The organism is Flavobacterium xizangense (assembly GCF_054075145.1).
The window spans coordinates 145,621-310,021 of the sequence record NZ_JBSIPG010000005.1 but is presented as its reverse complement, the minus strand read 5'-3'; the positions used below and the strand labels follow the sequence as shown (position 1 = coordinate 310,021).

Below are 164,401 nucleotides of genomic sequence, written 5' to 3'. Positions count from 1 at the left end.
ATGTCGTCGCCTTTCTTTTGAGAATCCTTCCCGATTTATCGGGAGGGATTTTTTGTTTATAAACGTTTGGGGGAAATCTTCTGGAAAATGAAACTTCTGATTTGGTATATGCCGCGTTAGTGATGGGAGCGGAATCTTTTTTTTCAAATAAAAGATAGAGTACACAGTCCAGTCCAAATGGAAATGTCATAATGATTCTTATTTATCGAATATAATTCTCGTTAAAATATAATTTCAAAGTAAATTTTATATTTTTGTTTTTCTTTAGTGCGCTAATTTTTAAACTATGCAAAATATATTTCAGAAAGAGGATTGTGATCAATTTATGAAAAGAATTAATCAGTTAACTCCAGATTCAAAAGGACTTTGGGGTAAGATGAGTGTCGGTCAAATGCTAGCACATTGTAATGTTACTTACGAAATGGTTTATGATAATACTCATCCGAAACCTAATGGATTTATGAAATTTATTTTAAAATTGCTAGCAAAAAAAACAGTGGTAGGTGAAAAACCTTATCCTAGAAATATTGGTACAGCATCACAGTTTATCATTAAAAATGACCGTGATTTTGAAATTGAAAAAAGCCGATTAATTGCTTATATAGATAAAACACAGGAATTAGGTGAAAAGGAATTTGAAGGCAAAGAATCACTTTCTTTTGGAAAATTGACTTCTACAGAATGGAATAATATGTTTGCAAAACATTTAGACCATCATCTTTCTCAATTTGGCGTTTAATATTTTTTGATTATGAAATTTTATATAATTATTTGTTTTTTGCTATCAGGATTATGTGCGAATGCACAAAAACAAGAGATTCAAAAAAGTATTGAAATATTTTTTGAAGGATTTCATCAAAAAGACACTTTAAAAATAAAATCTGTTTGTGCAGATAAAATGATTTTGCAATCCATTAGTGAGAGTGCTTCAAAGGGCAATAAATTATCTGACGAAACTGCAAGAGAATTTTATAAATCAATTGCAACAATTCCTTCCAGTATGAAATTTCAAGAGAAAATTTTAAGTTATAATATTCAAATTGATGGAGCAATGGCTCATGTTTGGGCACCGTATGAATTTTATTTGAATGATAAATTGAGTCATTCTGGTGTGAATACTTTTACATTGTTTAAAGAAAAAGATTCCTGGAAAATTATTTATTTAATTGATACTAGAAGAAAGTAGAGATTTTAAGCAACTTCTGTAGAATAATAAAAGCAAATATCTGCTAAAAGACATTCTTCACACTTAGGTTTTGGTCGGCAGGTTTCTCGTCCTAAAAAAGAAATTGCCATACCAATTTCGGACCAAATGCTTTTTGGTAATACTTGCATCAAGTCTTTTTCAACTTTATTTCCGTCTTTTGCTTCTTTTATTATTCCGATTCTGGGCGCTACGCGAATTACATGTAAATCGGCAATAATGCCTTCTGCTGGTTTATTTGTTTCTCTTAAAATAACATTAGCCGATTTTCTTCCAACCCCTTTTAAAGCTGTTAACTCCTTCATGTTTAAAGGAATATCGCTGCCATTCTTAATGGTTTTTGCAATTTCTAATAACCAATTTGCTTTTGTTCCAAAATTTCGAACTTTGCTTATGTATGTTATGAGTGACTCGAGATCGGTTTTTGATAAACTGTTTAATGTTGGGAATTTTTCAAATAATGCAGGTGCTATTTTATTAATATTTGCATCAGAATCTTGTGCTGACAAAATCACCATTACTAATAATTGATAGGTATTTTGATATTCTAAAGGATGTCTTTTTCCTTTGTATTTATTCAAAATAGGCTTTAGTTTTATTTCCCAATCTGATGTTTCTCCAAATAAATCCATTTTGATATTATTTTAAGTTAGATAAATGAAAGTGTAACTATCACAAAATTAATTAGTTTTGATGAAATCCAAGATTTTTTTAATAACATTTTGATTGCCAAGTATTTTTCTGTGACCTAGGCCATCAGTTAAATATAAAGTTCCGTTTTCAAGTTGTTGATGAATGTGAATTCCTGCTTTTACAGGAACTTCCGGATCATCATTATCGTGAATTACTAAAACTGGAATTTTTACTTTTTGCGCTGCTCTATAAGCCGAAAAGTCATCCATTTTTACTTGATATTTCTCTTCAAAAAGATTACGGAGACTTTCGCTTATTTCTTGTTTTAATCCTAATTTTGAGATAAATTCGTCTAAAATATCTTGTACAATATCACCACTTCCTATAATAATTGATTTTTTTGTCTGTAATCCGTCTTTAATTGCATTTAAAACCGACATTCCGCCAAGAGAATGTCCTATTGCAATTTCGAACGGTCCAAATTGTTTTTCAATTTCTAATATAGAAGCAATAAATTCAGACATTATAGTTGATTTCCCTCTAGATTTCCCATGTGCTGGAGCATCAAAACTTACAGTTGAAAAGCCATTTTTCAAAAGCTCATCCGCTATTTTGAATAGTTGCGTACCTCTTCCTGACCATCCATGTACTAATAAAATCTTACGATCACTTTCTCCATATTGATATGTTACAATATTTTTATTTATTGCCGGCACATGAATTATTTTGCTAACACTTTTAGAATCCATCTCAAGTTCTCGTTTTGGAATCTTATGTTTTATTGGTGTTGTAAATAGTTTAGCAGCATATTTTGTAACTAATTTGGTTGAAATAAACGCGCAAATTTTACAGGATACAATAATAAACTGTGGAATTTTTAATGATTTAGTAGGATTAGTTTCCTTTTTTGCCATATTAATATTTTTTTTTTGAGGGCTAAATTCTGCTTATTTTTTCCTAAATTTAGGAAACATAAAAGTAGCATATTAATGATTGTTTCTAGAGAAAAATAAATCATAAATTAATATTGAATGCTGTAATTAATTTTAGGATGGAAATATTTCATTTAAGTGCAGAATGTTACCCAATGGCAAAAGTGGGTGGTTTGGCCGATGTTGTTGGAGCATTGCCAAAATATCAGACTAATGCTGGACATCAGGTAAGAGTCGTTGTTCCTTGTTATGATACAAAATTCAAAAAAGAAAATGATTTTGAATGTGTACATTGGGGAAATGTCAAATTAGGAAATTTTGAATTTCCTTTTAGTGTTCTAAAAGAAAGTTCAAATAAGCTTGGATATGAACTTTATTTGATTGAAATCAAAGAGTTATTTGACAGACCAAATGTTTATGGCTATGAAGATGACATTGAGCGATTTTTATCTTTTCAAATTGCAAGTTTAGATTGGATTACTGCACGGAATAAAGTTCCTGATATTATAAATTGCCATGATCATCACACTGGAGTAGTTCCTTTTTTAGTAAAATATGCTTATAAATACGAAAGTTTAAGAAGTGTTAAAACTGTAATTACTATTCACAATGGTTTATATCAAGGCTGGTTTGGTTTTGATAAATTACATTATTTGCCAGAATTTGATTTGATTCATGTTGGTTTTTTGGAGTGGAATCATTCTATTAATTCTTTGGCAGTTGGCGTTAAATGTGCACATGCGGTTACTACGGTTTCTCCAAGTTATTTAAATGAAATTAATTATGCTGCAAATGGATTAGAAGGATTGTTTAATTCGGTTAGAAATAAATCAAAAGGGATTTTAAATGGAATTGATATTGAAGTTTGGGATCCATCAAAAGATAAAATGATTGAACACCATTATTCGATTGAAACTTTTGAAATTGGTAAGCAAAAAAATAAAGAGAAGCTTTGTGAACAATTTGATTTAGATCCAACAAAGCCGTTATTTAGTTTTATTGGGCGTTTATTTGAAGAAAAAGGAGGCGATTTATTACCACAAGCTTCTGCATTAGCATTATCTGAAAATTTCGAAAATATTAATATTCTGATTTTAGGATCAGGAAATGCTGAAATTGAAACGCAATTGACACAATTGCGAAATGATTATAAAGGCAATTATAATGTTTTTATCGGTTACAATGAAGAATTGGCACATTTGATATATGCAGGTTCTGACTATATTTTAATGCCTTCTAGAGTTGAACCATGTGGTTTGAATCAAATGTATGCGATGCGATATGGTACCGTTCCGATTGTGAGGAGGACCGGAGGATTGCGAGATACAGTTATTGATTTTGGAGATGAAGGAAACGGGGTTTGTCATGATCAGGCTTCGGTTGGAGATGTTTGTTATTCGATAAATCGTGCAGTTAAACTGTACGATGATAAAATAAGTTTTAATAAAGTATTAAAAAGAGGAATGTCAGCAGATCATTCCTGGGAAAGTGTGTGCCAAGAATATATCGAAATATACAACTTAATAATTCAGCAAAAATGAAGTTTAAAAAGAAAAATGTAGTTGCCATTATTTTAGGAGGTGGACAAGGATCTCGCTTGTTCCCATTGACAGAAACAAGATCAAAACCTGCTGTTCCGATTGGAGGTAAATATCGTTTGGTTGATATTCCAATTTCAAATTGTATCAATTCAGATATTTTTAAAATATTTGTTTTGACACAATTTAATTCTGCGTCTCTGAATGCTCATATTAAAAACACTTTTAACTTTAGTATTTTTAGTCAGTCGTTCGTTGATATTTTGGCGGCTGAACAAACTCCGGATAATCCGACCTGGTTTCAAGGGACTGCGGATGCTGTAAGACAATGCATGTCTCACTTTTTGAAACACGATTTTGATCATGCTTTAATTCTTTCGGGAGATCAATTGTATCAAATGGATTTTAATGAAATGTTAGAAGCCCATATTGCTGCTGATGCCGAAATTTCTATTGCAACTTTGCCTGTTAATGCGAAAGACGCTCCAGAATTTGGAATTTTAAAAACCAATCATGAAAGTGTTATTGAAGCTTTTATCGAAAAACCAGATGCTTCATTATTACCACAATGGGAATCTGAAGTGAGTGAACAAATGCAGGAAAAAGGCAAAAAATATTTGGCTTCAATGGGAATTTATATTTTTAACAAATCATTGTTGGAAGAATTAATGGCGAATCCAGATACGAAAGATTTTGGAAAAGAAATTATTCCGCAAGCCGTTGGAAAACATAAAATATTGAGTTATCAGTATGAAGGATATTGGACAGATATTGGAAATATTGAATCGTTTTTTGAAGCAAATATTGGCTTAACAGCTGATATTCCCGAATTTAATTTGTTCGATAACGACAATAAGATTTTTACAAGACCAAGATTACTTCCTCCATCAAAATTTCGAAATTCAATTATCAATCAATCACTGATTTCTGAAGGTTGTATTATCAATGCTAAAGAAATTAAAAGTTCGGTAATTGGAATTCGTTCCAGAATTGGTGTTGGAACTGTTCTTGAAAACTGCTATGTGATGGGGAATGATTTCTATCAAGATTTGGACGAACTTAATCATGAGGCAAGTGTAAACAAAATTCACGTTGGAATTGGTGAAAATTGCTTCATAAAAAATGCTTTAGTAGATAAAAATGTTCGCATTGGAAATAATGTTCACATTAGCGGTGGAAAACATCTAGAGAATTTTACCAATGAATTATATAGTATAAAAGATGGTATTGTTGTGATTAAAAAAGGAGCTATTCTCGCTGACAATTTTAGAATTGAATAATATTAAAATTCCAAATCAAATAAAAAATTCCAATTGTTGCCTTAAAAAACAAATATGACAAAAGTAACTACGCATTCTCTATTTACCGATTTTGATATTGATTTATTCAAGGCTGGCAAATATTTCAAATTGTATGAAAAGTTGGGAGCACATTTAGTTGAAGTAAATGGAGTTAAGGGAGTTTATTTTGCTGTTTGGGCACCCACAGCGAAATCTGTTTCTGTGGTGGGCGATTTTAATTATTGGACACAAGACGAACATCAGCTTCAGGTTCGATGGGATTCTTCGGGAATTTGGGAAGGCTTTATTCCTAATTTATCCAAAGGTTCACTTTATAAATACAAAATTCAGTCTAATATTGATGGAGTAGTAACAGAAAAAGCAGATCCATTTGCTTTATTTTGTGAAAAACCACCTCATACTGCTTCTGTTGTTTGGGACCTGGATTATAATTGGAAAGATAAAAATTGGATGGGATCTCGCCATGAAAAAAATGCTTTAGATAAGCCATATTCGGTGTATGAAGTACATTTAGGATCTTGGAAACGGGGTGAACATAATCGATTTTTGACCTATTTAGAATTGGCAGATGATCTAGTTAATTATGTAACAGAAACCGGTTTTACACACGTTGAATTTATGCCAATTATGGAATACCCTTATGATCCTTCATGGGGATATCAGCTGACAGGATATTTTGCTCCAACTTCTCGTTTTGGAAAACCACAGGATTTTATGATTTTGGTTGATAAATTGCATCAAGCTGGCATTGGCGTGATTTTGGATTGGGTTCCATCGCATTTTCCTGATGATGCACATGGCTTAGGCTTTTTTGACGGATCACATTTATATGAACATCCAGATCGAAGAAAAGGATATCATCCAGATTGGAAAAGTCTAGTTTTTAATTACGGTCGTAATGAAGTTCGTGCTTTTTTAATCAGTAATGCTGTTTTTTGGCTTCAAAATTATCACGCTGACGGATTACGAGTTGATGCTGTAGCTTCGATGTTATATCTTGATTATTCGAGAAATGAAGGTGAATGGGAACCTAATATTTATGGCGGAAGAGAAAATCTGGAAACCATAAGTTTTCTTAAAGAATTCAATGAAGTTATTTATGCTAATTTTTCTGGAGTTCAAACTATTGCAGAAGAAAGTACTTCGTTTCCGATGGTTTCAAGACCAACATTTACAGGCGGTTTAGGTTTCGGAATGAAATGGATGATGGGCTGGATGCACGATACATTAAAATACTTTCAGAAAGAAACTGTTTACAGAAAATACCATCAAAACGATTTGACTTTTTCCATGACTTATGCTTTTACAGAAAATTTTATGCTTCCGTTTTCTCATGATGAAGTGGTGTATGGAAAAAAATCAATTGCCAATAAAATGCCAGGCGATGAATGGCAGAAATTTGCTAATTTAAGATTGCTTTTTGGATACATGTTCACACATCCCGGAACAAAATTATTATTTATGGGATCGGAGTTTGGACAAAGTGATGAATGGAATTTTGAAAAAAGTCTAGATTGGCATTTATTGCAATATGATTATCATTCTGGAATTAAAAAGGTAATTACAGATTTGAATCAGTTTTACAAATCTCAGCCGGCATTGTACGAAAAACAATTCACAGGCGAAGGTTTTGAATGGATTAATTATTCCGATCATCAAAATGCTGTTGTTTCTTATATCCGAAAAGGAAATAATCCTGATGAAAATCTAATTGTGGTTTGCAATTTTACGCAAGTTATTAGGGAAAATTATAGAATTGGTATTTATCAAAAAGGAAAATTAAAAGAAGTTTTCAATACTGATGCTAAAATTTATGGTGGAAGTGGTGTTGGTAATTCTGAATCTTTAAAAATTGACAATTTACCTTATGACGGAAGAGATTATTCAGTCGAATTAATTTTACCTCCTTTGAGCGTAACGGTTTATTCTTTTGTGTAGAAATTTAGGTGTAATTTTCAATAATGCCGTTTTATCAATTTTGTGTTTTTAAATTATCGAATTATTGATTTTTTGTAAACTAATTTAGTACTCATTCAGAAAAAACGTTTTCGTGAATAAACCTTTTATTCATAGTGCTTTACCAAGTTTTTTTGTATGTTTGAAGTAAGGATTGAGTTATATAATTAAGACAATAGCGATATGATTACAAATACATCACTAGAACATAAAGGCAATTTATTTCCGTCAAAAATAGTTTCGTATGAACATGAGGGAGATTCCATTTCTTTTTACACTGACAACAATGTAATTTTAAAAGTCACGGTTCTTAGAGACAGTTTACTTCGTTTTCGTTTTACCACAAAAGGATATTTTAGCAATGATTTTTCGTATGCAATTGATAAAACTCAACTGCATGGCTATAATTTTTTACAGGTTAGTGATGATGAAAATTATTTTGAAATCAGAACCAGCAAAGTAATTTGCAAAATTAAAAAAGCTGATGTTCGCCTGTCAATTTATGATCTGGATAGCTGCTTAATTCTTCAGGACGAACTTGGATTTCATTGGGAAGAAAGCTATGAGTATGGCGGAAACGTTGTCAAAATGAGCAAATCCTCAAAAGATGGAGAATGTTTTTACGGTCTTGGTGACAAAGCCACCCAGATGAACTTAAAAGGCAAAAGAGTAGAAAATTTTGCCACCGATCAATATGCTTATCAAAAAGATCAGGAACCACTTTATAAAGTAGTTCCGTTTTATATTGGATTGCATAATCAAAAATCTTATGGTGTTTTCTTCGATAATACTTTCAGAACCTTCTTTGATTTTTGTCAGGAAAGAAGAAATGTAACTAGTTTTTGGGCTGAAGGAGGCGAAATGAATTATTATTTCATTTATGGCCCACAAATGCAGGATGTTGTTACAACTTATACAGATTTGACAGGAAAACCTGAACTACCGCCACTTTGGGTTTTAGGGTACCATCAATGTAAATGGAGTTATTATCCGGAAAGCAAAGTAAAAGAAATTACATCAAAATTCAGAGAACTTAAAATTCCGTGTGATGCCATTTATTTGGATATCGATTATATGGATGGTTTCCGATGTTTTACATGGAATAAGGAATATTTTCCTGATCCTAAAAAAATGGTCAGCGAATTAGCTGAAGACGGTTTTAAGACAATTGTCATCATTGATCCGGGAATCAAAATTGATAAGGATTATTGGGTTTATAAAGAAGCCTTAGAAAAAGATTATTTCTGTAAACGTGCCGATGGCCCTTATATGAAAGGAAAAGTTTGGCCGGGAGAATGTAATTTTCCAGATTACACAAATCCCGTAGTAAGAGAATGGTGGGCAGGATTATTTAAAGAGTTAATTTCGGATATTGGCGTCAAAGGAGTTTGGAATGACATGAATGAACCAGCTGTTATGGAAGTTCCAAATAAAACTTTTCCGATGGATGTTCGCCATGTTTACGACGGAAATCCATGTAGTCACAGAAAGGCTCATAATATTTATGGAACCCAAATGGCAAGGGCTACTTATCATGGTGTAAAACGATTTGTTTATCCAAAACGTCCTTTTGTAATTACCAGATCGGCATATTCTGGTGCTCAGCGTTACACCTCTTCATGGACTGGGGATAATGTTGCAACCTGGGAACATCTATGGATTGCGAATATTCAGGTGCAGAGAATGTCAATTTCCGGAATGGGTTTTACAGGTTCTGATATTGGTGGTTTTGCAGAGCAACCAACAGGCGAATTATATGCACGTTGGATTCAATTAGGTGTTTTTCATCCTTTCTGTAGAACGCATTCTTCAGGAGATCATGGAAATCAAGAACCTTGGGCTTTTGATGAAGAAGTAATTAATATTACCCGAAAATTTGTAAATCTTCGTTACCAATTGTTACCGTATTTATATACTATGTTCTGGCAATATATAGAAGAAGGTATTCCGATGTTGAAACCTTTGGTTTATTACGATCAGGATGATACACAAACACATTATCGTAATGATGAATTTATCTTCGGAAATCAAATTTTGGTTTGTCCAATTCTTGAACCTAATGCTGTAGGTAGACGAATGTATATTCCTAGAGGTGAGTGGTATAACTTTTGGACAAACGAGGTTTTTATTGGAGGAAGAGAAATTTGGATCGATACTAAATTTGATGAGATTCCAGTTTTTATAAAAGCAGGCGCTATTATACCTAAATATCCGGTTCAGCAATATGTTGGAGAATTGGAATTTGATGAATTGACATTAGACGTATATTTTAAAAAAGGCAAAGAAAAGTCCGTAGTTTATGAAGATGCACAAGACGGTTATGATTATAAAAAAGGACGATATAGCTTTTTGTCTTTCAGAACTATCGGAAAAGAGAAAGAATTGATTATTCAGCTTCATAAAGAAGGAAAATATGATACGCCGTATTCTAAGTATAAAATTAATTTAATCGGGCTTCCATTTAAAGTTACTGAAATTGAAATTGATAATGAAAAAATCGAATTTGATAAAATAAGCTTCGAACAAAATAATTGCTTAATTATTGATAAAGAATTTAATGAACTTCATATTGTTGGTGAATAAGTAAATTCTGATATAGTTTTTGAAAATTATGTAAAAGTGAAATCAAATTTAGTTGTATTTTTGTTAGTGCTAAATTTGTAAAATCATGAAAAAAAATCTAATTACAGGACTTTTTGCAGCAATTTTAGTGTGTAGCTGCGCAACGAATCCAATAACAGGAAAACAAAATTTAAATTTTGTTTCAAATAGTGAATTATTTCCATCTTCTTTCCAGCAATATAATCAGTTTTTGACTGAAAATAAAGTTATTACAGGAACCTCTGATGCAAACATTGTTGAAACAGTAGGATATAAAATTAAATTGGCCGCTGAAAAATATCTAAATTATTTAGGGCAAACACAATATTTGAAAGATTATCGATGGGAATATAAGCTTGTTGATAATAAAGAAGTTAATGCATGGTGTTTACCTGGAGGAAAAATTGTTGTTTATTCAGGTATTTTACCTATAACGCAAAATGAATCTGGTTTAGCAACTGTTATGGGACACGAAGTTTCACATGCATTAGCAAATCACGGAGCACAAAGAATGTCTGCAGCACAATTGCAGCAAATTGGAGGAGCAGCTTTGGGAGCAGCTACAAGCGGAAAATCTGAAGCAACTCAACAAATTTTTGCGCAAGCATACGGAATCGGATCAGAAGTAGGAGTGATGCTTCCTTTTAGCAGAAGTAATGAAAGTGAAGCAGATAAAATAGGTTTGACTTTAATGGCGATTGCAGGATATAATCCTGAAGATGCTGTTGCCTTCTGGAGCAGAATGTCTGCAAAATCTGGAGCGGCAGGAACTCCCGAATTTATGAGTACACACCCATCAGACGCAACAAGAATTGCTAATATAAAAGCACTCGTTCCAGAAGCTAAAGCAATTGCGCTTAAAGTGGGAACTATAAAATAAAATTCTGAATATCAGAATAAATCAAATTTAAGCTATTCGTTTTTCGAGTAGCTTTTTTTTGTAGTTCATAATTTAATAATATATGAATCGAATAATTTGTATTTGATTATGATAAAAATTGGATAAATTCGTAGCGTATTAACAAAACCATTTCTATGAAAAACCTACAAAAAGGAGATAAAAAATTATTGAATGCCTGGGCATTTTATGATTGGGCAAATTCAGTTTATACACTTACAATTGCTTCAGCCGTATTTCCAATATTTTACGAAGCTTTATTTACAGATCGCGGTCATTATATTGATGTTTTTGGCATGCGTCTTAAAAATTCAGCTTTAATTAGTTTTACCACGGCGGCAGCATTTTTAGTTGTTTCATTTATTTCTCCATTATTATCTGGAATTGCAGATTATGTGGGGAATAAAAAAGCTTTCATGAAGTTTTTCTGCTATTTAGGAGCTTTGTCATGTGTAGGATTATATTGGTTTGATCTTGGAAATATTTATATAGGATTGGCATTTTACTTTTTAGGATTAATTGGATACTGGGGGAGTTTGGTTTTTTATAATTCATATCTGCCGGATATTGCTTTTGAGGATCAGCAGGACAGAATTAGTGCGAAAGGTTATTCTTTGGGATATATTGGTAGTGTGATTTTATTGCTGATTAATCTCGGGATGATTATGTTTCCAAAAACTTTTAATATCACAGCAATGGAAGCAATGCGTTATTCTTTCATTATGGTTGGTATTTGGTGGATTCTTTTTAGTCAATATACGTATTACTATTTACCAAAAGGAAGCAAGGAGAATGGTCAAAAGTTGACTAAAGATGTTGTCTTTAATGGTTTTAAAGAATTGAAAAAAGTGTGGGGCTTATTGAAAGAAAATGTTCCCTTAAGACGTTATTTAGGCGGATTTTTTGTTTCCAGTATGGCTGTGCAAACTGTAATGTTGGTAGCAACTTATTTTGGAGCACAAGAAATTCAATGGTCATCCAAAGAGGAGGGGACAATTGGTTTAATTATCTGTATTCTTATTATTCAGTTGGTTGCTGTAATTGGCGCAATAGCAACTTCACGAGCTTCATCAAAGTTTGGAAATATTTCAACTTTAGTTGTGATTAATGGTATTTGGGCAGTATTTTGCGCATTAGCTTATTTCATTACTTTACCAATGCATTTTTACGTTATGGCAACAATTGCAGGGTTTGTAATGGGTGGAGTTCAAGCACTTTCGCGATCAACGTATTCAAAATTATTGCCAGAAACTGAAGATACAGCTTCATTTTTTAGTTTTTATGATGTTGCCGAGAAAATCGGAATTGTAATCGGGATGTGTATTTATGGAATAATTGACCAAAGAACAGGAAGCCCGCGTAAAGCAATTGTTGTTCTCGCAATTTTCTTCGTTACATCGATTTTCCTTTTGAGAAGAGTTCATAAAAAAGAGGTGCTTTAAGCACCTCTTTTTATTTAATAAAGGATAAAGAAAATAAAAGCTCAATAATAAAAGAGGAATGATTAGTTCGTTTTTTGATTTGATGATTTAAAAAATCTTTTATTATTGAGCTTTATTTAAAATTATGCTTTTGAAATACTTCCTGAACCCGAAACTTTTACATCACGTTTTTCAGGATTTCCAGTATATTTAATATCTCCTGAACCCGAAACTCTTGCTGTAAGATTTTCATTGCAATTGATTTTGACGTCGCCAGAACCTGACACCATTACATTAGCATTTTTAGATTTCAAATTCGCCGCTTCAATATCGCCAGAACCAGAAAGTTTAATAACTAAGTCATTTGAATTTCCTTTTAATTTAATGTCTCCTGAACCGCTCAAAGTGAAATCGAAAGAGTTTGCTGCAACATCTAAATCAATATCTCCTGAGCCAGATAATTTTGCTGAAAATTTATCATTTTTGATTTGAGATTTAGTGACGATATCACCTGAACCTGACAAATTAAGCTCAGATATTTTTTCGAATGGAACTGTAATTTCCACTTTTTTTCCTGTGCTTGGACGAATGTTCGTTCCTTTTTTTACATGAATTTTCAAAGCATTGTCTTCAACTTCAACAATAATTGCTGATAAGATATTTTGTTCACCCTTAATCGTAATTTTTCCTTCTTTTCCTGCAACCAAATCAACATCAAAAAAGCCTGATATTTTAATTGCATCATATTCTGAAGTTGTTCTTGTTTCCGTTACAACATTGCCATTTCCGTTAATTTTTTCTTGTGCATTAGCTGTAAAGCCAATTAAAAATGCTGCGCAAACTGCTGATTGAATAATTTTTTTCATGGTTATTGATTGTTTAAAATTATTGTTTTTTGATTAATGATACGTTTCCGTAAGTTGAATTAATTATTACCTTATTCTGACCTTTCTTTTTATGAAAGCCGCTAATGTTTTTTGAACTGTTTTTGGTTTCGTTTACATTAATTTCTAAATCATCGCCGTTTTTAATATTAGCATATTTAGTGTTGATGTTAAAGTCGAAAGCGTAATTGTAGTTATAACCCACTGTAATGTCGGTATATCCTGAATTAATGTTTACATTTTTTGCTTTTTCAGTCAATGTGCCAATGTTAACTTTGCTGTAATTGGTATCAATGCTCAAATTGTTTGAAACCTCTGCAACAGAAACGGTTAAATAATTTCCTGAACCTGTAAACGAATTTACTTTTTGAAATTTCAAATTTCCGTAACTACAGTCGTATTTGATGTTTTGAGAGTCAGAAACAACTAAATCGGTATAATTAGCATCAAAATTTAAATTACCTGAACCGTTTACTTTTAATCCTGAATAACGCGCCTCAATTGTACCGTTTTTGATATAATCGATTGATGAATTTTGACAATATTCAATATGAAGTCTGTTGGTTTGATTGTTCAGTTTTCCAATATTGACTTTTCCATATTTACAACTTATATCAGTTGAACCTTCTATAGTTAAGGTTGTAATATTTCCGTATTTATTCATCAATTTTACGGTTCCGTTTTTAGGAATTTTAATTACGTAATTGATCTCAAAGCTGTTACTGCTTCCTCTTCCTTTATTAGTTGAATTTCCAATTTTGGTAACAGCGGTAACCATTGATTTTAAGCCCGTAATATCTACATCAATAGTATTTAGTTTTTCGTTTACCCAATTTTCATTTGAGCCTGTCACTTTGATTGTGATATCAAGATCTATTTTGTCTTCATCCCAGGTCGATACCGTAATGTTCCCGTACTTATTATCAATGTCAATTCCTGCATTGGAATTTACAATAAAGGTTTTTTTGATATTTTTTTGTTTTGAAATAGCAGTGTCATCATTTGAGAATCCTAAAAAAGGAATCAAGATGAACAGGATTAATATTTTATAATGTTTTTTCATGGCTTGTGTTTTTTAAATTTTCGTTTTCTTCAATTCTTTTCAAAACCGTCTGCAAAAAAGATATTCTGGTTTGCAGATTGCTTATCATGGCATAAATGATTTGTTTGTTTTCACCGTTTTTTTGAAGTTCATTAATGATTTTTTGATAGTCGGCATCAAAAACTTTCATTTGTTTTAATGCATCATTAATAATCTGCTCATTTTCAGGTGAACTTTTTTCCTTCAGTTTAACCAGTTCGTTATCAATTAGAATGTTGAAAATAGAATCAGTACGTTGTGTTTCTTTAGATGCAAATTTGAATTCCTTTGGTTTTTCATTTTTATAAAAAAGAGTTATTCCAAGCATTAAAACTATCGTTGCTGCAATTGATGCTACAAACAAGTAATTTTTCTTTTTGGGTTGTTTCTTGTTTAATTTATTTAAAAAAACGTCCTGATGACCTGGATTCAATTCCTGAACATCCCATTGGTTTTCAAATTTGTTGAATAATTGATCTAAATTGTCATTTCCCTTTTTCATATCTCCTCTAATTTTTTTCGCAAACTTTCCTTTGCCCTGCTTAATGTAGTTCGGCAGTTTTGATAACTAATATTTAAAATTTCGCTTATTTCTTCCTGATCGTAACCTTCAATGTAAAAAAGTGTAAGAACCATTCGGTAGCTGTCTTTAAGCGCTAAAATAGTATCTAAAACTTGTTTCACTTTTAAAGTGTTAAAATCAATGGTTTCGGAATAAAAATCATCGTTTTCTTCGATTTTATAAAGTGTCTTGCTCAGGTCTTCAACTTGAAAAGCATTATTCTTTTTATAAAAATCAATACTGTAATTGATGACAATTTTCTTCAACCACGCGCCAAAAGCAACTTCTTGTTTGTAGTCGTTTATTTTTGTAAATGCTTTCAAAAAACCTTCTTGCATGACGTCTTGTGCAAAATGTTCGTCTTTTACAATACGGTAAGCCACGTTGTACATAGCTTTACTGTAACGGTTGTAAATTTCAAATTGGGCTTTTTGATTATTCTCTTTACAAAGCGCGATTAATTCTTCGATATTTTGATTGGTTATACTCAAGTAATGGTTGCTAGTTTTTTATAATGACTTTGCTTTTTTTTATTTGTTACACTTTCTATAAAATTAATTTTATTTTTTTTCAAATTATTAGGTTGTGTAAGATTTTTATTTCTTCGTATAAAATATATATTTGTACATAAATTAAAATCCACATGAAGAAAATTACTATTTTATTTCTCTTTCTTTTTGCAGTAGGCAGTCTTTTTAGCTCTTGCAGTCCTTTTGATGATGGTCGTGACATTTCAGGTTCTGATAACAACGGGAATGGAAATGGGGGCGGAAATGTAGAAGAAAAACCGATTTTTAAGGCTAAAGTTGGTGGAGAAGAATTTGTTGCAAATACCACAACAGCTGTCGTAACAAATGATTATGTATTAATAGCTGGTACGAGATCTTCAAAAGGAGATTTAATTCAAATAATTTTACCAAGTAATAAAGTAGGAACATATACGTGGGCGAACAGCAAAGAAAATGCAGATCGTTTTGTTTTAGCTTACGCCGAAGAAATAGATGGCTATGGATTTATTAGTGCTTCAAACGAAGATGCGGCATTTTTGGAAGTAAAAAATTATACGGATACCGCAATCATTAAAATTACTGCGGTAGACAAAACAAAAAAAACAATTTCAGGTACTTTTCAATTTACAGGATTTAGAGAAACAGATAATGGTTCAACTGAGACTAAAGTGGTTACAAATGGTACTTTTACAAATGTGCCTTACATAGAAAATATTCCTGCAGATGATTCAGACCAAATTTTGAAGGCAAAAGTAAATGGAGTTGATTTTATTAATGACAAAGTTGATGTAACTGCTGTAAGTGCATCTGGTAGTAATCCATATTATAGTATAGTTGGAAAAAAGAATGATGGTAGTGTAAGTGTTGGTTTGAGTATTAATAAATCATATGGAGCTGGAACTTATCAGGTTTCAACTAATTCATCGAATACGGGTGGCGCTCTGGTAAATGTTATTGCAGGTACTTTCAAAATAAATGATTATATATATACATCTAAATCAGGTTCAATTACAATTACTTCAAAAACAGCAACAAAACTAGTAGGGACTTTTGATTTGGTCGTTCAAAATTTTAGTATAAATGATGAAAAGACAATCACGGGATCTTTTGATATAGATATAGAAGGTTTATAATAATTTATGAACTTACTTAAAATCCGCCTTGTGCGGATTTTTTTTTGGTAATACAATTTGATTTTATTAGTTTGGCTAATTAAATAGATACTATATATTCCATTCTTGGCATAGTGATTGTCTATTTTAAAGGTGTATCTTGTAAATTAAGTTTTAGCTTGTTTTTATTTGAAAATAATAAATTTCAGGCTCTATTTGCAAGTTGTATTAATCATTTAATGACAAAACGACTTATATATTATTATGTCAAATCATAAAATACTTACTATTGACAATCTGTCACTTCAGGAATTTGATTCTGAAGCAGAATTAATTCCTTTATTAACTCCCGAAGACGAAGAAGAAATGAATAATGAGGAACTTCCGGTTTCTCTGCCAATCTTGCCTTTACGTAATACTGTCTTATTTCCAGGTGTTGTTATTCCAATTTCAGCAGGAAGAGATAAGTCTATTAAATTGATTAATGATGCCAACGCTGGCGGAAAAATCATTGGAGTAGTTTCACAAATTAATGAAGAAGACGAAGACCCATCTAAAGATGATATTCATAAAATTGGTACTGTAGCCCGAATTCTGCGCGTTTTAAAAATGCCTGACGGAAATGTTACGGTTATCTTGCAAGGAAAAAAACGTTTTGAAATAGACGAAGTAGTTTCTGAAGACCCATACATGACAGCTACCATTAAAGAAGTTTCAGAAGAGCGCCCGGCTGAAAATGATACTGAATTTACAGCGATTTTAGATTCTGTTAAAGAACTAGCGATTCAGATTATAAAAGAAAGTCCAAATATTCCGTCTGAAGCTACTTTTGCGATTAAAAATATTGAAAGCCAATCGTTTCTGATCAATTTTGTTTCTTCAAATATGAATTTATCCGTAAAAGAAAAACAAGGTCTTTTATCGATAAATGGTTTAAAAGAACGTGCTTTAGAAACGTTACGTTACATGAATGTTGAACTTCAAAAATTAGAATTGAAGAATGATATTCAGTCAAAAGTTCGTTTTGATTTAGATCAGCAGCAACGTGAATATTTCCTTCATCAGCAAATGAAAACCATCCAGGAAGAATTGGGTGGCGTTTCGCAGGAAGAGGAAATGGACGAAATGGGACAGAAGGCGAAAACCAAAAAATGGGACGAAAAAACGCAGAAACATTTCGAAAAAGAATTGTCTAAAATGCGCCGTATGAATCCACAATCACCAGATTTCGGAATTCAGCGTAATTATTTAGAATTATTTTTAGAATTGCCTTGGGGCGAATATTCTAAAGATAAATTTGATTTAAAACATGCTCAGAAAGTATTAGATAAAGATCATTTTGGACTTGATGAAGTTAAGAAAAGAATGATTGAGCATTTGGCGGTTTTAAAATTGCGAAATGACATGAAATCACCAATTATATGTTTAACTGGGCCTCCGGGGGTTGGTAAAACATCTATTGGTCGTTCTGTTGCCGAAGCTTTAGGACGTGAATATGTACGTATTTCATTAGGAGGCTTACGCGATGAAGCAGAAATTCGTGGACATAGAAAAACATATATTGGTGCAATGCCAGGAAGAATTATTCAAAGTTTGAAAAAAGCCGGAACTTCAAATCCTGTCTTTATTTTAGATGAAATTGATAAACTTTCGAGCGGAAACAGCGGTGATCCATCTTCTGCATTATTAGAAGTTTTAGACCCAGAACAAAACAATGCTTTTTACGATAATTTCCTTGAAATGGGATATGATTTGTCTAAAGTAATGTTCATTGCAACATCCAATAATATGGCAGCAATTCAGCCTGCCTTGCGTGACAGAATGGAAGTAATCAAAATGTCAGGCTATACAATTGAAGAAAAAGTTGAAATTGCAAAAAGACATTTATTTCCAAAACAACTAGAAGCACACGGATTAACTTCAAAAGATTTGACAATTGGTAAAAAACAATTAGAAAAAATTGTTGAAGGCTATACGCGTGAATCTGGTGTTCGTAATCTCGAAACAAAAATTGCTCAGGTAATTCGTAATGCTGCAAAAGCAGTCGCGATGGAAGAACAGTACAATAAAAAGGTTACAGATGAAGATATAGTTGCTGTTTTGGGGGTTCCAAGATTAGAGCGTGATAAATACGAAAATAATGATGTTGCCGGAGTTGTGACAGGTTTAGCCTGGACAAGCGTTGGCGGTGATATTTTATTCATCGAATCATTAATTTCTGAAGGAAAAGGTTCATTGACAATCACAGGAAATCTTGGAAATGTCATGAAAGAATCTGCTACAATTGCTTTGGAATATATTAAGGCTAATGCTAAAAAATTAGGTTTAAATACAGAAATTTTCCAAAAATATAATATTCACTTACATGTACCGGAAGGAGCAACTCCAAAAGATGGACCAAGTGCAGGTATCGCCATGCTTACTTCTTTAGTTTCTTTATTAACGCAAAAAAAAGTAAAGAAAAGCCTTGCCATGACTGGAGAAATTACACTTCGTGGAAAAGTTTTGCCTGTAGGCGGGATTAAAGAAAAAATCTTAGCTGCAAAAAGAGCTGGCATTAAAGAAATCATTTTATGTCAGGAAAACAAAAGTGATATTGATGAAATTAAAGCTGAATACCTTGAAGGACTTACATTTCATTATGTGAAAGAAATGAGCGAAGTTTTAGCATTGGCTCTAACTGATCAAAGTGTAAAAAATGCTAAGCAATTGAAATAAACTTCAATTTAAAATTTCAATACTTTAAAAATCCCAAATTTCAATTTTAGTATTGGAGTTTGGGATTTTTTATGCATAAATATGATGTTTGGAATTAAAAATACTTTATAAATATTGATTAATAGCGAGATATAAAAATATTTTTTACGTTATATAATTTTATCTTTGTATTTGCGTTATTCCCATATAGGAATCGCCCCAAAAACATGTTCAAAGGATTTGTTTCATTTTTAATGTTGTTAATCTGCTCGATCTCTTTCGGGCAAGTTGGAGGGCGCTACACCTATCAATTCCTTAATTTGACATCGTCGCCAAGGCAGGCGGCACTGGGAGGAAAAAATATTACTATTTATGATGATGATGTAAATCAGGTGATGTTTAATCCAGCAGTATTAAATGAAGATATGGACAATCATCTTGCTGTAAATTATGGTAGTTATTATGGAGAAGCTTCTTATGGAACAGCTTCATATGCTTATACCTATGACAGACATATTCAAACATTTTATGCAGGTGTGAGTTATGTGAACTACGGAAGCTTTGAGGGTTATGATGAAAATGGCCAAGCAACATCAGATTTTACAGGGAGTGAGGGTGCTCTTACACTAGGATACGCATACAATATTCCTTATACAGATGTTCATATTGGAGTAAATGGGAAGCTAATAACTTCGACTTTAGAAAGTTATAATTCCATTGGTGGAGCAATTGATGTGGGAATTATGTATCAAATTGAAAAAAATAATGTAAATTTGGCCTTAGTATTTCGTAATATTGGAACTCAATTTACAACGTACTCAGGAATAAAGGAGAATTTGCCCTTTGAAATTATTGCAGGTATCTCGCAAGAATTAGAGCATGTACCGCTCCGCTGGCATTTTTCATTAGAAAATCTGCAGCAATGGAACATATCTTTTTCGAACCCCGTTCGTGGAGAAACCAATATTGATGGATCAACAACTAACGAGAAAATCTCGTTTGCAAATAATGCCTTAAGGCACGTCGTTTTTGGTGTGGAGCTTTTTCCACAAAGAGCATTTAATTTGCGTTTAGGATATAATTTTAGAAGAGGCGAAGAATTACGAATTGATGAACAACGCAATTTTTCGGGAGTTTCATTAGGATTTGGCATAAGAATGAATAAATTAAAATTTAACTATTCTTATTCAAGGTATACATTGGCAGCTAATACAAGTCTTTTTGGTTTAACTTTAAATTTTCAGTAATACTATGAAAATATTTACTTTATTTTTGTTCATGACTGTGAGTGTTTTTACGGGAGCTAAACACTATTTTAATGAAAATGAATCTACGATAACCAATGTCGAGATCGAAAGAATCAACAGCAGAATAGGAAACATAAAAAACTTGATTAATCAGGATAGCAAATACAATTCTAAAATTGCATTTTTGATTGATATGAAAGTTCCATCAGGGAAAAATCGTTTTTTTGTATATGATTTAGAAAAAAACGAAGTTATAGATCAAGGCCTTGTGGCTCATGGATCTGGTTCTGAAACTGGTATTAAAGGCATGCTAAGATTTAGCAATATGCCAAATTCTAACTGTACTGCACTTGGTAGATATGCAATTGGAAAAACATATAAAGGGATTTTTGGAAAAGCTTATAGATTAGCAGGTTTAGATGAAACTAATAATAAAGCTTTAGAGCGTGCTATTGTATTGCATGCTTATTCTGCAGTTCCATTAGAAGAACAAGATTATTATATTAGTAACAGTCATGGCTGTCCAATGGTAAATGAAGAGTTTTTTAAAAGAATTCAAAAATTAATTGATAATTCTAAAACAAATATCCTAATGGATATTTACTATTAAAAAAAGCATTAAGCAAACTTAAAAGCATAAAACTTTTTATAATCGAGATTAATTTGATCTTCGATGATGAAAAGTTTTTTTTTTGTTTAGAATTTATTGGATTAAATTAGTTTATAAGTGTTGTAAATCTTCAGAATAAAGAGAAAGATGGTTACATTTGCAGCGCTTAAAATTATTTAATTGTTATTGAAAACATTAGAATAATCAAGGCTTTCTAAGTAAATAACGGATTCTAAAAATGCTGTTTTTTCGAGTCTGAAATAATAAAATTTAAAAATACAAAATTGAAAAAAATTACAATTGCAATCGACGGATTTTCATCAACAGGAAAAAGTACTTTGGCAAAACAATTAGCAAAAGAGCTTGAATATGTGTATGTTGATACTGGTGCAATGTACCGCGCAGTGGCTTATTTTGCTATGAAAAATAAATTCATTGATACTGATTCTTTTAATAAAAATGCTTTGATTGAGTCTTTGCCTGAAATTCGATTAGAATTTAAATTCAATGCTGATTTAGGTTTTGCTGAAATGTATTTGAATGGTGAAAATGTAGAGAAGCAAATTAGAACAATTGAGGTTTCAAATTTTGTAAGCAAAGTAGCGGAAGTTTCTGAAGTCCGTTCTAAATTGGTCGAACAACAGCAAGGAATGGGGAAAAATAAAGCTATTGTGATGGATGGAAGAGATATAGGGACTGTCGTTTTTCCTGATGCCGAGCTTAAAATTTTTATGACTGCCAGTGCAGAAACTCGTGCACAAAGACGTTTTGATGAATTGCAGCAAAAAGGTGACGACGTTACCTACGAAGAAGTTTTGAAAAATGTTGTCGACAGAGATTATATTGACACACACCGTGAAGATTCTCCTTTAGTGATTGCTGAAGACGCAATTGAAATAGATAATTCCTACCTAAATAAAGAAGAACAGTTTGCTGCTGTTTTAGAATTAGTAAATGATGTTGTAAAAACGGCGTAATTTTTTGCAGATATTATTTTAAATGTTAGTTTTACCGCTTCATTTTTATTTTAAAGACAATTTCAATATATGGGAATTAAAAACAGGTTAATCGTGATGAGCTTTCTTCAGTTTTTTGTTTGGGGAGCTTGGCTGATTACAATTGGAAATTATTGGTTTGGAACCAAAAATTGGGAAGGAACACAATTTGGTTTAGTATTTGGAACCATGGGAATTGCTTCTTTATTCATGCCGACATTAACCGGAATTATTGCCGATAGATGGGTAAATGCTGAAAAATTATATGGAATTCTTCATATTCTTTATGCGGCAGTTTTGTTTGGAATTGCACAAATTACTACTCCAGATAATTTTATTGTTGTAATGCTTTTAGCAATGTGCTGTTATATGCCAACAATCGCTTTAAGTAATTCGATATCTTATACTTCACTAAAATTAAACAATAAAAACATTGTTAAAGATTTTCCACCAATTCGTGTCTGGGGAACAATTGGTTTTATTGTTGCCATGTGGATTACAAATTTAAGTGGTAGTAAAGCAACAGAATATCAGTTTTACATTGCTGGAATTGGCGCTTTAATTCTAGGGATTTATGCTTTTACATTGCCTAAATGTGAGCCACAGCGTCTAATTAAAGAAAATGCAACCTGGATTGAAACTTTTGGTTTAGAATCTTTCAAATTATTCGCGAACTATAAAATGGCTTTGTTTTTTGTTTTTTCTATGTTTTTGGGAGGAGCACTTCAATTGACAAACGCTTATGGAGATGTGTTTTTAGACGAATTTAAGCATTTCCCAAAATATGCTGATTCATTCGTAATTAAGTATTCTACTATTATTATGTCGATTTCTCAGGTTTCTGAAACTTTGTTTATTCTTGCGATTCCGTTTTTCTTAAAGCGTTTCGGAATTAAACAAGTGATGTTGATCAGTATGTTGGCTTGGGTATTGCGTTTCGGATTGTTTGCTTTTGGGGATCCTGTTGGTGGTTTATGGATGATAATTCTTTCTTGTATTGTATACGGAATGGCATTTGATTTCTTTAATATTTCAGGTTCTTTATTCGTAGAAAGCAATACTGATTCTAAAATTCGTTCTTCCGCACAAGGTTTATTTATGATGATGACAAATGGAGTAGGAGCAGTTTTAGGAAGTTTGACATCAGGCTGGGCAATAGATCGTTTCTTTACAAAATCATTTAGCAATACAACTGAATTAGCCGGATTTTTGCAAACTGAAACAACTAACTCTAAAATGTTGGAATTTGTAAAAGGTCAAGGGAATTCAATTTCAGCAGATGGAATTTTTTCTAATCCGATTTTAATGAAGGATTGGCATACTATCTGGATTTCATTTGCAGCTTATGCGTTGGTTATTGCTATTGCATTTGCCGTATTGTTTAAGCATAAACATGATCCTAAAGAATTGGAGAATTTAAGTCATTAAGAATATAAATTCTTGACAAGATTTACATAAGCAAACCCGACAGGTTTTAAAATCCTGTCGGGTTTGTTGTTTTAAAAATGACAAGAATAAACTATAAATAACCTTAAAAAAATATAAATTTGAATTATAATTTAAAGTTGGGAATTATGATTAGACAAATTTTAGGAGTAATTATTGGTTATGCTATTTTTGTAATCAGTTCGATATTTCTTTTTAAGTTTTCAGAAGTGAATCCGCATGAAGATGCTTCGAAATTATTTATGGTTTTGACGTTTGTTTACGGAACCGTCTTTTCGTTTACCAGTGGGCTCGTAACTCAATTAATTGCAAAAACTAAAAACATGAAAGTTAACTATGTGCTTTTTGTGATTATGGCTGGTTTTGCTACTTTTTCGCTTTTTAAATCAGGTGGCAGTTCATGGACGCAATTGTTGGCGATTTTTGTTTTTGCACCTGTTTCTGTTTTGGGAGGTTATTTTTGGATTAATAAGAGGTAAAAATAGATTTATAATTTTTTTCAAAGTTTAAACTTTGATAAAGATCATTGTATATAATAAACCCAAGAGGTTTTTAAAACCTGTTGGGTTTCTCTTTTAAAGGTTCTTATGAAAACAAAACTTCTAATCTAGCCCCGATAGAAGTGGAAATCCTTTTATGCCGGGGTTCGGCAGAAAAGATTGTAGCGGATAGCGGGACTTGACGTCTCGAAAAACCTAAAAACTTCTGCTTCTAAATAATTCACTGATAATCAATTCGAATTTATTTTGTAAGTCGAAATATTTGTAGTAATTTTGCAAACCTTTTGGCAGAGAAGAGTTTCCTTTAGGTATCAACCATTTATGTAAAACAACTTCTGTATTTTCTATCGCATGGAGAAACTCGAGAAAAACAGAATACAAATTTTTTATCAGCATGTCTGAACAATTAAAATCACAAGAAGAGTTTTTAGCAAATTTTAACTGGCATAACTTCCAAGAAGGAATTGATGCAGTAGATGAGAAAAACTTACAAGAGTTTGAAGAACTAGTATCTAAAACTTTCATCGCTACAGATCAAGAAGAAGTAGTTGAAGGAGTTGTTGTTAGAATTACAGATAGAGACGTTATCGTTGATATCAATGCTAAATCTGAAGGTGTTATTTCTTTAAATGAATTCCGTTACAACCCAAACTTAAAAGTAGGTGACAAAGTAGAAGTATTAATCGACATCCGTGAGGACAAAACAGGTCAATTAGTATTATCTCACAGAAAAGCACGTACTATCAAATCTTGGGATAGAGTTATTGCAGCTAATGAAACTGGAGAAATCGTTAACGGTTTTGTTAAATGTAGAACTAAAGGAGGTATGATCGTTGACGTATTCGGTATCGAGGCGTTCTTACCAGGATCTCAAATTGACGTTAAGCCAATTAGAGACTACGATGTATATGTAAACAAAATGATGGAATTCAAAGTGGTAAAAATCAACCACGAATTCAAAAACGTTGTTGTATCTCATAAAGCGCTTATCGAGGCTGATATTGAAGTACAGAAAAAAGAAATCATCGGTCAATTACAAAAAGGACAAGTATTAGAAGGTGTTGTTAAAAACATTACTTCTTATGGTGTGTTCATTGACTTAGGTGGTGTTGACGGATTAATTCACATTACTGACCTTTCTTGGAGTAGAATCAACCACCCAAGTGAAGTTCTTGAATTAGACCAAAAATTAAACGTTGTAATCCTTGATTTCGATGATGAGAAAACAAGAATTCAATTAGGATTGAAACAATTAAACGCTCACCCATGGGATGCTTTAGATGCTAATTTAACTATTGGTGATAAAGTTAAAGGTAAAGTAGTTGTAATCGCTGATTACGGTGCATTTATCGAAGTTGCTGAAGGTGTTGAAGGTTTAATCCACGTTTCTGAAATGTCATGGTCAACTCACTTACGTTCTGCTCAGGACTTCGTGAAAGTTGGAGATGTTGTTGAAGCAGTTATCTTAACTTTAGATAGAGATGACCGAAAAATGTCATTAGGTATCAAACAATTGACTCAAGATCCATGGACAGACATTACTTCTAAATACCCAGTAGGTTCTAAACATACAGGTATCGTTAGAAACTTTACAAACTTTGGTATTTTCGTAGAATTAGAAGAAGGAATTGATGGATTAATCTACATTTCTGATCTTTCTTGGACTAAGAAAATCAAACACCCATCTGAATTTGTAAATGTTGGTGAAAAACTTGATGTTGTAGTATTAGAATTAGATGTTGAAGGACGTAAATTATCTTTAGGTCACAAACAAACTACTGCTAATCCTTGGGATCAATACGAAGATTCTTTCGCTGTAGGAACTATCCACAATGGTGAGATTTCTGAAATCGTTGACAAAGGAGCTACTGTAGAATTCGGAGATGATATCGTTGCTTTCATTCCTACTCGTCACCTTGAAAAAGAAGACGGAAAGAAATTGAAAAAAGGTGATACAGCTGATTTCAAAGTAATCGAATTCAACAAAGAATTCAAAAGAGTAGTTGCTTCTCACACTGCTATCTTCCGTGAAGAAGAAGAGAAAAACGTGAAAGCTGCTGCTGAAACTACTGCATCTGCATCTACAAACGCACCAGCTGCGACTTTAGGTGACAACAATGATGTATTAGCTGCTTTAAAAGCTAAAATGGAAAAAACTGAGAAAAAATAATTCTTAGTTTCCTCTAAATAGAAAGTCCCACAGCAATGTGGGACTTTTTTTGTGCGTTTTTTTTCAGGTTTTCTTTGTTTCAAGTTTCAAGTTTGTCAGTTCAAGCGGAGTCGAGAACTTTATGAAAATGATTTCTGTTATTTTGAAGCGAGTAATTTTAATTCTTCTGGAGTGTAATAATCAACTACTGAATAAGAAGTTATTCCTGTTATTTTCATTTCGTCTGAAATATCAATTAAGTTGCCATAATTTGAATTTTTGCTTGGCTTAATAATTACTGTAACTCCTCGTCCAGGTTTTCCCAAAGCGGCAGAATATTCCAAAACTTCTTTGTTTCTTTTTAATAATTCTTTTCTAATTCCGCTTTTACCATATTGGACTTCCTTAGGTGCGTCAATAGGAACAAACAATAATCCGGTGTAAGTAATGATTTTATTTTTATCATCTAAAAGTAGTGTCATGGTTCGACTTTCATCTGGCATATTGCAAACTCTAGGATAATCTTCATCAATACAATCAGGTCTGCCATAGTTCATAGCTTTCGGTTTCGATAATTCCCCAACAACCATAAAAAATATAATTAGCAAAAAAGACACGCTGACCATTGCGGTTAAATCAACTCTTGAATTTAGCTTTTTACTTCGTACTTTTTTTGGTAGATTTTGCATATGAATCCTATTTTGATTTTAAAGTTAATCAAAATTTTATTCAGAAAATCAATCTAGTTTAAATTAAAAATGTTTTTTAAAGGCTTATTTATTTGTACGAAATAATTACGGATGTTGCATTCGATTCTAATTTGACCTTTTTACCAAAAGTCATCGCATGATTGTTTCGGATGTGTCCTGCTGGAAAATCGAAAATTACGGGGTAATCGTACTCTTTTACAGCATTTAAAATGATCTCACGATGTGTTCCTCCAAACAAAATATTTTCTTCGGTTTTATAATCAAAATCTCCAACAATAATACCCTTTAAATCTTTTAAAAAGCCATTTCTTTTGAGCGTGTACATCATTCTGTCTACTCGGTATAAATCTTCACCAACATCTTCGATAAATAAAATTTTCCCTTTTGGGTCAATATCAGAATTACTGCCCAACATCGACATAACAATTGATAGATTACCACCTATAAGAACTCCCTTGCTCGTGCCTAATTTATTAAGAGGATTAGTTGGTATCTCATAACTTACATCCTCACCAAATAAAGATTTATAAAGCGTTTCTTTAGCTTCAGTTGTTGCTCTTCTCATTCCTCCAGGCATCGTAGCATGAATAGAAGCAAATCCTAATCTGTGAACTTGTTCATGAAGCGTAGTAATATCTGAATAACCAATAATCCATTTTGGGTTTTTCTTAAAAGCTGAAAAATTCAATTGATCAACAATTCTAACTGTTCCGTATCCGCCTCTGGCGCACCAGATTGCTTTTATGTTTTTATCGTCTAAAGCTTCCTGCAAATCATTTTGTCTTTCAAGGTCTGTTCCAGCAAAATGATTGTGCCTTTTGAAAAGATTTTTGCCTAATTTAACAGCAAGTCCCCAACTTTTTGCAAGTTCTATTCCCTGATCAATTTCTGTCGAATCAGTTAAGAAACCTGCTGGAGCAACAATCATTATTGAATCACCTTTTTTAAGATAAGGTGGGATTGTATATTCTTTAATTGCTTTATCTGCTTCCGAAAGATAATTTTCTTGATAATTCATTTTATAAGCTGGTGTTTTACATTGAATAAATAATAGTAAGAATAAAATAGCGAAAAGCGCTTTTGTGTGGTTATTAGTTATCATTTTGAGGTTTAAAATATAAGTGTATTTAACTTTTGCCTTTTATTTTTTAGGTGTATTTTATATAATAAATATGTTTTGAATTTAATAATAAAAGATGCAAAATCCTTCTCGATCATAAAAAAAAATAAAAATATTTTTTATGATCAACAGGCTGTTTTACAGTGTATTTTGAGAATGTTTCAGTATTTTTTTTAATTATTTTGATTTTTCGCAAAACCAAAACAAATATATCGTCGTAAATGAGCTTATAACTTAAAATATTAATTATGAAAACTAGACAATTTTTAGCCACAGCAATTTTAGCATTAGCATTCGGACTTACATCTTTTGCTCAAAAAACAGTAATGGTAGGTGGAGCAGCAATGTATCCAAACAAGAACATTATCGAAAACGCTGTTAATTCAAAAGATCATACCACACTTGTTGCGGCAGTAAAAGCAGCAGATTTAGTTGAAACTTTAAAAGGTAAAGGACCATTTACAGTTTTTGCACCAACAAATGAAGCTTTTGATAAATTACCAAAAGGAACTGTGGAAACATTATTGAAACCTGAAAACAAAAAAGCACTTCAAAATATTTTGACGTATCATGTTGTTGCAGGTAAATGGAATGCAGCCGCTATTGCAAAAGCAATTAAAACCGGAAAAGGAAAAGCAACTATAAAAGCGGTAAATGGAGGAACATTGACAGCGTGGATGGATGGAAAAGATTTATACATTACCGATGAAAGCGGAAATAAATCTAAAGTTACAATTGCAGATGTGAATCAGTCAAACGGCGTGATTCATGTAGTTGATGCTGTTTTGTTACCGAAAAATTAATATTTTGGTCAAATCTGACTATTCAAAATTCCAAATCCCAATATAAAAGTTGGAATTTGGAATTTTAATTTTGAAATATTTCAGATCATCTTCTAGCGGTTAAAGTGCTTCCTGCAGATGCAATAACAACACACACAACAGCTAAAATCTCAGAAAATCTTAATTTTTCTTGTAAAAATATAAAGGCACAAATAGAGGCTGCTGCTGGTTCTAAACTCATTAAAATACTAAAAGTACGGGGTGGAAGTTTTCCTAAAGCTTTCATTTCTAAAGTGAATGGAATTGCGCTTGACAATAATGCAAGAGCTACTCCCATACCAAAGAATCTTGGAGTAAGATTGATAAGTCCGTTTTCGAAAATTCCAAAAGGCAAAACCAGAATTGCGGCCAATAACATTCCGGTTGATACAGCTGCACCTTCATTCATAATTTTTGATATTCTTCCTCCAAAAACTATATAGGCTGCCCATAAAGCTCCAGCAATTAAGGCAAAAAGAACACCTAAAGTATCTAAACGTTCATTTGTCCAAGGAGCGATTAATAAAATACCGATTGCGGCCAATAAAACCCAGAGATAATCAATCAGACGTTTTGATCCGATAATTGCAAGTAATAGCGGACCTATAAATTCTAAAGTAACCGCAAGTCCAATTGGGATTCTTTCGATTGCAAAATAAAAAATCAAATTCATTGCACCCAAAGAAAGTCCATACGGAATGACAACTTTCCATTGCGTTTTTGTAATTGCTTTTAAATTTGGCCTGTAAGCTAAAAGCAAAATTATTGCCGAAACTCCAATTCTTATAGATGCAGTGCCTGCCGCTCCAAGTGTTGGGAATAAAGTTTTAGCAATTGCGGCACCACATTGTACGCTAATAATTGCAAGCAAAACAGCCTGAACAGGAGGAAGGTTGATTTTTTTGTTTTTCATGAATCAAAGAGCAGAAAGCGTAAAACATTTTCTGCTTAAAAGTATTTAATTAATTGCCTAATGCTCTTTTCGTAACATAGGCACGGTATCCGATAATTGCCATTTGCCATTTTTTGGCTTTTGAAATATCTAGTCCTTGTTTCGTAAAACTAGGTAGAAGCATTTTGTTTAATTTGGCTAGAAATTTATACATAGTAGGTTTGTTTCTTCAAAGATATAAAAAAAGACTTTGCTTTAAAGCAAAGTCTTTTGAGCTATAAAACTTTAAAGTTTAAATTTTTAGAATAAGATTTTGATCTCCTTCTGTTTCTTTATTAATGGCATTTTTTGGCGCTTGTATCCAGCCACTTTTGTTGATTACAAACTTAAATAAATGTGTTTTGTTTTTCTCCAACTGAGATATAGGAACAATTAGTTCAAATGTATTTTTGTTTTTTTGAATCATTTGAAAATTTTTATCATTAGGATTCCAATTGTCAAATGAGCCTGCAATTGACACACTTTTTACTAGGTCGACATTTAAATCTTTATCGTGTGTATAACTAAAAACAACATTATCATCGATTATTTTGTATCCGTAAATTCCAGTTTGATTTTTGTATTCATTCAATAAATCATTTGAAAGACTTACAATGGCTTCGCCTAAAGCGTTTGCTGTATTTTCATCGCTTATATTTACAATGATTGAAAGTCCTAATTGTCGTTCTGGATAAACAACAACAATATTTTGAGTTCCAAAAGCGCCGCCGTGTTTCCAGCAGTTTTTTCCATTGTCGTCAACTTCAATATGATCCCAAAAATAGCCGTTCCAGATTGTAGGACTATTTAAGAGATTTCGCTGTGATTCTTGAACAATTTTATTTTTTGTATTTAATTCATAAGCAATGAATTTAGTTAAATCACCTAAAGTAGATTTTAAGCGTCCGGCAGCTCCCCAAAGATTATCTGAAATCCGAGGCATTAAAGTACCTTTTAGATTGTAACCATTTGCAATAACAACATTTGGATTTAAATTTATTCCGGTTGATGTCATTTTTAGCTTTGAAAGAATGTGTTCATTTAGAAGTGTTTCGTAACTTTTATGATAAACATTTTCTAAAATATGAGCTGTAAGGTTTAAGCTTCCGTTGCTGTATTTGAATTTAGTCCCAGGCAAAGTATCTAATTGAATTGTTTTTAAATCTTCAAAGAATTTTTCCCGATTATAGGATTCATCTAATCTTTTGAAGGCCAGATAACTACTGTCGTTTCGGTTTTTTCGTAATTCTGCAGTGTCTGGAAGATCTTTGTTGAAGCCAGTTTTAAAAGAAACCAAATCCTTAATGCTAATTGGTGTTCCGTGATATTCCAAATTAGGATAGGAGCCAGTAATGTATTTTCGGATATCATCATTTGGATTAAGTTTTCCTTCTAAAATTGCTTGAGCGGCAAGCAAGCCTGTAAACAATTTAGTTATTGAGGCAACTTCAAAAACTGTATTATTATTGGCGATATTTTCTTTTCCTTTGTCAATTTCTCCATAATGACGAGTGTAGGTTGCGCCATTTTTTACAACTCCCATCGAAATAGAATTTGCTTTTGATTTTTGCATTAAAACTGAAGCCGCTTTGTCCATTGCTGTAAAGATGTTTTTTTCAGCGTTTTTTTGTTGCGCGAAAATTGATAGTGAAAAGTGTAAAAACAGGACTAAATAATATTTTTTCATTTTACGGTTTTAAAATTAAATATTAATAGAAAAACCAGTGTTTTTGCACTGGTTTTTACATTGTTATTTGAAAATATTAAGCTTTCTTATCTGCTTTCTCTGCTGCTCTTCGGTCTCTTTCTTGCATCTTCATATCTTTAGCATGCTGTTTCATTTGTTTTGCATGTTCTTTCATGTCTTTTTCATGCTGCTTCATGTCAAGCTCGTATCGTCTCATGTCTAACTCATATTGCTTCATGTTGTTTTCGTAATCTGAGTCATTGCCAAATTTCATTTTCATGTCGATATTAAATTTGTCCATGTTCATATTGAATTTCTGCATAGCAATTTCATATTGTTCCATTTGTTTTTCAAAAATGGCTTCACGTTTAGACATGATTTCTTCTACTGCGTCGCCATATGCAGACATAGCATCAATGTTAGGTTGAAATTTTTCCATCTTTTTCTCAAACTCAGCCATATCTTTTTCAAACTGAGCCATCGCAACTTTATCTTTTGGATCTCTTGGTGCTCTAGGCGGTTTAGGCATTTTTGACATGTCAATTGCTGGAGCTGGAGGCAATGCTCCTGCTGGGAATACTGGTGGTGTTGGAGGAACAGGAGCAACCATTCCTGGAGAGCTTGGTGGAGCAGGTGCATCTGGAGCTTCGGGAGCATCATCTGAATTCTTAAAATCTGTTATAACTACATTTTCAGTTTTAACCATTGTTGGAGCTTCAGGGCTTTCTTCAGTAGTTAAAGTGACGTTTTTAGCACCATTATCATTAGTGTTTAATACAATACTGCAATCTTTTATTGCTTTTGTGCTGTTTACTTCTATAATTTGTTTTTTGCCGTTTTCTTTAACAATTTGAATTTTGATGCTTGTAATTTCGTTGTTGCTGTTTCTTTTTAAATCAGAAATTACTACATCAATATTGTGTTCTGTTTTTAGTTTTGCTGTCAAATCTTTTAATTCCTGATCTGTAGTCGATTTAGTAATTTTAAAAACTTGAGTATCCTCATTTTTTGTTACAGCAGTTTTTTCTGCCAAAGCCTTTTTTTCCTGAGCAATCGTTTTTATTTGGAATAAAAATACAAAAGCTGCGAGGGCCGGAATTACAGTGTAATATTTCCAGTAATTCCATTTTTTTGATTGATTTTTGTTTAACATGACAATTCGTTTTTTGATTAATGATTGATAAAAATGATTGGTGATTGCAACACAAGTTTCATGTGTTGTTATTTTTAAAAGCGTGTATTGATACGCTTTTTTGTCTGATAATTTTTTTGAAGCTTCGTTATCTGCAATAAATTCTAAATTTTGCAAAATTGCTTTTTTGTAAAGCCAGATAATTGGATTGAACCAAAAAAGAATACAAAAAATCCTAGAAATTATTACATCAATAGTATGATATTGATCGCTGTGGACTTTTTCATGCTCTAAAATACTTTGTAATTCTGCTTCAGTGTACAATGATGAGTTGTACACGATGTAATCGAAATAAGAAAAAGGAGCGATATTTTCTGTAACATCAACAAATTTGAAATCTTCCTGCTGTTTTACTTTTTTTCCTTTTAAAACCGAATTTAAGCTATAAAAATCAATAGCAAATTTTACCATAAAAGCAGCAAATCCGATTGCATAAATAGCAAGTGAAACCAGAATCCAGTTTATTTCGAAAGGCTCTTCTTCAACAATTGGCAACTGATTATATGTTGAAACATAATTATGACTAACAGAAGCAGTTGCAGTTTGAACAACAGGTGAATAAAGTATAGGAGCGGGATCAACCCAAACTACTTTAGTATAAATCACAAAAGGCAAAACAACTGAAGTGATTAATCCGGCCAATAAAAAATATCGGTTACTGGTAAAAAAAGTCTCTTTACGTAGTAAAAAATAATAGGCAAAATAAAACAATGCTATTAAGCTACCAGATTTGATGATAAAGGTGAAAAGTGCTTCCATAACGATTATTTTTCTTCTTTTGGATTTTCAATCATTGCTAAGATTTCGCGTAATTCGTTTGCCGAAATTTTTTCTTCTTTGGCAAAAAATGAAACCATACTTTTATATGAACTGTTGAAATAATTATCAATTGCGGTGCTCATAAAACCTTTTCGGTACTCTTCGATACTCACAATCGGATAATATTGATGCGTATTCCCAAAAGCGTTATGACTCACATATCCTTTTTCTTCAAGATTGCGCACAATAGTCGAAAGCGTGTTATAATGCGGTTGTTCTTCAGTGATTTCAGCCTGAATTTCCTTTACGAAAGCTTTTTTAAGCTTCCATAAAATGTGCATTATTTCTTCTTCTTTGTTGGTTAGTTTTTGCATTATTTTGGTTTTGGCTGTTAATTAATGGGTTAAATGTGTTTATTTTTTTGTTTCTATAATAACGACACCGTCTTTTGCTTCTTCTCCGTATTTTTTTATGGCATCTTTTCCAGTAAATACTTTTACAGTTTCCATCTTTAATTTATTCATATCATCAATAGTAACTATATTTTTTGTTATAACTCCATCAACAATTACTAATGGTGGTAAATTATTAGAAACATTTGTGCCATTTCTTAAAATCATAATACTGCTATTTGACTTGCCGTCACTATTTGTGCTTACGCTGACAGATGTATTAGCGTTAACATTTACATTTACATTATCGCTAGTATTTGTGCTACTACTTGTAGTAACGCTTGTATGAGTATTATCAGTAGTTTTAACATCACAGTTTATTTTAGAATTTTGAACATTTTTTACTTCAATTTTTCTTTCTTTATTGACAACTTTTATTTGATTTTCTGCATTTTCAGAAGCAAAATCAATTTTTATAGATCCGTCATCTTCTGTTGTAACAATAATTTGGCAATCTTTAATAGCTTTGCTTCCGTTAACCATAAAAGTTTGATTTTGTTCAGCGCCTTTTTTTACTGCAACTCTAATAGCAGTGATTTCGTTGTTTGAGTTTCTTTCAACATCAGAAATAGAAGCTACAACATCATATTTCTTCTTTAAATTTTCCGCAATTTCTTTTAATTCCTGATCTGTAGATGTTTTTGTGATTTTATAATTGTCTACAGATTTGCTTTCCTTTAGAACTTCTTTTTTGCTGGTTTGCTGTCTTTCTTTTGCAATTACTTCGACTTGAAATAACAAAACAAAAGCGGCAAGTGCTGGAATTACGACATAGTATTTCCAAGAATTCCTTTTTTTTGATTGATTCTTGTTTAACATAACAATTCGTTTTTTGATTAATGATTGATAAAAATGATTGGTGATTGCAATACAGCTTTCGTGAGTAGTGATTTTCAAAAGTGTGTATTGATAGGCTCTTTTATCTGATAATTTTTTTGAAGCTTCCTTGTCAGCAATAAATTCCAGATTTTGAGCGATTGCTTTTTTGTAAAGCCAGATAACTGGATTAAACCAAAACAGCAGACAAAAAATGCGGGCTATCAAAATATCTGCAGTATGATTTTGATCGCTATGCACTTTTTCGTGCTCGATAATATTCTCTAATTCTGATGAAGTGTACATTGATGAGTTGTAGACTATATATTCAAAATAGGAGAAAGGAGCAATATTTTCGTTGGTATCAATAAATTTGAAATCAGCTTGTTGTTGGATTTTCTTTCCTTTTAAAACAGATTGCAGACTATAAAAGTCTAAGGCAAATTTTATTAATAAGATTAAAAAACCGAGGCTATAAATCGTAAGAAGAACATAATTCCAATTAATTTCAAACGTTTCATTTGAAATGTTTTGAGAAAGTGGCGCTTTAATCTGACTTAGATTAAAGTTTGAAACCGGAGCAGGGTTGATTAAAATTATTTTAGAATAAACTAGAAGTGGCAATATAGCTGAAGTTCCCAGACCTGCCAGTAAAAACCATCTGTTGGTGTTGAAGAATGTTTCCTTGCGAAGTAAAAAATGATAAACACAATAAAACATTACAATTAAACCTGCTGATTTTGCAATATATATGAAAAGTGCTTCCATAAACGACTATTTTTCTTCCTTTGGATTTTCTATCATAGCCAAGATTTCGCGTAATTCTGCTGCCGAAATTTTTTCTTCTTTAGCAAAAAACGAAACCATATTTTTATAAGAACTATTGAAATAGTTGTCAATAGCGGTTTTCATATACTTTTTACTATACGCTTCTAAAGTGATTATTGGATAATATTGATGCGTATTTCCAAAAGCATTATGCGCCACAAAACCTTTTTCCTCAAGATTGCGAACAATAGTCGAAAGTGTATTGTAATGCGGTTGGTCTTCAGTAATTTCTGCCTGAATTTCTTTTACAAAAGCTTTTTTTAGCTTCCATAAAATTTGCATAATTTCTTCTTCTTTGTTGGTTAACTTTTGCATGTTTCCTAATTTTAATTCAAACATACAACTATTTTTATAGTTACACAACTATAAAACTAGTTATTTAACTATTTTTTAAGTTTGAATTACCATCTAGATGCAAAAAAATATTTCAATTTAAAGTTAATAAATTGAAAATTAATTATTTATATAGAAATTGAAATTTTAAGAAATACGTTCGCGCGTTAAAGCTTTTTTTATCCAAAAACAGCAAAGTGTAGCGATAAATCCACTACAGGCCATAAAAAGCCAGTTGATTTGATAATGAAAAACTGCTATAATTCCGAAGCCGACTTTTGAACTTATAATATGTGCTAAACTAAAACTCATTGTGTATAAAGCCATATATCGGCCTTCCTGGCCACGCGGTGCGCGGCTTAAAGCAAAGGCATTTGAAAACGGAAAAGTCAGGATTTCGCCAATCGAAATGCAAATCATACTTATTACTAGAATTCCAGCCCAGACGTTTATTAATAATAACACAAAGCTAAAAGCCATTAAAAATGATCCGGCGATTATGATTTTGATTTTAGGAAAGCCTTTTCGTTCCATAAAACCAACGGTCGGCATTTCTAAAGAAAAAATTAGAAGTCCGTTTAAGGTCATTAATAGTCCTGTATGAAATTCGCTTAAACCAAACTTCTCATTATGATATAAAGGAAGAGTAGTAAAAAGCTGAAAGAAAATCATTGCCGTAATAAAGCTCACAAATAAGAAAACCCAAAATATTTTATCATGAAAAACCGATTTAATATCTGCAACACTTTCTGTTTTATCATGATGTTCCGCTTTTTTCTTTTCCTTAACTAATAAGGCAAAAATTGAAATCGAAATAATACAAGATGCTCCGTCAACCCAAAAAAGGCCGGAATATCCCATTCCCATAATAATCAAGCCACCAAGAGCCGGTCCTGCCGCAAAACCTAAATTTACAGCCAGGCGAACAAGTGTTAAAGCTCTGGTTCTATTTTCTGGTTTTGCATAAGCCCCTAGTGATACAAACATTGCGGGCCTAAACATATCAGCAATTGTCATTAATAAAAATAATGCAATGCATAGTCCCCAAAAAGATGTAATATATTGAACGAAAAACAACGAAACTCCGCTCGTAAACAAACTAAAAATCATGATTTTGTAAAATCCAATTTTGTCTGAAAGTTTTCCGCCCACCCATGAACCAAGCATTGAACCTAAACCAAACGAAACCATAATCCATCCAACCTGATTGTAGCTAAAATGTAGATCTTCTTTTAAATATTTGGATAAAAAAGGAAGTACCATCGTACCGGCGCGATTGATAAAAGTGATGATGGCAAGTATCCAAATTTCTCTTGTAAATCCTTTGAAATTGTTGATGTAGTGATTAAAAGCGGTTTTAAGCATTATGATTTTTGTATTTGCAACAAAGTTAGGAAACTTTGTAAGTTTGAACGGTTGTCGCTTTGTTACTTTTAAACTATTTTTGCAGAAAAATTTCGAAAGATGAGAAAGTGCCTGATCCTAATTTGTTTATTGGTTTTTGGTTTTGGCTTTAGCCAAAAGAAATTTGACCGTGCTTCAGTAGAAAAATTTCAAAAACAAATTAACGCTGAATATGCTGATGCTAAAACAAGCCCGTTGATGGAAGAGGATTTAAAGACTTTTAAATCTTTAGATTTTTATCCGATTAACGCAAAGTATTTTGTTGTTGCAAAATTTGAAAAAGCAAAAAATGAGAAAGTTTTCGAAATGAAAACGACAGGAACCAGAACTCCAAAATATATAAAATACGGAACGCTGTCTTTTATTTTAGAAGGAAAATCACTTAAATTGAATGTTTATAGAAGTATTGATCTTTCGAAACAGGAACAATATAAGGATCATTTATTTTTGCCTTTTTCGGATTTAACCTGCGGAAAAGAAAGTTACATTGGCGGAAGATATATTGATTTGAAAGTTCCGAAAGGAAACACAATGGCAATCGATTTTAATCAGGCTTATAATCCGTATTGTGCTTACAATCATAAATATTCTTGTCCGCTTGTTCCTTTAGAGAACGATTTAAATATCGAAATCAAAGCGGGAGTGAAAACGTTTCATTAATGGAATTCTTTAACTTTCATACACATCAGTTTACAAATCAGTCTAATGTATTAGAATTGGTAAATCAATATCCGCAGGAATTTGATAAATCGATTCCTTTTTATTCGATTGGGATACATCCGTGGCATATCAAGGAAGACCAAATTGATTTAGAATTAAAAATTATTGAAGACAAATTAAAAGCCGAAAATTGTTTGGCAATTGGCGAATGTGGCTTAGATAAAAGAATTGAGATTCCTTTAGAACTCCAGATTTCAGTTTTTGAAAAACAATTGGCTTTGGCCGAAAAATATAAAAAACCAGTTGTAATTCATTGTGTTGCTGCTTTTCAGGAAATTACAGAAATCAAAAAGAGATTAAGAATTTCAGTACCAATGATTATTCATGGTTTTTCGAAGAATAAGCAACTTGCAGAGCAATTAATTAAAGACGGTTTTTATCTTTCATTTGGAAAATATTTATTAAAAAATCCTGATTTAAAAACTATTTTTCAGAATGTTCCAAATGAAAAATTTCTGTTGGAAACGGATACTATCGAAGAAAATATTCAACAAGTTTATGGTTTGGCATCAGAATATAAAGGATTAGATTTAAAAGAATTACAAAGTATTATTTCGAGTAATTATAGAGATATATTTGAGAAGTAAATAGTAAATAGTTTTTCAGTATGTCACCCTGAGCGAAGTCGAAGGGCGCTCCGATAGGAAACGGGCTCCGACTTCGCTCAGCCTGACAAACGCACAGTATAGAACTTAAAACTTAAAAAAAATAAACAAAAGATTATATATGGCAGAGTGGACAGAAAGAGCCGAGCTTTTATTTACAAAAGAAGGATTAGAGAATTTGCAGAATGCAAATGTATTGGTAGTTGGATTAGGCGGGGTTGGATCGTTTGCAGCTGAATTTTTAGCGAGAGCCGGAGTAGGCAGTATGACAATTGTTGACGGCGATGTGGTTGATATTACAAATATTAACAGACAATTGCCAGCTTTGCATTCTACTGTAGGTGAACCAAAAATTACGATTGTTGGTGATCGTTTGATGGATATTAATCCAGAATTGAAATTGACTCGTGTAAAAGAATTTTTATCGCCAGAACGTGCTTTTGAAATCGTTTCACCAGAGTTTGATTATGTTTTAGATTGCATTGACAGTATTACACCAAAATTAAATTTGATTATTGCTGCAAAACGAAAAAGAGTTAAAATCATAAGCAGCATGGGTGCAGGAGGAAAGATGCTGGCATCTAAAGTAAAAGTTGCAGATATTTCGAAAACAATAAACTGTTATTTTTCAAAAACAATTCGTAAGCGATTAAAAGCTGCCAAAATCAATAAATTGAAAGTCGTTTTCTCATCTGAAATTCAGAATGAAAAAAGCTTGAAACTAACTGACGGAAAAAATTTCAAAAAATCTTTCTACGGAACAAATAGCTACATGCCAGGTTTATTTGGACTTCACGCAGCAGAAACAGTAATTCGCTATTTGATTGCAAACAAAAAAGAATAAAAAAGGTACTAAGATGCTAAGTTTCTAAGGTTCTAAGATTTAAAAAAAAAACAGAACTTTAAAAGATTAGCCTCTTAAAAAAAAATCTTAGAACCTTAGTCCCTCAGAACCTTAGCACCTTTAAAAAAAAATGATTAAAACAGTAATTTTTGATATGGATGGCGTGATTGTCGATACAGAACCCGTTCATCGTTATGCCTATTACAAACAATTTTCGGAATTAAATATTGAAGTTTCAGAAGAAATGTACACTTCATTTACTGGATTTTCAACGCGAAATACTTTTCAGGCGCTGAAAGGATTTTTTCCGGTAATCGACCAAGAAGTTGAAGATTTGATTCAGAGAAAAAGAAATATTTTTAACGATGCATTTGACACAAAAGAGGATTTATTTTTGTTAGAAGGCGTTGAAGATTTGATCAAAGATTTATATGCTAACGGAATTCAGATTATTTTGGCTTCATCTGCATCAAAAGTTACGATTGAACGTGTTTTTACAAGATTCAATCTGCATCAGTATTTTTCTCACATTGTGAGTGGCGAAGATTTTCCACAGTCAAAACCAAATCCGGCAATTTTTATTCATGCAGCTTCTTTGTCAATTGCTCCAAAAGAGGAATGTATTATTATTGAAGACAGCACAAATGGTGTAAAAGCAGCAAAAGCAGCAGGGATTTATTGTGTTGGTTATAGAAGCGAGCATTCTAATTTGCAAGATCTTTCAGATGCCGATTTAGTAATTAATCATTTTAACGAATTAAACGCACAAAAAATATCACAGATAGTCGTCTGAATTAAGTTAAATTTAACATTTGTTAGCTAATTGAATTTGTAAATTTGAACAAAACAAATAAAACTCAAAAATGAAAAAAATACTTATTGCGTTTGCTATTTTATTAGCACCTTTTGCTTCTGAAGCACAAATAAGAACACCACAGGCAAGTCCAAAAGCATACATCAAACAAACTGTTGGTTTAACTGATGTTGAAGTGACATACTCACGACCAGGTGCAAGAGGAAGAGCAGTTTTTGGAAATTTAGTTCCGTTTGGAAAATTATGGAGAACAGGAGCTAACGAAAATACGGTCATTAATTTTAGTGATGATGTTGTAATTGACGGAAAAACTTTGAAAAAAGGAAAGTACTCAATTTATACAATTCCTAAAATTGAAAGCTGGGAGATTATTTTTTACTTGTCTACAGACAATTGGGGATTGCCAGAAAACTGGAGCGATGCTTATGTAGCATTAAGAACAACTGTAAAAGAAGATGCATTGCCAACTCCTGTAGAGACTTTCACGATTGGTATCAATGGTTTAGATCCAAATTTTGCTTATCTGGAAATGGCTTGGGAAAATTCTCATGTAGCACTTAAATTTGAAGTTCCAACTGCAAAAGCTGCAACTGCAAGTATAGAAAAAACTTTGGCTGGACCAACATCAAACGATTATTATGCAGCTGCTCAATATTTATTTTCATCAAATGGAAATATCGAAACTGCAAGAACTTATGTTGACAAATCTTTAGATATGGTAACAGATAAACCTTATTATATCTTGAGACTTAAATCAATTATTCAGGCAAAACAAGGAGATAAAAAAGGAGCAGTTGAAACAGCAAAAGCGTCATTAGCAGCAGCTGAAACAGCTAACAATCAAGATTACGTAAAAATGAACAAAGACAGTATCGCTGAATGGAGCAGATAAATCTTTAAGTAAATTCCAATATTTAAATTAAAATTCCGAAGCTTTATAGTTTTGGAATTTTTTTTTAACCGCAAAGAACGCAATGTTTTTTTAGCAGCACTTAATAACTGCGCAAAGTTCGCAAAGCTTTATGGAATGCCTTTTGCGAACTTTGCGTTTAAATTTGCATTTCAACCCGAAACTTTAAACTTGAAAAAAAAAAATCAATTCAAACTCGGCGGTTCAGGAATCTTGATATTTCTCTTAATTTTCTTTACTATCAAAAGATAAAAAGTAATACCGCCCAAAATGATCAGTAATGCGATTTCAAGCTGCCCCAAACTATTATTATCATTATACATAGCATTTGCACTTGCTAATTTTGCTTTCCCTTCTTTAATCTGAATTTGGGATAAAGATTCTAATGTTTTCAATGCCTGTTCGCTCGCGTAGGCGATTTTGCTCCAATTTTTATTCTCAACCTGATTGTTTATTTCCTTGCAGGAAGCCAGGAGAGCATCAAAATGCTCTTTTTCCTTATTTGTCAAAACTGTTTTAGCATACAGATCATCGATATTGTGAATAATATCAAGTGTATGAATAATTTCATCTTTTTTAATATTATCATTCAAATCAAGTTTTTCAGCTTCTGCTTTAATAAAATGAAGTTCTTTTGAATATTGAAAAATATAATGTGCTACAACCAATCGATCGTTATAAATCGCATTAATATTTTCATTTACTTTTTTAGAATTTTGAAGCGTATTGAAATTGTTCAAAATAATAATAAGCATCACAATCAGCAAAATAAATGCAGCCTTTGTTTTATTGCTATATTTTTTCAAATCTTTCATGTTGATGCGTTTTAGAAAATTACGGAATATTTTTTAAGGAATCATTCTGTTTTTCGTCAGTTCAAGACTTTTTACTGATCCTAATGCGGCAATTTTTATAGTTTTTGATCCTTTCGTAATATAAAAGTAATAAAGACTGTTGTTATTAATTAAATAAACTTGTTCAGATTCTCCGCTATTGAAATTGAGGGTATGTTTATATTTTAATTTATTGTTTTTAATTTGGCTTGACACAAAATAACCACCGGCAATTCCATAGCCAAGAAAAAAGGACGATAGCACTATTGCAAGAGATTTTATTGAAATACCATTAAAATAACTTTTCATTTCGGTTTCTGACATGCCTTCTGTCGATTCCAGTTCAAATGCTTTCTGTACAATTTTTTTTCCGCTATGTTTTGTCAAAATTTTTGGCAGAAAAGAATGAAATATAAATAAACCAAGTATTGAAATTAAAATTACAGGATGTGATGTAAATTCTGCAATTGGACTTATTAAAATGTCCATAATTGTTGAGTATTTTAAAATATTGATTCCTAGTTGATAATAGAAAAAACTTTCTTTTAATATTCCCATTATGACAAGGAAAATGTAACCGAAAGGAAGCAGTTTTTGAATATCGTCTGAAATTTTCATTCGCAGTTTTTTAGTTTGTTTATGGTGGCATTTAAACTTACTAAAATAGTATTTTTTACTTACAAATAAAGAAGATTTAAATTTGAAAATGTAGTATTTATAATTTTTAGGAACTGAATCCTGCTGTTCGCGATATTCCCGATAAATAAAAACTACGGCCAAAAAGCCTTGTTTTTCTAAATTGGGAGATGCCGCTTCCATCAGGGCTAGGGCATCCTCGTTCTAAGTAGTGTTTTTTTTATGAGATTTTATTCCAAAATCACATTATCAGCATCTGGCTTGTCTCTGAAAAACAAAAACTGCAATACTAATGATAATGCAACAGTAAGGTTTGCTCCAATGAAATTCAGCCATAAATATCCCAGTTTTTCCTGGCCACTTGGATAAATATAAATCATGAAATAATAAATAACAAAAATCGTCAATTGGCTAATAATGGCACTAATAAACATAGACTTTGCCTGAACGCGTTTTAAATAAAAACCTACAAGAAATATTCCTAAAACAGTTCCGTAAAAAATGGAACCAATAATATTTACAAGCTGAATCAAATTCTCAAATAAAGTTCCAACGCAAGCAAAAAGAATCGCTACAACTCCCCAAAACAGCGTGAAAAATTTAGTTGCCATTAAGAAATGCTTTTCTGATTTTTCACCTTTTACATTTCGTTTGTAAATATCAATTGCCGTTGTCGAAGCCAAAGCATTCAATCCAGAAGCGGTTGACGACATGGCTGCCGAAATAATAACAGCAAGTAATAAACCAATAAGTCCTTTTGGCAAATAATGTAAAATGAAATGGAAGAAAACATAATCCTTGTCATTAGTTTCACTATTACTGTCAGCTCTTGAAATAATTTCTTTTGCTTTATCGCGCAAATCTTTTTCTTTGTTGGATAAAGCAACTAATTCTTTTCTTAAAATCGGATTATCATAATCCTGATTTAATTGGTCAATATAAAGCAGATTGATTACTTTTTTATCTTCAGAAAGTTTATCTAATTTCTTCTCAAGTGTATGATATTCTTCTTTAAAAGCCGATTTTTCAATGACAATTTTATTGTTCGGATTAAAATTTAAAGGAACTGGATTGAATTGGAAGAAAACAAAAACCATAACTCCGGTTAATAGAATGAAAAATTGCATCGGAACTTTTAAAAGTCCGTTCATGATTAATCCCATCTGACTTTCCTTCACGGATTTTCCAGATAAATAACGCCCAACTTGTGATTGATCTGTACCAAAATAGGAGAGTGCAAGGAAAAATCCACCGGTAATTCCACTCCAAAAAGTATATTTTTCTTCGGGATCAAAAGAGAAATCGACAATATTCATTTTGTCGTTTGCGCCTGCAATATGCATTGCACTTGTAAAAGTCATATCGTTTGGCAAATAATGCAAAATCAGGAAAAAAGTAATAAACATACCTGAAATAATGACAAACATTTGTTGTTTCTGGGTTACGTTCACCGCTTTTGTTCCTCCGGAAAACGTATAAATAATTACCATTACACCAATTATGATATTCATTACGGTAAGATTCCAACCCAATAATGCCGACAAAATAATTGCAGGAGCATAAATTGTTAGTCCTGTTCCTAAGCCTCTTTGAACTAAAAACAGAATAGCTGCAAGAGAACGTGTTTTTACATCAAATCGTTTTTCAAGAAATTCATAAGCGGTAAAAACTTTGTTTTTATGATAAAGCGGAATAAAAGTTACACAAATGACAATCATAGCGATTGGCAATCCAAAATAGAACTGCACAAATCCCATTCCGTCATGATATGCTTGTCCTGGCGTTGACAGGAACGTAATTGCACTTGCCTGAGTTGCCATTACTGAAAGTCCAACAGTGTACCACGGAGTTTCGTTGTTTCCTAAAATGAAATCTTCAACATTCTTGCTTCCTTTGGTTTTCCATGAACCATATCCAACAATGAATAAAAGTGTAACAATAAGTACGATCCAATCAAATAGTTGCATAGGTTATGAGTATAATTGCATGATTAAGAGAAAAATAAGAATATAAATAGCATTAGCCACCAAAACGTAGGTGTAGCTTTTTTTCCATTTTTTTGTTTTTTTGGCTTCCATTTTACAAATGTATTATTGCTTTAATTCTTGTTTAGGAGCTTCAATTGGCTGTTTTAGCGAAATGATATTAGATAACAATCGGTAAGCGCCGGCTACGCCTTCTGGCAATTCTCTAAAAAAGCTTAACCCAGTGTAAATATAGTATCCTTTTCCATATGGCGCTACTAACAATGCACCATCTTTTGGAGATTCACCTTTGTCATGCGATGAAATAATAGGAGTGAAGGCAGCGTCGTATTGATCTGGGTAATACAACCCTTGTTCCTGAGTCCAGCCTTGAAAATCTTTTTCGGTGATTTTATTTGGAACATTCAAGACCGGGTGATTTGGTGCTAAAAATGTGATTTTAGCATTTTCCTCAGTTACGCGATCATTTGAAATTTTTAACGGATACGGCGCAATTTGGTCGGTAACCATTTTGCCATATGTATTGTATTGTACAATCATGTTTTTGCCATTTTTCACAAAATCAAAAAGTATTTTTTGTTTGTGTGCCAAAGCATTTACAGTATTGTAAGCGCGAATTCCGGTAATAACTGTACTAAATGAATCCAAACGTTCTGGCGTAATTTCTTCTGGTTTCAAAATCGTAACTTTATATCCCATTTGTGCTAAACTTTCTGGGACTTCGTCGCCAGCGCCCATAATATATGCAATAGCATCGCTAGAAGTTTTTAAATCAATTCTTATACATTTTGATTCAGCCGATTTTAAAACCATTTGTTTCGTAATATGACTGTAATCAATAATCGTTTCATCTTTGTCAAAACGTTTGTTGTCAGTGATTGCAACTGCTTTTGCAACAGCTTCTTCTGGATTTACAGGAGGCGTAACTTCAAAATAAAAAGTTTGTTCACTTCCTTTTTTATCTAAAGAAAACGGAATCTGTTTTGGTGAAATTACCCAACTTTTTGGCAATTCTAATTGAAGATTTCCTTTTATTCCGTCTTTTCCGGCACGAATTTTTACCGGAATCATTTTGCTTTTGGTATCTTTAAAAATCAATACTTTTTCAAGAATTGAAGTTGTAACTTCAGGCACTATGTCAAGAAAATTATACATTTCGCCTTTAACACCGTCATTGTATTTGTAAACAACAATACGCTCAAACGGAATTTCAACACCATTTATTTTTACGTTAAAAACAACTTTTACTTCTCTTATAATATCTGGGATGCCAATGTTTTCCTGATTTGAAACCGTATACATTCCAACAGTTGCTTTCTCTTTTAGCCAATAAGGTTGCGTATATTCAATAGTTTCAGGAAGCTGTAATTGAATACTCAATTTTTGATCATTGTTATTCTTCAAAATACTATTCTGAGCCGTTGTTTTATTGTCTGGCAATGTTGTTACGCTAACTAATTGCATTTCAACAGCACATCTGTTAATAGCTTCAAGGTTTAATTTAATGGTGCTTCCAGGAGTAGCTTCCTGTTCAGTGGCAACTGCTTCTAAGTATAAACCTGAGCAAGATGCTATAATGTTTTTAATTGCATTGGCTTTTAAAAGTTTCCAATGATCGTCTTCTAAAGCTTCGATCATTGTGTATGCTTTTATCAAATCAGGAATACTTGCTGACGGATTGCTGAAATCATATTTTGAAATGATTTTAGAAATTAATTCACCAATTGGTTTTCCATTTTTAACTCGGTTCCAGGAAGTATCAATTCCGTCAAATAAATTGTCTCTTTCTTTTGGAGTTTCTCCATTAATAAGCTCCAAATATTCCGTTTCTTCACCACGTGCGCCTGTACTTCCAAAACCTTGAGACTGATGACGGCTTCGGCTCAAAGCTGCGATTTCCTGATTCGATTTCCCGATTCCGGTATAATAAACTCCTGTTTCTAGTTTGGTGAATTTTGATTTATTGGCAGCATCAAATTTTTCCTGGCTTCCGTAAAACCACCATGACGGATTAAAAAATTGACGTTTTACCTGCCATGGCGTGACAAATTTTAATTGTTCTGGATATATTTTTGGATCATTTGTCAATTTATAACTTTCAACACTCAGCATTGCTGATGATGTATGATGCCCATGCGTTGTTCCTGGCGAACGATGATCAAACCTATTTATGATTACGTCTGGTTGAAATTTTCTAATGGTCCAAACTACATCGGCAAGAACTTTGTCTTTATCCCAGATTTCTAAAGTTTCACTTGGATTTTTTGAAAAACCGAAATCGTTGGCACGTGAAAAAAACTGTTCGCCACCGTCAATTTTTCGGGCTTCAATTAATTCCTGCGTTCTTATTACACCCAACAATTCACGCAATTGCGGGCCAATTAAGTTTTGACCTCCATCACCACGTGTCAAAGACAAATACCCAGTTCTTGCATTCATTTCGTTTGCCATATAAGAAATCAAACGGGTGTTTTCGTCATCAGGATGTGCGGCAACATATAAAACCGAACCTAAAAAATTTAATTTCTTGATTTGATTATAAATTTCTACAGAACTCGGTTTTTGTGGCTGTTGTGCAAAAGAAATTGAAATCCCGGTTAAAAAAAATGAAAGAATTAGTAATTGAATTTTTCGCATAGCGTGGTTTGATGTTTTTGAAAGTGCTTCAAAAATAGTAATTATATTTTTGAAGATTATTTAAATGAATTGTTAATGTTTGGTTATTGATTTCCTTTTTTAAGAAAAACTACTCCACAAAAAAAATGCCATCAGATTGTCTCCGACAGCATTTTTTTAAAAGAATTGATTTAATAAATTAAATCAGGTGGTATTTCTTAGGATTACAGAAAATTATTTCAATTTGTTTTCTGTGTCTTTGTACGTTCCAGTAATTGTAACGCCACTATTTTTAGTCACTTTTCCGTAAATCGTAATCGACGAATTGTTTCCAATAAAATTAATTTTTGCACCGCTGTTCAATCTTAGGTCGCCCCAGATTACTACAGAACCTTCAACTTGCAGTAAAGCATTGCTGTTGATAATAAGTTCTGTTGGGTTTGATTGCTGGTATTTTCCTTGTGCCAAAGTTCCAGTCATATTAAAAGTTCCGCCGCTGTTTAAAATCAAAGTATTTTGAACAGAAATTGATCCACAGTGTGTTAATACACCACCAGAATTTACAATTATAGAATTGATCGCTGTTGAACCATTATATGATTTTACTTCGTTTGAATTCAAAATCAGATCTTTTCCTTGATTGTAAACTCCGTAAGAAGAACAATTTGCGAAAGTTGCATTTGGTTTTTCCATCTTAATGATTTTCAAACCGCCTTTTCCGCTCGCAACATAAATATAGTCTCCGTTAGATTTTACATAGTTTGATGAACCTGTAATTCCAACAGTTCCAACCAAACTTAATGAAGTTCCAGATTTGTAAACATTTAATCCTGCAGCTCCGTTTGCAACAAAAGCATATCCATCGTTTACAGAAACTGCATTGGTAACATTGTCGCCTCCAGAATAAGCTAATCCAATTGTTTGAAGCTTATAACCACTGTTGATATCATAAACGCCTAAACCATTGTATCCTTCAGAAACTAATAATTTTGTTCCGTCAAAATCGATTGTTCTTTTTGCAGCACTCACATCAGTACTTGTTACAAAAGATTTTTGAAGAGCAAGAGTTGATTCGTTATAAATATTTACACCTTTCTTTCCGCTTAAAGTTACAATTTTGTCGCCAGTAAGAGCTAAAGTACGTAAATCCTCTACAGCTACTTTTGAAGTTACTGCTTTTGTAGAATTGTTAATTTTAAACAAACTTCCTGTATCTCCAGTTACAGCAAAATAAGAAGATGAATTTGCTGTGACATCAGTTGTTGCATGGCTTTCAAGTTTTGTTACTGTATATTTATCTGTAAGCATTCCAGAGCTTAATTGCATATTGATTACAATTGCTGGATTTGTCAAAGTTGCATCTTTGTCAATATCTTTTGCTCCGGCGATAATTAAATTTCCGTTAGAGTAAGTAAGAGAAGTAATATCTGTATTAGCAATTAATGCCGATGTAAGCAATTTTGGCTTATAAGGATCTGTAACATCAATAACATCAATCGCTCCAGAATAAGCTTCTCCCATCATTGTATAGGCCACATAAGCATAATTTCCATTTACAGCAACATGATTTGCTTGCAAAGTTCTACCGTTACCATCTGTTGGAGGATTTATTTCTGCAATTTGAACCATAGGCAAATCAGTTGTTGACTGAGTTGCTAATCCTTTTGCAGTTGAAGTGTTAGTGATTGAGATAACTCCAGAATTAGTATAATCAAGTCTTTGATTTAAAGAAGTGGCATCAGAAGTAATTGTAATACCATTTCCAGCAGATTGATCACTAGAATTATCATCGTTGTTGTCACAGGAAATAAAAAGTGATAAAGTTAAAAAGGCGCATAGATAAAAGTTGTTTTTCATTATCAACTGAAATTTAAAATAATGTGCAAATATAAGTTACAATTATATCAGGATAAGACAATTGTTATAAATATAATTGATTCTTGTATTATTTTTAAATATTACGTAATAAATTAACAAATTCAGATTCTACAATACATGCATAAAAAAAGAGTATCAATATTTTTGATACTCTTTTGTGTTGAAAATTAGATATTTAGCAATTATCTTCTTCCATGTCCGCGGTGATCGTCGTGATCATCATGGTCGTGACGATCATGTTTGTCATGGTGTTTGTCGTAATGTTTGTCATAATGTTTGTAATCTCTGTGATCATGACGGTCATTATATCCATAAACAGGTCTTGGTTTGTATGGTCTTTGAGGCGCTCCATGATAACCTCTGTAATATTTTACTCTATGACGGTCAAAATATACGTAGGGAGTTCTTCCGTGGTAATCAGTTAAAACTACTTTATAGCCTCCGTATAAATCATAATTTCTATATTGTCTTGGCAAGTAAGTGGTTCTAACCCATCTTCCATCTCCAAAATAAATAAACTGTGAAGCTCTAACATCATAATAAGCTTCAATGTCTGGCAAATAATAATATTCCATTTCAGAATATCCTGCAGGTCCCCAAGCTGGTGGTGTACCTATATTTACATTAATTGATACTTGGGCTTGCGTGGCATTTGCAACCAAAAGGAATAATCCGGCGATTGCTATTTTTAACGTTTTCATTTTTTTTAAAGTTTTAATGTTACTCTTGCTAAGTAATATTCATATACTGTGCCAAAAATAAAAACCAAATGTATTTCGTCGGATAAAATTAGCAGTTCAACGAGTTCGAAAGTGCTAAATTTATTATAATGGTTTGATTTTCAAAATGTTTTGTAAGGTTTAAAAAAAGATAAAAAAAGTAAAAAAAAATCTTTTTATTTATAATCAACAATTCTTGGCTTTGACAGCTCAAAGTTCATCAATCCAAAATCTGTTGTTTCAAAAGTATTGGTTTTGAAAACATTATCTCCTTCAAATGGAATTGTAGGGTAGTAGGACAATGATAATTGAAAAGAACTGAATACTAAGTAGTCGTTACTTACTATTACACCGAGCGTAAATTTTGAATAGGCTTTGTTTCTGCCCATCGCATTATTTGGACTTCCTAAAACGGCTACAGAATAGTTGAAAAATGGATTTAGACGAAAACCCAAAAGCGCATTTGGTGAATAGGTCTGCGTCTGAAGGGATAATATCATTTTGTTGGTTCCGTAAATGGCGCTGTTGAAACCAGCCAAACCATTATCTTCATTTATATTCAATTGATCGCCGATTATATCTTCACGATTGATGCCAACTACCATTTTTGGATTCACAAATTGTCTTAATTTCCAAGTTCCAATACTATAAAGCTTCGTAAAATAATTGGTTTCTACTGAAAATGCTGTTTCGTAGGTTTTTGAATCATGAAAAAAGGTTCCGCCTTCAAAATTAGCACTCAAAAAGCCTAACCTATAATAATTTCCAAATGAAAACTGACCCCCAACATAAGGTCTCCACATTTGATTTTTGTATTGATACCCCAAAGTAACGCCATAAATTCGGCCAATAGGAACGTCTTCGGTCTGGCCATTTCTAAAGATATAATTGTCTTTGATGAATTTACGCGTATTGATTCCAATTCCGGATAAAATAAGCTTTTGATCGGAATAGAAATGAGTTGGATCGTATAAATCTGTTGGTGTTTCGCTATAATTGACATTCAGAAATCGACCCGAAACAATTAGATTGGTTATTCCTTTGTCTTCGTCTTCAAACACTTTAGTAGCTTTTCCAGCCCAAAAATCCTGAAAATTATATTTGAAAGGCTGATAAGCATAAGACATATCTGGGGCCTGCAAAGTATCTTTCCTAAAGTTCTGTCCAACATAAATTCCGCCAGCCCATTTGGTTAAAGGTGAATAAAACAATCGTTCGATATTGATGCTTTTGGTGTAATTGTTATCAAGATCCATTTTATAATTCAATGTTGTCCCAATATAAGTATTTTTAATATTTGGAACCGTATAAGTAACATCATTACCATTTGCACCATCGCTAAAACGATTGGTAAAACGATATTCGAGCTGCTGGCCAGATCCAAAGAAATCTTTTTCCTTGAATCCAACGGAAACTTGATTACTGGAAATTGAAAATCGCGGAATCGTACTCCATGAATCTAAAACCCTGATAGTAACATCAACAGAATCTGATGCTGCTCCGGCTAATTGGTGTGTAATCCGAACTGCCGTTACATATTTTTGAGATCGAATTAAACGCTCGGTTTCTTGAACTTTATAACTGTCGTAAACACTATTCCTTTTGAATAAAAGTAAATTGTAAATGGCAATTTTTTTGGTTTTTAAATGAAGACGATTCCCTGTTCGTTCCCCCCAATTTTTTGGTGTTTGAGCTGTATCTGTAACTGAATGCCCAAATGGATCTAGCGTAACGATGTTGATTTTACGGATGATTTTGCCATCATAATTTGATGTGTCGGTCGGTATTAGGAGTTCTTCTTTCTTTTTTGGTTTATTAGTTCTAAAAAAGAGTTTGTGCATGGCTTTTGTGAAATTATTTTTTTTTGAATAATTTCGGATTTTGTCATAAACCTGAGTTGAATCTTTTTTTACTGTAGGATCTTTTTTTGTTTTATCTGACTGTCCGTGAATGCTTTGTAAACAAAAGCAAAACAATAGAAAAACGACTATTTTTTTGTTTAGAAGCATTCAGATTTTTTTCAATTTTAAACACAATTTATAACATGAATATAAGCTAATTATCAGTGCTATTTTTAAAATTAACTGTTTTTTAGCTTACAATTTTAGATTTTCGGACCCTCCATGTAAATTTTCTAGGTACATGATTCCCCATTAAATAGCCCCAGGCTTCCATTGATTCTATTCGGTCAAAAATTATTTTTAACATAGCCAAAAGTGGAATTGCTAGAAACATTCCAGAAATCCCTGCCGCTGCACCACCAATGATAATTCCTATGATGGAAACAAAAGCATTAATTTCAACTTTAGAATTTATAATCAACGGAACTAATATATTATTGTCAATTAGCTGAACAATAATATTCACGATTAAAATTCCTAATATAATTGAGGTTTCTCCAGTTCCGGTTAACGAGGCTAAAACTGTAATTATTCCAGCAATAAATATTCCTATATAAGGAATAAGATTTAAAAGTCCGGTTATCAATCCTAATAAAATGAAATATTTTACTCCAATAATCCAAAGTCCTAAGCTTGTTAAAACGGCCACTGTAGTCATTTCTAATAAAAGTCCTACAATATAATTGTTTATAGAAACTTTTATTTGAGATAAAATATCTTTTAAAGCCGAATGATTTTCTTTGTTGATCAATTTGGCTAAAAAAAGAATAAAATGATCTTTATAAATTAAAAAAAGAAAAGTATAAATTGGAATTATAGTGCAGTCTAAAAGTAAATCGGTTATGGAAATCAGTGCTGAACCTATTGTTGCATTTCCGTTTTTAACCGAATCTTTCGTTACATTATCGATGTATTTTTTTTGTTCGCCAATGCTGACATTAAAGTTATTTTTTATGAATTTATGAATATCGACAATGAAGGCATTTGCATTTTTTTTGATGGTGTCAAAATCATTAGCCATGTCTGTTACTTCATAAGAGATAAAAACTAAAATCCCAATAATAAAAGCAGCAAATGTTAAAACACAGATAATTGCAGCGAGATGTCTAGGGAATTTTAATCTTACATTAAAAAAGGTAAAAATCGGCAGTAATAAAACAGCAAATAAAAAAGCCATGAGCACTGGTGTGATGACATCTTTTGCAATGCAGAAAATATAGGCAAACGAAATCAAACTGATTAATATGCAGGCAAGTTTTGCATAAAAAGGTAATTTTATAGGCTGAGTCATTTTTGTGAATTTTGAATAAACGTAAATTGGCTAAACAAATATTACACTTAAAATCAGTAATTCTGTTTTAGGTTTTTTAATTTACGTTATAAAATTCCCATTCAAAATTTAGTCAAAGAACTCTTTTTCCTCGTATTGTACCGGCATTATTGAGATTCCTTTTTGAAGCAAAAGATTATTTGGAAAAATAATCCGTTCGCCTTCTTTGGTTTTTAAATTCACATGAAAAGCACTGATATCTTCAATTTCAGCTTCAATAGGAAAATCTTTGTCATGGATTTTTATAGTATCTCCGATTCTAAAAGGAAATGAAAAAAACAAAATCATTCCGGAAGTTATATTGCTTAAAATTGACCATTGCGCAAACATAGCGACACCAATTACAGTTGCAATGGAAGAAACAGTGATAAAAATATCCTTAGTGTCGACGCCCCAAATTACAATCAGACTAATAGTAACCAATATATTCATTAAAATATGAACATATTTAATCACCAGATTTGTTCTGTGCTCTAATAATTGACTGCTGCTAGCATAACGTCTGATTAGTTTTGCAACGATTATTCTTAAAGCAACTAAAATTAATAGAAGAATAAGAGTCGCAAATATTTCCTGGCTATATTCTTTAAAAGAAAACATAAGATAATTTTTATACTAAAGTACTCAAATATTCATAAACTTTAGCAGTCGGGAGCCCCATAACATTGGTGTAAGAGCCTTCAACTTTTTTAACAGCCATAAAACCAAACCATTCCTGAATACCATAAGCTCCGGCTTTGTCATAAGGTTTGTAATTTTCAATATAATACAAAATGGCTTCGTCTGATAAATCGTTAAATGTTACTTTTGTAACATCGTTTATCACGGTAGAAGTATTTTCTGTTCTAAAACAAACAGATGTAAATACTTCGTGTGTTGCATTAGACATCGATTTAATCATTTCAAAAGCTTCTTCAGCATTTTTTGGTTTTCCTAAAGCTTTATTTTGATGCCATACAATCGTATCGCTAGTGATCAGTATTTCGTTTTCTTTTAACTCACCATCAAATGCACTGGCTTTCAATGCTGCCAGATAATCTGTAATTTCAGCAGCTTCTAATTCAGGCGGATAAATTTCTTCAATATCTTTTAATCGGATTTCAAAATCAAGATCCAAATCTTTAAAAAATTGCTGTCTTCTTGGTGATCCTGAAGCCAGAATCAAAGTATATTTTTTTAATTTTTCTTTAAGCATTGTACTTGATGTTTAATGTAATTACAAGAATTGATAAAATTCCGAAAAGCAAAATGAGCTTTAAAACGGTACTCAAATGATGGAATTCTTTTTGAGTTTTTGCTGTAAAAATTTTTACAATAAAATATAATAGGGGGGTAAGAACAAAGGCAAAACTATATAAAGTGGCAATATAAAGTTTGTTCTGCATGAAATAAGTATTGATATAAAGTAGAGACAATATAAATGGAATTATTGCAAATCCTAAAGCGATTTTTGCGGCTCTGCTAATTCCAATTGCAATTGGTAAAGTGTTCATTCCTTGATTATAATCACCATTTACATCTTCAATATCTTTAACTATTTCTCTAATAAAATTAATCATAAATGCAAAAAGAGCGTAATCGATCAAAATCGAAAAAAGACTTGCCATTTGCGCCTGATTCTCAGCGTTTGTTGCAGGAAATAAATCAAATATTCCAATAATAATAACGCTTAAAGCCAATAAAAGAGCTACGATAAAGTTTCCTAAAATCATGATTTGCTTTAAACTTGTAGAATAAAAATAAAGCAAAGACGCAATCAAAATAAAAACTGTTGCAAAACTCGGTCTCAAAATGACATTTGACAAATAAAAACCAATAGCAACACCAGTAATATTCAGTCCGATATAAATATTATAGGCTCTTGCTTCAGAAATTCCTTTGCCGATAATAACGTTATTTGGCTTATTGATTGAATCTGTTGCTACATCTAAAATATCATTAATCACATAACCTGCAGCTGCTAATAAAACAGTGCTTAAAACCAATAATCCGTATTGCCAGTCGGCCAAAGCTAATGGAATATTTTGCTGTTTTAGAAAAGCATAACGAAATAAAACCTGCATAAAAGCAAGCATCAATAAGTTTTGATATCGAACGAGTTTTAAGTATTTCATTTTTTTTAAGGTTCTAAGTAGCTTGGGGCTAGTTGCTAAATTTTTTATATAATTGATTAATTAACAATTCACAATTAATAATTATTTAATCGTGTTTTCCATTAAAATATTCCATCCATTTTCCTTGTACTTTCATTACTTGCTCAATAACGTCACGTGCAGCGCCGCGTCCGCCTTTTACATGCGAAATATAACGGCAAATATTTTTGATTTCCGGACTTGCATCTTGTGGGCAAGTTGGCAATCCTACTAATTTCATTACGTGAAAATCTGGAATATCATCTCCCATGTAAAGCACTTGTTCTGGTTTAATATTATTAATATTTGTATATTCTTTAAAAGTCTGAACTTTATCAGGAGTTCCCAAATGAACATCTTTAACACCTAAATTGTTTAAACGAATACGAACGCCTTCATTGCTTCCGCCAGAAATAATACAGACATGGTAACCGCTTTCAATTGCGGCTTTCATTGCATAACCGTCACGAATGTTCATTGTTCGAAGCATTTCGCCTTCATTGGTTACAAAAACGGAACTGTCTGTAAGTACACCATCAACATCAAAAACAAATGTTGTGATGTCATTCATTATTTCTTTATAACTTTTTGCCATTATTTTGAATAGATTGTGTGAGTATATTATAAATGTTTTTTTGATTTTCGTTGGTTAAAAACGCTAAATGCGCTTCTATAGTATTAGAATCGTTTCGTTTTGCTGGTCCGGTTTGTGCATCGATTGGATCCAATGTATTGATTTTTTCAGCAGTTTCCTGAATCAAAGGTTTTAATACTTCAAAAGGAACACGGTGTTCATCACAGATTTCTTGTCCAATTTGATACAAATGATTCGTAAAGTTATTTACAAAAACGGCTGCGACATGCAATGCTTTTCGTTGCTCCGAATCAATTGCAAAAACGGCTTTTGAAATGGATTGTGCAGTTTTCTCTAACAAATCAAAATCGGCACTATTTTCTGCTTCCAAACACATTGGAATTACAGAAAAATCAACGGCTTTGTTTTTTGAAAAAGTCTGAAGCGGATAAAAAACACCTCGTCTGTTTTTGGATTTTAAAATATCAAGCGGCGCAGCGCCAGAAGTATGAACCACAAGTTGATTTTGAAAAGATAATTGTTGTGAGACTTCACCAATTGCATTATCAGAAACGGCGATGATATATAAATCTGCTGGTTTTAAGTTAGTTAAATCAGTTGTGATTTTATCTTCATTAATAAGAGGAACTAAAACTTCTTTTTTTCTAGAAAATACCTGCACAATTTCGACAGCTTCACTTTTTGTGAAAGCCTTGACTAAATGTTGTGCAACATTCCCAGAACCAATTATCGATAGTCGAATCATAGCACAAAATTAACATTATTTTTTTGAAATAGTCGTTTGGTTTTTAATTCGTTTAAACTAATCAGAGACTGATTTTACTGATTTGTTTCACAAAAACGCGGATTTAAACGGATTTTTTTAATTATAAAAAATCCGTTTAAATCCGCGTCTTCGCGATAGCGAATCAGTTTCATCTGCGTTCAATATGAACTTTTTGGTCAAGAATTTTACGCTGATTTACACCGGTGATTTAGTCTTTTTAGAATTTCACAGCACCTTTTGGAACCGTTTCACCAACATTGATTTTTTTAGATAAATCAAAATTTGGATTTGAAACAAATTCTATATTCTTACTTACTTCACCATTAATTGAGATGGCTTTCTCTGATTTTGAATTGAACTCAATATTCTTGAAAGACATGTTTTTTCCGTTGTAAATTTCGAAAATTTCTGGTTTCTGAATGTCTAATTTGACATTGCTGATTTTAATTCCATTTGCATCAATTATTGAAAAACCATTTTCTGCTTTTGCAGTTAAGTTTGAAATTTCGATATTTTCAAGATTCACTTCAGGCAATCCTTGCAAAAATACAGCTTGATAAGCACCGGCGATTGTAATGTTTTTAATTGAAATATTCTTGAATTGCGGTGTTTCTACAGTCACTGGCATCATTTTGTTGGCTACTTTAGTTCCGCCTTCAGCCAATGTTTCGGCAATAGATTTTCCTCCATAATATAAATCGAATGAAATCGCCTGAGAAGGAATATCCGTCATATAAATATTTGAAATAAAAATATTTTCAACAATTCCACCACGTCCGCGTGTACTTTTAAAACGAAGTCCAACATCAGTACCCATAAAAGTACAATTTGAAACATGAAGGTTTTTAACGCCTCCTGACATTTCGCTTCCTACTGTAACACCGCCGTGACCATGATATACAATATTATTTTTAACAATGATATTTTCGCACGGAATACCGCGATCGCGTCCATCCTTATCTTTTCCAGATTTAATGCAAATGGCATCGTCACCAACATCAAAACTTGAATTTTCTATTAAAACATTTTTGCAAGATTCAACATCAAGTCCGTCGCCATTTTGAGAATACCAAGGATTTCTAACCGTCAAATTTCTAATAATCAAATCTTCTACCATTAATGGATGAATGTTCCAGGCTGGTGAATTTTGAAAAACCGGACCATCAAAAAGAACTCTTTTACTATTTTGAATGCTTACCATTACAGGACGAAGAAAATCATGGATTTCTTCAAATTGTTCTTTCGTTTTTAAATCAAGACGTACATTTTGATCGGCTCCAACAGAAGCTTTCATAAAAGTTTCAGATGGATACCAGCTTTCTTTTTTCTCATTTAAAACACCGCCCGAAGCAACAAACTTTTTCCATTGGCTTTCGGTTAATTTGCTCTTTTTTACTTGTCTCCAAACTTCTCCAGAACCGTCCCAAACACCACTTCCAGTAAAAGCTACGTTTTCAAGATTTTTACCATAAATAGGAGAGATGCAGCGCCATGTATTCAAACCTTCAAAACTGGTTTCAATAATTGGATACAAACTTTTATCTGTCGAAAATTTAATCAAAGCACCAGTTTCTGCATGAAGTTCAATATTACTTTTCAAAATAATCGGACCTGTAAGCCAGATTCCGGGAGGAATAATCAATTTTCCGCCTCCTTTTTTTACAAGAGCATCTATAGCATCGGCGAAAGCCTTTGAATTTAAAATATAACCGCCACTCACGGCACCAAAATCTTTTAAGTTGACTGTATTTTTAGGAATTACAGGCTCTTTTACTTTTTGCATTTTAAACTCAATATCAGTGTAAAAAACATTTGATTTTGAATTTTGTGCAAGAGTTTTGGAAGACCATCCAGAAACAAAAAGTGCAAGAAAAAGGATAATGTTGATAGTTTTGGTTTTCATTTTAATTATTTTGTAAAGAGATAGTTAATAGTCGAATATGTGATTAAATCTTCTTTTTTTGCGAAAAACTAAAATACTAGCTTCAATAAAAAGATAAATCTATAATGTAATCGATTACACAAATCTATGAAAAATTATCAATATTCAAAGAAATTATCAAATAGTTTAGTTTTGTAGTACTTAACTTTCGCGAAAGCTTTGTTTCGGTAAAAAAGTATATTATATTTTAGTTTTTATTAACAAATGACAAATATTGGAACTCAACATTTTTAAGTACTTTTGTGGCACTTTTATACAATGTAATTCCTCAAAAATGGATAAAAAAATATTCTCTTTTTTGTTTTCTACACGCTTAATGGCCGTTCTTTTTTTAACATTCGCAATTTCAATGGGTGTTGGAACTTTTATCGAAAGTAAATACAACACAGATACTGCCCGAATTTTAATCTATAATACATGGTGGTTTGAGGCTATAATGGCAATTTTTATGCTTAATTTCTTCGGAAATATCAAACGTTATCAATTACTTAAAAAAGAAAAATGGGCTACTTTATTACTTCACTTAGCTTTTGTTTTTATCATTTTAGGAGCCTTTATTACGCGCTATATCAGTTATGAAGGAATGATGCCAATTCGCGAAGGCGCGGCGGAAAATCAGATTTATTCAGATAAAACATTTATAACCGTTTTTGCTGACGGAGAATATAAAGGTGAAATGAAACGAAGAGTTTTTGACAAAAGCCTTTTATTGTCACCAGTAACTAATAATGACTTTACACTTTCTGGAAAGTTTGACGAAACTCCTTTTGAGGTTAGTTACGTAAACTACATTATGGGAGCTAAAGAAACTATAAAACCAGATCCAAAAGGAACACTTTATTTAAAATTAGTTGAAGCCGGAGCTGGTGGGCGTGAAGAGCATTTCTTGAAAGAAGGAGAAGTTCAAAATATCCACAACGTTTTGTTCGCATTGAATAAACAAACAGATGGCGCGATCAATATCAATACAACTGGAGAAAAATATACAATTCAGACACCATTTGAAGGAGAATTTATGCGAATGGCCGACAAATTGAAAGGAACTGTTACAAAAGATAACGTACAACCTTTGATGATGCGTTCGTTATACAGCATCGGTGATATCAGAATTGTATTTCCAGATCCAGCCGTAAAAGGAGTTGTTGATTATGAATCAAGTAACGATTTCAAAGCAAAATCACATACTGACGCTTTATTTGTAAAAATAAAAGCTGATGGACAGGAAAAACAAGTTCGTCTTTTAGGTTCTAAAGGAAGTATAGGAGAGCCTCAAACAGTAAAAATTGGTAAAATCGAGTATAGTTTGTTCTTTGGAAGCAAGGCTTATATTTTACCTTTTAAAGTGAAATTGAATGATTTTATTGCTGATAAATATCCAGGAACAGAAAAAAGTTACTCTGCTTTTAAAAGTAAAGTTACGGTTCAGGATTCTGCAGAAACTTTTGATGCTGATATCTATATGAATCACGTTTTGGATCATAAAGGATTTCGTTTTTTCCAGTCTTCATTTGATCCAGATGAAAAAGGAACAGTACTATCTGTAAACCATGATTTCTGGGGAACTAATATTACTTATTTTGGATATTTTCTGCTTTACATTGGTTTAATGGCTATTATGTTTACAAAGCATTCTCGTTTTGGAGATTTAAAGCGTAAACTTGAAAGCGTTAAAAAGAAAAAAGAAAAATTGATTACTATTCTAGTTTTAATGATTGGTTTGAGCGGTTTTGCGCAACAAAATCCTCATGTGCATTCGCATGATCACGATCATAACCATGCTGCAGATCCAAATGATCATGCCAATCACGTAGTAGCACCGCCTAGTCAAAAACAGTTGGATTCATTATTGACAATCTACAAAGCTCCCGAAGCGCACGCAGCAAAATTTGGAAGATTGATTATTCAGGACGCGGGAGGAAGAATGAAACCAATTAATACTTTTTCATCTGAATTACTTAGAAAAGTTAGCCACAGTGATAAGTACAACGGAATGAATTCTGATCAAGTATTTTTGTCTATGACACAATATGCTCAGGTTTGGATTCAAATTCCGATTATTTACATCAAAATGGGGAATGATAGTATTCGTAAAATTATCGGAATTGATAAGAAAGATCAATACGCTCCATTTGTAAAATTTTTCGATGAAAACGGAAATTATAAATTGTCGCCTTATTTAGATGATGCTTATAAAGCAGGGAACCCGAATCAATTTGAGAAAGATTTTATTGAAACAGATAAAAAAGTAAACTTGATGGAATCTGCTTTAAGTGGAAGCATCTTGAAAATTTTTCCAATTCCAAATGATCCAAACAATAAATGGGTTTCTTTCTTAGAACGTGAAAACAGCGGTTTTAAAGGAATGGATTCTACTTATGTAAAACAAATTCTTCCACTATATTTCAGTGCTTTAAACAACGGTTCTATTTCTAAAAATTGGGATACAGCTGATCAGTTGGTAGAAAGCATTAATGGTTTCCAAAAGAAATTTGGCGCAAAAGTTCGTCCAAGCGAGCAAAAAATTGACGCTGAGATTGCTTATAATAAATATGATGTTCTTCAAAAATTGCCGTATTGGTATATTACTGTAGCAATATTGATGCTTACTTTTACGATTCTCAATATCTTTTTTGAAAAAAAATGGCTTCGTATTACAGTAAACGCTTTCCATGTTATAGTTGGACTGTTATTTGTGATTCATACAATAGCATTAATAGCACGTTGGTATATTTCGGGTCACGCACCTTGGAGTAATGCGTACGAAGCTATTGTGTATGTGGCTTGGTCAACAATGTTCTTCGGATTGGCTTTTGATAGAAAATCAAAATTAACCGTTGCTTCGTCTGCTTTTGTTACTTCGATGATTTTAATGGCTGCCTACATGAACTGGATTGATCCGGAAATTGCAAACTTACAACCCGTTCTTAATTCATATTGGTTAATGATTCACGTTGCGGTTATTGTTGCGAGTTATGGTCCGACAGCATTAGGAATGATTTTAGGTTTTGTAGCTTTAGTATTGATTTTCTTTACAACCGAGAAAAACAAAGCTAAAATGGAATTAAATATTAAAGAGATCACGTATATCAACGAAATGTCCATAACTATTGGTTTGATTATGCTGACTATTGGAAACTTCTTAGGCGGGCAATGGGCAAATGAAAGTTGGGGACGTTACTGGGGATGGGATCCAAAAGAAACTTGGGCTTTAATCTCGATCATGGTATATGCGTTTGTAATTCACGCTCGTTTTGTGCCTGCTTTACGCGGAAAATGGTTCTTCAATTTAATGACGATGTTTGCCTTTATTTCGATTTTGTTTACTTACTATGGAGTAAACTTCCATTTAGTTGGTCTGCATTCGTACGCAAGTGGAGAGGCACATTCTCTAAATTGGATTTATTACTCGATGGCTACAATTGCACTAATTGGTGCAGTGACGTATCCAAAATATCGAAAATACTATAAAAGCAAAAAAGTGAAGAAAAAATAATGTATCACGGCTATTATTAATTCACAAAAAAGAGGTTCAGTAAAACTGAACCTCTTTTTTTTTAGCACAATCAAATATCTAGATTGGCATTTTTCCCATAATTACAAGCACAATCGCCGTGATTATGAGAAAGCAAATTAGAAATATTAAGTGACTTAATATACTTAAAAAGAAAGCCTTTACTTTTGAAATTTTATCAAAAAACTGAATGTTAGTCCAGAATATTAAAATTAATCCGATGAAATAAGTAACAGTTGAAAATTTTTGAATTTCTGGTGTACCATTTAAATAAAGCAATATTGGAAATGTCAGAATTTGAACAAAAAGTCTTTGAGATGCTTTAAAAGTATTTAAGACAAAAAATTCAACAAAATTATAGCCTTGTTTTCGAAAAACTATATAAGTTCCAATTGTATAAATAGGAATTGTAGCAATTGTTACCCATGAAAAATGCGTTGCAACCCATTCATTAAATTCATGATAATCTAAAGTTTTATCAGCTGAATCAGGAAATGTATTGATGTCGAAATAATGATAGAGCACTCCATAAAGTGTTGCCAAAACAACAACCAATGACAGTGGTTTGAAATGTCTGACGCGTTTTCCTTCAATAAATTCACGTACTGAATGTCCAGGTCTTGTAAAAAGCTGTTTTAAAGAATACGTAATTCCCTTGTCAAAATGCAATAAACCATGCTGAATATCGTGCCATAAAAAATGAATATTTATTTTATGAGTTGCCGAAGGCTGTCCGCAATTACTGCAATAATGCCCTTTAAAAACATGATGACAATTTTTACAGATTATTTCCATTATGATAATTTAATTAGATTGTACTTTCTTAAAACCATTCGGGAACATAATCGCCAGTAACACCACAATCAGTAAAAAGTTATATTCAACGCCGTTTCTTCCTCCGCCAACAACAAACCATCCTTCTTGAAAATGGACTAAAACAATTCCCATTATTAAAACAAAAATCGTTACAAAACCTGCGAGCTTAACATATTTATTAACCAGTAAAAGTATAGCAGCAATAACGTGAGATAATTTAATACTCCAAGCCAGAAAAACGCCAAAAGGAGCAAAACCAATTTGGTTCAAATATAAATTTCCAAAATCATTAATACCGTTATTAAACATTCCGAAAACAGAATGTGTGAGAAGAATAATTGAAACTGCAATTCTTAAAAGTAAATTTCCGTTCATGATGTGGTATTTGGTTATTAATCAATTAAAAATAACTAATTAATTTAACACATAGAAACATAGTTTCTGATTGTGTAAAAAAGAATGCAAAAAAACTCGGTTTCTTCCACATAGACTATGATTTTTAATGCAAAGTGAAACGCCTTTTATACGTTTGAAAAATGTACGATTATATGTGTTAAAATATTTGAAACCAATTGGTTAAAAATAATAAAAGCGCATATTATTTCAATATGCGCTTTTTGTTTTTATACAACGTTTATTTTTAAACTTTTCCTAAAGTGTACAATTGTGTCATTGTCGGCGTTAAACTTCCACCAGCAGGCTCAAGTGTAATCCCGAAAGCCTCAGCTTCGTTTGTACGGTCAACAGCAAAGATTTTATTTGAATTTCCTTCAAAATCGCTCAGTAAACCAATACTTGTTGGAGTCAGAACCGGACTTAGTTTCAATGCCCAAACTTGATAAACCATTCCTTTTGGAGGTTTTGGTAAACCAGCCGCATCAATGTAAGTTGTTTTAGTTTCTTTATTCCAATACACTTTTGCAAAAGAGGTTGGAGAAACTGCCTGACCGCCAAGTGTTACACCAGTGTTTTTGATGTCTCTTACGATATTTAAACTTTTTTCAGTTTCCTTATTTTGTTGGTTTAAAAAAGCATATTCTCTTTCAATTTTACTTTTTTCAGTTCCAACAGTAGAAATTGCTTCTTTGGTTTTTGTCAATTCTAAAGTCTGATATCCCAAACCTAGCAATAAAAGTACCGCAGCTGCCCAGCCTACATATTGCGACCAGTTTGACGCTGGTTTCATATCGACTACTTTGCCGTGTTTAAGTTCTAGTCTTGCTTTGATTTTTTCAAAATTAGCTACAGAATGGAAAGGAGAGAAGCTTGATGACAAAGCAATAATAGCTTTTTCAATCGCAATAATTTCCTGCTCCATTTCTGGGCTTTTTTTGGCCGCTTCGGCAATTTCTAAATTTTCAGTTTCGGTCAATAAACCGTAAACATACAGTTCTAGAATCCCTGATTCGATATATTCTTGTGCTTCCATTATATTTTTAGATAATTTCTTAAATCGCTAATACAGTTTCTGTTTTGAGTTTTGATAGTTCCCAGTGGCATCGCCAATTCCTCTGATGCTTCTTGCTGGGTATATCCTTTGAAGAACAACAAATTAATTATTTCAATACATTTTGGTTTTAGTTTCTTTACGAATTCTTGAATTCCAATTGCATCAAGTTTATTGCTTAATTTATTACTGTCATCTAACAGATTTACGAAATTATCGGATGAAAGGTTTTTTTGAGAGTTATTAAAATTTTTGGATCTTAGTGTATCGATAGAAGTATTTCTAGCAATATTAAGGATCCAGGTGTAAAATCGGCCTTTACTTTCGTTATACGAATCTATGTTTTTCCAGATTTTAACAAAAACTTCCTGTAAAACATCTTCGGCTTCTTCACGATTTTTGATAAGTACATTAATGACTGAAAACAAACTTTTCGAGTACATGTCGTACAAATGGGTAAAAGCTCTTTCGTCTTTTTTGTAAATTAAAACTAATAATTCTTCCTGACTCATAGATTGGGATTTTAAAGCTTAAACAAATAATTTATTTGACATTATTTTATTACCTGAGATAAAGATAATTTATTTTTTTGTGAAAATTGTATTTTTTTAACAGCCAAAAACCTAAGAAACATAAGGGTTTGAAAAAAATATCAACTTTTTTTTAATTTTTTTCCGATTTTTTAAATCCAAAATTCATCCAATTACGTAAATGCTATTATATATGAAAATTAATATGCAGAATAATAGCAAAAAACCTTGATTTAATAGGGGAAAACTAAAATTTGCCATCTTAAAATTCTAAAATTAATAAGAGAAAATAAATTTCATTGAAGTTAAAAACGTAAATAAAATCTCAATAAATAAAAAAAAGCGTCATGAATAAGGTAAATTTTTTAAAAATATTGATTGTGGCTCTTACGAATGTTTTAGCACTTATGAATTTCAGCAAAAATGATTTAAGAAAAGAGATTCAAAATATTCATTTTGAGGTTTTGAAGAATATTATTTAGTGATTAAAGTTTAATAGTTGGTGTCCTCGGACTTCCAAATAGAAAATTTATTTATAAGCAAGTATTTTCAATTTTAAACGAGTAAAATTATCCACTTTACAAGCCATTGAAGAAAATCAGATGAAAATGCGAATTAGGGTTTAAAATTAATTTTCACCATAACCGAGAGGCATCAACTATAATACTATAAAATACAATACGAGCCCGAATAAAGATTAAAGCTCTTTTACAAGGTCTCACTTTAATTTATGAAAACGTAATAAGGCATAATAATTAATTCATGGTTTGATTTGTTTGTATGGGGGAAGCCTAACGTCTGATTAACGTTAGGCTTCATTTTTTTAACGAATCTTTAATATAAAATAAAATTGCCAAAGCCTTTTTGTGAAATAGATTTTAACTAATTTTATAAAAAATTAAACAATGAAAAAAATAGTATTTATAGCTTGCAGTGTTGCTTTTTTATTCGCTTCACAAGTTCAGGCTCAAACGAGTAATAAAAAATCGAAAACAGAGAAAGCTATGGCAAAAGAAACCATTTATCAGTTTAAGGTTGAAGATTTATCAGGAAAAACTTTTGATTTTGCTTCTTTAAAAGGAAAAAAAGTAATGATTGTCAATACAGCTTCAAAATGTGGGTTAACACCACAATATAAAGATCTTGAAGCAGTATATAAAGAATACAAGGACAAGGGATTTGTAATTGTAGGTTTTCCGGCAAATAATTTTGCAGGGCAGGAACCAGGAACGAATGAAGAAATCGCTACTTTTTGCCAGCTGAATTATGGTGTAACTTTCCCAATGATGGACAAGGTTTCTGTAAAAGGTGATGATATGTGCGAAGTGTACAAATTCCTGACTCAAAAATCTAAAAATGGTTTGCAGGATTCTGAAGTTGAATGGAATTTTCAAAAATATTTAATTAATGAAAAAGGAGAATTAGTTAAAGTGATCAAACCTAAAACTTTAGTTACAGATCCTGAAGTTATCAATTGGATTAAAAGCTAATCATAAGACCGAAACCCAAAAATCCACAAATTTGAGAAATTCAAGTTTGTGGATTTTTTTTTGTGAGGGACAAAGCAACAAAGTAACAAAGGATCAAAGGTTTTCTCCAAGGTCTTGTCATTTCTCTCACTAGACTTCAAAATCAAATAGAAAAATCGCGTTAATCCGCGCTTTCGCGATAGCGAATCCGTTAAATCCGTGTGCCATCTACACCAATATTAACTGCATAAAAACCAAATCCAGCCAGTGATCAAATTTATAACCCACTTCGCGGATTGTTCCAGTTGCAACAAAACCAAATCGTTCATGAAAAGCAATACTTCCGGCATTATCTGCATCTATTGCGCCAATCATAACATGATAACCTTGTTCTTTTGCCAAACGAATTAATTCGGTCAATAATTTTGATCCAATTCCTTTTCCGATCACATTATCAACTACATAAACCGAATGTTCAACAGTATATTGATAACCAATTTTTTCTCTAAACTGTCCGTAACTTCCAAAACCTACAACTTCACCATCTAATTCGGCAACAACAATAGGAAGATTTTTAGCTTTTTTATCCTCAAACCATTTGGTCTGTACTTCAAGAGTTTGAATCTCATAACTATAATTTGCCGTCGTATGCAAAATAGAATGATTTACAATCGCTAGAATTTTTTCTAAATCATTTTCTGTCGCTGGCCTTAATTGTACTTCCATGTTAAATGTATTGGTAATTTTATTCGGTTATTTAGTGTTTAATTCGGCTAATAAAGTGTCAACTTCTTTTGGGTTCCAAGTCATTTCGGTGCAAATAGCTTTGGCATCTTTGGCATATTGCAGCGCCATTTTTTTGTCTTTAATTTTATTGTAAAGACGAGCGAGCAATAAATTTCCATCGTAAGAATCATTGATTTCCAACGAATGTTTTACCCAGAAAATTGATTTTTTTAAACTTTCAGTGTCGTTAATATGTTTTAGATATGTTTGGCCAATATCTTTCAGAAAACTTGCATCGTTCCAAACTAATTTTTGTGTGTTTTCCAAAGTTGTTTTTTTGTAAAACTGCCATTTTTCAGTTCTTTCGGCTAATGTAAGGTCAAATTTAAAAACCAAAGAATCAGTTTTTTGAAGACGTATTGATTTTGCAACTTCTCTTTGTTTATAATAATTTACTGTGTCTAAATTATCTACATAAGGGCGAAGTAATTCGGTTACAATACTTTCGATTTTTCGGTCTACGCGATTTTGAGATGCAACAGCAGCAAATTCTTTTTGATGTTTTAAAACGAATTGAAATTCTCTTGAATTAATATCGGTAACGCCATTGGCAATAATTCTCCAATTTGTTTCGCTGATTAATTGTGCATCAGATTGTGTATTAAGGTAAATATGCGTTGCTGGCGATAAATCTGTTCTGTCTTTTCCTTTTTTTAAAGTATTTAAATACGCAAAAAACTTATCAGAATTGCTTGGATCCGACATGAATTCTTTTTCTAAGTATGGCAATTGCATTCTTGAATTCAGCGCATATTTTACTTCGGTCATAAACTCTGGTGTTTTCATTTCACCTTTAAGCGCATATAAAAGCGTTTCATTGGCATCCAAAAACAAAAAAGTTGGAAGTGATTTTGTATTGTATTTGTTTTTGAGCGCCATTCCTTCTTCTTTTTCAATGTTTTTCCAGATGCAGATATAGTTTTCTTTTAAAAAAGACATCACATTTGGATCACTAAAAACTTCCTTTTTCATTTGATTGCAATGTGGGCACCAATCTGCATACAGCATTATAAAAATCGGTTTCCCTACTTTTTTCGCATTTTCCAATGCAGTTTTATATAGCGTATCATCTGGAACAAACTGATTTTGAGATTTTACAGTTTGCAACGAAAGAAAAAGTACTACAATATATAGGAAACGCATACGAAGTATATTTTTATTACAAATTCACTTTTACAAATATATTCCCTTTTTCTAAAAAGCGCCTTAATATCTTCCTATTTATAAGTTAAATCAAATACGAAGTTTGTAACTTTGTAATAGTAAAAGAAAATACTCAATTTTAGTTTTTCTTTAAAAAAGTAATACGCTACAGGAATGATTTACCCCAAAATACCGCTTGCACAAAGCATTATCGAAATTTGTTCAGCAAAAGGAATCACTAATATTATTATTTCTCCAGGTTCAAGAAACGCGCCTTTGACGATAGGATTTGCCCAAAATCCGAATTTTAAGTGTTATAGCATTGCCGACGAGCGTTGTGCTGCATTTTTTGCATTAGGAATTGCACAACAGACTAAAAAGCCAACAGCAATTGTCTGTACTTCAGGATCAGCTTTACTGAATTATTATCCGGCTGTGGCTGAAGCTTTTTACAGCCAAATTCCATTAATTGTAATTTCTGCAGATCGTCCTCAAAACAAAATTGATATTGGAGATGGACAAACGATTCGTCAACAAAATGTTTTTGAAAATCATTCGGTTTTCAATGCCAATTTAACCGAAGAGGCTTCTGCCGAAAATGATTTAAAAATCAATAAAGCTATTGAAACTTCAATACTTCAAAAAGGCCCAGTTCATATTAATGCGCCTTTCGAAGAACCTTTGTATGAAACTGTTGAAACGCTTTCTGTTGAGCCAAAAATAACAAGTTTTGAAGAACAAGTTCCAACCAAAATTATTGATAATAGCGAAGAAACTGCTTCCATTTGGAATTCGGCTAAAAGAAAACTAATTCTTATTGGAGGAATAAATGAAGTAAACTCCATTGAACAGGAAATTTTGGAAAACTTTTCCAACGATCCATCAATTGTTGTACTTACAGAAACTACTTCAAACTTGCACCATCCGAGTTTTATTAATAGCATAGATACTTTAATTACACCATTTGACGATTGTGATTTTAAAGAGTTGGAAGCAGAAGTTTTAATCACTTTTGGAGGTATGATTGTATCAAAACGTATTAAGGCTTTTTTACGAAAGTATAAACCTGCACATCACTGGCATATAGATACTTTGCGAGCATATGACACATTTAATGCTTTAAGTAAACATTTTGTAATGGAGCCAAATGATTTTTTTAAAGATCTGCTTCCAAAAACAGAATTTGTAGCTAGTAATTACTTTAAGAAAATCGATAAAATTTATAGTCTTAGAAATAAAAGAAAAGAAGAATATTTAAAGAAAATTCCATTTTCAGATTTTAAAGTTTTTGAAAAAATAATTGAATCGCTTCCTAAGAACATCCAATTACAAATTAGCAACAGTTCGGCAATTCGTTATGCGCAATTGATTAATATTGATGATTCTATAGAGGTTTTTTGCAATAGAGGAACTAGTGGAATTGATGGAAGCACATCAACAGCAATTGGAGCGGCAGTGGGAAGTGAGAAACAAGGAATATTTATTACTGGCGACATTAGTTTTTTATACGATAGTAACGCTTTATGGAATTCGTACATTCCTAAAAACTTTAAGATCATTTTAATTAATAATGGTGGTGGAGGAATCTTCAGAATTTTGCCGGGACACGAAGAAAAACCTGTTTTTAATACTTATTTTGAAACTTCGCACAATTTGACAGCAGAACATTTGGCGAAAATGTATCAGTTTAGATATTTGCAGGCCTCTGATAATGAATCACTAACTAGAGGAATTTCTGATTTATATGACGATAATGATTCACCGGTTATCTTAGAAATTTGTACACCAACAGCTCAAAATGATATTATTTTAAAGCAATATTTTAAAGAATTGAATTAATATTTGTAAGTTAAATTTTGTTAAAATTTATAAATTAAACATTTTTAATTTTAAATTTGGCTGCATTAATTGTAACCAATATTTAAAATTATGAGCGCTAGGGAAGAATTAATTAAGAAGTATGCCGCAGATTTAAAAGATAAATGCGGTATAACACCAAACATGGATCTGTTGACAAAAGTAACAATTGGCTGTGGGCCATCAATTTACAATGCGGATTCATCTACCGTTGCATCTTCACAACAATCTGAATTAGATACGGTAAAAAAGAATTTCTTGATTAAAAAATTAGGCTTAAAAGACGGCCCGGATTTAGATGCAGGTATTCAGGCAGTAATTGAGAAATACGGTCATGCTAATAAACACAAACACAGAGCCGTAATGTATTATTTATTGACACTTCACTTTAAAAAAGAAAGTGTTTACAAATAATATTTAAAGAAAAAGCGCCAAATTTGGCGCTTTTATTTTTTTAGTTAATCATTTAATCGGAATTGGAAAAACGGGCAAACTTGCATGTCCTAATGCATCTACAGTCTGCACAGCAAAAAAGTAATTGTCTTTAGAATAAGGAATTTCTGCCTGTGTATCTTTCACAAAAAATGTTTTTTCCCAATGTGATGATGAAGTTTCTCTCATTAAAATCTGATAACCGTATTGCACTTTTCCTTCTGGAGCTGACCAAATCAGAGTAGATGAATTAGAAAGTTTTTTAACTTCAATTCCAACATTTTCCGGCGCTTTTGGTGATGAAGCAAGATTAGCCAAGGTTGCCAAATTAGCACAAGTATTTTTTCTTAAGTAATCAAAATCCATAAATTCTGGCAAGTCACCATATTGAATATTGTTCTCTGTTCTTAAATCCTGATGTTGATGATCAAAATTTTCATTCATTTCGCAAAAACGAACTGCAGTAAAACCATTTTGGCTAAATGGTGTATGGTCGCCGCCTCTTAAAAAACGATCATTTCTATACACTAATTTTACTTTCAATTGATCTACATATTGTTCTGTAACCGTTTTAATGTATCGGGCCAAAAGTCTTGAAGGGCTGTCATTGTCGCGGCTTATAGCTTTGCGCATTTTAGCTTCGTCCTCCGTTTCTAAATACGGAATTGTTTCACTAAAAATACGAACTTGAGTATTATCTCTTAAATTAGTTCCGCTTGATAAACTGTTCCCAATCATGTCATTATTAAGCATAGCGACAATATTCCAGTTTTGTTGTTTAGCTTTTTCAGCAAGATGACGTGCTCCAATCAAACCTTGCTCTTCGCCAGTTACAGCAACAAATATAATAGTAGCCGGAAAAGATCTTCTGCTCATTACTTTTGCCAGCTCAATAACTGCAGCAACACCAGAACCATCATCATTTGCTCCCGGCGCATTCGACTTTATATTCATAACATCTGTAACTCGGGAGTCTAAATGTCCACTAATAATCAAAACGCGATTATCTGTTGGATCGGTTCCCTTCAAAGTAGCCATCACATTTCCAATCTGACTGTCGACATTAATTCTTTTCCCATCTGCTTTAACAGTAAAATAATCAATTTCTGAAGTTAATCTTCCATTTGATTCCAAAGCAAATTTATCAAATTCTGATTTTACCCATTGCTGTGCAGCACCAATTCCTTTGGTTTTATTTTTTGCATCACTTAAAGTATGTCGGGTTCCAAAAGAGACTAATTTATGAATGGTTGCCTCAAGATTTTCAGCTTTGATTTCACTAATCATTTTCTTTATTTCCGGATCTTCAGAAACTTGAGAAACAGAAACCTGAGTGAATAATAAAAAGGCAAAAGCAGAATAAATAATGGTCTTTTTCATTGATCTGGGATTAATTATAGGTTTTCAAATTTAACCAAAAGGAATAAACAATAATAAAATGTACGCTTCTTTTTTTATCTAAAACATTTTTAAGGTTACCATTCCCAAACTTCGTACATTTGCAGCATAGAAATTTAAGAATATGCTTGAAATAGGAAAATACAATACACTTACTATATTACGTGATACCAAAGTGGGTTTGTTTTTGGGAAATCCTGAAAAAGATCCGGATGGAATTCACGATGTTTTACTTCCAAATAAATATGTTCCGAATGAATTTGAAATAGGCGAAGAACTTGTTGTTTTTGTTTATTTGGATCATGAACAGCGACCAGTTGCGACAACACTTGAACCTTATATTTTGTTGAATGAATTTGCGCTTTTGAGAGTAAATTACATTAATCAGGTTGGTGCTTTTATGGATTGGGGAATGGAAAAAGATATTCTGGTTCCGTTTAAAGAACAAGCGCGCCCAATGGAAAAAGGAAAACGTTACTTGGTTTATCTTTATAAAGATGAAAAAACCAATCGTTTGGTAGCTTCAAGTAAATTAAATCAATTTTTAAATAATGATCAGCTTACAGTTGAAAAAGGAGAAGAAGTTGATTTGATCGTTTCTCATATTACTGAATTAGGGATCAATGTAATCATCAACGAGCTGCACAAAGGTCTTTTGTATAAAGATGAAGTGTATGACGATTCAATACGAACTGGAGACAGAATGCGTGGTTATATCAAAAACATTCGCCCCGATAATAAAATAGACGTTGCTTTGCAAGTTCAAGGTTATCAAAGTATTGAGCCAAATGCTGAAAAAATTCTAGACGAATTAAGAGCCAATCGTGGTTTTTTACGTTTAAATGATAATTCGCATCCAGAAGATATCAAAACGGTCTTGAAAATGAGTAAAAAGACTTTCAAAAAAGCGATTGGAGCTTTATACAAAGAAAAACTTATTGAAATAAAAGAAGACGGGATTTATCTTGTGAAAGAAAATTAAGATTCCAAAATTTAATACAACAAGAAAGGCCGCTCATTACAAGCAGCCTTTCTCTTTTTATTCTAGTTTTAAAAAAAATTGTAATTAAAAAAAAACAGAAATAAAATAATTCGAATCCATTTAAAAAAATAATAGCTTTATTAATTTTAGAAATTACTTTTCATCATGGGTATGTCTTTTAAACAATCAATACATTCATTTTTATTAGCAAAAGCTCGATTTCACGGCTGATCCATTTGGTTTAATAAAATAACTTTTAGAAAGTTTCAGTTAGTATTTTTTCCTCTTTTCGTAATCAATTTTTTATACTAATTACATTCAACAATTCTATTGTTTAACCGTAGGTGTTACTATCTCCTTTTTGAAGTTTTAACAAATGCATAAATCATTTGCTCACTGTTTAAGGTTTTTTTACTAATCAGAACCATAAAAAAATGAGCGACAAATTTTTTAAATTTTCTCAAAAAAATCATTTTTTAGGTTAATAAATCAGTGAAAGAAAATCAATCTAATATCAACAAAACAACTTGTATCTCGTTGATTTCTAGGCTGTAAAATTACTCATTATTTTTTAAAACTAATGTTAAAAAGTGTTATTTTTTGTAAGTAAATACCAATTGTTAACATTCAGTGCTGTTTTGTGGGAAGACTTAAATCAAATTGAGTAGGTAAAAATGTAAAAATGCTTTATTTTTACACTATAATTATTAAAACAAACAGATAAAAATGGATTGGATTACTGCCAGAGAATTTGAAGATATAACTTATAAAAAATGTAATGGAGTTGCCAGAATTGCTTTCAACAGACCAAATGTGAGAAATGCTTTTCGTCCAAAAACAACTTCAGAATTATACCAGGCCTTTTATGATGCACAGGAAGATACTTCGATAGGAGTAGTTTTACTTTCAGCAGAAGGTCCATCAACTAAAGATGGGGTTTATTCTTTTTGCAGCGGAGGTGACCAAAATGCACGAGGACATCAAGGTTATGTGGGGGATGATGGGCAGCACCGTTTGAATATTCTTGAAGTACAGCGTTTAATTCGTTTTATGCCGAAAGTAGTTATTGCTGTAGTTCCAGGTTGGGCAGTAGGAGGCGGACATAGTTTGCACGTTGTTTGTGATATGACGCTGGCAAGCAAGGAACATGCCATTTTTAAACAAACAGATGCAGATGTAACCAGTTTTGATGGCGGTTACGGGTCTGCTTATTTAGCTAAAATGGTGGGACAGAAAAAAGCACGTGAAATTTTCTTTTTAGGAAGAAATTATTCAGCTCAGGAAGCTTTTGAAATGGGAATGGTAAATGCTGTTATTCCGCATGATGAGCTTGAAGCAACGGCTTATGAATGGGCACAGGAAATTTTGCAAAAATCACCAACTTCTATAAAAATGCTGAAATTCGCCATGAACTTAACAGACGACGGAATGGTTGGCCAACAGGTTTTTGCCGGAGAGGCAACGCGTCTGGCATATATGACAGAAGAAGCTAAAGAAGGAAGAAATGCATTTTTAGAAAAAAGAAAACCAAACTTTGGCGAAAATAAATGGTTGCCATAAATATTTTAGATTTTAGATTGCAGATTTTAGATTTATTTAAATCTGAAACTGATGTTTAAAATCTAGATTAAAAAACAATATTATTTAGATTACAGATTTTAGGTTTTTAAAATTTTGAAAATCCAATAATCTAAATTCTAAAATCTAAAATCTAAAATTAAAATAAATGAAACATTGGATTGAAGCCGCAAGATTGCGCACATTGCCTTTATCAGTTTCCGGAATTATCGTTGGAAGTATTTATGCTTTATCAAACCCAACAGAAACAATTAATACGCCAACAGAAGTATTTAGTTGGAAAATTTTTGGTTTTGCACTTTTAACAACATTAGGTTTACAGGTTTTATCCAATTTTGCCAATGATTATGGCGATGGAGTAAAAGGTACAGATAACGCTGACAGAGTAGGGCCACAACGCGCTATTCAGAGCGGGAAAATCACGCCTCAGGCCATGAAAAAAGCAATAATAATTACTTCATTATTAACGCTTTTATCGGCTATAATATTGATTTATTTTGCATTCGGAAAAGATAACTTTGGGTATTCGATTTTCTTTTTATTATTAGGAATTGCAGCAATTGTCTCGGCAATTCGTTATACAGTTGGAAATTCAGCTTACGGTTACAAAGGATTTGGAGACGTTTTTGTTTTTGTATTCTTCGGATTGGTAAGTACTTTGGGAGTTAATTTTTTATATTCGAAAGAAGTTGATCCGCTGTTGATTCTTCCTGCAATTTCAATTGGTTTGCTTAGCGTTGGTGTTTTAAACCTGAATAATATGCGCGATGAAGAATCAGACAGAAAATCAGGAAAAAATACAATTGTAGTTCAAATTGGAGGAGCAAAAGCTAAAATTTATCATTTTACATTGATCATTACAGCTATGATTTTGGTAGTTGTCTTTGCTGTTTTGAGCGATTATAATTTTGACCAATACTTATTTTTATTAGCCTATATTCCTTTAACAAAGCATTTAATTACAGTTTCTAAAAACCAAGATCCTAAACTTTTAGATCCAGAGTTAAAAAAAGTAGCGTTAAGCACTTTCTTGCTTTCATTATTATTGACAATCTGCATGATTTCACTAATTTCAGATATTATCGTTAACCTTTTTCTTGGAGGAAGATAACCAAGTTCAATTAAAAAAATAAGATCATGAAAATAACATTTTACGGACACGCTTCTTTAGGCATCGAAGTTGGAGGAAAACACATTATTGTTGACCCTTTTATTACCGGGAACCCAGCTGCTGCAGCAATCGACCTTAGAGATTTAAAGGCCGATTATATTTTACTTACGCACGCACACGCTGATCACGTTTTAGATGTTCAGGCTATTGCAAAACTTACCAATGCGGTAATCGTATCAAACGCAGAAATTGCAAGTTATTACGCAAAACTAGGATTTAATTCACATCCAATGAATCATGGTGGAAGCTGGAAATTCGATTTTGGAAAAGTTAAATATGTAAATGCTATTCATTCAAGTACTTTTCCTGACGGCACTAATGGAGGAAATCCTGGTGGATTTGTAATTGAAGGCGAACATAAAAATATCTATATCGCTGGAGACACTGCGCTTACCATGGATATGAAACTGATTCCTATGCGAACAGAATTGGATTTGGCCATTCTTCCAATCGGAAATAACTTCACAATGGATGTCGAAGATGCTATTATCGCCTCAGATTTTGTAGAATGTGACAAAGTTTTAGGGTATCATTTTGATACTTTTGGCTATATCGAAATCAACCACGAAGAAGCAATCAAAAAGTTTTTCGATAAAGGAAAAGATTTGATGTTGTTAGGAATCGGGGAATCAATCGAATTATAATCATCAATTTAAATATAGCCGAAAGAAGGAGCTAATCCCGCTTTCGGCTATATCTTTTTTAGGCAATGAAAAATTGCCCAAAAAAGGATACCGCCTCTATCGGGGCTAGGGCACTCGGTTTCATAAGAAATATTTTGGCATAATTTTTACTAAGATTATTGAAATTAACTACAAATAAAAAAGTAGAGAAATTGGTGTAATTCTTGGCAAAAAACAATCATTCAATATGACTTTCAAAAAAATAATTCTATCAATATTAATTACTTTTTCTTTTAACGCTTTTGCACAAAAAGATGGTTATTGGGATAAAGAACGCGCAACAACAAAAGAAATAATTGTTTCTGCTCGTGACCGAATCACAATAAAAACAGAAGATCTTCCCGTTGGAACCACTGAAATTGTATACCGAATCACACTTTTGGATGAAAACCAACAAATGGCAAACAGTTTGGTTTCGGTATTAAAAGCAATTCCAGATCCAACTGGTGTGAGTCAGGGCTCGGCTGGAGCGGTATTTATAATGTCCAAAATTTCAGGAGATGATACTTGTACTTACGCCTTATTTACATCTGCAGAAAATGCAAAAAAATACATTGACGACGGAAAAACAGACAAAGCTTGTTATGCTCAAGAAGAACCTTTAAGCAAGGATGCGAAAAGGTTATCGCTTGATAAATCTACTTGCTTGGGGCAAAATGTAAGCACAATTTGGTTTGGATTTCATAGTAAGAACTGGCTTTTAAATCAAAAAGTTGTTTTAGAAGTTGTGCCTTGGGTTGATACAAAATTAAATCGTGGTTGGAATCAGGATAACAAAAATGAAATCATCAGTTTGTGCAAAACATCAACAATGGCACAAAAAATGGCCAATTCTGATGATTTTTGCGTTTGTATTTTAGATAAAATCATGAAGCAATATCGCTATAATGAATTTCAAAAGTTGCTTCCGATAGAAAAAAACAAAGTTTATAAAGACTTTGGAAGTGCTTGCTATAAAGATGCTGATATTTCTAAAAATGTTTTTAACGACCTTAGAAAACAGGCTTCCCTATTAATTAAACAACAAAAATACAATGAAGCAATTCCTAAATTAAATACTATAATTAGTGAAGGAAAAGCTACCGCATTAGATTACAGTTCAATTGGTTATTGCTATATTTTGACAAAACAATATGAGAAAGCACAAAAGTTTTTACAAGAAGGTGAAAAACTAGACAGTACTGAATTACTAGTCAAATTAAATCTGGCACATTTGTATTTGGTGAACAATAATTATAGTGATGCAAAAGCAATCTATAAAAAATATCAAGATCAAAATGTCACAGATAGTTTAAGTTGGAAAGACAAAACAAAATCAGATTTTGCTATTTTCCAAAAAGCAGGTCTGCCATCAAAAGATTTCGATAAAATTCTAAAACTTTATAATTAAAGACTCTGAGCTACTAAGCTGCTAAGATGCTAAGTTTTTTCAGCATCTTTTACCTCAGTCCTTTAGAACCTTAGCTTCTTAGCACCTTAAAAAAATGAACGCTACCTACCACAAATACATGCTCGAGTTTAAACGTCCATCCGGAACGTCGCGAGGGATTATGACCGAGAAAGAAACATGGTTTATCGTTTTAGAAGAAAATGATAAAAAAGGAATAGGCGAGTGCGGTATTTTACGTGGTTTAAGTGCCGATGATCGCTACGATTATGAAGAAAAACTGCAGTGGGTTTGCCAAAATATTCATTTGGGTGAAACAGCACTTTGGGAAGCTTTATTAGAATTTCCTTCTATTCAATTTGGAGTGGAAATGGCTTTTTTATCTTTAAAAAGTGAAAATCCGTATTTATTGTTCCCTTCTGATTTTACCAATAATTCAAAATCGATTGAGATAAACGGTTTGGTTTGGATGGGTGAAGCACCTTTCATGAAAGAGCAAATCGAAGACAAATTAGCGAATGGTTTTAAGTGCATAAAACTTAAAATTGGAGCAATAGACTTTCAACGGGAATTAGATTTATTGCAATTTATTAGAACCCATTTTTCGGCTGAACAAATCGAAATTAGAGTTGATGCAAATGGTGCTTTTTTATTAAATGAAGCTTTAGATAAACTGAATCAACTAAATGAATTTCAATTGCATAGTATTGAGCAACCTATCAGAAAAGGCAATATTCAAGCGATGCATAATTTATGCAAAGTAACACCATTTCCAATTGCATTAGATGAAGAATTGATTGGTGTCTTTTCGTTTGAAGATAAAGAGAAACTATTACAAGAAATCAAACCGCAATACATTATTTTGAAACCAAGTTTTATTGGAGGTTTCAGAGGAACAAAAGAATGGATTGATCTGGCTGATAAGTACAAAATTGGCTGGTGGATTACATCAGCATTAGAAAGCAATATTGGTCTAAATGCCATCGCACAATGGACTTTTGTTCAAAATTCAAAATTGCCTCAGGGATTAGGAACTGGCGCACTTTACACCAACAATTTTGATTGTCCACTAGAAGTTTCAGAGGGACAATTATGGTACAATGTTTCAAAAAAATGGGATCTTTTTGAAATAGATACAAAGTAACAGAGTGACAAAGGTTCAAAGATTAAATTTGATTTGGTACTTTGTCACTCTGTTACTCTGTTACTTTGCTACTTTGCAACTTTGTTACTTTTTCTCACTCTTTTCCTCCTAACAAATTAGCTTGCCAGTCTTTCAATTCTTGCCATTTGCCCTGATAAGCCATTAAAGCTTGCTTTGGCCAAGTACTTGGATTGTGCATTGCATAATTTTCGCCACTAGCATCTAAAATTGCCTGCAGTTTTTCAGTAGATGTTTTCGATAAATCTTGCCATGTATTAATTTCTGCTGCATTAAACAGTGCTTCGATTTTAGGCCCAATTCCTTCAACAATTTTTAAATCATTTTCTGTGATTTTTTTTCCTAAAATATTCGAGGCTTTTTCTTTATCAAACAAATATAGAGGTTCATTTTTTACTAAATTACTTTTAGTTTTAGACTCTAATTCTGCATCAAGAATACTTATTTTTTTGTTCAAATTCTTCACAGTTGCTTTGCAAACGTCTAACTCTTCTTGTAAAGATATGGCAAGTGTAATATCTTTTTTAGAGCTACTTTTTCCTAGTAGGTAACCAAATATCCCAAAAATCAGACCTACTAGTGCCGGGATTAAAAAACACAATATATTCATGATTAGATATTTTAAAATGATAAAATCTACTGCTGAAATTTTGATCTGCTTAAAACTTTCTTTTGGATTGAAAACGTATTGTATTTGGGGCGTAAAAATTAAAGCTTAACTTGAAAACAACAACAGTTTTTTAGGGTATATCAAATTTAGCTAAAATATAAATCTTAATGTATTAACAATCAGTTAATTTGATATGTGATGCTAAATGATATTATAAAAATAAAAATGCGATTATAATTTTTTACAACTTCGTGACTGGATTAAATTGAGTAAATTTGAGTAAAATTAATTGAAGTTAAAATGGTTGAAATTGAAAGAAAGTTTCTTGTGAAATCAGAAGATTTTAAAGAACAGGCTTTTACTCAAAATAAAATTGCTCAGGGTTATTTAAGCTCAATTCCTGAAAGAACAGTTCGTGTGCGAATTAAAGGAGACAGAGGATTTTTGACAATAAAAGGTATTGGACATCAAGGAGGAATGACACGTTTTGAGTGGGAAAATGAAATTCCGCTGGAAGAAGCACTGGAATTGTTTAAATTATGCGAAAAGGGAAAAATAGAAAAAACGCGTTTCGAAATTAAATCTGGAGACCATGTTTTTGAAGTCGATGAATTTTATGGTGAAAACGAAGGCTTGATTATGGCCGAAATAGAATTGAAATCAGAAACAGAGGCTTTCGAAAAACCAGATTGGCTGGGAGAAGAAGTTACCAGTGACGAAAGATATTACAACGCTTATTTGAGCAAAAATCCATTTAAGGACTGGGAAAAATAATTCATTTATGACAGATTATGATTTGATTATTGTTGGAGGCGGGCCAATTGGTCTAGCCTGCGCAATTGAAGCTCAAAAGAAAAACTTGCAATATTTAATTATTGAAAAAGGGGCAATTGTAAACAGTATTTTCAATTATCCACTGTATATGACTTTTTTCTCAACTGCCGAGAGATTAGAAATTGGCGATATTCCGTTCAATTGTCTGGCACCGAAACCTGGGCGTCAGGAAGCTTTGGAATATTATAGAAATATTCATCGTTATTTTAATTTCACCATAAATCTGTTTGAAGAAGTAACTGGAATTCAGAAAAATGAAAATGGTCTTTTTGAAATTAAAACAAACAAGAACTTTTATAAGTCTAAAAATGTAATTATCGCGACAGGATTTTATGATATTCCAATTACAATGAATGTAAAAGGGGAGGAGTTGCCAAAAGTACGTCATTATTATAAAGAAGCGCATGAATACGCTTTTAGAAATGTTTTGGTAGTTGGCGCAAATAATTCATCTGTCGATGCAGCATTGGAATGTTGGCGTAAAGGTGCAAATGTAACGATGGTCATTCGCAAAAATGAAATCAACAGCAGAGTGAAATATTGGGTTAAACCTGATATTGAAAATCGAATTGCAGAAGGAAGCATTAAAGCTTATTTTGCATCGAATATTACAGAAATAAAAGAAGACAAAGTTGAAATTGAAACTCCTCAAGGAAAAATTACAATTGAGAATGACTTTGTATTAGCCTTAACAGGTTATAAACCTAATTTGAATTTTCTTGAAAATATTGGAATTCAGCTTTCTGATGATGAATTAAAAATTCCGTCATATAATTCGGAAACTATGGAAACGAATGTGGAAGGATTATTTCTCGCAGGCGTTGTTTGTGGCGGAATGCAAACGCATAAATGGTTTATTGAAAACTCAAGAATCCATGCCAAAATGATTGTGGATTATATCATTTCAAAATAGTTTTAGCGACGAATTCACGAATTAATTTCAAAAAAAAAAAAATAATTCGTGAATTCGTCGCTAATAAAAGCTTAAGAACTACAAGATAACATGGAGCAGCCTACTTTAGATCTAGCCCAATCTGGTCGTTTTGCAAACCATTTTTCATATTGTGGTTGTTCATCATATGGTTGTTGTAAGAGCGTAAAAAGCTCGTCAATTAATGAATAATCTTCTTTTTCAGCAGCATCAATAGCAAGTTGTGCCATATAATTTCGAAGTACATATTTTGGATTAATGAAATTCATTTTTTGAGAACGCTCTTCATCTGACAATGTTTCCGTTTGCAGTCTTTCCAAATAAGAAGAAAACCATTTTGTCCAGATTTCTGAAATTTCTCCTGAAACTTCTTCTGGTTTATAAAAAGAAAAATTGATCTTTTCAATTGCTTGTGGAGCAAAATCTGATTTTTCAACAGAACTTAAATTTCTAAAAAAGATTGTCATATCGGTTTCTGTCAATTGCAAAATATTTTCTAAGTCGGCAATTAACTGATCGTCAGTTTCAGTTGAAGTAAACAACCCTAATTTACTTAAAAACATTGTTTTATAATCAGAATTGAAATCATTTATAAATGATTCCAATATCTTTTCTAATGGTGCTGCTTCATTAATCAACGGATAAAGTGCGTTGGCTAATTGAAATAAATTCCATTGTGCAACGCTAGGTTGATTGCCAAAACGGTATCTTCTATTTTGGCTGTCGGTTGTATTTGGCGTCCAGTTTGGATCATAATTTTCAAGCCAGCCATATGGACCGTAATCAATTGTGATTCCATGAATCGACATATTATCGGTATTCATAACACCATGCACAAAACCAACACGCTGCCAGTGCAAAATCATTTCACGCGTTGTATCTGCAACTTTTTTGAAAAATTGCAAATATTGTTCTTTTGGCTCACCGCTTATTTCCGGAAAATAATGTTTGATTGTAAATTCTACAAACTGCTTTAAATTTTTCAGCTCATTTCGAGAAGTAAGCATTTCAAAACTTCCAAATCGGATAAAAGATGGCGCAACGCGGCAAACGACAGCACCTTTTTCATACGCAGGATTTCCGTTATATAAAATATCACGTAAAACCTGATCGCCAGAAAGAATCAAAGAAAGCGATCGGGTAGTTGGAACGCCAAGATTGTACATTGCTTCTGCACATAAATATTCCCTTATTGAAGAACGTAAAACGGCTAAACCATCAGCAGTTCTGGAATATGGAGTTTTTCCGGCACCTTTTAACTGAAGTGTGTAAAATTGATTATTATTTTCAATTTCGGTCAAATTGATGGCGCGACCGTCGCCCAACTGTCCAGCCCAATTTCCAAATTGATGTCCCGCATAACACATCGCATACGGCTGTGTATCAGAAAGAATTTCTTTTCCTGAAAAAACATTTAAAAAGTTTTCAGAATTAATTTCATCTTCAGAAATTCCAACCAATTCAGCTACTTCTTTTGAAGCATGAATCAGTTTCGGATTTGAAGGTTTTGTTGGATTTACAAACGAAAATAAAGTATTTTTTACCTGACGAACTTCGTTTGTGAAATCTGGATCAGCAGGTAATTCGGCAGTAAATCGATTATTTATTTTAAGATTTTTCATTGTGGATTTATTTTGCCACAGATTGCCAGGATTAAAATGATTCAGTTTTAAAATAAGAAATCCTAATAAGAGCTGTGGCTAAAAATTAAATTAATCTGTCGGCATACATTTTTTTCAGTTTCTGCACTTTTGGATCAATTACAATCTGACAGTAACGTGCATCCTGATTGTTGTTGTAATAGTTTTGATGATCTTCTTCTGCTTCATAAAACACTTCAAAAGGAGTCAATTCTGTAACAATTGGATCTTCGTAAAAAGGTTTAACTTCCTGAAATACTTTTTCTGCAATTTCTTTTTGTTCCAAATCATGATATAAGACAATCGAACGATATTGAGTTCCAACATCTGCACCTTGACGATTCAGCGTTGTAGGATCGTGGCTTGTCATAAATATAAAAATCAAATCGTGATATGAAATTATGTGAGGATCAAAACTAACTTGTATGACTTCAGCATGTCCTGTTCTGCCAGTACATACTTCTCGATAGGGTGGATTCTTAATAAAACCACCAGAATATCCTGATTTTAAAGATTTTACTCCATTTAAACGCTGAATTACAGCTTCAATACACCAAAAACATCCTCCACCAAAAGTGGCTGTTGCTAAATTTCCCATAGAATTTGTATTGTTTAAGTTTCTATTGCCCCATTAATCCGATAGAATATTATGATAAATTACTAAAATAATGCGTATTTAGTTAAATATACTAAACGGTTATGTAATGTTTGAAGTTTACAATTGATAAATTCGCAATTTTATAAAAAAGCCTTTATATTTGCATTCAAACTCTCACTGTAATGAATAGCAAAAATAGTACCATCACTCTAGAAACTTATTTTCAGGATTTTCGTAAAAATATTGTTGGCATAAATCAAGAATTTACTTCGCCTTATGGCAAAAAACAAATCATTTATACTGATTGGACTGCCAGCGGAAGGTTATATCGCCCTATAGAAGAGAAACTTTTGAATCAATTTGGGCCTTTTGTTGCGAATACTCATACTGAAACTACTGTGTCAGGTACTGCCATGACAAAAGCATATCATCATGCCAGACATATTATCAAGCGTCATGCAAATGCTAATCAGGATGATGTTTTAATTACCGATGGTACTGGAATGACTGGCGTTATCAATAAATTTCAGCGTATTTTAGGATTGAAAATTCCTGAAAACCTTAAAAGCTGCACGACTGTTCCGGCTGAGAAAAAACCGATCGTTTTTATCTCTCATATGGAGCACCATTCCAACCAAACTTCTTGGTTAGAGACAATTGCCGACGTTGAAATTATTCCATCTTGTGAAAAAGGGCTTTTCAGTCTTGAGCATTTGGAAGAACTTTTAGAAAAATACAAAGACAGAACAATTAAAATTGCTTCGATTACTTCATGCTCAAATGTTACAGGATTAAAAACTCCTTTTCATGAGGCTGCAAAATTAATGCACCAATATTATGGAGTATGCTTTGTTGATTTTGCCTGTTCAGGACCTTATGTAGAAATAGATATGCATCCTGCAGATCCTGAAGCGTATTTAGATGCTATTTTCTTTTCTCCGCATAAATTTTTGGGCGGACCTGGAACTTCGGGTGTTTTGATTTTCAATAAAAAATTATATAATAACATGATTCCTGATTGTCCTGGCGGAGGAACTGTAAGCTGGACAAATCCTTGGGGCGAACATAAATATATTGATAATATCGAAGATCGTGAAGACGGTGGAACTCCGGGATTTTTGCAAGTTATAAAAACAGCTCTTGCAATTGAACTAAAGGAAGAAATGGGAATTGAAAACATTTTGCAGCGCGAGCACGAAATTGTTGATTATGTTTTTGGCGAATTAGAACCAGTTGAAAATATCAAGATTTTAGCAGGACAGCATAAAGACAGGTTAGGTGTAGTTTCATTTTTTATTGAAAATCTTCATTTCAATTTAGGTGTAAAATTATTGAATGACCTTTTCGGAATTCAAACTCGTGGAGGATGTAGTTGTGCCGGAACTTATGGACATTTTTTATTGCATGTTGATCAGGAAACTTCTAATAAACTGGTTAATGAAATCACCATTGGTGATTTGATTAAAAAACCAGGATGGATCAGAATGTCAATTCATCCGACTACGACAGATGAAGAAATTGCTTATGTCTGCAAAAGCATTAAAGAATTAGCTGAAAACCATGAAACTTGGGCTTTGGATTATTCTTATAATAAAAATACAAACGAATTTATTCATAAAAATGCTACTTCATTTGAAGATGAATTGGTAGAAAGCTGGTTTAAATCTTAAGATTTTTTAACCGCAATCCCGATAGCTATAGGGATCTAACATTTACGAGAAGTAAGCAAAGTTTAATAAAGTAGACCCGACAGGTTTTAGTACCTATCGGGTTTTTGTTATATAAATGAGTTTGTTGTTTCTCATGAAAATGAAATTTCTCGTTTAGCCCCGATAGAAACGAAAATCCTTTTACAAAAGATTGTAGTGGATAGCGGGACTATGCATGAATTGAAAACAGATTTTTCTGCTCTTTAAAATTATGATTACATTATCAATCGAACTCCCCCGAGATCTGAAACCCGGTAAGAAAATTTATTTCCTGGAGAAGCAATAAACATAAAGTTTTTGGGAATATTCCATTTTTTAGAAAGTTCATCAATCATTTCGGGGCCAAATTCTCCTTTTATTTCCAAATATTCGATGTCTATATCGTCGTACGCTCGATCTAAAACTTCAAGATCTTTTTTCAAAGCATTATTACTTTCTTCCTCTTTTTTGACATGAACTATTTTTAGCTTTTTAGTAGTTTCATTATTTTCTACATACTGCAAAACTTTATTCAAAATTGCTATATCATCGCCTTTAGTAAAGAAAACAAATTCTTGTGAATTAATTTTGATGCTTAAATTTTGAAGATAGCGGTTGCTCAAAATCACCATACGGCGTAGAGGCTGATAAAAATATTCGAGCGCTTCGATCAAAAGCTTAATCAGAATGACGCGATTGAGCATGATTCCGATAAAAATTAAGGAAGGAATCATATATTTTAAAAAGGTATAAAACGAATTAATGTTTAATTCCATATTTCCGATAAAGGCGGCAATTACAAAAATAACTGCTGTTACAACCGCAATTCCTCGAGCGCGTTCAGGTCTGGGAAGTTTTCTGCGTTTGAATTTCAACAATAAATTCCCGATTCCGAAGAGTGCCATTACTGCCAAAAACGAAAAAGTATAAACTCCTGCTAGTGATTCTAAATGTCCTTTTGTAGCAAAAAGCACTGAAATACAAAGAATTAAAAAGCTAATTACAATTCGATAATGCGAACCTCTTTTATTTTGTTTTAGGAAATAATTGGGCAAAATTCTGTCTAATGTCATTCGGTTTAATAATCCTGAAACACCCACAAATGAAGTTAGTACAGCTCCGCATAAAACCAAAACGGCGTCGATAGAAATAAGCCAAGCCAGCCAAGATCCGCCGGTTGTTTCTCCCAAATGTGCCAAAAGAGATTCTTTATTTTCACCAACTTCGGTTAGCGGAATTACGCTAATCAATAAAATGGCAATTACTGGATTAAAAAAACTGACAATTGCCCACATATTGCGAAGTGTTTTTGGAAAAATCCCTTGTTCTTGTTCTTCGACAAAATTCGCAGAACTTTCAAAACCTGAAATTCCAAGCATTGCAGCAGAAAATCCTAGAAAAAGAGCCGTTTTTATACTTCCCGTTGCAAGAGGAGTTTGCCAATTTATATGGAAAGTTTCCAATCCATTAAAAAGCAAAAACCAAACAGACGCCAAAACTAGCAAAGTCAAAGTCGTAATATGTGTAATAAAAATGATGACAGCAACGAATGCCGATTCACCAATTCCTAAAATTGCCAGACAGGTAAATAAAATTAAAATAATGACAGTTGCAATGGTAATGTTTAGGCTTTCAAAAATTCCGTGCAAATAATGCATACCTTCGGAAGCCGAAATTACTGCAGTTGCCATATAAGATAAAACGGTTAATGTTGCAGCAACAGATGCTAGCCGTTTTGTAGAAGTGTTTAATAACACATTGTAAGCACCTCCGTTTAAAGGAATTGCACCAACAACTTCACCATAAATTTTTCGGAATAAAAATAAAACAACTGCAACAATTAGTAGAGAAATCCAAGCATATTGTCCGGCATATAAAATCGTAAGCGCTGAAACATACAGACAAGAAGAGCTAATGTCATTGCCACAAATGGCGGTTGCCTGCAACTGATTTAATTTTTTGTGTATAACTTCTTTCATGGTTATTCAAAATTATAACATGATTAACTTAATAATAAATAGAAACAAAATAATTAAAATCTTTATCTGCTCGCAGTTTCTGTAATTTTAAGAAACGTTATTAATATCCAGTTAATCTGAATTTTGAATATTCAGGTTAAGAAGATTATTTGGCTTGCTGAAACTTTTTAAGTGATAGCAAAGCTTGCTCTTGAATTTTTTTATGAAAAAAACCTGTCCAGCCTAATAAAAGCCCAGTAATACCAAAGGCTTGTTTTGACCATTTCCAAACGTCAAAATTATCAGTGTGCTTAATAATAAGACCGTCTTGAAATACGAACTCTGCAGAAATAGTATTAACTACATTTCTGTTGGTTTTGCTGAAATTGTAAGTAGCCACCCACCGAGCAGATCCAGAAAAGTCATCGGCTTTGATATTTGAAAATTCAATTTTAATATTGCCTTTACTTTTTAAAAGTAGCATTTCCCACATTTTTGAAACTTGCTCTTCTTTTAATAATCCGAAAGCAGGATCAATAAAATGGACTTTTGGATGATAGCATTCGCTCATTGTTTTGGCATCGGCGTTTGCAAAAGCAGTATAGAATTTCGTAATTAAATTTTCGTTGGCGTTCATGTAGATTTTAATTAAAGTATAAATATAAGATTATTATCTTAAGTTTTTTCTTTATAAAACGCTAATTTCTTTAGCAGTATCAAAAGTCTTTTTCGATTTATCGTAGACAGTTGAAAAATAAGAGCTTCTGTTTACAGCTGTAAAATATCCAGTTTGATTACCAAAAGAATTTGAACCGCCCGCAATTATAAAGCGGATTGCTTGAATATCTGTTTTTTTTAGTTTGATCATTTCTGCCGGAGTAAAGTAATAATAGGCAGTTGTTTTTCCGTCGGCACTTTCTTTTACATTTTTGTCGACGCAAGGAATTACATCACCATTAGCCAGATCAACATAAACACCACCAGAAATTCGGGCCTGTTCATTTGCTGTTGCAATAGTTAATTTTAAAACACCTCCTTTTTCTGTTTTTGCAATCTGAACATTAGTTTCTCCGGAGAAAGCATATTTTTCGCAAATAAAAATATAATTCTGTGTTGCCGGATAAGGTTTTGAACCTTTTATACTTATAGTTTCCTGAGCGTTTACAAAGTTTGCCAATAAAAGCAATAAGAAAAGCGGTAATTTTAAAGCCATATATTTTCCTTTATTATTCGTTTATTTTAGCGTCAAATTTTTCATCCCAATCCATTGATTTTATGGCCGAAATCAAATTGTTTTCATCAACAAAAATCCTGAGTTCCTTGTTGGCTACTTTTTTGGAGTACAAAGCATGATAGCGGTAAATGACTTCCTGCTTGCTTTTATAAACGCCGTCTAATTTCAAATCAATAAAATTACCATAATACTGTCTAAATCTTGTGCAGGTTTTAGTCAGTCGCTCTTCAGTTGTATTTTCCATAACTGACTTGGTAACTTCTGTTTCATTAAATGGTTTAAATTTAGAAGTATTGCAGGTTTCTAATACACGTTTGCCTAATTCGTACGCTTTTTTTTGCTGGTTCGAATTAATTTCTGAAACTGCAACTTTCTTAATTTTCAAATCGTCAGTATCTCTGCTGACTGTTTTTGATTTACATCCAATAAGTAACAACAAACATATAATCAATCCTGCTTTCTTCATAACTATTTATGTTATTTTTAATAATAAGTTAGGGTCGGGGCAGTTCTCTATATAAAAATTGAGATCATTTGAATTGCAGACTCCAGGATAATCTCCCCAGAAATCTTCGATATCTTTGATAATCTGAAAGTGGACATGCGGTGCATAGTCACCATTTACAGCTGCATTTCCAAGAGTTGCAATTTGTTCTCCTTTTTTAAAAGATTTCCCTACACTTAATCCCTCTAAACTTTCTAACGACAAATGTCCATATAAAGTATAAAATTTTTCATTTTGAATTTCATGTTCCAAAATTATAGTCGGACCATAATCGCCCAATCCCACATTGTTTTTAAAACTGTGAACTTTTCCATCCAGAGCAGCCAGAACAGTTGTTCCTACTTTTGTCCATAAATCAAGACCAATATGAATATTGCGTTCCGGAATAGAATCATTTCTAAAAATGGTGCTCCTTTTATATAATGTACGACCCTCAATATAACCGCCAAAAGCAACTTCAGCATTGTTTCTTAATAAATAATCTGAAATAAAAATTTCAAATTCGGCAGCATTTTCTGGCCGAATATCCAATAATTCTTCATTATTGGCAGATAAATCCAAAGGTAAATACTTTGAAAAATCAATACTTGAATCGATAATTTTAGTAGGCGGCAAGGCATTTAAAATGGCAGAAAGGGGTTTCATAAAAATAAAAATTAAGCTACTTTTTTTATAATAATTAACTCATTGTGAACCTCAATGCGGGGAAGCATTTTTGAGGAAAACAATTTAGTGTTTATTTCTGAAATGTACTTCCTATTTCTCACATTATGTGCTTCGTCTAAAATCATGGTATTGAAAAGCACGAAACCCTCATCTTTTAACAGAGAACAAACACGTTCACTGAAAAAACGTTCAAACAGGAAATTTGGCATTTTGATATCTTCAAAAATATCAATTATAATTAAATCGTATTGATCTTTTGTTTTTAAAACAAATTCAAATGCATCATCAATAATCAATTCCAGCTGCTCAATTTTATTTAAATTAAAATATTGATTCGCAATCTGAATCATTTCGGGATCAATTTCAACTCCGGTTATTTTTCCTTTATAATCAATTTCATCTACTAAAGTTTTTATAACGCTGCCGCCAGCAACTCCCAAAACCAAAATATGATCCATTTTTAAAATAGTATCGTAACCAATATTCCGCAAGCCATACCTCAATATACGCTGTAGGCTTCCATAAGAATAATTTGTGTTTTCAGAATCTAAAACCAATTCGCCATTTGCCCAAGTAACTTCAATTGTTTTGCTTCGAACCGATTTTTTTTTGAATATTTTAATTGGAATTAAATAACTGAATAACTTTTGAATCATTTTATAAGGCTTTTACCCAAAAATACATTTTAAATCTGTTATTTTTGCAGAAATAATAAAAATTTTAATGAAAAAACAGTTGTACAAATTCATCTTTTATAAGCTAATGGGCTGGAAAATAAGGGGAGTTGAAAATGCAGAGGTCAAAAAATGCATTCTGATGGTTATGCCTCATACCAGCAATCACGATTTTTACATTGGGCTTTTAACACGTGGAATTTCAGGACTGCAAATGAATTGGGTTGGAAAGAAGGAATTGTTTAAATTTCCATTTGGTTATTATTTTAGAAATGTTGGAGGTGAACCACTTGATCGTTCTGGTGGATTGAATAAAGTTGATTCGATTGCGGCGATTTTTGATCGCAAAGAAACTTTTCGTTTAGCCGTTGCTCCAGAAGGAACCCGAAAAGGAGTTACAGAACTGAAAACTGGTTTTTATTATATTGCGCTTAAAGCAAATGTCCCAATTGTTCCTGTCGCTTTTGACTGGGGAAAGAAAGAAGTTAATTTAGGGAAACCTTTTTATCCAACAGGTAACTATGAAGCCGATTGGGAAATTTTAAAAGAACATTACAAAGGTGTCCTTGGAAAAATTCCTGAAAACGGGCTCCAAGTCTAAAATTTGGATGTTTTTTTAAATACGTGAGAATTGCTTAAACGAAAAATAATTTTAAAAATTTTCAAATACGCGAAATTTTTGAATCATGGTACATAGGTCTTGAATTTACCATTTTTATAAAAAAAGATGATTTTTTCGATTTCGTCTTCATTCGGATTGAAAATTGTATTTTTTATTGAAGATATATTTTTGGTTTCTACATTTTCTTTTTCAGGATTGATTTCAGAAAATAAATCGATGGTATTAAAATTTTCGTTTGATGAAGTAGGGGCGATGTTTTTTTCAATTTCTGAGATAACTCCAAATTGTAAAGTTGATTCTTCATTACTTTTCGGGAAATTTCCTTTTCCATTCAGTAACCAATATAAATCAACATCTGGAAAAACTTCAAGGATTTTCATGACAAAATCAAGGCTTGGCTTGTTTCTGCCAGATAGGAGATGAGACATACTTGAGCGTTGAACTCCAATTTTATCAGCAAATGAAGAGGCGTTTATACCGTAATAATCCAATATAATTTCAAGCCTTTTTACAAAATCATCGATGTTTACCATTGTAAATTATTTTTAAAAATATGTAATTCACAAATGTAACAAAAAAGAATTAACATAGCTATTTTACAGTTATAAAACATTTGAATGATTGTTTTTAAATACAATAAAAACTTTATATTATTGTATTTAATTAATTGATTATAAAATACTTAGTTGTTTACATGTTGATTTATAACAATTGTCAATTCAACTATTTAAAACTTTTCTCAAATAACAACAAACAATGTTTACAAATCTGAATTATCTCAATTTTCAACAGTTTACAATTGTAAAAATAAAGATGTTTACTTTTGTAAACAAATCAAAAGACAATGAATTTAGAAGAATTATTTAACCAGAACAAAGAAGAATCCATCTCAGGTCGCTATCTAACTTTAGACCACATAGAACCTTTATTAAACAAATTAAATACAGATAATCAAGTTTCAGTAATAGGCAGATCAGTTTTAGGCGCACCTATATATAGTTACCAAATTGGTACAGGAAAAACACGCGTTTATCTTTGGTCTCAAATGCACGGAAATGAAAGTACAACGACAAAAGCGCTTTTTGATTTCATTAATGTACTTAATAACCGATCAGAGTTTGCTCAAAAAATGCTTAGTACTTTTACTTTTTACAGCATTCCTATACTAAATCCAGACGGAGCGAAGTTATATACCCGTGAAAATGCCAATAAAGTTGACTTGAACCGTGATTCACAGAATTTGACTCAGCCTGAAAGCAATGTTTTAAGAGAAGTATTTGAAACATTTAAGCCTCATTTCTGCTTTAATCTGCATGATCAGCGTACTATATTTGGCGCAGGGGAAACAGGAAAACCTGCAACAGTCTCATTTTTAGCACCATCATATAATGAAGAAAGAGAAATTAATGAAAATAGATTAACGGCTATAAATTTGATTGCAGGAATTAATGATGAATTGCAAAAATACATTCCTGGTCAAATAGGACGTTTTGATGATTCTTTTAATATTAATTGTATTGGGGATACTTTTCAATTTTTGGGAGCACCAACAATATTATTTGAAGCAGGACACTATGCAGGCGATTATAATAGGGAAATTACACGAAAGTTAATATTTTTCTCACTAATTACGGCGTTTAAACTCATCTCCGAAAACGATTTAGTTGATAATAGAATTAGTGATTATTTGAATATTTCACAAAATAAAGTGGTTTTTTATGATTTTATGTATAAAAATATCAAAATAAATTATGATGGTATCGAAATTATTACGAATTTTGTCGCACAATACAAAGAAGAATTGATTGAAAATAAGATTCACTTTAATGCTTACATCATTGAAGCAGGAGAATTAGAAAATTATTTTGGTCACTATGAATATGATGCACAAGGAGCAATTTATTCTGATGACTATGATAACTTTCCGAAATTGAATCAAAAAGCAGATTTTTATTTAAATAAAAATATTAAATTTGTTAACGGGTTGATAAAAAGTTAATTTTTATGTGAATTTGTTGTTTTTTATATATATTTTTATACTTTGTAATAGCAATTAGTAATATTAATTAAAGAATTATGAGTAAATTTCGTTTAGATGAAGTAGATCACCAGATTTTAGATATGTTAATAGACAATACGAGAGTTCCGTTTACTGACATTGCAAAAAAACTATTGATATCTGCTGGAACAGTACATGTTAGAGTAAAAAAGATGGAGGATGCCGGTATCATTATGGGATCTTCACTAGCCTTAGACTATGATAAATTAGGGTATTCATTTATTGCTTATGTGGGTGTATTCCTTAATAATACATCTCAAACTAAATTTGTATTAGAGCGAATCAATCAAATTCCATTCGTAACAGTAGCTTCTGTAACGACAGGAAAATTCAATATTTTTTGCAAAATTAGAGCAAAAGATACTAAGCACGCAAAAGAAGTTATCTTCATGATTGATGATATCGAAGGTGTTTACAGAACAGAAACAATGATTTCATTAGAGGAAAGTATTAACGATAAGAAGCGTTTGATGCATACTATTTTTAAAAATATGTAATATTTTCTTGAATGCTATATTATAAAATATAACCTCAAGTTTATTCTTGGGGTTTTTTTATGACCTATTAACCAACCAACTACACAACACAATTATGTACACGTTACCAAAAATTGAACGTTTTAATCAGGACGTTCTCTCTAAATACTACATTTATAATAGTGTTTTTATAACATTACCGTTTGATTCTATTGATAATACAGGGGTTTTGCTGCCATTATTTACAGAAACTTGCGAAACAGGATTTAAAAAACAAGAGACACCTAAAGAAATTTTTGATTTTTTCTCAAATAAATTTCTTAATAATGCATCTGAAACTGAAAAAATCGATTTAATGTTTCGATTTATTCAATATATAGAGCGCCAAATTGTATTATTTGATGCCATTGAGGACGCTGCTTTTCCTGAAGTTAATAATATGGAAGGACGTGGTTCTCTTCGTGATATTAAAGAAAAAACGGATGCAAAAGAAAAAGACGGTGAATTAATTGAATTTTTAGAAAACTTCAATGTGCGTACTGTTTTGACAGCGCATCCAACTCAGTTTTACCCTGGTCCTGTATTAGGGATTATAAACGATTTGACTGAAGCTATTCGTCAAAATGATTTATTGCAAATCAAACAATTATTGGCGCAATTGGGTAAAACACCATTTATTCAAAATGTAAAACCAAATCCTTATGATGAAGCTGTAAGTTTGATCTGGTATCTGGAGAATGTTTTTTATGCAACTTCTGGAGAAATTGTTCATTATTTGCAAAAAAATATCCTTGGCGGAAACGCGATTCAAAATCAACTAATCAAACTTGGGTTCTGGCCTGGAGGTGATCGTGACGGAAATCCTTTTGTAACAACAGATATCACTTTAAAAGTTGCTGACCGTTTGCGCACTTCTATCTTAAAGTGTTATTATGTTGAAATGAGAAACTTAAAAAGAAAGTTAACTTTCTCAGGAGTAGATACTTTAGTAGCTGAACTTGAACATAAACTTTATCGTTCTGTGTTTTATTCTAAAGGTGAAATCTTTATCACATTAGATGAATTATTGGCACAACTAAATAAAATCAGAACTATTATCATTGAGAAACATCAGTCATTATATTTAGATGAATTAGAAGCGCTGTTAGTAAAAATAAATTTATTCGGATTTCATTTTGCTACTTTAGATATTCGTCAGAATAGTAAAATTCACAACGCTGTTTTCAAGGATGTAGTAAATTATTACTTGAATTCTGGTTCTGATATTTTTCCGAAAAATTACTACGAATTGAATGAAGATCAAAAAATCAATGTTTTATCAAAAGTAAAAGGTAATTTGAATCCGAGTGATTTCGAGGATGAAATTACAAGATCAACATTAGAATCTGTTCAGGCAATCAAAACGATTCAACAAAATAACGGAGAAGAAGGAGCTAATCGTTACATTATCAGCAACAACGAAAGTGCGTTGAACGTAATGGAAACTTTTGCTATGATTCGTTTAAATAATTGGGAAAATCCATCAGTTGATATTATACCACTTTTCGAGTCGGTTGATGATTTGCAGAATGCACATTCAATAATGGAACAATTATATACAAATCCGGAATATTCTAAACATTTGCAGGCAAGAGGAAATAAGCAGACTATTATGCTTGGTTTTTCGGATGGAACTAAAGATGGTGGTTATTTGATGGCCAACTGGAGTATCTATCAGGCAAAAATTTCGTTGACTGAAATTTCAAGAAAATACGGAATCAAAGCTATTTTCTTTGATGGACGTGGCGGACCACCTGCGCGTGGTGGTGGAAAAACACATAAATTCTATGCATCATTAGGACCAAAAATTGAAAATAACGAAATCCAGATTACTGTTCAAGGTCAGACGATTAGCTCTAATTTTGGAACTTTGGATTCTTGTCGATATAATATTGAAAATTTATTGACTGCCGGAGTTACCAATCAGGTATTCAAAAAAGAAGAAAATGAACTAAGTCCAGAAGAAACGCAAATTTTAACACAATTAGCGACTTTAGGATATGAAAAATATTTAAGTTTTAAAAATCACCCGAAATTTATTCCATATTTGGAAAAAATGAGTACGTTGAAATATTACTCAAAAACTAATATTGGAAGCCGTCCATCAAAAAGAAGTAAATCTGAATCATTAGATTTTGCTGATTTAAGAGCGATTCCATTTGTAGGTTCCTGGAGTCAATTAAAACAAAATGTTCCTGGATTTTTTGGAGTTGGATCAGCATTGAAACACTTTGAAGAATCTGGACAATGGGAAAAAGTAAGCGATCTATATCATAATTCGTTATTCTTTAAAACTTTGCTTGAAAATAGTATGATGTCCTTGGCAAAATCATTTTTACCATTGACAGCATATATGCGAAAAGATCCGGAATTTGGTGAGTTTTGGCAAATTATTTACGATGAGTTTTCAGAAACAAAGCGTCTTTTATTGAAAATTGCTGGTCATAAAACATTAATGGAAAATTACCCTGATGGTATAGCTTCAATTCAGGTAAGAGAGCGTATTGTATTGCCATTGTTGACAATACAACAATATGCATTGTTAAGAATTAATGAATTGAACAAAGAAGAAGGTAATGAGGATTTGATTAAAGTTTATGAAAAAATAGTTACCCGATCACTTTTCGGAAATACAAATGCAAGTAGAAACTCAGCGTAAAGATTAAAAAGATGAATGCAGACCAATTATTAGACAATGAATATTCGGGCGGATTTGCTACTTATATTCGTGAAGCTGGAAATGTAAATTTGATTGAAGAATTGGAAATTTCTTTGCATGATTTCATCCGATTTGTACAAAACATCCCGATGGATAAATTTGACTATCGATATGCTGAAGGAAAGTGGACAATCAAAGATATTATTCAGCATATTATAGATTGTGAGCGTATTTTTGCTTATCGAGCATTGCGTTTTTCAAGAAATGACAAAACATCTTTGCCAAGTTTTGAAGAAAACGATTATGCTGAGAATACTAATTCGAACGCACGAAGCATTCAGGATTTATTGACTGAACTTTCAGCCTTAAGACATTCAAATTTATTGTTTTACAAAAGTTTAACTGAAGAACAACTTAAGAGAATTGGAACAGCTTCAAATATTCATATTTCAGTTCGTGCTTTAGGTTTTGTGATAATCGGACATCAAAAGCACCATCAAAAAGTTTTTGAAGAAAGATATTTGTAAAAGATATAAACGTTATAAAATTTAATCCTGTGAAGAAAATTTTCACAGGATTTTTTATTTAAACTTGTTGCGTTTGATTTTTTCTTTCTACGAATGCTAAACCAAAGCGAATTTTATCATAAGACATTTTTTCTTCAAAATAATCGAAGTACTGTTTTAGTGCAGTTGGTTTTTCTAATTCAATTTGAGCTTTTTCAATTTTTGAAATTTCTTCATCAGAAACAAATTGGCTAAGATTTAAATTATGACCGTCAATATATAATTTAGCCAAATGTGAAATTACAGTCGTTTGGCTGATATTTCTTCTTTTTGCGATTTCCGCAACAGAAATGCCGCTTTCAAATAATTCTAAAGTTTTTTTATAAGTACTGTCTTTTTTTTCTTTTTTTACAACCGACTTATTTTTTTGAAACTGAATTATCGCATTAATAAATTCTGAGCCATATTTTTCTAATTTAACTTTCCCAACTCCTTCAACAGTAAGAAATTCATCTTCGCTCATTGGTCGTAAAATTTCCATTTGTTTTAAAGCTGCATCGCTAAATATTACATAAGCAGGAACTTCTTCTTCTTTAGCAATTTCATAACGTAGTTTTCGAAGTGTTTCAAAAAGAGAATTTTTAACCGCTTTTGCTTTCTCTTGTTTTATTTCATTTTTGTCAATTACTTTTTTGACAACAGTTGTGAGTTTTACTTTTTCACGATCAAATAAAACTTTTTTAGCAAAAGGAGTAAGAAGAATTTTATTGTGTTGATGAAATGCAATTTCGCAATAACCTAAATTTATCAATTGAATTAAATATTGATTCCAATCGTACCAAGATATATCAACGCCAATTCCGTACGTTTTTAGCGTTTGATAATTTTTTTCGTAGATATACGCGTTTCTCGAGCCTCTTAAAAAATCAACAATTACAGCTAATGGTTCAGATTCCTTTAAACGTGTAATTGCTGACAATGCTTTTTGCGCGAGAATCGTCCCATCGAAAAAAGTTGGCGGATTTTTGCAAATATCACAGTTTCCGCAATTTTCAGTTACTAATTCACCAAAATAAGAAAGCAAAATTTTTCTACGACAACTTACGGCGTCTGCATACTGCTTCATACGATCTAGTTTTGCAAGCTGGATATCAGAATTCAATCCTTCAGATGCAAATTTTTGAAGCTGAATCACATCAGCATAACTTTCAAACATTACAGTTTCAGCAGGTAAACCGTCACGACCTGCTCGGCCAATTTCCTGATAATAACCTTCAATATTCTTTGGAAGATTATAATGAATCACCCAGCGAACATTTGATTTATCAATTCCCATTCCGAATGCGATAGTAGCGCAAACCACCTGACAATCATCGTTTATAAATTCGTCTTGAGTTTTTGCTCGTGTTACATTATCCAAACCTGCATGATATGCTTTTGCAGTAATTCCGTTTTTGACTAGTTTTTCAGCAAGCTCCTCTGTTGTTTTTCGGCTTAAACAATAAATAATTCCAGCTTCATTTGGTTTATTTTCTACAAAATCAATAATCTGTTTTACGCGATCTAAAGCTGGTCGCACTTCAAGACTTAGGTTTTTCCTATCAAATGAAGCAACAAATGTTTTAGGATTTTTTAAATTCAGCTGTTTTGTAATATCAGTACGAGTTGCTTTATCCGCAGTCGCAGTTAAAGCGAGAATTGGAGTAGAAGGGAAGCGGTTTTTTAAGTAACCCAAATTTGTATAAGCAGGTCTAAAGTCATGTCCCCATGAAGAAATACAGTGTGCTTCATCAATTGCAATCAAACTGATTGTCAATTCATTAAAAATAACATCTAGATAAGACAAGCTTTCCGGAGCAATATAAACAAGTTTAAAGGTATTTGATTTTAAATTATCTATATAGAATTGCTGTTCCTGAGAAGATTGACTACTATTGATATAACAAGCAGAAATTCCGTTTGTTTTTAAACTATCAACTTGGTCTTTCATCAAAGCAATTAAAGGAGAAATTACAATTGTAATCCCTGGTAAAATGAGAGCTGGTAATTGAAAACATATTGATTTTCCACCACCGGTTGGCATAATTGCAAGTGTATCCTGACCAGAAAGTACAGTATTAATTATAGTTTCCTGATTTGGACGAAATTTTTCAAATCCAAAGTTTTCTTTTAGTTTGGCGTGTAGTAATTCGTTAGTCATATTGCAATTATATTTTAAATAATAAAATTAAAGAATTTTCTTTCTAATTTTGATTGTTTTTTAAAATTATTATTCAAAGAAAAGTTTATTCAGAGTAATAAAAAAAGGAACTCAAATCTGAGTTCCTTAAATTTATTTTAAAAGATATAGATTAATCTTCGTCATCTTCATCGTCGTCGTCTGCGATATCATCTTTATCTTCATCGTCGTCCTCATCATCACCACCATCAGTATCTGGTTTGTCTTGGTTATCATCATCATCGTCATCATCAGCTGCATCATCATCAAGATCAAGCCCTTTTACTGGCTCGATTGTATCAACATCTAGATCTATATCGTCATCTTCGTCGTAATTTTCAATTCTGTCTGCAAGTTTTGTACTGATTTTTACTAAATAAATAGTGTCTTCGGTACGAACTTCAACAGCTTCTACTAATTCGTTTTTAGCGTTTCTAAAACGGATAACATCCGAATCATCATAACCATCAGGAAATTTTTCAACCAAAAGGTTTAAAATTTCATTTGTCAGTTTGGCGTAGTCTACTATAACTCTTTTCATAAAATATCCTATAAATCTAATAAATATGCAAAAATTAACGGAGCAACAATTGTAGCATCCGATTCGATAATAAATTTAGGGGTTTTGATGTCTAATTTACCCCAAGTAATTTTCTCATTTGGAACTGCTCCAGAATATGAACCATAACTAGTTGTTGAATCAGAAATTTGGCAGAAATAACTCCAGAACGGAACATCATGCATTTCCATATCTTGGTATAACATTGGCACAACACAAATAGGGAAGTCACCAGCGATACCACCGCCAATTTGGAAGAATCCGATACCATTACTGCTATTTTTTGAGTACCAATCAGCTAAGAAAGTCATGTACTCAATTCCAGATTTCATTGTTGACGCTTTTAATTCACCTTTAATTACATATGAAGCAAAAATATTACCCATTGTACTGTCTTCCCATCCTGGAACGATGATTGGAAGATTTTTTTCAGCTGCTGCATACATCCAGCTATCTTTCAAATCGATTTCATAATATTCTTCAAGAACACCTGACAACAACATTTTGTACATGAATTCATGTGGGAAATAACGCTCACCTTTATCATCTGCATCTTTCCAAATTTTGTAGATGTGCTTTTGCAAACGTCTGAAAGCTTCATGTTCTGGGATACAAGTATCTGTAACACGGTTTAATCCTCTTTCAAGCAATGCCCATTCGTCTTCTGGTGTCAAGTCACGATAGTTAGGAACTCTTTCGTAATGAGAATGAGCTACTAAATTCATGATGTCCTCTTCTAGATTGGCTCCAGTACATGAAATAATTTGTACTTTATCTTGTCTAATTATTTCAGCGAAAATTTTACCAATTTCTGCTGTACTCATAGCTCCAGCCATACTTACAAGCATTTTAGCACCATTAGCTAATTGTTGTTCGTATTCTTTAGCTGCATCTACAAGAGAAGCAGAATTAAAGTGTAAATAATGTTTTTCAATAAACTGACTGATTGGTCCTTTCATTTCCTCTTTTTTTTTTTGTTTTTTTTGAATTAAAGATTTTAACCTCTTTCTGCTGTATGCAAATTAATCATTTTTCAAATATTAACATTTAATTTGCAATTATTTTTTTACATTTTTTTCTTGTATCCTAAAATCTTCAATACATCATCAGAAGTTTGTTGTTCTGAGAAAACTTCTGTTGCCAGAATTCCGTTTTCATCACGATCAATCAAAATATGTTTTGGTTGTGGAATCAAACAGTGGTGTAAGCCTCCGTAACCTCCAATTGTTTCCTGATACGCACCTGTATTAAAGAAACCAATATACAATGGCTTTTCTTTGTTGTATTTAGGCAAATAAATAGCGTTCATATTTTGTTCTGAGTTGTAATAATCGTCACTATCACAAGTCAAACCACCTAATAAAACCCGTTCGTAAGTATCATTCCAGCGATTGATTGCCAGCATAATAAAACGTTTATTTATTGCCCAAGTATCTGGCAAAGTTGTAATGAATGATGAATCGATCATATTCCATTTTTCTCTATCATTTTGTTGTTTTTGATACAAAATCTGATAGATTGCACCGCCGCTTTCACCAACTGTAAACGAACCAAATTCTGTAAAAATATTTGGAACATCTACTTCAGCTTCCTCACAAGCAATTTTAATTTGATTGATAATTTCATCAATCATATATTGATAATCATATTCAAAAGCAAGCGAATTTTTAATCGGGAAACCACCTCCAATGTTCAAACCATCCAGAGTAGGGCATTCCTTTTTAAGAGCAATGTACACTTTAATACATTTTACAAGCTCATTCCAGTAATATGATGTATCATTTATTCCAGTATTAATGAAAAAGTGAAGCATTTTAAGCTCTAATTTGTCATTTTCCTGAATTTGTTTTTTATAAAACGAGACAATATTTTTATAACCAATACCTAATCTTGAAGTATAAAACTCAAATTTAGGCTCTTCCTCAGCAGCAATACGGATTCCAATTTTAAATTTTCCTTTAATTTCGCCCTGAAGCAAATCAAGTTCTTCGTAATTGTCAATAATCGGAATAGTATTTTTATGTCCGTTATTAATTAATCGTGCAATGTTGGTAATGTATTCATCTCTTTTAAAACCATTGCAGATGACGTAAGTACTTTTGTTGATTTTTCCATTTTCCAACAAATTCTCAACGATGTTAACGTCAAATGCTGAAGAAGTTTCAATATGAATGTTATTCTTAAAAGCCTCATTCATAATATATTCAAAATGAGAACTTTTTGTACAATAGCAATAGTAATATTTTGCTTCGTATTTATTTTTTTCCATTGCTTTTCTGAACCAAGACTTTGCCTTGTTTATGTTTTCAGAAATTTGAGGCAAATAAGTAAACTTCAAAGGTGTACCATATTGTTCAACCAATTTCATTAAATCGATATTATGAAACTGAAGGTTGTCCTTGTTTAGTTTAAATTCCTCTTGTGGGAAATAGTATGTTTGGTTTATTAGATCAGAATATTTTGTATTCATTTAATTTTCAATATTTTAATTTGTATTTAAATTTAGTAAAAACGGCGCTAAATTTAAAATTCAAACTCTAATATTGGCAAAAATAATCGGCAGCTTTTCGTGCTCAGCTTTTGAACATAAGAAAACATCAAAACAAAACGGACTTTTACTATTATAAAAGCGGTTCAGCATTCTCAATAAAGAACTGTTGAGTCTATTTCGGTAAGAGCTGAAATGTCTTTGTTTTCTGTTTGTTTTCATCGAGGCAAATGTAAAAAATAATATATACCTAAAGCAATGCTTTTGATTAAAAAATATTTAAGATTTATAATCTTGAAACGCTTCTAGAATTAATTTATTTTCAACTGATTGGTTAATTTTTATCTTTCCGATTCCTTCAATTAACGCAAATTGAATTAAACCATATTCATTTTTTTTGTCATGAATTAGCAATTCAAGTATTGGATCGATGTCGTCTTCATTAAAAATAATGTCATCATAAATTCCTTTTATTACGGTTTTAATTTCTCGATATTCTTCTTCAGAAATTAAACTTTTCTTTAGCGAAATATAACTTTCTAAAATCATCCCTACAGCAATTGCTTCTCCGTGTAATAAAGTAGTTTTTTCGTCGCTTTCTAAAAAATACCCTTCAATCGCATGGCCCAAAGTATGGCCAAAATTTAAGGCTTTACGAATATTTTTCTCTGTGGGATCCTGAACAACAATTTCATTCTTAATCTCAACTGAGCGATAAATTAATTGATCTAGTTCATCAAAAACGATCGATTTTAAATCTGAGAATTGCCTCCAATATGGCGCATCATAAATTAAACCGTGCTTTAACATTTCAGCTAAACCAGAACGCATTTCGCTTTGCGGCAAAGTTTCTAAATATTCGGTATCGATAAGTACCATCTGCGGAACGTTAATTACACCTATCTGATTTTTAAGATTCCCCAAATCAACACCTGTTTTTCCACCAACAGAAGCATCAACCATCGATAATAAAGTAGTTGGAACATTTATAAAATTAACTCCTCTTTTAAACGTAGAAGCAACAAATCCGCCCAAATCAGTTACGACACCACCACCAACATTAATCACAAGCGATTTTCTATCAGCTCCAAGTTCTGTTAAAATATTCCATATTTCAATACAGGTTTCAATATTTTTATTGGCTTCTCCTGCTTCAAATTCAATAATCTCAATTGCTAAATCTGTTTCCAACATTGGAATAAATTTAGGAAGACAGTGTTCATTTGTCTGATCATCAACGATTATGAAGATATTTGAATATTTATTTTCCTTTAAGTGTTTATTTAAGGCTTCGTATGCATTTTGGTTGAAATGCACTAGATAGTTATTCGCTTGTATAGATTTCATAATTTCTTTGGTTATTTGAAAGCGCAAAAATAAGGCATTTTAAGCTAAATAATATTCAAACTTTATCTCTAATTTGTTTTAAAATAAATCATTCTAAATTGCGCGACATTCCTAATTTGTGGATTTTAAGCAGAATCTAAAAGAAGTAGTAAAATTTTACTTCATAATTTAATATTCGTTTTTTCTATATTGATGATTTAGAAAAATTTCACACGATTTCGTAAAGAATATTCAAAACACTCTATATCTTTGCATAAAAACTAAACTTAATGGAAAAAATATTCGATAACACTCAAGTTGCATTTTCGCTAAAGAGTGATACAGAACTTGATAGAGCTTACTTTCTTTTTAAAATGATTGACAGTGAACCGCTTGTAAGAATTGGAACAGCTGTAACAAATTTTGCAATTAAAGCGCATCTTCCTGTAGAAGGATTAATTAGAGCAACTGTTTTTGATCACTTTTGTGGTGGTGTAAATGAAAATGATTGTCTTAGTGTAGTAGATAAAATGTTTACAAAAGGTGTATCGTCTGTACTTGATTATTCTGTTGAAGGAAAAGAAGAAGAGGAGCAGTTTGATGCCGCTTTAGAAATGACCTTAAGAACAGTTGAGTTTGCTAAAGAACGTCTTGCTATTCCATTTGCTGTTTTTAAACCAACAGGTTTAGGTCGTTTTGAATTGTATGAGAAATTAGGAGAAAAACAAACTTTGTCTCCTGCAGAGCAGGCAGAATGGGATAGAGTAGTGGCTCGTTTTGATAAAATTTGTAGTGAAGCGCACAAAAAGGATGTAGCATTATTGATTGATGGTGAAGAAAGCTGGATGCAAGATGCTGCTGATGATTTAGTGACAGATATGATGCGTAAATATAATAAGGAAAAAGCAATTGTATTTAATACATTACAAATGTACCGTTGGGATCGTTTGGATTATTTGAAAAAATTGCATGATGTAGCAAAAACAGAAGGTTTTTATATTGGAATGAAACTGGTTCGTGGTGCTTATATGGAAAAAGAACACAAAAGAGCTGAGGAAAAAGGATATGTTTCTCCAATTTGTGTTTCTAAAGAAGCTACTGATGTAAATTATGATGCAGCTGTTCAATATATGTTGGAACATTTAGATACTATGGCAATTTTTGCGGGAACGCACAATGAATTGAGTTCATACAAATTAATGGAAATGATGGCTCAAAAAGGGATTGCTAAAAACGACAACAGAATTTGGTTTGGACAATTATATGGAATGAGCGATAACATTAGCTATAATTTAGCTGAAAACGGATATAATGTTGCGAAATATTTGCCATTTGGACCCGTAAAAGATGTTATGCCGTACTTGATTCGTCGTGCAGAAGAAAATACTTCTGTAGCAGGACAAACAAGCCGTGAATTATCAATGATTAAAGCAGAAAGAAACAGAAGAAAAGGGAAATAATTTTAATTTTCTGTTTTCTGTATCAGTTTTACAGATATTAAAAAAAGCTCCAATTTACGATTGGAGCTTTTTTTGTCTTTTCTAAAAAATGATTTTCTTAAATATTCTCTGTCTAAACTGCACTAAAGTCCAGCCCTACAATATTATTTGTTCCTTTGGAACTGCAAAAGAGTCTTTGGCTCTATTTATATTGTAGGGCCGGACTTCAGTCCGGTTTAACATGTTTATAATAAAAAACAAACCCAACAGGTTTAAAAGCCTATCGGGTTTGTTTTATCATTTGAAATTCCTTTTATGAATTACTAAACTGAAGATTACTCAGATTTTTATAAATTCCATTTTCAAGGTTTATCAATTCCTGGTGTGTTCCTTCTTCCGAAATTTTTCCGTTATCCAAAACAAGAATTTTATCTGCATTTCTAATAGTTGAAAGTCTATGGGCTATTATGATGCTGGTTCTTCCTTCCATTAAGACTTCTAAAGCTTCCTGAACAAGTTTTTCGCTTTCACTATCTAATGATGATGTTGCTTCGTCCAAAATTAATATACTCGGATTTTTAAGTAAAGCTCTGGCAATTGCAATACGCTGACGTTGCCCGCCAGATAATTTAACTCCGCGCTCTCCAACTAAGGTTTCAAATTTTTCTGGAAAACCTTCTATAAAATTAAATGCATTTGCTTGTTTTGCGGCGGCTATAATTTCATCTTCAGAAGCATCTGGTTTTCCATATGCGATATTCTCTCTGATTGTTCCTCCAAATAGAATAACATCTTGTGGCACAATACTCATATTGCCTCGAAGGTTTTCTAAATCATAATCGTGGATATTTTTTCCATCAACTAAAATTTCTCCGCCTGTAATATCATAAAAACGCAATAATAAAGAAGAAATAGTAGATTTTCCCGCGCCACTTGGTCCAACAATTGCGATTTTTTGACCAAATTCAGCTGAGAAATTTACGTCTTTCAAAACCTGAACTTCTTTTCGGGATGGATAATGAAAGGCAACATTTTTGAAAGTAACATTTCCTTTTATTTTCTCGATTGATTGTGCTTTCGGATTTGCATTGATTGCCTCAGGAGTTTCTTCTAATAATTCAAAAACACGTTCTGTTGCTCCAACAGCTTTTTGGATTTGTGCATACATTTCGGCAATTCCACCAAAAGAAGCTCCGATAAAAGTGGTGTAAAGAACAAACGAAATCAAGTCTCCAACACCTTCGACTTCACCTTTAATAGTTAGTGTAATTCCGTACCAAACTACAGCAACAACACATCCGAAAAGACATAAAATAATAAACGAAGCAAAATAACCTCTATATTGACCGCCTTTGATAGCAATTTTTACGATCTCTTTTATTTTGTTTTTATAACGCTGAATTTCGTACCATTCGTTTGCAAAGGCTTTTACATTGCTAATTCCTTGTAATGTTTCTTCCACAATTACTTGGCTTTCGGCTACTTTATCTTGTGTTTTTTTTCCGTATTTACGAATAAATCTTCCAAATATTACGGCTGCAACGGCAACAACAGGAACAATAGCCAACATCATTAAAGTCAATTTTGGACTTATGCTTCCTAGAATCACAAATCCACCAATAATTAAGATGAATTGACGCAGGAATTCGGCGATTGTTGTCGTGAAAGTATCTTGTAATTGCGAAATATCGGCACTGATTCTACTGTTAAGTTCACCTACACGTTTTTGTGAGTAGAAAGACATTGGTAGTTTTACCAGATTTTCATACAAAGCAAAACGAATGTTCGATAATGAATTTTCAGTAAAATTGACAAACAGCGAAATTCTGAAAAAAGAAAAAATCGCCTGCAATGTCAAAATTCCCATTAATGCAATGGCAATTTCGTTTGCTTTATCAAGATCTTTGTTTGTAATACAGTCAACCAGCATTCCCATTAATTTAGGAAAGGCAAGGGCAGTGGCGCTGGTTAATAAAAGGAAAATCAAGCCAAGGAAAAATTTCCATTTGTGATTCTTGGCATATTTAAAAATCCGGAGTGCTTTTTGAAGGGAATTAGAGTCTAATTTAGCTTTCGGTAAATCGTTTTCTTGAAATCTAGCCATTTGAATATACTATTAAGATATGCAAATGTATGATTATAGCAAGTGAATACAAAAGAATATTATGATTTAGAGTTTGTGTTTTCTGTTTTTAACTAAATTTAAGAAAATGAAGATTTTTTTAGCTTTTTAAATCACTGAAAAATAGCTTTCTAAATGTTTTGTTGAAATTATTTTTCATTTTTTTCTAGAAAACGCTTGCAAATACAAAATCTAGCTGTATATTTGCACTCGCAATCACGAAATGATAGCAACCTAATAAAATAGGGCGATTAGCTCAGCTGGTTCAGAGCACCTCGTTTACACCGAGGGGGTCGGGGGTTCGAACCCCTCATCGCCCACAAAGAAACTCCTTAAGAAATTAAGGAGTTTTTTTTTATGTTCATACTTTCGAATATTAAAAATTTATATCTTGAATATAAGTCAGAAACATTTGCATTTTAAATAAGCTTTCGTTTAATAAATTTGATAAAAAAAGAATGAAAAAATATAAACTTATACTGTTTTTAATATTGACAATTATATCCTGCGGGCATTCAAAAAAAAATAATTCAAAAAAGATATCTAGTACTGAAGTAAAAGAATTTATAAAAAGCAACAAAATGGATAAGGCTGAATTTTGGAAAATAATAGAATATTCAATTGCAAAATCCAATAACGATAAATTAGAACAAGAAAAAATTATTATTGAAAAATTATCAACCTATACCCCTGAACAAATTATTGAATTTGAAATGATTTTCAGGCAATTAATTATTCAAGCAGATGATTTTAAAATTGTGGCAGCGCAAAAAATTATTGTAGACTATGTATCTGATGACAGCTACCTCTATTTTCGTTGTTGGCTAATTGGAAAAGGACAAAAGATTTATGCAGGAACTGTGAAAAACCCCGATTTTTTATCGGAAAATATCAATCAAGATGAAGAATCATTTTTTGAAGGATTAATGTATGTTGCAACAAATGCATATAAAATCAAAACAGGTAAAAAAGAAGAAGATGAAAGTTTCCCAAGGATTGTTGCAATCAAAAAAGGCTTAGATTATGATTTTGGAGCGCCACCAACAAAAGGTGTTGATTGGAAAGAGGAGGAATTACCAACAACTTATCCGAAATTATGGAATTTATATAACTAATGATGTATTCCTTTTGATTGCTAGATTCTTCAAATCCTGCAAAAAATGGTTCGTAAACAGGCTCGTAAGGACCACCAAAAAACTCCTTAAGAAATTAAGGAGTTTTTTTTATGTTTATTCCGCAATCAAATTATTAGTCGGAAGTGAAATACTTTTTACAAAGATTAATCCATCAAACATTTCTGAAAGCTTTTTTTGATACAAATGATTTTTTTCAGGATCGAAACCTCCACCACCTGCAAATATTTGTTTTGATTTCTTTTGGAAGAAATCTGAGGAACTGCTATTTAGTGCTGTAGACATATCAATAAAGTAAATTTCGTCCTTAGCTTCAAAAAACGTTTCGGCATAAGTTTTAGCAAATGGCTTATTGAATTCAACTTTTCTCCATCTTGGTTTTTCATCTTTATCAGAAAAATAACCCGCTTGCGTACCTATACCAAAATCAAATCCAACACTATAATAATCGTTTTTATAATATTCTTTTAAATGTTTTCCTAAATTATCAACGCTGTTTTTTCTACCAGGATTATCAAATCCTTTATAGTCAATATGCGCATTGTGAGCCCAAATAAACGCTTTCCCATTTTTTGATTTATTTTCTACTATCCATTTAGCATTTTCAAACATTTTTAAATCTCTAACTTTACTTAAGGGATTTTGAACGTAGTAAGTATATTGTGATAAATAATTTAAAGCTCTAATTGCTGAATTGAATTCATCGACATTCTCGGGTTCAATTTTTTTTCTAAAATCCAGTAAAATACTTTCAACTTCATTTAGCTTTGGAGTTTGAATATCAGCCCAATCAGTTTTACCAGTGTAATCAACTTTTTTTTCTGCACAACTATCAACTACTAAAAGAAGTTCTTCACTCACAGGAATATTATATTTTGTTGCTAAACTTCGTATTTCCTGATTTATTTTTTTAACGTTTTGAATGTCCATACCATAAAAGCGAATTTGGTCATCCTTGCTTTTGTCAAGGTTGTAATTTCTCATCCATTCCAAAAGATTGACCACTTCTTTGCAATTCCAAAATCCGATGCTAAAATTGTAGGCAATAGTTGCTGCGTTTCCCTTTCCACCACTAATCCATTCATTTATTGCAGCTTCAGAGGTATATGAATCCTCCATAATAAACACTTTGATATTTTGGGTTTCTACCAAATATTTAAAGAATTTAGCTTTTATGTCGAAAAATTCTTTTCCTTGGTGAGTAGTTTCTCCAAATCCGAAAACTTTTGCATCGGCAAACTTTTGAGGTACATTATTACTAAATATCGTAAGATTCGTATTTGGATTTGCATCTTCAATTTTGATTGCATTTTCGTTAATCCAACTTAAAGCTTTATCATCTTGGGAATAGGTTTGAAATAATGTAAAAAAAGTAATTGCTGAAATAAATTTTCGCATATTTGATTGTTTTTAATGTTTTAGAATTGGTTTATAAGAGCTATAAAATGATATGAATACAACATATTTAAGTAGGCTTCATGCAATAATTTGTTTTTTCTTCGGACTAATATAGAAAATGTTATTGCTAATAAATTGTTAACTATTTAAAATAAAAATGATTTTCATCATCCATTTCCACCTATCGAAATTTTCTTTAGATTCTTCAAAATGGTTCGTATACTAATTAGTCAAAATCAAAAAAACAAAGGATTCACTGGAAAAGTAAAAGATTGGAAAGTAGTATATTCTAAAAGTCAAAAAACCTCATTTTTTTCGATTAAAAACTTTTACCAACGCTAATTTTGCAAATAATTAACTTACTTTTGGTTTAACCAAAATATTATTTATAAAAGTAAAATATGAAAAAAATTATTGTAAGTATTTTTGTTCTAAGTCAATGTTTTAATGTACATGGACAATCGATTGATAAAATTATTACAAACAAGGAAGTATCTCGTATAGAGAAAATACTTTCGGCTGATGATATGCAGGGTAGGAGAACTTTTACTCCCGGTATTGAAAAAGCATCGGCCTTTATAGAATCAGAGTTTAAAAAAATTGGTTTGCAAACTTTCAATTCAGCACCGAATTACAGACAAGAATTTTCTATGACTGCCTCTAAATCAGTTTCTTCAAAAATTACTATTGATGGCAAAGAAATAAATAATAATCAAATTGTAACATTCTCCTACCTTCCGCAAGTTTCTTTAACTGAAAAAAGCGATATTTCTATTGTAAAAATCAATAAAGGCGATAACATTGGCCAGAAATTTAATGAATATTATAAAAGTCCGAAAAACCTTTTGGTACTAGTTGATCCTTCATTTGAAAATGTTTTACCGAATATTCAACATATTGATCGAGTAACTGCTAATCCTGGAAACAATACGATTATGTTTGTTTTTGGTACGGTAGAAGCGACCACTTTTTCTGTTGAATTAACGAATACAATCTCCAAAAAAACATTGAATAATGTTGTTGGAGTATTACCCGGAAAAACTAAACCAAATGAGTATGTAATTTTTTCTGGTCATTATGATCATTTAGGAGTAGGTTCTCCCGAAGAAGGTGCTCCACATCCTGCAACAGATTCTATTTATAATGGTGCTAATGATGACGCCGCTGGAACAACAGCCGTAATTATGCTTGCGAAATATTTTAAAAAACAAAATAATAACGAGCGTACTATTATTTTTACCACATTTGTCGCTGAAGAAATAGGTGGTTATGGCGCCAAATATTTTTCTAAACAGCTTGAGCCAGAAAAAGTGATTGCGATGTTCAATATTGAAATGATAGGAACAGAATCTAAATGGGGTAAAAACTCTGCTTATATTACAGGTTTTGAAAAGTCCAATATGGGACAGATTTTACAAACTAATTTAACGGGAACAAGTTTTACATTTTATGCAGATCCTTATCCAGATCAACAATTATTTTACCGCTCAGATAACGCTACGTTGGCAAGACTTGGAGTTCCCGCTCATACCATTTCTACTTCAAAAATGGATAATGAGCTAACATATCATACAGCTGATGATGAATTTGAAACTTTAGATATTGATAACATGACTCAAATAATAAAATCAATTGCATTAAGTTCTTCTTCGATTATTAGTGGAAAAGATACACCAACAAGAGTAAATACTACTCAATTGAAATAAAATAAGTAATTATAAAAATTGAAAAAGCACTGAAAACTAATCATTTTCAGTGCTTTTTTTGTTCTTTTTCGAATATTAAAAATAGAAATTTATAATACATTATTAGCCGTAAAAAAATACTAAAACTGTACTTTTATAGTTTTTACTATATTTGGCATAAATACTATTTGTTTGTATTGTTTATAAATTAATTTTTACTTCATATAATTTAGTCCCAAATCAAATTATCAAATAAAACTTTAAAAATGAAACAAAAAATAATAACGTTTATATTCTTGTTTACTGCAGTAAGCATGTTTGGACAAGTGCCTACCGTTACAAAACCTGCTACTGATGCTAATAATGTTTCAACTTCGATGGATCCGGTTACTAATAAAATCATAAATCCGCTTAAGAAAGTCCCATTAGACGAAGCTTCAATCTTGCTTTATGATTATGATGGTACTCTTTTTTCATTTGATTTAGAATCAGAAACGATCGTTTGGACTAAAAAAGCTACTGATTCGCACACTGAAATGTGCGCAAACGCTATAACACTTCAGGATGGCATTGTGTATGTTCCTTTTATAAATGGTGAAATTTTTGCGATTGACAACCAAACAGGAGATCTTTTCTGGAAATCAAGAATAGGTAATATCACTGACCAAATTGTATTAAAAGATCAGACACCAACTATAAGTAATGGAAAACTATATATTACTACTCAAAACCAAAACAGCAGTATTTATGCTCTTGATATAAAAAACGGAAGTTTGGCCTGGAGTTACAAACTAGATGCCTTACAGAATCATACTCCGGTCCTTAGTTTTGACAATAAAGTTTATACGCAAAGCGGATCAACATTTTATTGTTTTGATGCCAACACGGGAAAAATCATTTATCAAAAAACATTTGATGAAGCTATAACCGGAAAACCTGTTACTGATGGCGAAAATGTATTTGTTGCAAATGAAAAAAATACACTTTTTGCTTTAAGCCCAAATAAAGCTGAAATTTTATGGGAATTTAAATTTGATGAAAATCAGAATAATATCAGGAATCGTATATTTTGCAAGGACAAAAAAGTTTATTTTGCGGCGCAAGGTTCAACTGCTACTTCTGTATATGCTGTTGATTCAAAAACAGGAACTCAGTTATGGAAAACTGATTTTAAAGAAGACAATATCGAATACATCACTCAGGAAAACGATAATTTGTGGGGATATACCCAAAAGAAGAAACTTTTTCAAATACTCTTAGAAAATGGCGAAATAGTATTAGATAAGAAGTTAACAACTATGCCCATTTCAAATATCGAGTTTCCTGTTGATGACAATTTACTACTTTATTATTGCGATGCTGGCCTTATTTCATACGATTTAAAGGAACAAGATGAAAACATGATGTATATGCGAACCTCAATTAAAGATGATGTTTATAGCGCATTCATAAGAATGATTAGATAATGAAATAGCATTAAAAAAAACTCCTTGAGAAATCAGGGAGTTTTTTTATTTCCCGCTATAAATTATCGCAGGTACTTTAGTCAATTACAACATTTCCATCTGGGTATTTTTCATTTACTTTGGCATAGTTTTCTTTTTTTATCTTTCAAATTAATTCGTAAAAAGAAGAAATTGTATAATTTGTAACCAAATGATTTTATTAGATTTGAATATTCGAAATTCTTAATATTTATCAAATGAAATGGATTACCAGAGAACGTCCAAAAATAGACCGAATTGCATGCCCGTGGCTAATTCGTAAATTTGTTGACGCTGAAGCCGAATTCATTTATGTGCCATTTAATATCGTTTTGCAAAAAGCAAAAGAACTTAATGCAATTCCGTTTGATATTCCGGATGTTGAATTTACGCATTATGAAGATCAAAGCACTTTTGATTATATCATTAAAAAATATGAAATTGATGATCCCGCAATTTCAATTATCGCTGGTATTGTAAGAGGAGCAGATACAGATCGCCATGATATTGCAAAAGAATCAGCTGGACTTTGGGCCATTTCAGCCGGGCTTTCTTATAATATTACTGATGATTATAAATTGCTTGAAACAGGAATGATTCTCTACGATGCTTTGTACAGCTGGGCAACTCATCTATACAAACAAAATCATTTACAGAATAGTCCTTTTGAAAATTTACTTCACGAAGTTTACAATAAATTTCTGAAAGACAAAAAATCTTCAACTAAAACGCCAGCTTGGGTCAAAGATTTAAAAGAAATAATTCAGGATCAGATTGATGCTCAATTTGCATTTGACTTAAAGAAAATTTCTAACGAATTAGACCTAAATCCGTCGTATTTATCGCGAGAATTTTCGAAACATTTTGAAGATTTGAATTTTGGAGAATATGTTAGAAAGCTCCGAATAGAAAAAGCAATAAGCCTTATTTCAAATTCATCTCATTCCTTAACCGAAATTGCCTATATGACTGGATTCTCAGATCAAAGTCATTTTACCAGAATTTTCAAAGCACATACGGGCAAAAATCCATCAGCTTATCGAAAAAAAAGTACAAAAAGTAATCCAGATACAAAAGGTAAATAAGATTCTATTTTAAACTGTATATGGCTTTTAATTTTGTTTTTATAACTAAAATAAAACCAATGTACTCAAAATCAATCTTTCTTTTTGCAATATTACTATTCAGTATCAATGTTTCATCTCAAACAACATATCCCAAAATAACAGGATATTTTGGGATAATGCATCCAATAGTTACATTTAGTAAAGACGAAACGACTGTAAATTTCAGAGATTATTACGCGGTAGGCTTTCCAACCGGAATTAATATCTGGAAAAGTGAAAAAATTGGTTTTTCGCTTGAATTTGTCCCAAATATAAAAGACGATAACGGAACTGATAAAGTAACCAATTTATTATTTCATCCTGGAGTTTTGGTTGCATTAGGAAAAGGCTACACTTTTGCCGGAAGAGCGGCTTTTGAAACAAGCGGAAGATATGGTTTTACGCCTGTTTTCAATAAAACTATAATTAAAAACAAGAGCTGTAGCTATTATGCCGCCGTGCCATTGCCAGTCCGATTCGGGAATGACCATCCTGCAACTTTCACCGTAGGATTTCAATTTGGAATTGCATTTTAATTATGGAAAAAACATCAAAATACAGTTTGTTGCAATTAACACTTTATTTTCTAAAACTGGGAACTACAGGTTTTGGCGGTCCTGTTGCCTTAGTTGGCTATATGCACAAAGATTTGGTCGAAGACCGAAAATGGATTACTGAGGAAGAATACAAACAAGGATTAGCTTTGGCGCAGCTTGCTCCGGGGCCGCTCGCAGCGCAATTGGGAATTTATATAGGATTTGTTCATTACAGCTTTTTAGGAGCAACATTGGCCGGTTTTGCGTTTATTTTGCCTTCATTTATAATGGTTGTCCTACTAGGAATTGTTTATAAATTATACGGTGGTTTATCATGGATTCAGGCTGTATTTTATGGTGTTGGCGCTTCAGTTGTAGGTATTATTGCGCTCAGTTCTTATAAATTGACTTTGAAATCTATCGGAAAATTAAATATCGAATCTTTTAAATCGAAATGGCTGCTTTGGTTGTTTTTTATTTCAGCCGCAATCGTAACATTTGTGACCGAAAAGGAGCAAATTTTACTATTTATTTTAGCTGGATTTTTTTATATGATTTTCACAGCTCCTCCAAAATGGTGGAATATCAGAACAACAAATTCTTTGATTTTATTTCAATTTACTCTGTGGAACTCAGAAGAATCAATACTCATTAAATTAGCTGTATTTTTTGCTAAAGCAGGCGCATTTGTTTTTGGAAGTGGTTTAGCCATTGTTCCTTTTTTACATTCTGGTGTTGTAGCAGAAAACCATTGGCTGACTGAACAACAATTTCTGGATTCAGTTGCCGTAGCAATGATTACTCCGGGACCAGTCGTAATAACTGTAGGTTTTATCGGTTATTTAGTTAACGGTTTTTCAGGTGCATTGATAGCGGCTTTAGCTACTTTTCTGCCATGTTATTTGTTTACGATTATATTAGCACCGTATTTCAAGAAAATTGCCGATAATAAATCGGTAAAAGCTTTTGTAGAAGGAATTACTGCTGTTGTAATTGGCGCTTTGGTTGGGTCTGTAATTGTTATTTCCTCACGAAGTATTATCGATGTACCTACAGCAATTATTGCTATTCTAACTATTTTGGCTTTGATTTATTTGAAAAAAATCCAAGAACCCTATATTATTTTAATTGCCGGAATTATTGGGATTTTCATAAAACTGATTTGACGCTGGAAAACAAATTATTTTTTCTGAACCAAAACAACCCAGTCTCTTTGCGTATTTTCTTCGATGAAATTCTCGATTTCATATTCTAATCGAAAACCTAAATCTTTCATTAAGATCAAAACATCTTTTCTCGATAAACAGCTGTAATAGAAAGGTTCTCCAAACATTTTATCTGTATGCTCGTCTTCTTTTTTTCCATGAGTAAAAAGAAAATAACCGTTTGGTAATAGCAAATCATAAATTTTGGAATAAATCTCTTTTTGACGTTCTTTTGGAAAATGAAAAAGTGAATCCCAAGCTATGATACCGTTGAAGTTTTCATTTGATTTGAAGTCGAAAAAATCGCAGACAAAAAATTGTGAATTTTGAATTTCCTGAGATTTTGCAATTTCAATCATATTCTCCGAGAAATCAATTCCAATTACGGACTGATTATTATCCGAAAAATATTTTGCTATCGGAAGCCCAGCTCCGCATCCAATATCTAGGATGGTTCCGTTGGGTTCTATGTGTTCTAAAAAATCTTTAATCGGTTTATTTATAGCCGAATTATTCCTGATTTTCACCCATTCATCAACTATTTTATTATACGATTTTTTGTTTACAGCTGCATTTTCCATATTGTAAAGGTATTTCCTCTCAAATTATTTATTCGAATATAAAAAAGCTGTTGTAACTTTTTTGAAACAATTTATAAATTTAATTTACTTAGCGAAGATTGTTTTTTGATTTAAGGCATTAAAAGAATAAGAAACCATTACATAACTCCATAATGTGAGCTTATTTACATCTTGAATCTTGGGAAGATTTTGCATTGAATTTGTTGATTGATAAAATGAAAAGGCACAATTAATCTCTACTTGTTTTATTGGAATATATTTTAATGAAATGTCATTTTCGAAACCTAAAAATTTTGACATTTCTTGATTTAAATTATTCAGCAAAGGATATTGTGTATAGAAAAGATGAAAATCAGAACGAAGCGATAATTTTGGGTTTATTGGAAACGTGGCAAATAAGTAGGGATTGACTAAACCTTTTCCGCCAACATCAGCTGGAAAACGCGTAAAAACATTCATATTACCATTAAATTTCCAAGTTACACCATATAAAACATCAAAATTTTCAGAATTGTTTGCAGACAAGCTCGGATTGCTTCCACTTATAATTTCAGCACCCAAACGCCAATTTGATTTTCGAAGTGACAATTTTACTTCGGGTTGAAAATAGTAGGCAAATAGATGTTGCCCTTTTGAATTTTGTCCGAACTGCAAATAACTATTTAAAGTGTAATACCATTGTTTCTTTTTAAATTCGATTCTTCCACCTGTTGTAGCTCGGGCATAAATAGCATTAGAATTTGAATCTTCAAGAAAATCAACCGTATTAATCGAATTAAAATAAAACGCTTTTTTAGAGATATAACTGAAATTATAAATCAGCATATACTTGTATTTATTAGATGCTACCGGGGAATATGCGGCATCAAAACTATTATTATAATTTCGAGTAAATAAAAAGAAAAAATCATGCGAAAAATGTTCTGAATATTTCATTACACGAATACCTTCATGCGCTCGTCCCTGTTGGGCCCACGGAGCATCAGAAAATAATCTGCCATTATCCAGTAAGACATTCTGTCTTCCTAACCTAAAGTTTATCGATTTAAGTTTGGTTTCAAAAAACAACTGATAAAAATTAATGCTTCCGACTTTGGATGCTTTATTATGCTCATCCCAAAGATGAATTTCTTGTAAGTCAGATTTGATAAACCATTTTTTCCTTTCATACTGCATAGAAATTCGATTTCTCTGTGTGATATAAAAGTAAGGATCAATCGAATCGTTAGGAGGAAGGATATAATTTGAAGTATATTCAGCTCTAGGTCTGATTTCAATATTCATCAAGAATTGCTGAGATAAACTATCTTTTTCTTGGGCTATTATCTGATTAACTGAAACAATAAAAATTAAGATTGAGATAACCTGCTTTATCTGGTTGGTCATTATTTTCTTCTTTAATCCGATAGATTTACTATACAAATATAGTAATCAAAAATTAATTTCAGTTTTAATATCTATTTTGTTAAATACAATGAGCCTCATGTTTGTTAAATAAACTCCTTAATTGATTATTTAATAATAACACAAAACTCCAGAATTAAATAATTCTGGAGTTTTGTGTTCCGTATTTTATTTCATTAAATCGGTTCCCAAAGTTCAATTTTATTGCCGTCTGCATCCATAATATGAACAAATCTGCCATAATCATAAGTCGCAATATCGTCCAAAACTGTCACTCCGTTTTCTTTCAGCTTATTTATCAATCCTTCAATATTTTGTACACGGTAATTGACCATAAACTCTTTTTTTGAAGGAGAAAAATAATCATCATTTTTTTTAAACGGACTCCATTGAAGCGCTTCTTTTAAATCTGGATTGTCTATATTTCTGGATTCAAACGTTGATCCCCAATCATTGACTTCTAGTCCTAAATTTTTAGCGTACCATTCTCGTGTTTCTTTTGGATTTTCGGTAAAAAAGAAAATGCCACCAACTCCTGTAACTTTTGGAACAATATTATCCGATTGCTTGTTTGAATCTTCCATATTTAGTTTGATTTTTAAAACTTAAATGTACTAAAAAAAGCATTTCCTAAATAATTAAAGGTTTCTTAAATTAATTTGAACCCAATTTTAGTTGTTGTAAATTAGCTAGTTATGAAAATTTAAAAACGTTAAATTATGAAAACACATCATATAATTGTCGTATTATTATTCGGTTTTGTAATATCAACCAACGCGCAAAAAAGAATTGAAACTACTGAATTGCCAAAGCCAGCACAGGAATTTCTTCAAAAACATTTTAGTTATACAACGGTAGATATTGCAAAAAAAGACGCAGAACACGGTGAAAAAGGCTATGAAGTTATATTAAAAGACGGAACCGAAGTTGAGTTCTGGAAAGATGGCTCATATCGTGAAGTTGATGGCGAAAAAAAACCGATTCCAACAGACTATATTCCGGCAAGCATTAAAGAGTATGTTTCGAAGCATTATCCGAATGAAAAAATTACGCATATCGATTATGGACACAAAGATCTGGACGTCGATTTAACAAACGACATTGATTTGGAATTTACCAAAGATGGCAAAATTCTAAAAGACAAAAACAATAATATCAAGTAAATTCCGTTTTTAAAATCTCCAGAAAGCCTTATTTCTGGGGATTTTTTTTAAAATATAAAGTATAAACTTTTTACAATTGTATAAAATTTATACACTTAGATTTTAGCTGAAATTTGCTAAACCCCTCATTCTCAATTTTTATTATTTATGGCACAACGCTTGTAAAATCGGATATAGTCCATTTTTGTATAATTTCATTTTTCATTGTTTGATGAAAAACAAAAAACAAAAGTGATCAATTTAAAAGCCATTTTACGATAAAAGCAAATAGCCCAATGAAAAGTGAAACAATTATTTCTGAATCATTATATATTTCAGATAAAAATCTCAGCACAAAAGAACAATCATTAAAAAGAACAATTTTTAATTCAAGTACAAAATCCCAACAAAAATCATCCGAAAAAACATCCAGCAGTTTAGGTTTTATAGTACTCGCGGGTACTTTTTTATTGATGCTTGGAGGCGCTTTTTTAGTTTATTATTTCCAATCTGATTTCGATCAATTTCAATTGGATAGAATAAATTCAAGTTGGGGATTTCCATTTTTAATTCTAGCCGCAGCTTTATTCTTTTTCCAGACAGGTTCATTTTTATATAATTTGTATTTATATTTTAGGTACAAACCAATTGAATCAGTTTCAGATGATTTATTGCCAACATGTACCGTAATTGCTCCTGCTTACAACGAAGGAAAATTAGTTTGGGAAACCTTATTAAGCCTGGCAGACAGCGATTTTCCTGAGCAGAAACTTCAAATACTTGCCATTGACGATGGAAGTAAAGATGATACCTGGTATTGGATGCAGCAGGCAAAAATTAAACTTGGAGATCGTTTATCAATTTACCAACAACCTGAAAATAAAGGAAAACGTCATGCTCTTCACCGCGGATTTGAACTTGGTACCGGAGAAATATTTGTAACTGTTGACAGTGATTCAATTGTAAAGAAAGATACTTTGCGGAATTTGGTAAGTCCGTTTGTTGTTGATGAAAAATGTGGAGCAGTAGCAGGAAATGTACATGTTTTGAACAATAAAAAAGCGTTATTGCCAAAAATGTTGAATGTTAGTTTTGTGATGAGTTTCGAATTCATGCGTTCAGCTGAAAGTATGCTGGGATCAGTTTTATGTACGCCCGGTGCGGCGGCAGCTTATAGAAGAGATGCTGTATTTGCATGCCTTTCAGAATGGATAAATCAAACGTTTATGGGCCAACCATCAGATATTGGCGAAGATCGGGCAATGACAAATATGATTTTAAAACAAGGGCTTCATGTTTTATTTCAAAGAAATGCCTACGTATTGACAAACGTTCCGGAAGAATATAAAGGTTTGTACAAAATGTTTATTAGATGGGGCAGAAGCAATGTTCGCGAAAATATTATGATGGCACAATATGTTTTCAAAGATTTTAGAAATGAATCTAAATTTGGCGCAAGACTTTTGTTTGTAAATCAGTCTTTAAAAATAATCATGGCATATCCATTCTTGTTATTTATGTTATTTTTTATAGCGGTACATCCAATATTATTTTTTAGTTCAACACTTTTAAGCATTTTAATAGTTTCAACATTTTCAGTATTATTTTATGCTAAAAGATACAGTTTTGCTGATGCTTTTTGGGCTTATTCTTATAGTATATTTTATACTTTTAGTTTATTCTGGATTACACCTTATGCGATTGCTACTGCTAATAAAAAGGGCTGGCTGACACGTGGTTTGTCTTAACATTAAAAGTAAAACCCTCAGAATTTCTGAGGGTTTTACTTTTTAATTAAAGTTATGATTTAATCTAATCCAGCAAATTTAAATGGCGCCATCGCCTGAAAATTCATTGAAGATTCTCCAGAATAATTTTCGTTATTTGCCAAACTGAGTTTTCGCACTTTAGCTTTTTCGCTAAAATCAAGTTTACTGAATTCAACCCAAACCACATTTGGATTTAAAACATTATCAAAGTAATAAACTAGATTTTTTTGATCGGCTACCGTTCTCCATCTTGTTGAGGATATATTGGGTTCTGTCGCAGAAGAAATTCCAAGTGGTACAGAACAATTTCTGATTACGCCAAAAACACTAGCTAGTGCTGTTCGGATATTATCGGTTTTAGGAATGGCATCGATATAATAATGAGCTCTCACAAATCGATCTGCGGCTCTGTTTGTTCCTGGCAGCATAATTGTTCCCGGAATACTTTTCCAATACGTATTTATAGCCAGTTGTTCATCAAAAATAGGGGAGTTTGTCATTGCCACATATGCTCTGTCATGATGAATTACGAGTTTTCCGTTTATGTATTCAAAAATTGCATTATCTCCAGATGCATCAGAAATGGACAAATGGACTGTCGCAAAAATATCGGTTCCCGGAATATGTGATGATGTTACTGTAAACTCATTTTTTTCTAAAGCACTTACTGCATCAGAAACAGTAGAAAAATTATCCAAAACATATTGCAACCATAATGAAACCGCCAAACCTTTTGTTTTGCTGTTTTTTTCAAATTGCGGATAAGTTGATTCTGCCAGCCATAGCAAATTTCCAACCAAACCTTTTTCATTCATTCCGTCAGAAGAAGCAATATCCCAAGAACTTGTAACCACGCTTCCGTATTTTGATTTCCATTTAACCGAGTTATTTCCAGCTTCTCCAAACCTTTCGATTCCTCTTGGAAAAACCCACAAATTAGCCGGAATTTCGCCTCTCCAGTCCATTGAGCGAGCGGTTAAAATAGTACCATTTGGACCTTGATAAACTATTCTTGTGCAGGCAAAAGTTTTTTCGCAATAAATTATTGTGCTCAAGAAAGCAAAAAATATTAAAATTCTAATTTTTGTTTTCATATAACTCATTTTATTTTATTAAAAAAAATCACTTTACATTTTGTAAAATAAAAAACTCCTGAAAATTGAGATTATCTAGGAGTTTTTTGATTTTTTATGTGGTTATGTTTTTATTTGCAATAAGACAAACTCAAATCTTTTTAAGAGTCAATTTTACTTCATCAGTCTCTAAAATTAGTTCGTCCTTAGTGATGGTGCTCACACAAGGCCATGGAGTACCTGTTTCATCTTTAATTACAAGACTTTTCCCTTTTTTAGTTAAAGCATAAGTACCATCTGTCATTTCTCTAAGTAAAAATCCTGTTACATGACCATCTTCAGTAAAAGTTAATTGGCCATTAGTAAGAATTACATTTTTCAATGAATCAGAAAGTGGTTTTTTGCTTGCTTCTACGCTTGTAACTTTCCAAGAACTTACTAATTCATTTCTTTTTGCTTTGTTGCACGAAAGAATTAATACTGCTGATAATAGAATCCCGAAGATAAATAATTTAGATTTTTTCATAATTCTGTGATTAAAAAATTAGACAGGAAAAGTTACAAAAAAAATCAATAGTTAAAATATTTATAATCAAATATTTACAATAACTAGATTTAAAAATCAAAAATATAGGTTAAACAATCGTATTGTTTAATGATTTGAAGATAAACAAACTATAAAAAACGTAACTAAAGAATGAAAACTAAGACGTAATACTTATATTTGAAATTCTATTTTCAATTCAAATTATGCCGACATTAAAAAAAAGTATTTTCTTTATCTCTTTGCTATTTCTTAGTTGCAGTTCTAAAAAAAATGTTTTGGAAAAAGTTTTAGCTTCTAATGATGAAAAAATAAAAGAAGTACTAAAAAACTCAACAAAATATGAACTTCAAATCATTTATACGCAAATTATAAGAGATAAAGAAAGAATTACTTTCAAAGATTATACTTATAATTTAAATGCATCAAACTACTATTATCCCGCAAGTACTATAAAAATGCCTATCGCAATTTTAGTGCTTGAAAAATTAAATTCAATTGCTAGCACATCTGTCAACAGTGTTTTTACTATCGATGGAAATCCTGAGAAATTAAAATTTGCTGATGAAATTACGAAAGTTTTCGCCGTAAGCGATAATGTTGCCAGCAGCAATTTATTTGAATTCGCAGGTTTTGACTATATCAATCAAAAAATGAAAGAGAAAGGATTAGAGCCTTTCAGAATTAGTCATAGACTTTCTGGTTCTGACCCTTCAAATCCACTTGTAAAATCAGTTACTTTATATAAAGATGATGGTACAGTTGAAGTTTTTCCTTCTAAACTGAACGAAAAAAGCGTACCGCTAACGCTAAATAATGTCATAAAAGGAACAGGATTTATGAAAGATGACAAACTTATAAACGAGCCTTTCGATTTTTCGAAGAAGAATTATTATCCATTAGAAACGCTTCATAATACATTAAAAAGAATTGTATTTCCAGAAGCTTTTAATGAAAGTGAACGTTTTAAAATAACAGAGCAAGAACGAGAATTTATTTTATTTTCGATGCAGAATTTGCCTCGAAATGCTGGCTATGATCCAAAAGAATATTATGACAGTTATTGTAAATTTTTCATGTATGGAGATACTAAAGATCAAATTCCAGATAACATAAAAATATATAATAAAATTGGTCAAGCATACGGAACAATGACCGAAACGGCCTATATAATTGACTCCAAAAATAAAGTCGAATTTATGGTTTCAGCAACAATACTGGTCAATAAGGATGGTATTTTTAATGATAATGTTTACGAATACGATTCGGTTTCACTTCCTTTTTTTGCCGCGCTTGGAAGAGAATTATATAAAAAATCTAAATTTATAAACTGAAAACAAGAAAATAGATTATTAGTTTAGAGTTAATTCTCCCAAAATTTCTTCATACAAAAATGGCCCGCCTGGATAAGTAGCTGTATAATCTAAATTCATCCAGACTTGTCCACGTTCATCAATATGATAATGTATTTTTTTTCCATAACTTTCTTTTACAAAAAGTACATTTTTTATCAGGAAATTGACTTTTTCTAAATCAATTAAAGAACCAATTAGAATTTCAGGATAGATATGACCTTTGGTATGAATTAGTCTTGGTGTACCGCCAATGGCACGAATTGCAGCCGCCATTAAAATAGAATGATCATCGCAATCGCCGGAAAAATATTCTAACGATTCGCTCGCAGTTGCTATATAATCACCTTCTTTTGGATCATTTACATAATTCCATTGGCTATTGATTTCTTTAAAAACTGCGAAACATTGAATTGTAGTACGATAATCTGAATAGCCTTTAATACCTTTAAAATGTTTTGTAGTGGCCATAATAGCAAAATTTCGAACTTTCGGATTTTGATATTCTATCGCATTTATAATTTTTGATTTATTTGGAAATGGAAGCAATTTTGCCACAATAATATCCTGTGGAAAAGGATTATCAGACATGGTGTAAATCATCGAATTATAGTCTTCTGAAATTTCACTAAAACCATAATTACCAATAACAGAACCATAAAATAAAATCAGCAAATAAACTGCAATACACAAAATTATTATGGTTCGTAACAGCATCAGCAAAAAAAAGATAAGCGCAAAAACAAATAGAAAAATAAAGACGCGATCTAAATTGAAAGCCCAATTTAAATCGCGGAGATTTTGATGCAGAATGATGAAAATCGGAATGGTAATCAAAAGACTCAACAGCATGATAATAATCCTGTCATAAGGTGATTTCACCTGTAATTTGGATTTTAATTGCGGAAAGTCAATTTTAGGGAAATTCATCATAAAAATTCAAAGCAGTTTTTACAGCGCTTTTACAGTTTCAACAAAAGTACTTTTTTTATCGATAATTCCCAGATCGAATAATTGATTTTGAATTTTCGTAAATGCCTTTTCATTTAAATGTTTTTGTGACCATTGTGTTAATTTCAGCCACTCGCGAATATCTTCTTTTTTTTGATTAAAAAGTTCTGCTAATGTTTTGTCGATATTTGGAATTTGTGCAAAATCCTGCGTTGTTTTATTGATGATTTCAAGAATTTTCTCCATTGCTTTTGAATTCTTTTTCAAAAATTCATCACGAACTGCAATTACAAAAGAGGGCCATGGAGTAGGGCAGTCGCCCACACGTCTAAACACACCTTTGTCAACTAGAGGTTTTGTCATAAAACGTTCCCACATAAAATAATCTGCAGTTCCATTTGTCAAAGCTTCAACTGCACCATCAATTGTATTAATGATTTCAAATTGAAGATCATCTTGTTCCCAGCCTTGCTCAGCAGCATTTACATACGCCATTAGTTGTGAACCAGATCCAATTCTTGAAATTGCCACTTTTTTGTTTTCTAAATCTTTTACAGTATGAAAATCTGATTTAGCCGCAACATGGATTCCCCAAATTAAAGGAGACTGTACATAAATCTGAACAATTTTGCTTGGATTTCCTGCCAAAATATCTTTGACAATTCCTTCGGTCAGAATTACAGCAATATCAGCTTCTCCATCACGAAGCATCTGACACATTTTGCCTGTTCCTTCAGGAACATCTTTCCATTGCAAATCAATACTTTCTGCTTCAAATTCACCATTTTCGATGCATAAATGCCATGGTAAATTGAAGTGTTCGGGGACACCCACAATGTTTACAGTTTTCATTACAATTTTAAGTTTAAGTTAAGTTTGCTATGCGTATTCTTAAGTTTGTTTAGTTTTTTAATAAATCTGCCCGATGCTTATCTGATAGACATGGCTCAGCATATTCAATTATTTCTTCCGATTCATATTCGTTCAAAATGCTTTTTACTAATGCATAATCTACATCACGAACAATTTCAACTGCAAATAAAGTTTCGTTTAAACCTTCTGATTGGCAATTAATTACTTTTAATTTTTCTCTGATAATTTCTTTATCAAATCCTTTCTCTAAAATTAGAACCTGAACAATTGAGTTTCCTGAATTTTCGATAGTTTCTTTATAAACAAAACGATTTTCCTGCTCGTCAAATTCAGCATAAAATAAATCATCGGTTGCAATAAGTGGTCCAAAAAACGGAATATTATCCAATTTAAAAAGACCTTTTTCTAAATCTATAATTTCAGCCCACATGGTTTCTGAAACATTGTCTTCTAAATAATCGCTGTAATATTTAAAAAGTATTTTTTTATGCGTTTCTGTCATTTATTTATCTGAAATTATTTTTTTAATTATTGAAATTTCGACAAAGGTTTTAAATTTTCAAATTGACTAATTGCCTAATTTTTCTATTCAATTTCGCTTATTTCTGCTTTTAATGGTGATATAACTATACGATAACCATCTGGATCCTGAATCATTTTTCCGTTTTCATTCCAAAATGGATTTGCTGCAGTTATAGTTGAGATATTATGATGTTCAATTTTGTTTATCACATTATTATAATCTAAAAATGATTTTGGATAAAGCACAATTACATCATCTTCATCAAATGTATGTGTTGCTTTATTATTGGACTGAGTGAATTCAAAATGCCAGTCTAAACCAGATTTTCCAATGAAAATTCCATTGTAATTATTATGATTCTGAAACTCTCCTAATTGTTCAAAACCTAGAACATTTACATAAAAATCTTCAATTCTTTTTAAATCATCGGTGTGTCGTGCAACTCTTAAAAACATAAATTGTACGTTTTAAAAAACTATTCTACTACTATAAATATCAACCTTCTATTTTATCTATCAAAATTATAAAACAGATAAAAAGTAAAAAACCCGCAAATAAATTTTTTTGGGCGGTATTCAATCCATTTTTATCAGGGATTTCATTATCATGATCCCAATAATAATCTAAACTTTTAGGGTGTTTTTCTTCAATTGATATATTCAACAGCTGAAAAAAACTCCACCTAAGCAAACCTCCCATGCCTAAAGTAAATTTTCTTAACGGCTTATAAATTAAATGCTCTATAAAAAAATTAAACATTAATCTGTGCTAATTTATTTAATGTATAGGCAATAAGCTCATCAACAGCTTTATAAGGATCCTCGCTAAAAGTGCCAGATGCACGATTGGCAATAATTGCATTTAAAGATAAAGCATTATGCCCTAGTAGTGCCGATAACCCATAAATTGCCGCTGTTTCCATCTCTAAATTAGTGATTTTACTTCCATCAAAATCAAAATTATCCATTTTATTGTTTAATTCTTCATCTTGAATATTCAAACGCAAAACGCGCCCCTGAGGTCCATAGAAACCGCCGGCTGTAGCAGTAATTCCTTTGAATATTTTTTCTGATTCAATTATTTTTTCTAATTTTTCAGAACATGCAATTGCATAGGGTCTTCCTTTTCGGATATCCCAATTGGTATGCACGATAAAAGCATTTTCAATGGCATCGTTTGAGACATCATCAATCAAATAGGAGCGAAGCATATTATCAAGTCCAAGTCCGAATTTTGACATCACAAAGCTATTAACAGGAATATCTGCCTGCAAAGAGCCCGAAGTTCCAATTCTTATAATATTTAAAGAAGTCAGATTTTCTTTTGGTGCACGTGTTTCTAAATCAATATTAACTAACGCATCCAATTCATTTAGCACAATATCAATATTATCTGGACCAATTCCTGTAGAAATCACGGATATACGTTTTCCTTTATAAATACCAGTTTGGGTTTTAAATTCTCTTTTTTGCGTTGAGAATTCGATTTTATCAAAAAACTGAGTGATTTTTTCTACTCTGTTTTGATCTCCAACAAAAATAATGTCGTGTGCAATATGTTCAGGACGAAGGTTTAAGTGATAAACGCTACCATCTGGGTTAAGTATTAATTCTGAGTTTTGTATCATTTTTTATAAGGTGCTAAGGTTCTGAGTGGCTAAGGTTCTGATTTTTTTGTTCCAAATTCACATAACTTGAAACCTGAAACATTCAACTTGAAACTTTTTAGCCTCCTACACGTTTTGTTTTAAATCCTTTTTCTTTTAAAATTGCCATGATTTTGTCGCGATAATCACCTTGAATAATGATCGAATCGTCTTTAAAAGTTCCTCCAACGCTAAGTTTTGTTTTGATTTCTTTGGCTAAGATTTTAAAATCTTCATCAGAGCCTTCATAGCCTTCAATTATAGTCGTGGCTTTTCCTTTTCGTTTTTCAAATTTACAGATCATAGGCTCTTTCTGAACATATAATACATGTTCTTCTGCCTGAATTTCTTCAGGTTCATTTGATTCCATGTGATCCGGAAATAAGTTTTTCAACTGATCTTTTAAATCCATAATATATTAAATTCAAATATTTAAAGTTATGTAAAAATGAAATTCCAAATTCCAAAATAAGGTGTTTTTTGGAATTTGGAATTTTAAAATTAAGAATTTTAGGTTTTATTTTTTAATTAAACCCAATTCTACTAAACGTTCGTGTAAAAACTCTCCTGCAGAAATATCTTCATATTTTTTAGGGTTTTCGTCATCGATACAATTTTCCAAACAATCCAAACGCATATCACTTACTGGATGCATAAAAAACGGAACTGAATAACGAGAAGTCCCCCATAATTCTCTTGGTGGATTTACTACTTGGTGAATTGTTGATTTTAATTTATTGTTTGTATGTCTTGACAACATATCGCCCACATTAATTACCAATTCATCATCAGCTGCGATGGCGTCGATCCATTCTCCATCATGATTTTGAACCTGTAATCCTTTTCCTTGAGCCCCCATTAAAAGTGTGATAAGGTTGATATCACCATGAGCCGCTGCGCGAATTGCGTTTTCTGGTTCAGAAGTAATTGGAGGATAGTGAATTGGTCTTAAAATTGAGTTTCCTTCTTTAGCATAATTGTCAAAATAAAACTCGTCTAAACCTAAATGTAAAGCTAAAGCTCTAAGCACATAAACACCTGTTTTTTCAAGCATTTGGTACGCTTCTTTACCAACTTCATTAAAACGTGGTAATTCTTTTACTTCAACATTGTCTGGGTATTCTGAAGCCCATCTTGAATCTTTGTCAACATACTGACCAAAATGCCAAAATTCTTTCAAATCTCCTTCTTTGCGTCCTTTAGCATGTTCTTTTCCAAAAGATACATAACCTCTTTGTCCGCCAATACCAGGAATTTCATAATTATGCTTAGTTTCTATTGGCAAAGCGAAAAATTTTCTAATTTCGCTATAAAGCTCGTCTACTAATTGGTCGTCAAGGAAATGACCTTTTAGGGCTACGAAGCCAATGTTTTCAAATGCATTGCCGATTTCATTTACAAATTTTTGTTTACGTTTCGGGTCGTCCGAAAGGAAATCACGTAAGTCTACACTAGGAATGTTTTGCATACTTTACATTTTTTGTTTAAAGATGAAAGGTGTCGAAAAACCTTTCAGAAACAAAGGTAGAGAATATTTTAGAATTGAATTTTAAAAGTTATATTAAAATTGAAATTTTATAACAAAAACAAATAAAATTGTTATATTTTTTTATATTTGAAACACTAAAAAAACACGAACCAAATGATCTTTAACAGACAAAACCTAACTGACTCTCAATTATTAGATTTATATAAAAAGATTCTTAAACCTCGATTAATCGAAGAAAAAATGCTGATTCTGATTCGTCAGGGTAAAGTGTCAAAATGGTTCTCCGGAATCGGGCAAGAAGCAATCGCCGTAGGTGTTACAGCTGTTTTAGACGAATCTGAATATGTATTGCCAATGCATAGAAATCTTGGTGTTTTCACTACAAGAAATATTCCACTTTACCGATTATTCTCGCAATGGCAAGGAAAAGCAAACGGTTTTACAAAAGGAAGAGATCGCAGTTTTCACTTTGGAACGCAGGAGTATAAGATAATCGGAATGATTTCGCATTTGGGACCACAATTAGGTATCGCAGACGGAATTGCATTAGCCAATAAACTTCAGAATAATAAAAAAATCACAGCCGTTTTCACAGGAGAAGGCGCCACAAGTGAAGGAGATTTTCATGAAGCATTAAATATTGCAGCAGTTTGGAAATTGCCTGTAATGTTTGTCATTGAAAATAATGGTTACGGGCTTTCGACACCAACAAACGAACAATATTTATGTGAAAATCTTGCAGATAAAGGTATTGGATACGGAATGGAGAGCCATATTATTGACGGAAATAATATTCTGGAAGTTTACAACAAACTTTCACAACTAAAAGAAGAAATGCAGATCAATCCACGACCGGTTTTATTGGAATTTAAAACTTTTAGAATGCGTGGCCATGAAGAGGCGAGTGGCACTAAATATGTTCCGCAAGAATTAATGGAAGAATGGGCTGCCAAAGATCCTGTAACGAATTTCAGGAAATATTTGACCGAAATTGATGTTCTTACACCTGATTTTGACGAGCAGCTTCACAACGAAATCAAACAGGAAATCGATGAAAATTTAGCCATTGCAAATGCTGAACCTGAAATCGTTCCTACATATAGTGGAGAATTAGATGATGTTTATAAAGATTTTGAATATGAGGAGTATGCTCATGGTGAAGAAGTAAAAAATATCCGTTTTATTGATGCTATTCGAAATAGTTTAGAACAATCTATGTGGCGCAATAAAAACTTAGTCATTATGGGGCAAGACATTGCCGAATATGGTGGCGCTTTTAAAATTACAGAAGGATTTGTAGATGCTTTTGGAAGAGAAAGAATCCGAAATACGCCAATTTGCGAAAGCGCTATTGTTTCAACTGGAATGGGATTATCAATCAACGGTTATAAAGCGATTGTAGAAATGCAGTTTGCTGATTTTGTTTCAACTGGTTTTAACCCGATTGTTAATTTACTGGCAAAATCTCATTATCGCTGGGGTGAAAATGCTGACGTTGTAGTTCGTATGCCTTGTGGCGGTGGAACTCAGGCGGGACCTTTTCATTCGCAAACAAATGAAGCCTGGTTTACAAAATCTCCTGGTTTAAAAGTAGTTTATCCAGCTTTTCCTTATGATGCAAAAGGACTGCTTAATACTGCAATAAATGATCCAAATCCGGTATTATTTTTTGAACATAAACAATTGTATAGAAGTATTTATCAAGATGTTCCGACAGATTATTACACAATTCCTTTTGGAAAAGCGGCTTTAATAAAAGAAGGAAACGCCGTAACCATCATAGCTTTTGGAGCAACTGTTCATTGGGCTTTAGATACTTTAGAGAAGAATCCACAAATAGACGCTGATTTAATTGATTTAAGAACATTGCAACCTTTAGACACTGAAGCGATTTTTGCTTCTGTAAAAAAAACAGGAAAAGCAATTATTTATCAGGAAGATACTATGTTTGGCGGAATTGCAAGCGATATTTCTTCCTTGATTATGGAAAACTGTTTTGAATTTTTAGATGGTCCTGTAAAAAGAGTTGCAAGTTTGGATTCTCCAATTCCGTTTACAAAAGCTTTGGAAGATCAGTTTTTAGCAAAAGATCGTTTTGAAGAAACATTATTGGATTTATTGAAATATTAGCTCCAAAAAGTATACAGATCTGAATAAAAACATCTTACACTTAAGAAAAGAATTAAAAAAAGGTTTGACAATCATTTTTGTCAAACCTTTTTTCTTTAAAATTATTAAGTTAGATAAGAACAACCAATCGTTTTCCGTCTGAAACTTCTTTTGCCCACATTTCTTCAATATCAACGAGATTTCCAGTTTCGATATTAACTTTCAACTTATTCTGAGCAACCAAAAGAAACATTTCCGGAAGTATTTCTGAAAATAACAATTTCACTTCTTCTTTTGACCAGCTTCCTAATCCAGAACCTGACAATTGAAGATCTACACTTCTTAAAATCCCTGACGACAATTGAATGTTGTCACCAGCCATTCCGCCAATAGTTACATATCTTATTTTATTGGTAAATGATCCGTTTCCTTTTAAAACGGAAAGAATCAACTCAGCAGGATGTCCCCATAAATAATCTAAAATAATGTCAATTGATGTGTTCTGATGAATTTCATTTAATTGAGAAACAAATGCATCATCGGTTTGTTTTAATGAAATTGTTTCATCTGCGCCTAATTCTTTTAAGTTTTGAAGCGTTTTTTCATTTCTTCCGGTAACAATTATTCTTTTTGCTCCATAATGTTTTGCAATCTGAATTGCTATTTGACCTGTAAATCCCGTTGCACCGTTGATCAAAACAGTATCACCGGCTTTGATATTAGCGCGAAATCGCAAAGCCATAGCTGAACCTGCAACTGCATTTGGCAACGAAGCTGCAATTGCATCGCTTATTCCATCAGGCAGCTTTATTAATATATTTTTATCTATTATTGCTTTTTCAGCCATTGTACCAGAGATTCCGCGGGCATAAACTCTAGTTCCGTTTTCGAGTAAACCAACACAATCGCTTCCTATTACAAAGCCATTTTCATTCTTATTTTCTGAAGAATAATGTTTTCCAGACGCTTTTCCTTTATCCAGATTTGTAATGCCGACAGCTTTTACTGAAATTAAAATCTGATTTTCGTTTTGAACAATTGGTTCTGCAAATTCTGCATATTTAGGCATTTGGCCTTTCGTATAAACTACCGCTGCTTTCATAATATTAAATTTTATGATGCAAAGTTCGAAACTTGATTTTCGGCAGACGATAACATTTGTTATCAAATACTACGTAATTAATTCAAACACATAAAAACATAGATTAAGAATCCTTAAAAAGGCGTTTCACTTGTTTTAGTAAACATAGCTAACTATGTGTTAGAAACTAGTTTCTTTTTAAAGCTTTTCGGCAAATGAAAATCTATGTTTCTATGTGTTAAATAATAAAAGAATAAATTATACACATTGGGTTGAAATTTTACTCTTTTTTATGAACTAATTTACTTTTGATTCGACTTAAATGGACCGTGCTTACGCCAAGATAAGAAGCAATATAATGCTGAGGAACACGCTGTACAATTTGAGGTTTTTCTTTAATTAAATCCAGATAACGTTGAGTAGGGGAGTCTTTTATAAAAGAAAAAAAGTGTTTCATATAATCAAATGTTCTCTGAAACAGCATATTGATTAACTGATCTCTTAATTCGGGAATTTCTTTAATTTCTTCTAAAATTTTATCGACATCCTTTTTACTGATCCACCATAAAATCGAAGGTTCAATAGTTTCAACCACAACCGGACTCGGAAATTGTTTTATGAAACTTTCAATAGAAGCCACACTTTGATTTTCGAAAAAAAACTGCGAAGTCAAATCTTTTCCGTTATTGTTAAACCAAACCCTGATACAACCTTTTTCAATTATAAAAAGCTTTTTCGAAATTTCTCCTTCTTCTATAAGAACTGTTTTTGCCGGAACTTCAATACGATTGAAATAACTGATGTATTCGTTCCATTTCTCTTCTGTTAAAGGGAGTTTATTTCGGAATTGGCGAAACATTTTAAATTGCTTTTTTTGAAAAATTATTAATCGACTGAATAACCTGTTTTAATTGCCAACACATGAAAGATTAGTTGATTTCTAAATTCTAGACTTTCATTATTTATATTTAATTGATATTTAGTAATGAGGCTCCAAATATTTTGTTTCACGTCCGCTATTTTATTCCCTTTAAAAAAGTAATTAAAATTATGGTTAAATGTGATAAACCATTTTGATTTTATATACAAACGTTTGTCTTTATTAAAAAACAAAGCCTTCTCGTCGATTTTATACACATCCTTAGTCATAAACTTGTTCTGATGTAATACTTGATAAGAAAAATTATCAAATTTTAACTCTAAAACTAAGACATCAAAGGGATTATATATTTTTATAATTCTGCTAAACCAGTTGAATTTTACTGTAGAATAAAACAATAATTCATCTTCTTCATAAACAAATAAGCACTGTTCTTGCTTTTCAATTATTTCTATTTCCATAAAAAAACTAAGAACTCGATTCCACCTCAAACAACTGAACCTGACTTTTCAACCTGTCAATCAGCAAATTCATCATTCGCTTATTCAAACTGGAAGAATTCTGAATATAAGTTTCATATTCTTCAAGCGTAAAAAGCGCCATAACGATTCCTTTTAGGGAATTACGAAACTTAATATCTTTTTGAATGGAATTTTCTATAGTCTGAATTTTCTTTTCAACCGAATAAGAATAAAAATCAGCTTTGTTTTTATTTATGTAGTTTATAAAAACTGCAATAAACAAATCGTTTTGAAGTTTCAAAATAGGTCTAATCGTCTGGTTTTGAAAGATCTCATCTGGAGAAGATTGAGCACTTACAGTTCCTAAAGTTTCGCCTCTGAATTCTCTTAAAAAAGTGTCTCTATCTGCCATGTTTTTTCTTTAAATTTAGAAAAAATTACGATACAAAAATTAAATTGACAGATAAGTTATTTAATAAAATTTAAGTTTTAGCTTTTAAATGTACTTTTGTCACTTATCTGGTTTTAAAAATTTATTATGAACAAAAACACGTTACTTTTTCTGTTTTTAATTATGATTTTTATTATTTCTTGTAACTCAAAAGATAATAAAACTGATTATAAAGAAGTCGTTTACCGCGCCGTACATCAAAAAGATACTGCAATTTTAGTTATCAACATCAACGAAAAACGTTTTTTTGGCCGATATGAAATTCTGTACCATCAAATTGGAAAAGATTCGGGTGATGTAAGGGGAGATATTAAAGGCGATACTTTAAGAGGCGATTTTCATTATATTTCAAATGGTGGAAGCTGGAAGAGAATTCCTTTGGCATTGCTCAAAAAAGATAACAAACTAATCTTAGGAAATGGGGTAATGGGAACTTATATGAGTCTTCCGTGTTTTATTCAGGGAACACTAAATTATAACGACCCAAAGTTTGTTTTTGAAGAAATTAAGAAATAGTTTTTTTTCAAGCTTTATGTTGACTTAACCGCAAAGGGCGCAAGGCTTTATATTTTTAATAAATAAAACGCAAGGTTCGCAAAGCTTTGTGTAAAAAGCTTTGCGAACCTTGCGTAATTCTTTGCGTTCTTTGCGGTTAAATTGTCTTATTCCAAACTTCCAATCTTAGAAGGCAATTCAAATATTTCAAGATCAAAATATTCTACAGAAGCCATAACATGATCAAAAATATCAGACATGATATATTCGTAATTCGCCCAGCGTTTATCGCTTGAAAAAGCATAAATTTCTAATGGAACTCCGTGCGCAGTAGATTGTAGTTGACGGCACATAATGTGCATATCCTTATTTAATCCCGGATGCGTTATGAGATACTGCATAATATATTTTCTGAACAAACCTAAATTGGTCATATTTCGACCGTTAATTGCAATTGTTTTATCAACTCCTCGAAGATCGTTGTATTTTTCAATTTCGGCTTGTCTTGTATCTATATAAGATGAAATCAGTTGTACTTTTCGCATTTGCGCCAAATCTTCGTCATTCAAAAACCGAATTGTGCTACTTTTTATCAAAATATGTCTTTTGATTCGGCGCCCTGCAGATTTTTGCATCCCGCGCCAGTTTTGAAAAGAATCTGAGCTTAAAGCATAAGTTGGAATCGTTGTAATCGTATTATCAAAATTCCGAACTTTTACTGTAGTCAAATTGATTTCAATTACATCACCATCAGCACCAAATTTATCCATTGTAATCCAGTCGCCAATACGAACCATATCGTTAATCGCAACCTGCACGCTTGAAACAAATCCAAGAATTGTATCTCTGAATATCAAGATAATAATAGCTGAAAGTGTCCCTAAAATCGTAAGCAATTCCCCTTTTTTGATTCCGAATAAAGTCGAAATAATAAGAGCAACACCAAAAATCCACAACACAATCATGATAACCTGAACGAAACTATCGATAGGTTTGTCGCTATATTCAGGTTTCTGTTTTAAATAATCGCGAAGCGAATTAAAGATTGTTCGAACAATCCATAAACCCAGCAATACAATATAAACGCCAACTATTTTTCCGAATATAGATTCCCAATATTCATATTTGTCTAAAATTACGGGAACCGCTTTATAAATAAAGAAAAACGGAATTAAATACGCCGTATATCTGGTTGTTTTGTTCTGAATTAGATAATCGTCAAATTTAGTTTTAGTACGTTGCGCAAAAATGGCGGTCAGGGTAACTAAAACAAATTTGGCAGCATAATAAATAATATATGCTAATGCCACCAAAATGGCGATATTAAAAATAAGACTAGTGTATGACGCCATATTGCGGCTCATTCCCCAATCTCTAAAAATCGGATATAAAAAATTAAATATTTTATCCAAAAGCTTATGCATTATTTTCTAAGTATTTTTTTTCAATATAAAAAGTTCCAAATGGAACAAGAGAAGCAATTAAAATGATCCCAAAAGTCTTTAAGTCCCAGTTCATTGACTTTTTCAATAAAAAAGCAAGAACAATGTATCCAATAAATAAAACGCCATGTGTCATTCCCAATGGACGCAATAATGTATGATAAAGTTCAGGATTATTTGTTTTTATGAAAAGCATATTAGCAAATAATACTAAGTAAGATATTCCTTCTAAAATGGCAGTAACTTTAAAAATCTTGAGCATATAAATGTATTTTTTGAATTTATGGAAGCAAAATTAAGTATTAGGATTGGTTTTTAAGTTATGTGTCAGAAAAGTAATTTATTTTTACAGTCTTAAACTTTGATAATGAGCAAACGCGATTTAAAAAAATATCTAGCCGAATTAAGCAAAGAGCAGCTCGAAGAACAACTGATTGAGCTGTATGATAAATTCAGTCCCGTAAAAGTGTATTATGATTTTGTTTTTAATCCGAAAGAAGACAAACTTTTGCAGGAATCGAAGGTGAAAATCTCTCAGGAATACTTTCCAATCAAAAAACCCGGAGCTAGATGGCGTCCGAAAGCAAAAATGCGTCGCTCTGTAGCTCAAAAAATCATCAAGCATTTTATTTCTCTTGGTGTAGATTCTTTTATAATTGCCGATTTGATGCTTTATAACATCGAAATTGCCCAAACGTATTCTTCCCAAAATCTTATAAAGCAGGATTTATTTTACAAAAGTATATTGAATTCATTTGAACAAGCAGTTAATTTTTTAATTTCAAACGGAATTTTAACTGAGTATAAAGCAAGAATTATTGCAATTCATGATGAAACTGTTCAACAAAAATGGAAAAATAAGTACGATTTTGAGGCGATTTTAGACAAAATTGACCTTTAAGCACACTTCTCATAAAAAATCTTTATTTAAAAAAAACATTTATTTTAGGTTAAATTACGATGAATAACTGTTTTTTCGGTGTATTTTTGCAAAAATCCAAAAATAAACAATGTCTCAAAACACTTTAGAAATAGAAAGAGAAGAGAAAAAAGAACTTTATGCGTACCAAAAAGGCGATATTGATGCCATTTTTGACCGTTTAGACAATGCTCCTCCAAAACATCACTTATTGTACCAATTGCCAACTGGAGGTGGTAAAACAGTGATATTTTCAGAAATTGTGCGTCGTTATTTATCCAATAATGACAAAAAAGTCGTTGTTTTAACACACCGTATCGAGCTTTGCAAACAAACGTCAAAAATGCTAAAAGGTTTTGGCGTAAGCAATAAAATAATCAACAGCAAGGTAAAAGAACTTCCTGATCAAAATGATTATTCTTGTTTCGTGGCAATGGTTGAGACGTTAAAAAATCGTATCAATGATGAAAAATTGCATCTTGATAATATTGGCTTGGTTATCATTGATGAGGCACATTACAATTCATTCAGGAAATTATTAAACTCATTCAAAAATGCTTTTATTCTAGGAGTAACAGCAACGCCATTGAGTTCGAATATAAAATTGCCAATGCACCAGAGTTACGACGAATTAATCGTTGGAGATACAATTGGTTCATTGATTGATAAAGGATTTTTGGCAAGAGCAACAACTTATAGTTATGATGTTGGATTAACTTCACTAAAAGTAGGTATCAACGGTGATTACACTGTAAAATCTTCTGACGATTTGTATACTAATACAATGATGCAGGAAAAATTACTTCATGCTTACACAGAACGTTCTTTGGGCAAAAAAACGCTTATTTTCAATAACGGTATTCATACTTCCTTATATGTATATGATACTTTTAGAGAAGCAGGTTACGACATCAGACACCTTGACAACACAAGCAGTTCTGAAGAACGTAAAGATATTTTGGCTTGGTTCAAGAAAACTCCAGATGCGATTTTGACTTCTGTGGGAATCCTTACAACAGGTTTTGACGAGCCGACTGTCGAAACTATTATTTTGAACAGAGCAACAAAATCGCTTACATTATATTTTCAGATGATTGGCCGAGGATCTCGTAAATTGCCTGGAAAAGATGAATTTACCGTAATTGATTTAGGAAATAACGCCGCTCGTTTTGGATTATGGAGCGAGCCTGTAAACTGGCAGCACATTTTTAAATCTCCAGAATTTTATCTTGAGAATTTAAGAGACGATACTGAGATTGAAATGTTTTTCAAATATAGCATGCCGCCTGAATTAAGAGCGAAATTTAGCAAAACTGCCGATGTAACTTTTGATGTAGATGAAGAGCATAAACTGGCAATTAAGCAAAATTTACGTTCAAAAATTGTATTGGACAAATCTTTAGAACAGCATGCTTCAATGTGTGTTGATAATACGGAAACATTGCAGGAAGCAAAATCATTAGCAAAAGAACTTGATGATGATATTGAATGCCGCATAAAGCGTTACGCTAAATGTTTAAGCCAATGCAGTAAAAATTACCGCGAATGGCTGGTTGATGATTATAAAAAGAACATGACTTTACTGATCGGTAAAAAATACCGTGAAAAAATCATGAACGAACCAGATTGATTTTAAAAAAGTTTAAAGCTTTAGGTTTCATGTTTCAAGTTATTGGAATCTAGAACATTATTTATAATTTTAAAGGAGAAATCGCATTTCAGAATAATTCATTTCGAATGTGATTTCTCCTTTTTCGAATCTATTAAGTTTCTGTACAACTTGAAACATGAAACTTTAAACAAAAAAAACAAAAACTATGTCTAAACAATTCTCAGCATTAGGAGTTTCAGCGCCAATTTTAAAAGCTTTAGGCGAATTAAATATTGTTGAACCAACAGAAATTCAACAAAAAACAATTTCGCTTCTTTTGGCCGAAAAGCATGATGTTGTTGGTTTAGCCAAAACCGGAACAGGAAAAACGGCTGCTTTTGGATTGCCTCTTCTGCAATTAATTGATACGAAATCGCCTCTGGTTCAGGCTGTAATTTTAGTTCCGACTAGAGAACTTGGACATCAGATTTTTAGAAATTTAGAAGATTTTTCTAAGTATATTCCAAATATTTCTATCGCCGCAACTTGTGGTGGAATTCCAATTAAACCCCAAATCGAGCGTCTTACACAGCCTGCACATATTGTTGTGGCAACTCCGGGTCGTTTAATCGATTTAATTGAGAGAAAAGCCGTTGATTTAAGTCAGACACAATATTTAGTTTTAGATGAAGCCGATGAAATGGTTTCTATACTAAAAGAAAGTTTAGACGAAATTATCGCTGAACTTCCAAAGAAACATCGTACTCTTTTGTTTTCAGCAACTTTGCCGGGAACAATAAAACAGCTGATTCAGAATTATTTAAATAAAAATGCAGTTCAGATCAGTGCTAATATGGAAACATCAGGAAATCAAGAAATTGACCACCAATTCATTGTAGTTGATCCTATTGAAAAACTGGATGTTTTGATGCATTTCCTGAATTCAAGAGAAGGCGAACGCGGTATTATTTTCTGCAAAACAAAGGCTGCTGTGAATAAATTAGCTAAAAATTTAGCCATAAATCGTTTTTCATCAGGAGCCATTCACGGAAGTTTAACCCAAGGAATTCGTGACCGAATTATGGAGCAATTTCGTGAAGGTCACATCAATATTTTAGTAGCAACAGATCTTGCTGCAAGAGGAATTGATGTAAAAGAAATCGCTTATGTTGTGAATTACCATTTGCCAGACACTTACGAAAATTATGTTCACCGAAGCGGAAGAACAGCAAGAGCTGGTGCAAAAGGACTTTCATTGACTGTTTTACAGGAAGAAGAAACTATTGAAATTCCTGATTTTGAAAGAGAATTGGGAATAAAATTCACCAAATTCGAAAAACCTTCAGCTTTAAGTTTAGAAGAAAATAACACACTTTTATGGGCAAAACAAATCTTCAAAACAAAGCCAAATCATGATATTTCTTCAGATTTAAAAACAAAAGTAAAAACCGTTTTTCATCATCTTACAAAAGACGAATTGATTGAAAAATTGCTAGCAAATTATGTCCTGCAAAACAAAATCGATGTAGTTGAAAAACCTGTTAAAAAATTCAAAAAGTAATAAATTCAACAATTGTCATTGCATATTAAAGTTGTATATTTATAAGGTATTATTTTATAATCCTATTTAATAACAGCATATATGAACATAGTCATAATAGGAGGAGGTTTTGCGGGAATCAATCTCGCAAAGGAACTTGTAAACCATCCTCAGATACAAGTAACGCTTGTAGACAAAAATAATTATAACTTTTTTCCTCCGTTAATATATCAAGTTGCAACGGCTTTTTTAGAACCATCAAGCATCAGTTATCCTTTCAGAAAATTTTTTGCAGGCAAAAAAAATCTTCAGTTTCGTTTGGGCGAATTACTTTCTGTAGTTCCATCCGAAAATAAAATTATTTTAAGCAATGGTGAATTAACATACGATTATCTGGTTTTTGCTACAGGTGCAGAAACGAGTTATTTCGGAATGGAAAACGTAATGAAAAACGCTATTCCGATGAAAACGCTAAACGATGCCATCGAAATGCGTAATACACTGCTTAAAAATCTTGAAAAAGCTGCAATTTGTAAAGATATGCGCAAACGCCGTAAATTATTAACGATTGTAGTAGCAGGAGGAGGACCAACAGGAGTGGAAGTTTCTGGAATGTTTGCCGAAATGCGAAAAAGTATTTTACTAAAAGAATATCCTGAATTGGATACTTCAGCCAGCAATGTTTATTTAGTTGATGGAGGAGATGCATTGCTATCACCAATGAGTGAAGCTTCGCAAAAAGACACCTTGAAAGCATTGACAGATCTTGGCGTTGTAGTCAAATTAAACAGCCGTGTGACTGATTATGTTGATGATACAGTGTTTTTTGAAAACGGAGAAACCATCAAAACTAAAAATCTAATTTGGGCCGCTGGTGTTTCTGCTAAAATTTTCGATGGAATTCCGAAGGAAAGCTATGGACGCGGACGACGTATGGCGACAGACCAATTCAATAAAGTCAACGGATTAGATAATGTATATGCAATTGGAGATACTGCGATTTTAGCCGGAGATAAAAACTTCCCTGATGGACATCCGCAAGTGGCACAAGTAGCTATTCAACAAGGAATAAACCTAGCCAAAAACTTTATGAAAATGGCTTCTGGAAAACCACTTAAACCTTTTGCTTATCATGATAAAGGATCAATGGCAATTATTGGAAAAGCCAAAGCGGTTGTAGATTTGCCGAGTCCGAAATGGCATTTCAATGGATTTTTTGCTTGGGTTATTTGGTTATTTATTCACTTGATTTCTTTGATAACTTATAGAAACAGATTAAATACTTTCTGGAACTGGATGGTTGCTTATTTTGCAAGAGATCAATCGCTTAGAATGATTATAAGACCTGACAAAAGACAATCTGCAGAGTAATTTTAAAATATTCAATTTTTAAAATTCCAAATTCCAAGATTGAAATCATAAAAAAACAGAATCTGTTTTAGATTCTGTTTTTTTATGTCTATTATTAATGAACAACAACAATGTCATCTTCAGCGCTTAATTCTACTTTCTTTTTAATAAATCGTTTACCGATATTTAAAACGATAAAAGCAATAATCGTAGTAACTGTCATAATAAGAACCATAGGCGTTACAGAATCCTTAACGAAGATTCCAACAGCAAAAGACGCAATAGATCCTAAACCTAATTGAATAGCTCCCATTAAGGCCGAGGCGCTGCCAGCATTTTTAGCAAACGGTGCCATTGTAAGTCCCGCCGTATTTGGATTTGAAATTCCTAAACAGCCTAAAAATAGAAATAGCATCGTTATAGTTTCATATAAACCTAAAAGATTATTTAAAGAAAGTACAAGGAAAGCAATACTAATAATAGATTGCAAAATTAATGCTGTAAAAATCATTTGTTCACTCGAAAATTTCTTTAATAAAATGGAATTTAACTGACTTGAACCAATAAAACTAACCGACATAAAAGCAAAAATCCATCCGTAAGTTTTAGCATCTACATGGTAAATATTCATAAAAATGATAGGCGAAGCCGCTACGTATGTAAATAATCCAGAAAAAGCTATTGCTCCAGTGAATGCATAAGTGAAAAATTGAGGTTCTTTTAAGACTTTTAAAAAGTTGGAAATAATAGGTTTTGGCTTTAATGATATAGAAACATCTGGTTTATAACTATTTGGCAAACCAATTTGAGAAGCAAACAAAATAGAAATTCCCATAAACATTAAGATAAAAAATACAGTATGCCATCCGTAATCTTCGGTTACATAACCTCCAATCGTTGGCGCAAGCATGGGCGAAAGGCCAAGAACAAGCATTAAAAGTGAAAACACTTTTGGAATATCTTTTACAGGAAAAAGATCACGTACCATAGCTACAGAAGCAACTGTTGCTGCACAACTCCCAATTGCCTGAACAAATCGCAACAGAATAAATGTATCAACATTAGTCACATAAGCACAGCCTAATGATGCTAATATATACACCATTAAACCCATAAATAAAGGTTTTTTTCGCCCAAAACGATCTAATAAAGGTCCGTATAGCAATTGTCCGGCAGATATTCCGATAAAATAACTGGATAAACTCATTGAAACTTTTGCCACAGTTGTATTCAAATCATTAGCAATATCAGAGAAACCAGGCAGATACATATCGATTGAAAAAGGCCCTAATGCGGTTAGAGATCCTAAAATAAGAATGAGTTTAATGTATTTTTTTGTTGTCATTTTTATAAAAAATTACTTATAATTTCAAATTATCAGTTAAAATTCACTATCTTGTTACATATAATAACATTTTTGCATAAAAAATGGAAATTATATAAGCTTTCAGAAATGTTTTGAAACCTTAATTATAAAATTTAAATTATGAAAAAAATCACTTTATTATTAGCACTTATTTTTACAACAATTTCATTTGCTCAAACCATCGTATCAAAACAAGAAGATGCAAATGTAGAACAATACGAACTTCTAAAAAAAGTAAATGAGTATTATCCGGATATTACATTAAACAAAACGATTACCAATTTTTATGCTGATGGAAAAATTATCGATTCACAACAGCAATTTGATCTAAAAGGAACAAAATTTTCAAGTTATAAATTAGGAATTGAGCCTGGAAATAAAAAATTATTATTTGAATACATTTCAGACGAAACCGGAAAAGTTTTTGGTGATGTCCAACTTTTTAAAGGAAATGTTTTAAGAACAACATTTAGTGATAAAACAAATCAAATTGAAATTTCACTTAATGGAAAATCTGTTTATTTGAAAAAATTAGATTAAATTTTCAAATAGGAGAAATTTGAAGCATCACAGAATTGTGATGCTTTTTTTTTTAAATTTTACAAATGCTGATAAATTGCTTATTTGATAAAAAATAATTTATTTTTTCAAATATGAGAATTTCAGTTTAAAAGTAAATTGTGAGTCAATATGTTTTAGCTCATTGAAAATTCGATTATTTGAAAGAATGTAAAGCAATTTTCAAATAAGAGATAAATGAAGCTTTGTATAGTTATGATTAATAACAATCCAGTTGACTTAGTATTAAATAAAGATAATGATATTTTGACCTATAATTTATATTATGTAAAATAGAAAATTTCAAAAATATTTCTCTGTACTACTTCAAATAAAACAAATTAATTCACTAAATACACTTTCATCATCTCAAACTAATTGTAAATGAGAATTTTGCACAACTATTATAAAAAATGTGATGGCATCAGATTAAATTTAGAGTGATAATTCAAATTTAAAATGTAAAAAAAACATTTTAAAGCCTTGAAATCAGTAATTCTTAACATTTCTTTAAAATATTCAGATTATGCCAAAGTTGCTATCATTGTAAGACTTTATTTTCTTATTTTTACATTCGATACTTTAAAAAAATTATCATATATATGAATACTATTGCTGAGCATATTGCAGATTTTTTAAAAGAATACCCGCCGTTTAATAATTTGACTTTTCAGGAATTATCTGATATTGCAACAAACATCCGTGTATTAAACTTAGAAAAACATACTGTATTATTTCAAAACAACGATACGCTGCATGATAGTTTTTATGTTGTAGCTTCTGGTGTCATCAATTTAACTACAATTGCTGATGCTGAGGAAACTATCATCAATAAATGTCACGAAGGCGATATTTTTGGTCTAAGACCTTTCTTTGCCAAAAATAATTATATGATGACGGCAAAAGCGCGTGAAGAAAGTATCATATATGCTATTCCGATTGCGGTTTTCAGACCTTTTGTTGCTAATAATTCTGATGTTTTAAATTTTTTGCTGGAGAGTTTTGCAACAAATTCAAGACATACAAAAGATAGCGTAAATTCAAACGGAAAAATGATTTCTGATACTTCGTTCTACGTTGATCAGCAATCAGAAATGCAATATATTCAATCACTTAACTATAATAATTCACCTTTAACAACCGAGGCAACTCATATTGTTAAAGATGTTGCGATTTTAATGACTGAGGCAATGGTCGATAATATTATAGTTTGTGGAGAAAAAAGTCGCCCAATTGGTATTGTTACTGCTACCGATTTAGCTTCAAAAATTGCAACTGGCCGCTATCCTATTACAGAAACGATTGATAAAATTATGTCTTCACCAGTAGTAACAGTAATTGAAAATGTTTCGCTTGCCGAAGCACAATTGCTAATGCTTAAACATAATGTAACGCACCTTTGCGTTACAAAAGACGGTACGAGCAAATCTGCTGTAAAAGGAATTATTTCTGAGCACGATTTAATTGTAGCTCAAGCGAGTAACCCTGGTGTTTTAATTAAAGAAATTAAGCGTTCGCAGCTACCAAAAGACTTAAAACAAATTCGTGATCGTTTATCTGATTTGATTCAGAATTCGATTCAGAAAAATATTCCGATTTCGCATGTGAGCAATATTGCCAGTGAAATCAATTTGGCCATTATCAAACGCTCTGTTGAATTATCTATTTTAGATTTAGGCTCACCTCCTGCTCGTTTTGCCTGGTTAAGCATTGGAAGTCAAGGACGTAAAGAACAACTGTTGCTTACAGATCAAGACAGTATTTTAATTTTTGAAGATGTTGCTCCGGAAAAATACAGAGAAGTCAAAGATTACTTTTTGAGATTAGCAAAAAGAGCCACTACTATCTTGGAAAAAGTAGGATATGAATTTTGTCCAAATGGCCATATGGGAAGCAATATGTTATGGTGTAAATCATTGACAGACTGGACAAAACAATACAACAGTTGGATGAATACTCCAGGTGAAAATAGCAACGATTTAAGCAGTATTTTCTTTGATTATGAAATTGTTTTTGGTGAACCAAAAATTGAAGAAGTTATAGAAAATGTGATTTTCAAAAATGCGGTAAATAATACTTTATTTTTTGATTTCTTAGGAAACGATGCTTTGAAAAAGAACTCTCCTCTGAGTTTTTTCAAAAAATTCATTGTTGAAGAAGAAGGTCCACATAAAGGAAAATTTGACATCAAAACGCGTGCTTTAATGCCATTGATTGATGCTGCACGTTTATTAATTTTAAATGCAAACATTAAAGGGATCAAAAATACTTATTTGAGATTCAAACAATTAGCAATAACAGATTCTAAAAATGCTGAAATCTATTTGAGTTGTGCTGAGGCTTTTTTAACACTCTCAAAATTTAGAACTGTTGAAGGTTTAAAAAATGACGATTCTGGACAATATATTAATCTTAGAGAAATGTCTAAAACAGACAAAGAAAAGTTAAAAAATGCCTTGACCCCAATGAAAGATCTTGAGGAATTAATTAAGAGTAAATTTCAACTTACACAATTCTCGTAAAATATGCTAGACTGGCTTAAAAATATTAATAAAGAATATCCAGATTTTTGGAAAGATTACCTAAACAAATTCGAGACAAAACCTAACAGATTCGTTGTTCTATCAACAGAAACATCTGGTTTAAACCCGAATAAAGACGTGATTTTGTCTTTAGGTGCGTTCTCTGTAATTGATGACAGCATTGTAATTAAGGATAATTTTGAATCCGTGTTACTGCAATACAAATTTTTGCAGGACAATGGACTTTCAAACGAATTTATTATTGAAAGCAAAATGAGCAAAATGCAGGAACCGGAAGCACTGGAAGCATTCGTTAATTTTCTGGGAAATGCCGTTTTAGTTGGTCATCACATAAATTTTGATATTGAAATGCTGAATTCTTCTTTGGAACGTCTTGACTGTGGAAGACTAAAGAATGAAGCTCTGGATGTTGATGTAATGTATCGAAAATTAATGGACATTAATGACAAGCAGTTTTCACTGGATGATTTATGTGAAATTTATAAAATCCCAAAAAGCGACAGAAATTCATCAGCTGAAGATGCTTACAGAATTGCTTTATTATTTTTAAAATTAAAATCTAGATTAGGGATTAAATAAAAATACAAAATAAGTGATCACAATTGTCAGACTGAGTAATTCAAAGTCCCGCAAAGTGATACAACATAAAAGACTTCGACTTCGCTCAGTCTCACAAATACTGATATTTCAAGACATAAAAAAGCCTCTTAAAATTTAAGAGGCTTTTTTATTTATAAATTCTAGTTATTAAATTCTTCCTTTTGTAATTTCATCTACAACTTCAGGATTCAATAATGTTGAAGTATCTCCAAAATTAGAAAAATCACCTTCTGCTATTTTACGCAAAATTCTACGCATAATTTTTCCAGAACGGGTTTTTGGCAAACCAGACACAAATTGAATTTTGTCTAATTTTGCAATTGGCCCAATGTGATCAGCAATATATTGATTAATTTCCTTTGTTAGGTTTTCTTTATTTCTAACTTCTCCAGTTTCTTTAAGAATTACATAACCATATAATGCATTTCCTTTAATATCATGTGGAAATCCAACAATTGCAGATTCCGCAACTGCTGGGTGTTCGTTAATAGCATCTTCGATTGGAGCAGTTCCTAAATTGTGACCAGAAACAATTACAACATCATCTACTCTACCCGTGATTCTATAATACCCAACTTCGTCTCTTAAAGCACCATCTCCTGTAAAATATTTTCCAGGGAAAGCTGAGAAATAAGTTTCTTTATAACGATCATGGTTACCCCAAATCGTTCTTGCGATACCAGGCCAAGGAAATTTAATACACAAACTTCCAACTACTTGATTTCCTTCAATTTCATTGCGTTTTTCATCCATCAAGACTGGCTGAATTCCTGGTAATGGTAAAGTCGCATAAGTTGGTTTTGTTGGTGTTACAAAAGCAATTGGAGAAATCATAATTCCACCAGTTTCAGTCTGCCACCAAGTATCTACAACCGGACATCTCTTATCTCCTACGTGGTCATTGAACCAATGCCAAGCTTCTTCGTTGATTGGCTCTCCAACTGATCCAATAACTTTTAAGGATTTCAAAGGATATTTTTGAATATAATCTAAGCTTTCTTTTGCTAATGAACGAATTGCAGTTGGTGCTGTATAAAATTGTGTGATTTTATGTTTTTCGATAATATCCCAAAAACGGCTGAAATCTGGGTAAGATGGAACTCCTTCAAAAATTACTGTTGTTCCTCCGTTTAATAATGGTCCATATAATATATATGAATGTCCAGTAATCCAGCCAATGTCAGCTGTACACCAGAAAATATCATTTTCTTCATGGCTAAAAACATTTTTAAATGTATAAGCCGTATAGACCATGTAACCAGCTGTAGTATGAACCATACCTTTTGGCTTACCAGTTGATCCTGAAGTATATAAAATAAACAAAGGATCTTCAGCGTCCATAATTTCGGCAACGCTATTGTCTAGAGCTGCATCTAACAATGGCTGCAACCAAATATCACGGCCTTCTTTCATTTTTACATCCGTTTTAGTTCTTTTAGCAACTAAAACTTTTGTTACTGATGGGCAAGTTTCTAGAGCCTCATCAACAATTCCTTTGAGATCAATTGTTTTGTTTCCTCTGTAACCTCCATCAGAAGTAATAACCATTTTACATTCACAGTCATTAATTCGTGCAGAAACAGCAGAAGCGGAAAATCCAGCAAAAACAACAGAATGTATTGCTCCAATTCTAGCGCAAGCCAAAACAGCAACAGCTAATTCTGGAATCATTGGTAAATAAATACAAACCCTGTCTCCTTTACGTACGCCTTGCTCACGCAAAACATTCGCCATTTTTGAAACACGTTCATATAATTCGTTGTATGTTATATGTAAAGCTTCTTCTGACGGATCATTCGGTTCAAAAATAATCGCAGTCTTCTCGCCTCTTTTACTTAAATGTCTATCAATACAGTTTTTAGTAATATTAACTTTTGCGTCAGTAAACCATTTTACTTCGGCGTCAGCCATATTAAAATCAACTACTTTTTCCCATTGTTGGTACCATGTAAAATTTTCCTCAGCGATTTTACCCCAAAATTTTCTTGGTTCCCTTATTGACTTATTGTAATGTTTAAAATATTGTTCTAAATTTTCAATTTTATAATAACTCATATGTTTCTTGGAATTTTTTTTTATAAATGTATTAAATCTCAGCGTATTCTTAAAATTATTTAATTCATAAATTTTAGCAAATAAAAACACATATTAAAAAAAATATCTCTTTTTATTGCGTTTAATACAAAAAAACACTTTTTCACATCAAAAAGCATATTACAAAAAAGGTGTAGCAAATAAATACTACACCTTTTTATTTTTAACAATTTCAATAACAATTAATTTTGTAATTATATAATTACAATACCTTCTTCTATTTTGAAAATAGAAGCATCTTTATTAATTACAACAGAAATTTCAACAAGTATATTTATTAGAAAATATACCCCATTATGAGGGATCAGCTTCACTTAACAACTCTCGCTGAAGTTAAGTGAATGCAATATGCATCTATATCTAGTTTTTTAATAAGTGCTTACTAATTCAAAATATTACAAAATTTGATACAGTGCAAATCCCGCAAAATCCAATTTTGCGAGATTTCCCCAATTTTAATTATCCAATTTTTTTCATTGCCGTCATAGACTCTCTCAACCACGCTCCTACTTCTTCGATAGGATGTTGACGAATTTCTTTGTTTACAGCAATTAAAGTTGCATTATCTACTCCATTTGAAGTTGAGAATGGTTTCCCAATAATATTTGTTTCTACTTTTTTCATGAATTCTGTCAACAAAGGTTTACACGCATGATCAAATAAGTAACATCCGTACTCAGCAGTATCAGAAATTACACGGTTCATTTCGAATAATTTCTTTCTAGCAATTGTGTTTGCAATTAATGGTAATTCGTGTAATGACTCATAATACGCTGATTCTTCGATAATTCCAGCTTCAGTCATAGTTTCAAAAGCTAACTCAACACCAGCTTTTACCATTGCAATCATTAACACTCCATTATCAAAATATTCTTGTTCAGAAATTGGAGCTTCTTGTGGAGCTGTTTTTTCGAAGTTAGTTTCTCCTGTAGCAGCTCTCCATTTTAACAAATTAACATCGTCATTTGCCCAGTCAATCATCATAGTCCTAGAGAATTCTCCAGAAATGATATCGTCTTGGTGTTTTTGGAATAACGGACGCATAATGTCTTTTAATTCTTCTGCTAATTCGTAAGCTTCAATTTTAGAAGGATTATTTAAACGATCCATCATATTTGTGATACCACCATGTTTCAAAGCTTCTGTGATAGTTTCCCATCCGTATTGAATTAATTTTGAAGCATATGCAGCGTCGATTCCTTTTTCAACCATTTTATCAAAACATAAAATAGATCCAGTTTGCAATAATCCGCAAAGAATTGTTTGCTCACCCATTAAATCTGACTTTACTTCGGCTACGAAAGATGATTTTAAAACTCCTGCCTTATGTCCTCCAGTTGCTACAGCATAAGCTTTTGCCTGATCTAAACCAAATCCGTTTGGGTCATTTTCTGGGTGAACCGCGATAAGTGTTGGTACACCAAATCCTCTTTTGTATTCTTCACGAACTTCAGATCCAGGACATTTTGGAGCACACATAATTACTGTGATATCTTTACGAATCTGCATCCCTTCTTCAACAATGTTGAATCCGTGAGAATATGCTAAAGTCGAACCTTGTTTCATTAATGGCATAATTGCAGTAACTACAGCAGTATGTTGTTTGTCTGGAGTTAAATTACACACTAAATCAGCAGTTGGAATCAATTCTTCATACGTTCCTACTTTAAATCCATTTTCAGTTGCATTTTTATATGAAGCTCTTTTTTCAGCAATTGCATCTGCACGCAATGCATAAGAAATATCTAAACCTGAATCTCTCATGTTTAAACCTTGATTCAAACCTTGTGCACCACAACCTACGATCACAACTTTTTTTCCTGCTAATGCTGCGATTCCGTCTGCAAATTCTGATTGCTCCATAAATTCGCAAACTCCTAGTTGCTCTAATTGTAATCTAAGTGGTAATGTGTTGAAATAATTTGCCATTTTTTTTTATTTAATGAATTGTGTAATTTAATAATTGATTTAATAGTAATTATGAATGATATTATTTGAAAGTCTCCAATAGCGTTGAAATTTCCATTTTTTCTTTTGAAACTGAAATTCTTCCCGAACGTACAAACTGCATAATGCCATAAGGTTTGAATTTTGCATACAATTCTTCAATTTCAGAACGTCTTCCTGATTTTGAAATCACGAAAAAATCACGAGAAACCGTTACAATTGTAGACTGGCTTTCTTTGATGATATTCTGAATTTGTTTTTCGTCAAACAATAAATTTGAAGCAATTTTAAATAATGCATTTTCAAGATAAATCGTCTCTTCATCTGTATGATAAAATGCTTTTATAACTTCAATTTGTTTTTCAATTTGTCCAACAATATTCTGAACCCATTTCTCTGTAGTATTCACTACAATAATGAATCTTGAGACATTCTCTATTTCTGATTCAGAAACATTTAGACTTAATATATTAATGTGACGCTTTAAGAATATCCCCGATATTCTATTCAACAAACCCACGTTATTTTCTGAGTATACCGATATGGTAAATGTTTTATCTTCCATTTGTTTTTTAGTTTATTTTTCCCGATAAAAATCGGGATTGAAACTTTCTTTTTAGCTTAATCTAATTTCTGAAACACATGCTCCCGTTGGAATCATTGGAAAAACGTTGTTTTCTTTTTCTACCATGACTTCCAAGAAGTACGATTCTTTAGAAGCTAACATTTCTGCAACAGCTTCATCTAAATCTTCACGTTGCGTAACTTTTTTAGATTTAATATGATATCCTTCTGCAATTGCAACAAAATTTGGGTTAATCATCTTTGTTGATGCATATCGGTTGTCAAAGAACAATTCTTGCCATTGACGTACCATTCCTAAAAATTCATTATTTAAAATAACAATCTTAACAGGAACCTGAGTTTGAAAAATTGTTCCCAATTCCTGAATTGTCATTTGGAATCCACCATCACCAATAATCGCTACAACTTCACGCTCTGGTTTACCCATTTTTGCTCCAATAGCAGCTGGAAGCGCAAATCCCATTGTTCCTAATCCGCCAGAAGTGATATTACTTTTAGTTGAATTAAATTTAGCATAACGACATGCAAACATTTGGTGCTGACCAACATCTGAAACAATAATAGCATCACCTTTTGAATGTTTATTGATCATTTCAATAGTTTCTCCCATTGAAATTCCTTTGCCATTCGTAGGATTCAACTCTTCCTTTATAACCGTATTATATTCAACTTCTTGTAATGCTTTAAATTCATTGTGCCATAAATCATGAGATTTAGCATCAATTAAAGGCAATAAAGCTACTAGAGATTCTTTTACGTCGCCCAAAACTGCAATTTCAGTTTTCACGTTTTTGTCAATTTCAGCAGGATCAATTTCGAAGTGAATTACTTTCGCCTGTTTCGCATAAGTAGCTAATTTTCCAGTAACACGGTCATCAAAACGCATTCCGAAGGCAATTAAAACATCACATTCATTGGTCAATAAATTTGGACCATAATTTCCGTGCATTCCAAGCATTCCAACATTTAAAGGATGGTCTGTAGGTAAAGCCGATAATCCTAAAATTGTCCAAGCCGCAGGAATTCCTGATTTTTCTACTAAAGCTTTAAATTCTGCTTCAGCTTGACCTAAAATAATTCCTTGTCCAAAAACAATGAAAGGTTTTTTAGCGCTGTTGATTAAAGCTGCGGCTTCGGCAACTTTATCTAATTTTAATTTCGGAACCGGAACATAACTTCTAATTCCAGTACATTTTTCATAACTGTAATCAAACTCATCAAATTGAGCATTTTTGGTTATATCGATCAAAACCGGACCTGGACGGCCAGAACGAGCGATATAAAAAGCTTTTGCAATTATTTCCGGAATCTGAGAAGCTTCAGTAATCTGAAAATTCCATTTTGTAACCGGAGTTGAAATTCCGATAATATCCGTTTCCTGAAATGCATCAGAACCTAATAAATGTCTTCCAACCTGACCTGTAATACACACCATTGGCGTTGAATCAATCTGCGCATCTGCGATTCCGGTTACTAAATTTGTAGCACCCGGCCCAGAAGTAGCGATTGCAACACCCACTTTTCCAGTAGCTCTGGCATAACCTTGAGCTGCATGCGTTGCCCCTTGTTCGTGACGAACTAAAACGTGGTGCAACTGATCCTGAAATTTATATAATTCATCGTAAACTGGCATGATTGCTCCTCCTGGATAACCATAAACCAAGTCTACACCTTCTTCTAACAAACATCTTATAACGGCTTCTGCCCCTGATATTCTCATAGTATATTATTTTTCAAGAATCAATTTCAATTTTTGATTGATTCTTGATATTATTGTTTTAAAATTATTTATCGGTAACGCAACCTGTAGAAGCGCTTGACACCGATCTAGCGTATTTAAGCAATACTCCTCTATCAACTTTTAAAGGAGGCTGAACCCAAGCCGCTTTACGAGCAGCGAATTCTTCGTCAGATATCTTCAGGTCGATTGTATTTTTCTTAGCGTCGATAGCAATTATATCTCCATCTTTTACTAGTGCAATACCACCACCGTCATATGCTTCTGGTGTAACGTGTCCTACCACGAAACCGTGTGAACCTCCGGAAAATCTACCATCTGTGATTAGTGCACAGGTACTTCCTAATCCGGCTCCGATAATTGCAGATGTAGGTTTTAGCATTTCAGGCATTCCCGGACCACCTTTCGGTCCACAACCTCTAATGACGACTACATTGCCTGGTTTAATTTTTCCGGCTTCAAGACCTGGAATTACTTCAAATTCACCTTCAAAAACTACAGCTGGACCTTCAAAATATTCTCCTTCTTTTCCACTGATTTTTGCTACAGCACCTTCAGAAGCCAGATTTCCATATAAAACTTGAATATTTCCTGTTGGTTTCAACGCTTTTTGAATTTCATGAATTACTTCTTGTCCGTCTTGTAAATCTGGAGTTGAAGCTAAGTTTTCAGCTACAGTTTTTCCTGTTACAGTTAAACAATCTCCATGAATAAGTCCAACTTTCAATAGATATTTCATTACTGAAGGAATACCTCCAACTTCATGAATATCTTCCATCATATATTTACCACTTGGTTTCATGTCAGCAAGAACTGGAGTTCTGTCATTAATTGCCTGAAAATCATCCAAAGTGATTGTTATTCCAACTGAGTGCGCCATTGCGATTAAGTGCATAACTGCATTTGTAGAGCCTCCTAAAACTGCTACAATTGTAATAGCATTTTCAAAAGCTTTACGAGTCATGATATCTCTTGGCTTAATATCTTTTTCTAATAAAATTTTAATTGCAGCTCCCGCAGCAAGACATTCATCTCTTTTTTCCTGACTCAAAGCAGGATTTGAAGAACTGTATGGTAAACTCATTCCTAATGCTTCGATTGCAGAAGACATAGTGTTAGCAGTATACATACCACCACAAGCCCCGGCGCCCGGACAAGCATTTTTAATTACTCCTTTAAAATCTTCCGGAGTGATTTCTCCTTTTACTTTTTTTCCTAAAGCCTCAAAAGCAGAAACGATATTCAAAGATTCTCCCTTCCATTTTCCAGAATGAATCGAACCTCCGTAAACCATCATTGACGGGCGGTTTAATCTTCCCATTGCGATCAACGCTCCAGGCATATTTTTATCGCAGCCAGGAATTGCAATAATACCATCGTACCATTGTGCTCCTGCAACTGTTTCTATAGAATCGGCAATTACATCGCGGGAAACTAATGAATAGCGCATTCCTTCGGTTCCGTTTGAAATTCCGTCACTAACACCAATGGTATTAAAAATAAGTCCGACAAGATCTGCATCCCAAACACCTTTTTTAACATCTTTTGCTAAATCATTCAAGTGCATATTGCAAGTGTTACCATCGTAGCCCATGCTTACAATTCCCACTTGTGCTTTTTTCAAATCTTCTTCAGTTAAACCAATTCCGTACAACATAGCTTGCGCTGCAGGCTGTGTCTGATCTTGAGTGATGGTTTTGCTGTACTTATTTAATTCCATTATGTATTAATTTATTTTAATTTTTGTTCAAAAAAAAACCTTCCAGTATTTGGAAGGTTAATAATATAGTTTTTCAATTATATTTATACCATTCCCTGCGCAGATGTGATAATCACATTGACAACAACGACAGAAGTAATAATAATTGAGATTTGCATCTTTTCTATTTTTTAGTGTCACAAAAGTATAAAAACTTTAATAACTAAAAAAATAAAATCTCAACATTTTAGAAACTTCTTGTTATTTCTTCTACGTTTTAACAAAAAATATTAAACAATTGTCGATTGCCCAATACTTACATTATCATTATTGAAATAAAGCAAATCATCTTTGCTGAAAATAAAATTAGAAACAAACTCCCCTACTTCATTTGTACCGAATTTTGAATCTGGTTTTAAATCAACCGTCACTACTTTAAATTCTATTGCTTTTTCAACCGCCTGATAAATCACATTTGCTTCTTTAAATAAACCGAAATGCTCCAACAACATTGCTGCTGATAAAATGGAAGCAATTGGATTGGCAATATTTTTTCCTTTTGCCTGAGGGTAAGAACCGTGAATTGGCTCGAAAAGCGCATTTTTTTCTCCTAAAGATGCAGAAGCCAACAAACCAATTGAGCCTGTAATAACACTTGCTTCATCTGATAAAATATCTCCAAATAAATTCTCTGTCAAAATCACATCAAATTGTTTTGGATTTAAGATGATTTGCATTGCCGCATTATCAACAAATAAAAAATCTAAAGCTACATCTGGATAACTCTCGCCCACTTTCTGAACTACTTTTCTCCATAATCTTGAGGTTTCTAAAACATTTGCTTTATCTACCATTGTCAGCTTTTTGCGTCGGTTTTGTGCCGATTTAAAAGCTAAATGTGCAATTCTGGTAATTTCTTCTTCTGAATATTCACATAAATCTGAAGCGTGTGTTCCTTCTTCGTTTAATGTTTTTGCTCCAAAATAAGCACCACCCGTTAATTCTCTGAAAATAGTAAAATCAGCACCTTCAATAATTTCTCTTTTTAAAGGAGAAGATTCAACTAATGCTTTATAAGGTTTTATTGGACGAATGTTTGCGAACAAACCTAATTCCTTACGTAATTTTAATAATCCCTGCTCCGGTCGAACTTTTGCATTTGGATTATTATCATATTTAGGATCGCCAATTGCGCCAAACAAAACAGCATCAGTATTCAAGCAAAGATTCAGCGTTTGTTCTGGCAACGGATTTCCTGTTTTATCAATTGCAACTGCACCCATAAGTGCCTCTTCAAAAACAAATTCATGATTGTACACCTCGCCAATTGCGTATAATGCTTTTTTGGCTTGTAAAATTACTTCTGGTCCAATTCCGTCCCCTGGTAAAACTGCTATTTTCAAATTCATAACGTCTCGTTCTTTATGATTTAAATCTTTATTTTTTTTTCTATTTTCTTGCTTCTTTCTTCTATTCTCTTTTCAACTAGCTTCTGATTAATTCTCCCTGAATTTTTGAAGCTTCGATAATTTGATGAATATCAGCATCAACAACTTCTTTTTTGATATCAGCGAATTTCAAAAACTCAATATATACAATGTCTAATTGTACTTTAGTAAGTTCATAACCTACTTTTTTAGCACGGTAAGCCAATGCAGCTCTTCCGCTTCTTGCTGTCAAAATAATTGACGATTCATTCACACCAACATCAAGCGGATCCATGATCTCGTACGTAGCTCTGTTTTTGATAACACCATCTTGGTGAATTCCAGAACTGTGTGCAAAAGCATTTGCTCCTACAATCGCTTTATTTGGCTGAACAATCATTCCCATACTTTCAGAAACTAAACGGCTCATTTCGTTCAATTCTTTAGTATTAATGTTTGTATCCAGATTTAAGTATGGATGTTGTTTGAAAATCATTACCACTTCTTCAAGTGCCGTATTTCCTGCTCTTTCACCAATACCATTAATAGTACACTCAATTTGTCTTGCACCATTTATAGCTCCCGCGATTGAGTTTGCAGTTGCCATTCCTAAATCATTATGACAGTGACATGAAAGAATTACGTTTTCGATTCCTTTTACGTTTTCTTTTAAATATTTTATTTTTGCTCCGTATTCTTCAGGAAGACAATATCCTGTTGTATCAGGTATATTTAGTACCGTTGCACCAGATTTGATAACTTCTTCACAAACTTTTGCTAAAAACGCATTATCAGTTCTTCCTGCATCTTCAGCGTAGAATTCAACATCTTCTACATATGATTTTGCATGAGCTACTGCAAATTTTGCTCTGGCAATAATATCTTCGGGCGTAGTTTGTAATTTGTGGAGGATATGAGATTCTGAGGTTCCGATTCCGGTATGGATTCTAGGTTTCTTCGCATGCTTTAAAGCCGCTGCAGCAACATCAATGTCGTTTTTAACGGCTCTAGTCAATCCGCAGACGGTTGCATTTTCTACAATTTTACAAATCTCAGAGACCGATAAAAAATCGCCCGGACTTGACACAGGAAATCCTGCTTCGATAATATCAACTCCCATTTTGTCTAGTCGTTCTGCGATAACTAATTTCTGATTAGTATCTAACTTACATCCTGGAACTTGTTCACCATCGCGCAAAGTGGTGTCAAAAATTTGAACTTTCTCTCTATTCATATTCATTTATTTAATGTAATTTCACATTGTAATAACAAATATATATTGTACTTATGCAGTACAAAATTCGTTTTAATGAAATTATACTGTTCATAAAACATTTTATACATAGTTAAATACTTTATAATCAATAAGTTATATTATTATTTTTTACAATGGCTAACCATCAAAAAGATTTCTTATTTGTTCTGATTAAATCCCTTTCCAAATCTGAAAAAAGACAATTTAAAATTTTTGCGAGTCGCTTAGAAACTAGTTCGAATACAAAATTCATCGAACTCTTTAATATTTTAGATAAATCAGAAACCTACGATGAAAAGCTTATTTTGAAGAGCGGAATCATCAAAAAAGTTCAGTTATCTAACTTAAAATCATACTTGTACAAGCAAATTTTAGTTAGCATTCGTTTAAATATTCCGAGCCAGAATATTCGCTATCAATTGCGGGAGCAAATAGATTTTGCTGTTATTCTATATAATAAAGGTTTGTACAAACAGAGCTTGAAGATTCTTGATAAAACAAAACAGCAGGCTTTAGAGAATGATGAAAAATATATGGCGTATGAAATTGTAGAATTCGAAAAACTGATCGAATCACAATACATTACCCGAAGTATTCAAGGCCGCGCTGACGAATTAGTAATTCAGGCAAAAGAATTGAATTACCGAAATACGATTTCAAGCAAATTATCCAATTTATCGCTTCAGTTATACGGAATCATGCTGAAAACCGGTTACGTAAAAAGCGACGAAGAATATAAATATATTGACGATTATTTCAACCGACATATTGCAAAACTAGACGAAAGCAAGTTTGGCTTTAGAGAGAAATATTGGTTTTACAATGCTAATTTATGGCGTAGTTTCTTAGTGCAGGATTTCTTAGCAAGTTATAAATACGCTTATAAATGGGTTACGCTGTTTTATGATAATCCAAACATGATTTACTTGAATCCGGTATTCTTCTTAAAAGGAAATCATTACTTTTTGGAATCGCTTTATATGCTTAAATATACTTCGAATTTCAAAAGATACCTTTCACTTTTAGAAGAAACAATCGAAGATCCAAGATTTCCGGTAAACGATAACATTGCATCGCTATCATTTCTATACATATATAATAATAAATTGAATTTGCATATTCTGGAAGGGACTTTTGCCGAAAGCGAATATTTAATTCCGGAAATTTTAGAAAGACTAAAATTACACAGCGAACATCTCGATGAACATCACGAAATGTTGTTTTTCTACAAAATTGCTTCGATTTATTTTGGAAATGAAAAATACAACGAATGTATTCTTTACTTAGATAAAATCATCAATAACAAGAATTTGACAATGCGTGAGGATTTAATGTGCTTCGCAAGACTTTTGTCATTAATTGCGCATTACGAACTAGGAAAAGATTATTATTTAGAAAACCATCTTAAAAGCACGTATAAGTTCTTGCTGAAAATGAATGATTTACATGAAGTTCAAAAGGAAATTATCAAATTCTTAAGAAACTTAAATAATTTTTATCCAGCCGATATTAAGAAGGAATTCAAAAAAATGCACGCTCGTTTTGTTGAACTTGAAAAGAACACTTACGAAAAAAGAGCTTTCTTATATTTAGATATTATTTCTTGGCTTGAAAGCAAAATTGAAAATCGCAAAATTGCTGATATTATTAAGGAAAAAGCTAAGCTGAATAGTCGTTAAGGATTTAAATTTTAATAAAAAAAGCGTAAAAGATCTGATCTTTTACGCTTTTTTTATTGATTTTATCGAAGTTCTATTCTACAATATTCGAAGTCGTAACATAGAAATCTTTATCAACTTCTACTTTTCTATCTTCATTAGTAGTTTTTTCAGATTGCCATTCAGTTGTTGGTTTTAACCACATTTCAACTCCATTTAGTTTTACTCTAACCGGCATATCAAATTTGGCTACGCAATTTGTCCAATGATATCCGAAAGTTCCATTTTTGAACATATACTCAAAAACCGGAATTTGAGTTGTCGTCAAATATTGAGCAAAAACTCTGTTGAAGTTAATTCCTGATTGTTCGTTGATATAATCCTGAATTTGCTTTCCGGTAACGGTTTGATGATAAAAAATTTTATTCATACCTCTTAAAATCGATTTCCATTTTGCATCATCATTAATTACCTGACGAATCATGTGCAGCATTGAAGCTCCTTTTGGATACATATCTCCTGATCCTTCATTATTTACATCATAATGCCCAATAATTGGCGTATCATTTTTAATGTTTTTTCTGCATCCAATAATATATTCAGAAGCGGCGTCTTTTCCATAATAATATTCTAAAAACAAACTTTCAGAATAGTTGGTAAAACTTTCATGCACCCACATATCCGCAATATCTTTATAGGTAATATTATTGGCAAACCATTCGTGGCCAGACTCGTGAATAATGATAAAATCAAATTTTAATCCCCAACCTGTTCCACTTAAATCACGTCCTAAATAACCGTTTTTATATTGGTTTCCATAAGTTACAGAACTTTGGTGCTCCATACCCAAATACGGAACTTCTACTAATTTATAGCTGTCTTCGTAAAACGGATAAGGTCCAAACCAGTTTTCAAAAGCCTTCAACATTTTTGGAGCATCTTTAAATTGCTCTTTGGCTAGAATCAAATTATCTCTCAAAACATAATAATTACAATCTAAATTGCCTTTTTCACCTTTATAAACCTCAGAGAAATTAACATAATCACCAATGTTGATATTCACGCCGTAATTATTAATTGGATTCGAAACATACCAATTAAAAGTTTTCGTTCCGTCTTTTTCTTTTTTAACGCTTTTTAATCTTCCGTTTGAAACATCTGTCAAATCTCCCGGAACATTCACGCTAATTAACATATTTTCAACTTCATCATACATATGATCTTTGCAGGGCCACCAAACACTCGCGCCTAAACCCTGACAAGATGTAGCAATAAAATCTTTTCCGTTTTTATCTTTTTTCCAAGAAAATCCGCCGTCCCACGGTGCTCTTACAGCCTCTTTAGGTTTTCCTTCAAACTTGATTATAATTTCTTTCGAATCTCCAACTTTCTGTTTTTCTGCTAAAGTAATGAAGAAAGCATTTCCATCCCTTTCAAACTTTAATGGCAAACCATTCTGAGTCACTTTTGTAATATTCATTGGTTGCTGCAAATCGATTTGCATTCTGTTGTTTTCTGTCAAAACAGTGTAACGTACTGTATTTGAACCTGAAATTGATTTCTCTGAAGGATTCACTTTTACATCTAAGTGATAATATTTCAAATCCCACCAGGCTCTTTCTTTTGTAATGCTGCCGCGCAAACTATCCTGATGCGTAAAAACAGTTTCTGACTTGCTTAAAAGTCCTTGCGCATTTGCACCAAAACCAACTATAAAGGCGATAAAAGCGCCAACAAAATATTTTCTCATTATTTATAAATTTGTAATAAATAAGGTCATTAAACCTTTTTAATCTATAACAAATGTAAACATTCAGATTAATTATTCTAAAATTTTATGATTTTCGAAATTAAAAAAATAAACCCGACTGAAGCTAAAAACATTCCGTCGGGTTTGATTTCTAATCTTTTGAAAGAATTTAATTCGTAATATCAGAGGTAGTAATATAAAAGTTTTTATCTGTTACAAGTGTTGGTTTATCGCCTTTTACATCTAATACTTGCCATTCATTTTTAGGTTTCAGCCAGGTTTCAACACCATTTAAATTTACTTTTAGAGGCATATTAAATTCTGGCGTGCAATTGATCCAATGGTATCCTAATTTTTGTTTAAAGAAAAAATATTCCAAAGTTGGCAATTGAGTTGTTCTTAAATACTGATTAAAAATAGGACTTAAATCGATACCTGATTCTTTGCTCATGTAATCCTCAATTTCTTTAGTGGTAACGGTTTTATGATAAAAAGTGCTGTTTAAGCCTCTTAAAATGTTTTTCCATTTTGCATCATCATTCACAAGCTGACGAATGGTATGCAGCATATTTGCTCCTTTTGGATACATATCGCCAGAACCTTCTTTATTAACATTATAAGTACCAATAATTGGCTTGTCATTACTAATTAATTTTCTTTCTCCAATAATATAGGCTGCAGCAGCATCTTTGCCATAATAATATTCGATGAAAAGACTTTCGGAATAAGTAGTGAAGCTTTCATGGATCCACATATCAGCAATATCTTTATAGGTAATATTATTGGCAAACCATTCGTGTCCCGATTCGTGAATAATAATGTAATCAAATTTTAAGCCCCAGCCAGTTCTGCTCATATCATCACCTAAATAGCCATTTTTAAACTCATTTCCGTAAGTCACAGAACTTTGATGCTCCATACCTAAATAAGGCGCTTCTACCAATTTATAACTGTCTTCATACCAAGGATAAGGTCCAAACCAGTTTTCAAAAGCTTTCAGCATTCGTGGTGCATCTTTAAAATGTTCTTTGGCAATTGCCAAATTATCTTTTAAAACATAATAACTGCAATCTAAATCACCTTTTTCTCCTTTATATTTCTCCGAAAAATTGACATAATCACCAATATTAATATTTACACCATAATTGTTGATCGGATTTGAAACATACCAATTAAAAGTTTTTGTTCCGTCTTTTTCTTTTTTAACGCTTTGCAGTCTTCCGTTCGAAACATCAGTCAAATCTCCGGGAACATTCACACTGATCAGCATATTTTCAACTTCGTCATACATATGATCTTTGCATGGCCACCAAACGCTGGCACCTAAACCCTGGCATGAGGAAGCAATAAAATCTTTTCCATTTTTATCTTTTTTCCAGGTAATTCCTCCGTCCCATGGTGGATTAATAGCTTCTTTAGGTTTTCCTCCAAAAGAAACAACAATCTCTTTCGTTTCTCCAACTTTTTGTTTTTCTGCTAGCTCTATAAAAAAAGCATTTCCGTTTCGTTCAAATTTCAGTTCTTTTCCATTTTGAGTCGCTTTTGTAATATACATCGGTTCCTGCAAATCAATTTGCATTTTGTTATTTTCAGTCAAAACTGTATAACGTATTGTATTTGAACCTGTAATAGTTTTTTCAGCGGGGTTTATTTTTACATTTAAATGATAATATTTCAAATCCCACCAGGCTCTTTCTTTTGTAATGCTTCCTCGTAAAGTGTCTTGATGTGTCAAAGTTTCTGACTTGCTAAAAATAGACTGTGAATGTGCTGAAAAACCAGAAATTAAAGCTATCAAAATAGCGCTTAAGTTTTTTTTCATAAAATAATTTGAAAATTAAAAGATTATTGGAAAAATGTTTGCATTCAGAACAAAAAAATAACACTAAAATTAATAATTCTTCTCTATTTTTAGCTTTTTAAATCATTCATTTTTATGAAGCCTTCTTTTATAGTGTATTTACTCCTTTTTTTATTTCTTAACAAATGCTATTCACAAGAAATTCCCATTTATAAAACTGCTGAAAAAGTGATTATTGACGGCGATTTATCAGATTGGAAAACTTCATTTTTAGGGCCATTTGTAATTCATAATTCAGGAGAAAAAGCAACTCAAAATACTTTTGTTTCCTTTTCATGGAATGACGAAGCTCTTTATGTTGCTTATCGTTGTACAGATTCTAAAATTATAGGCTCAAAACAAAAAAATGATACACAGATTTTCAATACAGATGATTTAGTAGAAATTTTTATTGATTCCGACGGTGACGGACAAAACTATATTGAAATTGGAGTAAATGCTTTTTCAACACAATATGATATGTTGTTAAAATCTTCTTCGATGGATTATAACGGATGGATAACTTCAATGAATTTTAATATTTCTGGGCTAGAAACGGCAAGCAAAATTAATCTGGAAGGTTTTTCTGCAGAAATTAAAATTCCATTTTCAAGTTTAGAAAAAATTGAAAACGGAAATTTTACAAAACCAAAAATTGGTACAAAATGGCGTGGAAATGCTTTTAGAATAGATTACGGTAACACAACAGAATATCTTGCAATTCAGGCTTATAAAAGTTTAAAATTCGGATTTCATCAATCTTCTGAATTTGCCGTTTTTGAGTTTAAAGAATAGAATTTTAAAATTGATTAACCATAAGATTCAAGCCCAATCTGCGCTCCTCTTTTTAAATTTCTCTTACCTGCAATTCCGTTTATTACTAAACCTAGACCCGACAAAACTGCACCGTAAAAAATAAGTCCGCCTCCGGTTCCTATTGTAAATACCAAACCAAGAGCAAAAAGAACAATTCCAATTATAATATTTCTAGTAAATTTTCTAGAAAAATCTTTACGGGTGATATCATTTATACGGTCTATTTTCTTTAGAACTGAAACTGGAATTTTAACACTTCTTTGTTCAATTATATTGCTTACAATGAAATAATTTTCCTTGGAGTGGTTTTCTGTAAGTTCTCCAAAGTTTCCGTTTTCTATAATTTTATCCAGAATACTTTCAAAATTAGCAAGTAATTCTGCATCAGTAAGATCTTTGTTGTTATCTTCGATTATATCCTCGATATTTTCTTCAAATTCAAGTCTTCTTTCCGATAAATATTCGATTTGTTCCAAAGGAGAAAGTTCTTCTATATGTCTCTTTTCTATTTCTTTCTCTTCTGCTATTTTCTTTTCATTGGCTTCTTTCAAAATTGCCTCAATATCAATATTTCTGGCAACTAAAATTTCCTTTGCAACAACTAGCGCATCAGGATTGTATTTACTGGCGTTTTTAGTCAGCATCAAAATTAAATCTTCATCTGAATGATCCACAAAACGCTTTCTGAATGTTTCTATGTCCATGGCTTAAATATTTACGTAAATATCAAAAAATAATTTTTATTTTAACATAATTTAGTAAATATTTTTTCACAATTTAGAATTATTTCTGACGTTTCTTCAGAACTTCAACAACGTCATTTAATTGAAAACCTTTTGCCTGCAATAAAATCAAATAATGAAAAAGTAAATCAGCGCTTTCACTCAAAAATAAATCATCATTATCATCTTTAGCTTCAATAACCACTTCTACAGCTTCTTCTCCAACTTTCTGAGCAATTTTGTTGATCCCTTTTTCGAATAAAGAAGCTACATAACTTTTCTCAGAATCAGCATTTTCTCTTCTGGTTTTGATTGTATTTTCCAATTGAGAAATAAAACCATAACTCGCTTCATTTGGCTCTTGCCAACAAGTATCTGCTCCTGTATGACATGTTGGTCCGACAGGTTTTGCCTGAATCAAAAGTGTGTCGCCATCGCAATCGTTTTTAATGCTTACCAAATTTAAAAAGTTGCCACTCTCCTCACCTTTTGTCCAAAGTCTTTGTTTTGAACGGCTGAAGAAAGTTACTTTTTGAGTTTCTATGGTTTTTTGAAGCGATTCTTCGTTCATGTAACCCAGCATCAAAACATTTTTAGTTTCCGAATCCTGAATGATTGCCGGAATCAATCCGTGTGCGCTTTTTATATCGATTTCCATTTTAGATTTTAGATTTTAGATTTTAGATTTTGATTCTCTCCAATCTTATTATTTTTTTATTTTGAATATTTTCTTTCTTTTTGTTTCTTGCTTCTTGCTTCTTGCTTCTTGTTTCTTGCTTCTTGCTTCTTGTTTCTTGCTTCTTGTTTCTTGCTTCTTGTTTCTTGCTTCTTGT

Annotated in this window: 147 protein-coding genes and 1 tRNA gene; 63 read left to right on the top strand and 85 right to left on the bottom strand. The window is 32.2% G+C overall.

Annotation, left to right across the window (positions count from 1 at the left end):
* Positions 1–286: 286 nt before the first annotated feature.
* Positions 287–739 carry a DUF1569 domain-containing protein gene (locus ACWA1B_RS14620; protein ID WP_456908105.1) on the top strand — a complete coding sequence of 151 codons (453 nt, stop codon included), beginning with the start codon at positions 287–289 and terminating at the stop codon, positions 737–739.
* Positions 740–751: 12 nt separating this feature from the next.
* Entirely contained in the window at positions 752–1,186 is a 435-nt protein-coding gene (locus tag ACWA1B_RS14615) for a nuclear transport factor 2 family protein (protein WP_456908103.1), read from the top strand.
* Between the two features lie 5 nt (positions 1,187–1,191).
* On the opposite strand, the gene ACWA1B_RS14610 is transcribed toward ACWA1B_RS14615, so the two are convergent.
* Together ACWA1B_RS14610 and ACWA1B_RS14605 are read right to left on the bottom strand one after the other, a co-directional pair.
* A complete protein-coding gene (locus ACWA1B_RS14610) occupies positions 1,192–1,836 on the bottom strand; it encodes an endonuclease III domain-containing protein (protein WP_456908101.1) in 645 nt (214 codons plus the stop codon).
* A gap of 48 nt (positions 1,837–1,884) precedes the next feature.
* Positions 1,885–2,751, bottom strand: a complete 867-nt coding sequence (locus ACWA1B_RS14605) for an alpha/beta hydrolase (RefSeq protein ID WP_456908099.1) — start codon at positions 2,749–2,751, stop codon at positions 1,885–1,887.
* Positions 2,752–2,888: 137 nt separating this feature from the next.
* Here ACWA1B_RS14605 and ACWA1B_RS14600 point away from each other — a divergent pair, with 137 nt between their 5' ends.
* From ACWA1B_RS14600 to ACWA1B_RS14575, 6 genes are all read left to right on the top strand, one after another.
* On the top strand, positions 2,889–4,310 hold the full coding sequence (locus ACWA1B_RS14600) for a glycogen synthase (RefSeq protein ID WP_456908097.1): 1,422 nt from the start codon (positions 2,889–2,891) through the stop codon (positions 4,308–4,310).
* Positions 4,307–5,587 carry a glucose-1-phosphate adenylyltransferase gene (locus ACWA1B_RS14595; RefSeq protein ID WP_456908095.1) on the top strand — a complete coding sequence of 427 codons (1,281 nt, stop codon included), beginning with the start codon at positions 4,307–4,309 and terminating at the stop codon, positions 5,585–5,587. Before ACWA1B_RS14600 ends, ACWA1B_RS14595 begins: the two co-directional genes overlap by 4 nt.
* A 54-nt stretch (positions 5,588–5,641) precedes the next feature.
* Positions 5,642–7,546 carry a 1,4-alpha-glucan branching protein GlgB gene (gene glgB, locus ACWA1B_RS14590; protein WP_456908093.1) on the top strand — a complete coding sequence of 635 codons (1,905 nt, stop codon included), beginning with the start codon at positions 5,642–5,644 and terminating at the stop codon, positions 7,544–7,546.
* Positions 7,547–7,747: 201 nt separating this feature from the next.
* Positions 7,748–10,147 (top strand): glycoside hydrolase family 31 protein, encoded by a 2,400-nt coding sequence (locus ACWA1B_RS14585; protein WP_456908091.1) that lies wholly within the window; start codon positions 7,748–7,750, stop codon positions 10,145–10,147.
* Between the two features lie 85 nt (positions 10,148–10,232).
* Complete coding sequence (locus ACWA1B_RS14580; protein ID WP_456908089.1) at positions 10,233–11,045, top strand: M48 family metallopeptidase; 813 nt, start codon at positions 10,233–10,235, stop codon at positions 11,043–11,045.
* A gap of 155 nt (positions 11,046–11,200) precedes the next feature.
* The gene (locus ACWA1B_RS14575; RefSeq protein ID WP_456908087.1) at positions 11,201–12,505 is read left to right on the top strand and encodes an MFS transporter; all 1,305 of its coding nucleotides are present in this window, start codon (positions 11,201–11,203) and stop codon (positions 12,503–12,505) included.
* A gap of 122 nt (positions 12,506–12,627) precedes the next feature.
* Here ACWA1B_RS14575 and ACWA1B_RS14570 read toward each other — a convergent pair whose 3' ends face one another.
* From ACWA1B_RS14570 to ACWA1B_RS14555, 4 genes are read right to left on the bottom strand one after another with little or no spacing between them, the layout of a single operon-like run.
* Positions 12,628–13,350 carry a head GIN domain-containing protein gene (locus ACWA1B_RS14570; RefSeq protein WP_456908085.1) on the bottom strand — a complete coding sequence of 241 codons (723 nt, stop codon included), beginning with the start codon at positions 13,348–13,350 and terminating at the stop codon, positions 12,628–12,630.
* A 19-nt stretch (positions 13,351–13,369) separates the two neighbouring features.
* The gene (locus ACWA1B_RS14565; protein WP_456908083.1) at positions 13,370–14,431 is read right to left on the bottom strand and encodes a hypothetical protein; all 1,062 of its coding nucleotides are present in this window, start codon (positions 14,429–14,431) and stop codon (positions 13,370–13,372) included.
* Positions 14,415–14,951, bottom strand: a complete 537-nt coding sequence (locus ACWA1B_RS14560) for an anti-sigma factor (protein ID WP_456908081.1) — start codon at positions 14,949–14,951, stop codon at positions 14,415–14,417. The genes ACWA1B_RS14565 and ACWA1B_RS14560 overlap by 17 nt, the downstream gene beginning before the upstream one ends.
* Entirely contained in the window at positions 14,948–15,502 is a 555-nt protein-coding gene (locus tag ACWA1B_RS14555; RefSeq protein ID WP_035643443.1) for an RNA polymerase sigma factor, read from the bottom strand. The genes ACWA1B_RS14560 and ACWA1B_RS14555 overlap by 4 nt, the downstream gene beginning before the upstream one ends.
* 152 nt (positions 15,503–15,654) lie before the next feature.
* Between ACWA1B_RS14555 and ACWA1B_RS14550 the strand changes: the two genes are divergently transcribed.
* From ACWA1B_RS14550 to rpsA, 8 genes are all read left to right on the top strand, one after another.
* Positions 15,655–16,653: a DUF6252 domain-containing protein gene (locus ACWA1B_RS14550; protein WP_456908078.1), complete on the top strand. Its 999-nt coding sequence runs from the start codon at positions 15,655–15,657 to the stop codon at positions 16,651–16,653.
* A 243-nt stretch (positions 16,654–16,896) separates the two neighbouring features.
* The gene (lon, locus tag ACWA1B_RS14545) at positions 16,897–19,350 is read left to right on the top strand and encodes an endopeptidase La (protein WP_456908076.1); all 2,454 of its coding nucleotides are present in this window, start codon (positions 16,897–16,899) and stop codon (positions 19,348–19,350) included.
* Positions 19,351–19,556: 206 nt separating this feature from the next.
* Complete coding sequence (porQ, locus tag ACWA1B_RS14540; protein WP_456908074.1) at positions 19,557–20,576, top strand: type IX secretion system protein PorQ; 1,020 nt, start codon at positions 19,557–19,559, stop codon at positions 20,574–20,576.
* Between the two features lie 4 nt (positions 20,577–20,580).
* Positions 20,581–21,186 carry a murein L,D-transpeptidase catalytic domain-containing protein gene (locus ACWA1B_RS14535; RefSeq protein WP_456908072.1) on the top strand — a complete coding sequence of 202 codons (606 nt, stop codon included), beginning with the start codon at positions 20,581–20,583 and terminating at the stop codon, positions 21,184–21,186.
* 284 nt (positions 21,187–21,470) lie between these two features.
* Entirely contained in the window at positions 21,471–22,163 is a 693-nt protein-coding gene (cmk, locus tag ACWA1B_RS14530) for a (d)CMP kinase (RefSeq protein ID WP_456908070.1), read from the top strand.
* 69 nt (positions 22,164–22,232) lie between these two features.
* Positions 22,233–23,609 carry a nucleoside permease gene (locus ACWA1B_RS14525; protein ID WP_456908068.1) on the top strand — a complete coding sequence of 459 codons (1,377 nt, stop codon included), beginning with the start codon at positions 22,233–22,235 and terminating at the stop codon, positions 23,607–23,609.
* A gap of 146 nt (positions 23,610–23,755) precedes the next feature.
* Complete coding sequence (locus tag ACWA1B_RS14520) at positions 23,756–24,106, top strand: hypothetical protein (RefSeq protein ID WP_456908066.1); 351 nt, start codon at positions 23,756–23,758, stop codon at positions 24,104–24,106.
* Positions 24,107–24,521: 415 nt separating this feature from the next.
* Positions 24,522–26,297 carry a 30S ribosomal protein S1 gene (rpsA, locus tag ACWA1B_RS14515; RefSeq protein ID WP_426485024.1) on the top strand — a complete coding sequence of 592 codons (1,776 nt, stop codon included), beginning with the start codon at positions 24,522–24,524 and terminating at the stop codon, positions 26,295–26,297.
* Positions 26,298–26,434: 137 nt separating this feature from the next.
* Here rpsA and ACWA1B_RS14510 read toward each other — a convergent pair whose 3' ends face one another.
* Together ACWA1B_RS14510 and ACWA1B_RS14505 are read right to left on the bottom strand one after the other, a co-directional pair.
* Positions 26,435–26,965, bottom strand: coding sequence for an ExbD/TolR family protein (locus tag ACWA1B_RS14510; RefSeq protein ID WP_456908064.1), 531 nt, complete (start codon positions 26,963–26,965; stop codon positions 26,435–26,437).
* A gap of 88 nt (positions 26,966–27,053) precedes the next feature.
* A complete protein-coding gene (locus ACWA1B_RS14505) occupies positions 27,054–28,088 on the bottom strand; it encodes a S66 peptidase family protein (RefSeq protein ID WP_456908062.1) in 1,035 nt (344 codons plus the stop codon).
* A 266-nt stretch (positions 28,089–28,354) separates the two neighbouring features.
* Between ACWA1B_RS14505 and ACWA1B_RS14500 the strand changes: the two genes are divergently transcribed.
* The gene (locus ACWA1B_RS14500; RefSeq protein WP_456908060.1) at positions 28,355–28,909 is read left to right on the top strand and encodes a fasciclin domain-containing protein; all 555 of its coding nucleotides are present in this window, start codon (positions 28,355–28,357) and stop codon (positions 28,907–28,909) included.
* Between the two features lie 85 nt (positions 28,910–28,994).
* On the opposite strand, the gene ACWA1B_RS14495 is transcribed toward ACWA1B_RS14500, so the two are convergent.
* The 8 genes from ACWA1B_RS14495 to ACWA1B_RS14460 all read right to left on the bottom strand — a co-directional run bounded on the left by ACWA1B_RS14495 (position 28,995) and on the right by ACWA1B_RS14460 (position 37,290).
* On the bottom strand, positions 28,995–29,840 hold the full coding sequence (locus ACWA1B_RS14495; protein WP_456908058.1) for an EamA family transporter: 846 nt from the start codon (positions 29,838–29,840) through the stop codon (positions 28,995–28,997).
* 49 nt (positions 29,841–29,889) lie between these two features.
* A complete protein-coding gene (locus tag ACWA1B_RS14490; protein WP_456908056.1) occupies positions 29,890–30,033 on the bottom strand; it encodes an SsrA-binding protein in 144 nt (47 codons plus the stop codon).
* A 78-nt stretch (positions 30,034–30,111) separates the two neighbouring features.
* Positions 30,112–31,545, bottom strand: coding sequence for a serine hydrolase (locus ACWA1B_RS14485; RefSeq protein ID WP_456908054.1), 1,434 nt, complete (start codon positions 31,543–31,545; stop codon positions 30,112–30,114).
* A 76-nt stretch (positions 31,546–31,621) separates the two neighbouring features.
* On the bottom strand, positions 31,622–33,496 hold the full coding sequence (locus tag ACWA1B_RS14480; protein ID WP_456908052.1) for a M56 family metallopeptidase: 1,875 nt from the start codon (positions 33,494–33,496) through the stop codon (positions 31,622–31,624).
* Between the two features lie 5 nt (positions 33,497–33,501).
* Entirely contained in the window at positions 33,502–33,870 is a 369-nt protein-coding gene (locus tag ACWA1B_RS14475; protein ID WP_132990905.1) for a BlaI/MecI/CopY family transcriptional regulator, read from the bottom strand.
* A 39-nt stretch (positions 33,871–33,909) separates the two neighbouring features.
* Complete coding sequence (locus tag ACWA1B_RS14470; RefSeq protein ID WP_456908050.1) at positions 33,910–35,532, bottom strand: M56 family metallopeptidase; 1,623 nt, start codon at positions 35,530–35,532, stop codon at positions 33,910–33,912.
* Positions 35,533–35,538: 6 nt separating this feature from the next.
* On the bottom strand, positions 35,539–35,907 hold the full coding sequence (locus ACWA1B_RS14465; protein ID WP_456908048.1) for a BlaI/MecI/CopY family transcriptional regulator: 369 nt from the start codon (positions 35,905–35,907) through the stop codon (positions 35,539–35,541).
* Positions 35,908–36,072: 165 nt separating this feature from the next.
* Positions 36,073–37,290: an MDR family MFS transporter gene (locus ACWA1B_RS14460; RefSeq protein WP_456908046.1), complete on the bottom strand. Its 1,218-nt coding sequence runs from the start codon at positions 37,288–37,290 to the stop codon at positions 36,073–36,075.
* Positions 37,291–37,389: 99 nt separating this feature from the next.
* Between ACWA1B_RS14460 and ACWA1B_RS14455 the strand changes: the two genes are divergently transcribed.
* The 5 genes from ACWA1B_RS14455 to ACWA1B_RS14435 all read left to right on the top strand — a co-directional run bounded on the left by ACWA1B_RS14455 (position 37,390) and on the right by ACWA1B_RS14435 (position 41,204).
* Positions 37,390–37,989 (top strand): DUF1684 domain-containing protein, encoded by a 600-nt coding sequence (locus ACWA1B_RS14455; RefSeq protein ID WP_456908044.1) that lies wholly within the window; start codon positions 37,390–37,392, stop codon positions 37,987–37,989.
* Positions 37,989–38,636, top strand: coding sequence for a TatD family hydrolase (locus tag ACWA1B_RS14450; RefSeq protein ID WP_456908042.1), 648 nt, complete (start codon positions 37,989–37,991; stop codon positions 38,634–38,636). The genes ACWA1B_RS14455 and ACWA1B_RS14450 overlap by 1 nt, the downstream gene beginning before the upstream one ends.
* A gap of 139 nt (positions 38,637–38,775) precedes the next feature.
* Complete coding sequence (locus ACWA1B_RS14445; RefSeq protein ID WP_456908040.1) at positions 38,776–39,498, top strand: tRNA threonylcarbamoyladenosine dehydratase; 723 nt, start codon at positions 38,776–38,778, stop codon at positions 39,496–39,498.
* Positions 39,499–39,628: 130 nt separating this feature from the next.
* Positions 39,629–40,291 carry an HAD family hydrolase gene (locus ACWA1B_RS14440; protein WP_456908038.1) on the top strand — a complete coding sequence of 221 codons (663 nt, stop codon included), beginning with the start codon at positions 39,629–39,631 and terminating at the stop codon, positions 40,289–40,291.
* 70 nt (positions 40,292–40,361) lie between these two features.
* A complete protein-coding gene (locus ACWA1B_RS14435) occupies positions 40,362–41,204 on the top strand; it encodes a DUF2911 domain-containing protein (protein WP_456908036.1) in 843 nt (280 codons plus the stop codon).
* A 203-nt stretch (positions 41,205–41,407) separates the two neighbouring features.
* On the opposite strand, the gene ACWA1B_RS14430 is transcribed toward ACWA1B_RS14435, so the two are convergent.
* The 14 genes from ACWA1B_RS14430 to ACWA1B_RS14365 form a co-directional block, all read right to left on the bottom strand.
* On the bottom strand, positions 41,408–42,037 hold the full coding sequence (locus ACWA1B_RS14430; protein WP_456908034.1) for an MCP four helix bundle domain-containing protein: 630 nt from the start codon (positions 42,035–42,037) through the stop codon (positions 41,408–41,410).
* Between the two features lie 33 nt (positions 42,038–42,070).
* On the bottom strand, positions 42,071–42,673 hold the full coding sequence (locus ACWA1B_RS14425) for a hypothetical protein (protein ID WP_456908032.1): 603 nt from the start codon (positions 42,671–42,673) through the stop codon (positions 42,071–42,073).
* 248 nt (positions 42,674–42,921) lie between these two features.
* Entirely contained in the window at positions 42,922–44,658 is a 1,737-nt protein-coding gene (locus tag ACWA1B_RS14420; protein WP_456908030.1) for a sodium:solute symporter family protein, read from the bottom strand.
* Positions 44,659–44,781: 123 nt separating this feature from the next.
* Entirely contained in the window at positions 44,782–47,313 is a 2,532-nt protein-coding gene (locus tag ACWA1B_RS14415; RefSeq protein WP_456908028.1) for a PIG-L family deacetylase, read from the bottom strand.
* A gap of 213 nt (positions 47,314–47,526) precedes the next feature.
* On the bottom strand, positions 47,527–49,149 hold the full coding sequence (locus ACWA1B_RS14410) for an LVIVD repeat-containing protein (protein ID WP_456908026.1): 1,623 nt from the start codon (positions 49,147–49,149) through the stop codon (positions 47,527–47,529).
* Positions 49,150–49,352: 203 nt separating this feature from the next.
* On the bottom strand, positions 49,353–49,871 hold the full coding sequence (locus ACWA1B_RS14405) for a hypothetical protein (protein WP_456908024.1): 519 nt from the start codon (positions 49,869–49,871) through the stop codon (positions 49,353–49,355).
* 194 nt (positions 49,872–50,065) lie between these two features.
* Entirely contained in the window at positions 50,066–51,898 is a 1,833-nt protein-coding gene (locus ACWA1B_RS14400; protein WP_456908022.1) for a hypothetical protein, read from the bottom strand.
* Positions 51,899–51,980: 82 nt separating this feature from the next.
* Entirely contained in the window at positions 51,981–53,081 is a 1,101-nt protein-coding gene (locus ACWA1B_RS14395; protein WP_456908020.1) for an AI-2E family transporter, read from the bottom strand.
* 108 nt (positions 53,082–53,189) lie between these two features.
* Entirely contained in the window at positions 53,190–53,720 is a 531-nt protein-coding gene (locus ACWA1B_RS14390) for a mechanosensitive ion channel domain-containing protein (RefSeq protein ID WP_142448731.1), read from the bottom strand.
* A 10-nt stretch (positions 53,721–53,730) separates the two neighbouring features.
* On the bottom strand, positions 53,731–54,315 hold the full coding sequence (locus ACWA1B_RS14385) for a Maf-like protein (RefSeq protein ID WP_456908018.1): 585 nt from the start codon (positions 54,313–54,315) through the stop codon (positions 53,731–53,733).
* Positions 54,308–55,234: a geranylgeranylglycerol-phosphate geranylgeranyltransferase gene (locus tag ACWA1B_RS14380; protein WP_456908016.1), complete on the bottom strand. Its 927-nt coding sequence runs from the start codon at positions 55,232–55,234 to the stop codon at positions 54,308–54,310. The genes ACWA1B_RS14385 and ACWA1B_RS14380 overlap by 8 nt, the downstream gene beginning before the upstream one ends.
* 85 nt (positions 55,235–55,319) lie before the next feature.
* Complete coding sequence (locus tag ACWA1B_RS14375) at positions 55,320–55,847, bottom strand: KdsC family phosphatase (RefSeq protein WP_456908014.1); 528 nt, start codon at positions 55,845–55,847, stop codon at positions 55,320–55,322.
* The gene (locus ACWA1B_RS14370; RefSeq protein ID WP_456908012.1) at positions 55,831–56,592 is read right to left on the bottom strand and encodes a Rossmann-like and DUF2520 domain-containing protein; all 762 of its coding nucleotides are present in this window, start codon (positions 56,590–56,592) and stop codon (positions 55,831–55,833) included. Before ACWA1B_RS14370 ends, ACWA1B_RS14375 begins: the two co-directional genes overlap by 17 nt.
* Positions 56,593–56,830: 238 nt before the next feature.
* Positions 56,831–58,516, bottom strand: coding sequence for a glycoside hydrolase family 28 protein (locus tag ACWA1B_RS14365; RefSeq protein ID WP_456908010.1), 1,686 nt, complete (start codon positions 58,514–58,516; stop codon positions 56,831–56,833).
* A gap of 313 nt (positions 58,517–58,829) precedes the next feature.
* Here ACWA1B_RS14365 and ACWA1B_RS14360 point away from each other — a divergent pair, with 313 nt between their 5' ends.
* The gene (locus ACWA1B_RS14360; RefSeq protein WP_456908008.1) at positions 58,830–62,048 is read left to right on the top strand and encodes a cytochrome c biogenesis protein; all 3,219 of its coding nucleotides are present in this window, start codon (positions 58,830–58,832) and stop codon (positions 62,046–62,048) included.
* A 78-nt stretch (positions 62,049–62,126) separates the two neighbouring features.
* On the opposite strand, the gene ACWA1B_RS14355 is transcribed toward ACWA1B_RS14360, so the two are convergent.
* From ACWA1B_RS14355 to ACWA1B_RS14340, 4 genes are all read right to left on the bottom strand, one after another.
* Entirely contained in the window at positions 62,127–62,861 is a 735-nt protein-coding gene (locus ACWA1B_RS14355) for a DUF3667 domain-containing protein (protein ID WP_456908006.1), read from the bottom strand.
* Between the two features lie 9 nt (positions 62,862–62,870).
* Positions 62,871–63,257: a DoxX family protein gene (locus ACWA1B_RS14350; protein WP_456908004.1), complete on the bottom strand. Its 387-nt coding sequence runs from the start codon at positions 63,255–63,257 to the stop codon at positions 62,871–62,873.
* A gap of 265 nt (positions 63,258–63,522) precedes the next feature.
* Complete coding sequence (locus ACWA1B_RS14345) at positions 63,523–64,311, bottom strand: anti-sigma factor (protein ID WP_456908002.1); 789 nt, start codon at positions 64,309–64,311, stop codon at positions 63,523–63,525.
* The gene (locus tag ACWA1B_RS14340) at positions 64,311–64,841 is read right to left on the bottom strand and encodes an RNA polymerase sigma factor (RefSeq protein ID WP_456908000.1); all 531 of its coding nucleotides are present in this window, start codon (positions 64,839–64,841) and stop codon (positions 64,311–64,313) included. The genes ACWA1B_RS14345 and ACWA1B_RS14340 overlap by 1 nt, the downstream gene beginning before the upstream one ends.
* 365 nt (positions 64,842–65,206) lie before the next feature.
* On the opposite strand from ACWA1B_RS14340, the gene ACWA1B_RS14335 reads away from it, so the two are divergent.
* Complete coding sequence (locus tag ACWA1B_RS14335; protein ID WP_456907998.1) at positions 65,207–65,341, top strand: hypothetical protein; 135 nt, start codon at positions 65,207–65,209, stop codon at positions 65,339–65,341.
* Positions 65,342–65,764: 423 nt separating this feature from the next.
* Positions 65,765–66,349, top strand: a complete 585-nt coding sequence (locus ACWA1B_RS14330) for a glutathione peroxidase (RefSeq protein ID WP_456907996.1) — start codon at positions 65,765–65,767, stop codon at positions 66,347–66,349.
* A 207-nt stretch (positions 66,350–66,556) separates the two neighbouring features.
* On the opposite strand, the gene ACWA1B_RS14325 is transcribed toward ACWA1B_RS14330, so the two are convergent.
* Both ACWA1B_RS14325 and ACWA1B_RS14320 read right to left on the bottom strand, forming a co-directional pair.
* Positions 66,557–67,054: a GNAT family N-acetyltransferase gene (locus ACWA1B_RS14325; protein ID WP_456907994.1), complete on the bottom strand. Its 498-nt coding sequence runs from the start codon at positions 67,052–67,054 to the stop codon at positions 66,557–66,559.
* Between the two features lie 27 nt (positions 67,055–67,081).
* Positions 67,082–68,257, bottom strand: coding sequence for a thioredoxin family protein (locus ACWA1B_RS14320; RefSeq protein ID WP_456907992.1), 1,176 nt, complete (start codon positions 68,255–68,257; stop codon positions 67,082–67,084).
* A 174-nt stretch (positions 68,258–68,431) separates the two neighbouring features.
* Between ACWA1B_RS14320 and menD the strand changes: the two genes are divergently transcribed.
* Together menD and ACWA1B_RS14310 are read left to right on the top strand one after the other, a co-directional pair.
* Positions 68,432–70,096, top strand: coding sequence for a 2-succinyl-5-enolpyruvyl-6-hydroxy-3-cyclohexene-1-carboxylic-acid synthase (gene menD, locus ACWA1B_RS14315; RefSeq protein ID WP_456907990.1), 1,665 nt, complete (start codon positions 68,432–68,434; stop codon positions 70,094–70,096).
* A gap of 90 nt (positions 70,097–70,186) precedes the next feature.
* Positions 70,187–70,528 (top strand): DUF2853 family protein, encoded by a 342-nt coding sequence (locus ACWA1B_RS14310; RefSeq protein WP_456907988.1) that lies wholly within the window; start codon positions 70,187–70,189, stop codon positions 70,526–70,528.
* A gap of 48 nt (positions 70,529–70,576) precedes the next feature.
* On the opposite strand, the gene ACWA1B_RS14305 is transcribed toward ACWA1B_RS14310, so the two are convergent.
* Positions 70,577–71,926, bottom strand: coding sequence for a M28 family metallopeptidase (locus tag ACWA1B_RS14305; protein WP_456907986.1), 1,350 nt, complete (start codon positions 71,924–71,926; stop codon positions 70,577–70,579).
* Positions 71,927–72,068: 142 nt separating this feature from the next.
* On the opposite strand from ACWA1B_RS14305, the gene ACWA1B_RS14300 reads away from it, so the two are divergent.
* The 6 genes from ACWA1B_RS14300 to ACWA1B_RS14275 all read left to right on the top strand — a co-directional run bounded on the left by ACWA1B_RS14300 (position 72,069) and on the right by ACWA1B_RS14275 (position 78,889).
* On the top strand, positions 72,069–72,926 hold the full coding sequence (locus tag ACWA1B_RS14300; protein ID WP_456907984.1) for a CvfB family protein: 858 nt from the start codon (positions 72,069–72,071) through the stop codon (positions 72,924–72,926).
* 726 nt (positions 72,927–73,652) lie between these two features.
* Entirely contained in the window at positions 73,653–74,486 is an 834-nt protein-coding gene (locus ACWA1B_RS14295) for a 1,4-dihydroxy-2-naphthoyl-CoA synthase (RefSeq protein WP_012024845.1), read from the top strand.
* Positions 74,487–74,652: 166 nt separating this feature from the next.
* Entirely contained in the window at positions 74,653–75,615 is a 963-nt protein-coding gene (gene menA / locus ACWA1B_RS14290; RefSeq protein ID WP_456907983.1) for a 1,4-dihydroxy-2-naphthoate octaprenyltransferase, read from the top strand.
* 26 nt (positions 75,616–75,641) lie between these two features.
* A complete protein-coding gene (locus tag ACWA1B_RS14285) occupies positions 75,642–76,319 on the top strand; it encodes a metal-dependent hydrolase (RefSeq protein WP_035643662.1) in 678 nt (225 codons plus the stop codon).
* A gap of 226 nt (positions 76,320–76,545) precedes the next feature.
* Positions 76,546–77,748: a tetratricopeptide repeat protein gene (locus tag ACWA1B_RS14280; protein ID WP_456907980.1), complete on the top strand. Its 1,203-nt coding sequence runs from the start codon at positions 76,546–76,548 to the stop codon at positions 77,746–77,748.
* Positions 77,749–77,842: 94 nt separating this feature from the next.
* Complete coding sequence (locus ACWA1B_RS14275) at positions 77,843–78,889, top strand: o-succinylbenzoate synthase (RefSeq protein WP_456907978.1); 1,047 nt, start codon at positions 77,843–77,845, stop codon at positions 78,887–78,889.
* Positions 78,890–78,983: 94 nt separating this feature from the next.
* Here the strand turns inward: ACWA1B_RS14275 and ACWA1B_RS14270 are convergent, their stop codons facing one another.
* Positions 78,984–79,517 carry a hypothetical protein gene (locus ACWA1B_RS14270; RefSeq protein WP_456907976.1) on the bottom strand — a complete coding sequence of 178 codons (534 nt, stop codon included), beginning with the start codon at positions 79,515–79,517 and terminating at the stop codon, positions 78,984–78,986.
* 300 nt (positions 79,518–79,817) lie between these two features.
* Here ACWA1B_RS14270 and ACWA1B_RS14265 point away from each other — a divergent pair, with 300 nt between their 5' ends.
* Entirely contained in the window at positions 79,818–80,291 is a 474-nt protein-coding gene (locus tag ACWA1B_RS14265) for a CYTH domain-containing protein (RefSeq protein ID WP_456907974.1), read from the top strand.
* Positions 80,292–80,298: 7 nt separating this feature from the next.
* Positions 80,299–81,264, top strand: coding sequence for a YpdA family putative bacillithiol disulfide reductase (locus ACWA1B_RS14260; RefSeq protein WP_456907972.1), 966 nt, complete (start codon positions 80,299–80,301; stop codon positions 81,262–81,264).
* Positions 81,265–81,335: 71 nt separating this feature from the next.
* Here ACWA1B_RS14260 and ACWA1B_RS14255 read toward each other — a convergent pair whose 3' ends face one another.
* On the bottom strand, positions 81,336–82,904 hold the full coding sequence (locus tag ACWA1B_RS14255; RefSeq protein WP_456907970.1) for a protein adenylyltransferase SelO: 1,569 nt from the start codon (positions 82,902–82,904) through the stop codon (positions 81,336–81,338).
* 85 nt (positions 82,905–82,989) lie between these two features.
* Positions 82,990–83,520: a peptide-methionine (S)-S-oxide reductase MsrA gene (msrA, locus tag ACWA1B_RS14250; RefSeq protein WP_456907968.1), complete on the bottom strand. Its 531-nt coding sequence runs from the start codon at positions 83,518–83,520 to the stop codon at positions 82,990–82,992.
* Positions 83,521–83,702: 182 nt separating this feature from the next.
* On the opposite strand from msrA, the gene ACWA1B_RS14245 reads away from it, so the two are divergent.
* Positions 83,703–85,190: an aminotransferase class V-fold PLP-dependent enzyme gene (locus ACWA1B_RS14245; RefSeq protein WP_456907966.1), complete on the top strand. Its 1,488-nt coding sequence runs from the start codon at positions 83,703–83,705 to the stop codon at positions 85,188–85,190.
* 254 nt (positions 85,191–85,444) lie between these two features.
* On the opposite strand, the gene ACWA1B_RS14240 is transcribed toward ACWA1B_RS14245, so the two are convergent.
* The 6 genes from ACWA1B_RS14240 to ACWA1B_RS14215 form a co-directional block, all read right to left on the bottom strand.
* On the bottom strand, positions 85,445–87,187 hold the full coding sequence (locus tag ACWA1B_RS14240; RefSeq protein WP_456907964.1) for an APC family permease: 1,743 nt from the start codon (positions 87,185–87,187) through the stop codon (positions 85,445–85,447).
* A 145-nt stretch (positions 87,188–87,332) separates the two neighbouring features.
* Positions 87,333–87,803, bottom strand: a complete 471-nt coding sequence (locus ACWA1B_RS14235) for a nuclear transport factor 2 family protein (RefSeq protein WP_456907962.1) — start codon at positions 87,801–87,803, stop codon at positions 87,333–87,335.
* 51 nt (positions 87,804–87,854) lie between these two features.
* Positions 87,855–88,379: a hypothetical protein gene (locus ACWA1B_RS14230; RefSeq protein WP_456907960.1), complete on the bottom strand. Its 525-nt coding sequence runs from the start codon at positions 88,377–88,379 to the stop codon at positions 87,855–87,857.
* A 13-nt stretch (positions 88,380–88,392) separates the two neighbouring features.
* Positions 88,393–88,866, bottom strand: coding sequence for a hypothetical protein (locus tag ACWA1B_RS14225; protein WP_456907958.1), 474 nt, complete (start codon positions 88,864–88,866; stop codon positions 88,393–88,395).
* A 6-nt stretch (positions 88,867–88,872) separates the two neighbouring features.
* Positions 88,873–89,550: a peptidoglycan DD-metalloendopeptidase family protein gene (locus ACWA1B_RS14220; protein ID WP_456907956.1), complete on the bottom strand. Its 678-nt coding sequence runs from the start codon at positions 89,548–89,550 to the stop codon at positions 88,873–88,875.
* 11 nt (positions 89,551–89,561) lie between these two features.
* Complete coding sequence (locus tag ACWA1B_RS14215; RefSeq protein WP_456907954.1) at positions 89,562–90,227, bottom strand: spermidine synthase; 666 nt, start codon at positions 90,225–90,227, stop codon at positions 89,562–89,564.
* A 67-nt stretch (positions 90,228–90,294) separates the two neighbouring features.
* Between ACWA1B_RS14215 and ACWA1B_RS14210 the strand changes: the two genes are divergently transcribed.
* A complete protein-coding gene (locus ACWA1B_RS14210) occupies positions 90,295–90,846 on the top strand; it encodes a 1-acyl-sn-glycerol-3-phosphate acyltransferase (RefSeq protein WP_456907952.1) in 552 nt (183 codons plus the stop codon).
* An 83-nt stretch (positions 90,847–90,929) separates the two neighbouring features.
* On the opposite strand, the gene ACWA1B_RS14205 is transcribed toward ACWA1B_RS14210, so the two are convergent.
* Positions 90,930–91,400, bottom strand: coding sequence for a helix-turn-helix domain-containing protein (locus ACWA1B_RS14205; RefSeq protein ID WP_456907950.1), 471 nt, complete (start codon positions 91,398–91,400; stop codon positions 90,930–90,932).
* Between the two features lie 311 nt (positions 91,401–91,711).
* Here ACWA1B_RS14205 and ACWA1B_RS14200 point away from each other — a divergent pair, with 311 nt between their 5' ends.
* The 4 genes from ACWA1B_RS14200 to ACWA1B_RS14185 all read left to right on the top strand — a co-directional run bounded on the left by ACWA1B_RS14200 (position 91,712) and on the right by ACWA1B_RS14185 (position 96,627).
* Positions 91,712–92,866: a M14 family metallopeptidase gene (locus ACWA1B_RS14200; protein ID WP_456907948.1), complete on the top strand. Its 1,155-nt coding sequence runs from the start codon at positions 91,712–91,714 to the stop codon at positions 92,864–92,866.
* A gap of 77 nt (positions 92,867–92,943) precedes the next feature.
* Positions 92,944–93,423, top strand: a complete 480-nt coding sequence (locus tag ACWA1B_RS14195) for an Lrp/AsnC family transcriptional regulator (RefSeq protein WP_007805990.1) — start codon at positions 92,944–92,946, stop codon at positions 93,421–93,423.
* Between the two features lie 94 nt (positions 93,424–93,517).
* Positions 93,518–96,100: a phosphoenolpyruvate carboxylase gene (locus ACWA1B_RS14190; RefSeq protein ID WP_456907946.1), complete on the top strand. Its 2,583-nt coding sequence runs from the start codon at positions 93,518–93,520 to the stop codon at positions 96,098–96,100.
* An 11-nt stretch (positions 96,101–96,111) separates the two neighbouring features.
* Positions 96,112–96,627, top strand: a complete 516-nt coding sequence (locus ACWA1B_RS14185; RefSeq protein WP_456907944.1) for a DinB family protein — start codon at positions 96,112–96,114, stop codon at positions 96,625–96,627.
* Between the two features lie 58 nt (positions 96,628–96,685).
* On the opposite strand, the gene recQ is transcribed toward ACWA1B_RS14185, so the two are convergent.
* The 5 genes from recQ to aroB form a co-directional block, all read right to left on the bottom strand.
* The gene (gene recQ / locus ACWA1B_RS14180; protein WP_456907942.1) at positions 96,686–98,806 is read right to left on the bottom strand and encodes a DNA helicase RecQ; all 2,121 of its coding nucleotides are present in this window, start codon (positions 98,804–98,806) and stop codon (positions 96,686–96,688) included.
* 151 nt (positions 98,807–98,957) lie between these two features.
* The gene (locus ACWA1B_RS14175) at positions 98,958–99,365 is read right to left on the bottom strand and encodes a DNA primase (protein WP_456907940.1); all 408 of its coding nucleotides are present in this window, start codon (positions 99,363–99,365) and stop codon (positions 98,958–98,960) included.
* 8 nt (positions 99,366–99,373) lie between these two features.
* Positions 99,374–100,342, bottom strand: a complete 969-nt coding sequence (locus tag ACWA1B_RS14170; protein ID WP_035643712.1) for a deoxyhypusine synthase family protein — start codon at positions 100,340–100,342, stop codon at positions 99,374–99,376.
* A gap of 107 nt (positions 100,343–100,449) precedes the next feature.
* Positions 100,450–101,853: a type III PLP-dependent enzyme domain-containing protein gene (locus ACWA1B_RS14165; RefSeq protein ID WP_026728689.1), complete on the bottom strand. Its 1,404-nt coding sequence runs from the start codon at positions 101,851–101,853 to the stop codon at positions 100,450–100,452.
* Positions 101,854–102,150: 297 nt separating this feature from the next.
* Positions 102,151–103,218, bottom strand: a complete 1,068-nt coding sequence (aroB, locus tag ACWA1B_RS14160) for a 3-dehydroquinate synthase (RefSeq protein WP_456907937.1) — start codon at positions 103,216–103,218, stop codon at positions 102,151–102,153.
* Between the two features lie 269 nt (positions 103,219–103,487).
* On the opposite strand from aroB, the gene ACWA1B_RS14155 reads away from it, so the two are divergent.
* Positions 103,488–104,657 (top strand): proline dehydrogenase family protein, encoded by a 1,170-nt coding sequence (locus ACWA1B_RS14155; RefSeq protein ID WP_456907935.1) that lies wholly within the window; start codon positions 103,488–103,490, stop codon positions 104,655–104,657.
* A 292-nt stretch (positions 104,658–104,949) separates the two neighbouring features.
* Here the strand turns inward: ACWA1B_RS14155 and ACWA1B_RS14150 are convergent, their stop codons facing one another.
* On the bottom strand, positions 104,950–106,740 hold the full coding sequence (locus tag ACWA1B_RS14150) for an ABC transporter ATP-binding protein (protein ID WP_456907933.1): 1,791 nt from the start codon (positions 106,738–106,740) through the stop codon (positions 104,950–104,952).
* Positions 106,741–107,003: 263 nt separating this feature from the next.
* Between ACWA1B_RS14150 and ACWA1B_RS14145 the strand changes: the two genes are divergently transcribed.
* A tRNA-Val gene (locus ACWA1B_RS14145) sits at positions 107,004–107,078 on the top strand.
* Between the two features lie 138 nt (positions 107,079–107,216).
* Positions 107,217–107,873, top strand: coding sequence for a DUF4240 domain-containing protein (locus ACWA1B_RS14140; protein WP_456907931.1), 657 nt, complete (start codon positions 107,217–107,219; stop codon positions 107,871–107,873).
* Positions 107,874–107,987: 114 nt separating this feature from the next.
* Here ACWA1B_RS14140 and ACWA1B_RS14135 read toward each other — a convergent pair whose 3' ends face one another.
* Positions 107,988–109,289, bottom strand: a complete 1,302-nt coding sequence (locus ACWA1B_RS14135; protein ID WP_456907929.1) for an erythromycin esterase family protein — start codon at positions 109,287–109,289, stop codon at positions 107,988–107,990.
* A 401-nt stretch (positions 109,290–109,690) separates the two neighbouring features.
* On the opposite strand from ACWA1B_RS14135, the gene ACWA1B_RS14130 reads away from it, so the two are divergent.
* From ACWA1B_RS14130 to ACWA1B_RS14110, 5 genes are all read left to right on the top strand, one after another.
* Positions 109,691–110,995: a M20/M25/M40 family metallo-hydrolase gene (locus ACWA1B_RS14130; protein WP_456907927.1), complete on the top strand. Its 1,305-nt coding sequence runs from the start codon at positions 109,691–109,693 to the stop codon at positions 110,993–110,995.
* A gap of 245 nt (positions 110,996–111,240) precedes the next feature.
* On the top strand, positions 111,241–112,440 hold the full coding sequence (locus ACWA1B_RS14125; RefSeq protein WP_456907925.1) for an outer membrane protein assembly factor BamB family protein: 1,200 nt from the start codon (positions 111,241–111,243) through the stop codon (positions 112,438–112,440).
* Positions 112,441–112,676: 236 nt separating this feature from the next.
* Positions 112,677–113,543 carry a chromate resistance protein ChrB domain-containing protein gene (locus ACWA1B_RS14120; protein WP_456907923.1) on the top strand — a complete coding sequence of 289 codons (867 nt, stop codon included), beginning with the start codon at positions 112,677–112,679 and terminating at the stop codon, positions 113,541–113,543.
* A gap of 59 nt (positions 113,544–113,602) precedes the next feature.
* Positions 113,603–114,100 carry a hypothetical protein gene (locus ACWA1B_RS14115; RefSeq protein ID WP_142448776.1) on the top strand — a complete coding sequence of 166 codons (498 nt, stop codon included), beginning with the start codon at positions 113,603–113,605 and terminating at the stop codon, positions 114,098–114,100.
* A 2-nt stretch (positions 114,101–114,102) separates the two neighbouring features.
* Entirely contained in the window at positions 114,103–115,266 is a 1,164-nt protein-coding gene (locus ACWA1B_RS14110) for a chromate transporter (protein ID WP_456907921.1), read from the top strand.
* A gap of 14 nt (positions 115,267–115,280) precedes the next feature.
* Here the strand turns inward: ACWA1B_RS14110 and ACWA1B_RS14105 are convergent, their stop codons facing one another.
* The 3 genes from ACWA1B_RS14105 to ACWA1B_RS14095 all read right to left on the bottom strand — a co-directional run bounded on the left by ACWA1B_RS14105 (position 115,281) and on the right by ACWA1B_RS14095 (position 117,874).
* Positions 115,281–115,886: a class I SAM-dependent DNA methyltransferase gene (locus ACWA1B_RS14105; protein ID WP_456907919.1), complete on the bottom strand. Its 606-nt coding sequence runs from the start codon at positions 115,884–115,886 to the stop codon at positions 115,281–115,283.
* A gap of 84 nt (positions 115,887–115,970) precedes the next feature.
* Positions 115,971–117,272, bottom strand: coding sequence for a hypothetical protein (locus tag ACWA1B_RS14100; RefSeq protein WP_456907917.1), 1,302 nt, complete (start codon positions 117,270–117,272; stop codon positions 115,971–115,973).
* A gap of 194 nt (positions 117,273–117,466) precedes the next feature.
* Positions 117,467–117,874, bottom strand: a complete 408-nt coding sequence (locus ACWA1B_RS14095) for a VOC family protein (RefSeq protein ID WP_035643743.1) — start codon at positions 117,872–117,874, stop codon at positions 117,467–117,469.
* A gap of 135 nt (positions 117,875–118,009) precedes the next feature.
* Between ACWA1B_RS14095 and ACWA1B_RS14090 the strand changes: the two genes are divergently transcribed.
* Positions 118,010–118,453: a PepSY-like domain-containing protein gene (locus ACWA1B_RS14090; RefSeq protein ID WP_456907914.1), complete on the top strand. Its 444-nt coding sequence runs from the start codon at positions 118,010–118,012 to the stop codon at positions 118,451–118,453.
* Between the two features lie 275 nt (positions 118,454–118,728).
* Positions 118,729–120,180, top strand: coding sequence for a glycosyltransferase family 2 protein (locus tag ACWA1B_RS14085; protein ID WP_456907912.1), 1,452 nt, complete (start codon positions 118,729–118,731; stop codon positions 120,178–120,180).
* Positions 120,181–120,239: 59 nt separating this feature from the next.
* Here the strand turns inward: ACWA1B_RS14085 and ACWA1B_RS14080 are convergent, their stop codons facing one another.
* Together ACWA1B_RS14080 and ACWA1B_RS14075 are read right to left on the bottom strand one after the other, a co-directional pair.
* On the bottom strand, positions 120,240–121,295 hold the full coding sequence (locus ACWA1B_RS14080) for a linear amide C-N hydrolase (RefSeq protein ID WP_456907910.1): 1,056 nt from the start codon (positions 121,293–121,295) through the stop codon (positions 120,240–120,242).
* A gap of 130 nt (positions 121,296–121,425) precedes the next feature.
* Positions 121,426–121,800, bottom strand: a complete 375-nt coding sequence (locus ACWA1B_RS14075; RefSeq protein ID WP_456907908.1) for a hypothetical protein — start codon at positions 121,798–121,800, stop codon at positions 121,426–121,428.
* Positions 121,801–122,096: 296 nt separating this feature from the next.
* Here ACWA1B_RS14075 and ACWA1B_RS14070 point away from each other — a divergent pair, with 296 nt between their 5' ends.
* Positions 122,097–123,152, top strand: a complete 1,056-nt coding sequence (locus ACWA1B_RS14070) for a serine hydrolase (protein ID WP_456907906.1) — start codon at positions 122,097–122,099, stop codon at positions 123,150–123,152.
* Positions 123,153–123,170: 18 nt separating this feature from the next.
* Here ACWA1B_RS14070 and ACWA1B_RS14065 read toward each other — a convergent pair whose 3' ends face one another.
* The 8 genes from ACWA1B_RS14065 to ACWA1B_RS14030 form a co-directional block, all read right to left on the bottom strand.
* The gene (locus tag ACWA1B_RS14065; RefSeq protein ID WP_456907904.1) at positions 123,171–124,103 is read right to left on the bottom strand and encodes a transglutaminase; all 933 of its coding nucleotides are present in this window, start codon (positions 124,101–124,103) and stop codon (positions 123,171–123,173) included.
* An 18-nt stretch (positions 124,104–124,121) separates the two neighbouring features.
* Positions 124,122–124,973 carry a substrate-binding domain-containing protein gene (locus ACWA1B_RS14060; protein WP_456907902.1) on the bottom strand — a complete coding sequence of 284 codons (852 nt, stop codon included), beginning with the start codon at positions 124,971–124,973 and terminating at the stop codon, positions 124,122–124,124.
* A 49-nt stretch (positions 124,974–125,022) separates the two neighbouring features.
* A complete protein-coding gene (locus tag ACWA1B_RS14055) occupies positions 125,023–125,496 on the bottom strand; it encodes a DUF4265 domain-containing protein (RefSeq protein ID WP_456907900.1) in 474 nt (157 codons plus the stop codon).
* 83 nt (positions 125,497–125,579) lie between these two features.
* The gene (locus tag ACWA1B_RS14050) at positions 125,580–125,972 is read right to left on the bottom strand and encodes a VOC family protein (protein ID WP_456907898.1); all 393 of its coding nucleotides are present in this window, start codon (positions 125,970–125,972) and stop codon (positions 125,580–125,582) included.
* Between the two features lie 40 nt (positions 125,973–126,012).
* Entirely contained in the window at positions 126,013–126,276 is a 264-nt protein-coding gene (locus ACWA1B_RS14045) for a hypothetical protein (RefSeq protein ID WP_456907896.1), read from the bottom strand.
* Positions 126,269–127,144, bottom strand: coding sequence for a nucleoside phosphorylase (locus ACWA1B_RS14040; protein ID WP_456907894.1), 876 nt, complete (start codon positions 127,142–127,144; stop codon positions 126,269–126,271). Before ACWA1B_RS14040 ends, ACWA1B_RS14045 begins: the two co-directional genes overlap by 8 nt.
* Positions 127,145–127,241: 97 nt before the next feature.
* Positions 127,242–127,574 (bottom strand): translation initiation factor, encoded by a 333-nt coding sequence (locus tag ACWA1B_RS14035; protein WP_035643764.1) that lies wholly within the window; start codon positions 127,572–127,574, stop codon positions 127,242–127,244.
* A gap of 105 nt (positions 127,575–127,679) precedes the next feature.
* Positions 127,680–128,630, bottom strand: coding sequence for an isopenicillin N synthase family dioxygenase (locus ACWA1B_RS14030; RefSeq protein ID WP_456907892.1), 951 nt, complete (start codon positions 128,628–128,630; stop codon positions 127,680–127,682).
* Positions 128,631–128,804: 174 nt separating this feature from the next.
* On the opposite strand from ACWA1B_RS14030, the gene ACWA1B_RS14025 reads away from it, so the two are divergent.
* A complete protein-coding gene (locus tag ACWA1B_RS14025) occupies positions 128,805–130,781 on the top strand; it encodes an alpha-ketoacid dehydrogenase subunit alpha/beta (protein WP_456907890.1) in 1,977 nt (658 codons plus the stop codon).
* 109 nt (positions 130,782–130,890) lie between these two features.
* Here ACWA1B_RS14025 and ACWA1B_RS14020 read toward each other — a convergent pair whose 3' ends face one another.
* The 4 genes from ACWA1B_RS14020 to ACWA1B_RS14005 all read right to left on the bottom strand — a co-directional run bounded on the left by ACWA1B_RS14020 (position 130,891) and on the right by ACWA1B_RS14005 (position 133,594).
* Positions 130,891–131,862: a quinone oxidoreductase family protein gene (locus ACWA1B_RS14020; protein WP_456907888.1), complete on the bottom strand. Its 972-nt coding sequence runs from the start codon at positions 131,860–131,862 to the stop codon at positions 130,891–130,893.
* A gap of 259 nt (positions 131,863–132,121) precedes the next feature.
* Positions 132,122–132,700 carry a Crp/Fnr family transcriptional regulator gene (locus tag ACWA1B_RS14015; protein ID WP_456907886.1) on the bottom strand — a complete coding sequence of 193 codons (579 nt, stop codon included), beginning with the start codon at positions 132,698–132,700 and terminating at the stop codon, positions 132,122–132,124.
* Positions 132,701–132,726: 26 nt separating this feature from the next.
* The gene (locus ACWA1B_RS14010) at positions 132,727–133,182 is read right to left on the bottom strand and encodes a hypothetical protein (protein WP_456907884.1); all 456 of its coding nucleotides are present in this window, start codon (positions 133,180–133,182) and stop codon (positions 132,727–132,729) included.
* A 7-nt stretch (positions 133,183–133,189) separates the two neighbouring features.
* Entirely contained in the window at positions 133,190–133,594 is a 405-nt protein-coding gene (locus tag ACWA1B_RS14005) for a glyoxalase (protein WP_456907882.1), read from the bottom strand.
* 126 nt (positions 133,595–133,720) lie between these two features.
* Here ACWA1B_RS14005 and ACWA1B_RS14000 point away from each other — a divergent pair, with 126 nt between their 5' ends.
* Entirely contained in the window at positions 133,721–134,149 is a 429-nt protein-coding gene (locus tag ACWA1B_RS14000; protein WP_456907880.1) for a hypothetical protein, read from the top strand.
* 146 nt (positions 134,150–134,295) lie between these two features.
* On the opposite strand, the gene ACWA1B_RS13995 is transcribed toward ACWA1B_RS14000, so the two are convergent.
* Both ACWA1B_RS13995 and ACWA1B_RS13990 read right to left on the bottom strand, forming a co-directional pair.
* Positions 134,296–135,552 (bottom strand): mechanosensitive ion channel family protein, encoded by a 1,257-nt coding sequence (locus ACWA1B_RS13995; RefSeq protein ID WP_456907878.1) that lies wholly within the window; start codon positions 135,550–135,552, stop codon positions 134,296–134,298.
* Positions 135,545–135,832 carry a DUF3817 domain-containing protein gene (locus ACWA1B_RS13990; protein ID WP_456907876.1) on the bottom strand — a complete coding sequence of 96 codons (288 nt, stop codon included), beginning with the start codon at positions 135,830–135,832 and terminating at the stop codon, positions 135,545–135,547. Before ACWA1B_RS13990 ends, ACWA1B_RS13995 begins: the two co-directional genes overlap by 8 nt.
* A gap of 105 nt (positions 135,833–135,937) precedes the next feature.
* Between ACWA1B_RS13990 and ACWA1B_RS13985 the strand changes: the two genes are divergently transcribed.
* From ACWA1B_RS13985 to ACWA1B_RS13970, 4 genes are all read left to right on the top strand, one after another.
* The gene (locus tag ACWA1B_RS13985) at positions 135,938–136,471 is read left to right on the top strand and encodes a DUF6155 family protein (RefSeq protein WP_456907874.1); all 534 of its coding nucleotides are present in this window, start codon (positions 135,938–135,940) and stop codon (positions 136,469–136,471) included.
* Positions 136,472–136,580: 109 nt separating this feature from the next.
* Positions 136,581–138,119 carry a DEAD/DEAH box helicase gene (locus ACWA1B_RS13980; protein WP_456907872.1) on the top strand — a complete coding sequence of 513 codons (1,539 nt, stop codon included), beginning with the start codon at positions 136,581–136,583 and terminating at the stop codon, positions 138,117–138,119.
* A 187-nt stretch (positions 138,120–138,306) separates the two neighbouring features.
* Entirely contained in the window at positions 138,307–139,641 is a 1,335-nt protein-coding gene (locus ACWA1B_RS13975; protein ID WP_456907869.1) for a DEAD/DEAH box helicase, read from the top strand.
* A gap of 81 nt (positions 139,642–139,722) precedes the next feature.
* On the top strand, positions 139,723–140,991 hold the full coding sequence (locus ACWA1B_RS13970; RefSeq protein WP_456907867.1) for an NAD(P)/FAD-dependent oxidoreductase: 1,269 nt from the start codon (positions 139,723–139,725) through the stop codon (positions 140,989–140,991).
* A 94-nt stretch (positions 140,992–141,085) separates the two neighbouring features.
* Here ACWA1B_RS13970 and ACWA1B_RS13965 read toward each other — a convergent pair whose 3' ends face one another.
* A complete protein-coding gene (locus tag ACWA1B_RS13965; protein WP_456907865.1) occupies positions 141,086–142,315 on the bottom strand; it encodes a multidrug effflux MFS transporter in 1,230 nt (409 codons plus the stop codon).
* 141 nt (positions 142,316–142,456) lie between these two features.
* On the opposite strand from ACWA1B_RS13965, the gene ACWA1B_RS13960 reads away from it, so the two are divergent.
* The 3 genes from ACWA1B_RS13960 to ACWA1B_RS13950 all read left to right on the top strand — a co-directional run bounded on the left by ACWA1B_RS13960 (position 142,457) and on the right by ACWA1B_RS13950 (position 146,016).
* Positions 142,457–142,876, top strand: a complete 420-nt coding sequence (locus ACWA1B_RS13960; RefSeq protein WP_456907863.1) for a hypothetical protein — start codon at positions 142,457–142,459, stop codon at positions 142,874–142,876.
* 620 nt (positions 142,877–143,496) lie between these two features.
* Positions 143,497–145,416 carry a DUF294 nucleotidyltransferase-like domain-containing protein gene (locus ACWA1B_RS13955; RefSeq protein WP_456907861.1) on the top strand — a complete coding sequence of 640 codons (1,920 nt, stop codon included), beginning with the start codon at positions 143,497–143,499 and terminating at the stop codon, positions 145,414–145,416.
* Between the two features lie 3 nt (positions 145,417–145,419).
* Positions 145,420–146,016, top strand: coding sequence for a 3'-5' exonuclease (locus ACWA1B_RS13950; protein ID WP_035643800.1), 597 nt, complete (start codon positions 145,420–145,422; stop codon positions 146,014–146,016).
* A gap of 168 nt (positions 146,017–146,184) precedes the next feature.
* Here ACWA1B_RS13950 and acs read toward each other — a convergent pair whose 3' ends face one another.
* The 7 genes from acs to ACWA1B_RS13915 all read right to left on the bottom strand — a co-directional run bounded on the left by acs (position 146,185) and on the right by ACWA1B_RS13915 (position 156,761).
* The gene (gene acs, locus ACWA1B_RS13945; RefSeq protein WP_456907859.1) at positions 146,185–148,092 is read right to left on the bottom strand and encodes an acetate--CoA ligase; all 1,908 of its coding nucleotides are present in this window, start codon (positions 148,090–148,092) and stop codon (positions 146,185–146,187) included.
* A 498-nt stretch (positions 148,093–148,590) separates the two neighbouring features.
* Entirely contained in the window at positions 148,591–150,060 is a 1,470-nt protein-coding gene (gene ilvC, locus ACWA1B_RS13940) for a ketol-acid reductoisomerase (RefSeq protein WP_456907857.1), read from the bottom strand.
* 61 nt (positions 150,061–150,121) lie between these two features.
* Positions 150,122–150,643, bottom strand: a complete 522-nt coding sequence (gene ilvN, locus ACWA1B_RS13935) for an acetolactate synthase small subunit (RefSeq protein WP_035643804.1) — start codon at positions 150,641–150,643, stop codon at positions 150,122–150,124.
* Positions 150,644–150,694: 51 nt separating this feature from the next.
* Positions 150,695–152,383 carry a biosynthetic-type acetolactate synthase large subunit gene (gene ilvB, locus ACWA1B_RS13930; protein WP_456907854.1) on the bottom strand — a complete coding sequence of 563 codons (1,689 nt, stop codon included), beginning with the start codon at positions 152,381–152,383 and terminating at the stop codon, positions 150,695–150,697.
* A gap of 64 nt (positions 152,384–152,447) precedes the next feature.
* The gene (ilvD, locus tag ACWA1B_RS13925) at positions 152,448–154,121 is read right to left on the bottom strand and encodes a dihydroxy-acid dehydratase (RefSeq protein ID WP_456907852.1); all 1,674 of its coding nucleotides are present in this window, start codon (positions 154,119–154,121) and stop codon (positions 152,448–152,450) included.
* Between the two features lie 269 nt (positions 154,122–154,390).
* Positions 154,391–155,509, bottom strand: a complete 1,119-nt coding sequence (gene leuB, locus ACWA1B_RS13920) for a 3-isopropylmalate dehydrogenase (protein ID WP_142448808.1) — start codon at positions 155,507–155,509, stop codon at positions 154,391–154,393.
* 76 nt (positions 155,510–155,585) lie between these two features.
* The gene (locus ACWA1B_RS13915) at positions 155,586–156,761 is read right to left on the bottom strand and encodes a 2-isopropylmalate synthase (RefSeq protein ID WP_456907849.1); all 1,176 of its coding nucleotides are present in this window, start codon (positions 156,759–156,761) and stop codon (positions 155,586–155,588) included.
* A 155-nt stretch (positions 156,762–156,916) separates the two neighbouring features.
* Here ACWA1B_RS13915 and ACWA1B_RS13910 point away from each other — a divergent pair, with 155 nt between their 5' ends.
* Complete coding sequence (locus ACWA1B_RS13910; RefSeq protein ID WP_035643811.1) at positions 156,917–158,461, top strand: hypothetical protein; 1,545 nt, start codon at positions 156,917–156,919, stop codon at positions 158,459–158,461.
* A 73-nt stretch (positions 158,462–158,534) separates the two neighbouring features.
* Here ACWA1B_RS13910 and ACWA1B_RS13905 read toward each other — a convergent pair whose 3' ends face one another.
* On the bottom strand, positions 158,535–160,190 hold the full coding sequence (locus tag ACWA1B_RS13905) for a M1 family metallopeptidase (protein WP_456907847.1): 1,656 nt from the start codon (positions 160,188–160,190) through the stop codon (positions 158,535–158,537).
* A gap of 169 nt (positions 160,191–160,359) precedes the next feature.
* A complete protein-coding gene (locus tag ACWA1B_RS13900; protein ID WP_456907845.1) occupies positions 160,360–162,012 on the bottom strand; it encodes a M1 family metallopeptidase in 1,653 nt (550 codons plus the stop codon).
* Positions 162,013–162,126: 114 nt separating this feature from the next.
* Between ACWA1B_RS13900 and ACWA1B_RS13895 the strand changes: the two genes are divergently transcribed.
* Entirely contained in the window at positions 162,127–162,825 is a 699-nt protein-coding gene (locus ACWA1B_RS13895; RefSeq protein WP_456907843.1) for a carbohydrate-binding family 9-like protein, read from the top strand.
* Between the two features lie 14 nt (positions 162,826–162,839).
* On the opposite strand, the gene ACWA1B_RS13890 is transcribed toward ACWA1B_RS13895, so the two are convergent.
* Positions 162,840–163,550 (bottom strand): hypothetical protein, encoded by a 711-nt coding sequence (locus ACWA1B_RS13890; protein WP_456907841.1) that lies wholly within the window; start codon positions 163,548–163,550, stop codon positions 162,840–162,842.
* Positions 163,551–163,629: 79 nt separating this feature from the next.
* The gene (hisIE, locus tag ACWA1B_RS13885; protein ID WP_456907839.1) at positions 163,630–164,226 is read right to left on the bottom strand and encodes a bifunctional phosphoribosyl-AMP cyclohydrolase/phosphoribosyl-ATP diphosphatase HisIE; all 597 of its coding nucleotides are present in this window, start codon (positions 164,224–164,226) and stop codon (positions 163,630–163,632) included.
* Positions 164,227–164,401: the final 175 nt, after the last annotated feature.

Bases quoted from the DNA above. Each gene is read 5' to 3' on its own strand.
- ACWA1B_RS14020 (WP_456907888.1), bottom strand. From the start codon at position 131,862: ATGAAAGCAGCGGTAGTTTATACGAAAGGCCAAATGCCTAAATATGCA.
- ACWA1B_RS14385 (WP_456908018.1), bottom strand. From the start codon at position 54,315: ATGCTTAAAGAAAAATTAAAAAAATATACTTTGATTCTGGCTTCAGGA.
- aroB (WP_456907937.1), bottom strand. From the start codon at position 103,218: ATGAAATCTATACAAGCGAATAACTATCTAGTGCATTTCAACCAAAAT.
- ACWA1B_RS14465 (WP_456908048.1), bottom strand. From the start codon at position 35,907: ATGCAAAAGTTAACCAACAAAGAAGAAGAAATTATGCAAATTTTATGG.
- ACWA1B_RS14435 (WP_456908036.1), top strand. From the start codon at position 40,362: ATGAAAAAAATACTTATTGCGTTTGCTATTTTATTAGCACCTTTTGCT.
- ACWA1B_RS14040 (WP_456907894.1), bottom strand. From the start codon at position 127,144: ATGATACAAAACTCAGAATTAATACTTAACCCAGATGGTAGCGTTTAT.
- ACWA1B_RS14090 (WP_456907914.1), top strand. From the start codon at position 118,010: ATGAAAACACATCATATAATTGTCGTATTATTATTCGGTTTTGTAATA.
- recQ (WP_456907942.1), bottom strand. From the start codon at position 98,806: ATGACTAACGAATTACTACACGCCAAACTAAAAGAAAACTTTGGATTT.
- ACWA1B_RS14245 (WP_456907966.1), top strand. From the start codon at position 83,703: ATGAATAGCAAAAATAGTACCATCACTCTAGAAACTTATTTTCAGGAT.
- ACWA1B_RS14620 (WP_456908105.1), top strand. From the start codon at position 287: ATGCAAAATATATTTCAGAAAGAGGATTGTGATCAATTTATGAAAAGA.
- ACWA1B_RS13905 (WP_456907847.1), bottom strand. From the start codon at position 160,190: ATGAGAAAATATTTTGTTGGCGCTTTTATCGCCTTTATAGTTGGTTTT.
- ACWA1B_RS14415 (WP_456908028.1), bottom strand. From the start codon at position 47,313: ATGCGAAAAATTCAATTACTAATTCTTTCATTTTTTTTAACCGGGATT.
- ACWA1B_RS13990 (WP_456907876.1), bottom strand. From the start codon at position 135,832: ATGCTCAAGATTTTTAAAGTTACTGCCATTTTAGAAGGAATATCTTAC.
- ACWA1B_RS14270 (WP_456907976.1), bottom strand. From the start codon at position 79,517: ATGAATATATTGTGTTTTTTAATCCCGGCACTAGTAGGTCTGATTTTT.
- ACWA1B_RS14055 (WP_456907900.1), bottom strand. From the start codon at position 125,496: ATGACAGAAACGCATAAAAAAATACTTTTTAAATATTACAGCGATTAT.
- ACWA1B_RS13965 (WP_456907865.1), bottom strand. From the start codon at position 142,315: ATGACAACAAAAAAATACATTAAACTCATTCTTATTTTAGGATCTCTA.
- ACWA1B_RS14370 (WP_456908012.1), bottom strand. From the start codon at position 56,592: ATGATTCGACTATCGATAATTGGTTCTGGGAATGTTGCACAACATTTA.
- ACWA1B_RS14060 (WP_456907902.1), bottom strand. From the start codon at position 124,973: ATGAAAACTGTAAACATTGTGGGTGTCCCCGAACACTTCAATTTACCA.
- ACWA1B_RS14585 (WP_456908091.1), top strand. From the start codon at position 7,748: ATGATTACAAATACATCACTAGAACATAAAGGCAATTTATTTCCGTCA.
- ACWA1B_RS14565 (WP_456908083.1), bottom strand. From the start codon at position 14,431: ATGAAAAAACATTATAAAATATTAATCCTGTTCATCTTGATTCCTTTT.
- menD (WP_456907990.1), top strand. From the start codon at position 68,432: ATGATTTACCCCAAAATACCGCTTGCACAAAGCATTATCGAAATTTGT.
- ACWA1B_RS14365 (WP_456908010.1), bottom strand. From the start codon at position 58,516: ATGAAAACCAAAACTATCAACATTATCCTTTTTCTTGCACTTTTTGTT.
- ACWA1B_RS14190 (WP_456907946.1), top strand. From the start codon at position 93,518: ATGTACACGTTACCAAAAATTGAACGTTTTAATCAGGACGTTCTCTCT.
- ACWA1B_RS14275 (WP_456907978.1), top strand. From the start codon at position 77,843: ATGAACGCTACCTACCACAAATACATGCTCGAGTTTAAACGTCCATCC.
- ilvN (WP_035643804.1), bottom strand. From the start codon at position 150,643: ATGGAAGATAAAACATTTACCATATCGGTATACTCAGAAAATAACGTG.
- ACWA1B_RS14110 (WP_456907921.1), top strand. From the start codon at position 114,103: ATGGAAAAAACATCAAAATACAGTTTGTTGCAATTAACACTTTATTTT.
- ACWA1B_RS14605 (WP_456908099.1), bottom strand. From the start codon at position 2,751: ATGGCAAAAAAGGAAACTAATCCTACTAAATCATTAAAAATTCCACAG.
- ACWA1B_RS14535 (WP_456908072.1), top strand. From the start codon at position 20,581: ATGAAAATATTTACTTTATTTTTGTTCATGACTGTGAGTGTTTTTACG.
- ACWA1B_RS14420 (WP_456908030.1), bottom strand. From the start codon at position 44,658: ATGCAACTATTTGATTGGATCGTACTTATTGTTACACTTTTATTCATT.
- ACWA1B_RS13950 (WP_035643800.1), top strand. From the start codon at position 145,420: ATGCTAGACTGGCTTAAAAATATTAATAAAGAATATCCAGATTTTTGG.
- ACWA1B_RS13890 (WP_456907841.1), bottom strand. From the start codon at position 163,550: ATGGACATAGAAACATTCAGAAAGCGTTTTGTGGATCATTCAGATGAA.
- ACWA1B_RS13960 (WP_456907863.1), top strand. From the start codon at position 142,457: ATGAAAAAAATCACTTTATTATTAGCACTTATTTTTACAACAATTTCA.
- ilvC (WP_456907857.1), bottom strand. From the start codon at position 150,060: ATGGCAAATTATTTCAACACATTACCACTTAGATTACAATTAGAGCAA.
- ACWA1B_RS13970 (WP_456907867.1), top strand. From the start codon at position 139,723: ATGAACATAGTCATAATAGGAGGAGGTTTTGCGGGAATCAATCTCGCA.
- ACWA1B_RS14610 (WP_456908101.1), bottom strand. From the start codon at position 1,836: ATGGATTTATTTGGAGAAACATCAGATTGGGAAATAAAACTAAAGCCT.
- ACWA1B_RS13985 (WP_456907874.1), top strand. From the start codon at position 135,938: ATGAGCAAACGCGATTTAAAAAAATATCTAGCCGAATTAAGCAAAGAG.
- ACWA1B_RS14095 (WP_035643743.1), bottom strand. From the start codon at position 117,874: ATGGAAGATTCAAACAAGCAATCGGATAATATTGTTCCAAAAGTTACA.
- ACWA1B_RS14065 (WP_456907904.1), bottom strand. From the start codon at position 124,103: ATGATGAATTTCCCTAAAATTGACTTTCCGCAATTAAAATCCAAATTA.
- ACWA1B_RS14305 (WP_456907986.1), bottom strand. From the start codon at position 71,926: ATGAAAAAGACCATTATTTATTCTGCTTTTGCCTTTTTATTATTCACT.
- ACWA1B_RS14340 (WP_456908000.1), bottom strand. From the start codon at position 64,841: ATGAGTCAGGAAGAATTATTAGTTTTAATTTACAAAAAAGACGAAAGA.
- ACWA1B_RS13980 (WP_456907872.1), top strand. From the start codon at position 136,581: ATGTCTCAAAACACTTTAGAAATAGAAAGAGAAGAGAAAAAAGAACTT.
- ACWA1B_RS14475 (WP_132990905.1), bottom strand. From the start codon at position 33,870: ATGCAAAAACTAACCAACAAAGAAGAAGAAATAATGCACATTTTATGG.
- ACWA1B_RS14560 (WP_456908081.1), bottom strand. From the start codon at position 14,951: ATGAAAAAGGGAAATGACAATTTAGATCAATTATTCAACAAATTTGAA.
- ACWA1B_RS14580 (WP_456908089.1), top strand. From the start codon at position 10,233: ATGAAAAAAAATCTAATTACAGGACTTTTTGCAGCAATTTTAGTGTGT.
- menA (WP_456907983.1), top strand. From the start codon at position 74,653: ATGAAACATTGGATTGAAGCCGCAAGATTGCGCACATTGCCTTTATCA.
- ACWA1B_RS14595 (WP_456908095.1), top strand. From the start codon at position 4,307: ATGAAGTTTAAAAAGAAAAATGTAGTTGCCATTATTTTAGGAGGTGGA.
- ACWA1B_RS14175 (WP_456907940.1), bottom strand. From the start codon at position 99,365: ATGAAAAGAGTTATAGTAGACTACGCCAAACTGACAAATGAAATTTTA.
- ACWA1B_RS14115 (WP_142448776.1), top strand. From the start codon at position 113,603: ATGTACTCAAAATCAATCTTTCTTTTTGCAATATTACTATTCAGTATC.
- ACWA1B_RS14445 (WP_456908040.1), top strand. From the start codon at position 38,776: ATGGCAGAGTGGACAGAAAGAGCCGAGCTTTTATTTACAAAAGAAGGA.
- ACWA1B_RS14490 (WP_456908056.1), bottom strand. From the start codon at position 30,033: ATGTATAAATTTCTAGCCAAATTAAACAAAATGCTTCTACCTAGTTTT.
- ACWA1B_RS14045 (WP_456907896.1), bottom strand. From the start codon at position 126,276: ATGTTTAATTTTTTTATAGAGCATTTAATTTATAAGCCGTTAAGAAAA.
- glgB (WP_456908093.1), top strand. From the start codon at position 5,642: ATGACAAAAGTAACTACGCATTCTCTATTTACCGATTTTGATATTGAT.
- ilvB (WP_456907854.1), bottom strand. From the start codon at position 152,383: ATGAGAATATCAGGGGCAGAAGCCGTTATAAGATGTTTGTTAGAAGAA.
- ACWA1B_RS14135 (WP_456907929.1), bottom strand. From the start codon at position 109,289: ATGCGAAAATTTATTTCAGCAATTACTTTTTTTACATTATTTCAAACC.
- acs (WP_456907859.1), bottom strand. From the start codon at position 148,092: ATGAGTTATTATAAAATTGAAAATTTAGAACAATATTTTAAACATTAC.
- ACWA1B_RS14395 (WP_456908020.1), bottom strand. From the start codon at position 53,081: ATGACTCAGCCTATAAAATTACCTTTTTATGCAAAACTTGCCTGCATA.
- ACWA1B_RS13895 (WP_456907843.1), top strand. From the start codon at position 162,127: ATGAAGCCTTCTTTTATAGTGTATTTACTCCTTTTTTTATTTCTTAAC.
- ACWA1B_RS14005 (WP_456907882.1), bottom strand. From the start codon at position 133,594: ATGGCAGATAGAGACACTTTTTTAAGAGAATTCAGAGGCGAAACTTTA.
- ACWA1B_RS13910 (WP_035643811.1), top strand. From the start codon at position 156,917: ATGGCTAACCATCAAAAAGATTTCTTATTTGTTCTGATTAAATCCCTT.
- ACWA1B_RS14350 (WP_456908004.1), bottom strand. From the start codon at position 63,257: ATGAACGGAAATTTACTTTTAAGAATTGCAGTTTCAATTATTCTTCTC.
- rpsA (WP_426485024.1), top strand. From the start codon at position 24,522: ATGTCTGAACAATTAAAATCACAAGAAGAGTTTTTAGCAAATTTTAAC.
- ACWA1B_RS14050 (WP_456907898.1), bottom strand. From the start codon at position 125,972: ATGTTTTTAAGAGTTGCACGACACACCGATGATTTAAAAAGAATTGAA.
- ACWA1B_RS14235 (WP_456907962.1), bottom strand. From the start codon at position 87,803: ATGAACGCCAACGAAAATTTAATTACGAAATTCTATACTGCTTTTGCA.
- porQ (WP_456908074.1), top strand. From the start codon at position 19,557: ATGTTCAAAGGATTTGTTTCATTTTTAATGTTGTTAATCTGCTCGATC.
- ACWA1B_RS14615 (WP_456908103.1), top strand. From the start codon at position 752: ATGAAATTTTATATAATTATTTGTTTTTTGCTATCAGGATTATGTGCG.
- ACWA1B_RS14405 (WP_456908024.1), bottom strand. From the start codon at position 49,871: ATGAAAACGTTAAAAATAGCAATCGCCGGATTATTCCTTTTGGTTGCA.
- ACWA1B_RS14500 (WP_456908060.1), top strand. From the start codon at position 28,355: ATGAAAACTAGACAATTTTTAGCCACAGCAATTTTAGCATTAGCATTC.
- hisIE (WP_456907839.1), bottom strand. From the start codon at position 164,226: ATGGAAATCGATATAAAAAGCGCACACGGATTGATTCCGGCAATCATT.
- ACWA1B_RS14390 (WP_142448731.1), bottom strand. From the start codon at position 53,720: ATGTTTTCTTTTAAAGAATATAGCCAGGAAATATTTGCGACTCTTATT.
- ACWA1B_RS14010 (WP_456907884.1), bottom strand. From the start codon at position 133,182: ATGGAAATAGAAATAATTGAAAAGCAAGAACAGTGCTTATTTGTTTAT.
- ACWA1B_RS14125 (WP_456907925.1), top strand. From the start codon at position 111,241: ATGAAACAAAAAATAATAACGTTTATATTCTTGTTTACTGCAGTAAGC.
- lon (WP_456908076.1), top strand. From the start codon at position 16,897: ATGTCAAATCATAAAATACTTACTATTGACAATCTGTCACTTCAGGAA.
- ACWA1B_RS14505 (WP_456908062.1), bottom strand. From the start codon at position 28,088: ATGATAACTAATAACCACACAAAAGCGCTTTTCGCTATTTTATTCTTA.
- ACWA1B_RS14075 (WP_456907908.1), bottom strand. From the start codon at position 121,800: ATGAAAAAATCTAAATTATTTATCTTCGGGATTCTATTATCAGCAGTA.
- ACWA1B_RS14285 (WP_035643662.1), top strand. From the start codon at position 75,642: ATGAAAATAACATTTTACGGACACGCTTCTTTAGGCATCGAAGTTGGA.
- ACWA1B_RS14550 (WP_456908078.1), top strand. From the start codon at position 15,655: ATGAAGAAAATTACTATTTTATTTCTCTTTCTTTTTGCAGTAGGCAGT.
- ACWA1B_RS14170 (WP_035643712.1), bottom strand. From the start codon at position 100,342: ATGAAAGGACCAATCAGTCAGTTTATTGAAAAACATTATTTACACTTT.
- ACWA1B_RS14360 (WP_456908008.1), top strand. From the start codon at position 58,830: ATGGATAAAAAAATATTCTCTTTTTTGTTTTCTACACGCTTAATGGCC.
- ACWA1B_RS14410 (WP_456908026.1), bottom strand. From the start codon at position 49,149: ATGAAAAACAACTTTTATCTATGCGCCTTTTTAACTTTATCACTTTTT.
- ACWA1B_RS14200 (WP_456907948.1), top strand. From the start codon at position 91,712: ATGAATTTAGAAGAATTATTTAACCAGAACAAAGAAGAATCCATCTCA.
- ACWA1B_RS14495 (WP_456908058.1), bottom strand. From the start codon at position 29,840: ATGAAAAACAAAAAAATCAACCTTCCTCCTGTTCAGGCTGTTTTGCTT.
- ACWA1B_RS14485 (WP_456908054.1), bottom strand. From the start codon at position 31,545: ATGAAAAAATATTATTTAGTCCTGTTTTTACACTTTTCACTATCAATT.
- ACWA1B_RS14255 (WP_456907970.1), bottom strand. From the start codon at position 82,904: ATGAAAAATCTTAAAATAAATAATCGATTTACTGCCGAATTACCTGCT.
- ACWA1B_RS14225 (WP_456907958.1), bottom strand. From the start codon at position 88,866: ATGAAGAAAGCAGGATTGATTATATGTTTGTTGTTACTTATTGGATGT.
- ACWA1B_RS14265 (WP_456907974.1), top strand. From the start codon at position 79,818: ATGGTTGAAATTGAAAGAAAGTTTCTTGTGAAATCAGAAGATTTTAAA.
- ACWA1B_RS14260 (WP_456907972.1), top strand. From the start codon at position 80,299: ATGACAGATTATGATTTGATTATTGTTGGAGGCGGGCCAATTGGTCTA.
- ACWA1B_RS14230 (WP_456907960.1), bottom strand. From the start codon at position 88,379: ATGGCTTTAAAATTACCGCTTTTCTTATTGCTTTTATTGGCAAACTTT.
- ACWA1B_RS14220 (WP_456907956.1), bottom strand. From the start codon at position 89,550: ATGAAACCCCTTTCTGCCATTTTAAATGCCTTGCCGCCTACTAAAATT.
- ACWA1B_RS14240 (WP_456907964.1), bottom strand. From the start codon at position 87,187: ATGAAAGAAGTTATACACAAAAAATTAAATCAGTTGCAGGCAACCGCC.
- ACWA1B_RS14345 (WP_456908002.1), bottom strand. From the start codon at position 64,311: ATGGAAGCACAAGAATATATCGAATCAGGGATTCTAGAACTGTATGTT.
- ACWA1B_RS14455 (WP_456908044.1), top strand. From the start codon at position 37,390: ATGAGAAAGTGCCTGATCCTAATTTGTTTATTGGTTTTTGGTTTTGGC.
- ACWA1B_RS14280 (WP_456907980.1), top strand. From the start codon at position 76,546: ATGACTTTCAAAAAAATAATTCTATCAATATTAATTACTTTTTCTTTT.
- ACWA1B_RS14470 (WP_456908050.1), bottom strand. From the start codon at position 35,532: ATGGAAGCACTTTTCATATATATTGCAAAATCAGCAGGTTTAATTGTA.
- ACWA1B_RS14080 (WP_456907910.1), bottom strand. From the start codon at position 121,295: ATGAAAACAAAAATTAGAATTTTAATATTTTTTGCTTTCTTGAGCACA.
- ACWA1B_RS14210 (WP_456907952.1), top strand. From the start codon at position 90,295: ATGAAAAAACAGTTGTACAAATTCATCTTTTATAAGCTAATGGGCTGG.
- ACWA1B_RS14440 (WP_456908038.1), top strand. From the start codon at position 39,629: ATGATTAAAACAGTAATTTTTGATATGGATGGCGTGATTGTCGATACA.
- ACWA1B_RS14400 (WP_456908022.1), bottom strand. From the start codon at position 51,898: ATGCTTCTAAACAAAAAAATAGTCGTTTTTCTATTGTTTTGCTTTTGT.
- ACWA1B_RS13915 (WP_456907849.1), bottom strand. From the start codon at position 156,761: ATGAATAGAGAGAAAGTTCAAATTTTTGACACCACTTTGCGCGATGGT.
- ACWA1B_RS14130 (WP_456907927.1), top strand. From the start codon at position 109,691: ATGAAAAAAATTATTGTAAGTATTTTTGTTCTAAGTCAATGTTTTAAT.
- ACWA1B_RS14570 (WP_456908085.1), bottom strand. From the start codon at position 13,350: ATGAAAAAAATTATTCAATCAGCAGTTTGCGCAGCATTTTTAATTGGC.
- ACWA1B_RS14375 (WP_456908014.1), bottom strand. From the start codon at position 55,847: ATGGCAAAAAGTTATAAAGAAATAATGAATGACATCACAACATTTGTT.
- ACWA1B_RS14450 (WP_456908042.1), top strand. From the start codon at position 37,989: ATGGAATTCTTTAACTTTCATACACATCAGTTTACAAATCAGTCTAAT.
- ACWA1B_RS14480 (WP_456908052.1), bottom strand. From the start codon at position 33,496: ATGGAAGCACTTTTCACCTTTATCATCAAATCTGGTAGCTTAATAGCA.
- ACWA1B_RS14335 (WP_456907998.1), top strand. From the start codon at position 65,207: ATGAATAAGGTAAATTTTTTAAAAATATTGATTGTGGCTCTTACGAAT.
- ACWA1B_RS14030 (WP_456907892.1), bottom strand. From the start codon at position 128,630: ATGCAAAACATTCCTAGTGTAGACTTACGTGATTTCCTTTCGGACGAC.
- ACWA1B_RS14520 (WP_456908066.1), top strand. From the start codon at position 23,756: ATGATTAGACAAATTTTAGGAGTAATTATTGGTTATGCTATTTTTGTA.
- ACWA1B_RS13995 (WP_456907878.1), bottom strand. From the start codon at position 135,552: ATGCATAAGCTTTTGGATAAAATATTTAATTTTTTATATCCGATTTTT.
- ACWA1B_RS14195 (WP_007805990.1), top strand. From the start codon at position 92,944: ATGAGTAAATTTCGTTTAGATGAAGTAGATCACCAGATTTTAGATATG.
- leuB (WP_142448808.1), bottom strand. From the start codon at position 155,509: ATGAATTTGAAAATAGCAGTTTTACCAGGGGACGGAATTGGACCAGAA.
- ACWA1B_RS14025 (WP_456907890.1), top strand. From the start codon at position 128,805: ATGATCTTTAACAGACAAAACCTAACTGACTCTCAATTATTAGATTTA.
- ACWA1B_RS14120 (WP_456907923.1), top strand. From the start codon at position 112,677: ATGAAATGGATTACCAGAGAACGTCCAAAAATAGACCGAATTGCATGC.
- ACWA1B_RS14000 (WP_456907880.1), top strand. From the start codon at position 133,721: ATGAACAAAAACACGTTACTTTTTCTGTTTTTAATTATGATTTTTATT.
- ACWA1B_RS14430 (WP_456908034.1), bottom strand. From the start codon at position 42,037: ATGAAAGATTTGAAAAAATATAGCAATAAAACAAAGGCTGCATTTATT.
- ACWA1B_RS14355 (WP_456908006.1), bottom strand. From the start codon at position 62,861: ATGGAAATAATCTGTAAAAATTGTCATCATGTTTTTAAAGGGCATTAT.
- ACWA1B_RS14380 (WP_456908016.1), bottom strand. From the start codon at position 55,234: ATGAAATACTTAAAACTCGTTCGATATCAAAACTTATTGATGCTTGCT.
- ACWA1B_RS14165 (WP_026728689.1), bottom strand. From the start codon at position 101,853: ATGAATACAAAATATTCTGATCTAATAAACCAAACATACTATTTCCCA.
- ACWA1B_RS14150 (WP_456907933.1), bottom strand. From the start codon at position 106,740: ATGGCTAGATTTCAAGAAAACGATTTACCGAAAGCTAAATTAGACTCT.
- ACWA1B_RS14330 (WP_456907996.1), top strand. From the start codon at position 65,765: ATGAAAAAAATAGTATTTATAGCTTGCAGTGTTGCTTTTTTATTCGCT.
- msrA (WP_456907968.1), bottom strand. From the start codon at position 83,520: ATGGGAAATTTAGCAACAGCCACTTTTGGTGGAGGATGTTTTTGGTGT.
- ACWA1B_RS14185 (WP_456907944.1), top strand. From the start codon at position 96,112: ATGAATGCAGACCAATTATTAGACAATGAATATTCGGGCGGATTTGCT.
- ACWA1B_RS14525 (WP_456908068.1), top strand. From the start codon at position 22,233: ATGGGAATTAAAAACAGGTTAATCGTGATGAGCTTTCTTCAGTTTTTT.
- ACWA1B_RS14100 (WP_456907917.1), bottom strand. From the start codon at position 117,272: ATGACCAACCAGATAAAGCAGGTTATCTCAATCTTAATTTTTATTGTT.
- ACWA1B_RS14310 (WP_456907988.1), top strand. From the start codon at position 70,187: ATGAGCGCTAGGGAAGAATTAATTAAGAAGTATGCCGCAGATTTAAAA.
- ACWA1B_RS14325 (WP_456907994.1), bottom strand. From the start codon at position 67,054: ATGGAAGTACAATTAAGGCCAGCGACAGAAAATGATTTAGAAAAAATT.
- ACWA1B_RS14425 (WP_456908032.1), bottom strand. From the start codon at position 42,673: ATGAAAATTTCAGACGATATTCAAAAACTGCTTCCTTTCGGTTACATT.
- ACWA1B_RS14600 (WP_456908097.1), top strand. From the start codon at position 2,889: ATGGAAATATTTCATTTAAGTGCAGAATGTTACCCAATGGCAAAAGTG.
- ACWA1B_RS14105 (WP_456907919.1), bottom strand. From the start codon at position 115,886: ATGGAAAATGCAGCTGTAAACAAAAAATCGTATAATAAAATAGTTGAT.
- ACWA1B_RS13975 (WP_456907869.1), top strand. From the start codon at position 138,307: ATGTCTAAACAATTCTCAGCATTAGGAGTTTCAGCGCCAATTTTAAAA.
- ACWA1B_RS13955 (WP_456907861.1), top strand. From the start codon at position 143,497: ATGAATACTATTGCTGAGCATATTGCAGATTTTTTAAAAGAATACCCG.
- ACWA1B_RS14320 (WP_456907992.1), bottom strand. From the start codon at position 68,257: ATGCGTTTCCTATATATTGTAGTACTTTTTCTTTCGTTGCAAACTGTA.
- ACWA1B_RS14035 (WP_035643764.1), bottom strand. From the start codon at position 127,574: ATGGATTTAAAAGATCAGTTGAAAAACTTATTTCCGGATCACATGGAA.
- ACWA1B_RS14015 (WP_456907886.1), bottom strand. From the start codon at position 132,700: ATGTTTCGCCAATTCCGAAATAAACTCCCTTTAACAGAAGAGAAATGG.
- ACWA1B_RS14215 (WP_456907954.1), bottom strand. From the start codon at position 90,227: ATGATTCAAAAGTTATTCAGTTATTTAATTCCAATTAAAATATTCAAA.
- ACWA1B_RS14575 (WP_456908087.1), top strand. From the start codon at position 11,201: ATGAAAAACCTACAAAAAGGAGATAAAAAATTATTGAATGCCTGGGCA.
- ACWA1B_RS14295 (WP_012024845.1), top strand. From the start codon at position 73,653: ATGGATTGGATTACTGCCAGAGAATTTGAAGATATAACTTATAAAAAA.
- ACWA1B_RS14155 (WP_456907935.1), top strand. From the start codon at position 103,488: ATGGAAAAAATATTCGATAACACTCAAGTTGCATTTTCGCTAAAGAGT.
- ilvD (WP_456907852.1), bottom strand. From the start codon at position 154,121: ATGGAATTAAATAAGTACAGCAAAACCATCACTCAAGATCAGACACAG.
- ACWA1B_RS14085 (WP_456907912.1), top strand. From the start codon at position 118,729: ATGAAAAGTGAAACAATTATTTCTGAATCATTATATATTTCAGATAAA.
- ACWA1B_RS13900 (WP_456907845.1), bottom strand. From the start codon at position 162,012: ATGAAAAAAAACTTAAGCGCTATTTTGATAGCTTTAATTTCTGGTTTT.
- ACWA1B_RS14205 (WP_456907950.1), bottom strand. From the start codon at position 91,400: ATGGTAAACATCGATGATTTTGTAAAAAGGCTTGAAATTATATTGGAT.
- ACWA1B_RS14300 (WP_456907984.1), top strand. From the start codon at position 72,069: ATGCTTGAAATAGGAAAATACAATACACTTACTATATTACGTGATACC.
- ACWA1B_RS14510 (WP_456908064.1), bottom strand. From the start codon at position 26,965: ATGCAAAATCTACCAAAAAAAGTACGAAGTAAAAAGCTAAATTCAAGA.
- ACWA1B_RS14460 (WP_456908046.1), bottom strand. From the start codon at position 37,290: ATGCTTAAAACCGCTTTTAATCACTACATCAACAATTTCAAAGGATTT.
- ACWA1B_RS14140 (WP_456907931.1), top strand. From the start codon at position 107,217: ATGAAAAAATATAAACTTATACTGTTTTTAATATTGACAATTATATCC.